This is a genomic window from Niallia yueguangensis (genome assembly GCF_052663115.1).
Window position 1 is genome coordinate 1 of the sequence record NZ_JBQTCX010000006.1, and the last position, 217,697, is coordinate 217,697.

The 217,697-nt window shown below is 36.2% G+C and carries 195 protein-coding genes, 3 riboswitches and 1 other annotated feature; of the genes, 56 read left to right on the forward strand and 139 right to left on the reverse strand.

Annotated elements, in window-relative coordinates:
* Nucleotides 1-308: 308 nt before the first annotated feature.
* The gene (locus tag ACTYA4_RS07220) at nucleotides 309-593 is read right to left on the reverse strand and encodes a DUF2500 domain-containing protein (protein WP_443480992.1); all 285 of its coding nucleotides are present in this window, start codon (nucleotides 591-593) and stop codon (nucleotides 309-311) included.
* A 206-nt stretch (nucleotides 594-799) separates the two neighbouring features.
* Between ACTYA4_RS07220 and ACTYA4_RS07225 the strand changes: the two genes are divergently transcribed.
* The 3 genes from ACTYA4_RS07225 to ACTYA4_RS07235 are packed head-to-tail and all read left to right on the forward strand — an operon-like array spanning nucleotide 800 to nucleotide 1,896.
* Nucleotides 800-1,186, forward strand: a complete 387-nt coding sequence (locus ACTYA4_RS07225) for a DUF2089 domain-containing protein (RefSeq protein ID WP_443480991.1) — start codon at nucleotides 800-802, stop codon at nucleotides 1,184-1,186.
* A 39-nt stretch (nucleotides 1,187-1,225) separates the two neighbouring features.
* Nucleotides 1,226-1,597 (forward strand): SHOCT-like domain-containing protein, encoded by a 372-nt coding sequence (locus ACTYA4_RS07230; RefSeq protein ID WP_443480990.1) that lies wholly within the window; start codon nucleotides 1,226-1,228, stop codon nucleotides 1,595-1,597.
* 14 nt (nucleotides 1,598-1,611) lie between these two features.
* Nucleotides 1,612-1,896 (forward strand): hypothetical protein, encoded by a 285-nt coding sequence (locus ACTYA4_RS07235; protein WP_443480989.1) that lies wholly within the window; start codon nucleotides 1,612-1,614, stop codon nucleotides 1,894-1,896.
* Between the two features lie 374 nt (nucleotides 1,897-2,270).
* Here the strand turns inward: ACTYA4_RS07235 and ACTYA4_RS07240 are convergent, their stop codons facing one another.
* The 8 genes from ACTYA4_RS07240 to nikA all read right to left on the reverse strand — a co-directional run bounded on the left by ACTYA4_RS07240 (nucleotide 2,271) and on the right by nikA (nucleotide 10,676).
* Entirely contained in the window at nucleotides 2,271-3,347 is a 1,077-nt protein-coding gene (locus ACTYA4_RS07240; RefSeq protein WP_443480988.1) for a mannose-1-phosphate guanylyltransferase, read from the reverse strand.
* 50 nt (nucleotides 3,348-3,397) lie between these two features.
* On the reverse strand, nucleotides 3,398-4,330 hold the full coding sequence (locus ACTYA4_RS07245; RefSeq protein WP_443480987.1) for a GDP-L-fucose synthase family protein: 933 nt from the start codon (nucleotides 4,328-4,330) through the stop codon (nucleotides 3,398-3,400).
* A 29-nt stretch (nucleotides 4,331-4,359) separates the two neighbouring features.
* On the reverse strand, nucleotides 4,360-5,367 hold the full coding sequence (gmd, locus tag ACTYA4_RS07250; protein ID WP_443480986.1) for a GDP-mannose 4,6-dehydratase: 1,008 nt from the start codon (nucleotides 5,365-5,367) through the stop codon (nucleotides 4,360-4,362).
* Between the two features lie 173 nt (nucleotides 5,368-5,540).
* Nucleotides 5,541-6,299, reverse strand: a complete 759-nt coding sequence (locus ACTYA4_RS07255) for an ABC transporter ATP-binding protein (protein ID WP_443480985.1) — start codon at nucleotides 6,297-6,299, stop codon at nucleotides 5,541-5,543.
* On the reverse strand, nucleotides 6,283-7,113 hold the full coding sequence (locus ACTYA4_RS07260; protein WP_443480984.1) for an ABC transporter ATP-binding protein: 831 nt from the start codon (nucleotides 7,111-7,113) through the stop codon (nucleotides 6,283-6,285). The genes ACTYA4_RS07255 and ACTYA4_RS07260 overlap by 17 nt, the downstream gene beginning before the upstream one ends.
* On the reverse strand, nucleotides 7,076-7,957 hold the full coding sequence (gene opp1C / locus ACTYA4_RS07265; protein ID WP_443480983.1) for a nickel/cobalt ABC transporter permease: 882 nt from the start codon (nucleotides 7,955-7,957) through the stop codon (nucleotides 7,076-7,078). Before opp1C ends, ACTYA4_RS07260 begins: the two co-directional genes overlap by 38 nt.
* Nucleotide 7,958: 1 nt before the next feature.
* Nucleotides 7,959-8,888 (reverse strand): nickel/cobalt ABC transporter permease, encoded by a 930-nt coding sequence (opp1B, locus tag ACTYA4_RS07270; RefSeq protein WP_443480982.1) that lies wholly within the window; start codon nucleotides 8,886-8,888, stop codon nucleotides 7,959-7,961.
* 159 nt (nucleotides 8,889-9,047) lie between these two features.
* Nucleotides 9,048-10,676 carry a nickel ABC transporter substrate-binding protein gene (nikA, locus tag ACTYA4_RS07275; RefSeq protein WP_443480981.1) on the reverse strand — a complete coding sequence of 543 codons (1,629 nt, stop codon included), beginning with the start codon at nucleotides 10,674-10,676 and terminating at the stop codon, nucleotides 9,048-9,050.
* Nucleotides 10,677-11,042: 366 nt separating this feature from the next.
* Here nikA and ACTYA4_RS07280 point away from each other — a divergent pair, with 366 nt between their 5' ends.
* Together ACTYA4_RS07280 and thiC are read left to right on the forward strand one after the other, a co-directional pair.
* The gene (locus ACTYA4_RS07280) at nucleotides 11,043-12,413 is read left to right on the forward strand and encodes a DUF2252 domain-containing protein (protein WP_443480980.1); all 1,371 of its coding nucleotides are present in this window, start codon (nucleotides 11,043-11,045) and stop codon (nucleotides 12,411-12,413) included.
* A 298-nt stretch (nucleotides 12,414-12,711) separates the two neighbouring features.
* Nucleotides 12,712-12,822, forward strand: a riboswitch (TPP riboswitch).
* A 169-nt stretch (nucleotides 12,823-12,991) separates the two neighbouring features.
* Nucleotides 12,992-14,764, forward strand: coding sequence for a phosphomethylpyrimidine synthase ThiC (thiC, locus tag ACTYA4_RS07285; RefSeq protein ID WP_443480979.1), 1,773 nt, complete (start codon nucleotides 12,992-12,994; stop codon nucleotides 14,762-14,764).
* A gap of 397 nt (nucleotides 14,765-15,161) precedes the next feature.
* Here thiC and ACTYA4_RS07290 read toward each other — a convergent pair whose 3' ends face one another.
* Nucleotides 15,162-16,658, reverse strand: coding sequence for an MDR family MFS transporter (locus ACTYA4_RS07290; RefSeq protein ID WP_443480978.1), 1,497 nt, complete (start codon nucleotides 16,656-16,658; stop codon nucleotides 15,162-15,164).
* Nucleotides 16,659-16,889: 231 nt separating this feature from the next.
* Here ACTYA4_RS07290 and ACTYA4_RS07295 point away from each other — a divergent pair, with 231 nt between their 5' ends.
* Both ACTYA4_RS07295 and ACTYA4_RS07300 read left to right on the forward strand, forming a co-directional pair.
* A complete protein-coding gene (locus ACTYA4_RS07295; protein ID WP_443480977.1) occupies nucleotides 16,890-17,486 on the forward strand; it encodes a TetR/AcrR family transcriptional regulator in 597 nt (198 codons plus the stop codon).
* A 500-nt stretch (nucleotides 17,487-17,986) separates the two neighbouring features.
* Nucleotides 17,987-18,775 (forward strand): nuclease-related domain-containing protein, encoded by a 789-nt coding sequence (locus tag ACTYA4_RS07300; RefSeq protein ID WP_443480976.1) that lies wholly within the window; start codon nucleotides 17,987-17,989, stop codon nucleotides 18,773-18,775.
* 245 nt (nucleotides 18,776-19,020) lie between these two features.
* Here ACTYA4_RS07300 and ACTYA4_RS07305 read toward each other — a convergent pair whose 3' ends face one another.
* On the reverse strand, nucleotides 19,021-19,461 hold the full coding sequence (locus ACTYA4_RS07305) for a C40 family peptidase (protein ID WP_443480975.1): 441 nt from the start codon (nucleotides 19,459-19,461) through the stop codon (nucleotides 19,021-19,023).
* A gap of 242 nt (nucleotides 19,462-19,703) precedes the next feature.
* Here ACTYA4_RS07305 and ACTYA4_RS07310 point away from each other — a divergent pair, with 242 nt between their 5' ends.
* Both ACTYA4_RS07310 and ACTYA4_RS07315 read left to right on the forward strand, forming a co-directional pair.
* A complete protein-coding gene (locus tag ACTYA4_RS07310) occupies nucleotides 19,704-20,663 on the forward strand; it encodes an exonuclease domain-containing protein (RefSeq protein WP_443480974.1) in 960 nt (319 codons plus the stop codon).
* A 650-nt stretch (nucleotides 20,664-21,313) separates the two neighbouring features.
* A complete protein-coding gene (locus ACTYA4_RS07315; protein ID WP_443480973.1) occupies nucleotides 21,314-21,511 on the forward strand; it encodes a Spo0E family sporulation regulatory protein-aspartic acid phosphatase in 198 nt (65 codons plus the stop codon).
* A gap of 395 nt (nucleotides 21,512-21,906) precedes the next feature.
* Here ACTYA4_RS07315 and ACTYA4_RS07320 read toward each other — a convergent pair whose 3' ends face one another.
* The 3 genes from ACTYA4_RS07320 to ACTYA4_RS07330 all read right to left on the reverse strand — a co-directional run bounded on the left by ACTYA4_RS07320 (nucleotide 21,907) and on the right by ACTYA4_RS07330 (nucleotide 26,634).
* Nucleotides 21,907-22,935, reverse strand: a complete 1,029-nt coding sequence (locus ACTYA4_RS07320) for a homoserine dehydrogenase (RefSeq protein ID WP_443480972.1) — start codon at nucleotides 22,933-22,935, stop codon at nucleotides 21,907-21,909.
* Nucleotides 22,936-23,105: 170 nt separating this feature from the next.
* Nucleotides 23,106-24,518: a SpoVR family protein gene (locus ACTYA4_RS07325; RefSeq protein ID WP_443480971.1), complete on the reverse strand. Its 1,413-nt coding sequence runs from the start codon at nucleotides 24,516-24,518 to the stop codon at nucleotides 23,106-23,108.
* Between the two features lie 118 nt (nucleotides 24,519-24,636).
* On the reverse strand, nucleotides 24,637-26,634 hold the full coding sequence (locus ACTYA4_RS07330) for a penicillin-binding transpeptidase domain-containing protein (protein WP_443480970.1): 1,998 nt from the start codon (nucleotides 26,632-26,634) through the stop codon (nucleotides 24,637-24,639).
* A 1,040-nt stretch (nucleotides 26,635-27,674) separates the two neighbouring features.
* On the opposite strand from ACTYA4_RS07330, the gene ACTYA4_RS07335 reads away from it, so the two are divergent.
* Nucleotides 27,675-28,070: a thiol-disulfide oxidoreductase DCC family protein gene (locus ACTYA4_RS07335; RefSeq protein WP_443480997.1), complete on the forward strand. Its 396-nt coding sequence runs from the start codon at nucleotides 27,675-27,677 to the stop codon at nucleotides 28,068-28,070.
* A 134-nt stretch (nucleotides 28,071-28,204) separates the two neighbouring features.
* On the opposite strand, the gene ACTYA4_RS07340 is transcribed toward ACTYA4_RS07335, so the two are convergent.
* The 4 genes from ACTYA4_RS07340 to ACTYA4_RS07355 all read right to left on the reverse strand — a co-directional run bounded on the left by ACTYA4_RS07340 (nucleotide 28,205) and on the right by ACTYA4_RS07355 (nucleotide 31,259).
* Entirely contained in the window at nucleotides 28,205-28,330 is a 126-nt protein-coding gene (locus ACTYA4_RS07340) for an AgrD family cyclic lactone autoinducer peptide (protein WP_443480969.1), read from the reverse strand.
* Complete coding sequence (locus tag ACTYA4_RS07345) at nucleotides 28,311-28,901, reverse strand: accessory gene regulator B family protein (protein ID WP_443480968.1); 591 nt, start codon at nucleotides 28,899-28,901, stop codon at nucleotides 28,311-28,313. Before ACTYA4_RS07345 ends, ACTYA4_RS07340 begins: the two co-directional genes overlap by 20 nt.
* 35 nt (nucleotides 28,902-28,936) lie before the next feature.
* Nucleotides 28,937-30,196 (reverse strand): hypothetical protein, encoded by a 1,260-nt coding sequence (locus tag ACTYA4_RS07350; protein ID WP_443480967.1) that lies wholly within the window; start codon nucleotides 30,194-30,196, stop codon nucleotides 28,937-28,939.
* A gap of 274 nt (nucleotides 30,197-30,470) precedes the next feature.
* Nucleotides 30,471-31,259 (reverse strand): two-component system sensor histidine kinase NtrB, encoded by a 789-nt coding sequence (locus ACTYA4_RS07355; protein ID WP_443483650.1) that lies wholly within the window; start codon nucleotides 31,257-31,259, stop codon nucleotides 30,471-30,473.
* Nucleotides 31,260-32,038: 779 nt separating this feature from the next.
* Between ACTYA4_RS07355 and ACTYA4_RS07360 the strand changes: the two genes are divergently transcribed.
* From ACTYA4_RS07360 to ACTYA4_RS07380, 5 genes are all read left to right on the forward strand, one after another.
* On the forward strand, nucleotides 32,039-32,911 hold the full coding sequence (locus ACTYA4_RS07360; protein ID WP_443483649.1) for a helix-turn-helix domain-containing protein: 873 nt from the start codon (nucleotides 32,039-32,041) through the stop codon (nucleotides 32,909-32,911).
* Nucleotides 32,912-33,334: 423 nt separating this feature from the next.
* Complete coding sequence (locus ACTYA4_RS07365) at nucleotides 33,335-34,447, forward strand: C40 family peptidase (RefSeq protein ID WP_443483648.1); 1,113 nt, start codon at nucleotides 33,335-33,337, stop codon at nucleotides 34,445-34,447.
* Nucleotides 34,448-34,884: 437 nt separating this feature from the next.
* Nucleotides 34,885-36,501 carry an SWIM zinc finger family protein gene (locus tag ACTYA4_RS07370; protein ID WP_443483647.1) on the forward strand — a complete coding sequence of 539 codons (1,617 nt, stop codon included), beginning with the start codon at nucleotides 34,885-34,887 and terminating at the stop codon, nucleotides 36,499-36,501.
* The gene (locus tag ACTYA4_RS07375) at nucleotides 36,488-39,307 is read left to right on the forward strand and encodes a DEAD/DEAH box helicase (RefSeq protein WP_443483646.1); all 2,820 of its coding nucleotides are present in this window, start codon (nucleotides 36,488-36,490) and stop codon (nucleotides 39,305-39,307) included. Before ACTYA4_RS07370 ends, ACTYA4_RS07375 begins: the two co-directional genes overlap by 14 nt.
* Before the next feature lie 175 nt (nucleotides 39,308-39,482).
* On the forward strand, nucleotides 39,483-39,926 hold the full coding sequence (locus ACTYA4_RS07380) for a YwpF family protein (RefSeq protein ID WP_443483645.1): 444 nt from the start codon (nucleotides 39,483-39,485) through the stop codon (nucleotides 39,924-39,926).
* Between the two features lie 305 nt (nucleotides 39,927-40,231).
* Here the strand turns inward: ACTYA4_RS07380 and ACTYA4_RS07385 are convergent, their stop codons facing one another.
* From ACTYA4_RS07385 to ACTYA4_RS07495, 23 genes are all read right to left on the reverse strand, one after another.
* Complete coding sequence (locus ACTYA4_RS07385) at nucleotides 40,232-40,531, reverse strand: hypothetical protein (protein ID WP_445505585.1); 300 nt, start codon at nucleotides 40,529-40,531, stop codon at nucleotides 40,232-40,234.
* A gap of 373 nt (nucleotides 40,532-40,904) precedes the next feature.
* Nucleotides 40,905-41,342 carry a 3-hydroxyacyl-ACP dehydratase FabZ gene (gene fabZ, locus ACTYA4_RS07390; RefSeq protein ID WP_443480966.1) on the reverse strand — a complete coding sequence of 146 codons (438 nt, stop codon included), beginning with the start codon at nucleotides 41,340-41,342 and terminating at the stop codon, nucleotides 40,905-40,907.
* Between the two features lie 268 nt (nucleotides 41,343-41,610).
* Nucleotides 41,611-41,889 carry a DNA-directed RNA polymerase subunit beta gene (locus ACTYA4_RS07395; protein ID WP_443480965.1) on the reverse strand — a complete coding sequence of 93 codons (279 nt, stop codon included), beginning with the start codon at nucleotides 41,887-41,889 and terminating at the stop codon, nucleotides 41,611-41,613.
* Between the two features lie 28 nt (nucleotides 41,890-41,917).
* Complete coding sequence (locus tag ACTYA4_RS07400; protein WP_443480964.1) at nucleotides 41,918-42,745, reverse strand: flagellar hook-basal body protein; 828 nt, start codon at nucleotides 42,743-42,745, stop codon at nucleotides 41,918-41,920.
* A gap of 45 nt (nucleotides 42,746-42,790) precedes the next feature.
* Nucleotides 42,791-43,609, reverse strand: coding sequence for a flagellar hook-basal body protein (locus tag ACTYA4_RS07405; protein WP_443480963.1), 819 nt, complete (start codon nucleotides 43,607-43,609; stop codon nucleotides 42,791-42,793).
* A 304-nt stretch (nucleotides 43,610-43,913) separates the two neighbouring features.
* Nucleotides 43,914-44,915 (reverse strand): rod shape-determining protein, encoded by a 1,002-nt coding sequence (locus ACTYA4_RS07410; RefSeq protein ID WP_443480962.1) that lies wholly within the window; start codon nucleotides 44,913-44,915, stop codon nucleotides 43,914-43,916.
* Between the two features lie 998 nt (nucleotides 44,916-45,913).
* Complete coding sequence (gene spoIIID / locus ACTYA4_RS07415; RefSeq protein WP_101179322.1) at nucleotides 45,914-46,183, reverse strand: sporulation transcriptional regulator SpoIIID; 270 nt, start codon at nucleotides 46,181-46,183, stop codon at nucleotides 45,914-45,916.
* A 596-nt stretch (nucleotides 46,184-46,779) separates the two neighbouring features.
* Nucleotides 46,780-47,709 carry a stage II sporulation protein SpoIIQ gene (spoIIQ, locus tag ACTYA4_RS07420; RefSeq protein ID WP_443480961.1) on the reverse strand — a complete coding sequence of 310 codons (930 nt, stop codon included), beginning with the start codon at nucleotides 47,707-47,709 and terminating at the stop codon, nucleotides 46,780-46,782.
* Between the two features lie 375 nt (nucleotides 47,710-48,084).
* Entirely contained in the window at nucleotides 48,085-49,710 is a 1,626-nt protein-coding gene (locus ACTYA4_RS07425) for an RNA-guided endonuclease TnpB family protein (RefSeq protein ID WP_443480960.1), read from the reverse strand.
* A 329-nt stretch (nucleotides 49,711-50,039) separates the two neighbouring features.
* Complete coding sequence (spoIID, locus tag ACTYA4_RS07430; RefSeq protein WP_443480959.1) at nucleotides 50,040-51,062, reverse strand: stage II sporulation protein D; 1,023 nt, start codon at nucleotides 51,060-51,062, stop codon at nucleotides 50,040-50,042.
* Between the two features lie 625 nt (nucleotides 51,063-51,687).
* On the reverse strand, nucleotides 51,688-52,995 hold the full coding sequence (gene murA, locus ACTYA4_RS07435; protein ID WP_443480958.1) for a UDP-N-acetylglucosamine 1-carboxyvinyltransferase: 1,308 nt from the start codon (nucleotides 52,993-52,995) through the stop codon (nucleotides 51,688-51,690).
* 33 nt (nucleotides 52,996-53,028) lie between these two features.
* A complete protein-coding gene (locus ACTYA4_RS07440) occupies nucleotides 53,029-53,775 on the reverse strand; it encodes a YwmB family TATA-box binding protein (protein ID WP_443480957.1) in 747 nt (248 codons plus the stop codon).
* Nucleotides 53,776-53,973: 198 nt separating this feature from the next.
* Nucleotides 53,974-54,210, reverse strand: a complete 237-nt coding sequence (locus ACTYA4_RS07445; protein ID WP_443480956.1) for a DUF1146 family protein — start codon at nucleotides 54,208-54,210, stop codon at nucleotides 53,974-53,976.
* A 569-nt stretch (nucleotides 54,211-54,779) separates the two neighbouring features.
* A complete protein-coding gene (locus ACTYA4_RS07450) occupies nucleotides 54,780-55,187 on the reverse strand; it encodes a F0F1 ATP synthase subunit epsilon (protein ID WP_443480955.1) in 408 nt (135 codons plus the stop codon).
* A gap of 21 nt (nucleotides 55,188-55,208) precedes the next feature.
* The gene (gene atpD / locus ACTYA4_RS07455) at nucleotides 55,209-56,624 is read right to left on the reverse strand and encodes a F0F1 ATP synthase subunit beta (RefSeq protein WP_443480954.1); all 1,416 of its coding nucleotides are present in this window, start codon (nucleotides 56,622-56,624) and stop codon (nucleotides 55,209-55,211) included.
* Between the two features lie 146 nt (nucleotides 56,625-56,770).
* The gene (gene atpG, locus ACTYA4_RS07460) at nucleotides 56,771-57,631 is read right to left on the reverse strand and encodes an ATP synthase F1 subunit gamma (RefSeq protein WP_443480953.1); all 861 of its coding nucleotides are present in this window, start codon (nucleotides 57,629-57,631) and stop codon (nucleotides 56,771-56,773) included.
* Between the two features lie 32 nt (nucleotides 57,632-57,663).
* Nucleotides 57,664-59,172 carry a F0F1 ATP synthase subunit alpha gene (gene atpA / locus ACTYA4_RS07465; protein WP_443480952.1) on the reverse strand — a complete coding sequence of 503 codons (1,509 nt, stop codon included), beginning with the start codon at nucleotides 59,170-59,172 and terminating at the stop codon, nucleotides 57,664-57,666.
* 24 nt (nucleotides 59,173-59,196) lie between these two features.
* Nucleotides 59,197-59,733, reverse strand: a complete 537-nt coding sequence (locus ACTYA4_RS07470; RefSeq protein WP_443480951.1) for a F0F1 ATP synthase subunit delta — start codon at nucleotides 59,731-59,733, stop codon at nucleotides 59,197-59,199.
* Nucleotides 59,730-60,263, reverse strand: a complete 534-nt coding sequence (locus ACTYA4_RS07475; protein ID WP_443480950.1) for a F0F1 ATP synthase subunit B — start codon at nucleotides 60,261-60,263, stop codon at nucleotides 59,730-59,732. The genes ACTYA4_RS07470 and ACTYA4_RS07475 overlap by 4 nt, the downstream gene beginning before the upstream one ends.
* A 106-nt stretch (nucleotides 60,264-60,369) precedes the next feature.
* Nucleotides 60,370-60,582, reverse strand: coding sequence for a F0F1 ATP synthase subunit C (gene atpE, locus ACTYA4_RS07480; protein ID WP_443480949.1), 213 nt, complete (start codon nucleotides 60,580-60,582; stop codon nucleotides 60,370-60,372).
* Between the two features lie 69 nt (nucleotides 60,583-60,651).
* Nucleotides 60,652-61,374: a F0F1 ATP synthase subunit A gene (gene atpB / locus ACTYA4_RS07485; RefSeq protein WP_443480948.1), complete on the reverse strand. Its 723-nt coding sequence runs from the start codon at nucleotides 61,372-61,374 to the stop codon at nucleotides 60,652-60,654.
* Nucleotides 61,375-61,380: 6 nt separating this feature from the next.
* On the reverse strand, nucleotides 61,381-61,770 hold the full coding sequence (locus tag ACTYA4_RS07490; protein ID WP_443480947.1) for an ATP synthase subunit I: 390 nt from the start codon (nucleotides 61,768-61,770) through the stop codon (nucleotides 61,381-61,383).
* A gap of 531 nt (nucleotides 61,771-62,301) precedes the next feature.
* Nucleotides 62,302-64,518 carry a S8 family serine peptidase gene (locus tag ACTYA4_RS07495; protein WP_443480946.1) on the reverse strand — a complete coding sequence of 739 codons (2,217 nt, stop codon included), beginning with the start codon at nucleotides 64,516-64,518 and terminating at the stop codon, nucleotides 62,302-62,304.
* Between the two features lie 110 nt (nucleotides 64,519-64,628).
* Between ACTYA4_RS07495 and ACTYA4_RS07500 the strand changes: the two genes are divergently transcribed.
* Nucleotides 64,629-64,751 carry a hypothetical protein gene (locus ACTYA4_RS07500; protein WP_443480945.1) on the forward strand — a complete coding sequence of 41 codons (123 nt, stop codon included), beginning with the start codon at nucleotides 64,629-64,631 and terminating at the stop codon, nucleotides 64,749-64,751.
* Nucleotides 64,752-64,958: 207 nt separating this feature from the next.
* Here the strand turns inward: ACTYA4_RS07500 and ACTYA4_RS07505 are convergent, their stop codons facing one another.
* From ACTYA4_RS07505 to ACTYA4_RS07615, 23 genes are all read right to left on the reverse strand, one after another.
* Nucleotides 64,959-65,579: a nuclease-related domain-containing protein gene (locus tag ACTYA4_RS07505; protein ID WP_443480944.1), complete on the reverse strand. Its 621-nt coding sequence runs from the start codon at nucleotides 65,577-65,579 to the stop codon at nucleotides 64,959-64,961.
* 470 nt (nucleotides 65,580-66,049) lie between these two features.
* Entirely contained in the window at nucleotides 66,050-66,679 is a 630-nt protein-coding gene (upp, locus tag ACTYA4_RS07510) for a uracil phosphoribosyltransferase (RefSeq protein WP_443480943.1), read from the reverse strand.
* A 172-nt stretch (nucleotides 66,680-66,851) separates the two neighbouring features.
* Complete coding sequence (gene glyA / locus ACTYA4_RS07515; protein WP_443480942.1) at nucleotides 66,852-68,093, reverse strand: serine hydroxymethyltransferase; 1,242 nt, start codon at nucleotides 68,091-68,093, stop codon at nucleotides 66,852-66,854.
* A 749-nt stretch (nucleotides 68,094-68,842) separates the two neighbouring features.
* On the reverse strand, nucleotides 68,843-69,418 hold the full coding sequence (locus tag ACTYA4_RS07520; RefSeq protein ID WP_443480941.1) for a TIGR01440 family protein: 576 nt from the start codon (nucleotides 69,416-69,418) through the stop codon (nucleotides 68,843-68,845).
* A 24-nt stretch (nucleotides 69,419-69,442) separates the two neighbouring features.
* Complete coding sequence (rpiB, locus tag ACTYA4_RS07525; protein ID WP_443480940.1) at nucleotides 69,443-69,892, reverse strand: ribose 5-phosphate isomerase B; 450 nt, start codon at nucleotides 69,890-69,892, stop codon at nucleotides 69,443-69,445.
* A gap of 227 nt (nucleotides 69,893-70,119) precedes the next feature.
* Nucleotides 70,120-71,415 (reverse strand): methyl-accepting chemotaxis protein, encoded by a 1,296-nt coding sequence (locus ACTYA4_RS07530; RefSeq protein ID WP_443480939.1) that lies wholly within the window; start codon nucleotides 71,413-71,415, stop codon nucleotides 70,120-70,122.
* A 21-nt stretch (nucleotides 71,416-71,436) separates the two neighbouring features.
* Entirely contained in the window at nucleotides 71,437-71,874 is a 438-nt protein-coding gene (locus ACTYA4_RS07535) for a low molecular weight protein arginine phosphatase (RefSeq protein WP_443480938.1), read from the reverse strand.
* Nucleotides 71,875-72,016: 142 nt separating this feature from the next.
* Nucleotides 72,017-72,571: a manganese efflux pump MntP gene (locus tag ACTYA4_RS07540; protein WP_443480937.1), complete on the reverse strand. Its 555-nt coding sequence runs from the start codon at nucleotides 72,569-72,571 to the stop codon at nucleotides 72,017-72,019.
* A gap of 176 nt (nucleotides 72,572-72,747) precedes the next feature.
* Entirely contained in the window at nucleotides 72,748-73,788 is a 1,041-nt protein-coding gene (locus ACTYA4_RS07545; RefSeq protein ID WP_443480936.1) for an L-threonylcarbamoyladenylate synthase, read from the reverse strand.
* A 175-nt stretch (nucleotides 73,789-73,963) separates the two neighbouring features.
* Complete coding sequence (locus tag ACTYA4_RS07550) at nucleotides 73,964-74,419, reverse strand: GNAT family N-acetyltransferase (protein WP_443480935.1); 456 nt, start codon at nucleotides 74,417-74,419, stop codon at nucleotides 73,964-73,966.
* A 69-nt stretch (nucleotides 74,420-74,488) separates the two neighbouring features.
* Nucleotides 74,489-76,156, reverse strand: coding sequence for a sigma-54 interaction domain-containing protein (locus ACTYA4_RS07555; protein WP_445505586.1), 1,668 nt, complete (start codon nucleotides 76,154-76,156; stop codon nucleotides 74,489-74,491).
* Between the two features lie 261 nt (nucleotides 76,157-76,417).
* Nucleotides 76,418-77,989 (reverse strand): L-glutamate gamma-semialdehyde dehydrogenase, encoded by a 1,572-nt coding sequence (pruA, locus tag ACTYA4_RS07560; protein ID WP_443480933.1) that lies wholly within the window; start codon nucleotides 77,987-77,989, stop codon nucleotides 76,418-76,420.
* Nucleotides 77,990-78,222: 233 nt separating this feature from the next.
* Nucleotides 78,223-79,137 (reverse strand): proline dehydrogenase family protein, encoded by a 915-nt coding sequence (locus tag ACTYA4_RS07565; RefSeq protein ID WP_443480932.1) that lies wholly within the window; start codon nucleotides 79,135-79,137, stop codon nucleotides 78,223-78,225.
* 229 nt (nucleotides 79,138-79,366) lie between these two features.
* On the reverse strand, nucleotides 79,367-80,371 hold the full coding sequence (gene spoIIR, locus ACTYA4_RS07570) for a stage II sporulation protein R (RefSeq protein WP_443480931.1): 1,005 nt from the start codon (nucleotides 80,369-80,371) through the stop codon (nucleotides 79,367-79,369).
* Nucleotides 80,372-80,834: 463 nt separating this feature from the next.
* The gene (prmC, locus tag ACTYA4_RS07575) at nucleotides 80,835-81,713 is read right to left on the reverse strand and encodes a peptide chain release factor N(5)-glutamine methyltransferase (RefSeq protein ID WP_443480930.1); all 879 of its coding nucleotides are present in this window, start codon (nucleotides 81,711-81,713) and stop codon (nucleotides 80,835-80,837) included.
* A complete protein-coding gene (gene prfA, locus ACTYA4_RS07580; RefSeq protein ID WP_443480929.1) occupies nucleotides 81,706-82,779 on the reverse strand; it encodes a peptide chain release factor 1 in 1,074 nt (357 codons plus the stop codon). Before prfA ends, prmC begins: the two co-directional genes overlap by 8 nt.
* A gap of 429 nt (nucleotides 82,780-83,208) precedes the next feature.
* Nucleotides 83,209-83,820, reverse strand: coding sequence for a thymidine kinase (locus ACTYA4_RS07585; protein ID WP_443480928.1), 612 nt, complete (start codon nucleotides 83,818-83,820; stop codon nucleotides 83,209-83,211).
* Nucleotides 83,821-84,031: 211 nt separating this feature from the next.
* On the reverse strand, nucleotides 84,032-84,232 hold the full coding sequence (gene rpmE / locus ACTYA4_RS07590) for a 50S ribosomal protein L31 (protein WP_443480927.1): 201 nt from the start codon (nucleotides 84,230-84,232) through the stop codon (nucleotides 84,032-84,034).
* Nucleotides 84,233-84,438: 206 nt separating this feature from the next.
* Nucleotides 84,439-85,713 carry a transcription termination factor Rho gene (rho, locus tag ACTYA4_RS07595; protein ID WP_443480926.1) on the reverse strand — a complete coding sequence of 425 codons (1,275 nt, stop codon included), beginning with the start codon at nucleotides 85,711-85,713 and terminating at the stop codon, nucleotides 84,439-84,441.
* A 783-nt stretch (nucleotides 85,714-86,496) separates the two neighbouring features.
* Nucleotides 86,497-86,622 carry a hypothetical protein gene (locus ACTYA4_RS07600; protein WP_445505587.1) on the reverse strand — a complete coding sequence of 42 codons (126 nt, stop codon included), beginning with the start codon at nucleotides 86,620-86,622 and terminating at the stop codon, nucleotides 86,497-86,499.
* Between the two features lie 224 nt (nucleotides 86,623-86,846).
* On the reverse strand, nucleotides 86,847-88,133 hold the full coding sequence (gene murA / locus ACTYA4_RS07605) for a UDP-N-acetylglucosamine 1-carboxyvinyltransferase (protein ID WP_443480925.1): 1,287 nt from the start codon (nucleotides 88,131-88,133) through the stop codon (nucleotides 86,847-86,849).
* 908 nt (nucleotides 88,134-89,041) lie between these two features.
* On the reverse strand, nucleotides 89,042-89,899 hold the full coding sequence (locus tag ACTYA4_RS07610) for a class II fructose-bisphosphate aldolase (protein ID WP_443480924.1): 858 nt from the start codon (nucleotides 89,897-89,899) through the stop codon (nucleotides 89,042-89,044).
* Between the two features lie 263 nt (nucleotides 89,900-90,162).
* Nucleotides 90,163-90,528, reverse strand: a complete 366-nt coding sequence (locus tag ACTYA4_RS07615; RefSeq protein ID WP_443480996.1) for a response regulator — start codon at nucleotides 90,526-90,528, stop codon at nucleotides 90,163-90,165.
* A gap of 444 nt (nucleotides 90,529-90,972) precedes the next feature.
* Between ACTYA4_RS07615 and ACTYA4_RS07620 the strand changes: the two genes are divergently transcribed.
* On the forward strand, nucleotides 90,973-91,500 hold the full coding sequence (locus tag ACTYA4_RS07620) for a DUF2529 domain-containing protein (protein WP_443480923.1): 528 nt from the start codon (nucleotides 90,973-90,975) through the stop codon (nucleotides 91,498-91,500).
* Nucleotides 91,501-92,142: 642 nt separating this feature from the next.
* Here ACTYA4_RS07620 and pyrG read toward each other — a convergent pair.
* Together pyrG and rpoE are read right to left on the reverse strand one after the other, a co-directional pair.
* Nucleotides 92,143-93,747, reverse strand: coding sequence for a CTP synthase (gene pyrG / locus ACTYA4_RS07625; protein WP_443480922.1), 1,605 nt, complete (start codon nucleotides 93,745-93,747; stop codon nucleotides 92,143-92,145).
* 466 nt (nucleotides 93,748-94,213) lie between these two features.
* Entirely contained in the window at nucleotides 94,214-94,795 is a 582-nt protein-coding gene (gene rpoE, locus ACTYA4_RS07630; protein WP_443480921.1) for a DNA-directed RNA polymerase subunit delta, read from the reverse strand.
* A gap of 218 nt (nucleotides 94,796-95,013) precedes the next feature.
* Here rpoE and ACTYA4_RS07635 point away from each other — a divergent pair, with 218 nt between their 5' ends.
* Both ACTYA4_RS07635 and ACTYA4_RS07640 read left to right on the forward strand, forming a co-directional pair.
* The gene (locus ACTYA4_RS07635) at nucleotides 95,014-95,340 is read left to right on the forward strand and encodes a phospholipase D-like domain-containing protein (RefSeq protein ID WP_443480920.1); all 327 of its coding nucleotides are present in this window, start codon (nucleotides 95,014-95,016) and stop codon (nucleotides 95,338-95,340) included.
* 146 nt (nucleotides 95,341-95,486) lie between these two features.
* Nucleotides 95,487-96,215 carry a phospholipase D-like domain-containing protein gene (locus tag ACTYA4_RS07640; protein ID WP_443480919.1) on the forward strand — a complete coding sequence of 243 codons (729 nt, stop codon included), beginning with the start codon at nucleotides 95,487-95,489 and terminating at the stop codon, nucleotides 96,213-96,215.
* A gap of 193 nt (nucleotides 96,216-96,408) precedes the next feature.
* Here the strand turns inward: ACTYA4_RS07640 and ACTYA4_RS07645 are convergent, their stop codons facing one another.
* Nucleotides 96,409-97,389, reverse strand: coding sequence for a sensor histidine kinase (locus ACTYA4_RS07645; protein ID WP_443480918.1), 981 nt, complete (start codon nucleotides 97,387-97,389; stop codon nucleotides 96,409-96,411).
* 150 nt (nucleotides 97,390-97,539) lie between these two features.
* Entirely contained in the window at nucleotides 97,540-98,238 is a 699-nt protein-coding gene (locus ACTYA4_RS07650) for a LytR/AlgR family response regulator transcription factor (RefSeq protein ID WP_443480917.1), read from the reverse strand.
* Nucleotides 98,239-98,433: 195 nt separating this feature from the next.
* On the opposite strand from ACTYA4_RS07650, the gene ACTYA4_RS07655 reads away from it, so the two are divergent.
* Both ACTYA4_RS07655 and ACTYA4_RS07660 read left to right on the forward strand, forming a co-directional pair.
* Nucleotides 98,434-99,186, forward strand: a complete 753-nt coding sequence (locus ACTYA4_RS07655; protein WP_443480916.1) for an ATP-binding cassette domain-containing protein — start codon at nucleotides 98,434-98,436, stop codon at nucleotides 99,184-99,186.
* Nucleotides 99,176-100,333: an ABC transporter permease gene (locus ACTYA4_RS07660; protein ID WP_443480915.1), complete on the forward strand. Its 1,158-nt coding sequence runs from the start codon at nucleotides 99,176-99,178 to the stop codon at nucleotides 100,331-100,333. The genes ACTYA4_RS07655 and ACTYA4_RS07660 overlap by 11 nt, the downstream gene beginning before the upstream one ends.
* Before the next feature lie 45 nt (nucleotides 100,334-100,378).
* Here the strand turns inward: ACTYA4_RS07660 and argS are convergent, their stop codons facing one another.
* Nucleotides 100,379-102,049: an arginine--tRNA ligase gene (gene argS, locus ACTYA4_RS07665; RefSeq protein ID WP_443480914.1), complete on the reverse strand. Its 1,671-nt coding sequence runs from the start codon at nucleotides 102,047-102,049 to the stop codon at nucleotides 100,379-100,381.
* A 2-nt stretch (nucleotides 102,050-102,051) separates the two neighbouring features.
* Nucleotides 102,052-102,495 (reverse strand): YwiB family protein, encoded by a 444-nt coding sequence (locus ACTYA4_RS07670; protein ID WP_445505588.1) that lies wholly within the window; start codon nucleotides 102,493-102,495, stop codon nucleotides 102,052-102,054.
* 247 nt (nucleotides 102,496-102,742) lie between these two features.
* Between ACTYA4_RS07670 and ACTYA4_RS07675 the strand changes: the two genes are divergently transcribed.
* Complete coding sequence (locus tag ACTYA4_RS07675) at nucleotides 102,743-103,876, forward strand: sigma-70 family RNA polymerase sigma factor (protein ID WP_443480912.1); 1,134 nt, start codon at nucleotides 102,743-102,745, stop codon at nucleotides 103,874-103,876.
* Nucleotides 103,877-104,098: 222 nt separating this feature from the next.
* On the opposite strand, the gene speE is transcribed toward ACTYA4_RS07675, so the two are convergent.
* Entirely contained in the window at nucleotides 104,099-104,923 is an 825-nt protein-coding gene (gene speE, locus ACTYA4_RS07680) for a spermidine synthase (protein ID WP_443480911.1), read from the reverse strand.
* 240 nt (nucleotides 104,924-105,163) lie between these two features.
* On the opposite strand from speE, the gene ACTYA4_RS07685 reads away from it, so the two are divergent.
* Nucleotides 105,164-107,230 carry a transglycosylase domain-containing protein gene (locus tag ACTYA4_RS07685; protein WP_443480910.1) on the forward strand — a complete coding sequence of 689 codons (2,067 nt, stop codon included), beginning with the start codon at nucleotides 105,164-105,166 and terminating at the stop codon, nucleotides 107,228-107,230.
* Here ACTYA4_RS07685 and ACTYA4_RS07690 read toward each other — a convergent pair.
* The 3 genes from ACTYA4_RS07690 to ACTYA4_RS07700 form a co-directional block, all read right to left on the reverse strand.
* Nucleotides 107,221-107,463: a hypothetical protein gene (locus ACTYA4_RS07690; RefSeq protein WP_443480909.1), complete on the reverse strand. Its 243-nt coding sequence runs from the start codon at nucleotides 107,461-107,463 to the stop codon at nucleotides 107,221-107,223. The two genes, ACTYA4_RS07685 and ACTYA4_RS07690, sit on opposite strands and share 10 nt — an antisense overlap.
* 264 nt (nucleotides 107,464-107,727) lie before the next feature.
* Nucleotides 107,728-108,237, reverse strand: coding sequence for a YwhD family protein (locus ACTYA4_RS07695; RefSeq protein WP_443480908.1), 510 nt, complete (start codon nucleotides 108,235-108,237; stop codon nucleotides 107,728-107,730).
* Between the two features lie 19 nt (nucleotides 108,238-108,256).
* Entirely contained in the window at nucleotides 108,257-108,898 is a 642-nt protein-coding gene (locus tag ACTYA4_RS07700) for a site-2 protease family protein (protein ID WP_443480907.1), read from the reverse strand.
* A 246-nt stretch (nucleotides 108,899-109,144) separates the two neighbouring features.
* Between ACTYA4_RS07700 and thmT the strand changes: the two genes are divergently transcribed.
* Complete coding sequence (thmT, locus tag ACTYA4_RS07705; protein ID WP_443480906.1) at nucleotides 109,145-109,330, forward strand: 2-hydroxymuconate tautomerase; 186 nt, start codon at nucleotides 109,145-109,147, stop codon at nucleotides 109,328-109,330.
* Between the two features lie 453 nt (nucleotides 109,331-109,783).
* Here thmT and ACTYA4_RS07710 read toward each other — a convergent pair whose 3' ends face one another.
* The 3 genes from ACTYA4_RS07710 to ACTYA4_RS07720 all read right to left on the reverse strand — a co-directional run bounded on the left by ACTYA4_RS07710 (nucleotide 109,784) and on the right by ACTYA4_RS07720 (nucleotide 112,151).
* The gene (locus tag ACTYA4_RS07710; RefSeq protein ID WP_443480905.1) at nucleotides 109,784-110,290 is read right to left on the reverse strand and encodes a YwgA family protein; all 507 of its coding nucleotides are present in this window, start codon (nucleotides 110,288-110,290) and stop codon (nucleotides 109,784-109,786) included.
* A gap of 62 nt (nucleotides 110,291-110,352) precedes the next feature.
* Nucleotides 110,353-111,654 carry an HD domain-containing protein gene (locus ACTYA4_RS07715; protein WP_443480904.1) on the reverse strand — a complete coding sequence of 434 codons (1,302 nt, stop codon included), beginning with the start codon at nucleotides 111,652-111,654 and terminating at the stop codon, nucleotides 110,353-110,355.
* Nucleotides 111,655-111,926: 272 nt separating this feature from the next.
* Nucleotides 111,927-112,151 carry a YuzB family protein gene (locus ACTYA4_RS07720; RefSeq protein WP_443480903.1) on the reverse strand — a complete coding sequence of 75 codons (225 nt, stop codon included), beginning with the start codon at nucleotides 112,149-112,151 and terminating at the stop codon, nucleotides 111,927-111,929.
* A gap of 310 nt (nucleotides 112,152-112,461) precedes the next feature.
* On the opposite strand from ACTYA4_RS07720, the gene ACTYA4_RS07725 reads away from it, so the two are divergent.
* Nucleotides 112,462-113,817 (forward strand): MFS transporter, encoded by a 1,356-nt coding sequence (locus tag ACTYA4_RS07725; protein ID WP_443480902.1) that lies wholly within the window; start codon nucleotides 112,462-112,464, stop codon nucleotides 113,815-113,817.
* Between the two features lie 363 nt (nucleotides 113,818-114,180).
* On the forward strand, nucleotides 114,181-114,951 hold the full coding sequence (locus ACTYA4_RS07730; RefSeq protein ID WP_443480901.1) for an RsfA family transcriptional regulator: 771 nt from the start codon (nucleotides 114,181-114,183) through the stop codon (nucleotides 114,949-114,951).
* 354 nt (nucleotides 114,952-115,305) lie between these two features.
* Here ACTYA4_RS07730 and lipL read toward each other — a convergent pair whose 3' ends face one another.
* Nucleotides 115,306-116,151 (reverse strand): octanoyl-[GcvH]:protein N-octanoyltransferase, encoded by an 846-nt coding sequence (lipL, locus tag ACTYA4_RS07735; RefSeq protein ID WP_443480900.1) that lies wholly within the window; start codon nucleotides 116,149-116,151, stop codon nucleotides 115,306-115,308.
* A 200-nt stretch (nucleotides 116,152-116,351) separates the two neighbouring features.
* A complete protein-coding gene (gene pta, locus ACTYA4_RS07740; protein WP_445505589.1) occupies nucleotides 116,352-117,329 on the reverse strand; it encodes a phosphate acetyltransferase in 978 nt (325 codons plus the stop codon).
* A 261-nt stretch (nucleotides 117,330-117,590) separates the two neighbouring features.
* On the opposite strand from pta, the gene hemQ reads away from it, so the two are divergent.
* Entirely contained in the window at nucleotides 117,591-118,343 is a 753-nt protein-coding gene (gene hemQ, locus ACTYA4_RS07745; protein WP_445505590.1) for a hydrogen peroxide-dependent heme synthase, read from the forward strand.
* 522 nt (nucleotides 118,344-118,865) lie between these two features.
* Nucleotides 118,866-119,315 (forward strand): spore coat protein GerQ, encoded by a 450-nt coding sequence (gerQ, locus tag ACTYA4_RS07750; protein WP_443480897.1) that lies wholly within the window; start codon nucleotides 118,866-118,868, stop codon nucleotides 119,313-119,315.
* 107 nt (nucleotides 119,316-119,422) lie between these two features.
* Here the strand turns inward: gerQ and ACTYA4_RS07755 are convergent, their stop codons facing one another.
* The 7 genes from ACTYA4_RS07755 to ACTYA4_RS07785 form a co-directional block, all read right to left on the reverse strand.
* Nucleotides 119,423-119,794 (reverse strand): DUF423 domain-containing protein, encoded by a 372-nt coding sequence (locus ACTYA4_RS07755; RefSeq protein WP_445505591.1) that lies wholly within the window; start codon nucleotides 119,792-119,794, stop codon nucleotides 119,423-119,425.
* A gap of 109 nt (nucleotides 119,795-119,903) precedes the next feature.
* A complete protein-coding gene (locus ACTYA4_RS07760) occupies nucleotides 119,904-120,194 on the reverse strand; it encodes a YwdI family protein (protein ID WP_445505592.1) in 291 nt (96 codons plus the stop codon).
* Nucleotides 120,195-120,692: 498 nt separating this feature from the next.
* Nucleotides 120,693-121,385, reverse strand: coding sequence for a uracil-DNA glycosylase (locus ACTYA4_RS07765; protein ID WP_445505593.1), 693 nt, complete (start codon nucleotides 121,383-121,385; stop codon nucleotides 120,693-120,695).
* A 1-nt stretch (nucleotide 121,386) separates the two neighbouring features.
* Complete coding sequence (locus ACTYA4_RS07770; RefSeq protein WP_443480893.1) at nucleotides 121,387-122,136, reverse strand: DUF4230 domain-containing protein; 750 nt, start codon at nucleotides 122,134-122,136, stop codon at nucleotides 121,387-121,389.
* 373 nt (nucleotides 122,137-122,509) lie between these two features.
* Entirely contained in the window at nucleotides 122,510-123,532 is a 1,023-nt protein-coding gene (locus ACTYA4_RS07775; RefSeq protein ID WP_443480892.1) for a MoeB/ThiF family adenylyltransferase, read from the reverse strand.
* A 101-nt stretch (nucleotides 123,533-123,633) separates the two neighbouring features.
* Nucleotides 123,634-123,867 carry a molybdopterin converting factor subunit 1 gene (gene moaD / locus ACTYA4_RS07780; RefSeq protein ID WP_443480891.1) on the reverse strand — a complete coding sequence of 78 codons (234 nt, stop codon included), beginning with the start codon at nucleotides 123,865-123,867 and terminating at the stop codon, nucleotides 123,634-123,636.
* Between the two features lie 2 nt (nucleotides 123,868-123,869).
* The gene (locus ACTYA4_RS07785; protein WP_445505594.1) at nucleotides 123,870-124,325 is read right to left on the reverse strand and encodes a molybdenum cofactor biosynthesis protein MoaE; all 456 of its coding nucleotides are present in this window, start codon (nucleotides 124,323-124,325) and stop codon (nucleotides 123,870-123,872) included.
* A 281-nt stretch (nucleotides 124,326-124,606) separates the two neighbouring features.
* Between ACTYA4_RS07785 and pdxK the strand changes: the two genes are divergently transcribed.
* The 3 genes from pdxK (at nucleotide 124,607) to bshB2 (ending at nucleotide 126,630) form a co-directional block, all read left to right on the forward strand.
* Nucleotides 124,607-125,437 carry a pyridoxine/pyridoxal/pyridoxamine kinase gene (gene pdxK, locus ACTYA4_RS07790; protein ID WP_443480889.1) on the forward strand — a complete coding sequence of 277 codons (831 nt, stop codon included), beginning with the start codon at nucleotides 124,607-124,609 and terminating at the stop codon, nucleotides 125,435-125,437.
* Between the two features lie 145 nt (nucleotides 125,438-125,582).
* Entirely contained in the window at nucleotides 125,583-125,930 is a 348-nt protein-coding gene (locus tag ACTYA4_RS07795; protein ID WP_443480888.1) for a YojF family protein, read from the forward strand.
* 28 nt (nucleotides 125,931-125,958) lie between these two features.
* The gene (gene bshB2 / locus ACTYA4_RS07800) at nucleotides 125,959-126,630 is read left to right on the forward strand and encodes a bacillithiol biosynthesis deacetylase BshB2 (protein ID WP_443480887.1); all 672 of its coding nucleotides are present in this window, start codon (nucleotides 125,959-125,961) and stop codon (nucleotides 126,628-126,630) included.
* Nucleotides 126,631-126,884: 254 nt separating this feature from the next.
* On the opposite strand, the gene ACTYA4_RS07805 is transcribed toward bshB2, so the two are convergent.
* Nucleotides 126,885-127,334, reverse strand: coding sequence for an SRPBCC family protein (locus ACTYA4_RS07805; protein ID WP_443480886.1), 450 nt, complete (start codon nucleotides 127,332-127,334; stop codon nucleotides 126,885-126,887).
* Nucleotides 127,335-127,521: 187 nt separating this feature from the next.
* On the opposite strand from ACTYA4_RS07805, the gene ACTYA4_RS07810 reads away from it, so the two are divergent.
* From ACTYA4_RS07810 to ACTYA4_RS07820, 3 genes are all read left to right on the forward strand, one after another.
* Entirely contained in the window at nucleotides 127,522-128,259 is a 738-nt protein-coding gene (locus ACTYA4_RS07810) for an ABC transporter ATP-binding protein (protein WP_443480885.1), read from the forward strand.
* Nucleotides 128,249-129,271, forward strand: coding sequence for an ABC transporter permease (locus ACTYA4_RS07815; protein WP_443480884.1), 1,023 nt, complete (start codon nucleotides 128,249-128,251; stop codon nucleotides 129,269-129,271). The genes ACTYA4_RS07810 and ACTYA4_RS07815 overlap by 11 nt, the downstream gene beginning before the upstream one ends.
* Before the next feature lie 75 nt (nucleotides 129,272-129,346).
* Nucleotides 129,347-129,997 (forward strand): TetR/AcrR family transcriptional regulator, encoded by a 651-nt coding sequence (locus ACTYA4_RS07820; protein WP_443480883.1) that lies wholly within the window; start codon nucleotides 129,347-129,349, stop codon nucleotides 129,995-129,997.
* A 36-nt stretch (nucleotides 129,998-130,033) separates the two neighbouring features.
* On the opposite strand, the gene ACTYA4_RS07825 is transcribed toward ACTYA4_RS07820, so the two are convergent.
* A complete protein-coding gene (locus tag ACTYA4_RS07825; protein ID WP_443480882.1) occupies nucleotides 130,034-130,891 on the reverse strand; it encodes a Cof-type HAD-IIB family hydrolase in 858 nt (285 codons plus the stop codon).
* Nucleotides 130,892-131,537: 646 nt separating this feature from the next.
* On the opposite strand from ACTYA4_RS07825, the gene ACTYA4_RS07830 reads away from it, so the two are divergent.
* The 4 genes from ACTYA4_RS07830 to cydC are packed head-to-tail and all read left to right on the forward strand — an operon-like array spanning nucleotide 131,538 to nucleotide 137,377.
* Complete coding sequence (locus ACTYA4_RS07830) at nucleotides 131,538-132,941, forward strand: cytochrome ubiquinol oxidase subunit I (RefSeq protein ID WP_443480881.1); 1,404 nt, start codon at nucleotides 131,538-131,540, stop codon at nucleotides 132,939-132,941.
* The gene (gene cydB, locus ACTYA4_RS07835; protein ID WP_443480880.1) at nucleotides 132,934-133,950 is read left to right on the forward strand and encodes a cytochrome d ubiquinol oxidase subunit II; all 1,017 of its coding nucleotides are present in this window, start codon (nucleotides 132,934-132,936) and stop codon (nucleotides 133,948-133,950) included. The genes ACTYA4_RS07830 and cydB overlap by 8 nt, the downstream gene beginning before the upstream one ends.
* Complete coding sequence (gene cydD, locus ACTYA4_RS07840) at nucleotides 133,950-135,641, forward strand: thiol reductant ABC exporter subunit CydD (protein ID WP_443480879.1); 1,692 nt, start codon at nucleotides 133,950-133,952, stop codon at nucleotides 135,639-135,641. The genes cydB and cydD overlap by 1 nt, the downstream gene beginning before the upstream one ends.
* A 14-nt stretch (nucleotides 135,642-135,655) precedes the next feature.
* Complete coding sequence (gene cydC, locus ACTYA4_RS07845) at nucleotides 135,656-137,377, forward strand: thiol reductant ABC exporter subunit CydC (RefSeq protein ID WP_443480878.1); 1,722 nt, start codon at nucleotides 135,656-135,658, stop codon at nucleotides 137,375-137,377.
* A gap of 590 nt (nucleotides 137,378-137,967) precedes the next feature.
* Here cydC and ybaK read toward each other — a convergent pair.
* On the reverse strand, nucleotides 137,968-138,441 hold the full coding sequence (gene ybaK, locus ACTYA4_RS07850) for a Cys-tRNA(Pro) deacylase (protein ID WP_443480877.1): 474 nt from the start codon (nucleotides 138,439-138,441) through the stop codon (nucleotides 137,968-137,970).
* Nucleotides 138,442-138,628: 187 nt separating this feature from the next.
* On the opposite strand from ybaK, the gene ACTYA4_RS07855 reads away from it, so the two are divergent.
* Nucleotides 138,629-139,351, forward strand: a complete 723-nt coding sequence (locus ACTYA4_RS07855) for a class I SAM-dependent methyltransferase (RefSeq protein ID WP_443480876.1) — start codon at nucleotides 138,629-138,631, stop codon at nucleotides 139,349-139,351.
* Here ACTYA4_RS07855 and ACTYA4_RS07860 read toward each other — a convergent pair.
* From ACTYA4_RS07860 to ACTYA4_RS07875, 4 genes are all read right to left on the reverse strand, one after another.
* Complete coding sequence (locus ACTYA4_RS07860) at nucleotides 139,348-140,247, reverse strand: NAD(P)/FAD-dependent oxidoreductase (RefSeq protein ID WP_443480875.1); 900 nt, start codon at nucleotides 140,245-140,247, stop codon at nucleotides 139,348-139,350. The genes ACTYA4_RS07855 and ACTYA4_RS07860 overlap by 4 nt on opposite strands.
* A 116-nt stretch (nucleotides 140,248-140,363) precedes the next feature.
* The gene (locus tag ACTYA4_RS07865) at nucleotides 140,364-140,816 is read right to left on the reverse strand and encodes a threonine/serine exporter family protein (protein ID WP_443480874.1); all 453 of its coding nucleotides are present in this window, start codon (nucleotides 140,814-140,816) and stop codon (nucleotides 140,364-140,366) included.
* Nucleotides 140,817-140,828: 12 nt separating this feature from the next.
* Nucleotides 140,829-141,593: a threonine/serine exporter family protein gene (locus ACTYA4_RS07870; RefSeq protein ID WP_443480873.1), complete on the reverse strand. Its 765-nt coding sequence runs from the start codon at nucleotides 141,591-141,593 to the stop codon at nucleotides 140,829-140,831.
* Nucleotides 141,594-141,951: 358 nt separating this feature from the next.
* Nucleotides 141,952-142,278: a MerR family transcriptional regulator gene (locus tag ACTYA4_RS07875; RefSeq protein WP_443480872.1), complete on the reverse strand. Its 327-nt coding sequence runs from the start codon at nucleotides 142,276-142,278 to the stop codon at nucleotides 141,952-141,954.
* 235 nt (nucleotides 142,279-142,513) lie between these two features.
* On the opposite strand from ACTYA4_RS07875, the gene ykzB reads away from it, so the two are divergent.
* Nucleotides 142,514-142,651 (forward strand): protein YkzB, encoded by a 138-nt coding sequence (ykzB, locus tag ACTYA4_RS07880; RefSeq protein ID WP_443480871.1) that lies wholly within the window; start codon nucleotides 142,514-142,516, stop codon nucleotides 142,649-142,651.
* A 414-nt stretch (nucleotides 142,652-143,065) separates the two neighbouring features.
* Here ykzB and ACTYA4_RS07885 read toward each other — a convergent pair whose 3' ends face one another.
* The 9 genes from ACTYA4_RS07885 to ACTYA4_RS07925 all read right to left on the reverse strand — a co-directional run bounded on the left by ACTYA4_RS07885 (nucleotide 143,066) and on the right by ACTYA4_RS07925 (nucleotide 153,554).
* Nucleotides 143,066-144,013, reverse strand: coding sequence for an ABC transporter permease (locus ACTYA4_RS07885; protein WP_443480870.1), 948 nt, complete (start codon nucleotides 144,011-144,013; stop codon nucleotides 143,066-143,068).
* Nucleotides 144,010-144,951: an ABC transporter ATP-binding protein gene (locus ACTYA4_RS07890; protein WP_443480869.1), complete on the reverse strand. Its 942-nt coding sequence runs from the start codon at nucleotides 144,949-144,951 to the stop codon at nucleotides 144,010-144,012. Before ACTYA4_RS07890 ends, ACTYA4_RS07885 begins: the two co-directional genes overlap by 4 nt.
* 222 nt (nucleotides 144,952-145,173) lie before the next feature.
* Nucleotides 145,174-146,310 carry an alanine dehydrogenase gene (ald, locus tag ACTYA4_RS07895; protein ID WP_443480868.1) on the reverse strand — a complete coding sequence of 379 codons (1,137 nt, stop codon included), beginning with the start codon at nucleotides 146,308-146,310 and terminating at the stop codon, nucleotides 145,174-145,176.
* Between the two features lie 135 nt (nucleotides 146,311-146,445).
* Nucleotides 146,446-147,687, reverse strand: coding sequence for a PucR family transcriptional regulator (locus tag ACTYA4_RS07900; protein WP_443480867.1), 1,242 nt, complete (start codon nucleotides 147,685-147,687; stop codon nucleotides 146,446-146,448).
* Nucleotides 147,688-147,858: 171 nt separating this feature from the next.
* The gene (aspA, locus tag ACTYA4_RS07905) at nucleotides 147,859-149,304 is read right to left on the reverse strand and encodes an aspartate ammonia-lyase (RefSeq protein ID WP_443480866.1); all 1,446 of its coding nucleotides are present in this window, start codon (nucleotides 149,302-149,304) and stop codon (nucleotides 147,859-147,861) included.
* Nucleotides 149,305-149,859: 555 nt separating this feature from the next.
* Complete coding sequence (gene thiW / locus ACTYA4_RS07910) at nucleotides 149,860-150,357, reverse strand: energy coupling factor transporter S component ThiW (protein WP_443480865.1); 498 nt, start codon at nucleotides 150,355-150,357, stop codon at nucleotides 149,860-149,862.
* Nucleotides 150,358-150,488: 131 nt separating this feature from the next.
* A riboswitch (TPP riboswitch) is annotated at nucleotides 150,489-150,597 on the reverse strand.
* 61 nt (nucleotides 150,598-150,658) lie between these two features.
* Nucleotides 150,659-151,684 (reverse strand): ABC transporter substrate-binding protein, encoded by a 1,026-nt coding sequence (locus ACTYA4_RS07915; RefSeq protein WP_443480864.1) that lies wholly within the window; start codon nucleotides 151,682-151,684, stop codon nucleotides 150,659-150,661.
* A gap of 264 nt (nucleotides 151,685-151,948) precedes the next feature.
* Nucleotides 151,949-152,767, reverse strand: a complete 819-nt coding sequence (locus tag ACTYA4_RS07920; protein WP_443480863.1) for an ABC transporter permease — start codon at nucleotides 152,765-152,767, stop codon at nucleotides 151,949-151,951.
* 22 nt (nucleotides 152,768-152,789) lie between these two features.
* Nucleotides 152,790-153,554 (reverse strand): ABC transporter ATP-binding protein, encoded by a 765-nt coding sequence (locus ACTYA4_RS07925; RefSeq protein WP_443480862.1) that lies wholly within the window; start codon nucleotides 153,552-153,554, stop codon nucleotides 152,790-152,792.
* A 244-nt stretch (nucleotides 153,555-153,798) separates the two neighbouring features.
* On the opposite strand from ACTYA4_RS07925, the gene ACTYA4_RS07930 reads away from it, so the two are divergent.
* Nucleotides 153,799-154,767, forward strand: a complete 969-nt coding sequence (locus ACTYA4_RS07930; protein WP_443480861.1) for a bile acid:sodium symporter family protein — start codon at nucleotides 153,799-153,801, stop codon at nucleotides 154,765-154,767.
* Nucleotides 154,768-155,172: 405 nt separating this feature from the next.
* Here ACTYA4_RS07930 and ACTYA4_RS07935 read toward each other — a convergent pair whose 3' ends face one another.
* The 11 genes from ACTYA4_RS07935 to ACTYA4_RS07985 all read right to left on the reverse strand — a co-directional run bounded on the left by ACTYA4_RS07935 (nucleotide 155,173) and on the right by ACTYA4_RS07985 (nucleotide 171,093).
* Nucleotides 155,173-156,543 carry an FAD-dependent oxidoreductase gene (locus ACTYA4_RS07935; RefSeq protein WP_443480860.1) on the reverse strand — a complete coding sequence of 457 codons (1,371 nt, stop codon included), beginning with the start codon at nucleotides 156,541-156,543 and terminating at the stop codon, nucleotides 155,173-155,175.
* Between the two features lie 322 nt (nucleotides 156,544-156,865).
* A complete protein-coding gene (locus ACTYA4_RS07940) occupies nucleotides 156,866-157,528 on the reverse strand; it encodes a HutD/Ves family protein (protein WP_443480859.1) in 663 nt (220 codons plus the stop codon).
* 73 nt (nucleotides 157,529-157,601) lie between these two features.
* A complete protein-coding gene (locus ACTYA4_RS07945; protein ID WP_443480858.1) occupies nucleotides 157,602-158,927 on the reverse strand; it encodes an amidohydrolase family protein in 1,326 nt (441 codons plus the stop codon).
* Between the two features lie 13 nt (nucleotides 158,928-158,940).
* Nucleotides 158,941-160,203 carry a Zn-dependent hydrolase gene (locus ACTYA4_RS07950; RefSeq protein WP_443480857.1) on the reverse strand — a complete coding sequence of 421 codons (1,263 nt, stop codon included), beginning with the start codon at nucleotides 160,201-160,203 and terminating at the stop codon, nucleotides 158,941-158,943.
* Nucleotides 160,193-161,473, reverse strand: coding sequence for an imidazolonepropionase (gene hutI, locus ACTYA4_RS07955; RefSeq protein ID WP_443480856.1), 1,281 nt, complete (start codon nucleotides 161,471-161,473; stop codon nucleotides 160,193-160,195). The genes ACTYA4_RS07950 and hutI overlap by 11 nt, the downstream gene beginning before the upstream one ends.
* A gap of 15 nt (nucleotides 161,474-161,488) precedes the next feature.
* Nucleotides 161,489-163,150, reverse strand: coding sequence for a urocanate hydratase (gene hutU, locus ACTYA4_RS07960; protein WP_443480855.1), 1,662 nt, complete (start codon nucleotides 163,148-163,150; stop codon nucleotides 161,489-161,491).
* A gap of 150 nt (nucleotides 163,151-163,300) precedes the next feature.
* Entirely contained in the window at nucleotides 163,301-164,767 is a 1,467-nt protein-coding gene (locus tag ACTYA4_RS07965; protein WP_443480854.1) for a response regulator transcription factor, read from the reverse strand.
* A 147-nt stretch (nucleotides 164,768-164,914) separates the two neighbouring features.
* On the reverse strand, nucleotides 164,915-166,453 hold the full coding sequence (locus ACTYA4_RS07970) for an HAL/PAL/TAL family ammonia-lyase (RefSeq protein WP_443480853.1): 1,539 nt from the start codon (nucleotides 166,451-166,453) through the stop codon (nucleotides 164,915-164,917).
* Nucleotides 166,454-166,464: 11 nt separating this feature from the next.
* Complete coding sequence (locus tag ACTYA4_RS07975; protein WP_443480852.1) at nucleotides 166,465-168,051, reverse strand: BCCT family transporter; 1,587 nt, start codon at nucleotides 168,049-168,051, stop codon at nucleotides 166,465-166,467.
* Nucleotides 168,052-168,372: 321 nt separating this feature from the next.
* Complete coding sequence (locus ACTYA4_RS07980; protein WP_443480851.1) at nucleotides 168,373-169,857, reverse strand: helix-turn-helix domain-containing protein; 1,485 nt, start codon at nucleotides 169,855-169,857, stop codon at nucleotides 168,373-168,375.
* Between the two features lie 219 nt (nucleotides 169,858-170,076).
* Nucleotides 170,077-171,093: a PTS sugar transporter subunit IIC gene (locus ACTYA4_RS07985; RefSeq protein WP_443480850.1), complete on the reverse strand. Its 1,017-nt coding sequence runs from the start codon at nucleotides 171,091-171,093 to the stop codon at nucleotides 170,077-170,079.
* A gap of 1,060 nt (nucleotides 171,094-172,153) precedes the next feature.
* Between ACTYA4_RS07985 and ACTYA4_RS07990 the strand changes: the two genes are divergently transcribed.
* Nucleotides 172,154-172,474, forward strand: a complete 321-nt coding sequence (locus ACTYA4_RS07990; protein WP_443480849.1) for a hypothetical protein — start codon at nucleotides 172,154-172,156, stop codon at nucleotides 172,472-172,474.
* Here the strand turns inward: ACTYA4_RS07990 and niaP are convergent.
* Nucleotides 172,466-173,665, reverse strand: a complete 1,200-nt coding sequence (gene niaP, locus ACTYA4_RS07995; protein ID WP_443480848.1) for a niacin permease NiaP — start codon at nucleotides 173,663-173,665, stop codon at nucleotides 172,466-172,468. The two genes, ACTYA4_RS07990 and niaP, sit on opposite strands and share 9 nt — an antisense overlap.
* 353 nt (nucleotides 173,666-174,018) lie before the next feature.
* On the opposite strand from niaP, the gene ACTYA4_RS08000 reads away from it, so the two are divergent.
* The 4 genes from ACTYA4_RS08000 to ACTYA4_RS08015 all read left to right on the forward strand — a co-directional run bounded on the left by ACTYA4_RS08000 (nucleotide 174,019) and on the right by ACTYA4_RS08015 (nucleotide 178,907).
* Nucleotides 174,019-175,383, forward strand: coding sequence for an MATE family efflux transporter (locus tag ACTYA4_RS08000; protein WP_443480847.1), 1,365 nt, complete (start codon nucleotides 174,019-174,021; stop codon nucleotides 175,381-175,383).
* 199 nt (nucleotides 175,384-175,582) lie between these two features.
* Nucleotides 175,583-176,533, forward strand: coding sequence for an ABC transporter substrate-binding protein (locus ACTYA4_RS08005; protein WP_443480846.1), 951 nt, complete (start codon nucleotides 175,583-175,585; stop codon nucleotides 176,531-176,533).
* 200 nt (nucleotides 176,534-176,733) lie between these two features.
* Nucleotides 176,734-177,732 carry a FecCD family ABC transporter permease gene (locus ACTYA4_RS08010; protein ID WP_443480845.1) on the forward strand — a complete coding sequence of 333 codons (999 nt, stop codon included), beginning with the start codon at nucleotides 176,734-176,736 and terminating at the stop codon, nucleotides 177,730-177,732.
* 167 nt (nucleotides 177,733-177,899) lie between these two features.
* Nucleotides 177,900-178,907: a FecCD family ABC transporter permease gene (locus tag ACTYA4_RS08015; RefSeq protein WP_443480844.1), complete on the forward strand. Its 1,008-nt coding sequence runs from the start codon at nucleotides 177,900-177,902 to the stop codon at nucleotides 178,905-178,907.
* Between the two features lie 180 nt (nucleotides 178,908-179,087).
* Here ACTYA4_RS08015 and fni read toward each other — a convergent pair whose 3' ends face one another.
* From fni to tenA, 6 genes are all read right to left on the reverse strand, one after another.
* Nucleotides 179,088-180,116 carry a type 2 isopentenyl-diphosphate Delta-isomerase gene (fni, locus tag ACTYA4_RS08020; protein WP_443480843.1) on the reverse strand — a complete coding sequence of 343 codons (1,029 nt, stop codon included), beginning with the start codon at nucleotides 180,114-180,116 and terminating at the stop codon, nucleotides 179,088-179,090.
* A 340-nt stretch (nucleotides 180,117-180,456) separates the two neighbouring features.
* Entirely contained in the window at nucleotides 180,457-181,779 is a 1,323-nt protein-coding gene (locus ACTYA4_RS08025) for an MATE family efflux transporter (protein ID WP_443480842.1), read from the reverse strand.
* A gap of 404 nt (nucleotides 181,780-182,183) precedes the next feature.
* Nucleotides 182,184-182,921, reverse strand: a complete 738-nt coding sequence (locus ACTYA4_RS08030; RefSeq protein WP_443480841.1) for an energy-coupling factor transporter transmembrane component T family protein — start codon at nucleotides 182,919-182,921, stop codon at nucleotides 182,184-182,186.
* Nucleotides 182,884-184,503: an ABC transporter ATP-binding protein gene (locus ACTYA4_RS08035; protein WP_443480840.1), complete on the reverse strand. Its 1,620-nt coding sequence runs from the start codon at nucleotides 184,501-184,503 to the stop codon at nucleotides 182,884-182,886. The genes ACTYA4_RS08030 and ACTYA4_RS08035 overlap by 38 nt, the downstream gene beginning before the upstream one ends.
* On the reverse strand, nucleotides 184,481-185,077 hold the full coding sequence (locus ACTYA4_RS08040) for an ECF transporter S component (RefSeq protein WP_443480839.1): 597 nt from the start codon (nucleotides 185,075-185,077) through the stop codon (nucleotides 184,481-184,483). Before ACTYA4_RS08040 ends, ACTYA4_RS08035 begins: the two co-directional genes overlap by 23 nt.
* A complete protein-coding gene (tenA, locus tag ACTYA4_RS08045; RefSeq protein WP_443480838.1) occupies nucleotides 185,074-185,766 on the reverse strand; it encodes a thiaminase II in 693 nt (230 codons plus the stop codon). Before tenA ends, ACTYA4_RS08040 begins: the two co-directional genes overlap by 4 nt.
* A 103-nt stretch (nucleotides 185,767-185,869) precedes the next feature.
* Nucleotides 185,870-185,967, reverse strand: a riboswitch (TPP riboswitch).
* A 552-nt stretch (nucleotides 185,968-186,519) separates the two neighbouring features.
* Here tenA and ACTYA4_RS08050 point away from each other — a divergent pair.
* Entirely contained in the window at nucleotides 186,520-188,136 is a 1,617-nt protein-coding gene (locus ACTYA4_RS08050; RefSeq protein ID WP_443480837.1) for a lactate permease LctP family transporter, read from the forward strand.
* Between the two features lie 32 nt (nucleotides 188,137-188,168).
* Nucleotides 188,169-189,119 carry an L-lactate dehydrogenase gene (locus ACTYA4_RS08055; protein WP_443480836.1) on the forward strand — a complete coding sequence of 317 codons (951 nt, stop codon included), beginning with the start codon at nucleotides 188,169-188,171 and terminating at the stop codon, nucleotides 189,117-189,119.
* A gap of 88 nt (nucleotides 189,120-189,207) precedes the next feature.
* On the opposite strand, the gene ACTYA4_RS08060 is transcribed toward ACTYA4_RS08055, so the two are convergent.
* From ACTYA4_RS08060 to ACTYA4_RS08120, 13 genes are all read right to left on the reverse strand, one after another.
* The gene (locus ACTYA4_RS08060) at nucleotides 189,208-190,494 is read right to left on the reverse strand and encodes a Zn-dependent hydrolase (protein WP_443480995.1); all 1,287 of its coding nucleotides are present in this window, start codon (nucleotides 190,492-190,494) and stop codon (nucleotides 189,208-189,210) included.
* 24 nt (nucleotides 190,495-190,518) lie between these two features.
* Nucleotides 190,519-190,866, reverse strand: coding sequence for an MGMT family protein (locus tag ACTYA4_RS08065; RefSeq protein ID WP_443480835.1), 348 nt, complete (start codon nucleotides 190,864-190,866; stop codon nucleotides 190,519-190,521).
* A gap of 399 nt (nucleotides 190,867-191,265) precedes the next feature.
* On the reverse strand, nucleotides 191,266-191,577 hold the full coding sequence (locus ACTYA4_RS08070; protein WP_443480834.1) for a spore coat protein: 312 nt from the start codon (nucleotides 191,575-191,577) through the stop codon (nucleotides 191,266-191,268).
* Nucleotides 191,578-191,592: 15 nt separating this feature from the next.
* On the reverse strand, nucleotides 191,593-191,811 hold the full coding sequence (locus ACTYA4_RS08075) for a hypothetical protein (protein WP_443480833.1): 219 nt from the start codon (nucleotides 191,809-191,811) through the stop codon (nucleotides 191,593-191,595).
* Nucleotides 191,812-192,173: 362 nt separating this feature from the next.
* Nucleotides 192,174-192,881, reverse strand: coding sequence for an ABC transporter ATP-binding protein (locus ACTYA4_RS08080; protein ID WP_443480832.1), 708 nt, complete (start codon nucleotides 192,879-192,881; stop codon nucleotides 192,174-192,176).
* Nucleotides 192,882-193,664: an ABC transporter ATP-binding protein gene (locus tag ACTYA4_RS08085; RefSeq protein ID WP_443480831.1), complete on the reverse strand. Its 783-nt coding sequence runs from the start codon at nucleotides 193,662-193,664 to the stop codon at nucleotides 192,882-192,884.
* Nucleotides 193,651-194,592 (reverse strand): branched-chain amino acid ABC transporter permease, encoded by a 942-nt coding sequence (locus ACTYA4_RS08090; protein ID WP_443480830.1) that lies wholly within the window; start codon nucleotides 194,590-194,592, stop codon nucleotides 193,651-193,653. The genes ACTYA4_RS08085 and ACTYA4_RS08090 overlap by 14 nt, the downstream gene beginning before the upstream one ends.
* Nucleotides 194,593-194,603: 11 nt before the next feature.
* On the reverse strand, nucleotides 194,604-195,479 hold the full coding sequence (locus ACTYA4_RS08095; protein ID WP_443480829.1) for a branched-chain amino acid ABC transporter permease: 876 nt from the start codon (nucleotides 195,477-195,479) through the stop codon (nucleotides 194,604-194,606).
* A gap of 120 nt (nucleotides 195,480-195,599) precedes the next feature.
* Nucleotides 195,600-196,772: an ABC transporter substrate-binding protein gene (locus tag ACTYA4_RS08100; protein ID WP_443480828.1), complete on the reverse strand. Its 1,173-nt coding sequence runs from the start codon at nucleotides 196,770-196,772 to the stop codon at nucleotides 195,600-195,602.
* A gap of 431 nt (nucleotides 196,773-197,203) precedes the next feature.
* A complete protein-coding gene (locus ACTYA4_RS08105) occupies nucleotides 197,204-198,214 on the reverse strand; it encodes a FecCD family ABC transporter permease (protein WP_443480827.1) in 1,011 nt (336 codons plus the stop codon).
* A 3-nt stretch (nucleotides 198,215-198,217) separates the two neighbouring features.
* On the reverse strand, nucleotides 198,218-199,228 hold the full coding sequence (locus tag ACTYA4_RS08110) for a FecCD family ABC transporter permease (protein WP_443480826.1): 1,011 nt from the start codon (nucleotides 199,226-199,228) through the stop codon (nucleotides 198,218-198,220).
* Between the two features lie 628 nt (nucleotides 199,229-199,856).
* Nucleotides 199,857-200,807, reverse strand: a complete 951-nt coding sequence (locus tag ACTYA4_RS08115; protein ID WP_443480825.1) for an ABC transporter substrate-binding protein — start codon at nucleotides 200,805-200,807, stop codon at nucleotides 199,857-199,859.
* Nucleotides 200,808-201,230: 423 nt separating this feature from the next.
* The gene (locus tag ACTYA4_RS08120) at nucleotides 201,231-202,283 is read right to left on the reverse strand and encodes an NAD(P)/FAD-dependent oxidoreductase (protein ID WP_443480994.1); all 1,053 of its coding nucleotides are present in this window, start codon (nucleotides 202,281-202,283) and stop codon (nucleotides 201,231-201,233) included.
* A gap of 384 nt (nucleotides 202,284-202,667) precedes the next feature.
* Between ACTYA4_RS08120 and ACTYA4_RS08125 the strand changes: the two genes are divergently transcribed.
* The 4 genes from ACTYA4_RS08125 (at nucleotide 202,668) to ACTYA4_RS08140 (ending at nucleotide 206,491) form a co-directional block, all read left to right on the forward strand.
* Nucleotides 202,668-203,513 (forward strand): ABC transporter ATP-binding protein, encoded by an 846-nt coding sequence (locus tag ACTYA4_RS08125; RefSeq protein ID WP_443480824.1) that lies wholly within the window; start codon nucleotides 202,668-202,670, stop codon nucleotides 203,511-203,513.
* Nucleotides 203,464-204,384 (forward strand): iron-hydroxamate ABC transporter substrate-binding protein, encoded by a 921-nt coding sequence (locus tag ACTYA4_RS08130; protein ID WP_443480823.1) that lies wholly within the window; start codon nucleotides 203,464-203,466, stop codon nucleotides 204,382-204,384. The genes ACTYA4_RS08125 and ACTYA4_RS08130 overlap by 50 nt, the downstream gene beginning before the upstream one ends.
* Nucleotides 204,385-204,476: 92 nt before the next feature.
* Nucleotides 204,477-205,484, forward strand: a complete 1,008-nt coding sequence (locus tag ACTYA4_RS08135; protein WP_443480822.1) for a FecCD family ABC transporter permease — start codon at nucleotides 204,477-204,479, stop codon at nucleotides 205,482-205,484.
* A complete protein-coding gene (locus tag ACTYA4_RS08140; RefSeq protein ID WP_443480821.1) occupies nucleotides 205,484-206,491 on the forward strand; it encodes a FecCD family ABC transporter permease in 1,008 nt (335 codons plus the stop codon). The genes ACTYA4_RS08135 and ACTYA4_RS08140 overlap by 1 nt, the downstream gene beginning before the upstream one ends.
* 103 nt (nucleotides 206,492-206,594) lie before the next feature.
* Here the strand turns inward: ACTYA4_RS08140 and ACTYA4_RS08145 are convergent, their stop codons facing one another.
* A complete protein-coding gene (locus ACTYA4_RS08145; RefSeq protein WP_443480820.1) occupies nucleotides 206,595-207,803 on the reverse strand; it encodes an ATP-binding protein in 1,209 nt (402 codons plus the stop codon).
* Between the two features lie 729 nt (nucleotides 207,804-208,532).
* Entirely contained in the window at nucleotides 208,533-208,937 is a 405-nt protein-coding gene (locus ACTYA4_RS08150; RefSeq protein WP_443480819.1) for a VOC family protein, read from the reverse strand.
* 284 nt (nucleotides 208,938-209,221) lie between these two features.
* Between ACTYA4_RS08150 and ACTYA4_RS08155 the strand changes: the two genes are divergently transcribed.
* Nucleotides 209,222-210,259: a PTS sugar transporter subunit IIC gene (locus ACTYA4_RS08155; RefSeq protein ID WP_443480818.1), complete on the forward strand. Its 1,038-nt coding sequence runs from the start codon at nucleotides 209,222-209,224 to the stop codon at nucleotides 210,257-210,259.
* A gap of 254 nt (nucleotides 210,260-210,513) precedes the next feature.
* Here the strand turns inward: ACTYA4_RS08155 and ACTYA4_RS08160 are convergent, their stop codons facing one another.
* Nucleotides 210,514-210,951, reverse strand: a complete 438-nt coding sequence (locus ACTYA4_RS08160; protein WP_443480817.1) for an RrF2 family transcriptional regulator — start codon at nucleotides 210,949-210,951, stop codon at nucleotides 210,514-210,516.
* Nucleotides 210,952-211,134: 183 nt separating this feature from the next.
* Between ACTYA4_RS08160 and hmpA the strand changes: the two genes are divergently transcribed.
* A complete protein-coding gene (gene hmpA, locus ACTYA4_RS08165; RefSeq protein ID WP_443480816.1) occupies nucleotides 211,135-212,361 on the forward strand; it encodes an NO-inducible flavohemoprotein in 1,227 nt (408 codons plus the stop codon).
* 149 nt (nucleotides 212,362-212,510) lie between these two features.
* Here hmpA and ACTYA4_RS08170 read toward each other — a convergent pair whose 3' ends face one another.
* Together ACTYA4_RS08170 and ACTYA4_RS08175 are read right to left on the reverse strand one after the other, a co-directional pair.
* The gene (locus tag ACTYA4_RS08170; protein ID WP_443480815.1) at nucleotides 212,511-212,795 is read right to left on the reverse strand and encodes a YxcD family protein; all 285 of its coding nucleotides are present in this window, start codon (nucleotides 212,793-212,795) and stop codon (nucleotides 212,511-212,513) included.
* On the reverse strand, nucleotides 212,783-213,214 hold the full coding sequence (locus ACTYA4_RS08175) for a hypothetical protein (RefSeq protein ID WP_443480993.1): 432 nt from the start codon (nucleotides 213,212-213,214) through the stop codon (nucleotides 212,783-212,785). The genes ACTYA4_RS08170 and ACTYA4_RS08175 overlap by 13 nt, the downstream gene beginning before the upstream one ends.
* Before the next feature lie 774 nt (nucleotides 213,215-213,988).
* Here ACTYA4_RS08175 and ACTYA4_RS08180 point away from each other — a divergent pair.
* The gene (locus tag ACTYA4_RS08180; protein WP_443480814.1) at nucleotides 213,989-215,416 is read left to right on the forward strand and encodes an NAD(P)-binding domain-containing protein; all 1,428 of its coding nucleotides are present in this window, start codon (nucleotides 213,989-213,991) and stop codon (nucleotides 215,414-215,416) included.
* A gap of 181 nt (nucleotides 215,417-215,597) precedes the next feature.
* Nucleotides 215,598-216,263 (forward strand): SIMPL domain-containing protein, encoded by a 666-nt coding sequence (locus ACTYA4_RS08185; protein ID WP_443480813.1) that lies wholly within the window; start codon nucleotides 215,598-215,600, stop codon nucleotides 216,261-216,263.
* A 59-nt stretch (nucleotides 216,264-216,322) separates the two neighbouring features.
* On the opposite strand, the gene ACTYA4_RS08190 is transcribed toward ACTYA4_RS08185, so the two are convergent.
* Nucleotides 216,323-217,180 (reverse strand): SAM hydrolase/SAM-dependent halogenase family protein, encoded by an 858-nt coding sequence (locus ACTYA4_RS08190; protein ID WP_443480812.1) that lies wholly within the window; start codon nucleotides 217,178-217,180, stop codon nucleotides 216,323-216,325.
* 115 nt (nucleotides 217,181-217,295) lie between these two features.
* Nucleotides 217,296-217,559, reverse strand: a binding site (T-box leader).
* Nucleotides 217,560-217,697: the final 138 nt, after the last annotated feature.

Below are 217,697 nucleotides of genomic sequence, written 5' to 3' on the forward strand. Positions count from 1 at the left end.
CTAAAGTTTTTTTCAACCTTTTAAATCATTGTTGATGATAAGCAAGTTATGTTTTTCGTTGCTGTCAGAAGCAACTTTTATATAATAACAAGGATAAATATATTGGTCAATACTTTTTTGAAAGAAAATAATAAAATAACGAAAAAACTTTCATCCCTTCTAAAAAGCTACATTATATAACTATTAAATTAACGAAACAGCAATCTAGGCTTCTAAATATCGAAATCACCCTGCATCATTTCAAAAACAAATCAGTTTCTTCTATAATTAAAGATACTTTTCTTTCACCATCGTTTGAAACTATATCCTCACCCATGCTGCCTTTTAAACCCATGATACCGTGTTCCTTGAAACTCTAATTCTCCAAAATCTCCTTCTACAAGCCGGCCATATTCTTCTGCTTTCACATTAAATTCACTTCGATTACCACTATCAAATTCAAATGTTACGTAATAACTGCTGTATGCTCTAGTCTCACCTCCGCCTCGTACTTCTGTTCTTTTTGTTACTACTTTTGCTTTTGTTGTTAGACGTGGCTGTGCGTTGTTACTGCTCCATGTTGTTATTCCTTTAAAAATATGAAAAAGAAACATACCTACTATAATTTATATTTTCTTATACACTAAACAAGCAGGAAAGTTTCATTCCCTTATAAACAACGACTAAAAATGGGTTCAAAACAAAAAAGTGATTTAATTATTTGATATTCCAATTAAAAAAATTAAATATATTAACTTCGAAATTGATTTTATTAATATACAGGTATATATTTATTAAAAAAGGAGGTGAAGAACTGAAAATGTCGTATCCTATATTAAACGATTGTCCTGTTTGTCATCATGAGCTTCAGGTAACAAGGTTAGAGTGCTCTCACTGTCATACTGTCATTGAGAACAACTTTTCTTTATCAAAATGGTTTTCTTTTTCAGAAGAGCAAATGCATTTTATCGAGACATTTATTGTTTGCCGTGGAAATATTAAAGAAGTAGAAAAGAAGTTAGGCATTTCGTATCCAACGGTTCGTGGAAAATTAAATGATATTATCGCAAAAATGACAGGCAACCAAGAACTAGACATAAAAGAAGCTACCCATCAAAAAGCAGAACAGAAAGCAGCCATTTTGGAAAAGCTGGAACAAAATGAACTAACTGCGGAGGAAGCAATTGCTTTATTAAAAGAAATATAAAAGGCTTTTTGAATACGTACTATAAAGGAGGAAGAAAACATGAATAATGATATGAAACGGATTTTATCAATGGTGGAAAGCGGGAAAATCACTTCCGAACAGGCCGCTGCGCTTATCGACTCATTTGAAGAAACACCTAAAACAGAATACAAGGATTATTTGAGCCGTTATTTACGTGTTCGGGTTAACTCAGAAACAAATGATAATGTGAATGTAAATGTGCCATTACGTTTAATCAAAGCTTTATTACAGACTGGCCACAGCATTGCTTCTAAAATTCCTCAGGCGCAAATGTATGTTGAAAATATTGATATCGATTTACTTATTAGTGCGATTGATAATGAATTAGTCGGGCAAATAGTCGATGTGAAACTAGCAAATGGTGATACAGTTCAAGTTTTTGTAGAATAACGGAGGAATGAATCATGGTAAAAGTTTATTTACGAACAGAAAAAAAGAAAAATTATATCATTCCTATTCCTGCTTTTATGCTTGAAACACTTATTAATATTGCTTTTTCTCATTTTGTTTGGAAGTTTATTAATAATCAGGCAAAAGATAAAACCGTAAATCAAATTTATACACATGCACCATTAATAAAAGAGATGCTAAAAACTTTAGTAAAAGAAATAAAGAAAGATAACTGGACGGATCCACTTGTAGATGTTTCTTTAAAAGATGGAACTTATGTAAAAGTGGAAATATCTTGATGCTGTCTAGTGCTGGGAACACTAGACAGCAGGGTGTCGACAAACGTTTTCAATCAACATGAAAATACTTTGTCTCATTACTATTACTTATACTCTCGAAAAATGGCTCTACTGCACTTATGCAAGGGGCCATTTTTCTTCATTGTTATTATAACAAATGTTATTTCATCTCCATCAATCGCTGCTTAAACATATGGGATGAATAGAAAAAGCAAAATAACCCACTAAGAGATTTCAACCGTTTTTTCTGTATCTATTTTGTTTTCTTTTGTCACTTCTGGGATTGATGGAGAGATTACACGTGAGGAGAATATAGTAGATGGTTGAATTAGGAATATGGAACATACCTCTCCACTTAAACAGTAAATATCTATTTATATATTGCTTTCAAAACCATTTGTTTTCAATAGATCGACTAGTTTTTTTACATCTTGTGCTCTGTCTTTTGGACAAACAATGATAGAATCACCAACATCCACAACAATTATATCCTTAAGTCCAATTGTTGTTATTAGGTTATCCAAACTATATATAATAGAGTTTGTCGTATCGATGCCGACGTGTTTACCATATACAGCGTTATTATTTTCATCTCCCTCAATTGCAATGGAAATGCTGTCCAAGCTTCCAATATCATACCAGCCAAAAGAACCTTTTACTGCAAGCAAATCTTTCGTTTTTTCGAGAACACCGTAGTCAAATGAAATATCTTCTAATTGAGTAAATGCTTTTGCTAAAAGAAATTGAAAATCATCCTTTTCTCTATGCGCAACTGCTGCAGCAAGACTTTGAAAATGTGTCGGTAAAAATTTTTCTATCCCTTTCCTTAAGGCATTCAATTCACCAACAACCATCCCGCTATTCCATAAATAACTCCCTGATTGTACATATTCCTGCGCCGTCTCTACATTCGGCTTTTCCTTAAATTGAACAACTTGCGAGACACCTTTTTCATTCTTATATTCCTCGGGATTTACTTGAATGTATCCAAATCCTGTTGCAGGATAAGAAGGTGTTACCCCGATAATGACTATTTGATGATTGTTTTCTGCAGCATCATATGCATTTTTAATAGATTGAAGATACTCATCCTTGTCTTTCACATAGCTGTCAGCCGGAATAAAGCATACAATTCCATTTCCTAGCAGTTTCTCTAAATACAAAGTAGCATACGAAATACATGCTGCCGTATTCTTTTTTAACGGTTCGTAAATAATGTTCTCTTCTGGTATATGATTCTTTAATGTTTCACGTGTCAACTGTACATAACGTTCATTCGTAATGACAAAACAATTTTTAGAAGGAATAAGGGTACATATTCGTTCGACTGTTTGAACAAGCAATGGTTCGGTGCCATCGACATTAATAAACTGCTTCGGTTTATTTTCCTTAGACAGTGGCCATAATCTTGTACCTGTTCCTCCTGCCATAATAACCGCATATTTTTCCATTTGATTAAACTCCCTCTTTTGTATCTGTCCCACTCCCCCCTCTTTCTTTTTTAGATTTGTTCCTCGTTTTTATAAAATTCATAGGTTAATCTTAACCCTTCTTCTAAATCTACTTTCGGTTTCCAACCAGCATTGGTTAATTTAGATACATCTAATAGTTTCCTTGGTGTACCATCCGGTTTCGTTGGATCAAAAACGATTTTACCTTCGTAGCCAATTACTTTTTTGATTAATTCTGCTAAATCTTTAATGCTAATATCCGTGCCTGTACCGATATTAATATGCTCGTTTCCTTCATAGTTTTCCATTAAATAGACACATGCTTCTGCCATATCCTCTACATATAAAAATTCTCTTAGCGGCGTGCCTGTACCCCATAATTCCACAACGGGTTTATTTAACTTCTTCGCAGCATCCATTTTTGTAATCATGGCAGGTATAACATGGGAGTGATTAGGATCAAATCGATCATGAGGTCCATAAAGGTTTGTAGGCATTACACTGACAAAATTAGTGCCATATTGAGTATTAAAAAACTGGCACATCTTTAATCCAGCAATCTTTGCTAATGCGTACGCTTCATTTGTGGATTCTAAGGTTCCTGTTAGCAGATACTCTTCTTTAATTGGCTGCGGACAAAATTTAGGATAAATACAAGAGCTTCCTAAGAACATAAGTTTTTTGACTTTATTATGAAACGCACTTCTTATCACATTACATTCCATTAATAAGTTATCCATAATGTAATCGGCTGGATATGCATTGTTTGAACCGATTCCACCAACCTTTGCAGCTGCTAAAAATACATAATCAACCTTTTCGTCTTTAAAAAATTGCTCCACTTCTGCTTGCTTCGTTAAATCAAGTTCTTGACGGGTTTTCCCAATGATATGTTTATACCCTTTCTCTTTCAGGTTTCTCACGATTGCTGAGCCAACGAGACCCTTATGTCCAGCAACATATATTTTGCTATCCTTTTCCACTGATAATAATCCCCCTTTCATTGCGGTGTTTACTGTTTTAGGTCACTCTCTACCATCATTTCAACTAGTTGTTCGAAGCTGACTTTTTGCACCCATCCCAATTTCGTTACTGCATTAGTGGGATCACCTAAAAGTAGATCTACCTCACTTGGTCTAAAATACTTCTCGCTCACTACAATCAATTCTTTCCCAGTTTTTGCATCAATGCCTTTCTCATCTAATCCTTCACCTGTCCAAGTAAGCGTGATGCCTGCTTTTTGGAAAGCAATATCGCAAAACTCCTTCACTGTATGGGTTTCACCTGTTGCAATTACATAATCTTCGGCTTTTTCTTGCTGCAGCATCAACCACATTGCCTCTACATAGTCACCAGCAAAACCCCAGTCCCTTTTAGCATGTAGGTTTCCTAATACAAGCTTTTCTTGTTTGCCATTCACAATATTGGCAAGACCTGTCGTGATTTTTCTTGTTACGAAGTTTTTTCCTCTTCTTGGTGATTCATGATTGAACAAAATCCCATTGCATGCATATAAATCATATGCTTCTCTGTAGTTCACAGTAATCCAATAAGCATAAAGCTTTGCTACAGCATAAGGACTTCTTGGATAAAAAGGGGTTGTTTCCTTTTGAGGGATTTCTTGCACTTTTCCATATAGCTCACTAGAGGACGCTTGATAAAATTTAATCTTTGGATTCACTTCACGAATAGCTTCTAAAATATGCAAAGCACCTAAAGCATCTACATCTGCCGTGAATTCAGGAACATCAAAAGATACTTGCACATGGCTTTGTGCACCTAAGTTATAAATTTCATCTGGTTGAATTTTGTTGATTAGGCTTCGAAGGTTGCCACCATCACTCAAATCTCCGTAGTGTAAAAATAATTTTTGATTATCTAAAAGATGATCAATTCTGTCCGTATTAAACGTACTGCTTCTTCGTACGATCCCATGAACCTCATAGCCTTTTTGTAACAGTAACTCAGCAAGATAAGATCCATCTTGTCCTGTAATCCCAGTAATTAATGCTTTTTTCAATGTTTTTAACCTCCCAGAAATTAGTTTCATTAAAGTATATTAACTGTTCCATCAACACGCTTGTACAAACACCTATAATTTCTAAGTTTTTTATAAGAAGGAGGGAATCTAAGAATTTAGAGCAAAAAAATACGATACCTTTTTTAAGTATCGTTAGAGTTTTACTAAACATCCTACACATTTAATGGAAACACAGAACCTATTAGCCGCCTAGCATATTCATTTTTTATATTCATCAGTTGATCATGTGCTGCATCCTCTACCATTTGTCCTTTATAAAGAAAAAGGATTCTATCGCATAAATTGACGACTGCTTCTATGTCATGTGCGATAAACAGATAGGTCATATTCATTTCCTTTTTCAGTTCATGCAGCAAGTCAAGTATTTGTGATTGCACCGACACATCCAACGAACTAAGCGCCTCGTCGAATACAATAAATGCAGGATGAGTGGAAATGGCTCGGGCAATACAAACTCGCTGTAGTTGTCCGCCGCTAAGTTCATGTGGATATTTTTCCAATAAAGAGATAGGAAGTCCTACTTTTTCGAGAAGAGCGGTTATTCGCTCCGGCAGGTTTTGGTTGTCCCCAATGGCAATCAGCGGCTCCGCAATGATATCTTTTATCATAAAACCCGGATTGACAGAAGACGTATAGTCTTGAAAAACAACACTCATTTTCCCGCGGTTTTTCTTTAGCCATTTCGAAATTGGCTCCCCTTCTATCATGACAGAGCCCTTTTTTGCTTTTTCTAATCCAAGCAAAATCCGACTAAGCGTGCTTTTGCCGCTGCCGCTTTCCCCTAATAAACCGACACATTCACCTTTTTGAATGGAAAAGTCAATTCCTTTAAGGACATCTAATCTTTTTCTTGTAAAATATCCTTCCCCAGTCGAATAACTCATATAAATATCCTTAATTTGCACGAACATGGTGAATGCCTCCGTGTCTTATCGATTGTTGGAACGGCTCTGATAAGCTTAATCGTCTCTCTATCAAATATTTGGTGAAATCATGTTTAGGGTCGGCAAATAGTTCCTCACTTTTCCCATACTCTACACATGCCCCATTTTGCATGACGAGCACGTCTTGAGCCAAATATTGGATCACTCCTAAGTCATGCGAGATAAAAATCATCGAGGTACCAGTCAACTCACGTATACGTTTAAACTCCTCGACTACTTCCTGTTGATTAATGGCATCAAGTGCCGTCGTCGGTTCATCGGCAATAATAATGTCCGGTTTCATTGTCATCGCAATTGCAATCATACACCGCTGCAGCATGCCACCTGATAATTGATGCGGATATTTTTTGATTACTTGTGCTGGATGATGAATATTCATTTTTTCTAGCGCATCGACAGCCATCTCGATTGCATCCTTCTTACGCACACCAAAATGTTCTCGAAACGTTTCGCTCATTTGTTTACCAATCGTGTAAAGGGGGTTAAACGACGCATGCGCATCTTGTAAAATCATACAGATTTTCTGCCCTCTTATCATACGAAGCTGTTCCCTTGTCGCGTTCAGCAGATTTTCCCCTGCAAAATTAATTACTCCACTCGTCTCAAGCCATGGCGATGTTAAACCAAGAATGGCTTTCGCTGTCATTGATTTACCGCTGCCGCTTTCGCCGACAATTCCTAAGCATGTATTTCGTTCCAGGGAAAAATGAAGGTTTTTTACAATTTCTTCTCCTGTACGTATATCATGGACGAATAAATTTTTTACGTCTAATAAAGACATTCCATTTTCCCCCTTTCTTATGAAATTGCTTAGGATTTAACGCCGCCTGTAAACTATCGCCTAAGAAATTAAATACCGCAACGATAATGAGAATAGCAAACCCTGGTGCGATCATTTGTGTAGGATGTGTGACCATCACATTCTTCGCTTCATTTAACATCATTCCCCACTCAGGTGTTGGAGCTTGTACGCCTAACCCTAAAAAAGACAGCGCGGAAATATTTAAAATCACCGAACCAATATCAAGTGTGGCAAGAACAGATACTTCCCCTGTTACGCCAGGCAATAAATGCTTTCTCATAATGTGGCCTGTTGAACAACCGGACACTTTAGCAAAGCGAATATAGTTTTTATCCGTATATTGAATGACAACCGATCGAATCATCCGTGTATACCACGCCCACTTCGCAATGATATTAGCAATCACGACATTCGATAAACTAGGTCCTAATACACCTACAATCGCAAGGATCATGACTTCTGTTGGAAAAGAAAGCATGATATCACAAAATCTCATGATCACTTCATCTACTTTGCCGCGGAAAAACCCAGCAATCATTCCCATCACCGTTCCAATCGCCACCGTGATGCATGTCGCAATTAATGCATAAATAATCGTTGTCCGAATCCCAAATAATAGTTTTGATAATACGCAGCGACCGAGATGATCCGTCCCAAGAGGATAGGAAAGAGTAGGTCCTGCATACTTATTAATGACGTTCATTTCTAACGGATCATGCGGGGCAATAATCGGCGCCATGACCCCTGCCATGATGACGATAAAAAGAAACATGATACAGGCGATAGCCATATTATCCGATTTTAAGCGCGTCCAAAAATTCATCTTATTGTTCCTTTCTCAAGCGAGGATCCAGCATCATATTAAGGATATCCACGATGAAATTACAGGCCACAAACATAATTGCCATGATTAAAATATATGCTTGAATGATGGGAAAATCGGAATTAAAAATCGCTGTTACACATAATCTTCCAACACCTGGCCATGCAAATATATTTTCGACAATAACTGTTCCTGCAATTAATTTTGGAATCGACATCCCTAAAGCAGTCATTGAAGTCTGTAAAGAATTTTTAAATACTTGCCTCATAATCGTGCTCTCCTTTAAACCTCTCACTCGTGCATATAAAACATAGTTTTCCTTTTTATTTTTAATCATATTGCTTCGAATTAAACGAACATACGTTGACATGTATGTCAGTGCTAAAGTAATCGCTGGCAGAATAACAGAGCTTGCCCGTTCCATTCCACTTGTATCAAACCAGTTCATTTTTACAGAAAAAAACCAAATGAGTAATATTCCCATCCAAAAGCTTGGCACTGCAGTTCCTAAAAATAGGACGCCTCGCAGGATTTTGTCCCCGATACTCCCTTCATAAATAGCACACAAAACGCCTATCACGATACTTAAAATAAGTATGATGATAAGCGCCGTAACTGCTAGAGAGAGAGTAGCTGGCAAAGCGAGTGCCATTTCATCGGCAACTGGTTGATGGCTAATATAACTTGTCCCAAAGTCGCCTTTTAAACTGTTGCCTAACCACGTAACATATCGTATGAAGAAAGGCTTATCCAGTCCCAATTCTTCCCGCATCGCCTCTACCATTTCCTCCGTCGGTGTTACTTGATTCACGCGAAGAGCGATTTCAGCAGGATCACTCGTTCTTAAATTGATCAGCACAAAGGCGAAGAAGGATATGCCCAACATTATTGGCAAAACCGCTATCAGCCTTTTTACAATATACCTTGTCAAACTAATTCTCCCCCATGTGTTTTTTCATTGGCCATAATAAGAAGATGTTCAATGATAGCGGTCGAACCTTGTCACCCCAGACCTCATGCAGCATCACCTACGGACTCCGTGATTTCCGAGCCTCGACCTTCTCCGCTCTGAATATTACTTATTTAAACATCACTCTGCAAAATACATCTTCTCAAACGGAATCTCGTACTGCGATACGTTAAAATCAACGCCTTTTAACTGCTTAATGCTGACAGCTTTTGTCACTGCATACGTTAATGGAATATACACATTTTCTTCATGTACATAAGTTAAAACATCTTTATACATGTCTTTCCGTTTTTGTTCATCTTGTTCAGCCAATAAATCCGTAATCGTTTGATCTAACCATTCTTTTTTCTCTAAACCTTTTTGAGCTTGGTAGTCAGCATGAGATGGTACACGCCATGAAGATACATATGTTTGCGGATCATAAGGCAGCCCCCATGATAAGGAATACATCAAATCAAATGCACCCGTTTTTTGGCGATCAAAATAAGCTTGTTTCTCTTCGCCTACAATCTTCAAACTAACGCCTGCTTGCTTTAGATCATTTTGCATTGATTCACTAATCGTACGTTCTTGTGCATTATCAGAGTTATAATAAATTGTTACTTCAAGTTTTTTCCCATCTTTGTAACGATAGCCATCTTTACTCATTTTCCAGCCAGCTTCTTCTAACAAGGCAGCAGCTTTAGCTGCATCATATTTTTTCGGCTGCAAGTCAACATTCGCATACGGAACAGAAGGTGCCAGCAGGGTATCTGCTACTTTTTCAGAACCATTTAAAATACCTTCTGCAATTGCTTCTTTATTTATCGCATACTGAAATGCTTCGCGAACTTTTTTATCGCTCGTAATTGGTTGATGTGCATTTAATATAATCGCACGAGAACCCGTTGGATGGCTGATTAAAGTGCCATATTTGCCTTGTTCCATTAATACATTAAACGAATCTATATCGATCATATCGCCATCTGCACCAAACAATAAATCAATCTCCCCTTTTTCCAACGCAAGGAGAATGGTTTGGTGATTAGGCATCACTTTCCATTTAATCGTGTTAATCTTTGGTTTATCTCCCCAGTACTTGTCATTAACAGTAAATACAGCATACTGATTTTTTTTATGTTCTGTTAACTTATATGGTCCTGTTCCATTATAACCTTGTACGCCGCCGGCAGTCGTCCCATTTTTAAAATCATTAGGTGAAATAAATCGGAATGGACGTGTTAATCCGAGTTCTTCAAGTGTTGGATAATAAGGACTTTTTAACGTTAATTGAAACGTATGTTCATCGATTGCTTTTGTGTCTTTAATTTGTGAAACTAAATTAAGCCAAGCATTCTTTTCTATATTACTAACAACCGCATCGACATTTAATTTAACCGCATCTGCATTAAATGGCGCTCCGTCAGTAAAAGTTACGCCTTTTCTTAAATGGAACGTATACACTAATCCATCTTTTGAAATATCCCAACTTTCTGCTAAAGCTGGTTGAATTCCTTTACTCGTGTTTTTTACAAGCGATTCAAATACAATATTTTGAGCAGCCATCTCTCCACCGTAAAGATGTGGATTAATATCTCTAATATCTTTTGTACTTGCAAATACTAATTCATTAGTTGATCTATTTCCTCTAGCATTCTTAGAACGATCTTCTGTCCCACTATTACAACCTGTTAATAATATAATGGCACAAACCATTAATACCACTAGATTTTCCCATTTCTTTTTCATCATTTCCACTTTCCCTTTCATCTGTCATTTCAGCTTATTCTATTAAGATTTGTTTAACTGTAAATCGAAAAATAGGAATAATTACGATTTAAAAAATAATATTTTGGACTATCTATCAATCTTTAACCATCTATTCATCTCTTAAAATATAAACAACACGTAAATCGGAATAATTACTTTTTACATAATAGCATGCCGAAACCAAGGTTTCAATCTATTTTTTTACGGAAAAGCTCCCTTGCCTATTATCACACTTCAGTATAAAAATAGAGTGTCTTTTTCCTTTTTATAGTAAAATAAGGTTTAAAGTAATATTATGGTATAAAGGAGCCGCATTTTTCTCCTATTTTTCAAGAAAAAAACAATATAAATGGGGGTATTTTCAAGATGGAAAATAATTGGCTCACTAAAGTTAGAGATACACGGACGATGCTGCGCCAGCATGTGCTTGAAACGATTTTGCAGCAAATGGATGATGAGGTAATCGGATTAAACTTGGAGCAGAGGCTTGATAAATATCAGCAAATGATGGAAAGCCCTTTCCGCTTCTATCGAGGAAGTGCCTATTTATTTTATTATGATATGACAAAGATTCCCTTTTCCTACCACACACCAACAGATAAATCGACTTGGATTCAAGGAGATTTACACTTCGAGAACTTCGGTGCATTTCAAAATGAAAAAGGGGACATTATATTTGATGTCAATGATTTTGATGAAGGATATATTGGCTCTTACGTATACGATCTTCTTCGAATGACAGTCAGCATTTCCTTAATTTGTGAGGCACTTGAACTCAGTGTAGAAGAGCAGGAAAAAAGAATACACACTTATATTAAATCTTATTATAAGCAAATGAAGCGATTTAATAAGAAAAAGGATGATCCTGTCACCTTATTTTTTTCAAAAAAGAATACAGAAGGACCCGTCCAAAAAATCTTAAAAAAACTAGAAAATCGAAAGTCCAGTCAACTACTCGAGGAGCTTACTGTTATTAATGAACACAAGCAGCGGAGATTTGTATACTCTGATGAGATTCAACCGGTGGAACAGGAAGAAAGATTTGCTTTGGAGGAAGCTTGGGAGAGCTACATCGAAACAATAGATACGGTAGATCTGCGCAATAGAGAGCATTACAAGATAAAGGATGTCGTACGAAAATATGGATCTGGCACGGCTTCAATAGGATTAAAACGCTACTACATCCTTGTTGAAGGTGGAAAAGAAGCGTTTGATGACCTCGTATTAGAAGTAAAAGAAGTGAGATCACCTATTCCGAGCTATTTCTTGCCTTATCACGAACCGTTTTGGCAAAAATATGAGCATCAAGGAGAACGCGTAATCACCACTCAAAAAGCGATGCACCATCTAGAGGATCCATACCTTGGCTATATGACAATAGATGGGAAATATTTCTACGTGAGAGAACGTTCCCCATACAAAAAGAAAGTGAAGACAAAGCACGTAACAAGTATTGAAAAATTGGACTCGACTCTTGAAATCATGGGGAAAATTACAGCTAAAATTCACGCAAGAGCAGATGGCGATGTACAGCAAGAGCTATTAGATTATCATAGTGAAAAGGAAATTATCCGTGCAATCGGGGATGACTTCGAAACGTTTTGTACACAAGTCACTTTTATTTCCATGTCCTATAAACAACAAGTGATTGATGACTATGCTTTATTTTGCAATTGGTGCATAAATGAATTACATATCCAAATTGAAAAAGAAGAAGAGCAGCTAACGCCACAATGAAAGGAGATCAAGAATTTAAGAAAAGCGCAGGCGCCTTGCTCAGCCCCGAAGAAAAATGTTCTCTAGACTCAAAAAGTATTTTTTACTTTTAGAGGCAAGAGGTTATCTTTCACAGGGGCTAGGCGCTGGAGCTAGACACTAAACTAGGTTCGAAATTTTATGCTTTCTTATCTTTTAGAAGGATTCCGCCTGGCTGCATGAATCCCTTTAAATAAATCTGCAAAGTAATTTTGCATAAAATAAATCGTTTTATGTGAAATTACTTTTTATTTCCATGTGCATATGTTACCATTTATATGAACAATACTAGGGGTGCCGATTTTAGGCTGAGAGGAAACAGTTTATTTGTTTCTAACCCTTTGGACCTGATCTGGCTCGTACCAGCGTGGGGAAGTAAAGAATGTACTTTCATTTGTTATGCATAATAACAATGATCCGGCTGAGTGAAAACGTTTTTCAACAGCTTGAATGAATTCTTTGTGTTAACTTCCGACTAGGTTCAAAATATGAATCTAGTTTTTTTTGTGTTGGCATGTTCATTGATCTTGTCCCATTACATGTTAAGGGAGAGAGTAAAAATGAAAAATGAAACAGTACAGCAACAAAATATTTCAATTATGTCTAGTTTTTCTGGAAGCAAAAAAGTATATGTAGAAGGATCTAGAAGTGACATTCAAGTACCGATGAGAGAAATCGAACTGAGTCCGACGACTGGAACTTTCGGCGAAGAAGAAAATGCGCCAGTACGTGTATATGATACAAGTGGTATTTATACAGACCAAAATGCTACGGTGAATATCCGCGAAGGTTTACCTGCCATTCGTTCTAAGTGGATTGATGAAAGAAATGATGTAGAAACTTATGAAGGTCGTGCGATTAAGCCTGAAGACAATGGGCGTAAAACATTACATACAACAGAAGATACTTTCCAATTATCCAGAAAACCAAAACGTGCCAAAGAAGGAAAAAACGTTACACAACTTCATTACGCACGCAAAGGAATCATTACGCCTGAAATGGAATTTATCGCAATAAGAGAGCATGTTAGTCCCGAATTTGTCCGTGATGAAGTAGCAAGCGGCCGTGCGATCATTCCAAGCAACATTAACCATCCTGAAAGTGAACCAATGATTATCGGAAAAAACTTTCATGTAAAAATTAATGCAAACATCGGAAATTCTGCCGTTACTTCTTCCATTGAAGAAGAAGTAGAAAAAATGACATGGGCGATTCGCTGGGGTGCAGATAACTTAATGGATTTATCGACGGGGAAAGATATTCATACAACCCGTGAATGGATTATTCGCAACTGTCCTGTTCCGGTTGGTACTGTGCCAATTTATCAAGCGTTAGAAAAAGTAAACGGCGTTGCAGAAGATCTTACATGGGAGGTATACCGTGACACGTTAATCGAGCAAGCAGAACAAGGTGTCGATTACTTTACCATTCACGCAGGCGTATTGCTTCGTTACATTCCGTTAACAGCAAAACGTGTAACAGGAATTGTTTCCCGCGGCGGTTCTATCATGGCACAATGGTGTCTCGCTCACCACAAAGAAAGTTTCCTATACACGCACTTTGAAGAAATCTGTGAAATTATGAAAAAATATGATATCGCCTTCTCACTTGGAGATGGGCTGCGTCCTGGATCGATTGCAGATGCGAATGATGAAGCACAATTTGCAGAGCTTGAAACACTTGGCGAATTAACAAAAATTGCTTGGAAACACGATGTACAAGTCATGATTGAAGGCCCTGGACACGTTCCAATGCACAAAATTAAAGAAAACGTCGATCTTCAACAAGAAATTTGCCAAGAAGCTCCATTCTATACACTTGGACCATTAACAACCGATATCGCACCTGGATATGACCATATTACATCCGCTATTGGCGCTGCGATGATTGGCTGGTTCGGAACAGCCATGCTATGTTACGTAACACCAAAAGAACATTTAGGATTGCCAAACCGCGATGACGTTCGTGAAGGCGTTATTACATATAAAATCGCCGCACATGCAGCCGACCTTGCAAAAGGCCATCCGGGAGCACAACAACGAGACGATGCTTTATCAAAAGCTCGCTTTGAGTTCCGTTGGAGAGATCAATTTAATCTATCACTTGATCCGGAAAAAGCGTTAGCCTATCATGATGAAACACTGCCAGCAGAAGGCGCAAAAACGGCTCATTTCTGTTCCATGTGTGGACCTAAATTCTGCAGCATGAGAATCTCTCAAGACATTCGCAACCGTGCAAAAGAAAACAATCTGCCAGAAACAGAAGTCATTGAAGAAGGCTTAAAAGAAAAAGCGAAAGAATTTGTGGAAAAAGGCAGTCATTTATATAGTTAAGAGGAAATAATTTAGCCCATTATCTTGCAAGCAGGTACTATCTGCTGTGATAATGGGCTATATTTTTTGAAGTAGGCTACCCTGAAAATAAGCTCTGTTACAAGGGGTTTTCCGAAGCTTATCGCTCGCTTTCCGCGGGGCGAGCGCCAAGCCTCCTCGTCGCATATGCTAATATGTTCTTTCTATTAAAAAGCTGATTTGGTTTAGAGGCACATCCATTACCGATCAAAACAGAAATATTTGGATAGCAAATACAGATGGCTCAGAAGCAAAGGAATGGTTAAAGAATGTGGATGCAATCGTATTTTATGAACCTAAGTAATTCGGAATGCATTGGCAGCAGGTATTTATGCAAAAAGGAGCATACCTTTAATGTGAAGGCATGCTCCTTTTTCATTTAATGGACATTCATACTAACCGATGGATCTTGCTTTTTTTCTAAATCTACCTCTTCTTTTGGCTGCGTTTTTGGTTTACGAAGAAATAAACTGAAAACAAATCCTACAGCTGCCAGACATGCTGCTAAAAAGAATGTGTCCGAAAATCCAGAGCTAGCTGCTTCAGCAGGAGTAATTCCATGTACGACATCTTTCATATGGTCATCCACATGTGACGTTAAATATCCAGTTAATCCAGCAACTGCAAAGGAAACAACTACTTGCTGTGCGGCAGTTGTCAACGGTGTTACTCTGCTAACAAGCTTGCGAGGTGCTGCGTTCAGTACATGGGTATTGACAGGCATCATCGTCAGACCCATTCCAGCACCCATCATAAATAAACAAACAATAATCATTACAAGACTTGTATCAACCGTAGTTCGTGATAATAGAAACAATCCTGCGGAAATAATGCCCATTCCCGTAAATGCAAGTGGACGGGCACCAACTTTGTCAAATAATCGTCCACTAATTGGCATAAATATAGCGGAAGCGAGCGCTTGCGGCAGCAAGATGATACCCGTTTCGAGCGCCGAGTAGCCTCTAAGCTGCTGTAAGTATAATGGAACCAATATCATTGATCCAAATAATGCGACTTGAGCGAGCCACGCAAGAATGATTCCTCTTGAAAAATCAGATGAACGAAATACCCGCAGCTCGAGCAGCGGCTGTTTTTGTCGCAACTCAACAAAAATAAAAATAATTAAGGCCACTCCACCAATGATTAAACCTGTAATCGCAGAAGTAGAAGTCCAGTCTTCTCCTCCTTCACTTACCCCATAAGCAAGCATAGAAAAAGCAATAGGAGCAATAATCATACCAATAATATCAAGATGCGGCGCTTCATGCTTTTCTGATTTAGGAAGAAACTTCACCCCGACAATCAACGCGATAATGCCAATTGGCAAATTAATTAAGAAAATCCAATGCCAACTTACATATTCTACCAACCATCCAGATAATACTGGACCAATCGCTGGAGCTAAAAGCATTGGAACACCAAGCACACCCATGATCGATCCTCTTTTCTCCGGCGGCGCAAGCTTAAACACCATCGCCATCCCGATCGGAGCGACCATTCCGCCTCCAAGTCCTTGAATTACTCGGTAAATAATTAATTGCATTGGAGATTGAGCAAACGCACATAATACAGAACCTAAGGTAAAAAAGGTAATCGTAAAAAGGAAGATTTTTTTTGCACCAAATTTATCTGTCATCCAGCCAGCAAGCGGGATAACAGCCGACAACGCCAATGTATAGCCAGTTACCGTCCATTGAATGGTTTTAAGATCCGTCTTAAAATAGTCCACCAATTCCGGAACAGCAACATTGACAACCGTGCTATCTAGAATGACCATAATCATTCCAACAACGACAGCCATGAGCGGAGCAATAATAGTTTTAATGGAGAATTCTTCTGAACTGATGGATCCAGTCTCCACTTTTGTATTAGACATATGTTTCACCCAACTTTCTCTATTCTTTTAGTCTTTCTTATTATCATGTTGTTTATTTTTTTCCTTATCAAAAATAAAAATTAAACAACGTTTAAAACAATGTTCAATCAAAAATTTATCCTTTTTTCTTCCACCTGTCAAGTTTTTTTGATTCTTGACACAGTATGCCTGAAAGTATTATCGTTTAATTTAAATATAGTTTTGCGAATTAGCTGATAGGGGAGTTATAAGATGAACACAAGCTCCGAAAAAGATAAAACCACAAAGGAAAATATTCTGTATGCTACAATAGAGTTAATTAAAGCAGAAGGTCTTGAGAAGGTAACATTGCGTAAAATAGCTGCAGCTGGAGACGTGAATCTCGCATTAATCAATTACTATTTCGGATCGAAAGATAAATTAGTTAACGAAGCGATAAAAGTAATGCTTGCCTCCTTTCGAGAAGCTTTCTGCATTTTAGATGATCATTCCAAAACACCAAAAGAACGCTTAAAAACCTTCTTAGTTCAATATACAAACTCTGTAAAAAAATACCCAGAATTAATGAAGGAATTACTTGGAAAAGGCAATATTTCCTTTGAATCACAGGTTGAATATACCAATTTCATGAAAACAATGGGGTTAAATAAAATTAAAGCGACGTTGAAGGAAATTACAGGCGAGAACGATTCAAATATTCTTACGATGATGATGATGCAAATCTTTGGCGCTACCTTTCTTCCAACTGTTTTATCCTGTAAAAAACAAACATCCATTGTTTGGAATCCGATTCCTATCGAAGAGCAAATTGATTTTTTCTTTGAGCATTATTTAAGTAAATATTCCTAAAATATTAAGAAAAGCGCAGGCGCCTTGCTCAGCCCCGAAGAAAAATGTTCTCTTGACTCAAAAAGTGTTTTTTACTTTTAGAGGCAAGAGGTTATCTTTCACAGGGGCTAGGCGCCGGAGCTAGACACTAAACTAGGTTCGAAATTTTATACTTTCTTATCTTTTAATAAAAGGGGATAAAAGCAAGAGATGCTGCTTTTATCCCCTTTTTCTGTTGCTAATTTTCTACTTGCGTTCTCCAAAAATTTATAAAATGATGAAACGTTATTCGAACAATATGTAGAATAATAAAATTAGATATTTGATAAGGAAGTGAACTTATTGTTTTTGAATCAAATTGTTAAAAACATTAGACTTTGTAAGACAGAAGCCTTGTTAAACAGATTTCCCAAAGATGACCCTCTTCAACCAAAAATACTGAAAGATTTCCATACTCAACTTAGGGGATTTAATGGCGAAAAAGAACTAAAATACCATCTCAATTTTCTACCTGAAAAAGAATGCTTATCATCCATAATCTCCGTCTATTTGATGGAAAATCCTTTTTCCAAATTGACTATTTAGTCTTAACTCCTTGCTTTGCATTAATCCTAGAGAGTAAAAATTACGTAAGTACACTAGTTTTTGATGCCTCTCTCAATCAATTTACCCGCCACATTAATGATCAAGAAGAAGGTTACCTTGATCCCATCTCACAAGCAAAAAGACTTCAAAGACAACTTCACCAATTTCTTCAATTGAATCAACTTCCCACTATTCCAATCGAAAACTTAATTGTTATCAGCCATCCCTCGACTATTATTAAAGGTCCTTCTTCTATCAAGAATCACGTCATTCATAGTCATAGTTTAATGGAAAAATGGGACAATCTATCATTAAAATATAAACATGAAGTTTTAGATGGGAAACATCTTCGTGAAATCTATACTTTTTTGTTAAAAGCGAATACTCCTGAAGAGATTGATATTTTAAAATATTATGGCCTCAAGCCATCCGATATTATTACAGGTGTATGCTGCCCTTCGTGTATGAAATTTGCCATGATCCGCAAGAAAAAACAATGGCATTGTACATTTTGCGGCACTTTTAATAGCGACGCACATTTTCAAGCAGTGTATGACTACTTTCTTCTAATAAAACCAGCTATTACTAATAAAGAATTTCGTGAATTTGTGCTTCTTTCCTCTAAAGATATCGCGTTTAGACTCCTGTCTCAAATGCATTTACTTTGTTCGGGCAATACAAAAGGAAGGATTTACTATGCAGAAAAATTGTATAGACCATACTAATTAATGTCTGCGGGAATGGTGATTTTCTCGCGGTTCTCCAGTTTTTCTCGCGGCAATTTCATTTTTTTCGCGTTTCTCCTCTTTTTCTCGCGGCAATTTCATTTTTTTCGCGTTTCTCCAGTTTTTCTCGCGTTGCCTACCATCTTTCCCGCTGCAATCTCATATTCTCTCTTAAACCCTTTCAAAAAATAAAAAACCCTACAGAAAATCCATTCAAAAGATTTCCTGCAGGGTATATAGTAAAGTTAAATTCTTATTGCACCATAATAATTTGTATTCCAATATGTATTTGATAGCTTGTCTATTTTAACACCTTTTGAAGAACTATGTATAAATTGATTATCACCTATGTATATTCCAACATGTGAAGCACCTTTTTTATAAGTTGAAAAGAAAACTAAGTCTCCTGTTTTCAGGCTTTTTTTCTTCACTTTTTTCCCTTTTTTATACATATCCGCTGCCGTTCTTGGAAGATTTTTACCAGTCTTTTGATAACTATAGCCTACAAAACCAGAACAATCGAATCCTGTTGGTGTCATTCCACCAAATTTATATGGTGTGCCTATGTATTTTTTTGCAATAGTTGTAATAGACTTTGGAGAAGCAGCACTCGCTTCCTGTCCCCCAAATACTCCTGTAAAGCACAGTCCAAATGATAAAAGTGTCATAATAAAAACCTTTTTCATACAGTAACCTCCGTTGCATTTCCAGTTTGAATAAGTAATATGTATCCGTGGCCCGACATCTATCAACTAAAAATATTTTCTCATATTTTGTCGAAATATAGGTTACAGCCTTGTTCTAATTTTATTACAGGGAGGTTACAATAGTATGTTAAAATAATTTTCCAATTTATCCCTTAAACATTCTCTCTAGTAAAGGAAAAATAGTATAATATAATAAAAATAGAATGGGAGGAGTAGCCAACGTGGATTTTATTGCTATTGATTTTGAAATAGCCAATGAAAATATGAACAGTGCTTGTTCAATTGGACTTACATATGTCGAAAAAAATGAAATTGTAAAAGAACAATATTTCCTTATTAAACCGCCAAATTTGAAGTTTGATGCAAGTTTTACAGCTATTCATGGCATAAAACAGAATGATGTTGTTGGGCAAAAAAACTTTGACGAGATATGGAATATGATAAAAGAGGACATTACTTCGAATTTAATCGTGGCACATAATGCTCAATTTGATATGAGTGTATTATACTGTTGTTTAAAGTCATACGGAATCGCGATTCCTGATTTTGAATATGTTTGCAGCATTCCAATTAGCACAAGAGCATGTCGTGGAGAAAAAGTTGGGCAATCTTTAAAAGAAAGAACGGCCCGTTTTGGCATTTCCCTTGAAGAGCATCATCATGCAGGAGTGGATGCCCGAGCATGTGCGGAGCTAGTAATTGCTTGCGTAAAGGCCAAAAATAGAAAATCGCTTCAAACTTATTGCCAAACATTCAGCACGATTCCAATTAAACAGTTTGCTGAACTAAAGCCACAAACTTTTTTTCAAAAAAAGAAGCCAAGCAAACGTAAATTTAATACAGTTGCCATTTCAGAAATTTCGGCAATGACCGATACGTTTAATGAAAACCATATACTTTACGGGAAAAATATTGTGTTTACAGGCGATCTTTTGTCGATGGATCGGAAAGAAGCAATGCAAAAAGTAGTCAATATTGGCGGGGTTATGAAAAGTGGTGTTAGCAGTAAAACAAATTATTTAGTAGTTGGCATACAAGACCCAAAACTCGTCGGAGCTAAGGGCATCAGTTCAAAGGAGAAAAAAGCATACGAGCTGAAGCAAAAAGGACTCGACATACAAATAGTCAACGAAGAATCGTTTTTAAAACTATTAAATAACGAAGCAATTGCAATAGATTAATATATTGGCATCCATTTTTAGGATGCTTTTTTTGTTCTCCTCTCGCTTTTTCTAAATGGAATGTATAAGAAAAAAAATCGTTATAGCCAAACAGCTCTTTCATGTGTACTCCCTCACAATACAATCCATTTTATTACCTACTTCTTATTTTTTTATAAATATAGTTTTATTTATGATAAATCAGGTATAAAGATTACTAGATTGGATATATATATTAAAAAGGAGGAATGATCTTATGAAAATAGCAACTAATAAAGATATTAAAGACTTTATTAAAAACGACACTTTCGAACTTCATTCTTATCTTACTTATCTATTATTACATATTGCAAAATGACCTCCTCCGTCCTCAGGAGGTCATTTTTTTTCATACACATTTTTTTACCGCGTGCATACTTCGTTTTTCTATCTTCCCACTCTTTTTTTCCGCCGTACATCATTAAACGAGATATCTATTATAAAACAGCGTTTATATTAATGGATTTAATAAACTAACCTCCATTAAATTAACGTTTAGACGATAATACAAATATTTTTTCCTCATTTTTATTTATTCTGCAACTTTTATACCGAAATTACTATAAAAACGCTTATCTTTTCTAACCATTTTTGGTAAAATAAGTATTATACAATACCTAGGGGACATTATTATGATATTTAATGGGGATAGTGATGAAAAGATGAGCGAACTACTTCAGATTATTGAAAACTTAAAAGTAAAATTAATAAAAACAGGTATTGATAAAGGATTAACTGATCCTAATACTTTGCAAATAAGTGAACAGCTGGATACCTATATTGTTAAATATCAAAAATTAGTTTCAAAAAACCCAATCAATAAAAATTAATAACTGGTACCTTTTCGACACCTGTTAGGAATTACTCCAATTTTCAGATTAATTTTCACAAGGTGACAAAATCTTGCATCTAGTTCGCACATCATTTTATTTTATTACATAGATTATCAACAATAAACCCTTTGTACTCTATCAATCAAAATATCTGAAGAAAAGGCTGTTTTCGTATAGATTGTTGCTTTTAAACTCGCAGCCTGAATACACTCCGCTTTCCGTGGGCGAGCGTCGAGCCTCCTCGTCGCATACGCTCCTGTGGGGTCTCGTCTTTCTCGCATTCCCACAGGAGTCTACGTGTATTCAGTCTGCTGAGTACTTCTTCTCCCATTTTTTTATGTAAAAAACAACGAACTTTGTGAGAACAGCCAAAGAAAAAAATTATGTGCTTGCTACCGAAACAAATTAATCATATCCTTTAATGCAGCTGCGGCTGCCCCTTTAGGATGAGATGCTCCACCTAAACAACAAATCGTTCCCATTTCTTCTGTATGAAACAGAATGCCTTTATTTGTTCCTTTCACATGTATTAAGGGATTTTCCGGGTGAATGACTACTGGTGCCACCTTTACAGTTACTTCACCTTCTTTAACGGTTGCACTTGCAATCAGTTTTATTTCATTTCCTTTAATTTTTGCATACTGTATATCCGCCTTTGTTACATTTTCTATTCCTTCAATTGAAATATCCTTTAAAGTTAATTGTGTATGAAGAAGTCCATTTGCTAGCAACAGGATTTTACAAGCACTGTCCAAGCCTTTTATGTCAAGGTCTGGATTTGCTTCTACGATTCCTCGTTCTTGTGCAATTTTTAATGCATGATCAAAAGACACGTTTTCCTCCGACATACTCGTTAATATAAAGTTGGATGTACCATTTAATATGCCTTCAATACTTGTAATCTGGCAGCCTGCCAAACTAAATTCTCCAATATCCAAAGTAGGAAGCGCTGCAGCTGTTGCTCCACTATATTTGATTTCACAATGATTTGTATCGGCGATTTTTTTAAATTGCGGCAATGCATGTATCAGTGCCCCTTTGCTGACAGAGACAACATGCATTTTTGCTGTTAGTGCATTCGTTATGTATGAAAGTGCAGGTTCACCTGTTTCTAAGTCCGTTGGAGTGCACTCGATCAGTACATCGCCCTTGTAAACAGGCTGCTGAAAGGACAAGCCTTTTCTTTTGGCATATTGGTCTAACGCCTTTGAACCTTTTCCGTAAGTAAGGAGTACTTGTAAATCAATGCCTTCCTCTTCATAAATCATACCTTTTAGTCCAATAATTCCGACTATTTTATAATAGGCATGATACGTATTTACTAATCGATTTGCTTGTTCGTTTAGCAGCTTTACTAATTCCTTTGCAACCGTACCATATCCTGTGATAATCACTTTTTTCTCGATTACTTTTTTTTGCATCTGTCTATCCTTTCTTCTGTCTGCTTTGTACTAAATACATTCGGTATAAACTAACTGTTTTCCTGTTTATCATGTTATTTTTTATAAAATCTGTTCTTGATAAGCTGTTCATAAACGTTTTTTATGGAAAAAAACAAAGAGGCCTCCTATTTTTAGAAGACCTTTTTTCTTTATAAATACTTCCGATGCAGCGCTTTGCCGTCATACGTATAGAGCATATTTTTTTCTTCTACAATGGTTTCCATATGAACATTCCGACCCCATAATTGATAAATATACGGAAGAACTTTTTCTAAGTATTTTAAATCGAGCTCAATTCCTTCATAACCATGTTTTAAATAAAGCTCCCCATTTTTCATGTAATCTCCATCATTTACGGTAATATAAGGGAAACCTCCGTTTACTCTCATGCTGACGAGTTGATCTCTTACTTGCTCCCAGCCTTTATCGACAATTTTATAATCTCTTCCTTGTTTTTGGAAAAGATACATATCTTCGCGTGTGACTAAATCCTTCGTTAAATAGTTGCGTAAAAAAGAAATATCTGATTCAATTTCACGTACTTCGAACATTTTCTCTCTGCCGGAATTAGGTTGTACTCCTCTTCGTTTCATTTCTTCTGTTGGGTTATTGTAGCGATCTTCAATATCTTCAAATATTTTCAATCCTAAATAGTAAGGATTAATGCCCGTTTTGGAGGGCTGCACAACCCCGGAATTTAATTTTGCAAATTCGATTGCTTCCGCACTTGTTAAATCTAATTCTCGGATAATTCTTTGATGCCAATAGGATGCCCAGCCTTCGTTCATGATTTTTGTTTCCAGCTGTGGCCAAAAGTAGAGCATTTCTTCCCGCATCATTGTTAAAATATCTCTTTGCCATTCCGTCAGCTCTCTGCTAAAGTTTTCGATGAATAGCATAATATCTTTTTCTGGATGAGGTGGGAATTTTTTGACTACCTTATGCTTTGTCGATTTTTTCGGCTTCTTACGATCATCTAAACTCCATAAATCATCATATGGAGTACTGCTTATTTCTTCTTCATATTCTTCATCATCTTTGCTCCAAGCAAGCTTTGGCCTCATTAAAGACGGATCGATATGCTCTTCAATAGCCAACACTGCATCTAGAAATGTTTCCACTTCATGTTTGCCATATTGTATTTCATATTGACGGATGCGATCGGCTGTTGCTGCCATACTTTCTACCATTTCTCGTTTTGTATTTTGAAAACGGATATTATTTTTGAAAAAGTCGCAATGCGCCAAAACATGCGCCACTATCAGTTTATTATTTATAAGAGAATTGCTGTCTAATAAAAAGGCATAACAAGGGTTCGAGTTAATAACAAGCTCATATATTTTGGATAGCCCTAAATCATAGTGCAGCTTCATTTTATGAAATTGTTTTCCGAAACTCCAGTGGGAAAAGCGAGTTGGCATTCCGTAGGCACCGAATGTATAAATGATATCTGCAGGACAAATTTCATATCTCATTGGATAGAAATCTAATCCGAAACCAGTGGCTATTTCTGTAATTTCTGCGATGGCTTTTTGAAGTTCTTTTTGCTCTACTTCATTCATTCCTTTCTCTCCCTTCACCGTCTTAAATTAATGTATGAAGAAAAAGCTAGAAAGATGAATTAAATCCTCTATTATTTACAGAAAAAAGACAGACCATATGCAGTCTGCCTCTTTTGATTTATTCTAATATATTTTTTACTTTCTTCACGACATGTGTGGAGCCGCCTCTGCCTTGCACTCCTTCTATCATCATAGAGATAAGCAGGTTTTTGTCTTTTTTATTATAAGTAACAAACCAGCCATTTTCTGTTCCTGTTTCCCCTTGTTTTGCTTTTAATTCTGCTGTTCCTGTTTTTCCTGCTAAAGTTAAGCCATTTATTTTGCCTGAATGGGCAGTTCCACTCGGACTGTCGATGACTTGTTGAAGATCATTGGAAATCGTATTGGCTGTGGTGCTGCTCATACTATTTTCTTTCCACACTTGCCCAACTTCTTCGTTTGATAGAAGAATCGGTTTTATGACATTTCCACTGTTTACAAAGGCAGAATAAGCAGATGCCAAATGAAGCACACTTGTTTCGACTTGCCCTTGGCCGTAGCCTGAGTCAGCTAATTGGATTTCTGTATCCATTTTTCCAATCGTTGGCTTTTCTATTGGATATGGATATTGGAATTCTTCTTCAAAACCGAATTTTTTTAACTCGGCTGTTAACTTGTCTTTCCCTAAATCGAGTGCTGTTTGCGCAAAATATATATTGTCGCTGTATAATAAAGCATCTGCTAAGTTAACAGGTTTTGTACTTGAATGCACTCTTGTTACATAATAATTTCCCCATGATTTATTCTTTTGCCATTGCTTCGTTGTAATTTTCCGCTGTTGTTCTGGCGAAATCACGTTCTCTGTTAATGCAGCCGCTGCAACAATTGGTTTTAAAACAGATCCCGGTGCATACGTTAATTTAAAACGATTCGTAAATGGCTCTAATTTATTGTTTGTATATGCTTCTCTTTCAGTTGAGGTTAATCCAACAACCATTTTGTTTGGATCATAAGAAGGACTGCTCACTAACGCTAATGTTTCGCCCGTTGTTGGATTTATCGCTGCTGCTGCACCAGCATCTCCATGCATTTTATCGTATATCTTTTTTTGCAAATCTGCATCAATGGTTAATTTAATATTTTCGCCATTTTTCACTTCTTTTTCGGCTAGGACAACATTTGACCCATCTGCTTTGTTAATAGATATTTTGACACCATTTGAACCTTTTAATTGCTCTTCAAACACTTGCTCTAGTCCTCTTTTTCCAATAACATCTGTGCTGGAATAGCCCTTCTCCTTTTGTTTCTCCAGCTCTTCAGCTGTTATGCTGCCAATATATCCGATCAAATGAGCAGTTGCTTCTCCAAAAGGGTATATTCTGCCTTTTGTATCTTGTTTCTGTACACCAGGCAATGCAAACAGCTTCGATAAGTACGCCTGATCTCCGGTTGCAACCTTTTTAATTGGCACGAAATAGCTTGGCTGCACCCAATCTGCATTTAATGCCTTTTCAATTGTTTCTTTTTTAATGTCAAGCAGTTTTGCAAGTTTGTCTATAACCGCTTCTTTATCATCGCCCATCTGTTCCGGTACAAGCCCAACCTCATAAATGACACCATTCATTGCTAACGGATTTTCATTTTTATCCATAATTACTCCCCGTTCGGCTTCGATTGTTTGTAACGAAACTTTATCATCTGCACCTAAGTCAGCAAATAGATAGGTTGTATCCCAGTTAATATACCAGTTTTCTTCTTTGTCTTTTTCTTCTTTTACAAGGGTTGCATCGTTCTCAAAGCTAATCTCGCCAGCAACACTATTCATTTTCGCAGCGAAAGGAATGGAAGCTGTCTCCGCTTTATCAAAATCTTCTTCTTTAGAAGGCTTTGTGTACGTTATATTGACATCACTTATTTCTAAATCGCTGTATAACTTTTGGTAGCGAGAAACAAAATCTTCTTTTGAGATAGACTTTTTTGCTTTTTTCGAAAGAAATGCATACATGTCTGCAAACTTCTGTTCATTCCATAGCTTCACATACTGTGAAAGACGTTCATCTGGAGTTGGCTCCTTCTTGCTGCAGCCAACCACTCCAATTAGTAAAAACATAAGTAAAAGCACTAACAGTTTTTTCATACCTATTCCCTCCTAAATAATAGGGTACCATTATTATTAGTTTGTTCACAAATTCTCCCTACCTCCTTTTTAAAAAGGCTCTGTTAAACTTGCCTATTGATTGCAGCGAGAGGCATTCGCTTTCCGCGGGGGGTCCGGGAGCCTCCTCGGCGCTGTGCGGAGGTCACTGAAAAAGTGGATGCTATGAAATATAGATAGGAAAATCCAAGCACTTAGAGGTTTTCGTTCGGTTTTCCGAGGCTTACCACACGCTTTCCGCGGGGCGAGCGCCAAGCCTCCTCGTCGCTTTGCTCCTGTGGGGTCTCGCCTGTCTCGCTAATCCCGCAGGAGTCGTGCGGACGCCTCTCCTAACCAACATGATGGTCGTTTTCAAACTCTCTATACCATTTTTATCCTACTTAATAGAAGGGTTTTACCTATAATTTATTTATAATAAAACACTTCTTCAGTGGCCACGCTTTACTCATGTGGAGTCTCACGCCTTCCACTCCACTCAAAAAAGTATCAAAATCAACAATTAGCTCTAACACAGCCTTTAAAAATAGAGGTTGTTCGGTCCGGGAACCATTGCTGTCTCATCTCTTCACGGATCGTCAAAGTACTCCCCTTGTTCCTCGATCTTCTCTGCTCTAATTATCTTTCTTTTTGGACTCGACTAAAAAATCCGATTTCCACACTTCTCTCTTTTCCGTTTACATCGAACTTCGGATTTCGATAACGATAATTCCCCACTACCCATTTAGTGTAATTAATGTTATTTTTTCGGCTTTGTTCTTCCGTTCATATTATATCAAGAATAGTGATGAGATTGGATTATATTGCTAAAATTATCATAGGAATATAATCTTATTATATGCATGTTTCAAAGAGATTTGGTTGCCTTTTATTTTATCGCTCTTTTCGTATAGATTGTTGTTATTTAACCCGCAGGAGTCTACGTGTATTCTGGCTGCTCAGTGCTTCAGTCATATTTTTTATTTGATTCATAAACAACAAACTTTGAGAAAAAGCCTATTTTATTGATAAACTAATACTAGGTGATGAAATTGAAAAAGATTATTCTTTTTGATGGTGTATGTAATTTATGTAGTGCTTCTGTTCAATTTATTATAAAAAGAGATCCTAATGGGATTTTTGCATTTTCCTCCCTTCAAAGTGAAACAGGACAAAAGCTGCTGAATGAATATAAAATAAACAACCATTTAGACAGCTTAGTACTTATAGCGGATGGAACATATTACAAAAAATCGGATGCTGTACTTCAAATCTGCCGTCAACTAAACGGCGGGTGGAAATTTTTTTATGTATTAAAAATAATTCCTTCGTTTATTCGCGACCCATTTTACCATTATATTGCTAGTAATCGTTATAAATGGTTTGGGAAAAAAGAGATCTGCATGCTGCCAACAAAGGAAATAAAAAACCGCTTTCTTTAAACAAAATGTACACTTTGTCTAAAGAAGACGGTTTTATTTAAAGGTAAGAAAGCATAAATTTTAATAAAAAAACGAACCCTCTTTTATAAATCAAAGGTTCGTCATTACGTTTTATTCATAGCTGTTAATTCCTTTTATTTTTCTTTTTTTAAACTTGTCGGGATTTTTGGTAAATGAAATAATGGACTAGATGCTTTAACAAACATTTTGGATAAAGATAATGTTGCGTTTGATAGATGTTTAGCAGTCGCTTTCTTCAAATTTATCACCCCCTTTCAAGACATCATTCATGCGATGTATGCCTTTAATCATAAAAGGAATAATGGTGATACTTTGCAGATATGCTCCTATTAAAAATGCAGGATAATCGAAAAACACTGCAAGCAAACTACTCATAAATAAAATACATAAAGCAAAATTTTTCTTCTTCTTTTCCCAGCTTATTGCATGAACAACTTGATCTTGTTCGTAAAATGGGGCATAACGGATATATAAATAGAAAGCACATACTGCATAAAATATAACAGAAATGATATGAACTGATAAAAAGGATCCGATTACCATAAAAAGTGTACTTCCTAATGAGCAAGCGAATGCATGGTTCAAGTGTGGACCACCTGTTAGCAATCGCATACTCATAAAAGCAAAAGCTATAGCTAATATATAAAACGGTTTTCCAATGATAAAACCAACTGCAGTCAGCAGCAGCGTTGTCATAATTATGTTAAAAACGATGATGAAGCCAAAAACTAACACATCATGTGGTGCTGTTTCGTCAGGATTCGATTTTTTTATTTTGTCTGCAAACACTACTGCATATCGCTCTATCATCGTTTCAACCCCTTATAGAGAATGTTTTCACGTACTCATATAACTGGAATCAAAATCTTAACACTAACTGGATCTAAAACAATATCTACAGTCGCTTTATTTTGTTTTAACTTGATGATGGCATCAAATAAACCTAAATCTGTGTTAATTGGATCAATAAAAAGATTGGCTGCTATTGTATAAGAAAAATATTTATCTGTTATTTCTATGTTAATGTGGATCAATTTCTGGACATCGGAAGCAGCTTGAAAAAGGGAAAGGATTAAATCATCAATAATTAAACTTAAATTTCTAATTTGGCTTAAACTTGTAAATTCTTCTGAACTTATTTGCGTTTTAATTACCATCTCAACCTCTAATAAATCGGCCAATTTCCTTTTATTATTGAAAAAAGAAAATAATAATGGGTCGAGTCCTTCCATTCCTTCCCTGAAATTTCTTTTCTTCCAATTATTATTTATTTGCTGCAGCTGATGTGTGTCCATATACTCTGTAATAATAGAAGGTGAACCAGAATGATTTAATTTTTCAATTGCTCTGAAATGCATGACATATTCTTGTTTTAATTTCTCTACAAATGTTGCTATTTGCTGTTCTTGGTCTAAATAATACTTTTTTGCATGCAATAATTGTTTCATTTGAAGCTGTGAATGTAAGATTAAATAACACAGCATCATTCCAAACAACACGATGATACTCAGCAGAACAAATGAATATTTCACTTGTTTATCTACCATCATAACAGCCGTTCCTACACATATGAAAATATAAGTCATCACAAATAGTGCTTGAATCATTCTTTTTATTTTTTTATCGAGATTATCCGCTTTTAATTGATACCTCAATTCAGAAATTTGAAGCTTGTTTCTATATAAAATATAACAAAAAATCAATAATAAGGAAATAGTTATTACTGGGATTATTACTGAAACATTACTCATTTTAAAAAGCTTTACATAACTTCCTTGCAGGATACTGGAATACAGCTCAATAATAAGCAGCTGCAGAAATAAATAGAATCCGTACCCAATACTTGTTAAAGTGATTGCTTCTATGTTATTTGTTTTCAATCCAAATTTTATTAGAGTGATTAAAATAATTATTTGTATACCCACTATTACAGGAATGGGAAGAGAGATTGCATGTAAAAAAATTGATAAAAAGCTCATTAATGCGGATTGAATGATGATGCTTTTTATATAATTTTTATATTTATAACCTAGGAAAATAAGTGGAAAGGAAATTAATCCACCCCATTCTATTAGAGATACTAAAAAAGTTATTATATAGCTCATAAACAATCGATCTCCTAACTGATCTAAAAACAAGGCTCTTTGCGTATAGATTGTTGTTATTTAACCCGCAGCCTGAATACACTTCGCTTTCCGCGGACGAGTGCCGAGCCTCCTCGTCGCTATGCTCCTGTGGGGTCTCGTCTTTCTCGCTTTTCTAAGCAGGAGTCTACGTGTATTCAGGCTGCTCAGTGCTTCAACCAAGTTTATTGTTTTATTCAAAAACAACAAACTTTTAGAAAACAGCCAAAAACAATTACTTTTCAACGTGGGAGTTTTATGTGTCAAAATTAGTATGCCTACTTTCAGGAATAGATATATTGACATGAACACCTTTGTTTAGCTCACTGTTAATCTCTAATTGACCTTGTAACGTTTCCACAATAGTTTTACATATTGGCAAACCTAAACCAGTTCCCTCTTCTTTCGTCGTATAGAAGGGATAGAAGATATTTTCTAATTGTTCTGGGGAAATTCCAGGACCACTATCTTTAATGGAAAGGACTATTTTTTTATTTTCTTTTGCCGCTTCAATCATAATAGTCCCATTTTCTTCAATTGCTTCTCCTGCATTTTTTATTAGATTAATTAATAGTCGTTCAAAACGGCCTGCATTACCGGAGATATAAAGGTTACTTGCAATATTAGTAAGTATCGTAATATTTTTATTTTCAAATTGAAGAGAATAAATCGTCACAATTTTTTCAATACTGTGCTTCACATCAATAATCGTTAAATTATCATAATGTAAATGAGATTTCGATAAGGTTAGCAGCTCTTGTATTAGCAATTCAATTCTATTTGCTTCCTCACGAATAATGGAAGAATACTGTGCAATATTTGTTTCTGATTTCGACTTTGCTTCTTGTTCCAGGTATTGTGTAAAACCAATAATAGTAGTGAGCGGATTTCTTATTTCATGGGCAAAAAAAGCCGCCATTTTTCCTATTTCGGAATCAAAGTTATCACTCGATAATTGTTGATGTTCTGGAACAAATGTTGAATTGGTTGTCTCTTTTATTTTCTTTTTTCTTTTTGACCATTTTCGGCTGAACACACGTATCATAATGTAAGCTTGCACTCCTATTGAATTCATCTAATAGTCTAAAATAAGAAAAGCGGAAGCACCCGATTAGCGACCAGTTTACCTTCAAAAATTTTCTTTTCTTTTAAAAAATATCCTGCTTAGGTAACTTTTTGAACATCCTCTTTAATTATTCTCTTTCCTGTACACTTATCCCTCTATGTTTCTATTTTTTATATTAAAAAAAGTGAATTTCTAAGAAAAGCGCAGGCGTCTTGACCAGCCCCGAAGAAAAATGTTCTCTTGGCTCAAAAAGTGTTCTTTACTTTTAGAGCCAAGAGGTTATCTTTCACAGGGGCTAGGCGCCGGCCGGCTAAATGCGCCACGTCCTGTGGCAACGCCGGCACTTGTACATCCTGTACGTCGGAGCTAGACACTTATCTAAGTTGGAAAATTTTATCTTTCTTATCTTTCAATAACAAAAAAAAGACCGCTCTCTTCTTAAGAAAACGGCAGAAAATTGGAGATAAAAGGACTACTCGTAAAGTAAAAAAAATAGGGTTTAATAGAATTAATTGTTCTATTAAACTGCTCAATTAAGAGATATTCAACTATTATTAACACGATGGCGTAGGTGGGCCTTCTTTAAATAGCAAAGATATTCTTAATATATTGCGGTCGTTTCTATTAAACCATATTATATAAATAGATGTATTCTTTGTTTTCACGGTTTATAAGCCGATTTTAGTTATAAATCTCTCTTTTTATCTCAAAAATACTTACAATTATAACTTTAGGAATATTTCATAGGAAGTGATACATTGGATTTTTCAGCTGTTGGAGAAAAAATAAAAGAATTACGTAAGGAAATTGGGTTATCTCAAAAAGAGTTGGCACACAATATTTGTACGCAATCTCAAATTAGTAAAATTGAAAAAGGAGAGGTACTGCCGTTGTCCTCTACTTTATATTTAATTTCACAACGATTAGGAATCGATGTCAATTATTTCTTTGACATTGGTACAACTCCAAGACTGGATTATGTAGTGGAAACTAGCAGACAATTAAAAGCCGCCCGTAGAAATACGGATTATAATACTATTAAACAAATTGTCGAAGCAGAAGAAAATAATCCTCTTTTCACCAGTAATAAAAAACATTTTCAAATACTGCTTTGGCATAAAGCAATTTACGAATTTGAAGTAAACCGTCAATTTCAAAAAGCGATTCAGTTGATTGATGAAGCTGTCCAATTAACTTTTGATAAAGTATTTTCTGAAAAAGAAATAGAGATCTACATTAGTAAAGGTATTTTTTATTACGAAGAAGGTTTAATAGAGGAAAGCTTAAAAATTTATTATAAAGCATTTGATCACTTAAATCATATTCCTCATTTACAGGATGACACGATAAAAAGCCGACTTTATTTTAATATCGCTAAATCACTTACTGACTTAAAACAATATAAAACATCCATCTCTTACTGTAAAGAAGCGATAGATTGGTCTATCGAAAAAGATAACCTCTACCTTCTTGCACATTTTCACTACCATATAGGCTATAACTATGAGCTTCAAGAGAAATTTCAGCTTGCAACAAACTATATGAAAGAAGCAGTAATGATTTTTCAACTAGTAAAAGACACTCGATATATCGATTATATTCAAAATAAAATTGAACAGTGCAATACATAGAAAAGCGGAAGCGCCTTAGTCAGCCCCGAAGAAAAATGTTCTCTTGACTCAAAAAGTGCTTTTTACTTTTAGAGGCAAGAGGTTATCTTTCACAGGGGCTAGGCGCTGTAGCTAGACACATAGAAAAGCGCAAGCGCCTTGGTCAGCCCCGAAGCTAGGCACCCACAAACTTCATTAATAATTATTAAAAAATTTGGATAGGTAAAGCCTCACACAATAAGGCTGGTGTGGGGCTCTCCTATCCTTCTTATTTTCTATTATTGTATTATAAGAAAACAATGCACCGTCTCTATGCCAAACCCATGTGAAAATTGTCCTATTTTTCCTCGCTACACTCTTTTCCCCTTATAAACAAGTACCATCGACTTCCCTATATGATAAGATAGTTTCATAGAATACTAATTATTGGGAGTGAGTGTCAAAATGAAGAAAAAAGTCACAACCTTGGCCACCGCAGCCGTTATTTCAACCGCTTTCACTTCAACTGCATCTGCTAGTACATATGTTGTACAAAAAGGAGATTCGTTAAATAAAATTGCAAAAAAATATAATACGACTGTTCAAAAATTAAAATCCAGCAATAATTTATCAACTGATACTATTTTTATTAATCAAAAGTTAACCATTACAAACAGTTCAAATAAAACGATTCAACAAGCTTCCGTATCCACTGATGATACAAATAACGCTTCATCAGCAACAACCTATACCATTGTATCTGGGGATACACTTCTTAAGATTGCTAATAAGTATTCTATTTCATTAGCTGAATTAAAACAATGGAATAATATCAATTCCGATGTGATTTATCCTGGAAATGTATTAGTAGTTTCTAAACCAGCTACAGTCTCTTCCAATACAAACACAGATTCTTCCAATGAGACAAGTACAAATAATCGTGAAAATCAAGGGATTGCAACAGATAATTCATCTACTTATACGATAAAAAGCGGGGATACTTTAGGTAAAATTGCATCAGCATACAATCTTTCCTTGTCCCAATTAAAACAATTAAACAATCTAACTTCAGACCTCATTTTTCCAGGTCAACAATTAAAGGTGTCACCTTCTGACAGTAATCCACCAGTCAGTATTGAAAATAAAGAACAAAAAATAGAACAACAAAAACAACCAAGCTTTATTTCTAATCCAACGAATACGGATCCTGCTTCTTTTGAAACAACTGTCCTAACAGAAGCACAAAAAATGATTGGCACACCATATAGTTGGGGCGGCACAACATCTGCTGGATTTGATTGCAGTGGTTTTGTGTATTATGTGTATTCCAAAGCGGGAAAGCCACTTAATCGATTATCTACTTCAGGTTATTATGACCGGAGTTATTATGTAGACTTCCCTAAAGTTGGCGACCTTGTATTTTTTAAAAATACATATAAAGAAGGCATTTCTCACCTTGGCATCTATATTGGCAACAATTCGTTTATTCATGCTGATTCTTCCAAGGGTGTCCGTATTACAAGTTTAGATAACGCTTATTTTAAAGACCACTTTGCAAGCTTTAAACGATTTTACTAAAGAGGGTTCACGGAATCCTCTCCTTTTTCTTCTATTCATTCCTTTTTATTCTTCTCTCCTTCCTTTTTCTGACCCTACCATCCTATTTAGAAAAACGGTATAATTAAAGAATGGTTTTTTTTTACACGATAACTTTATAGAGGATGTTCAAAAAGGCATCAAATGATAAGCGGCGAATCTCTTCGTTGGCTTGCTTTTCCGCTACTCACGTATCTAATTGCATACGTTCCGTTGCTCAAAGCTACGCCGCCTCGACCTTCTTGCTTCTAATTTGTTACCTTTTTGAACACGCACTTTTTACGTCTATTCATTAAACATAAAGCTAATAATGAATAGCAATGAACTTATTCTATATATTTAAAGCTGCTTTATTAATTAATTTGGATCAATAGCACCTCTGCAAAAGGTTCTGGTCATTTTCGGGAGGGATAAGAACGATGTTTCTAGAAGAATATTTAGAGCCGTTGAATTTTTGCGCTGAAAACTTCAATAAACTACTTGATGCAAACAATCCCGCTTCTCAAAAAATAGTAGAAAAAGGATTGCTCCTTTATAGGCAAGGATTTGTATCCCAAGTAAAAATAGATAATAACTCAATAATTGGCGTCGTTCAAGATGTTACGCCAGTTAAAGTAACCCTTGATTTAACTTTTATCCAATTCAGTTCATGTACGTGCATGAGCAATGGATTTTGTCGTCATCAGTTGGCTCTTTTCTTCTATTTACTTGGTCAAACAGGCAAAGTATCCACATGGCTGACAGATTGGCGCCAACCAATCCCCAAAAAAGGAGCGCTGAAAAATTTGCCATTAAGGAAAGCCAGTGATTTATTACCGAAATCTGATGCAAAGGAACCTAACTATACAGAATGGATTACAACCTTTAATGAAGACTTTGATGCAATCATTGGCAAGAACAGTGATAAAGCCTATACCATTGCAGAGATGTACACTGTTTATATTCGCAAGCTAAAAAATTATGCTCCCTTCCAAAACGAATGGAAGCTATTATACTTATTAATCGGAAAAGTGTATACATTTAAAAAACTGCTTCAGTTAAGCAACACCTTGCAGCATTCTACTGACACGATAAACCGCTATTATCGTCATGTTTATCATGATTTATTAAACGGTGTGGTAGAGTGTATAAATAAATTGGCTAATTTTACAATGCCTTTTGCTTTTGATGCATTTTTACAAAGGCTAAAGGATGAATGTGAAGATATTCTAACAATTAATACTAGTATTACATTTGAATCCATTCATATATACCGTGTGCTTTGGACCAATATTTTTACGAAAAAGCAATGGCAGCAAGAGGAATTAGCAAGATTAACTGGGAAAGAAACAGCTTTCTTTACGGAAAAAGTTGCTTGCATCCATCTGCAAATTCTTTTGCGAAAAGATAAACAAGCACTGGAAACGATTCGAATATTACAAATAGACATCATCCCATATATGATATATTGGATCGATTATTTTAATAGCCGTAAAGCGTGGAATCGTCTGGAACCGTATATTCAAGCTTACACCCAGCCATTAAAAGGGTATTTTTCCATTATTAATGATGATTTTGATTATTGCCATGAATTTAGTATGATAGCGATAAAATCGATCATGCCATTTTGTGAAGCAAAAAACCGAAGCGATTTGTTAGAAAAAACGTATATCCAAACACTGCCTTTTAGTTTTGAACACTATGAAAGGTTTTTATATGAAAAAGAGTATTTAGACAAATGGATTGATTTGCTTACGTATATGGGAATTGACATTGACATGCTTCATCATTCTCAAATTAAAATGCTGCAGCAGTATGATCAAAGCCTGCTGTTATCTCTTTATCATCGCTCGATCCAAGAACATATTCATTCAAAAACAAGGGAACATTATCGCATCGCCGTTCGTCAATTAAAAAAATTACGCACTATATATAAAAAGTTAAAAAGACAACAAGAGTTTGACCGTTTCTTTACCATTACACTTGAGCGGACAAAGAGATTAAGGGCCTTTCATGAAGAATGTAGGAAGGGTAAGTTGATACATGCTGAAAAATAATAATATCAAAATAAATGTTCATTATTATGAGGGAAAAGGATTTTTTTTAACTGGAGAAGTGGATGATTTTTATGTCCATCCAGACTATTGGGAAAAGCTTCTCTTCCAGTATCATGCAGAAAGCTATTATGGAACGATCTTGCAACAACAATCTATCGCTGGAATAGAAGGAATTCTTTTAAACAGCTGGCAGCTCGCCACGTTATTTGCAAATGAACGCTTTAACCGGTATATCGAGTGGGATTGGAATGAAACTGCACAAGTATGTTTAGCTGCAGCACCAGCCCTGCATGAAGCGATCATAAAAAAAGAATGGATCCCTAATTTTAAAGAATGGGAACAAAACAGCTTTCGTTGGGCTTTGCCAGAAAGTGTGACGGAGGAATTTACTGCATCTTTTTGGGAAGAACAACGGCAAGATGAACTGGAAGGCCAAAACAATCAAGACTTTATTGACATGTGGTTCCATCAATCATTAGACCTTTATTTGGATGAAAACGTAGAAGCAAAACAACAGTTTCAACAAAAAATTACTGCTTTACAAAGCAGCAATATTCCTTCTGCTAAATTATCTGCTTATTTTACAGAAGCAACATGGCAAGAATGGATGGGTTTATCTGATAATCCTTGCCCTTTTACACTAGGAATTAAGCTGGAAGAGCCAGCAGAATTGGCTTCAACATGGAATTTGGATCTTTTTCTGAAAGCAAAGAACGACTCCGAAAGTTACGATCTTGGAAACATGCCGAAAAAATGGCAGGCATTCGAGTCTTTTATCAGAGAAGAGCAAGCTCGTTGGATAGACCTTTTTCCTTGGCTGCAAGGAGAGAAGAAAGGGATTACGAGCCAACTGACAGAAGAAGAAGCATGGATGTTTCTAACAGATGCCAGCGAAACATTGCTTACTCTTGGTGTCGATATTTTGCTTCCTTCTTGGTGGCAGGCGATGAAAAGTGCCAGCATGAAGGTAAAAGCAAAAGTTTCCAACACAAACCATCGGCCTTCCTTTGTTGGCCTCCAAGCAATGTTAGATTATAATTGGCGTTTTTCCATGAATGGCGTCAATCTGTCGGAAGAGGAATTTAATAAAATGGTGGAAGAAAAACGGCGCCTAGTTTATATCAGAGGTCGCTGGATTAAATTAGACCCCTCTTTTATCCGACAAATACAAGATTTAATGAAAAAAGCAGAACAAGAAGGACTTCATGTTCGTGATTTAATTGAACAGGAATTAATGTCGACAGAGGAACAGCAGGAAGAGGACTTAGAAAATCCAAAAACGTTTGCAAAAATCCAAATTGAGTTAAACAAACAGTGGCGAACGATGATTCAGCAATTAAAAGAAATAAAAAATTTGCCGCTTGAAAAAGTCCCAACTAGCTTTTTGGGAGAATTAAGGCCTTATCAAGTACTCGGTATGAGCTGGCTATTATTTTTAAGAAAATACGGCTTTGGTGCGGTTCTGGCTGATGATATGGGGCTAGGAAAAACGGTTCAGCTTATCTCGTATTTACTAAAAGTAAAAGAAGCGGAACCAAACAACCGAACTCCGGCTCTTATTATTTGTCCGACCTCTGTTTTAGGAAACTGGCAAAAAGAGATTGAACGATTTGCTCCTCACCTTTCTATATATCTTCATTACGGATCAAATCGACTGAAAGAGGAGCAGTTTTTACAAAAAGCAATGGACAGTGATGTCGTCCTGACATCGTATGGTTTATCCCATATTGATATAGAACAATTTGAACAAATCACTTGGAGTTCTATTTCTATCGATGAAGCACAAAACATAAAAAATGCGCAAACAAAGCAGTCACGGGCCGTTCGTAAACTAAAAGGAAATCATTATATTGCTTTATCCGGAACACCAATGGAAAATCGCTTAAACGAGCTTTGGTCTATCTTTGACTTTACCAACCACGGCTATTTAGGAAGTCTTGGTCAATTCCAAAAAAGATATGTGATCCCGATCGAAAAAGAAGAGAAAGTAGAACAAATCCAACGACTGCAAAACATGATTCGACCGTTTTTATTAAGAAGAACTAAAAAGGATGAAGAAGTAGCTTTAAACCTGCCGGATAAGTTGGAACAAAAAGAATACTGCCCATTAACAGCTGAACAAGCAGCCTTGTATGAACAGTTAATTCATGATACTTTTGCAAAAATTGACCAATTAAGCGGCATGGAAAGAAAAGGGCTTGTCTTGCAAATGTTAAGCAGATTAAAACAACTATGCAACCATCCTGCTCTTTATTTAAAAGAGGAGAAGCCAAGCAATCTTTTGGAGCGTTCCGTAAAGATGGAAAAGCTGGCTGAATTGATGGAAACGATTTTGGAACGAAAAGAAAGCTGCCTTATTTTCACTCAGTATATTGATATGGGTGCCATGATTCAGCAAATGATGAAGAAGAAGTTTCAACTAGATGTACCATTTTTAAATGGAAGCGTACCAAAACAAACAAGAGACAAATTAATTCAACAATTTCAAGAAAATGAATTTCCGATTTTTCTTCTTTCCTTAAAAGCAGGAGGAACCGGATTAAATTTAACAGCTGCCAATCATGTTATTCATTATGACCGATGGTGGAACCCAGCTGTTGAGAATCAAGCAACCGACCGTGCATACCGCATCGGACAAACTAAATTTGTGCATGTACATAAAATGATTTGTACAGGCACATTGGAAGAAAAGATTGATGCCATGCTAGAAAAGAAACAATCATTAAATGAACAAATTATTCAAAATGAAAACTGGGTAACAGAACTTTCAACAGACGAATTAAAAGATTTAGTTTCATTATCATAAGAAAAGCGGAAGTGCCTTGATCATCGACGTACGGACTGGAGGGACTTTGACTGAGATAGAGGAAACATGAAGAGCCGAATGGCGAATCGATGTTGACTTATCGTAGGGAAAAGTCCTGAAGTACGATAGTCGATAGGCACTGGAGCTGGACAAAGAAAAGCGAAGGTGGCATTTCGTGAAAACATTTAAACTAATTTCTATTCAAGTGGTAATGGATGATAAGATTATTCCGATTGATTTACTGGATGGACTAATTATCAATAAAGAAGAAGAAAGTAAACTCTGGCTAATTGACCTTTATACGAATCACACGTATATCGACTTGTTTCAAAAAGCGAATGAAAAGAAAAAAAATATACTCGTTCATGCTGTCATTACAAAAAAAGAGAACGATCCGGCTCCATTTGAGGTAGAAGTTCGTTCTATCCAAATTTTTGAACAAACAGTAAGTATTCTTTTAGAAGGAACATTAAAGCGCAACCGTAAAGATTATGCCGAAATGCTGCTTGATTATTTGTTAGAAGAAGGGTATACAGGAACAGAATTATCCACTAAGTTTAAGGAATTGATGCAAAGCAAACCGCAATCAATACTTAAAAGCAATAGATTTGACGATTAAATAAGAAAAGCGGAAACGCCCTTGCTCATTGACAGAAAAAGCTGAGGTCCACAGGATGTGGATTACACAATCGTTGCCACAGGACGTGGCGGTTTTAGATTGTGTACCTTTCAGATATAAAGGAAACACGAAGAGCATAGCGATTCGATGTTGACTTATCGTAGACGAGGTGAGGGAAGCGTTGAAGTCGATAGGGCGCTGGAGCTAGACACTCGTCTAAGTTGAAAATTTTATACTTTCTTATCTTTTGAAAGAAACATTCTAACTATGTCACAAAGACAACGCTAGAATGTTTCTTTTGCTTCTTATTCGTCTTTATTATCTTTATCGTTTACATCTTTTTGATCTTCAATGATATCTTCACCAGGCTCATTATTATCGATTGCAGGATCACCATCGGTATCGGTATTTTCATCTGGTGTGTCTGGTGCATTGTCATTATCTAAATCTGCATCTGGCACCACGTCATTATCATCGACGTTATTATCTTCGATGACATCATCTTCCGGAGCAGGGTTTTGATCGTTATCATTAACTCCACATCCAGCTAGAAACATCGCAGATAATAAAGAGCATCCAAGAATTTTTAACCATTTGTTGCGCATTGTTTAACCCCTTTTCTTTTTCATAATAATTGACCACTTTAATAGGTCACTCATTATCATGTCCAAAGAAAACGAAGGATTGCATAAAAAAATTTTTTACCAATAAACTCCTAATTTTTCAAAGAAGAAAACATAAAAAAGGGCTCTTTTCGTATAGATTGTTGTTATTTAACCCGCAGCCTGAATACACTTCGCTTTCCGCGGACGAGTGCCGAGCCTCCTCGTCGCTATGCTCCTGTGGGGTCTCGTCTTTCTCGCTTTTCTAAGCAGGAGTCTACGTGTATTCAGGCTGCTCAGTGCTTCAGCTATGTTTATTTTTTTATTCAAAAACAACAAACTTTTAGAAAACAGCTTAAAAAAAGATGACATGCTGTCACCCTTCTTTCTTATCACCTAATCCAAAAATAATCTCTGCTTCACATGCAATTTCACCGTCTACTGTTGCTACACATTTGCCTTTACCAAAGCTTCCGCGAACACGAGTCATTTCTACTTCTAAACGAAGTTGGTCGCCAGGATATACTTGCTTTTTAAAACGGCAGTTATCAACTCCAGCCAAAAATGCTAGTCGTCCTTTATTTTCTTCTTTTATCAGCATTGCTACTCCACCAACTTGCGCTAACGCTTCTACGATAAGAACACCTGGCATAACAGGAAAATCTGGAAAATGCCCATTAAAGTACTCTTCATTTGCCGAAACATTTTTTATTCCAACAGCACGTTTTCCTTCTTCCACTTCTAAAATTCTATCTACTAATAAAAATGGATAACGATGTGGAATAATTTCCTTGATTTGATTTATATCTAACATTTTATGACCTCCTACTAACATGTGATTCTATCTTATTGTACTAAAAAACGATGGGAAAAACCAAAATAAAAATGATTGCTCACAGAAGCTAACATAGTTTTCACTCACAACCCGGTATGAAAATAAGAATTTGTTTAGGTAAAATTCACAAATAAATAGTGTACGTATCCAATCCATACTATATATTAATTAAAAACGAAATATAGAAGCAGAAAATTTCTATCATTACATTTCAAATAAGCGTAGCTTCGCCGCCTTTTACATCGTTTTATTTTTTATCTACTAAATCGATAATATGTGTCCAAGTTTCTTTTTTGAACGCATCGCTTGCTTTTCCATTCCCCATTACGCTATAGCCTATTACTGTTCCTGTACTGACGCTAAACGCCATCAATACAATAATTAACAGGATACGCAGCCAAATGGGAATAAGACGAACTCTTATTTTTTTTCTAGCAGCAGTAGTATTATCTTCTTTTTGCTGACTTGCTGCTTTTATCTGTTCTCTTGTTTTCATCATTTCTTGGCTACTACTGTTTACTGACATTATCCTATCTCCTTTTTAAACACGTACTTTAACGTATCCCGTTAACTAATCCCATCATTTGGTCGGCAATTGTGATGGATTTTGATTGAAATTGATAGGAACGCTGTGTTGTTAGCAGATTCACCATCTCTTTGCTTATATCTACGTTTGAATTTTCTAATGTATGCTGCTGCACTGCGATTTGCCCTCGTAAAGGTCCATCTAAATCTGTCAGCGCCTCGGCATTTTCAATATTGCCTGGAAGTCCATATAAATTATCCCCTTTTTTTTCTAAAAGCTGAGGGTAATTTGCATAAGAAACACCTAAGTTTACATTTTGTTCCTGTCCATTAGACAAAGCAGCAGTTAGTGTTCCTGTTGCAGATAACTTATATTCGTTTACATTATTGTTAAGCAAAATTGGATTATTCGTTTCATCTAAAACGGCATATCCTTGTTTCGTTACAAGCATGTTTTCATTTTCCGAAACGGGCGTTAAATAAAATGCCCCATCTCTTGTATATTGTACTTCAGAAGATTGTCCATTATTTACAAGAACACGGTATAACTGGCCTTCTTTTGTAAAAGCAGTATCCAATGAACGGTCCGTAGTTTTTAAACTTCCTTGTGACATTACCGTTTGCGATTGTGCTACCTTTGCCCCAACACCTTGTCGAATTCCGTTAGGAGTTAAACGGCTTACTTCTAAATCCGCATTTTCCTGATTATTAAACTGTTGAAAAAGCAAATCGGTAAATGTTGCATTTTTCTTTTTGTAGCCATTTGTATCTACATTCGCTATATTGTTGCTGATTGTATCCATTTGCTTTTGTAATTGCGTTAATGTATTTGTTGCTGTTAACATCGTTCTATTCATGTGTATCCCCCTGGGTGGGTGTAATAGCCACTACTTTACTTTGTATTATACTTTGCCGATCTCATTTGCTGCCTTGTCCATGCTTTTATCGTAAGCTTGCAGTATTTTCTGATTAGCTTCAAAGCTTCTATAAGCTGTCATCATTTCTGTCATTGTTTTTGCGGTATCAACATTTGAGTTTTCTAAAAATCCTTGTTTTAACTGAAAAGCTACTCCATCGGCTGTGTATGCATTTTCGAGGGCATTGTCATCTTGTTGGCGATAAAGACCGTCGCCCTCTTTTACAAGTGCTTGCGGATTATTTGTATAGCTTATTCCTAAACGATACCTTTCTCCATTGCTTCCTGTTAAAACACCATCACTCGAAACGGTAAATTGATCATTTTCAAGCTGAATCGTATTATTATTTTCATCTAGTACATAATAACCGTTAGACGTAGTTAAAAATCCTTGGCTGTCCAAAGTAAAGTTTCCGTTTCTTGAATAACGGACTTCTCCATCTGCATTTTGAATGGTAAAGAAAATAGAGCCCGTTTTATTGTTATCATCACCAGGAACTGTTTGATTCACAAGTGCCATATCTGTTTTAAGTTCGGTTTGCTGTAAATCACCTTGAACAAAATTCGGAATAGCTTCTTGCATGTATACACCTGTCGCCAATAATCCAATCGGAGTTTTTTTAGTTATCCCAGTAAAAGAATTCGTCTCTACACTTTTTTGTAAAAGTTCCGGAAAGGTACGAATGCTAGAATTGTCTGCCTTAAACCCTGGAGTATTGCTGTTTGCCATATTATTTGTTAACAATTCCGTTTTTCTTTGCTGTGTCAACATTCCAGATGCAGCAGTATAAAAACCTTTAAACATAATGATCTCCATTCTTTTTAATAGTTTTATTCCTAATTTCAAAATATACCGAACTTATCTATATACACTATTATAAAAAAAATCGACAAATATAACAGTATATTTTGCCGAAAATAAGCAATTTTTGCTATTAAAATTGACTATCTTCCTATATAAGTCGAGAATCTACAGAGTCGATCTTTAAATAAAAGTGGTTAAACAGATTTTCCGAAAAAAAAAAAATCGACTACTCGGAAACATTCCAAAACAGTCGATTTTTATAATAAGACAACTTATTTAAACACTAATATTATATATCCCATTATTACCCTAATCTTTTTTTCGGTAAACGATCGATATTATCCAACATGATGCCTGTTCCAATTGCTACACAATCCATTGGATTTTCTGCCACTAATACAGGCACTTTTAATTCTTCCGCTAATAATTGGTCCATTCCGTGCAGCAATGCGCCGCCGCCTGTTAATATAACTCCTCTGTCAATAATATCTGCTGACAGCTCAGGAGGAGTTCTCTCCAGTACACTTTTTGCAGCTTGGACAATAACTGCTACTGATTCTTTTAAGGCAAGCTCAATTTCTTCTGAATGTACTTTAATCGTTCTTGGCAGACCTGAAACCATATCTCGACCGCGAATATCCATTTCTTCTTTTCTAGCTCCAGGGAAAACAGTCCCAATATTAATTTTAATATTCTCTGCTGTACGTTCACCAATTAAAAGTTTATATTCTTTTTTAATATGGTGCAGGATTTCATTATCGAACTTATCCCCTGCCATTTTAATACTAGAAGAAGTAACAATATCCCCCATTGATAAAACAGCAACATCAGTTGTTCCGCCGCCGATATCAACTACCATATTTCCACTTGGTTGGAAAATGTCCATTCCAGCACCAATTGCTGCAACCTTTGGTTCTTCTTCTAAATAGATTTTTTTCCCGCCGCTTTTTTCTGCCGCCTCTTTAATGGCCTTTTGTTCTACACTCGTAATATTAGTTGGGCAGCAAATAAGAATTCGTGGCTTAGATAAAAATCCTTTTACATTTAACTTATTGATAAAATGTTTTAACATAGCTTCTGTTACATCAAAATCGGCTATAACACCATCTTTTAATGGGCGAATCGCTACAATATTGCCCGGTGTACGACCAACCATGCGACGAGCTTCTTCTCCAACAGCAAGCACTCTCCCCGTGTTTTTATCAAGTGCTACTACTGATGGTTCATTTAATACAATTCCGCGACCTTTTACATGAATTAATACATTGGCTGTTCCTAAATCAATGCCGATATCTCTAGCAAACATTATGTTTTCCTCCTGTCATTATTTTTCCGTAAATTCCTACCGCTACTCCGATTAGGCACATATCTTGTCCTAGTTTTCCCATGCTCATAAAAAGTTTTGTGTGAACTATTTCTGACACACTTTATTAAAATAGATAGCTCGTACTTGTATGTAAGAAGCTGGATAAAGTGGAGGTTACTTATGTTATTTCACTGTCTATTCAACTTTATCTCATTTCTTATTCATTTATTATTTTAATTTCCATTCATTTATAACATGAAAAAATATTCATTTCTATTGATACCAATCGTTTTATATCCTATACAAAGTATCATTTCTTTAGTATACTAAACATATGAAACATGCGTTCCTATTAGAGGAGGTTCAAAAAGGCACCAAATGATAAGCGGCGAATCTCTTCGTTGGCTTGCTTCTAATTTGTTCCCTTTTTGAACTTACATTAATGATGTTTTTGCGGTAAGCATATTATCCCACTCTAATTTTCTATTTTATCATAACCATGCTAAAAGGAATAACTTTTTGTAAAAATTTAGCGGTATTTCAGCAATTTTTTTCTAATTCGTTTATTAGGATAAAATATATTCGTCATTAACTTTCATTCAAAAAAGAATTTTGTTATAAAGAAACCTTTTTCAACAAGGCTGTTTTCATATAGATTGTTGCTTTTAAACGCGCAGCCTGCATACCCTTCGCTTTCCGTGGGCGAGCGACAAGCCTCCTCGTCGCGCATACGCTCCTGCGGGGTCTCGTCTTTCTCGCACTCCCACAGGAGTCTACATGTATGCAGGCTGCTAAGTACTCTTCTCCCATTTTTTTATGTAAAAAACAACTAACTTTGAGAAAACAACCCTCAACAAAAATAAAAAGCTCTATTTTTGAGCTTTAATACTTTATCAATTAATTTATGTATAGTTTTGGTTCTATCGACGGAGGTTTCCCCATCGATAGTAGTTTTTACTGCTTTATTGTGTATATGCGGTCCTTTTTTGTTATAAAAATTATACAGTTTCCCCTTCTAATTCTTCTTTTTTATACTTCATTTTCGTTGCTTCCCCACCACGAAGATGTCTGATTGATTTATGGTAATCAAGAATTTCTTTCACTTCATTGGCTAGATCCGGATTAATTTCTGGAAGCCTTTCTGTTAAATCCTTATGAACTGTACTTTTGGATACGCCAAACTCCTTCGCAATAACGCGAACTGTTTTTCTCGTCTCCACGATATACTTTCCAATCTTGATAGTTCTCTCTTTGATGTAATCGTGCACACCACTCGCCCTCCTTAAATTGGATGTGAGAAGTGTGAAATGAGACTCGCTTTTCGCTTCATAGAAATTCTTCATCCCGCACGTTTCCTTTCATACTCATGTAAAGTAGCTTTATTCCTCATGCGGCAGAAAGCTTACAGCGCTTTCTGAACTTATTATGATTAAGCATGTTCCCGACTGCATACCAATTATCTGTAAACGACTCTTCACTCCAAACTTCATCTTTGTAATGTTTGTAACAGTTTATTAGCTTGGGTATCAGTTTATGCAGAAAAAAGTGAATAGGGACAAGGTTTTGTCTTATTTTTTTTAAAAAGATTCCTTCTTCCATAAAAAAGAGGGTATCCAAACATAACTAAACAAATAATGACAGAACCAGCACTAGTAGGGAAAAGAAGACAAATTTCTCGGGAAATAACGATAATTTACAGAATAAGATAAAAGATTAAGTGGAAAATAATCGAAATAAGAAGATACGGTATTTAGTTCGACAATATAAGCAGGGATTAACTAGCTTACCTTATTCATTAAAAAAAGCCTGGTCTTCTTATTAGCGGCTATTTTTGCCAATAAGAATCACCAGACTATTTATCTTTTTATGCGTTAGGATCGGTTGTTACGCTGCTTTCAGAGTTTGGTTCATCTGTTGTTGATTCAGTAGAATCAGATGATTTTTTTTCTTGTAAAGAAGCATCATCACTTGATTTTGAATCTTCTACAGAAGAGCCTTCCGTACTTGGTTCTGCACTGCTTTCATCTAGTTTAGAATCTTCGTCGCTTGCCTTTTTTTCTACTGCCGCATTATCTTCTGTAGCAGCACTGGCACCGATTGATTCATCTTTTTCTAATGCACTTAATGACTTATCGAAAAAGTCAATCGGATTTACAGCCACATTGTTTTTGCGAATTTCAAAATGTACATGAACACTGGCTTCTTTATTAAAAGAACTTTTACCAGCTGTTGCAAGTGTTTGTCCTTTGTCTACTTGGTCGCCTTTTTCCACTTTAAAATCTTTTACTGATTGATACACTGTTTTGATACCATTTCCATGATCCAACTCGATTGTATTTCCTAACACTGGATCTGTAGTGACATTTGTAACGGTTCCACTTAAGGATGCAACAACATTAAATTCACTGTCATCCTTCATTTTCAAATCGATACCTGTATTCGGTTGGTACATATTATCATAGAATACTAATGCACCTACTTGTTTGTCTTTGCTTTCTGCATTGTCATAGAATTCTTTCTGTGTAACAACTGCATCTGGGTCAGCTACTGGCCAAGCAAAATTTTCTAAGTCTTTACTCACTGGCAGCCCTGGATCATTAAATTGTTTCGTTGGCGAATCAGTTGCATCATATTTAAAATCATCGCTGTTTGATACACTGTTTTGATACCAAAGAACACCTGTTAAAATAATGGCTGCACTTGCAATATAAACGGCTGGGAATGCCCAACGCTTTTTAAAGAAGCGTTTTACTTTCGAATTTGGAGAAGTACGTTTGTTTTCTTCCTCTCTCATTTATCATCACCTCAGCAATCATTCTGAACAGATAATGAGAATTATATACATTCTTCAAAAAAATTTTAAAAAGTTATTTTTCGACAAAAACCACCTTATTATTCATATTTTATTAAAATTATGACTGACACTCCCACCGCTAAAGCAATGGGGTTCTGAAAAACTCTTGCTTCTCTTCATTCATACATGTACAAGTACATTCACACACTCCACACTTTTACAAGTGGACGGCTTGGGAATGAAGCACTGACATTAATAAACATCATGTTTAAAGGTTTATTCAGAACTTTCACAGCCAAAGCAACCTCTGTTGCCATTTACGACTGCATCTATGGCCCTCACAGACTCGGTAGGTCACACCGCCATTTTTGTTTTTTAAACCGCTGCTGCAGCTTTTTTGTTTTTTAATTGAATGCCTGAATTTAACACCATTACACCTTGTTTCTCTATTCGTTCTATTTCTTTATCATGTAAAGATTGAAACAGCTCAAATGTCTTTTCACAAAGTTTTCTATTCGTTTTTGTTCCGGTACAATTGGAATTCATCAACAGAAACGCCGAGTATAAATCTCGTTGAATGCTTGTCCCATCATCAAAGCTGTGCCATCTTTCTTTCAATTCTTTTTTCGTATAATCATTTGTCTTATGATTATATTGACTCGCTTTAAATGTTCTTGTATTCACTTTTTTAAATATTCCGCCTTGAGCTGTTACTTTTCGTTCAAGTATGTTTATAAACATTGCAGGAGCACGGTGCCCTATACTTTTTCCAAAACGCTTTTTACGTTTGTATTTTCCTGTTTTTTCACTGATTTCTATTTTCTTAGAACGTTTTTGCAAACTCTTTATGTTCATTTCTTCCCAGTAATGTTCATCTCCGAAAGAGAGGAGTCTATTAGCTAATGTACGATGAGATAGTTTTCTACAAACGGCCTGTTTTCGGTATAACTCTTTCAGTTTCGATTTTAACTTCAAATAACCTTTGGAGTAAATCCACGTCTTTTTTCCTTTTTTAATCGTTCCATCTGGATGATAATTTTTCGGATTCATCGCTCGTTTTGAACGATCCATTTTTCTTTGAATCAATCGAATTTTCCTTGATAGATTCATCACATTCCCAGCTAAATTCGTTAAGAGAACGTTATTCTCTCCAACGACTGCGATAGAAGAAGTTCCTAAATCTCCGCCAACACGACCTTCCCCTATTTGATACCTAAATGAACCATCTTTATTTCGTTTCGCTGGAGGAAATCCTTGAACGATCAATTGTGCAAAATAACGAGTTTTCCCACGTATTACACGTTTTACAATACGAACATATTTCACTTTATAGAAAGAGTTTTTTACCTCGCCTTTTTTAGTTTTGTATTCAAATTCAACGCTGTTTTTGAGGTTAGACAATGCTTCCTGCATGTACAAATCATTTTCTTTTATCATTAAATTTATTTTTGTTTTTCCATAAACAATGTTTCCATCTCGATAAAACCACCCGGTATTGTTTTTCTTCCCTTCAAAACTAACTATTTCTCCGCGTTTAATAAAGTTTACTCTCTTGGATTCACCCTTCAATTTCTTATGAAACGTATTCCAAGCACGAGTAGCTGCCTTCTGAGCAAAATCTGCATTTAATGTATTTCCAAAATGGTTCCGAATGGCTTTAAGATAATCGTGCATAGCATACTCCGTTAACTCAAATTGTTCTTGTATATCAAATATTTTCCTCATGATTTGCTTTTTCTCGTTTTGATAGAATTGGATGTTCTTTTTATTTCCTTGTGCTTTGTAGTAGGAGAGTTTTTTAGAAACAGCACGAAGACATCTACTTAATTTTTTATATTTTTTTGTCCGTTTCATTTGTGCCTCACGTTTTAATAATACTCCAAGACACGAATTATAAATGACGCGACTCACTTCTAAATCGCTCTCTATGTCTTTTATAATAGAAGGATTTGTCCATAATTCCATCGTTAATACATAGGAAGGTTTTTTCTCCTTTGCCATTACAAAAACCTCCATACAGAACATTTGTTTGCGTTATAATTATAACAAATAAAATGGAACAAATGTACCTTTTAACAAAATGTTCAAAAAAAGCAAATTCCTCCCACACCTGAAGGAATGGGCTTCCTTTGCCTAAAATTCTGTGAAAACTTAGTTTCTCTGCAAAAAAGGCCTGGCTCATTTTTTAGCCAAGGCGCTTCCGCTTTTCTTTGTCTAGCTACAGCGCCTAGCCCCTGTGAAAGATAATCACTTGTCTCTAAAAGTAAAAGACACTTTTTGAGACAAGTGAACATTTTTCTTCGGGGCTGATCAAGGCGCTTCCGCTTTTATTATTTTTTTGCCGTATATTTCGTTAACAAACTACTTGCATCTGCTACTTGAACACCTTTATAGTAATGTTTCACAATATCTTTATAGTTCTTTCCTTCTGAAGCCATTCCATTCGCTCCATATTGACTCATGCCAACACCATGGCCATATCCTTCTGTTGTAATTACGATGTTGTCTCCTTTGCGTACCCATTTAAAATCAGTGGATTTTAACTCAAGTTTATCTCTTATATCTTTACCTGTTAACACTTTGCCATTAATATTTACTTTCGCAACACGTTTTCCTGCTGTGTACGCTGTAATTTGTCCTACTTCTGCGCTGCTGGTTAAGGTAACGCCTAGTTTTTGTTCAAATTCCGCTACCGACAGCACCTTTTTTCCATTATATTTTGGAGACTTTATATCCCACGGACTTTCCACACTTGTTAAATAGGGGATCTTATTTGGCCATATGCTACTAGAGCTTTCAGTATAACCATTGCTTGTCGAAAAAAAAGTGGCATCAATTGGTTTACCAGCATACGTCAGTATTTGCCCCGAAGTAGCTGCGACAGCTTCTTCCAATTTTTTAATTTTCCAATTATAATCAGATGCTTTCCAAAGCTTTTTTAATTCTTCCCTGCTTTTATATACTTGATAATTGATAGAATCACCAACTACTGCCCCGTCAGGAAGGTCTGATGACTCACCGCTTTCCAACTTCTTTACAATGTAGGTTCTTGCCGTTAACGCTTGAGCCTTTAACGCTTCTGGATTAAAATCTGCAGGCATTTCACTAGCTACCACTCCAAGAACATATTCATCTAAATCTAGCTTTTCTACTGCCTTTTTATTTTCTCTATAAACTGCTACCTCAACGGCAGGCCCTGAAGTCTTTTTGCTTTTATTTACTTCTTGCACATTTTCTCCTAATTTTCCACTAATCTTTGCCTCCATAAAAGGTAGAACTAATATGGAAGGTATTAATAATGTGATGGCAAACAGAATTACTCCTAGTACGATGAATGGTTTGATTTTAATCATGTCAAGGCCCCCATATGAACGAAATAAGAAAAGCGCAGGCGCCTTGCTCAGCCCCGAAGAAAAATGTTCTCTTGACTCAAAAAGTGTTTTTTACTTTTAGAGGCAAGAGGTTATCTTTCACAGGGGCTAGGCGCCGGAGCTGGACATCTATCTAACTTCAAAAAACTTGTCTTTCTTATCCAATAAATGACGTCTCTTCTTAACATTCATATGGAGTGGGACATGCTTTTATGACAAGATTAAGCAGGAGGAAAATTCTTTTCGAAACAACTAAATAGTTGTTCTATCAGCGTTTTTTTTGCATATTATTTCATTAATACCCTTTTTCCCGCCTAACTTTCAAAACCTCTAATTAAAAACCACTCTTTTCACATTCAATACCTTTTTAAAGAACAAAAGAGCAAGCGCCTTGAACAGCTCTGAAGAAAAATGTTCACATGACTCCAAAAGTGCTTTTTACTTTTAGAGGCATGGGGTTATTTTTCACAAGAGCTAGGCGCTGGAGCTAGATGCGGACACAACCGCCGAGTTATCCACAATCCCATTTCGTTTATAATTTCTTAGACGACAAAAAAACTGCAAATTTTATTTATCACCAATAAATAAAATTTGCAGCCAAATAGCTTTATGCATTTAAATCAGCAACATAAGATGCTGTTAATGTAACCTCTTCTTCTTCTGTTACTCTTTCAATATCCGCACCTAATGCAGCAAGTTTTTGATGGAAATTAACATAACCACGATCTAAATGTTTAAGTTGCGTTACGCGTGTGATTCCATCTGCAGCAAGGCCAGATAAAATCAATGCAGCCGCAGCACGAAGATCAGTTGCTGCTACTTCAGCACCTTGTAAATTTGTTGGTCCATTCATAATAACCGAACGACCTTCAATTTTCACATCACCATTCATACGTCTAAATTCTTCTACATGCATAAAACGGTTTTCAAAAACAGTTTCCGTTATCATACTTGTTCCTTTAGCACGAAGTAATAATGCCATCATTTGTGACTGCATATCTGTTGGAAATCCAGGGTGTGGCATTGTTTTAATGTCTACTGCTTTTAAATTATTTGCACTGATTACACGAATGCCGTCTTCTTCTTCCTTAAAAACAACACCCATTTCTTCCATTTTTGCAATTAAAGAAGATAAATGTTCAGGAACAGCTCCTTGTACAAGGACATCTCCTCCTGTAATAGCAGCGGCAACTAAAAATGTTCCTGCTTCAATTCTATCAGGGATAATACAATGCTCTGCACCAAATAATACGTCTACCCCTTCAATTCGAATTGTCCCAGTACCCGCACCTCTAACTTTTGCACCCATCTTATTTAAGAAATTAGCTAAGTCAACAATCTCAGGTTCTTTTGCAACATTCTCAATAACAGTTGTGCCTTTTGCCAAAGTTGCTGCCATCATAATATTTTCTGTAGCACCAACACTTGGGAAATCTAAATAGATTTTTGCACCTTGTAAACGATCTTCAACTGATGCTTCAATAAAGCCATTCCCCACTTGAACTTTTGCACCCATTGCTTCAAAGCCTTTAAGGTGTTGGTCGATTGGTCTTGAACCAATAGCACAACCACCTGGTAATGCTACTCTCGCTCTTCCGTTTCTAGCGAGCAGTGAACCCATAACTAAAACAGAAGCACGCATTTTACTAACATATTCAAAAGGTGCTTCCACACTTAACTCTTGTGATGCATCTACAACTACTTCATTATTATGAAATTTAACTTCCGCATTTAAAAAACGCAATACTTCGTTAATTGTATATACATCTGAAAGAGTTGGAACTGATTTAATAATACTTTTTCCATCACTTGCTAATAATGTTGCGGCGATTACAGGCAAAACGGCATTCTTTGCGCCTTCTACTTTAACCGTTCCATTTAACCTTTTTCCGCCGCGGACGATGATTTTATCCAAAGTGTATTCCCCTCCGCGTCCAATGTCTCTATATTAATATTCAATCGTTATGATGGGTGTGCCAACTACAATGGTAGTTTTACCGCCCATTCCTTGTGTTCTTATTCCTAATTGTAAATTCATTGCCTCTTTGCTGTTATGAACTGTCTCTTCAAATATTGGTGTATAAGCAGAAGTAGAAATAAATTCATTTTCTTTTAACGCTTCTATTTGTTTTGCTTGAAAAACACTTAGCAAATGGTTTACATAATAAGGCAAAGACTCATTAATCTTATCATTGAATTCGCCTTTTATACAAGAGAAAATTGTAGGTTCACCCCGAAATATGGCAGAAATATTTTCTTCTATTTGCTGTTGCAGCTTTTTATTTGTTTCGTCTTTTAACTCCTTCCCTTTTGCCTCATATATAATATATGATTGGGAAGTTTTTGTTGTTAAAGAAGTAGTAATAATAATGCTTTCTTCCATGTTTTTATTAGACCGCAGCAAAGCTTTCATTTGCCAGCTTTGTCGATTTTTTGTTTCCTGCCATTTCGCTGTCGGGAATTTTTCCTTCATTAATTCTTGGTAATTTTTCGCATCTTGTATGGTTGTTACATTTTCCAGCTTTTCTCTTGCATTTAGAGACCATTCATTGATTTGAATCCCGTTTTCATTTTTTAATATTTCATTTATAGTGAACAAATCAAGTTGTGTATGCGCATTAATGGTGTTATATCCAAGTATCCAAACAGCAAACCCCATAAAAATAGTGAAAGTGATATAAAATATTTTATTCATTTATAATTCCTCCCCCTTACTACCATTTTGTCCATGGCGAAGGATTGCATACAGAGGAATTGTCGTCACATTTTGACAAGAATATTTTCTTTAGTAATAGACATACTATTTTTTATACACACGCAATTTGAATTGTACAGAAAAACACCCCAAATGAAAACATGTATGAAGACCTATATTTTATGCTTTTTATGCAGTTCATTGCATAATTAATGGCAATTGCTGCGACCATGTTAAATAATCTAAGAAGAAATTACTAATAATGGAACCAATAATAATAGACAATAATACATATAATACTCTCGCTTGAAAAACTTTGTTTGCACGAAGGAATTTATCAAAATTTAAGGATTGTAATGCCCACCATGCTAATGCAATAAAAATAACATGAGCGATGATACTAAGTAACGCTTGCTGTCCGAAATTTGAAATCAACTAGACACATCCCCCAATCTAAAACGATTCCTTATGTACTAACTCTTATTTGACGAGTTAACTGCTAAAAAGGTTTCATCTTTTTTTATTTTTCTTATTAATTAGCTCCGTTTAACGATCATGTTGTTTATGGGAAGAGAATCTGCGAGACTCCTGTGAAAAAACGATCTAAGCAAGACGGCTTGCCAGTTCGTCCGCGGAAAGGGAGTGAATTTCCTGACCTTTTGAAAAGGCTGTTTTCGTATAGATTATTGCTTTTAAACGCGCAGCCTGAATACACTTCGTCCGTTTAGCGAGCGTCGAGCCTCCTCGTCGCATACGCTCCTATGGGGTCTCGTCTTTCTCGCATTCCCACAGGAGTCTACGTGTATTCAGTCTGTTAAGTACTTCTTCTCCCATTTTTTCCACGTAAAAAACAACAACCTTTGAGAAAATAGCCTTTAGAAAATCACCCATGGAATTTAACAGAGAACATAAATTAAACTGTATATTTTTTATATTATCTTTTCCTGTCCGATAAAAAATACCTCTCTATTGTATGGTAAACAATAGAGAGGTATTTATCATTATTAATATTTCTTTTCAACAATGGATATACGATTCATTGCACGTTTAAGAGCAAGTTCAGCACGTTTAAAATCTACATGTTCATTTTTTTGTTCATGTATTCTTTTTTCGGCACGCTCCTTAGCTCGTAAAGCACGATCATAATCAATTTCTTCCGCAGTTTCAGCAGACTGAGCAAGCACTGTTACTTGTTCTGGACGCACTTCCAAAATACCGCCATTTACAGCAATATATTCAGAAGACTTCCCGTTTTTCAAGTGAATTGCCCCAATTTTTAGGGGTGCTACCATTGGAATATGCCCTGCAAGTATCCCTAATTCTCCACTTTCTGCTTTTGCGATAACCATTTCAACGTCTGATTCATGCACCGGGCCATCAGGAGTTACTACATTGACTTTAATCGTCTTCATTTCTACCCCTCCTGATTATGTTTAAACTTCAACACCCATTTTTTTTGCATTCTCAACAGCTTCTTCTATACGTCCTACAAGACGGAATGCATCTTCTGGAAGATTATCGTATTTTCCTTCCAAAATATCTTTAAATCCTTTTACTGTTTCATTTACTGGTACATAAGATCCTGCTTGACCTGTAAACTGTTCAGCAACATGGAAGTTTTGTGATAAGAAGAACTGAACTCTTCTTGCACGGTGTACAACTAGTTTATCTTCATCACTTAACTCATCCATACCAAGGATACTGATGATATCTTGTAGCTCTTTGTAACGTTGTAATGTTGACTGTACTTGACGTGCAACACTATAGTGCTCTTCTCCTACAATTTCTGGAGATAATGCACGAGATGTTGATGCTAACGGATCAACCGCTGGATAAATACCCATTTCTGTTAGTTTACGCTCTAAGTTTGTTGTTGCATCTAAGTGAGCAAATGTTGTAGCAGGAGCCGGATCTGTATAGTCATCCGCTGGTACGTAAATTGCTTGAATAGATGTTACAGAACCTACACTAGTAGATGTAATACGCTCTTGCAGTTTACCCATTTCAGTAGCAAGTGTTGGCTGGTACCCAACCGCTGAAGGCATACGGCCAAGAAGGGCTGATACTTCTGAACCTGCTTGAGTAAAACGGAAAATGTTATCGATAAAGAATAATACGTCCTGACCTTGTTCGTCACGGAAGTATTCTGCCATTGTCAATCCTGTTAATGCAACACGCATACGGGCACCAGGCGGCTCATTCATTTGTCCGAATACCATCGCTGTTTTTTTGATAACACCAGAATCAGTCATCTCAAAGTAAAGGTCATTTCCTTCACGTGTACGCTCTCCAACTCCAGCAAAAACAGAGATACCACCATGTTCTTGTGCAATATTATTGATTAATTCTTGGATTAAAACGGTTTTACCAACTCCCGCTCCACCGAACAATCCAATTTTCCCACCTTTAATATAAGGGGCAAGTAAGTCTACAACTTTAATACCAGTTTCCAAAATTTCAACTTGTGTTGAAAGCTGTTCAAACTTAGGAGCTTCTCTATGAATAGAATCACGTCTTGCATCCGCAGGAATTTTTGGATCTAAATCAATTGTTTCTCCTAAAACATTAAATACACGTCCTAGTGTAACGTCCCCAACAGGAACTGAAATTGGCTTACCAGAATCCTCTACTTGTGTACCTCTAGTAATTCCATCTGTAGAAGACATTGCAATAGTTCGAACTGTGTTATCACCTAAATGAAGGGCCACTTCAAGCGTTAATTCGACATTCGCATCACTACCAGCAGTTTGAACTACTTTTAATGAGTTATTAATATCAGGTAAATATCCTCCGTCGAACTTAACGTCAACAACTGGTCCCATTACTTGAAGAACTCGTCCTAAGCTCATTATTTTCCCTCCTAAACTTTCTCTTAAAACAAGGGTGTCCAAACAAGAGACTAGCTACCCATTATACATTTCTATTGTTAATGAAATGTATAATGGAGTAGATAGTCTTTTGTTATGAAACAACCTTTTTCCTTTTTTTAAAGGAACTATTCTAATGCAGCAGCTCCACCAACAATTTCGGTAATTTCTTGTGTAATCGCTGCTTGGCGTGCACGGTTATATACTAAACTTAAATTATCAATTATTTCTTTCGCGTTATCTGTTGAGTTTTTCATTGCCGTCATCCTTGCAGAATGCTCACTTGCCTTACTATCGAGCAATGCACCATAGATTAAGCTTTCAGCATATTGCGGCAGTAAAACATCCAATATTTCTTCTGCTGATGGCTCAAACTCATAAGAAGTAAGCTTCGTTGCAGTGCTACCTAAATCTGTTAGAGGAAGAATTTTCTTCTCTATTACATCTTGTTGAATAGCACTTACATAATGACTATAGTAGATATTTAACTCGTCAAATGTACCATCCGCAAACATTCCTACTGATTTGCTAGCTACATCTTTTATATCTAAAAAATCAGGCAGGTCTGGTATTCCGATTACATCCAAAACAACATTATACCCTTGTTTCACTAAGAAATCGCGACCTAATCTGCCGACAACAATTATCGCATATTCATCTTTTGATTGATGACGTTCTTTAATTGTTTGGCCAAGCTTTCTTAAAACATTACTATTATAAGCGCCTGCTAGTCCACGTTCCGATGTAATAACAATGTATCCTGTTTTTTTGACTGGTCGATTTTGAAGCATAGGATGTGCTGCAGCCGATCCTCCTAATGCAACAGAATGAGTGACCTCTTCGATTTTCGTCATATATGGGGCAAACGATTTAACATTTAATACAGCCCTGTTCATTTTTGCTGAATAAACCATTTGCATGGCTTTGGTTATTTGACTCGTTTTTTTTGTAGAATTTATACGAGATTTTATATCACGTAATGATGCCAACGGTTCTCACCACCAATCATAAGTTTGTCTTCTTATTCAGAAGCTACAAACGATTTTTTAAATTCGTTAATAGCAGCTGCCATATCATCGTCAGCTGGAAGTTCCTTTGTTGACACGATGTGATCTAACAAATCTTTACGGTTGTGATCTAACCAATTTAAATATTCCTCTTCAAATCGTCTAATATCATGAACTGGAATATCATCAAGGAATCCACGTGTTAATGCATATAAAATAGCAACTTGTTTTTCGACTTTTAATGGTTTATTTAAATCCTGTTTTAGTACTTCTACTGTACGCGCACCACGATTTAATTTAGCTTGTGTCGCTTTATCTAAATCAGAACCAAATTGAGCAAATGATTCTAACTCACGGTATGATGCAAGGTCAAGACGTAATGTACCTGCAACCTTTTTCATCGCTTTAATTTGTGCTGATCCACCTACACGTGATACAGATAATCCCGCGTTAATAGCTGGACGAACACCAGAGAAGAATAAATCAGACTGCAAGAAAATTTGTCCATCTGTAATCGAAATTACGTTTGTTGGAATATACGCAGATACGTCACCCGCTTGTGTTTCAATAAATGGAAGAGCTGTAATAGATCCGCCACCTTTTGCATCACTTAATTTTGCAGCACGTTCTAATAAACGAGAATGCAAGTAGAATACATCCCCTGGATATGCTTCACGGCCTGGAGGACGACGTAATAATAGTGACAGCTCACGATAAGCAGACGCTTGTTTAGATAAATCATCATACACGATTAACACGTGTTTGCCGTTATACATAAATTCTTCTCCCATTGCTACACCAGCATATGGAGCTAAGTATAGTAACGGAGCTGGTTGAGACGCTGATGCAGTTACTACGATAGAGTAATCTAATGCACCATGCTTACGAAGAGTTTCAACCGCATTACGAACTGTTGATTCTTTTTGACCAATTGCAACGTAGATACAAATCATATCTTGGTCTTTTTGGTTTAAGATTGTATCGATTGCTACAGATGTTTTACCTGTTTGACGGTCACCAATAACCAATTCACGCTGTCCACGTCCGATTGGAACAAGCGCGTCGATTGCTTTAATTCCTGTTTGAAGCGGTTCACTAACCGATTTACGATCCATAACACCTGGTGCAAGAAATTCAATTGGTCTTGTTTTGCTAGCATTAATTGGACCAAGTCCGTCAACTGGCTGCCCAAGTGAGTTTACTACACGACCAACTAATTCTTCTCCTACAGGAACCTCCATTATTCTGCCCGTACGACGAACTTCGTCTCCTTCACGAATATCCGCAAAAGGTCCAAGAATAATGATACCAACATTGCTTTCCTCTAAGTTTTGCGCTAAGCCCATCACACCATTTGAAAATTCAACCAGCTCGCCAGCCATACAATTGTCCAGCCCATGAACACGTGCGATACCATCACCAATACTAATAACTGTACCGACTTCACTAACTTGAACTTCCGATTGATAATTTTCGATTTGCTTTTTTATAAGAGCACTAATTTCTTCCGCTTTGATGCTCATGCGTTTCACCCCTATCTAGAAATACTATCCTAATAATTTTCGTTGTAGACGATCTAGTTTGCCTTGCAAGCTACCGTCAAAAATTTGATTTCCGATTCGAACAATTATTCCACCTAAAAGATTGGAATCTACTATATTTTCAATATTAAGCGATGTTTTACCCACTTTTACTGCAAAAGCAGCGGAAATTGCACTTTTTTCATCATCTGATAATGGTCGTACAGAGTAGACTTTTGCATCTGCAATCCCTTTTTCTTCATTTATTAAAAATAAAAATTGATCACATATACTTGCAATATAGTCTTCACGGTGACGATCTATCAATAACATCAATAAGTTTTGTAAAGAGCTGCTTGCCTGAGCAAAAGCATTCTTTACTAACTCTTTTTTCTTCTCCAATGAAATATTAGGAGATTTTAAAATCAGATGTAATTCAGATGAAGCAGTAAAAAATGTTTTTACAACACGAACTTCCTCTTCCAATTGATCTACGTTACCGTTCTCTTTTGCGATTTGGAAAAGGGCTAAAGCGTATCGCTTTGAAACTCCTATATCCATCATCGTTTTTCGCCTACCTCTTGTATATAATCATTTATCAGCTTCTCTTGATCTTGTTCATTTAATTCTTTTTCAATAACCTTTGAAGCGATTAATACAGATAGTGACGATACTTGATCACGAATAGCTGCAACAGCCTTTTCTTTTTGCTGATCAATTTCAAGCAAAGCAGAGCTCTTTAAACGTTCTGCATCTTGTTTTGCATCTGCAATAATTTGTTCTCTTTGTGCATTTGCCTGAGCTTTTGCATTTTCCATTAAATTTTGCGCTTCTACACGCGCTTCTTTTAACAATACACGTTGCTCTTCTAAAACGTTCGCAGCATCTTTTCGGCTTTTTTCTGCTGCTTCAATTTCGTTTGCTACGAACTCTTCCCTTTGTTTCATGATTCCCATTAATGGGCCCCAAGCTAATTTCTTTAACAAAAAAAGAAGAACGATAAAAACAACGAGCTGTAAGATAATATCTCCATAATTTATACCTTCATGAGATGCAGCTTCTGCAGCTCCCAGAACTAAATTGTTCAATAACACTTGGTTCACTCCCTTCAATACTCAACCATTATTACATTTTAGGACATAAAGGAAAGGCGAAGTTCTTATAGAAGATTGTCTTCGCCGCATAAGATAACATTATGAATTAACGGTTTAAAACCATGAATGCAATAACTACGCCGATAATTGGTAGTGCTTCTACTAGGGCAACACCGATGAACATTGTTGTTTGTAGTAAACCGCGCGCTTCTGGTTGACGAGCAATTCCTTCTACTGTACGACCTACGATTAATCCGTTACCAATACCTGCTCCAAGTGCTGCTAAACCGATTGCTATTGCTGCTGCTATAAGATTCATTATTTTTTCCTCCTAATTTATAAACATAAGTTATTTTTTAGTTTCACCTTTTGTAACAAAGGGTATATATTAATGGTCATGACTAACTTTATGAGACATGTAAACCATTGTTAACATTGTAAAGATGTATGCCTGTATTGTACCGACAAATATCGAAAAACCTTGCCATACAAGTGTTAACGGAATGGCAGCTATTAAGCCTGCTGTTCCTGTAGCTGCTAATGATCCTACTAAAAGGGATAGCAACAATTCACCTGCATATATGTTACCGTAGAGACGTAATCCAAGAGTAAGTGTATTTGCAAACTCTTCTATGATTTTTAAAGGAAATAAAAACTTCATTGGACTGAAGAAACCTTTAGAATATTCTTTAAATCCTTTTTGTTTAATACCATAATAATGAGTGAGAGCAATAATCAACACTGCTAGTGTTAACGTAATAGTTGGATCTGCTGTCGGTGATTTCCACCAAAGCTCCCCATTTATTACAATGGCAAAAGGCAATCCTAACATATTTGAGACAAAAATATAAAATATAAGCGTGATACCTAAAATATGGAACTTCCCACCATCTTTCCAGTCCATTGTACTGTTGATGATATTTTTTACAAAGTCCATTACCCACTCCATAAAGTTTTGGAGTCCAGTAGGCTTTAGGGCCAGCTTTCGTGTTGCAAGTACTGCTATAATTAATACTATTGCACTTGCAATGGTAATCATCATTACATTTGCTAAATTAAACTGCAAAAAATCGATGCCAAACAAGTGGTAAATCGGTTCTTTATGTTCCAATCATGTTCACCTCTCTTTTTTGTTACTACCTGTTTGAATAGTATTTAATATAAAATCTATCATAATGACTACATAAGAAGTCATTAATCCAATAACCACACTAATAAGATGAATATGTTCAGGAAATTCCATCGCCAATGCTACTCCAAGTATAGCGGTTGCCATTCTTGACAGCATGCCTAACGAGGATATTTTTTTTCCTTTATCAATTGCTGTATTAAACTTCCCCATTCTTCTTACTAGTAAAAACATGTTAAAAAAGCTTAAACCAGTTCCAATAATCAGCCCTAAAAAAACCGGCTGGAACGGGGTCAAAGCCCACCCTATTAAATATAAAGACAATAAAACAGATATGTATCTACCTTGTCTTGATAGCATCAGTCTAATTTCAAGCATAATTAGCCAATCTCCTGATCACTTTCTTTCTGCAAAACTGTTTAGTCAAATGTCAGTGTCTAAAGCTCTACTTTCTAGTGAAAACATATTAGAAAAAGAAAAACCTCATAAAAACAAAGCAATCTCTTAAAATCGCCTAAATTAAATGAAAAATTAAGCTGAAAACCCTGCCATTCTTCCCTTTGTAAGCATACAATAAGCCAATGTCAATGTCAATTAGTATTAATAGTGTTGAAACGCTACAATCATATATTTCACAATATATTCATGATACTATTATTGAAAACGGATACTTCAAAAAAAGAGCATGGAATGTTACAAAAAAGTGGCTATTGATAAGTACCTGTTTTAACATTATTTATTTTAACATGAAATAACTATTTTTTTATAGATTAGAGAATTTATTCACATACTTTTTAAATTTTTATAAATATAGACCGAATTTATAGAAGAAACACATACTCATTTAGGAAAACTCTATCATTATTACGGTTCCCCTCAAAGTTGCGTTTCTTCTATATATATCATATGTCATTTTGATTTCCATGGTCCAATAGACAAATATGAACTAATGATGTCCTCTTTTCCGGATTTTCGTGCAAATACTTTTACTATATATTCCCCTTCATCTGGTATGTTCTCTTCTTTAATTTTAGATGTTATCATCCCTCTTCTAACATCTTTTTTCCAATCTAGAAATTGGGCAAACTGTAAACTTTCTTTTTCAAATAAGGCGATGCCAAACTCCTCTGCTCCACCAGGTAAATACACTTCATATTTATATGTGTTTTCTTTGTTATCTTTTATAAGGTCGAATCCCATTATTCTTGGGTAGTTCGGTTCTTCTAGTACATATAAATAAGGAATATGTATTTGTTGTTTTCCTGCCCTTATTTCTAATGTACCATCTTGAAGATTCTCTTTAAAAACTTCACTATCCACCATCATGCTAATCGGTACATTTTTTGTTTCCCCCTTTTCTAAACGAAAGGAAAAGGGCATCTCCCAAGTAATGCCGTCTTTCTTTTTTGGTATAGAAAAGGAGATCTGTTCTATTGTCTCTCCGACATTTTTTACTTTTATATACGCTGTATGCTCATGGAGATGGTCAACAAACCGGAATTTCCCAAATCGAATAGAGCCGGGCATGATGAGTATATTAGCTCTAATGGCCTCTTTCACTTGAATTCTTCCCGCTCCTTGTTCATATACTTTATATCTCTTTCCTTCTCGATTCATCATTGGTTTTGCCGTATTCATAAGAGCCGCTTTTACTTCTTCCGGGGTCCAATTAGGATGGGCTTCCAATATCAAGGCACATGCTCCTGCTACATGGGGTGCAGCCATACTGGTTCCTTGAAGGGACATATATCCACCTGGAACTGTGCTATTTATCACAACCCCTGGAGCAAGCACATCTGGTTTTATTTCCCAACTATTAGTAACAGGGCCTCTTGAACTAAAATCAGCTAGTAGATCTTTTTCCCATTTTGTTTCAACACGTACATATAAAGGAGCGTTTTTGAGTTTTTGTTTAATGATTTCTCCTTCACCTTTTGTTATTCCCGCAACAGGAATAGGAATTTCTTTTTCCAAGCTTCCGATAAGAGGACCATCGATATTGTTAGAAATCAGCACAGCTGTTGCTCCAGCTTTATACGCATTCATGACCTTTTCTGTAAAAGTCAATTCCCCTCTTTCTAATAACACCATCTTCCCATCTACATTTTTTATATTTTGTTTCTTCCCAAGTCCTGCACTAACTACTTCCATTAAATTAGACTTTCTCCAGCTTTCGCTCTGTTTCATACTAGTTAAAAATAGGGATTTATTATTTATTTTTATAGAAGCTATTTGCATATATGGGGTAGAAGCTCCAACAGAAATTGCTTTACTTGCTGTACCAGGAGAACCTACTGTCCATTCAGAAGGTCCCGAATTACCTGCTGCAGCAACCGCAATAATCCCTTTTTTTACCGCTTTATTTAAAGCTAAACTAATAGGGAGATCCGGCCCATTTATTTCACTACCCAATGACAGGTTTAAAATATCTACTTTATCTTTTATCGCTTGTTCAATAGCTGCTAGTATTTGTTCTGTCGTTCCAGATCCGCCTGGACCAAGTGCTCGGTAAGCAATAATTTCTGCTTGCGGAGCAACCCCTTTTATTTTTCCATCTGCGGCAATAATACCTGCAACATGTGTACCATGCAGTGTATTTCTCGTTCCCTTCCCAACTGTTTCCATCGGGTTTTTATCACGATCTACAAAATCCCATCCTCCTTTATAATTTGCCTTTAAATCAGGATGCTTATAATCAATCCCTGTATCAATCACCCCAACTTTTACCCCCTTTCCGGTCAACTGTTTATATGTTCGATTAATATTTTCTTTGAATTCTGCTCCAATTAACTGCACCGGATTTTCGGTTTCTACCTTATAAGTATGTACAGGCGAAACCATTTCAACTAATTGGTTTCGTGCTAATATTTTCAATTCAGCAATCGATCCCTCCACAGAAAACCCGTTGAAAACTTCATGAAAAACATTGCGTTTTTTTATCGTTTTATAAGACTGTAAAAGCTGGTCTATCTCTTTACTCGAAAAAGGGTTTTCTGTTTTAACAATTGCTATTTTTCTTTCATTAAAGTTTTCCTTTGGAATAGATGGGAGATTTATTGAGATGGCATGTGTATTATTTGTCCATAGGAGCGTGCATAAGGCTATTAGTATGATGAATTTTTTCATGTTGGATCTCCTTTATACTTTACTGAAATAAAATTTGGAGAATTTATGATAAAGGGTATAGCTTATCGTTTCACTTAAAGGGAAAAATATGTGTGAGGAGGGGATTTATTATGACAGGAAATATTTACGAGTATTTGTTTTTCCAACATATGAAAGCTTCATGGAGCGCAGTAAATGTTTTGCAATATGCTCAGATGATATTACAAGAAAATCTCTACATTGTTGATTTGTAATTGTAGTGTTGATTAGCAAATAGTCAATGATTGCTTGAATATGCGCATTTTTCGAAACAAATTGACAGCTTGGACAAATCCACTTTCCTTTTGTTCTCACCATGGAAAAAGATAAACATTTTTCACACATCACCCCTTTCTCGATATCTTTAAACTCAATGTTATATTGGAGAAAAATTTCTTTACTTATACAATTTGTTTGCCGTATTAACAAGGGATATGCTTTTTTAATTGATTGTTCAGGGACTTTATTTTTTCATATCTCTTCATATTTTCAACTATTTTTTCAACAATCGCTTCTGGTTGAACCATTCTATCAAAAAATTTGCGATCCTCTTCATTTGTTTTAAGAATTGTGTATGGATTGCTAATAACAATAAAATTTTCCACTTGAAAATTATTAATGTTTTTACTTTCCAACCTTCTTTTAAACAAAAAAGCCTGCCTTTTCACTTGTAAAAATGGGTTTGGCAATACCTCTTCTTTTGATTGATAGGTCCGAATAAGTTGATTTTTCCGCTGGTCAAAGTACAATGTACCAGCAATATTTTTCACTTCTAGTATAAAAATAACATGTAAAGAAATGATTAATGTATCAATTTGAACGGTCATTCCTTCTATTTTTATCGTAACATCGTGAAATATATCAAACTTATCACTTGGTAAAAACTTTAAATAATAATCTACATTCCTTTCTCCTTTATATCCCGCAAGCCTTTTGGCATAATCGACTTTTATTTTAGGATGTGATGGATGTTTTTTAGCCCTCATTAACAACATTTTAACTTGCAATAATTTAATCGGTTCCTTTCGTTCTTTTAAAATCATATAAAATACTCCTTTGGAAGAAATTTTGAGGTTGAGCAGATGGATTTTTCAAATGAAATTACATATAAAACAAGGAATTAAAGCAGAAGGAAAGGAAAAAAGAAGAGGAGATATTTCATTTTATCATTTTTTTCATAATATACAGTAAACATCCTTATATGTTCACAAGATTGTCTAATTTAGATCAAATCTATTGTTCTTTCCTGAGGTGAATTCCATTCTTCATCAGATGGAGGGCTGCTCCTTTCCGGCGAGGTTCCTTCTTCGTCCGGCAGATTTCTTCTCTCATCCGGCGAGGTTCCTTCTTCGTCCGGCGGATTTCTTCTCCCGTTCGGCGGGATTCCTGCTTCGTCCGGCGAATCCCCTACCTCATCCGGCGGGATTCCTGCTTCGTCCGGCAAGGTTCTCATTTAAAAAAAAGAAAAGCCTGTCACTCTATATAAGTGACAGGCTTTAAAAGTTAATCTATATTATTTTGTACCAAACAAGCGGTCTCCTGCATCACCTAAACCTGGTACTATATATCCTTTTTCGTTTAGCTTTTCATCTAATGCTGCAATATAAATATCTACATCTGGATGTGCTTCTTTCAGCACCTCAACGCCTTCTGGAGCAGCGATTAAACACATAAATTTAATGTTTTTTCCGCCGCGTTTTTTTAACGAGTTAATCGCTTCTACTGCAGATCCGCCAGTAGCAAGCATTGGGTCTACTACGATAAAATCTCTTTCTTCCACATCTGATGGAAGTTTTACATAATATTCTACTGGTTTTAATGTTTTAGGATCACGGTATAAACCAATATGTCCAACTTTTGCAGCTGGAATTAGTTTTAAAATTCCATCAACCATTCCGATACCGGCACGTAAAATAGGGATGATGCCTAATTTTTTACCAGATAGTACTTTTGATTTTGTTTTGCTTACAGGTGTTTGAATTTCGATCTCTTCTAAAGGCATATCACGAGTGATTTCAAAAGCCATTAATGTAGCAACTTCATCTACTAATTCTCTAAATTCTTTTGTACCTGTTTGAACTTCTCTAATGTATGTAAGCTTATGCTGAATAAGTGGGTGATCAAATACAAATACTTTTGCCACAACGTTCACTCCGTTTCCTTCTTTTTTTCCAAAACACACTTCTATTTATTTTACAGAAAAAATAGGAACGAATCAACAAATAGTATGTTTCATTTATATATAACGCCTTTAGTCAGGAAAAATAAAAAAGCAAACCTCAAGATTATCACACCTTAAGGTTCGCTGGTTTTTCTTATAGTTCTTTATATAAAACGAATTTGCTTGTTAAAGCTTCTACGCGATTTGCTGCTTCAGCTAATTTTTCGTTATCTTCGTGGTTTTTAAGTGTAAACCCAATGATAGAAGCAATTTCATCCATGTCTTCTAAACCAAAGCCACGAGATGTTACAGCTGCTGTACCAATACGAATACCACTTGTTACAAATGGGCTTGCAGGATCAAATGGAATAGCATTTTTGTTAACAGTAATACCTACTTCATCTAGAACATGCTCTGCTACTTTACCTGTCAACCCTAATGATTGAAGATCCACTAATATTAAATGGTTGTCTGTTCCGCCAGATACTAAGTTTAATCCTTCTTTTTGCAAACCTTCTGCTAATCTCTTAGCATTAGCGATAATGTTTTGGCCATATACTTTAAACTCATCTTGTAATGCTTCGCCAAACGCAACAGCTTTAGCAGAAATAACATGCATTAACGGTCCGCCTTGGATTCCAGGGAAAATAGATTTATCAATTTTTTTACCGAATTCTTCTTTACATAAAATCATTCCACCACGTGGTCCGCGTAATGTTTTATGTGTAGTAGTTGTTACAAAATCAGCATATGGCACTGGGCTTTGGTGTAAACCTGTAGCAACAAGACCAGCAATATGAGCCATATCTACCATTAAATATGCTCCTACTTCATCAGCAATCTCACGGAATTTTTTAAAATCAATTTCGCGTGGATATGCACTTGCTCCAGCAACAATTAGTTTCGGCTTATGTGTTAGAGCTTTTTCTCGTACATCTTCGTAATTAATATATTGTGTTTCTTTATCCACACCGTATTCCACAAAGTTGTATAGAACACCGCTGAAATTTACAGGGCTTCCGTGTGTTAAATGGCCGCCATGTGATAAATTCATCCCTAAAACAGTATCTCCAGGCTCTAAAATTGTAAAATACACAGCCATGTTTGCTTGTGCACCTGAGTGAGGTTGAACATTTACATATTCTGCACCGAATATTTCTTTTGCACGATCTCTAGCAATATCTTCCACGATATCTACATATTCACAACCACCATAGTATCGTTTTCCAGGATAGCCTTCTGCATATTTATTTGTTAAAACGGAACCTTGAGCTTCCATTACTGCTTCCGTAACAAAGTTTTCAGATGCTATTAATTCAATCTTTGATCTTTGACGACCTAATTCTTGTTGAATCGCTTGATACACTCGCTCATCTTGTTGTGCTAAATGCTTCATTTGTAATCCTCCCTATAACTTGTCCGTATATTTTTTTCTCTATCTAACCGTAAATCCTATTATATTCTAACATGTATTTATTTTAAAAAGAAAGATAGAAAAACACGAATTATAAATTTATGTTCGAAACTATCGTTCGTATTTTGATGTTTCCTTTTTAACAGCCTGTGGAATTCTATTTGTTTTTAACGTTTTTCACTAATTTTAGTTATTTTCAAACGCTCTTTTCGTATAGATTGTTATTATTTAACCCGCAGCCTGAATACACTTCGCTTTCCGCGGACGAGTGCCGAGCCTCCTCGTCGCTATGCTCCTGTGGGGTCTCGTCTTTCTCGCTTTTCCCGCAGGAGTCTACGTGTATTCAGTCTGCTCAGTGCTTCAGCCATGTTTATTATTTATTCAAAAACAACAAACTTTTAGAAAACAGCCTTTCAAAAAATAAAGTACAAAGCTTTTTGTAAATGGATCCATTCGTTCACTTAATCATGTCTACTATAAAAAACAACAACATTATATAGATATACAATTATTCTTTCCTTAAGGCTGTTTTCGTAAACCCGCAGCCTGAATACACTTCGCTTTCCGCGGGCGAGCGTCGAGCCTCCTCGTCGCATACGCTCCTGTGGGGTCTCGTCTTTCTCGCATTCCCACAGGAGTCTACGTGTATTCAGTCTGCTGAGTACTTCTTCTCCCATTTTGTAAAAAACAACAAACTTTGAGAAAACAGCCTTCCTTAAAAAAGAAGTCTACTAGGAACAAGACTGGTTTTCTTTTGTATTTTCGTAAACGGCTCTTTGGCCGCCAATTAGTTTTGGTCGTGATTTCGCCATTGTAACATGCGCTTCACCTAGTTGCTTGAGAGACGTTCTAATTGGAACTGCGACATGTTTTAAATGCATGCCGATAAATGTATCACCTATATCTATTCCACCGTCTGCTTCGATAAACTCAACAATAACTGGATCGCTCATATGCTGATAGGCATATGTTGCCATCGCTCCACCAGCATGGCGAACAGGTATAACAGAAACCTCTGTCAACCCTCGCTCTTCCAATGTTTTTCTTTCTACTACTAGTGCTCTATTTAAATGTTCACAGCATTGAAAAGCTAAACTAATGCCGGCTTGCTGCTGATAACTTTGAAGTTTTTCAAAGATAATCCCAGCCACATCAATCGTTCCAGATGTTCCTATTTTTTGCCCAATCACTTCACTCGTACTGCAGCCAATAACGAATAATTGAGACTTCCTTAAGTTTGCTTGTGCCTGATACTCTGAAATAATCGTTTCTAATTGTTGTTCTAAAGCTACTTTTTCATCATTCATAAAAACACGGCCTTTCGAACAGAATTAAACTAATTGACTTTCTTCATATTGAGCAATTTTCTTTAATCTAGTTTCATGTCTTTGACCACTAAATTCTGATTGCAGCCAAACTTTTACAATCTCACATGCCAAACCAGGTCCAATTACACGCTCTCCCATAGCTATTACATTACTATCGTTATGTTCACGGGTTAATTTTGCACTATAAACGTCATGAACTAAAGCGCAGCGGACTCCCTTTACTTTATTGGCAGCAATGCTCATGCCGATGCCTGTGCCGCATATTAATATCCCTCTATCAAACTCACCATTTGCTACTTTTTCCGCAACTGGCAATGCATAATCCGGATAGTCTACAGAAGCTTCACATTCACAGCCAAAATCAGTATATTCTACCCCTAATTGTTCTAGTAATTTTATTACTTCTCCACGCATGATGATTCCACCATGATCTGATGCTATCGCAACTTTCATTATTACCATCCTCCCTACGTTCACAAACTATATTCTCACATAAAAAAACCAAAATAAAAAGACTAGGAAAAAGAAAAATATTTTTATCATATATTAGATGGACAGTACGACATCTGCACTATCTGCAAGCAATGATGCGGGACGAACAACATCCTATCTAAATACATCCCGTTAAGTCGAATCCCATTGAATTAAGTCTCACACCCACTTAATCCATGTGAACAAAACTAAATTTTAAAACGAAAAATAGTCGTTTTTAATTCTTCTGCATGCGCTTGTAATTCTAAGGCCAATTGGTTAACTCTATTCATTATTTTCGTTTGCTTTTCTGTTATAAAAGTAACTTGCTGGGCACCAGCTGATGTTTCTTCTGCTACTGCAGCTACCTCTTGAGATTGTTGAGCAGTATGATAAATTTGCTCCATCTGCCTGCGAACAAGCGCAGTTATACTAGCAACGTCATCTGCCATCTCTTTTATTGTGTTATTCATATCCTTAAAGATAAGATTAGCTTGTTCCCCTCGTTCAGCTTCTTTTTCTGCATTTAATACCTGTCTCTCCATTTGTTTCACTACATTTTTCACTTCTAATTGCATATTTTTAATAAGATCTGATATCCCTGCTACAGCCTTTCCGCTTTCATCAGCTAAATACCGTACTTCATTCGCTACCACCGCAAATCCTGCTCCATGTTCACCTGCACGTGCTGCTTCAATGCTTGCATTTAATGCCAATAAATTGGTTTGAGATGCAATATCGCCAACCAATTTAATAATACCTTCTACCTTCCCTACGTTGGTTTCTAGTTTCTGAACAGATTGCAAAGATAGATTATTATCCTCTACGATCGCTTTCAATCCATTTACTAAGGATAAAACAACGCCATTCGTTTTCTGTAGATGATCCATCATTTGGTTAGATGTTTGTATAGAAGTATTCGCTTTCTTTTGAACAGTTTGTGCAATTTCCATTGCTTCATCCACAGAAATTGCTGTATCCTGTACAGATTGTGCTGATACTTCTGCACCTCCCGCAATTTCTTCAACAGCCCTGGAAATTGCAAGCGTTTGCTCAGATGCTTGCTCCGCTTCTGTCGTTAAAGCATCCACTTTGGCATTTGTTTGATTAAAATTACATTCAATATTTTGTACCATTTCACGTAAATTAAATAGCATATGATTAAATGCAATGCCTAACGATTTAATTTCATCATCTGATTTTGAAATTTCTGCGTCTTCCTTCATATTTCCATTAGCTGCTTTCATTGCGGTTTTCTCTAATTTTTGAAGTGGTTTAATAATATATCCAGCTGCTAAAAACGCTAAAAAACCCGACCAGAGAATCCCCAATAATAATGTCCCCATTGTAAAAGCAAAAGAACTAATTTTCAAATTATTTTGAAGCATTGGATATAGACCATATATAAAAAGCGCACTTGTTGAATAAGTGATTACCGCTAATATTGTAATAAATAATGCCAGTTTTTTTCTCAAGCTAAACTTATAGCTTATATTCACTTCCATTCCTGTTCTCCTCACACACCATTAATCTAATTTTTTTATGATATTAAGTATTAAATCATCTAATTCTTGAAATGTTTTTCGATAATGTTCTACAGAACCGCCAAAAGGATCGATCACATCTCCTTTTTTATCTTCTGTTGCAAACTCTTTTAAAGTAAATGTTTTCTCTATTGAAGATGGGAATTGTGCTGCAATGGCATTCTTATGCCCTGTTGTCATCGTAAATATATGTGTTGCCCAGTCTAATAATTCCTTTGTAAGCATGGAAGATGTATGATGATGGTCGATTCCTTTTTCAGCCAACACTTCTTGCGCATGGTTTGATGCTGCTCCTCCATCCATAGCATATACACCCGCTGATTTCACTTCCACATTTTTAAGTTTTTTATTTTTTAAAATCGCTTCCGCCATTGGACTACGACAAGTATTTCCTGTGCATACAAATAAAACACGATACATACGAATCCTCCTCCTAATCATCATCTATCATTATATTCCAACCTTCTTAAAAGTCCTAATTGTTTTTTGCCTGCAAAAAAGGGATCTGAAGTACACCAGATCCCTTAAGCTTACACGGAAATTCAGACAGCTATTTCTCCCTTTAAAAATTCATCAATAATTTTATGCCCAAAGTTAAAAGTATTCCTCCACCTAACACTTCTCCGTAAGTTCCTAACAACCCTTGAACTTTTCTGCCGATTAGAAGACCCGCCCATGTTAAAATGGTCGCACCTATCCCAAAGCACGCTAACACAACAGCAGTTCTTGCATGATAAATTCCTAAGCTTAAACCAACAGAAAAGCTGTCTAAGCTAACACTTAGAGAAAATAGCAATAAACCAAATCCTACTGGTGTTATGCGATATACATCCTCTTCCTTAAATACAGACCAAATCATTTGGATTCCTAAAATAACAAGCAATCCGCCTCCGATATACACGGCAATTGCACCAAAATTATCTGATAAAAATCTGCCAGCAACGATGCCAATCAGCGGCATGATAACATGAAAAACGCCAATTATTATACCAGTATTCATTATTTGCTTTAATCTGAGCTTATACATTCCCATTCCTAACGCAACAGAAAATGCGTCCATTCCCAACGCAAATGCCATCAATATTAGTGTGAATATTTCTCCCATTAACGCAGACATTACTCCGCCTCCTTGGACTTGCTAATTAGATGTTATGCACGTCCAAGTTTTTTTAGAAGTCCGCTGCGGCAACTTTAATGAAAAAAATGAGCCATGGTGCTCTGTATTTAAGTTTATCCTTATTACCTTATTAAGTTTAGAGTGGATTTTCTTTAAGAAACACTTATCCACATCGTTCATTCAATCACTTGATGGGAAGCAGCTTTCATTAATCTATTCATAATCGCTTGTCCTACACCCTCAATCGGAAACATCTCACTAAAGATTATATCAACATCCCTATGATTAAAGCTTCTCAACCCTTCATATAAAGATGCGGCAACTGTTTGTATGTCTACTCTTTTTCCACAAGCAAAAATATAATCAGCTTGATAATAACCTTTATTTTCTTCCGTCGTTAACACACCTACTTTTTTCCCTTGTAATTTCTCTTCGTTTATTAGCAATTGGATTTTTTCTTTTGTTCCTCTTACTAAAAACATCGGAGCATTTGGAGCATAATGACTATATTTCATACCAGGTGCTTTTGGTGTGGATTCTTTGTTGATAAGTGCTGGATCTAAACGTACCTCACCCACTATTTGTTCTATTTGTTCTTTTGTTACCCCTCCAGGTCGCAATATAACAGGTATTGAATCCGTACAGTCTATTACAGTAGATTCAACCCCAACACCTGTAGGCCCTCCATCTACAATTCCCGCAATAATCTGATCCAAATCTTCTTTCACATGCAAAGCAGTTGTTGGACTTGGCTTTCCGGAACGATTGGCGCTAGGAGCTGCAATCGGCAAAGATGCTTCCGCCAATAACTTTAAAGCAACAGGATGATCAGGCATCCGCACCGCTACTGTTTTTAAGCCTGCTGTCGCATAGGAAGATAATGCTCCTTCTTTCGCACGAAAAATAATGGTCAACGCTCCCGGCCAAAAGGAATCCATTAGTTTTTTAGCCACTTCCGGGATTTCTTCCACTATTTCCTTTAATTGCGCTTGTTTCGCAATATGTATAATTAGCGGATTATCGGAAGGACGACCTTTTGCAGCAAAAATCTTTTTAATTGCTTCATCATCTTTTGCATTTCCGCCTAATCCATAAACCGTTTCTGTAGGAAAAGCAATTACTTCATTTCGTTTTAAAAGATCAGCAGCTTGTTGGATTTGTGGATAACTATATTCATTATCCACATTTTTATCCACTGACCAGTAAATTGTCTTCATTTTTATCCACCTTTACAAAAATCTATATTATTTCTTAGCCAAACTGCTTATTTTCCACATTTTTCGACAAGTACTCTTCGCTTTCAAAAGGTGTTCATTCTGTTTGAACAGTGGATAAACATATTATTCATCCACAAATTGTGAATAAAATACCCAAAAAAGTGGATAACTATATCTATTTATCCACATTTTTTAAGGAATAACACATAAATTCAAGGTTATTAACAGTTGATAAGTTATTTACAGTATTCGACTTTTTCAACACATGAGGAAGCGCTGTTTTCTCTATTCTATTAAAGCCTAAAAGAGAAAAAAGCTGAATAGCTTGTTTATTATTTAACATACAGTATAAAGTTTCAAGTTCTTTGTCTTTTGCCATTTTGATTGTTTGCTGCAGCAAATAGAGAATTTCTTCTGCGCTTGCATTCGATAAAACAAGAGAACGGAGAAGCCCAAGTTTTTTAAATGGCTGAATTCCAATGGTCCCTACTATTTTTCCATTAACATCCTCAACAAGAAGATAATATTCTAGCCATTTTTCCATTCCGCTCCTATCTATTGCTGTTTTTTGTAAAAATGATCGAATTTTATTTAGATCGTTCGGCTGCGCTTGTCTTATCGTTTTCTGCATACATTTCCCTCCATAATAAGTGTTTTTCTATTACTATGATGAAGAGAAAGAAATGATGCTAGAATATCGTTAAAGACCATATTCTTTTATTTTGTTATAAAGCGTCCCTCTTGAAATGCCTAATAGGTTTGCTGCTGCACTTTTATTTCCGTATGTTTTATGAAGTGCTTCTTCAATTCGTTTTGCTTCTTCTGCTATTATTCCCTCATCATTTGCTAAACTAGAAGAGATTTTTACGATTTCTGCCGGTAAATGTTCTAACGAAACTTCGTTATTTTCTGTTAAAAGAATACAACGTTCCACTATATTTCTTAATTCTTGCACATTACCCGGCCAATCATATTGTTTAAGCTTATTTAATGCAGCATCACTTAATACGATATTATTTTTTTGATGTTTCTCCCCATACTCTTTTATAAATTGACAGATCAAGCTCGGAATATCTTCTTTTCTTTTACGAAGGGGAGGAATATTAATGTGAATAACACTTAATTGAAAATAAAGATTTTCATTAAATTCTCCATTCTTTACTAACTTTATTAAACTTTGTGCAGTTGAAACAATTACTCTTGTTTTTGCTGAAATCTCTTTTTTCCCTCCAACACGAGTGAACGTACCATTTGTCACATACTCTACTAATTTTTGTTGAACAGCTAACGGCATTTTATCCACATCTTCAATAAATAATGACCCACCATTTGCTTGTTCGATTTTTCCGTTCTTTTCATTTTCTTCACCTGAATGAAAGGAAATTTTTTGATAACCAAACAGCTCAATTTCTAATACATCCGCTGGAATAACAGAGCAATTTAAAGAAATAAACGGCTGATTACTTTTTGCCCCCCCATAATGGATGGCTTGTGCCAACAGTTCTTTCCCTGTTCCTCTTTCACCGGTGATTAGTACAGGCATATTAGCATGCGCCATTTTCTGTGCCATTCCCACTGCTTTATTTACTTCTTCACTTTCAGTAACAATAGAAGAAAACGGTGCATCTCTTTGAACGTGCAGCGATAATTTAGATTCCAACTCTCGATTTAAATGCATCATTTTTGTAATGTCATGTTCCGTAGCAACACCGCCAATAATTTCGTTATTTTCAACAATAGGTGATGCGTTGATTAAAACATGTGTATGCTCATCTGGACGATGATACGTTCCTCTAACTGGATTTCCTTCTTTTAAAATTTGATGCAAGACAATCGAATCCGCATCAAAATGTGCTCCTATCTTTTTCCCAATAATCGCTTCTTTTTTAATGTTATACGTAATTTCCGCGACATTATTCCAATATACAACGGTTCCATCTTTATCTACTGCTGTTACTGCGTCATTAATCGTCTCTGCCAATGTTTGAAAAAAAGTGGCTAATTGTTTATTCTCTTTCTGTAAAGCTGGAAGCAACTTAGATGCGGTGATCACACCAGCAACTTCTTCCTGCTTTTCGTCCATAACTAATACTGGTCGCTCCCAATCAACATTATTTTGATGAATAGTATCGATACTAGTCACAGAGGATGGTTTTAGATGGAGACATTTTATCGACTCTTCTACTGTTTCCTTCTCCTTGCCTAACTGTACAAGAAAAGCTTCTTTCTTTTCGATACAATACCAGTGATCTGCCTTTACGACAACAAAATCATATAAAGCTAATTTATTTAAGAGAGATTGTTTATCCTCATGAATCGAAACCATTACAAATGATCTCTCTAATTCAACATGTGAATGGATGAACATAACAAATTCCTTTCATACAATGATAACTATTAATTTAACATATGTTCAGTAGTCTTCGCTATACAAGCAGATAGTATTGCCTTTTATCAATAAAAAGTTCTTCTCCCTTAATGAAAAAAGCTGATACTTTTATTTTTCACTTAGCTTCGAACAGTCGACAAAATAATTCTAAATCTGAAATTTTGTCTCCACGGAAACTCCTGTTAAATAATAAGTATCAGCTTATATCTGTCTACTATTTCAGTTATTATCGGAACCTTATTAAACTTTTCGAGAACTTAATTTTGCTTGCGTAAATAATAATAAGTAATCAAAACCTCCAGCTTTAGAATCTGTTCCTGACATATTAAAGCCGCCAAACGGATGAACCCCTACTAACGCACCTGTACACTTTTTATTTATATAAAGATTTCCACAATGCATCGTTTCGAGTGCATACTCGATTCGTTCTTCTCTAGCTGAAAAGAAGGAACCTGTTAATCCATAATCTGTATTGTTGTAAACATCTATTCCTGTTTTCCAATCAGCTACTTTGGAAAGAGCTATCACCGGTCCAAAAATTTCTTCTTGCATAATTCTTGCGTCTGGCTGAACATCTGCAAAAACAGTCGGCTCTATATAATAGCCATTTCCTTCTGCACGACAGCCGCCAGTCAGCAATTTTCCTTCTTCTTTTCCGATTTCTATAAACCTAAGAATTTTATCCAATGCTTTTTGGTCAATGACAGGTCCTACCGGGGCATTTTCTTCTGGTAATCCAACACGTAATTTTTGAGTTAATGCCGCTACTTTTTCTACTACTTGGTCATAAACAGTCTCTACAATAATGGCACGAGATCCTGCTGAACACTTTTGTCCCTGGAAACCGAAAGCGGATGTAACGATTGCCTCTGCTGCTGCATCTATATCCGCCGTTTCATCCACAACAATTCCGTCTTTTCCTCCCATCTCTGCTACGACTCGTTTTAACCAAATTTGTCCGGGCTGCACAACCGATGCACGTTCATAAATTCTGCAGCCAACTGCTCTTGAGCCTGTAAATGAAATAAATCTTGTTTTTGGATGATCTACTAAATATTCCCCTACATCGATGCCATCCCCTGGAACAAAGTTAATAACACCTGCCGGAAGACCAACTTCTTCCATTAATTCTACAAACTTTGCCGCAATCACTGACGTTGTATCGGAGGGTTTTAAAATGACTGTATTTCCTGAGACAACGGCAGCTACCGTTGTTCCTGCCATAATAGCCAATGGGAAGTTAAACGGGGAAATAACAATTCCTACCCCTAGTGGAATATACGTAATTTTGTTATCAACCTCACCTGCAGTTTGATATAAAGGCTGATGGGTAGATGTTTCGCTTAAACGAAGCATTTCCCGTGCATAAAATTCTAAGAAATCAATCGCTTCCGCCGTATCCGCATCTGCTTCCGCCCAGTTTTTCCCGGATTCGTATACTAAATAAGCAGAAAACTCATGCTTGCGTTGACGCATTAACGCTGCTGCCTTAAATAAGTATTCCGCACGTTCAACAGGTTTCACTTTTTTCCATGCATCAAACGCAGCCAACGCTTCTTGCATCGCTTTTTCTGCATATTCTTTTGATCCTTTACTAACTTCTCCAATTATTTCGTCTATATTTCCCGGATTAATGGATACTGTTTTTTCTTCGGTGATTATTTTATCTTTCCCAATTACCAACGGAAATGTTTTCCCAAATTCTCCTTTTACTTTTGCTAATGCTTTTTCAAATGCTTCCTTATTTTCTTTTACCTTAAAATCTGTAAATGGCTCATTTTTATAAGGTGTTATCGTTGTTAAATTTGTCATCACCATTCTCCTTCACTTCTTAAATTATTTTCTATCAAAGAACAAAAGCGCAAGCGCCTTGAACAGCTCTGAAGAAAAATGTTCACATGACTCAAAAAGTGCTTTTTACTTTTAGAGGCATGGGGTTATTTTTCACAAGAGCTAGGCGCTGGAGCTAGATGCAGACCCAACCGCTAAGTTATCCACAACTCCGTTTCGTTTATAATTTCCTATCAAACTAAAAATCTATGACTTTATTTAAATAAGTTTTTCAGCACAAACCAAACATTCGCCGGTCTTTCTGCTAATCTGCGCATAAAATAGCCAAACCAATCGACACCATATGGTACATAAATTCTTACTTTATATCCTTCTTTAATTAGCTTATTTTGCAGCTCAACACATATGCCATATAACATTTGGAATTCAAATCGGCTTTTATCGATGTGATGTTCAGCAACAAGCTTTTTCGTAAAATCAATTATCTTCTCGTCATGGCTTGCAACTGCAGTATAATGACCATTTAGCAAATGACTTTTAATTATTTTTTTAAAATTTTCATCGACATCTTTTTTTGCTGGAAATGCTACATCAGGCGATTCTTTATAAGCCCCCTTTACTAAACGTAAATTTGCATGTAATCCGTTTAATAGCTCTATATCTTCTTCTGTTCGATATAAATAGGCTTGAATAACTAAACCAACATTGTCAAAATCTCTGCAAAGTTCTTTAAAAAGATCAATGGTTATTTGACAATGAGCATAATCCTCCATATCAATCCGTACAAAATTGTTATATTGTTTCGCTCTTAAGAGTATTGCATTCATGTTTTTCCTGCATAGGTCTTTGTTAATGTCCAACCCAAGCGAGGTCATTTTAAGGGATAAATTAGATTGAACACCAGAAGCGTGGATAGCATCCAATGTTTGTAAACACATGTCAGCTGCTTGATTGACCTCAGCTTCTGTATAAACAAACTCGCCTAAATGATCGAGCGTAACTACTTTTCCTTCATTATTCAGCTCCTTCACGCATTCAATTGCTTTTAAGATGGTTTCTCCTGCAACGAATCTATTAGCCCCAAAACGCAAGCCATATTTTTTAGCCAACTTATTTGCTGAAGTGTTCTTTGCTAATGACTGAAACATATTGCGCATCACAACTTCCAATTTCATTCCCCCCTTTTTAAACATTCACATCACCCATATAACATTAAACACTTTTGTACAAACATATAATTTCAAACATAAATGTTTATTCGTTAAATTAATTATACGATATTGTATATCGTTAACATAGAAATTTGTTAAAAATTCTGACAACTTTTCTTTTGTAAACAGAAAATAAGACTGCCTTTCCATCAGCGTGTCTGATAAAAAAGCAGCCTCTCATTTGTTATTATCCAAATAGTTTATCCCATACTTCCACGATAAAAAATTTCACTTCTACCTTATCTTCTTTTGTTTCCTCTACATATACTGGTTCTTTTTTATCCTTTTGTTTGTTCTCTTTATTTTTATTATCGTTTTCTGTTTTTACTGCTTGTTCTTGCTTTTTATTTTCATTTTCTGCTTTGACTGCTTGTTCTTGCTTTGTATTCTCATTTTCTGTTTTCACTGCTTGTTCTTGCTTTTTATTTTCATTTTCTGCTTTCACTGCTTGTTCTTGCTTTTTATTTTCATTTTCTACTTTCACTGCTTGTTCTTGCTTTTTATTTTCATTTTCTGCTTTCACTGCTTGTTCTTGCTTTGTATTCTCATTTTCTGTTTTCACTGCTTGTTCTTGCTTTTTATTTTCATTTTCTGTTTTCACTGCTTGTTCTTGCTTTGTATTTTCATTTTCCACATTTGCTTTATTTTCTTCTTTTTTCTTCTCTTGTTTTTTTCCATTTTTATCATCAAATCCATCACTTACTGCCACCCCATTGGAAAAGTCAAGAAAACATAATGGAGGAAATAATACACACCACCAGTTTGCTCCTTCGCCTTTCCCTAAAGTGATAAGAATTGCTTCATATTCTCCTGCTGGATATAGAAATTGTCCGTATAATTTAGTTGGAAAATCTACTTTTCCAAATTTGACTTTTACACTTTGATTTTTATTTTCTTCTTCCACTACTTTTTCTGCAATTTGTTGAATTTCCGGCAATTTTGATTGTAATAATTTTTTTGCTTCCTCTTTAGAAGTTAATTCTGATACCCAAGTTGTAATTTCTTTATTTACGGCATCTCTTACTTTTCTTTTTAACGCTTGGTCTTCTTCGTTATCGCTATTTGCCAATATTCTTAATCGAATGGCATCACTTGGAATAACTACTTCATCATTTGCAGTCACTTCATTTTTTGGTATATATAAACTTAACACAGTAGAAATAATAAGTACGAATAAATATATAGTTGCCATCGGTTTTCTTCTCATTTTTTAGCACCGCCCCTTCACTAAAACAGTGTGGACAGATTACTATAATCTTAAACTAGCAAAAAAACTATTTTTTAATAGGATGTTCAAAAAGACACCAAATGATAAGCAGCGAAACACTTCGTTGGCTTGCTTCTATTTAATACCTTTTTAAACTCTCACTTTTAGTAAAATTTTAATAAAGGCTGTTTTCGTATAGATTGTTGCTTTTAAACGCGCAGCCTGAATACACTTCGTCCGTTTAGCGAGCGTCGAGCCTCCTCGTCGCATTCGCTTTTGTGGGGGGTCTCGTCTTTCTCGCATTCCCACAGGAGTCTACGTGTATTCAGTCTGCTGAGTACTTCTTCTCCCATTTTTTTCGTAAAAAACAACAAACTTAGAGAAAACAGCCTTAATAAAAAACCACTTCCAACTATTTATCCAATAGTTAAAAGTGGTTATTCTCTACTTAAAATCCAATCTCTGCAAAAACCATTCTATCTTTTCCATTTATATCAAATACCACTTCGATATTTGCCTCTGGAAACGCTGTCTGCAATAAAGCAGATACTGCTTTACTTTGTCCTGCACCAACTTCAAAACCAACTAAACTTTGTTTTTTTAATACTGAGGGAAGTTCCTTGCATAATCTTCTATATATCATCAGTCCATCAGCCCCTGCAAATAAAGCTCGATGTGGTTCATGTTCTGTTACGATATCCGACATCTCCATTTGGTCACTTTCTGGAATATACGGAGGATTAGAAAGAATAATATCAAATGTTTGTTTTTGTTCGATAAAAGGAGCAAGCAAATCGCCTTGCACAAATTGGATTTTATCTGCACCTAAAATAGACGCGTTTTCTTTTGCAACCTGCAAAGAAGGGGAATAAAGATCTGTTGCAGTCACTAATAGACTCGGTTCTTCTAATTGCATAGAAACAGCAATTGCACCGCTTCCAGTTCCAATATCAGCTAGCTTTAAACCATTTTTCCCTTTAAAAAGTGTATTTATTCTTTTTAAAGTAGCTTCTACTAATTCTTCTGTTTCCGGTCTCGGAATAAGAACCTCTTCATTTACTTTAAACTTTCGTCCATAAAACTCTTCATACCCGATAATATATTGAACAGGTGTTCCTTCCGCATGAAGATAAATATATTTTTTAAATACAGACAATGCCTCCAAATTCATGTCATCTCGAAAGTTCATTAACATTTCAGACCGGCTGATTTGAAGTACATGTCTTAACAGCAATTCTGCTGCGTATTCTTCCCGATTATGTTCATGTAAATAAGAAGAAGCCCATTTTAGGGCCTCAAAAATTTTTACCGGACTATTTTTACACATCAGAAGCACTTTCTAAACGGCTTGATTGTTCTTCAAAAATTAACGCATCAATAACATCGTCCATTTTCCCTTGCAGAATTTGATCTAACTTTTGAATCGTTAAACCAATACGATGGTCTGTGACACGATTTTGTGGGAAGTTATACGTTCTAATACGCTCCGATCTATCTCCCGTTCCAACGGCAGATTTACGTTGTTGATCGTATTCTGCTTGTGCTTCTTGTTGGAATTTATCATAAACACGGGCACGTAATACTTTCATCGCTTTCTCTTTGTTTTTGATCTGCGACTTTTCATCCTGACAAGATACTACTGTACCAGTAGGCAAATGGGTTAAGCGTACTGCAGACATCGTAGTGTTAACACTTTGTCCTCCTGGTCCGCTCGAAGCAAACGTATCTACTCGGATATCTTTTTCGTGAATTTCTATCTCTACCTCTTCCGCTTCTGGCAGACAAGCAACTGTTGCTGTTGATGTATGAATACGGCCGCCCGATTCTGTTTCTGGAACACGTTGTACTCGATGTGCACCATTCTCAAACTTCATTTTTGAATAAGCACCTTTACCATTGATCATAAAGATAATCTCTTTATATCCACCAACCCCTGTTGAGCTTGCATCAATGATTTCAATTTTCCATCCTTGAGCTTCTGCAAAACGGCTGTACATGCGGAATAAATCACCAGCAAATAATGCTGCTTCGTCTCCACCTGCAGCACCACGAACTTCCATGATAACGTTTTTATCATCATTTGGGTCTTTTGGAATAAGCAAAATTTTCAAACGTGCTTCTAGTTCCTCAATACGCGAAGCTGTTTCATCTAATTCTTCTTTCACCATTTCGCGCATTTCCGCATCTAATTTTTCTTCTAACATTGATTTTGCTTCTTTATGCTGTTCTTTTACTTCTTTATATTCCCGGTATGCTTCAACCGTTTCTTGGATATCGGATTGTTCTTTCGAATAATCACGCAATTTCTTTGTATCATTAACAATTTCAGGATCGCTCAATAACTCATTTAACTTATCGTAACGGTCCTCTACAGCTTGTAGACGATCAAACACGAATCTTCACCTCATTTTTCTCCATAACGTATTAATTATATTATAGGCGATAACCCCCGTCAAAACCAAATTAAGCCTACTTTCGATTGAGTCAAGCATTTATGGGCAGTTTTTTTATCCCCCAGAAAAGAATGCGAATTCATTATTTTTTGGTTCTCTCTTGGTACATATTTTTCATTTTAAGGCTTTGTTAATTTTTAATGTTGATTTTAAAAGAAGATCCGCAGCAGGAATACACTTCGCTTTCCACGGGCGAATGCCAAGCCTCCTCGTCGCTTTGCTCCTGCGGGGTCTCGCCTATTTCGCTTTTCCCGTAGGAGTCTTCGTGTATTCCTGCTGCTCGGTGCTTCAAATATAGACAAAAACAACATTATCGTTTAACAGAGCCTACCTGTAAAAAAACCTCCCAATGTCGGAAGGTTCAAATTGTTACAAATTACTGTCTTGTTTTTTTAGCAGTTGAGGGGCTTTAGGCACTTCATGGTGATGACGACAGCGTGGTTCATAGGATTCTGATGCACCAACTAAAATAATCGGATCATCATAAGACGCTGGCGAACCGTTAATTAAGCGTTGTGTGCGACTTGCAGGTGAGCCACATACAGCACAAACTGCCTGAAGTTTTGTAACCAACTCAGCAATAGCCATCAAATCCGGCATTCTCGCAAAAGGTTCACCGCGAAAGTCTTGATCAAGTCCTGCACAAATTACACGATGACCACTATTTGCCAAATGTTGAATGACATCCACGATTTCCTCATCAAAAAACTGCACTTCATCAATCGCTACTAATTCAATATCTGCTGTTACATATTTAAAAATTTCCGCAGATTTGCTGATAGGAATAGCATTTGCTGTCGTACCATTATGAGACACAACCGCCTCCTCGCTATAACGATTATCTATTTTCGGTTTAAATACAATAATTTTTTGTTTGGCAAATTCTGCCCTTCTTATACGACGAATGAGTTCTTCCGATTTTCCAGAAAACATACTTCCACAAATCACTTCTACCCATCCATGCTGTTTCATTACATACATGAAACCACTCCTTCCCAAAAAACAACTCAGCAAAAATTCTTCCGTTTATTTCGTCAACAAAAACATAAGACACTTAAGGATAGAAGGGAAAACATATATGTATTTCCTTCTATTCTTAAACAGCTTATCGTGTAAGGTTAGAATTAATTTATTCATAAAAGAAAGAACAGGCAAGGAATAAAAACTTCTTGCCTGTTCTTGACATTTAATATTACTTAAGGCCGTATTTTTTGTTGAAACGATCAACACGTCCGCCAGCTTCAGCGAATTTTTGACGACCAGTATAGAACGGGTGGCACTCAGAACAAGTTTCAACTTTCATTTCTTTTTTAACAGAACCAGTTGTGAACTCATTTCCACACGCACATTTCACCGTAATTTGATTATAATTAGGATGAATTCCTGCTTTCATTCCTTTTCATCTCCTTCCGCCCTGCAACTTTCGAAACAGAGTTATAAAACAATGAAATTTCATTGTTAATTTTTAAAAACACACTGTGTTCATTATAGCAAGGACATTTCTATTTTGCAACTCGATTCATTATGAATCGAATAATTATAAAAAATCTATTATTTACTACCTTTAAGTTTAAATAACTTACTTGGGTTTTAAATCTATTAAGATCTTTTAGCTGTGCCGGCTTTCATTTGTTCTGCTAACACTGCAAAAAAATCTTCGTTTGATTTTGTTTGTCTTAATTTACGTAAAAATCGCTCTGCAAAATCAGGCGAATCAGACATCGACTTACGAATAGCCCATAGTTTATCTAAATGCTCTTTCGGGATAAGCAATTCTTCTTTTCTCGTTCCAGAGCGGCGAATATCGATAGCTGGGAATATTCTTCTTTCTGCAAGAGAACGATCTAAATGAAGCTCCATATTACCAGTTCCTTTGAATTCCTCATATATTACATCATCCATACGTGAACCGGTATCTACTAAAGCAGTTGCTAAAATCGTTAACGAACCGCCTTCTTCTATATTACGTGCAGCACCAAAGAAACGCTTTGGACGGTGAAAAGCCGCAGGGTCAATACCACCAGATAAAGTTCGACCACTCGGAGGAATTACGAGGTTGTATGCTCGTGCTAACCTTGTAATACTGTCCATTAAAATAATAACATCTCGTTTATGCTCTACAAGACGCATCGCTCTTTCTAATACAAGTTCTGCCACTTTAATATGATTTTCAGGCACTTCATCAAATGTCGAACTTACAACATCCCCTGTAACCGATCTTTCGATATCTGTTACTTCTTCTGGACGCTCATCAATTAATAATACAATTAATTCTGCATCTGGATGATTCGTTGTAATACTATTGGCAATTTCTTTAATTAACATTGTTTTCCCTGCTTTTGGCGGTGCAACAATAAGACCCCTTTGCCCAAACCCAACAGGCGCTAATACATCCATTATTCTAGTAGAAACATTTCTTTGTGTTGTTTCTAACTTCATTTGACGATTTGGATACAATGGAGTTAATGCTGGAAAATGCACTCTTTCTTTGGCAGCATCCGGATCATCTCCATTTACTGCTTCTACTTGCAGCAAACCAAAATAACGTTCATTTTCTTTTGGCGGGCGTACTTTTCCTGAAACTTTATCTCCATTTCTTAAATCAAATTTTCTAATTTGCGATGCAGATATATAGATGTCTTGGGAACTTGGAGAATAGTTTATTGGTCGTAGGAACCCAAAACCTTCCGACTGAATTATTTCTAAAACACCTTCCATAAAGAAATAGCCTTCTTGTTCCGCTCTCGCTTTTAAGATGGAGAAAATCAATTCTTTTTTCGTTAACTTACTATAATATGATACTTTATATTCACGTGCTAATTCATATAGCTCTTTTAATTTCATATTTTCTAAACTAGATATGTTTAATCCCATTTTGACACCACTCTTTTAAATTTTCAGTTATTCCTACCATTGTTTCGAGCATTAATATTAGGAAAGGAATGTTTTTATCATCTTTTTGAGGCAATGTGAAGAAATGCATTGTTGATGCGAGAATAAATTGAAGTAATAACATAAAAAGAATTGTTCTTTATACGAACTGTTTACATATTGTTTTCACACAAGATGAAAAAAATCCATAAACAAAAATACATTAACGTAAAAAGAATCTACCAAAAGCAATCTCTATTTTAACTCTTCCTATAAAAAATGTGCAACAATATTTTTTAAAATAAGTAAATATGTTCAAAAAGCCACCAAATTAAAGCTTCAAATCTCTTCGTTCGTTCGCTTGCTTCTAAATTAGATACCTTTTGGAAAGCAAACTATTAGCACAACTTTACTATTCATTTTTTCAAAAGGAAATAATGTTTTTGAAAGGATAGAGGAATAAGTAAAACTTCCTTCTGCGCGGGTCTTATCGCCGTTTTTGTGAATAAATTCGGCCCCTTAAGTTTTACCATTTTATCTCTTATTCAACTTTTATATACTATAAAATGTTTAAATATAAGGCTCTGTTAAACTTGGCTGTTCATTTCCGTTCCAGGCGTTCGCTTTCCGCGGGCGGTCCGGGAGCCTCCTCGGCGCTGTGCGCCTGTGGGGTCTCCCTCTGACTCGCTTTTCCCGCAGGAGTCTCACGCCTTCCACTCCAATCAACATCGTGCCAACATCAACAATGAGCTTTAACATAGCCAAATATAAAGAAGATTGCTTAAATTAGAGCACCATCTGTAAAGCAGCATCACTTTCACTAACTCTTCCATACAAATAATTAAATTTATCCACTAATTCATATCCAATACCAATTCCATTGTTTTCCCAAAAGATACATATCAGAAGCATAAAAAGTTGCCTTGTTCAGGCTGCTAATGTATTTCAGACTCCTACAGCATCGATTTTTCTTCTTTATAACGAATCAAAACCATAATCAATGCCTAGTAGCTTTTCTCCAATATACGTGAATTAATTAAGCATATCTGAAGTTGCCTGTGTCATCCGCACCCTTTTAACGCAAATTCCATAACACAACCAACTCCATGATCATCTTTCTATTATGCTCCCTTTATTTACGTATTTTTCAGTTGCTCATACTCTTCCTGAGACAGATTTTCTCTCCATATCGTTGCACCTAAGCCATTAAGCTTTTCTACTAAGTTGCTGTAACCCCTATCTATATGTTCAAGCCCTGTAACTTCAGTAACTCCGTCAGCTATGAGACCCGCAATGACTAACGCGGCTCCTGCTCGCAAATCACTCGCTTTTACTTTTGCTCCTTGTAAATGAACAGGTCCATGAATAATCGCGGAGCGTCCTTCTACTTTAATTGCTGCATTCATTCGCCGTAATTCATCAATATGTTTAAATCTAGCACTATATATTGTATCCGTGACCATACTTGTACCCTTTGTTTTTGTTAAAAGAGAAGTAAAAGGCTGTTGCAAGTCTGTCGGAAACCCAGGATACACTAATGTTTTTATATCTACTGCTTTTAAATCAGGATTAGACCTTACATATATTTGATCATCGCTTGATTCAATATGAACATTCATTTCCCTAAGTTTTGCGATTAATGATTCTAAATGCTGAGGAATGACATTATCAACTAAAATGCCCTCGCCAATTGCAGCACCAATAATAATATAGGTTCCCGCTTCAATACGATCTGGAATAATCGTATGACGGCAGCCATGCAATTGATCCACCCCTTCAATTCGAATAACATCGGTGCCGGCACCTTTAATTTTTGCTCCCATATTCGTTAATAAAGTAGCCACATCGATAATTTCCGGTTCTTTCGCTGCATTTTCAATAATCGTTCTGCCTTTTGCTCTTACTGCAGCAAGCATAATATTTATCGTAGCGCCAACACTGACAACGTCTAAATAAATTCGCGCACCTCTTAATTCTTCAGCTCGAAGATAGATCGCTCCTTGTTCATTCGTTACTTGTGCTCCAAGTGCTTCAAAGCCTTTAATATGCTGATCAATTGGACGTGGTCCAAGATGGCAGCCGCCTGGCAATCCTATTACAGCTTTTTTAAATCGGCCCAGCATTGCCCCCATTAAATAATAGGAAGCGCGTAATTTTTTCACCTTCCCATTTGGCATAGGCATTGAAATCATAGATGTTGGATCAACTGTCATATCTGAGTCTGAAAGCGATACAGACCCGCCTATTTCTTCCATAATTTCTTTTAAAATTTGTACATCAGAAATGTCAGGTAATCCCTCAATAGTAACTGGAGAATCAGCTAAAATAGTTGCTGGTATAAGAGCAACAGCACTATTTTTTGCTCCACTTATTCGAACAGTTCCCTTTAATGGAGATCCACCTGCAATCATAAGTTTTTCCATTTCTAACTCCCTTCTAAGCCATGCAAAACAAGTACAAGTTATGTACATAAAAGCACATATATAAAAACTTTGTACAAACAAAACATATCAGAGGTTGTTCAAAAAGTTTGGGAACATAAGCTTGCGATTTTCAGCGTCAGTTTGCTTATCCGCTTCTCAAGTATTTAAATAGAGGATCCTTCTACTAAAAACGCTCACGTCCTGTGAGCAACGTTGAAGTCATCACATCCTATAGAAATCTGATGCTCTAGGCGTTGCTTCCTTGAACTTCTCGGCTCTTTTTGTCCTCCTTTTTGAACTCGCACTATAAAAATTGAATCAAGGCTTGGACGTAAAATCTTTGTTTTATACTAATTACATTATTATACCAAAAAGTAATCTTAATAGGAAAAGGACAAATATTATGTAATGGTTATCAAGTGTTAAAGGGGGGATTCTTTTCACCTTTAACAAAATAACTAGACCATAAAGCTTACTATTTATTGCCTAACATGATAAAGGTTTACTTTTCTAATCTTTGAAAAAGCATAAAAGAACTGAACCGTGACAAAAGTTGAAGAGTACGCAGTAATATATTTTCTTTTGTTAATCAGAAGAAAATATTAGAGGATTTTTTTCAGAAATTAATCCTATTAACTTCTCTAAAGTAATTTCCATTCTAAGTTAAACAATAGATAATCTAAAAACAACTATCTATTTTTTTAACTTAGTAATAGTGTTTATTATTTCCTTCCTTGACTTCTTCGATACTTATTTTAGAAAGGATTCTTCATTATTTGCATTATTTTCGACAGTCTCCTGTCAATTTATAAGGAACAAAACCGCCCAAAACAGGCGGTTTCATTAAAAATAAAGAAAATAAAACATTTTTCTTCAAGGCTGAACAAGGCGTTTACGTTTTTCTTTTATTACGCTTTGTTTGAAGATCCGAACTCTTTGATTTTACCAACAACAGTAGCTTTAATTGCATCACGAGCTGGTCCTAAATATTTACGTGGATCATACTCTTCTGGTTTTGCAGCTAAAGTTTCGCGAACTGCTTTAGCAGAAGCAATTTGGTTTTCAGTATTTACGTTGATTTTAGCAGTTCCTAAAGAGATAGACTTTTGAATGTCTTTTGTAGGAATTCCAGTTCCACCGTGTAATACTAATGGCATACCAGTTAAGCTTCCGATTTCTTCCATCTCTGCGAATCCTAGGTTTGGTTCCCCTTTGTAAGGACCATGTACAGAACCTAGAGCTGGAGCTAAGCAGTCAATGCCAGTACGTTTAACTAGCTCATCACATTCTTTTGCATCAGCGTAAATAACACCTTCAGCAACAACATCATCTTCTTGTCCACCAACAGTACCTAATTCAGCTTCAACTGAAACACCTTTTGAATGAGCATATTCCACTACTTTTGAAGTAGTTTCAACGTTTTCTTCAAATGGATGATGAGAAGCATCGATCATAACAGAAGTGAATCCTGCATCGATTGCTTCTTTACATTTGTCAAAACTTGAACCATGGTCTAAATGAATTGCAACTGGTACAGTGATTTTGTAATCTACTAGTAATCCTTCTACCATTTTTACAACTGTTGTAAAACCACCCATATAACGTGCTGCACCTTCAGAAACCCCTAAAATTACAGGAGATTTCTCTTCTTCTGCAGCTTGAAGAATAGCTTGAGTAAACTCAAGGTTATTTAAGTTAAATTGTCCAACAGCATATCCTTCTGCTTTTGCTTTGTTTAACATTTCTGTCATTGAAACTAAAGGCATTTTTCTTCCTCCTTATTTATGATCGTCCTTTTTTACAAGGTAAGCTTATTAAATTCCCTAAAGGAAGTAAAATATGTATTTATTACCCTAAGTAAATCCAAACGAATCATTTTCCTTTTAAATTCATTTGTATCATACCAAAATAAGTGAAGAAATGCTATTATTCCATCAACTTTTTCTAAATTGTCACAAATAACCAAGTGTTTTTTTGCTATATTCTTACTTTTTTCCGATAATATGTATTTTTTATATGCTAACTTCCTTTACTTTTGAATATATTTTTTTACCGCATCTCTAAGATCATCAATATCAAAAGGTTTTGCAAAATGGGTTAGTGCACCTAAGTCTTTGGCTTCTTGAATCATATCAAGTTCACCGTATGCTGTCATAATAATCACACGGATCTCCTGATTTAATTTTTTCATTCTTTTTAGTATCTCAATACCATCCATACCAGGTATTTTCATGTCTAATAATACTAAATCCGGTGTTTCTTTTGTTACAATTTCTAAAGCTTGCACACCATTTGCCGCTTGAAATGTATCATATCCTTCTTTTTGAAATACTTCATTTAAAAGTATCCGTATCCCAAACTGATCATCTACAATCAATATTTTTCCTTTCATAATAAACCTACCTTTCCTTTCTAACAATCCCCATATTTTTCAACTTTTTTCTTCTTTTAACTTTAGATAACTTTCTACTAATTGGTCAAGATTTCCTGCTATCTTCTAAAATTTTACCTTTTCTCTTCCTTTTCTTATAATACAATTAGGTTATAATAGCGCTTTTTGGCAGATTTTCCTGTCGAATGTTAAGTTATTATTTAATGAGGCTGTTTTCGTATAGATTGTTGCTTTTAAACTCGCAGCCCGAATACACTTCGCGTTCCGCGGGCGAGCGTCGAGCCTCCTCGTCGCATACGCTCCTGTGGGGTCTCGTCTTTCTCGCATTCCCACAGGAGTCTACGTGTATTCAGTCTGCTGAGTACTTCTTCTCCCCTTTTTTCACGTAAAAAACAACAAACTTTGAGAAAACAGCTAAAATCAAAACAATTCATGGAGGGTTATAAATTGCTGAAAATGTTTTCCACCCAGTTGAGTGGGTTATTTAAAAGAATTCAAGACAAGGAGGAATCGATAGAAGATAGCGCTCGTCTGCTTGCTCAAGCAATTGTAGGTGATGGTACTATTTATTTGTTTGCAACTAATGAAATGAGTGGCGTAATTAGTGAAGCAACAAAAAGCGCCGAACCGCTGCAGCATGCAAAAGCTTGGAAAGACCAGGATTTAGCTGACATTTCACAAAGCGACCGATTTCTGCTACTCTCTAGAACTTCTGCTGATCCGGAAGTATTAGACTTTGCTAAACAGCTTCATCGCCGTCATATTTCTTTTGTCTCCATATCGACCATCCTGTCGGAGGAAGAAGAAGGAATACAAAATATTGCGGATGTGCATATTGATTTAACGCTAAAAAAAGCTTTACTGCCAGACGAAGATGGAAACCGATATGGATATCCAGCACTAATGTGTGCTTTGTATGCTTATTATGGAATCAAATTCACGATAGATGAAATGTTAAGAGAATACGATTTATAAGCTGAAAACACTCCATCATATCTACATATAGATTTTTAATCAAACGTTTGTTTAAATTTGTGAAGACACTGGTTCAGTCCTCTTATAAAGAATAGAGGAATCGTAGATAAGTGGGACAAAAAATAATGGATTAGAAAAAAAGCTAACTTCAAATGATAGTTTACACTTTTCATTCTCGTTAGCTTTTTTCTATGTTCTATAAAGGATGTAAATTATCCGTTTCTTTTGTCTAGCTGCAGCGCCCAACGACTCTCGTACTTCACTCTCCTCCTTATGATAAGTCAACATCGAATCGCTTTCGCTCTTCGTGTTTCCTTTATCTCGTTCGGAGTGCTCCAGTCCGTTCGTCGCTAAACGGGCGCTTCCGCTTTTCTTTGTCTAGCTGCAGCGCCCAACGACTCTCGTACTTCGCTCTCCTCCTTACGATAAGTCAACATCGAATCGCTTTCGCTCTTCGTGTTTCCTTTATCTCGTTCGGAGTGCTCCAGTCCGTTCGTCGCTAAACGGGCGCTTCTGCTTTTCTTTGTCTAGCTTCAACGCCTAGCCCTTATGAAAAATAACCCTTCGACTCTAAAAGTAAAAAGCACTTTTGAGTCAAATGAACATTTTTCTTCAGGGCTGATCAAGGCGCTTCCGCTTTTCTTACTTCTCTGCCATTTTGATGCTGGCTCCCACGAAGTCACGGAATAATGGCTGTGGTCTAGTTGGTCTTGAAATAAATTCTGGGTGGAATTGAGATGCTACAAACCAAGGGTGATCTTTTAATTCCACAATTTCTACTAAACGACCATCCGGGCTTGTTCCAGAGAAAATAAATCCAGCTTTCTCCATGTCTTGACGGTATTGATTATTAAATTCATAACGATGGCGATGTCTTTCATAAATCACTTCATCTTGATACGCTTCAAATGCTTTTGTATTTTCTTTTATTTTACAAGGATATAATCCTAAACGAAGTGTTCCGCCTAAATCTTCTATATCTTTTTGCTCTGGAAGCAAGTCAATGATTGGGTAAGCTGTATCTTCCTCAATTTCAGAAGTATGAGCTCCTTCCCAACCTAATACGTTTCGAGCAAATTCAATAGAAGCTACTTGCATACCTAAACAAATTCCAAAGAATGGAACCTTTTGCTCACGAGCGTATTGTGCTGCGAAAATTTTCCCTTCAATTCCACGATCGCCAAATCCTCCAGGAACTAGAATTCCATCTGCATCTTTAAGAAGCTCTGCAGCATTTTCTGCCTTTACTTCTTCCGCATTGATCCAATCAATCTCAATATCAGCATCAAAAGCATAACCTGCATGTTTTAATGCTTCTACAACAGAAATATAAGCGTCTTGCAACTCAACATATTTTCCTACAAGGGCAATTTTTGTTGTTTTAGATAGATTGCGGACTTTATCTACTAACTGAATCCATTCTGTCATATCTGCTTCTTCGCAGTTTAATTTTAAATGTTCGCATACGATTTGATCTAGGTTTTGATCTTGTAATGCTAATGGTATCGTATATAATGTATCCGCATCACGGCATTCAATTACTGCTTTTGTATCAATATCACAGAATAAAGCAATTTTATCTTTCATATCCTGTGAAATTTCTTTTTCAGTTCTTACAACAATAACATTTGGCTGTATTCCTAAGCTGCGAAGTTCTTTTACACTATGTTGTGTTGGTTTTGTTTTCATTTCTCCTGCTGCTTTAATATACGGTACTAATGTACAGTGAATATACATAACATTTTCTCTGCCAATGTCATTTTTGATTTGACGAATCGCTTCTAAAAATGGCAATGACTCAATATCCCCTACAGTTCCACCAATTTCCGTTATGACAACATCTGCATTTGTTTCACGCCCTGCTCGATATACTCTTTCTTTAATTTCATTTGTAATGTGAGGAATAACTTGAACCGTTCCTCCAAGATAATCCCCTCGACGCTCTTTTTGTAATACAGTCGAATAAATTTTACCTGTTGTAACGTTGTTGTATTTTGTTAAGTTAATATCGATAAAGCGCTCATAATGTCCTAAGTCAAGATCTGTTTCTGCACCATCATCTGTAACAAAAACCTCTCCATGCTGATATGGACTCATTGTTCCTGGATCCACATTTATATATGGATCAAACTTTTGAATCGTTACGCTCACTCCACGATTTTTTAATAAACGGCCAAGAGATGCTGCTGTAATCCCTTTTCCAAGTGATGAAACAACACCACCTGTTACAAAAATATATTTTGTCATTTTTAAATCCCCCTTATTTATCAGTTTGTACATATTCCTCTTTTTTAAAGATTATATTTTTTCACAGAGGATTGACACGATATAGCAGATGCATTTATAAAATAGTTATAAACTATGGCTCTTTTTGTATAGATTGTTGTTACTTACCCCGCAGCCTAAATACACTTCGCTTTCCGCGGACGAGTGCCGAGCCTCCTCGTCGCTATGCTCCTGCACAAGTCTCGTCTTTCTCGCTTTTCTAAGCAGGAGTCTACGTGTATTCAGGCTGCTCAGTGCTTCAACCACGTTTGTTATTTTATTCCCAAAACAAACTTTTAGAAAACAGCCTAAACTATTATAAAAAATAAAAAAAGCCCCTCTTACTTCTAAAAAAGTAAGGGAGCGCTGTTTAACAAATATAAGATCGTTCCTTTTTTAAGGAGCCCAAAAATGATTTTACAAGCATAGACTTTAAAAGTCAAGGGACTTATTTATTGTCTTCCTCTTCCTCTTCTTCAAAGTCGTCCTCATCATCTTCTTCATCTAAATCTTCGTCATCGATTTCATACTCATCTTCAATATCTTCTTCAAAATCATCATCTTCTTCTACAAGATCGTCATCTAATAAATCATCATCATCATCATCGTCATTATCATCGTCGTCATCTAGAAGTTCGTCATCATCGTCATCTTCAAAGTCATCATAATCTTCTTCATCTTCAAGCAGGTCAAAATCATCAAAATCTTCTTCAACTGCTTTTTTCGATTTTTTCTTTTTCGGTTTTGTTACTGTTACTATCTCTTCTTCTGATTTATCTACAGGATACCAAATTCTTAATCCCCAACGATTATCACCTAAAGAAAGAAAACGTCCATCAATATTAATATCTGTATAAAACTGTGCAATTTTTGCATTTACTTCCTCTTCTGTTAAATCTAAAATCTTTGTTAGTTCACTCACAATTTCGTGAAAGGAATAAGGTGTTTTTCCACCGTTTAATAATTCATATGCAACATCAATTAACGACATTTCTTGTAATTCTACTTTTGTGTATTTATCTACACTCATTTCTTGCACTTCCTTCCTCTATCTAAACTCTTTTACTTGAAGCAATCAGAGCAAAAATACATATTCTCCATTATAAACAATATCTTGGTGAATATGCTAGTTTCAGTTAAGGATTATTTGACTTTTCTTTTAAAATTTATCTTCTCTATTAATTAATATGACATTTTGTTAGAAATTTTTTCTTTTTGGAAATACTTAATACTTAAGGGAGGAACAAAATGAACTTACTACTTTTCATTATTATCATTTTCATTATAATAATCGTATATATATATATCGATTTTTCCCTTGGGAGAAAACACAACCTGACACAAATTAACAGACATAACCATGCCTTTCGTAATACAGACTTTCATTTATATAGAGACGGAACAGAATTATTTCCCGATTTATTTTCGGCAATTAAAGACGCCAAACATCATATTCATATTTTGTTTTATACGGTTAAAGCGGACAGCCTCAGCAATGAATTTTTATCATTATTAGAGGAAAAGGCAAAAGAAGGTGTGGAAGTTGCCTCATCCTTGATTGGCTGGGCAGTTTAATTGTCAGAAAAAAAACAACTAAAAAACTTGAAGCTGCGGGAGTTCAATTTCGATTTTGTCAAATTCCAAAGTTCCCGTTTTTATTTTATTCCCTACAAGTAAGAAACCATCGAAAAATCACGATCATTGACGGGAATATCGGATTTATGGGAGGGTTTAATGTTGGCAGGGACTATATACATGCAAATCTTAAACTAAGTCCATGGAGAGATTATCATCTAAAGCTGACAGGTGAAGGAGTCGAGGATTTACAAAGAGAATTCCTAATTGATTGGTTGGAAGCATCCAAAATTAATTTACTGCAAAATGACGATTATTTTCCAAAACAAAAAAAAGGGAAATCAAGACACCAAACCATTCCTTCACAAGGAAAGTATTTAGAAGAAGTATTGTCTCAGTTAATCCGCCATGCAAAAAGTTCCCTTATTATTGGAACTCCTTATTTTATCCCAAGCAAAAAAATAATGAACGAGCTAATGTTTGCATTGAAACGGAATGTTTCCATCACCCTTCTTCTACCTAAAAATTCAGACCATATTCTTGTAAAAGAAGCTTCCTATCCTTTTTTAAGAATCCTACTTTCCGAAAACGCCCGTGCTTTCCAGTTTAAGCATGGTTTCTTTCATGGAAAATGTATTTTAGTGGATGAGGAAATATGTTTCATTGGGTCATCTAACTTTGATAAGCGAAGTATTTTTCTTAATCATGAGATAAATTGCAGTATCTATGATCCACTTTTTATTCAGCGGATGAATGAAATTCTAACCAACGATATGAAAGAGTCTAATGAGATATTCTATGAAGATATTGCAAGACGAACTATTTGGGGATGGATAAAAGAAAAAATAGCATACATTATTTCTCCGTTTTTATAATGTGGTAGATGCTACAGCCTGAATACACGTAGACTCCTGCGGGAAAAGCGAGAAAGACGAGACTTGTGCAGGAGCATAGCGACGAGGAGGATCGGCACTCGTCGGCGGAAAGCGAAGTGTATTCAGGCTGCGGGGTAAATAACAACAATCTATACGAAAACAGCCTTTGAAAATAACGATTTCACACTCTAATTCATGTTAGTGCAGGGAATTTTATTTTCACCATAAACTGTTCTTCTTTATAAACAAAATCTAAAAAACCATGATGTTGTTTTACAATATTTCCGATTATTTTTGTACCGTATCCTCTATTCGCTCCTGATTTTGTGGACAGTCCGTATGTATTAAATAATTCATCCAGTATTTTAACAGGAATTGAAAGACTATCATTTCTACAAATTAATATGTAAATGCCGCTTCTTTTATAAAATTGCAGAGACAACAATGGCATCTTATTATATTTTTGTCTCCATTCAAGACATGCTTCCAAACCGTTTGTTAGTAAGTTGCTTAGCATCGCAACCAATTCTTTATCAGCCATTGGCAGTGTAGATACTGGCAAATCGAGATCATATGCAACCTCTATTCCACTTGCTTTCGCCTGTCTGTAAATACTATGAAGCACTCCAGCTACTGCTCCTTTTTCCCCTTTAATAGATAAATTTGTTTCCTTATACCCTTCTACCAACTGATCTAAATATTGTTTTGCATTATTGTATTCTTTGCTTTCCATCATAAAATGAACAGCAGCAATATGCTTAAGAAAATCATGTCTTTCACTCCGCACAATTCGGAAGGTTTCATTAATGTGAATCCGCTCCTCCTCCAATTGATTTACGTTTTGTTTTAAGGAAACGAACGAATTTAACGTAATATATCGGCATATTTCTATCACCATAAACATAGCCATTGCTAGAACTTTAAAAGAATCGGGCAGAACGAAAGCCAAAGTGATTACCAGCAGTTGCAGCAGCCACAACAGTCCGTTTATTTTCTTTTCATAAAACAGAGAATGAACAATAATTTTGCTGGAGATTAAGTAACAGCTTGCTATTATAACAGCAATAAGGCTGATAAAAATAATATTATTCCAGTAAAAGGACATAATGAATAATCGTACATGAAAGATTGCAAGCAGTATAATAAGCCCCCAATAGACTTTTTCTGTTTTCAACTATCTTCCCACCTTTAAAAATGGCTGTTTTCGTATAGATTATTGCTTTTAAACGCATTCCCACAGGAGTCTACGTGTATGCAGGTTGCCAAGAAATACATTTCCAAATTGTTTTTTTATGAAAAAATAACAAACTTTGAGAAAACAGCCTTAAAAATAATTATTTTGTATAAATTCGACTTTATCTTTTGTTATCATTGCTTTTTCTTCTATTCCATCAAATGTGACGGTATAGGAATTTTTGGCATATAAAGAAAAGTTTTTCACATAGTGAATATTAATAATAAAGGAACGATGTGATCGGATAAAATCTCTTTCTCTTAATTCTCCTTCTAACTCATTTAATGTTTGATACGTTTTGATCGCATTTGATTTTGTATAAATAGTCGTTGCACGTCCCGATCGTTCAATAAAAATAATTTCCTTCTTTTGAATAATATGTATATCACTTTTTTGTTTTACATATAATCTGCCTGCAATTTCTGCCGTTTGTGTTTTTTCTATTAATCTCTGAATCGATTGTACTAGTCTTTCTTTTGAATATGGCTTCATGATATAGTCATGAACATTCAGTTCAAAAGCATGCACCGCATATCCGCTGTTTGCGGTAACAAAAATCACTGTAATGTTTAATGCATGTGCATGAATAATATCTGCCAATTCATAGCCAGAAAGATTCGGCATTTCAATATCCGCAATTAATAGATCGATTGATTCTTTTTTGATTTGCTCGTATGCTTCTTCTGCCGATAAAGTAGAAAAAACAATTTCTGCTTCTGGAATACTCGAAACAATTCCGTTTAATTTATCTAAATCAATCACTCGATCATCTACTAGACCAATCCTCATGCTTTACCGCCTCGCTCTTTTTCCATTGCCAAACGCTATAATTTCTAAATTTGGAATTACTTATCTATTTTATCATTTTTATCTTTTTATTTAACCTTTTCGCGACATAAAAAGGCATTTTCACGACATATCCGCAGAATCTTCCACTGTATCTTTGTATGATAAAAGCAATAACACAATTAGAGGTGAACGAGTTTGATTGATATTCAAGAGGTTACCAAAAAATTTCGTGATAAAAAAACATCTGTCACTGCCTTAAAGCATGTATCCTTAACCGTTGAAAAAGGGCAAACAGTTGGTTTATTAGGGGAAAACGGTGCAGGGAAAACTACTCTTCTTCGCACTATTGCCACCCTACTACAGCCAACTGAAGGAAAAGTCATCGTTGCCGGTTATGCTACAAACACTAGACCAGAAGAAGTAAAAAAACGCATTGGTGTACTTTTTGGTGGAGAAACCGGGTTATATGACCGATTAACAGCTAAAGAAAACTTAGTATACTTTGCTGCCTTGTATGGCTTAAGCAAGCATGAAACAAAAGTGCGTATTGATGAATTGGCAAAAATGTTTGGGATGAAGGATTATTTAAATCGAAAAGTTGGCGGTTTTTCCAAAGGGATGCGGCAAAAGGTTGCTATTGCCAGAACTCTAATTCACAACCCAGAAATTATTTTATTTGATGAGCCGACGACAGGATTGGATATTACTTCTTCCAACGTTTTCCGCCAGCTTGTCCATCAATTAAAACGAGAAGGAAAAACGATTATTTTTTCCAGCCACATAATGGAAGAAGTAAGCATGTTATGCGATTCTGTTGCGATGATGCATAAAGGAGAGCTCGTTCATCATGGCAGTTTAGAGCAATTATATACTTCAGAAGGCAGCAGGGATTTAAACTATATTTTTATGAGCAAGCTTGTAAGAGGAGGTCAAAGCTATGTTTCTTAAAATATATATAAAAGAAATAAAAGATTGTTTTCGAGATCGAAGAACACTATTATTAACCGTATTCTTGCCAATTATTATGATGACTGGCTTAACGCTTTTTTATGAAAAGCTAGTATCCAACGGTGAAGGCGAAACTTTTACACTAGCTGTTGATTCATCACTAGATAAAGGAGTTGAAAATGTATTAAAAACAAGTGAGAATCTTCAATTAAAACATGTTGCTAATCCGGAAAAAACATTGCAAAAAGGCGAAGCTCAGGCGGCTCTTATTTTCGATCGACATTTCTCTGCTAATATTCAAAATGGAACAGAAACAAATATAACCATTATCGGAGATACTTTTAGCCAGAGTTCTTCAACTCTTATATCACTTGTCACGAACGCATTATCTCAATATGAAAAATCGATTGTGTTTGAGCGTTTGGAAAAAGAAGGTGTTGCAACAAATATCATTCAGCCTTTCCAAATAACGCAAAAAGAAATTTCTGCTGAAGATCCAACGATCAATGTAATTGCCATGCTTATCCCATTAATATTAGCGATTAGCATCGGTGTAGGTTCAGGTCCTTCTGCTGCTGATTTGTTCGCAGGCGAAAAAGAGAAAAAAACGATGGAAGCATTATTAATGACGCCAATTAATCGCTCCATTTTAGTATTCGCCAAATGGTTAACCATTACAACAATCGGTACAATTACCGGGGTTGTTACACTAATAGTTGTTGTGCTGGAAATTACTTTTTTAACGGAAAACTTAAAAAAAGCTATTCATTTTGATAATAATTATTTGGCAACTATTGGATTCTCCTTGTTGATTACGATTATTTATTCAATGTTTGTCGCTTCTCTTCACATGCTGACAAGCATTATCGGCAAAACAATCAAAGAAGCACAGAGCTACAGTACACCTATTATGATGCTCACTGTCTTTCCGTTGATGTTTACATCCAATCTTGGCATAAACGAACTGAAGGTCAAACATTTTGCCATACCTATTATGAATTTATTCAGCCTACTAAAAGAATTAATATTTGGCATTTTAAATTATGAACATATTTTCATTACTTTTGGAAGCAATATTATTGTAATGGTAATTGTCTTTTTACTGGGCAGGCTGCTATTTTTGAAAGATAAATGGGTAATGAACTAAATAAAAAGGATTGGCGCAGGTCGCCAATCCTTTTATTGATGCTTCTTACATTTTCTCTGGTGCAGATACGCCAATTAAGCGCAATGCATTTTTTAATGTAATTTGTGTTGCTTTAATAAGTGCTAATCTTGCTTTTGTTCTTTCTAAGTTATCTGCATCCAACACTTTTTCCGCATTGTAGAAGCTGTGGAATGTGGATGCTAGATCATAAATATAGTTAGTAATTCTATGCGGCATTCTTTTTAATGCTGCTTCTCCAACCGCTTGTGGGAATTCGCCTAATTTTTTCAGCAAATCAAATTCTTTTTCGGCTGCAATTTGTGCCACATCTAAGTTGTCTGTCAACTCGATGCCTTGCTCTTTTCCTTGTCTTAAAATACTGGAAATGCGGGCATGAGCATATTGTGCATAGTAAACAGGGTTTTCATTTGATTGAGATACTGCTAAATCTAAGTCAAAATCTAAATGCGTATCCGCACTTCTCATCGCAAAGAAGTAGCGTGTTGCATCAAGACCAACTTCCTCTACTAAGTCTCTCATCGTTACCGCTTTCCCTGTACGTTTACTCATCTTCATTTTTTCACCATTTTTATATAGATGAACAAGCTGAATAATTTCTACTTCCAACGCGTCTTTATCATAGCCAAGCGCTTGAATTGCAGCCTTCATACGCGGGATATACCCGTGATGATCTGCTCCCCAAATATTAATAAGCTTTTCAAATCCTCTTTCCAGCTTATCTTTATGGTAAGCGATATCAGGAGTTAAATAAGTGTATGATCCGTCATTTTTAATTAAAACACGGTCTTTATCATCAGCAAAATCGGTTGAGCGCAGCCATGTCGCACCATCCTGCTCATAAATGTAGCCATTTTCTTTTAACGTATTAAGGGCAACATCAATTTTGCCATTATGGTATAAGGATGTTTCTGAATACCAAACATCAAACGGCACACGGAAGTCTTCTAAATCTTGTTTTAGTTTTGCCATCTCGTATTTCAGACCATATTCACGGAAAAAGTCAAAACGTTCTTGCTCAGAAACATTTACATACTTTTCACCGAATTCTTCCGCTAGCTTTTTGCCGATGCCAACAATATCTTCTCCATGGTAGCCATCTGCCGGCATTTCTTTTTCCACACCTAACGCTTGGAAATAACGTGCTTCTACCGATAATGCTAAGTTATTAATTTGGTTTCCAGCATCATTAATATAATATTCTCTTGATACATCATAGCCCGCTTTATCTAAAATATTACATAATGAATCACCAACGGCAGCGCCGCGAGCATGTCCTAAATGCAGGTCTCCTGTTGGGTTTGCAGAAACAAACTCTACTTGTACCTTTTCTTTGTTTCCAACATTTGTTTGACCATATGCTTCATCTGCTTTTAAAATAGTCGGAATTAAATCGGTTAAATAGCTGTTGTTCATATAAAAGTTGATAAATCCAGGTCCGGCAATTTCTAACTTTTCAATAGACGCTTTGCTTGTATCGAAATTTCCAATGATAGCTTCTGCAATCATACGCGGCGCTTTTTTTGCCACTCTCGCTAATTGCATCGCCATATTGGTTGAATAATCTCCATGTGCTTTATCTTTTGGAAGTTCTAAAACGACTTCAGGAATTTGCTCTTCTGCTGCTAATCCTGCTTTTATAACACTTACTTTAATCTCTTGCTTTAAATTTTCTTTTATTTGGTCAACTATATTCATGCTTATTTTTTCTCCTCCTTGAAAATTATCGTCATATGATACGTTCCATTTTGATTGCCTTGCATTTTTAGGTCATATAATAAATCAAAGGTGCCTGACGTATGATTCGGCGATTTTTCCAGCGTCATTCTTTTTGTATCAGTAACTAGCTGAAAAACCCCGTATGGACTTTCATAACTGCCATTTCGCAGCTTATTCAGCATGAAGGAAAGCCTCATTTTTACGGCCCCGCTGCGAAGGATCAATCCTTCCTTTTCTGCTATCTTAATAATGGTTTTGATGGAGCCTTCTTCTATAATTTCTTCATACTTTATATATTTACTATTATCTTTTTCTAAATATTGTCCAAACCCAATCCACTCAATGCTCTCTTTATTCTTCCCGTTGTATATATGGGTTGTTACATGTATTTTAACAGGCACTTGTTCCGCTGATAAAGCTGACAACGGCAACACTTCCTTTTCGTTTACTGTGTATAACTTTATAAGTATAAATTTTTTAAAGGGGAAGTGCAAGATGGTGAGGATAATCTAGGAAAAGTTATACTTTTATTAAATGCTATATAGTACATTTTGCAGAAAAAACAATCCTTTTCTTCCTTATTCATATCCCGCTAATCGAAAAATAAATTTTTAGCTAATTAAAGCCAAATAGTCAACAAGACTGTCTAATAATTAGAAATCAAAAAAAGAGGTGATTACCATTTACAACTTAGTAAAAAAAGCACAAAAGGGTGATGAGAAAGCATACATAACTCTTTTCCAACAATATGAAGAAGATTTATATCGAATTGCGTATGTGTATGTAAGAAATAAAAATGATGCCCTTGATATTGTTCAAGAGACCGCTTATAAATCATTCAGTAAATTAAAATCCTTGAAAAAACCAGAATATTTTAAAACGTGGCTAATTAAGATAGCCATTAACTCTGCAATTAGTTTTTTGAGAAAAGAGCAGAAAGTTGTTCCTATGAAAACAGAAAATACAGAGTTCATAAGTTCAAATGATAAAGATCTCTCTCTGCATTTAACAAAAGAGAAAAAGAAACATTTCCCAAAATGGATTATCGGCACTGCTGCTTCTATTTTGATAATAATTTTACCATTAACTTTAGGAAATTATTATTTCGCAGAAGCGGCAGATACATTAATAAATAAAATTTTTGGCTCAAAAGAAGAATTACCAGATGGTGGGGATCATTTTGTTCCCTATTTAGAAACTCATTTGGAATTAGCAAAAAAGGTTTTGACGAAAGAAGAGTTTTCTGAGTATATTCAACTAGAAAAAGAGGGTTTAAAAATAATCAAAAAAATGCAAGACGAAAATAGACATTCCTTAACTTCTGAAGAGAAAAAGAAGAACGATACTATTCTACAGAAAATAGAAAAATACGAAAAAAGAATAGCGCAACTAACGCAACATACATTTGAAGAAGCACAAAAAATGTCCAGTTACCCTATAAACCGACCAACCTATATCCCGGAAGGATATAAATTAGAGTGGGAAAAAGCACAAACTTCGGAAAATAACATAGGGCATGATCCGACTGTCACATTACAATATAGAAGCGAGAAATTCGGCGGATTCATTACAGAACAGCAGAAAATAGACGACCAAGTAAAAGACACAATAGAAGAATGGCACTTTGAGCATACAGAGTCATATGAAAGAAATGGATATACAATGGATTATTGTTACTATTCAAGCAGCAATATCACAGGGATGAGAATAACTGTACCAGATAAAAAATATAAAATTGTAATGATTGCGGATACTTTATCTAAAGAAGAAATGGAAAAGATATTGTTTTCAATGGTTGAGAAATAACCAAGCAAAAGCGTATAATTTCAGGATGTCGACAAACACTCTACTCCTCGCAAGTCTTCATGCCTTAATAGAGCATGTCGTGAATCAACCTGAGAATTTAGTAGAAAAAACTCGTTTCTTTCAACGAGTTTTTTCACTTGTTTTATTTGCTGTGTTCATTGCTTGAAGTGACTTCTACGCTTCGACTTATTCGGCTCTTTTTATCTCCTTTTTGAAACTCACTTACATTAGATCTTTCACAAACTTCGGCAATACAAATGCTGCTTTATGTATTTCCTTTGTATAATATCTCGTTTCGATATCATGGAAACGGCTATCTGGCACTTCTAATGGATCAAATTTTTTTGATCCGATTGTGAACGCCCATATACCACTTGGATAAGTAGGAATGTTCGCCAAGTATAATCTAGTAATTGGAAAAATTTCTTTTACATCTTTTTGAACGGAGCGAATTAAATCCGCTTTAAACCATGGATTATCTGATTGCGCTACAAAAGTCCCTTCCTCTTTTAACGCTTTAGAAATTCCAGCATAAAAACCTCTTGTAAATAAGTTTACTGCTGGTCCTACAGGTTCAGTTGAATCTACCATAATAACATCATATTCATTTTCACTTTCAGCGATGTGCATAAAACCATCACCTACTTTTACTTCCACTCTTTTATCCTCTAACATCCCTGCAATTTCCGGAAGATATTGTTTGCTGTATTCGATTACCTTTCCGTCTATATCAACCAATGTTGCTTTTTTTACGCTTGGATGTTTTAATACCTCCCTAATTACACCACCATCACCACCGCCTACTACTAACACATTTTCAGGATTAGGGTGTGTAAACAAAGGTATATGTGCCACCATTTCATGATAAACAAACTCATCTTTAACAGACGTCATGACCATTCCATCTAGCAATAACATATTTCCCCACTCTTCTGTTTCTACCATATCCAGCTTTTGGTATTCTGTTTGCTCTGTATGTAAAGTTCGGTTAATTTTCATCGTAATGCCAAAATGATCTGTTTGTTTTTCTGTAAACCATATTCCCATTATATATCCCCCATTCTTTTTTTCTTTCTATCATTCCTCATACTCCCCAAACAAATACTTATTAAACCTGAAACAAGCCTTAGAGTATTTACATGAAAAATTTAACTATAGAGGTATAAAAATGTTTAAAACCCACATCATAACTACATACTATAGCTATCTATTATTATTTGCTGTAGTAAACTTTCATCAGCTTGAAAAGCTCATGGAATTCATTATCATTTGGGAGGTGTTATATAAATGGAGATCATGGCAAAAAACCGGCTTAAAAACTCATCTAAATATTTTCGACTATTTGTTTTTTTAGGATTATTATCGATGATTACTGTCAGCATAGTCGTTATTGGCATTCTTATTTATGCGAAGATATTAGGGCCGCCACCTCTTGCTGTTTCCCAATCTACTTTTTATTATTCCGATGATGGCAGCATCATCGGTGAAAGCAATAATGGACAAAAACGATATTGGGTTCCGATTGAAGAGATTAGTCCTTCTCTTGTGAATGCAACCGTCTCTATTGAAGATAAAAACTTTTTTACTCATCATGGATTTGATTATAAACGAATGGCAGGCGCAGTTCTTGCTGATATAAAGGCGATGGAAAAGGTGCAAGGAGCAAGTACGATTACGCAGCAATACGCCCGAAACTTATTTTTAGAGCATGATAAAACATGGAAAAGAAAGTTATCGGAAGCTTTTTATGCGATTCGCCTCGAAATGTTTTATAGTAAACAAGAAATTTTGGAAGGATATTTAAATACGATCTATTATGGAAACGGTGCTTACGGTGCAGAAGCTGCCAGTCAATACTATTTCGGAAAAGACGCATCGGACCTTTCCTTAGGAGAAGCAACGATGCTTGCAGGAATTCCAAAAGGTCCTGGCTCATACTCTCCACTCATATCTTTGGATAAAGCAAAACAAAGACAAAAGATTATTTTACAATCACTAAAAAAAAATCATTATATTAACAAAACACAAATGGAGCAGGCCTTAAAGGAAAAATTAACCTATGTCGGCAAGTTCCCGATATCAAATGTGGAAACAGCACCATATTTTCAAGATACTGTAAAAAATATTTTAAAAAATGAGCTTCATTTAGATGACCGGACAATTGCCCTTGGAGGCTTGCGCGTTTATACAACTTTAAATACGAAACAGCAGGAAATTGCAGAAAACACCATTCACTCCGTCATAAATCCGAAAAGCAATATTCAAATTGGATTTGTTTCAATGGATCCTAAAACGGGGTATGTAAAAGCAATGGTTGGCGGCCGGGATTATGATAAAAGTCCGTTTAACAGAGCAGTACAAGCGACTAGACAACCGGGATCGACGATGAAACCGTTGTTGTATTATGCTGCTTTAGAACATGGTTTTACTCCAGCAACAATGATGAGCAGTGAAAAAACAACTTTCCGTTTTGAGGACGGACAGGATCCGTATACTCCCCATAATTTTAATAATAAATATGCAGAAGGAAATATTACGTTAGCTCAGGCACTTGCCTTATCAGATAATGTGTATGCTGTGAAAACCCATTTATTTTTAGGACAAAACACTTTAGTCGAAACAGCAAAAAGATTCGGAATTTCTACTCCGCTGCAGGAAGTCCCTTCGTTGGCATTAGGTACTTCCAACGTGAAAGTAATTGAAATGGCAAACGCCTACAGCATCTTTGCCAATGGCGGAAAAAAAGTAGAACCAGTATTTATTACAAAAATCGAAACAGCTGATGGAAAAGTGTTGTATCAGCATAAACAAGAACAAAAAAGATTGTTAAATAAAGATTTAACCTTTGTGATGAACGAATTGATGACCGGTATGTTTGATAAAAACTTAGACGGCTATTCAAGTGTTACTGGAACGACCATTATGAAAGAAATGAACAGAATTTATGCTGGAAAATCTGGTTCAACGGAATCAGACAGCTGGATGATTGGCTATACCCCACAGCTCGTATCTGCAGTATGGACTGGATACGATCAAGGAGAGCCAATTACTTTGGCTGCCGATAAAACATACGCAAAAAACGTATGGGTTCACTTTATGGAAGAAAGCTTAAAAGAGGAACCGATTAAGGGATTTGAGCCTACTAAAGGAACAGTCGGCGTGTATATAGATCCGAAAAGCGGCAAGCTGGCAACAAGTGGCTGTCCTACAAAAAGGTTGATGTACTTTACAAAAGAAACAGTGCCAACCGAGTATTGCTCTGACTTGCCGAAAGAGGATGCTTCTGATTCTAATAAAAAAGGCAAGAAAATTGAGGAAAAAATGCCTTGGTATAAACGGATTTTTCATTGGTAATTTAATTCACAGGCAATTCTCAAATAAAGATGTCCTTCATAGCTCTGATGAAGGACATCTTTATTGGGGTTCGAACGTTTTTTTCCTTCATAACCATGATGAACGACATTTTCCTTATTGTTCAACACATTTTGTCCTTCATAGCCCTGATGAAGGACATTTCCCTTATTGTTCAACGCATTTTGTCCTTCATAACCCTGATGAAGGACATTTTCCTTATTGTTCGACCACATTTTGTCCTTCATAATCCTGATGAAGGACATTTTCCTTATTGTTCAACGCATTTTGTCCTTCATAACCCTGATGAAGGACATTTTCCTTATTGTTCGACCACATTTTGTCCTTCATAACCCTGGTGAAGGACATTTTCCTTATTGTTCAACACATTTTGTCTTTTATAATTCGCTTCAAAATATTTTTCTTCTTATTCGACCCCGTTTTACCCTTTACACTTATTTACTCATAAAGTAAGCTCATAAAAAAGGTCTGCGTTCTTTTCACCCTAATAAATCTTCTTTTAATTTTACACTGGAATTATCCCATAAAGTCTGATCATGGTTTTGTAGAAACTCAGCCAGCACTTTTTTCGATTTATCGTCCATATGATCAACCATAATATGGCGTTTCATCGATTTATCCATTTTATTGACATGCTCTGGCAACGATTTATAGCCTCGTCGTATGGAACGATCCACCGTCATTTCACATGCAGTTACCCCAGCGTAATAAGGACCGTCTAGTTTACGGTCAATCGTTACCCATATTAACCAGTATGGTTTTCCATTAGGAACTTCTTCCTTGTCTTTTAAAAATTTTATCCCTTTTTCCACAACGCTTCTTGCATGCATTGCCCCAACATCTACAGCCGCTTCCCCTGCCTCCACATCAATAATAACAGGAGATACATTTTCTAGACTTAAGCTGCCAACGCCGAAACCGCCATGCCCGTCTGTTGGATCATTTTTTATAATATTAAATCCAATCGTTTTTTTCTTTTTCTCTTCCAATGATTAAACACTCCTTTTCTTATACATTTATAATACTTCTAAACAGCTGAATAAATACCCTTTGCACCATTTCTATGTACGGAAAAATAGTGATTTGGGATAATCCTGTCACAACTAATACAATAAATAAAATTGAGCCATACACTTCATATTGGGACATTTTCGCTCTAGTTCGAGAGGAAACTAAATCCTCAATGATTCGGTATCCATCTAATGGAGGCAAAGGAATTAAATTAAATGCAAAAAGCAATAAATTCATATACACAAAAATATTTAAAAAAGGATAAAAATCAATCGGCAATCCATCTGTTATTCCTGTTTTATATAAAATAGAATATAAAACAAAACCGATAAAAGCCAACACTAAATTACTGAATGGTCCTGCGAAGGAAACAAGCACTCCTGCTAGTTTAGGACGTTTAAAATAATAACGGTTAACAGGTACTGGCCGAGCCCATCCAAAGCCAACAAGTATAATAAAAATAGCACCAAGCGGGTCAATATGAGCAATCGGATTTAAGGTTAATCTTCCTTGCTTTTCTGCTGTTGGATCCCCAAATTTATAAGCTACATATGCATGTGCATATTCATGTAGTGTAAAACCTATAATGACAGTAATAATAATATACGGCAAATCTGCCCATGATTGTGAAAATAACAAATGATAAGCTCCTTTCTTAAAACATTATGTACTCAAAATTAGATAATTCCTCTCGTTTCTCTCCATTAAAATTATACATGATATTAAATTGGAAAGGAAAACTTTCTCACTTTCTTCGTTGACTTCACTTATCTGTAAAAGATTGAATATGGACCTTGCAATTTTTCTGAAAATATGAAAAACTACTTACGAATAAATTGTAAATTTTTCAGACAAAAATGAGAATATTATCAGGAGGGACAACCAATGCCATACATTACTGTAAAAATGCTAGAAGGCCGTACAGAAGACCAAAAAAAGAATCTTGTAGAAAAAGTAACAGATGCAGTATCTGAAACAACAGGCGCTCCAAAAGAAAAAATTGTTGTATTTATTGAGGAAATGTCAAAAAATAATTACGGCATCGCCGGCAAACGTGCAAGTGATGAATAAGCTCAAAAAATGATTAGTAAAACGCCTACTTTATTCGTGGTTTACGGCAAGGCCACCGAAGAAGTGTTTTATTATATAAATTATAGAGTAGGATAAAAATGGTATAGAGAGTTTGAAAACGATCATCATGTTGGTTAGGAGAGGCGTCCGCACGACTCCTGCGGGATTAGCGAGACAGGCGAGACCCCACAGGAGCAAAGCGACGAGGAGGCTCGGCGCTCGCCCCGCGGAAAGCGTGTGGTAAGCCTCGGAAAACCGAACGAAAACCTCTGAATGCTTGGATTTTCACTATCTTTATTTCATAGCATCCACTTTTTCAGTGACCTCATTTACGGATAGAGGGGGTTTTTTTGTACTATAAACCTACCATCCTTATCATTGTGCCAAAATAGCTTAAGACTAAATCTAAAACATTATACTAAAAGCCAGCCTCTGCAAACGGCTGGCTTTTACTTATTGCTTTACTTTTTCTCTAAGGCTTTCAATATATAAATAGGCATTCTCTATTTCTTCCACTGTATATTTTTGTTTACTCTTTAATGTAAACACTTTTTCTTGTACTTCTTCTTTTGCTAAATTATCAAAAAAGAGCACCGTAGAAACAAGCTCAAGAAATCTGGAATTTTGTTCATTCATATCTGTAAGACAGGATGCCAGCAATGGCATGTCCACTTCATTCAGTTCCAAAAATTCTTCCCCATTATTTGTTAAAGAATAACGATATTGAAAATATCCGCCCTTTTTTTCTTTTATTTCATTTAAAAATCCCATATTACATAGTTCTTCCACTCTTAATGTTAACTCTTCTGAGTAGGGACCAAAAAAATGAAATTGATATTTTTCTTGGAACGGAAAATCCAGCTTCTTGGCTATATAAATCATCTTTTGTAATTTTTTTCTTCCGATAATCTCACCTGAAGCAGCAATAGCTTTTATTATTTTTGCATGATCTTTTAACAAAACTAGTCATCTCCCACTCCATTTATTCCCAAAAACACCACTGATTTATTGAACGACTGCTTTTAAGTTATATCCAATAATTGACAAATTTGTTTTTTTATTTTCCCCTTCGTGTTGTCCTTTTTTAAGATATCTTTAGGAAAATATAGCTTGTGATCGGTTCTTCTTTTTCCAGAAATGCTATCTACTATTTCTGATTCTCTGGAAAGTTCTCTTATATCATTGTTTTTCATCAATAATTGAATTGGCAATCGTTCTTCTTCTTCACCCGGCCGATAAAAGTCATATGGCAGGTCAGACGAAGAATCGACAACAAGATAATAATCTGGATCTATTCCAGCTTTTCGAAAAAGGACAGATAGTTCTGCGAGCTTTTTAAATTCTTTTGCTGGGTCAAACTCTACATACTTAAATAAGTTTCTATTCATAAATCTGCGGCATAAATCACTTAGTACTGCGTCATCTTCTTCTTGCCACATTTGAAAATAATAAAGAATAATCGCTTCATCCAATTTTAAGTAGTCTTCTAATGTTGTTTTTTCTTCAAAAAGTGAATAAAAATGAGTAGGATGATGTTTGAAGGAGTAGAGCTGCGAATGTAAGTGTTTTGCTCTATGTAATATCTTCGTTAGAATTACTTCAGCACTTCTTGTTACGGGATGGAAATATACTTGCCAGTACATTTGATACCTGCTCATAATATAATCTTCCACTGCATGCATCCCACTTTGTTTAATAACCGCCTGATCTTCTCTTGGTCGCATGACGCGCAGAATTCGTTCCATATCAAAGTTCCCGTAGCTGACTCCAGTAAAATAAGCATCCCGCAATAAATAATCCATCCGGTCAGCATCAATCTGACTGGAAATTAAACTTACTACCAGCTTTTCTTTTGATGTTTTGCCAATTACTTCTGCAACCTTTTTAGGAAAATCCTTTTCTACTCTCGTTAGGACTTGATTTACCTCTGTATTTCCTAAAATAATCTCCTGGGTAAACTGTTCATGATCTAAATCAAATACTTTTTCAAATGAGTGGGAAAAAGGTCCATGGCCTAAATCATGCAGCAAGGCAGCGCATAAGGAAAGTAATCTTTGATTGTTATTCCACTCTTTTCTATCTTTAAAAACATCATCTACAATACGCCTGACAATTTCATACACACCAAGAGAATGATTAAATCTGCTATGCTCTGCTCCATGAAATGTCAGATAGGTTGTACCAAGCTGCTTAATTCTTCGCAATCGCTGGAATTCTTTTGTTCCAATTAAATCCCAAACAACCCGATCTCGTACATGAATATAACGATGCACCGGATCTTTAAATACCTTTTCTTCAGTTAACTTTTCCATAGAATAGGGCATATTTTGTACCTTCTCTCTATCAACTTACTTCTCTTACATTTTCCCCTTACTTTATCTGTCTAAACAAGGAACTGTAAGAAAAGCAATAGGAAGTTTTTCGTTGTTCAACATACTAGTAAATATAAAAAGAGGTGGTTCCAATTGAAAAGTGAACCATCATAAGAATCTTCTTATGAATGCTAACACTTCCTGCGGAAACATCCTCTATTTTATGAGATCTATTTATGCACATAACAAGTTTGCAGCTCTATTCTCATTTTTAAGAGAGCAGGTTACTTCTTTAGCTTGTTATTTATTTTATCCATTAGTTCATCTTCAGATAACGCTGCAAGTGGACGATTATTTACAAAAGCAAATGTTTTTTTTCGACCTGGACCACAATAAGATTGACACCCTACCTCAATCTTGGCATCTGGGTCAATTTGCTTTAGGCGAGGTATTAATGTTTTTAAATTAACCGCCTGACAATCGTCGCAAACACGGAATTCGTTTGCCATCGGGACATCCCTTTCTATAAAAAACATATCATTAATCTTAGAGGTTGTTCAAAAAAGCTTCTTATTTATCCCCTTTTTGAACACGCATTATAAGGTATTTTACCCCTTCTTTCTTTTCAATGCAAGATGCAAACTTTTTTCAAAATTAGTAGAAATACTGTAATAACTGCTTGTTTGCCTCTATTATTTAAGATAAAAAAACATATTATGCAGCGTTTCGACAACATTTCAACGTTCTTTAAGCTTTCTGCCTATCTTTCTGATTATTATTATTGTATAATTTCTTCTGAATTTAAGGAGGAGCGTTTAAATGAAAAATAGTAGATTATTCGTAATGACCAGCATTGTACTCGCCATGCTTGTTGCATCCATTGATTCGACTATTATGAACACTACCATGCCTATTATCGCAGAGGAATTAGGCAGATTGGACTTATATGCATGGTCTTTTGCAACCTATATGATTATGAGTACCATTCTTTCTCCTATTGCAGGAAGACTTTCGGATTTATTTGGGCGGAAAAAGATTTTTGGTTTTGGAATTATTTTATTTTTATTGGGCAGTTTATTATGTGGACTCTCAGCAGATATGGTACAGCTGATTACCTTCCGAGGCATTCAAGGATTGGGAGCAGGATTTATGATGCCATTTCCAGCTATTATTGCAGGTGATCTTTTCCCTATGGAAAAACGCGGAAAAATCCAGGCGCTATTTACTGCAATGTGGGGATTATCTGCTATTATTGCACCATTGCTTGGTTCTTTATTTGTTGAACTTCTTTCATGGAGATGGATATTTTTTATTAATCTGCCTGTTTGTTTATTAGCTGTTCTTACCCTCTTGCCTTATAAAGAACATTATCAGCCGAAAAAAGCAAACATCGATTATATAGGGGCCATTTTATTTGCTGCTGGAATCACCTTCCTGCTTCTTATTACAATCGTTGAAAAAAATACTATTCTCTTCTCTATGCTTGGAATTGCATTATTAACTCTTTTTTATTTTTTTGAAAAAAAACAAATTTCTCCTATTGTGCCATTTACCATTTTTAAAAATAAGACGATTACATGGATTTATATAAATTCTTTTATCGGGACACTAGCTTTATTTGGAACTGCTAGTTTTATTCCCCTTTTCCTACAAGATATCGCAGGATTATCCACCTTTATAAGCGGGACTGCTTTACTAGGCGTTGCAGTCGGATGGATGCTTGTATCTGTCCCTGCCGGAAAATGGATAGTAAAATACGGCTATCGTATTCTATTAATAATTGGGAATACATTATTAGTTATTTCCGGGATTTTATTAGCTTTATTAAATGAGACACACGGTTTTGTGTATACTTTCGCTATTATGCTTATTCAAGGATTAGCTTTCGGGCTAATCAGCACCGTTGGCGTAATTGGCTCACAACAGTTAGTAGGCAACCATGAAAAAGGCATATCCACTTCTTTTTTTATGTTCTGCAGAAATATAGGTACTGCTGTAGGAGTTACTATTATGGGAGCCCTTCTAACAAGTGGAACAAGTAATATGGCTGGCATTCACCATCTATTTATGTTTGGATTTGTCACTAGTATATTTGCCTTTCTTTCAGCCTTTTTTATTCAGAATGAACAATCGAAGGAAAAGGGTAAGCCGCCTGTCTATCAGCGACAAGCATAAACCAAGATGGCTCCTGACCGGCTAAATACGCAGAAAAAGGAAAGTCGACTAAGTACGCAACGTAATTACTTTTCGTCGATTGATTTGCATCCTTCGAGCCTGTGGTCTACAAGTACTCTTCTTCTTATCCATATAAATAGGAAACTCATGATTATTTTTTACTAAGGCTCTGTTAAATTCCATTATTGATTTTCAAATGGTCAGGGAATCTACTCCCTTTCCATAAACAACATTATAGTTTAGCTGAGCCTTTACTATAAAAAAATCTACTATCCTTACAATTCCTTGTATAAATAAAAAAATAGTTGGAAATGATGTAACTATCACTATTTATTTATCGTAAAATTTTGGGAGTTGAGTATAATGAAATTACGCCAAGATGCTTGGTCAGAGGAAAATGATTTATTATTAGCGGAAACAGTATTGCGTCATGTGCGCGAAGGCAGCACACAATTAAATGCCTTTGAAGAAGTTGGAGATAAGTTGAATCGAACTTCTGCAGCTTGTGGATTTAGATGGAACGCTGTTGTACGACACCAGTATGAAAAAGCGCTGCAATTGGCTAAAAAGCAACGAAAACAACGGCAAAGAATGTTAGGGAAGGATCAGAGTGGAAAGAAGAAACTACTTTACTCGCCACCTGCCCCAACAGCAGATGACTTCGAGGCATTATCTGTATCTACCAATGTAGAAATGGGCTTATTGGAAGCAGATGTTTTACCTCCACAAGAGGAAGTTATAGCAAGCTACCAACCAAGTAATTTCGAACAAAATGAGAATTATCAGCAGGCTAATGTAAGATCCAATCCTACTTACAATACGAATAACCTAGACTTTGATACTGTTATTTCTTATTTGCAAAATTTTAGAAACTTACAAATGCAAGTGGATATTTTAAAAAGCGAGAATGAAAGATTAAAAAGAGAAATAGGTACATTAAGAAGTAAAAATAAGGAATTAGAGAACACTTTGAATAACCTGGAGAACAATTCAGAAACGATTCAAGAAGACTACGAAACATTAATGAAAATAATGAATAGGGCAAGAAAACTTGTTTTATTAGATGAAGAGGACCGACCTGCCACTAAATTTAAAATGGATAAAAACGGGAATTTAGAAAAAGTAGCAGAATAAGTTAATAACAAAGAGATAAAAAAAGAGGAAGAGGACACTGGCAGCCATTCTCGATTAAATAAAGAGGATTTTCCTAAAACTACTTTACCATGCTGTTTATAGCAATGGTAAGCATAATTAGGAAAAATCCTCTTTTTGATTGGCTGTTTTCGTATATATTGTTGCTTTTAAACTCGCAGCCCGAATACACTTCGTCCGTTTAGCGAGCGTCGAGCCTCCTCGTCGCAAACGCTCCTGTGGGGTCTCGTCTTTCTCGCATTCCCACAGGAGTCTATGTGTATTCAGTCTGCTGAGTACTTCTTCTCCCATTTTTTCACGTGAAAAACAACAAACTTTGAGAAAACAGCCTTTTGATTATACAAACGCTTGTAAAATCTTGTCGTTTCTTTCTGTTACGCGCTGATAGTACGCATCAAATAAAGAGATTTCTTCCCCTTGCAGTTGATCGGCATATAATAGGCCCGCATGTTCCTTTAACGTCCATAATAATCTTGTCATTACTTGATCCACGGTTAATTCTACTCCGAGAAGTTCAGATAAAGATGCCATAACATCTGGCTTAATCACTGGAAAAGCAAGTCTTGTTTGTTCATTTGCAACACCTAATGAATAAAACTGCTGAATTAATTCGCCTCGTTTTTTCCCGCTGCCGTTCACACAAAGATAAATTTGCACTGCTACAGCATTACGAATTCGCCTTTGTGATATGCCGGCAAATTTTTTGCCGTCTATACTAAGATCATAGCTGCCTGGGCAATAAGACCCTTTAATTTCTTTTGCTTCAATATCTCGCTGAAAATTAGCAAACATCCGCTTAATTAGTTCCCACATCACATCATATCCACTATTTATATCTATTCCTTTCTCCTGCTCCGGCAAGATGATGGAAATATTTAATACATCTTGATCTAATACAACCGCCAGTCCACCTGAATTACGTACAATATAACGGTATCCTTGATCTTCTAAAAATGCCAGCGCCTTTTGCATATGAGGCAGCTTTGTATCTTGAATACCTAGTGCAACGGTACGGTCGTGGACCCATGTCCGCACCGTTGCAGGAGAACTGCCGCTGCCTACAGAAGCACATAATGTATCGTCCATTCCAAACGAATGCAGTGCTGATACATGCAGCCCTGTGCTGGACTGATCAATAATTCTCCATTTTTCTTGATGCAACAAATTATGATTCTCTTTCATCCTTAATCTCCTTTTTTCAGGAACAAATAATACCCTATTATAACGGAAACAATCTGGGAAAAAAAGAAGATAGATTATCTAATTTTTCGGTGGAAAAGCCATCAGGGGTTGTAGAGGAAAAACTTTGTATTGTTTCCATACCAAAAATGCCTGCTATTTTGCAGCAGACATTTTTGGTATGGTACTCTATGTACCGCTATTTAGTTGCTTAAGCTTTGAGCTGCTGTAATTAATGCTAGTTTATACACATCTTCTTCATTACAGCCGCGGGAAAGGTCATTTACCGGACGGTTTAAGCCTTGTAAAATCGGTCCTACTGCCTCAAAGTTTCCTAGTCTTTGAGCAATTTTGTAGCCAATATTTCCTGCTTCTAAACTTGGGAATACGAATACATTTGCGTCTCCTTGAAGTGGTGAATTCGGCGCTTTTTGTTTAGCAACAGATGGAACAAACGCTGCGTCAAATTGGAATTCTCCATCAATTACTAGAAGTGGATCTCTTAATTTAGCTTCTGCAAGAGCTGCTTCTACTTTTTCTGTTTCAGGAGACTTTGCTGATCCTTTTGTCGAGAAGCTTAATAATGCAACTCGTGGATCCACATCAAACATTTTTGCTGTTTTTGCACTTTCTACAGCGATTTCTGCAAGATCTTGACTATCTGGAGCAATATTGATTGCACAGTCCGCAAATACATATTTTTCATTTTCACGTACCATAATGAAGACACCAGATGTCTTTTTTACACCTTGCTTTGTTTTAATAATTTGCAATGCTGGTCTAACTGTGTCTGCAGTAGAGTGAATCGCTCCACTTACTAATCCTTCTGCTTTGTTTGTATAAACAAGCATTGTACCAAAGTAGTTTTCATCTAAAAGAATCTTTCTACCATCTTCTTCTGTTGCTTTTCCTTTACGCCTTTCAACAAAAGAAGCTACAAGTTCATCGAATTGATCATATTTTTTTGGATCATAAATTTCTGCTTTTTCTAAAGAAACACCTAAGTTTTTTGCTTTTGTTTGAATTTCTTCTATATCGCCAATTAAGATAGGAGTTAACACGTTTTCTTCCGCTAAACGGCTAGCTGCTTTTAAAATTCTTTCATCCAATCCTTCAGGAAAAACAATTCTTAGATCTTGTCCAGTTACTTTTTCTTTTAAACCTGTAAATAAATCGCTCATTCATTTAATCCTCCTATATATCTTATAGTCCCTATTATAGGATACTCTACCATAGTAAAAATTCAAGGAGTAACCACTATATTTATGAAATCTCTCCCTTTTTTCATATATTTGACAAAATTTTTCCGACTATTTAGCAATTTTACTTGATTTATTTCATCTCAATTTTCTTTTTCAGCAAGTTGTATGCAACATGATTTTGGAGAAACTATGTTATAGTAGGGTTATATATTTAACGTTTCAACGTTTAGGAGTGATAAGATGAGTGAAGCAGCAAAAACGCTGGATGGCTGGTATTGTCTCCACGATTTCCGAACAATTGATTGGACGACATGGAAAATGTTATCCAATGATGACAGACAAGCAGCAATCCATGAATTTCTTGGGTTATTAGAAAAATGGAGCACTGTTCAATCCGATAATAAAGGCAGCCATGCATTATATACGGTTGTTGGACAAAAAGCAGATTTAATGATGATGATTTTGCGCCCCACAATGGAAGAGCTAAACGAAATAGAAACAGAATTTAATAAAACAAAATTGGCAGAGTTTACAATCCCTGCCCATTCCTACGTATCAGTAGTAGAGTTAAGCAACTATCTTCCAGCTGATTCTGATGAAGATCCATATGAGAACCCTCATATTAAAGCAAGACTATATCCGATTCTTCCAATGGCAAAATATGTTTGCTTCTATCCAATGGACAAGCGCCGCCAAGGAAATGATAATTGGTATATGCTTCCGATGGAGGATCGAAAAAATCTGATGCGCAGCCATGGCATGATCGGCCGCCAATATGCCGGAAAAGTAAAACAGATTATTACAGGTTCTGTTGGCTTTGATGATTATGAATGGGGAGTTACACTATTCTCTGATGATGTTCTTCAATTCAAAAAACTCATATATGAAATGCGTTTTGATGAAGTAAGCGCACGTTACGGAGAATTCGGTTCCTTTTTTGTAGGAAATCTTTTAAAAGTGGAAGCTATTCAAAGCTACTTACATGTGAATTAAATAATAGGGACATTTTAGGATAACGAAAAGTGGATGACATTATCGTTGTCCTTTTTCTTTTTGGCTACCCTGAAAAGAGGTTCCGCAGGTTGAATACACTTCGCTTTCCGCGGGCGAGCGCCGAGCCGCTTCGTCGCTTTGCTCCTGCAGGGTCTCGTCTTTCTCGCTTTCCCGCAGGAGTCTTCGTGTATTCACGCTGCTCTGCGCTATAAATGTGGAGACTGCTTCTTTCCATGTGCCATAGTGCAAATTTTATTGCATGGGTGTCTCTGTTAAATTTCATTGTTGATTTTCAAAAGGTCAGGAAATCCACTCCCTTCCTATAAACAACATTAATGTTTAACAGAGCCTTCTTTTTAAATGTACTATTACTAACATTTAATCAAGATAGTCATAAGTGTGGAAATCCCTTCATAGGATGAAATAGTGAGTTTTACTTTACCAGAAATGAATAATGGCAACTTCGATCATTTGGATGGATGAAATATGTTTACTTCTTTTTAAATAAATGGAGGGATGAAAATGAGTCAGTATTACGGTCAAAATCCTACGTACCGCAATTATACAAATTACGGCTTTCCACAAGGTTATGGAGCAGCTCCTGGGCAAACACCTGAGGGACAGCAATTTGCCCCCCAGCAAGCGCCTGCTCAACCTACTACACCACCTGCATTACAAGGACAGCTGCCAATTGAAGCATCTTATATTGAAAATATTTTACGGTTAAATAAAGGAAAACTGGCAACTGTTTATACAACATTTGAAAATAACACACAATGGAATGCAAAGATTTTTAAAGGAATTATTGAAGCTGCTGGCCGTGATCATTTGATTTTAAGCGATCCACAAACTGGTGTACGCTATTTAATTCCAATGGTTTATTTAGATTACGTTACATTTGAGGAAGAAATTGAGTATGAATATCCATACGGAGCAGCAGCACCAGGTCTGTCGGTCTACCCGCCAAGATAATATTCGATGGGGCTGTACTTCTTTTGAAAAAGAAAACAAAATACGGAGCACCCTATTTTATACAATTACAATTAAAATAGGCGTGGCTCCGTTTCCTTTGCTACAAATTATAAATGTTTAACAGCACCAATAATTAATAATACCCAAGCAGTTAAAAAGGCCAAACCGCCAATTGGTGTGATTGCACCTAAAACACTAATTTGACTAAGAGCTAAAACATATAAGCTTCCAGAAAATAGAATAATGCCTGCGAGCATCAGCCAGCCAGACCAGCTTAATAAATTGCTTTGCGGGAATTTCATCATAAGTGCTCCGATAATTAAGATCCCTGTACTATGAAACATTTGATACGTCACAGCTGTTTTCCAAATTTCTAAATATTTTACGCTTATTTTTCCTTCTAAACCATGTGCACCAAACGCCCCTAACGCAACCGCTAAAAAGGCATTTAACGCCCCAATTATAATAAAAGTTTTCATCATATTCTCCTGCCTTATCTTAAATTGTGTGTTCAAAAAGGCTACAAATTAGTAGCAAGCCAACAAAGAGATCCGACGCTTATCATTAGGTGACTTTTTGAACTTCCTCTTAAAAGTCAAATAAAGAGTCTCCATTACCTTCGTCTGTATTTAATTTCTGTGTTTGCGTTTGTTGTATAGGCTGTGGGGCAGGGCTGAACGATGGCTGCGGAGTAATTGCCGGCTGCTGCACGACTTGATAAGACAAGCTTGCCCCTTTCTCTTCCTGTTCTAAAATCAGTTCACATAAAGATTTAATCGCGTGAACACGCTCTCTTATTCGCGACTCCGATTCACTTGCTTTTGCTTCTTTTAATTGATCTTCCATTTTTGTTAATAATTTTTGGATTGATATATTCATCTCTCGCTCCTTTGCTTTTTATAAATAGGCTACCCTGACATAAGCTATGTTAAAAGGGGTTTTCCGAAGCTTATCGCTCGCTTTCCGCGGGGCGAGCGCCGAGCCTCCTCGTCGCTTTGCTCCTGTGGGGTCTCGCCTTTCTCGCTAATCCCGCAGGAGTCGAGCGAACGCTTCTCCAAACCAACATCATTCTTAGCTCTAACCCCTTATATCTTCACGCTGAATGAACACTATTTATTTTCATCCCCCATGGTACAAATCTTTATTAGCATAGGTGGCTCTGTTAAACTCTGTTAAACATGCCTGTTGATTGCAGCGAGAGACGTTCGCTTTGCGCCTTCGGGGTCTCCCTTTGACTCGCTTTTCCCGCAGGAGTTTCACGTCTTCGCTCCAATCAACAAAGTGTCAATATTAATAATTTACTTTAACACAGCCAATAAATAAAAAGCAGACTTCCATTTAAGCCTACCATAATTGTTTGTTCATACTCTTATTATATTATTCCTGATCAAAAAAATCATCCACACGCCATTCGATCTGCGCTTTTCCCCATTTGGATAAAATCTCGTTTATTTTAGAAAAAGGTTTGCTTCCAAAAAAGCCGCGATAAGCAGATAATGGGCTTGGATGGCTGGACAAAATTACTTCATGTTTAGTCGTGTCAATAAAGGTCAGCTTTTCTTGGGCGGGTTTTCCCCATAATACAAATATTACTGGATCTTCCCGTCTATTCAGCTCTTTTATTATTTCGTTTGTGAAAGTTTCCCATCCTTTCCCTCGATGAGAATGAGCTTTCCCCTCTCTTACTGTCAAAACCGTATTTAATAACAGTACTCCTTGATCTGTCCAGCTTTTTAAATAGCCATGATTCGGAATAGGGCAGCCGAGATCCTCCTTTAATTCTTTATACATATTTTTTAAAGAAGGAGGAGTAGGAACATTAGGTTGAACAGAAAAACTTAAGCCATGGGCTTGATTTGGTCCATGATAAGGATCCTGCCCTAGTATCACCACTTTCACATGATGATAGGGAGTAAATAGTAAGCTATTAAAAATATCCTTTTGGGCGGGATAAATCGTATATTGTTGATATTCCTGCTGTAAAAAAGCTTCAAGCTTTAAAAAATAGTCTTTCTGTTTTTCTTTCGCTATAAAAGATTGCCAATCATTCTGTATTAATAAATCTCCCATGTTAGTTCTCCTCGCTAAATGTTACGTTTACAGAATATCCTAACTGTTCATAAAACTGCTTTAATGTCTTTTTCGCATTTGTTTCTGCAACCGTTAATATCCCTTGATCTATCGCTTCCTTTTGTATTTCTTCCTTTGCTTCATTTGCTAAAGAATATGCCTCATTCCAGTCTACTTCCCCTCTGAAAACCCCTGCTAACGAGTAAGTTTCTACTTTTTCAAAATCAATAGAAGGGTCTTGCAATATTTGCGCATGTTGCAAATGCAGCGTTATTTGCTTTTTATCTTCGTCGATTTTCAAATCATCAGCAGACAAATTTTCTAGATTTACCCCTGCCGTTACAGCACCTGGAACGACGAGTAATATCTTTCTTTTTGTTCCTGGGATATTGGTTTCAATTTCTTTACCAAATAGCTCATTATCCTCTTTTTCGAGGATGACTTTTACAAAGGCTTGAGAGGTTGCTAGGGAAGATAAATCTTTCATTTGTTCTAAGTAACTGCTCGTTCTTACTGACGCTTTTTCGGTAAAAGCAATCTTCCAAAGCCCTGCAATCACCGCCAGCAGTACCATGATTGTAACAAACAGAAAAAATAGTAGTTTAAACTGCCGCCTTTTTCTCTTAAATAAACGTAATGTAGGGAAGCTGAATTCTCGTGATCTATTTATTCCAATCGCTGCGCTCGCTTGTTCCTTTTCGGCAGCACTTAACTCTTTTTTTAGTATTTCTTTTTCTTTTTTATTAACCATCTTTTCTCCCTTTCTATCAATTGTAAATGGTTAGTTGAACCTTATAGCATCCCGCCCCATTTGTCAAAAGGATTGTTCATTTGACTATTTTGCACAAACAGAAGGCTGCTCTAAATGCTAAAATGCAAATTCCCATAATGGATTGCATTCTTTCCTTTAGAGCAGCCTTCTATTGAAAAGGGGCCGGAGCTATGCCTACTTGACTAAAAAAACCAGTGATGGTGCTTCATAGTTTGTTTTTTTATCCTTATGCAAGATGGTTTGGCTTCGCTCGCGCCGCCTTTATTAGGTTTGATTCTGCCCTCATTTCTTTTTAGATGGTGAAGACGAGGGATGAATCTTCATTTGAGTTTTATGTTAGGAACTGAACATGCTATCCTAGCAATTTATCATAGATTGTTTTTGCATAAACAGGATCTTTTGTATCATGAACAAGCGCTCTTCCATCCGTAAATAGAACAATTCTTGCTTTTTCCATTTGTACCGATAATAAAAACGGGTTTAACTTTACAGCATATCCATTGTTTTGCAAGCTTTCAGCCAATCTGTTCAGCGATACCTTTTTTTCTTTCGATGGCCGGATCTGCACGGTATCTCTGCCGCATAAAATCGCTGTTTTTGTTTGATTATTCTTGTCTAAAAATGGATAAGTCGGCTCTGTTCCACATGAGGTACACGTAGATTTTTTCATGCGGTTCACTTTTAAAGACTGATAATGATTATTCCATAAATCGAAGCTTAAAAATGTTCCTCTTAACGCTTCCGTATCCTCTACTAAAAGCTTCATCGCTTCTGTGACTTGATGGGTTACCACCATTTGGACAGCAGGGGCTATTATTCCACCGGTATCACATGTCATTCCTTGAAGAGGAATAGTCTGTAATAAACAGTGCAAACATGGTGTTACACCAGGAATAATTGTATAGCTCATGCCGACACTGCCGACACAGGCACCATAAATCCATGGTTTATTATATTTTTGGGCTGCATCATTAATAAGCATCCTTGTTTCAAAATTATCTGTTGCATCTAAAATGACATCTACGCTTGCAATGATATTTTCCAATAAATCAATCGATGCTTCACTAACAATCGCTTGTATATCACATGCTGAATTCACTGCTTGCAATCGTTTTTGGGCGGCAATTGCTTTCGGCAGTTTCTTTGCTACATCTTCTTCTGTATACAACGTCTGCCGCTGCAAATTGCTTGATTCAATATAGTCTCGATCAATAATAGTTAATTTTCCAATTCCCGCTCTTGTCAGCATTTCGGATGCACTTGATCCTAGTGCGCCTGCACCAATCAGCAATACATGCTTTTCTGCCAGCTTTTTCTGCCCTTTTTTTCCGATAGGAGGGAAAAGTATTTGGCGGGAATAGCGATCATTGTTCATCCTTTATCCCCTCTCCGTAAAACTAAAAGTTAAAACAGTATAACTTTTTGAAATTAGAAGGCTGTCCAGCTTCAGGGCTGAACAAGTCGCTTACGCTTTTCTTATCCCCCGCTTACAGGAGGAATAAATGCGATCACATCTTCTTTTGCTATTACATCGTCATCTAATGCAAATTCCTCATTAATAGCTGTCATCGCGACATCTAATGGCAATGCAGGATAGTCTTTTTGTAATAATGTCTTTATTTCGCTTACCGTTTTTCCACTAGCTTCTACTTGAACTGATTCTGTTCCGGCAATATCTTTTAAGGCTGCAAAAAATAATACTTTGTTCATTACTACTCCTCCTTTTTCGGCTCTCCTGTTAGATAAGAGATCGTCCCCTGTTGATTCCCTATCCATTCTTCTCCATCTTCCCAATGTTCTTTTTTCCAAATAGGCACTATTTCCTTTATTCTCTCAATTGCATACCTATTTGCTTCATACGCATCTTTACGATGGGGGGTGGAAACAGCGATAACAACTGCGATATCCGTTATTTCCAACCTGCCGATTCTATGGGTGATTGCCACTTCTGAATTTTGCCATTTTTCAGTTATTTCAACCCCGATTTGCTGCAGTTTCTTTAACGCCATCGATTCATATGCTTCATATATTAAGTGTAGCGTTTTTCTGCCATGTGTCAATTCCCTAACTGTGCCAATAAAAGTAGTAATAGCACCAGCATCTCTTCTAATCACTTTATCAATTACTTCTTGTACTGAAATTGGGTTATTAGTTATTTCAACGTTCATTTTGATCTCCTTTTATAACGGATTATATCATTCACTAACTTAACTGCTATTCCCATTCTACTAAAAAATATCATTATTTAATACAAATTACCTTTATCCATTCTTATAATTATAACTAGACGGAAAAAGAATATAGATTTCAATAGTCATCTAATGAAAAAAAATGTGAATAGTTGTATGATTAGTTTAAAATATTCTACAATTATCCAATCTAATTGTATATCGCTAAATATGGCAATATATTTTTAACTTTATAGTGACATCTCTAGGAGGCATTCAAAATGAAAAAAGTTTTAACATTGGCTGGATCGGATACAAGCGGCGGTGCTGGTATTCAAGCAGATTTAAAAACATTCCAAGAGTTAGGCGTATATGGAATGACTGCACTAACAACAATCGTCACAATGGATCCTAAAAACGGCTGGCATCATAACGTTTTTCCTCAAGCAATCAATACAGTCGAATCACAATTGGAAACGGTTCTTTCTGTCGGCATTGATGCAATGAAAACAGGTATGTTAGGTTCTGTTGAAATCATTGAACTTGCCAGCAAGTTAATAGACGAACATAAATTAGCTAAAGTGGTCATCGATCCAGTTATGGTATGCAAAGGAGAAGATGAAGTGCTCCATCCTGAAACAGCAGATGCACTACGGGAATTGCTTGTACCAAAAGCAACGGTTGTAACACCTAATTTATTCGAAGCATGGCAGTTGGCAAAAACAGATAAACCTATTAAAACAGTGGATGATTTAAAAGAAGCTGCTGTTAAAATTCATGCTTTAGGTCCTAAATACGTACTTATTAAAGGCGGCAGCAAATTAAATCACGAAAAGGCAATCGACCTTCTTTACGATGGAAATGACTTTACTTTTTATGAAAGTGACGTTGTAGAAACTACTTATACACATGGGGCAGGCTGCACTTACTCAGCGGCGATTACAGCAGAGTTGGCAAAAGGAAAAACAGTATTAGAAGCAGTTCAAACAGCAAAAGATTTTATCACAGCAGCTATCAGCCATGGTTTTAAACTAAATGAATATGTTGGCCCAACGATGCATGGTGCATATAGAAATAATAAAGAACAAAAAGAAACAATCAGTGCAAAATAAGACGCCATTAAATAAACAAGAGAATATACTAGCAGGAGAAAAAAGTCGGAGAAGAGCAGCGATACTAAGTAAAGACTTAAGAGACTCTCTCTCTATAGCTTCTAGGCTTTTTTTTAACAAACTTTAGAATAGGAGGAGGGAGCAAATGGAATTCGTACAAGCTGAAAAAGTACAACAGGAAATTGACCGAAAAGCAAATAAAGATGTATATATTCATCTAGAAACAACAAATGGTGCTTATGCCAATCATAAAGACGAATCCTTCTTTAATTCAGGTGCCTATATACGCAACGCAAAACTAGCCTATCAATATGGAAAAATCACTGGCAATGGCCCCTATCGAGTGGGACTTAAAACAGAAATAGGATGGGTATATGCAGAAGGAATTACTCATTATGAAGTAGATGATAAAGATCGTTTATTACTCGCTGGGCTTGATTTTGCTGGAAAGCTGGCAGTTGCCCTTGAAATCAGCGAAAAACCATTTGAATAAGATATAGAAAAGGAGGAAAAAAGTATCTATGGAAAATGAAAGACATGTTTTAGTGATCTTCCCCCATCCTGATGATGAAGCATTTGGCGTTTCAGGAACAATCGCAAAATTTACGCATAGTGGAACTCCTGTAACTTATGCTTGCTTAACGCTTGGAGAAATGGGAAGAAATTTAGGAAATCCTCCATTTGCTACGAGAGAAACATTGCCAGTTGTCCGCAAAACTGAATTGCAGGAAGCGGCAAGAGTGTTAGGGATTGAAGACCTTCGCATGTTGGGATACCGCGACAAAACGATTGAATTTTTAGCAGAAGATGTGTTAATCAACGAGTTTTCAGCACTTATCGAGGAGTTAAATCCATCGTTAGTCATTTCTTTTTATCCTGGCTACTCTGTACATCCAGACCATGATGCTACAGCAGAAGCGGTTGTAAAAACATTAGAAAAAATAGAAGCTTCTAAACGTCCGAAGCTCTATTGTTTAGCTTTTTCACGAAATTGCTATGAAGATCTTGGAGATCCTGATATAACAATGGATGTAGAAAACTATGCAGATAAAAAAATCGCTGCTCTTGGAGCACATCGCTCACAAACACAAGAGTATATGGCAATGATACAAGAAGGATTAAACAACCAAAATCCCGAAGTTCATGCAAGACTTTATACAGAAAAATTTTGGACGTATACATTTAATGATTAAAGAAGAGGACCACACCTCTTCTTTTTTTTGTGGCTGTTTTCGTATAGATTGTTGCTTTTAAACGCGCAGCCTGAATACACTTCGCTTTCCGTGGGCGAGCGTCGAGCCTCCTCGTCGCATACGCTCCTGTGGGGTCTCGTCTTTCTCGCATTCCCACAGGAGTCTACGTGTATTCAGTCTGCTGAGTACTTCTTCTCCCATTTTTTTTTCGTGAAAAACAACAAACTTTGAGAAAACAGCCTTTTTTATAAAAGTTATTCTGTGATACTATCTTCTTCTAGATTTGCTTTCACTCTCTGAAGATGATCTCCGTCTTCTGCTCTTAAAATATTGACGAGCATTCTTTTTGTCAACTTCATCATCAATCCTTTTACATGCAATTTAGCTTTAAATTGTACTTTTGTACCCTCTTCTACTTCTGAAAACTCGTATTCGTAATCAACGATTAAACCATTGGAATTACTTCTTGTCTTATAAGAAACATTCTCTTCAAAAGAAAGGAATTCAATTTCTGCAACCGCCTTTTTCCCCCGCACTTTTCTAGTTTCTTGATATTTTGTGCCAACTCCAATTGACCCATCTGTTATTTTATTCGTTTCTACTACTGCTTTCATATATTCTGGAGCATTCCTCAAATTTACCATATAGGAAAAAACAAGATCTACTGGTTTTGCAATCACTGCACTAGCCTGAAAATCAGTCATTTATTCCACCTCAAATTGTATTAAATAGGTTTGTCTCAATTAATGATAATTTCAGTATAACTGATTTTTATGTAGTGGGTGAAAATTCACAAAAAACTAGCATAATGAGTGATTACTCACTTTACATTTCGCTGATATCATATTATCATAAAAGTGAGTAATCACTCATTTTAATGGAAGGAGAATGATGATGACGAATAATCTCATTATTTCTGTTGATTCTGTTTACAAATCATTTGGTAAGCAGGCTATTCTTAATAACATAAATTTGAAGCTTCAAAGGGGAGAAATTTTCGGTTTATTAGGTCCTTCTGGCTCTGGGAAAACAACGCTTGTAAAAAAATTGGTTGGGCTTGATACACCTGATAAAGGAAACATCACCGTTTTAGATAACAAAATGCCTAATTTAAAAGTAATGGAACGGATTGGATACATGGCACAGGCAGATGCCTTGTACCATGAATTAACCGCAATGGAAAACTTGGATTTTTTTGCAACATTATATGGCTTAAAAGGAAACAAGAAAAAAGAACGGATCGAAACGGCAGCTTCCTTAGTTGACTTATCTGATCACCTTCATAAGCTTGTTTCAAACTATTCTGGAGGAATGAAAAGGAGATTATCGATTAGCATCGCACTATTAAATGATCCTGATTTATTGATTTTAGATGAGCCAACTGTTGGTATTGACCCTGTTTTACGAAAAAATATTTGGGCCAGTTTTGAAAAATTAAAAGAAAAAGGCACTTCTATTATTATAACAACACATGTAATGGACGAAGCAGAAAAATGCGATACGTTAGGCATGATTCGCAATGGTCAAATTATTGCCAGTGGGACGCCTAAAAGCTTAAAGGAACAATGTGATGCTAAGACCATGGAAGAAGCATTCTTATATTACGGAGGTCTTTCTTATGAGAATTAAGGCGCTAGTTATTCGCATTATGAAACAATTTTACCGGGATAAACGAACAGTGGCGATGATGATACTTGCTCCAATCTTCATTTTAACTTTATTAAACTTAATTTTTAACAGTGATGCGTATGAACCGAAAATAGGTCTTGTAAATGCCCCAGAGAAAGTAACAGCCTCACTTGAAGAAAGTGATGTTACTCTTTATTCTTATCAAGATAATAAGGACGCTAAAAAGGCAATAGAAGATAAAAAAATCGACGGATTTCTATCATTCGAAAATCAAACCCCATCGATCTTAATTGAAGGCAGTGATCCAACAGTAAATGGCACTACATTATCTACTATAAAAGAAGTGCTGCAGCCTGCTGATAGTAATGCTGAACATCTAAATATAGAATATTTATACGGTTCTAAAGATATTAGCCAATTCGATTCATTTGGACCTGTGCTACTAGGTTTCTTTTCCTTTTTCTTTGTATTTTTAGTAGCGGGAGTTTCTTTTTTAAGAGAAAGAACTTCAGGTACGTTAGAAAGGCTGTTATCTAGTCCCATTAGAAGATGGGAGCTTGTCCTATCTTATGTAATTGGTTTTGGATTATTTACAATGATTCAATCAAGTATTATTGTTGTCTATTCTGTTTATATATTAAACATGATAAATGAAGGTTCCATTGCTTATGTCTTGTTAACGAATCTGCTTCTTTCTTTAACAGCATTAACACTAGGTATTTTACTTTCTTCCTTTGCTAAAAATGAATTACAGATGATGCAATTTATCCCATTAATTGTTGTACCACAAGTATTTTTTTCTGGTTTATTTAATTTAGAAACGATTTCTTCTTCCATTAGTTGGATTTCCATTATTACACCTTTGTACTATGCAGGTGATGCTTTAAAAGATGTCATGATTCGCGGCAAGGGATTCGAAGATATTATCGTGCCGCTTGCTGTGCTTTTAGGCTTCTCTGTCATTTTTATCATCATTAATATTATTTCTCTAAAAAAATATCGTAAAATATAACTTATTTCAGCTTTTCTCTTTTTTGCCATCTTCCATTATAATAATAGTAATCAGTTACTCAGAAGGAGCATTATAATGTCTGATCAAGATTCAATTTTAGAACATATTCTTAAAGATGAAGCCAATATTACAGAAAAGCAAAAAAAAATTATTACTGCAGCTATTGAGGCGTTCTCTGAAAAAGGCTTTGCAGCAACCTCTACAAGTGAAATTGCAAAGAAGGCTGGAGTGGCAGAAGGAACGATATTTCGGCACTATAAAACAAAAAAAGATTTACTTTTAGCTTTGCTTGCACCAATGGTAAGTACATTTATTGCCCCTTTGATTATGAAAGATTTTGATAAGGTGCTAAAGGTTTCTCATAATAGCTTTGAAGAGTTACTCCGAGCAATAGTAAAAAACAGAGTAGAATTTTTACAAAAAAACTATACTCTGTTTAAAATTCTCATTCAAGAAATACCTTTTCACGATGACCTCAGAGAAACATTTAAAGAACAAATCGCGGTTAAGGTATTTGGTCGATTGCAAGAAATTGTTGATCAATACAAGGAAAAAGAAGAAATCATCGACATCCCTACTTTTTCCGCTGTCCGATTAGCAATCTCCTCTATCTTTGGCTATTTTATTGCCCGCTATATTATGCTTCCAGAAGCAAAATGGAATGAAGAGGAAGAAATCGAACGAACGATTCAATTTATTCTTTATGGGTTAAAACCAAGGGATTAAAAAGGCAAACCACACTTTGACGGTTTGCCTTTTTTCCTATTCATCCTTTATCACTAAATTTATTGCTTTAGCTACACCACTTTCTTCATTTGTTGCCGTTACAAAATGAGCATGTTTTTTTAATTCATCCACTGCATTTCCCATCGCAACCGCTCTGCCTGCCTTTAATATCATAGAAAGATCATTAAAATTATCACCAATTGCCATTGTATCTTTTAATGAAATTCCTTTTGACTGCACAAACTTTTCTAAGGCTACACCTTTCTGCGCATTGACTGCTGTCAACTCTAAGTTTTCTTTACCTGATGCACTAATAACCAAGCCTTTCACGCTGCTTAACTCATTTCTCACTTCATCCAGTTTCGTTTGATCTGCATGATAAGCAAGTAATTTATAGATAATGTACTCGTCCTCTTCAAATAAAGGTAAATAACTTTCTGCTTCCTTAATTTCTTCCAGCCGCTCGTCTGCCGCTTGTTGTATTTCCTCTAAATCTCTTGCATGTCCACCTACAGTAAAAATGTCCATAATCAATGCTTTTGCCATTTTTTTATCTAATGTAAATGTCCCTTTATTTGTATATACCTCATAATAAACTTGATTTTGATGTAAGATTTCTGCTACTTCTTTCGCCAGATTCTTCTCTAATGGGTTGGTTCCGATTATTTCATGCTTATTTGTTCGTATTTCAGCACCATTTACACAAATCAACGGTGTAATAATCCCAGCATCTTTTAATAAATCGCCTGCTTCCTCATAAGCACGGCCTGTCGCAATAATAACCTCTATTCCTTTTTGTTGAGCCAGCTTAACCGCTTCCCTATTTGCTGTTGTTATTTCTTGCGCAGAGGTTAATAACGTTCCATCCATATCAATTGCAATACATTTCACCATGATTTAAACACCCTCAACTGTTAATATTCCCCTTCCATAGCCCGCCTATAAAAGCATACAACTTTCCTTTTTATCAATCAAAGTATATGCATTTATTCCTAATTTAACTCCTGATGAAACATAATCTGGAAAATAAACCGATGATGTGGTATGAAAAATGTGCAATTTCCGTCGATTTTTGTAGAATAATAGCTATTTCTAAGAAAATGAAACAAAAAGAGGAGAAATTGAAACAATAAATTCTTCCCATATCACAGATAACTGGCGATTAACAAATTTCAATATCCTTTTGTTGCCAATCTTTCGTTTTATGTGAAATTGTGAACTTTTTTCAAACTTTTTGTGATTTTCCACTCAAACCGTCTATTTTTCATTATGATATAGCTATCATTTTAAAAAAAGGAGACGGTTGGAAAAAATACACCTATTCTTTTAGAATTTCCGTATATACCAGTATTTAATCAACAAGATTTAACAAAAAATTCACTGCACGAACGGACATAAACATACCTATTTTCCATCATTTTATTTAATTTTTATTAACAAACACACTGATTACGCAATGATATTTATCGCTTTTAAAAGTTTTGAAGTTCACAAATATCTCCCGAAAAATGGGAACATAAAAGAAAAGGAGGAGAAATACATGGATATGGTATTTCTATCACGTTTACAATTTGCTTCCACTACCATTTTCCACTTTATATTCGTACCAATTTCTATTGGATTAGTATTTCTAATCGCAATCATGGAAACAATGTATGTAAAAAGTGGCAATGAAGAATATAAAAAGATGGCGAAATTCTGGGGAAAGCTATTTCTTATTAATTTCGTTATCGGAATCGTTACAGGAATTCTCCAAGAATTCCAATTTGGCATGAACTGGTCTAATTATTCTCGATTTGTTGGCGATGTGTTTGGTGCACCACTTGCGATTGAGGCACTTCTTGCATTTTTTATGGAATCAACCTTTATCGGTTTGTGGATTTTTGGATGGGAAAGATTATCGAAAAAAGTTCATTTAGCATGCATTTGGCTAACTGCTCTTGGTACAACAATTTCCGCCTTTTGGATTCTTGTCGCTAACTCCTTTATGCAGCATCCTGTTGGATTTGAAACAAACAACGGCCGTGCAGAAATGAATGACTTCTTTGCCCTCATTACAAACGGTCAAGTACTTGTAGAATTCCCGCACACAGTTTTAGGTGCATTAGCAACTGGCGCTTTTCTCGTAACAGGCATTAGCGCCTACAAAATGTTAAAAAAACAAGAAGTCGAATTTTTCAAAAAATCATTCCAAATCGGAATTGCAGTTGCTCTTTCTGCTTCCTTTTTAACAGCTGTTGCCGGCCACAGCCAAGCACAATACTTAGTGAAAACACAGCCAATGAAAATGGCAGCTAGTGAAGGTCTCTGGGATAGAAGTGAAGATCCAGCACCATGGACTATGTCCGCTAACATTGATGTAGAAAAGAAACAAAACTCAAATGAAATAAAAATTCCTTATGCACTAAGTATTCTTTCTTATAATACGCTGTCAGGCAGTGTAAAAGGCATGAACGAGCTGCAAGCAGAGTATACAGCTAAATATGGGGAGCGCAACTATATCCCACCAGTAAAAACAACATTCTGGAGCTTTAGAATTATGATTGCTGCAGGTGTAGCGATGATTCTATTAGGCATATACGGTGTGTATTTAGCATGGAAGAAAAAGTTAACAACAAAATCAAATAAAGTCTTTTACCGTTTAATGATCGCAAGTATATCTTTGCCATTTATTGCAAATACTTCAGGATGGATTATGACAGAAATCGGCAGACAGCCTTGGACTGTGTTTGGTCTAATGACAACAGAAGACAGTATTTCTCCTAGTGTAAGTGCCGGTCAAGTATTATTTTCTTTGATTACATTTTCAACCATCTATGCAATTCTAGCTGTCATCATGGCCTTTTTATACGTGAAAGTAATTAAAAAAGGACCCTATATGCTAGACAAAAAAGATAGTAAAGTAAACAATGACCCATTTGCGAAGGAGGGTTTCCATGCTTGAGTTAAATGTTCTTTGGTTTATATTAGTCGCTGTTTTATTCATTGGGTTTTTCTTTTTAGAAGGATTTGATTTCGGTGTTGGCATGTCCACGCAGATTATTGCAAAAAATGATATGGAAAGACGTATTTTAATTAATTCTATCGGCCCTTTCTGGGATGCGAATGAAGTTTGGCTGATTACGGCTGGGGGCGCTTTATTTGCTGCTTTCCCTCACTGGTATGCTACGCTTTTCAGTGGATTTTATACACCACTTGTTGTTGTATTATTAGCATTGATTATCCGTGCTACTGGATTTGAATTCCGTGCAAAAGGCGACAGCCCCTTATGGAAGAAATCTTGGGATGTTTGCATCTTTTTAGGAAGCTTGTTGCCTCCGCTTTTATTTGGCGTCGTATTTGCTTGTTTCATGCAAGGTTTGCCAATCGATAAAAACATGGAATTAAAAGCTGGCTTTTTTGATATCGTGAACTACTATACACTAGTTGGCGGTTTAACCGTTTTAATTCTTTGTTTAGTTCATGGCCTTATGTTTACAACCCTTCGCACTGTTGGAGATTTACAAAATCGTGCTCGCAAAACAGCACAAAAGCTACTGCCTCTTTTAGGAATTTTATTAGCGGCATTTTCGATTCTGACGTATATTAAATCAGATATTTTTGATGCTCGAGGTGAAATTTTAACTGCGATATTCGGATTAGGTGTCATCGTATTTGTTCTTGCTGGCTTCTTTATTTCTAGAAAAAGAGATGGCTGGGCGTTTGGCATGACAGGCGGCGTTATCATCCTATCCTTTGCAGCAGTTTTTATCGGCTTATTCCCAAGAGTAATGATCAGCTCGATTAGTGAAACTTTCAGCTTAACGATTTCAAACGCAGCTTCTGGTAACTATTCTTTAAAAGTAATGACAATTGTGGCTCTTACCTTATTGCCTTTTGTACTTGGGTATCAAATATGGAGCTATATTGTATTCCGCAAAAGAGTTACTGAGAAGTCTCATCTTGAATATTAATGAAACAAGATTTACTTAAATTTAAAGGGATCAAGCCGATTCTCTTTATATTAACACTGTTAATCATTATACAAGGTGCAGCGATTATTCTGCAGGCCAAATGGCTTGCAGAAGTAATCGTTGCGTTATATAAGGGTGAATCACTTCAAAAACAATATGAGGAAATCATATTGTTTTTGTTCGCATTTATCGCCCGTCATTTTCTTCATCTTATGCAGCAAAAAATCTCATCAGATTTTGCAGAAAAAACGAGCAAAAACTTACGATTTCAACTATTGACGAAATTATTTCAACTCGGACCTAAATTTACGAAAAAACAAGGAAGTGGTACAGTTTCCACCCTTGTAATAGAAGGAATCTCGCAATTTAAAACGTATTTAGAGCTAATTCTTCCAAGAATGATTGCAACAGCAGTTATTCCGCCGATGCTGCTTCTCTATGTTTATTGGATGGATTGGATATCCGGCATTATTTTAACAATCACGATGCCGATTTTAATTGGCTTTCTTATCTTAGTCGGACTTGCTGCAAAAGGCCAAATGAACCGGCAATGGGCTACATACCGAATTTTATCCAATCACTTTTTAGATTCTTTAAGAGGGTTGGAGACACTTAAATTTCTTGGAAAAAGCAAAAAACATAGTGAAAATATTAAAAAAGTCAGCGAACAGTATCGTTCTGCCACGATGAAAACATTAAGAGTTGCCTTTCTCTCTTCTTTTTCATTAGACTTTTTCACTTCATTGTCAGTAGCTTCAGTTGCCGTTAATTTAGGTGTTCGATTAATAAATGAACATTTAACTTTATTGCCAGCACTCACTATTTTAATGTTAGCACCAGAATATTTTCTTCCCGTTCGAATGGTTGGCGCAGATTATCATGCTACATTAAATGGAAAAGAAGCGGGTGAATCGATTCAAACAATTCTTGGCAAAAAAATAAATAAGGAAGACCGCAATGTTATTGGTTCTACTATTAATGAACTCTCTTTTCATTCCGTTGGCTTTCGTCATCACGAAGACGAAGAAGAGACATTGCACGATATCACCTTTCATCTTCATGGTGTGAAAAAAATCGGAATTGTCGGAGAAAGTGGAGCTGGAAAATCTACCCTCATTGATATATTAAGTGGTTTTTCCCGTCATACTGTTGGTTCGATTGCTTTAAATGGGAGTAAAACAAGCTTAACAAATGATAGCTGGAGACAGCAGACTACTTATATTCCACAGTCTCCTTATATATTCAGTCTTTCATTAAGAGATAATATTCGCTTCTATTCTCCTGAGGCAACGGACGGAGAAGTGGTTGACGCTTTAAAAGCAACCGGTTTGTATGAACTGTATACAACATTTCCAAACGGTTTAGATGAATTATTAGGAGATGGGGGCAGAACACTGAGCGGCGGGCAGGAGCAGCGCGTCGCGTTAGCACGGGCCTATTTAAGCAACCGCCCTGTGATGTTATTGGATGAACCGACATCCCATTTAGATATTGAAACAGAATTTGAGCTGAAGAAAACGATGCTGCCCCTATTTAACGAAAAATTAGTTTTTCTTGCGACCCATCGCTTGCACTGGATGGAAGAAATGGATCTTCTATTTGTATTAGATAAAGGGCAAATAGTAGAAATAGGAACACATAAAGAGTTAGTTGCAAAAAAAGGTGCCTATTACAGGCTGCTGAAAGCGTAAGGAGTGAATAGAACATGAATCAGGAAAAATGGATTGTTCCGTTTATAAAAGGAAATGTCCCGCGAATTATCTTTATCATTCTTATAAGCTTTCTTACTGTTCTTACAGCAGCTATGCTTACTTTTACATCCGGGTACTTAATTTCTAAAGCTGCAATTCCTGTAGAAAATATACTACTTGTGTATATACCGATTGTTGGTGTCAGAACTTTCGGCATAGGTCGTGCCGTTTTTGCTTATTTAGAAAGGCTGGCCGGACATGATACCGTCCTGCGAATCTTATCAAAGATGAGAGTGAAGCTTTATCGTATATTAGAAACGCAAGCACTGTTTTTAAAAAGCCGTTTCAAAATGGGAGATATGCTCGGTATATTAGCGGAAGACATTGAACAGCTGCAATATATTTATTTACGAACGATTTTCCCAACCATCTCTGCTATTTTTTTATATGTTGTAGTGGTGTTTTCAATCGGGATGTTGGACGTTCCATTCGCTCTTCTTATTGGCTGTTATCTTGCTGTATTATTAGTTATTTTGCCAATCCTTTCATTGTTGTTTATCAAGAAAAAACAAAAAGCATTCAAACAGAAAAGAAATGGCTTATATCAAAGCTTAACAGACAGCATTCTTGGCATAAGTGATTGGGTAATCAGCGGCCGCACGACAAGCTTTATTGCTGGTTATGAAAAAGAGGAAGCTGCTGTTGCTGCCATCAATAATCAATTACAGCGCTTTTCAAGATGGAGAAACTTGCTTGCGCAGGGCATTGCAGCCGTTATTATTATTTCGTTAACTCTTTGGTCAAGCCAGCAGTATGCAGAGGGAACGATTTCCGCTACAGTAATTGCCGCCATTATTTTGGTTGCTTTTCCTGTCTTGGAAGCTTTTTTCATTATTTCCGATGCTTTTGAAAAAATCCCTGCTTATCAGGACTCGTTAGCAAGATTAAAAAAGTTAACAGCAAGCAATGCACCTTGTAATAACGAGGCTGTTCTAGAGGGTAGTACAGTCAATATTCAAGTTGATTCAGTGAGTTTTTCTTATGAAAACGAGAAGGACTTTTCTGTTTCTGATGTGAGCCTTTCTATTCCTCAAGGAAAAAAAATCGCTATTATCGGGAGAAGCGGTGCGGGGAAATCGACTTTGCTAAAGCTGATTCAAGGGGCGCTTATTCCAACTGCCGGAAAAGTGACGTTTAATGGTCGAGATGCTTTTTCTTTCCATGAAAACAGTGCTTCTATCATTTCTGTTTTGAATCAAAATCCTCATTTATTTGATACGACGCTGCGAAATAATGTAACCCTAGGAATCGAGGAAGCATCAGAAGAAGATATCAAAAGAGCAATAAAACTAGCGCAGCTCGAAAAATTGGTGGAAACCTTGCCAGATGGCTTAGATACATTTATGCAAGAAACTGGCCAGCGCTTTTCAGGAGGAGAAAAACAGCGGGTCGCACTTGCAAGGATTCTTCTGCAAAATACACCTGTTGTCATTATGGATGAACCGAATGCAAGTTTAGATCCTCGAACAGAAAAAGAGCTGTTAAAAACTATTTTTGCAAGTTTGAAAGGGAAATCGATCATCTGGATTACTCACCATTTAGTCGGTATAGAAGAAATGGATGAAATCATCTTTATGAATGGCGGGAAAATTGAGATGCGCGGTACACATGAGGAGCTATTAGCAGCGAATCCTCGTTACAAACAATTATATCGTCTTGATCATCCAAGTTTTTAATCAAACGTTTGATTAATGTTGCAAATAGCTTCAGATTAACTGGTTTCGTGACCGACAAATTTGAAGATTGGAAAAAACGGGGCTGACTATTGAAGTAATAAAAAACGTTGAGAGTCATCATCTATATTTTAGATGATGCTTTCTTTTTAAAAATTGGCTACCCTGAAAATAAGCTCTGTTAAAAGGGGTTTTCCGAAGCTTATCGCTCGCTTTCCGCGGGGCGAGCGCCGAGCCTCCTCGTCACTTTGCTCCTGCGGGGTCTCGCCTTTCTCGCTAATCCCGCAGGAGTCGAGCGAACGCTTCTCCAAACCAACATCATTCTTAGCCCTAACTCCTTCTATCTTCACGCTGTATTAATCTAAATAAAATTAGCGCCTGAATTCCAGCCATAATAAACAACAAAATTCCGATGGACCATAGAGCTAGAAACCCTATACAGCAATTGATTAATATACTAATAATAAAATTAGCAATGGATTCTTTTTTTGTAAGCTCTATATGAGTAATATAAATTGAACACAATCGTTATATAGATAATAGGAGTTAATATATCCCACAGATCCATCATAGAGACACACTACCTTTCGCTGCTAATGAATAACATCTGCTAATAACGCATCTGTTGCCTCTTGCAAATTCATCACTTCCAACTCGATTTGCATGCCAATTTTTCCAGCGCTTACAATGATGGATGCAAGGTTTGAAGCACTTTCATCGATGATTGTTTGATACTTCTTTTTCATTCCTATTGGGGAACAACCACCGCGAATATATCCTGTCAATTTTTGAATATCTTTTACGGCAACCATTTCTATTTTCTTTTCCTTTACCACTTTGGCGACTTTTTTTAAATCAAGCTCCTCTGCTACTGGAATTACACACACATAAATATCATTGCTGCCTTTCACAACCAATGTTTTGTAAACCATTTGAACATCTTTATTGATTTTATCAGCAACGGATATTCCATCTATTTTTCCGTCCTTATTGTTATATGTATAGATTTCATAAGCAATTTCATGACTATCTAAAAAACGCATCGCATTTGTTTTCGCTTGTGCCATCTTATTCCCCTTCTTCCTTTTATACTCTTGTCCTTATTATAGCAAAAGGAAAATAGCCCTCCTTTCTCTTCTTATGAACAAATTTCGAAAAACCTCCATATAGTATTAAAAGTCTTTCAGGCTTAGGTTTTAGAGCAAATGTTATTTTGCACTCTAAAGACTTTTTCTTTATTCGAGGAGGAACCAGATGAAACCAACCTATCAAGATGCGCTTGCTTATTATGGCGTAAACGGTGCTCATCCAGGCGGATTGTCTTTAACGAAATCGTTATTGGAACAAGAGCATATAACAGCAGCTACAGAATTGCTTGACGCTGGATGTGGCACCGGGCAAACATCTGCTTATATAAAAAAAAATTACCCTTGTCATGTAACGAGTATCGATTATCATCCTACAATGGTAAAGAGAGCCCGGCATCGTTTTCAAAAAGAACAGCTTCCGATTCGATTGTTTCAAGGAAATGTGGAAAAACTGCCTTTTCATGATCATAGCTTTAATATTATTCTTGTTGAATCCGTTCTTATTTTCACGAATTGGAAGAAATCATTAAAAGAGTTACAACGTGTACTAAAACCAAATGGGGTGCTGCTTGTGTTGGAAATGACCTCCGAAAGAAAATTAACGTCGAATGAACAACATAATATGTGTTCTGTCTATGGAATTGAAAAAGTTTTGACAGAACAAGAATGGATATACGAGATAAAAGAAGCAGGTTTTGCATCCGTTGACATTAAAGCTGCACACTCTGTTTTCTCATATTTGGCATCCTCACCAGAAATAGACGAAGACGGCTTAGATCTTACCGCTCCCAGAAATACTGAGATGGAAAACAAATTAATGGAGCATTCCCACATCTTATATGTTTATGGCAACATTATCGGTTACCGCGTTTATCGAGCGACTTGTTAGTTTTCCAGCAAAGATTTATGGATCCAAATAGCGGCCTGTGATCCTTCCCCCATCGCAATCGTCACTTGTTCAGAATGTGCTGCAACATCGCCAGCTGCCCATACATTTTTGATATTGGTCATTTTTGTACGACTATCCACTACAATATGCTGATTACTCAAAAGCTCGATACCTAACTGTTTTGCCAAATCGGACTTTACTTTATTTTTGCCAAATGCGATAAAGCTATGTTCTGCCTTTACTTCGATCTCCCCTTCTAAAACATAGCTTTTTAGTTTTGCTCCGTCTGTTTTTACCTCTTTTATTCTTTTATTTATATAGGAGATGTTTTGTTCTTGCAGCTTTTTTTCTACTTCTACATCTAATTTCTCTCCGCCATGATTGATATAAAGGATGTCTTTTGTCCAGTAAGTTAAAGTTAACGCCATATTGGCCCCAACCTCTCCGTTTCCAATCACCACAGTCTTTTTCCCTTTTACTTCATAGCCGTCACAATCCGGACAAACATATACGCTTATTCCTAAACAAGGAAACAACTCAGGAAAAGGTGGGATTGTATCGATAATACCCGTTGCTAATAACAGCCTTTTTGCATGAAATTGTTCTTGCGACTCTGTTGATAATATAAATTCTCCATTCCTTTTTTCCGCATGTAAAACCGTTGACTGCAAAAAGGAAACGCCTAAGCTGCTTGCTTGTTTTTGACCGATTGTACGTAATTCTGCTCCACTTATTCCATCCGGATAGCCCAAAATATTATGATAGCTTCGACATAAAGTAGATCTGCCATGATTGGAATCAATAATTAACACTTTATGCTGATACCGCCCTAATTGAATGGCCGCCTGCAAACCAGCTATGCCTCCGCCTACAATAATGCAATCATATGTATTCATAAATCCTCCCACTAATAAAAATTTTTGTATCCATTCGTATAGATTTTCAGAAAAAACCCATTTTTATTCTTATTTAGACAAAAAGAAGAAAGCAAGTAAAAAGTAGATATCCCCTACTAATTACTTGCTTTCTTTTTATAATTAACTTTATATATTAATTGATTAAAAACTTCAGAAAACATTAATCCCATTGCAATGGATCCAGATATAAGAAAAGCCTTTGCAGCTAAACTTACTGCATCGGTATAATTATTTTCAACAAAGTTCCGCATCGCATCATACGCCATCCCCCCTGGCACAAGTGGGATAATACCTGCTACGCTAAAAATAATAACAGGCTTTTTATATTTTTTAGCGAAAAAAAGACTAATAATTGCTACTAGAAAGGCTCCTATTATCGTTGCAGGAACCGCATCTATATCATAATAAACAGTAAACCAATAAGCAACCCAGCCACACATTCCAACAAAACCGCATGGAAGCAGCATTTTTCTAGGAGTATGAAATATCACCGCAAAAGCGGATGATGCAACAAAACTTGTAAGGGCTTGTTCAAAAAAAGTAATCATAGTCGCAACTCCTTATAAAAGTACAAACAAAACTGCGATTCCGGAACCAATCGCAAATGCAGTTAAAAAGGCTTCTGCCCCTTTAGAAATGCCGGCCACTAAATGCCCTGCCATTAAATCTCTAACGGCATTTGTTATGGACAATCCAGGAACTAACGGCATAACTGATCCGATAATAATTTTATCCACTTCTTTGCCAAAACCAAGATAAACCGCTGAAAAGGCAATCAGTCCTACAAGGAACGCAGCTAAAAATTCTGCAAAAAACTTAATTTGCACTACCCTGTGAAAATAAATGGAACATAATAGCCCTGTTCCACCAGCAATAAACGCTGGGAAAAAATCTCCCCAAACACCTTGAAACATAATCAGAAAACAACCGCTTGCTAATGCTGCAGCAACAACTCTCTCCCAGTCACTGTATGTACTTTTCTCTTTTTCTATTTCTTTTAATAAATGATACGCCTCTTCAATAGAAAGGTCGCCAGTACTGATTTTTCTAGAAACATCATTTACTTTGACAACTTTCTCTAAATTTGTTGTTCTTTCGATAATACGAATCAGTTTTGTGTTCGTTTGTTCTAACCCTTCCAAAGTAAAAATTATTCCTGTTGGGGTCACATAGCTATCGGAATATTCTACCCCAAAAGCATTTGCAATTCTTATCATTGTATCTTCTACACGATAAGTTTCTGCACCGTTTCTTAACATAATTCTGCCAGCAAGCAAACATACCTCAATGATGTCACATGTCTTTTCTTTAGATATATATCCCATAAAAAATCGCTCCTGATTCTTTCTTAAACAGCTTTTTGTTTAGTATATAACACCGATTTTTTTACATACCGATCTAAAGTAAAGTTTATAGAATTCCCTTGTATAAATCTATAACTAATTAAGGCGCAAAAAAAGTCCTTTGCTAGTTACAAGGACTTGTGGAAAAAGGGACGGAGCTTCGCCTGCTTTACGTGTGCAGATAGAATCAGAGTGCTTTGTATCTTGTTTTTATACGTATATAGAAAGGAATCGCTCCGCTCACGCCGCCTTCAATAGGTTAGACTTATTCTCCTTTTCACATGGGGATGCGAGGGGAAGTTCAGGCTGATAAACGCGAGGCATTTTAAACCGTTATTTTCTAATCTTTTTGAATACCAAATCGTGCATTAATTTGCCCACGCAGCATTTGTTTTTTTACTTTGCGTTCTTCTTCTTCTTTATTTTTCTTCATAATTTCCTGTCTAATTTCATGTGTACGAACACCTTCTTCTCGTTTGTTGGCAATTTCTATCAGTCGCTCCACATCCGAAAAAGAATATTTCCGATTTCCTCGTTCTGGTCTTTCTGGAAAAATCAATTTTCGTTGTTCGTAATATCTTATTTGTCTCTCTGTTAATCCTGTTAATTCACTGACAACACCAATCGTAATAACTTTTCTTTTTTTATAGGATGGTTCGTGATCCATTTTATCCTCCCACCTCATTGAAGTAGTTATTTATCTCATTATTTGCAATTATAATACTATTAACCAAAAACAAAACCATTTTTGTCAGATTTTCTGACATCTAATTAAAAAAATAGGTCAGAATACCTTACAATATAGATGTATATTTTCTTTTTTTCCTATAAAATGCATATTATATCTGCCAAACAAGATATATGCATACATTTTTCTAAAATCGAGAGGAGTATTATTTGAAATGATTAACAAGGAAGCAATTGATTTAGCGAAAAAAATTGTTGAACTAGATCTTCTGCGGGATGAAATTTGGGAAAACTTCACAGCAGTTGCAGGTGACCACGCTCACGATATACTTCGAATTATTCAAAACAGCTAAATTGCTATCGTTTTTCATTCTTTTCAATAACCATAAATCCTTATTTTCACATTATAGTTGGACCCATAATCTGCATTTAGCAGCTGTTGTCGTCCGACTTTTTATCATAATCGGGAAAACTCTTAACTTGTCATCAATCATATTAGGAAACATATCATCCATTATATCAAGGTTTCCGCATTTCCGATGTTAATGATTCTTCCATCATTAATACCGATAACAGCTTTTATTAATCTAAAAAGTCCACAATAAGTGCATTTTTTATTAGAAGGTTAGGAAATCTAACATTATTTTAATGGAATAGACAAATAACATCAAGTAAATGCCGAAATTTTTTTAATAATCTTTATTTTAGTAATTTTTATTTAAAAGAAAAAGAAGGCCTCTACTCAACAGAAACCTTCCCTTTCTATATTAAATGCTAATATCTCGTTTTTGGAAAAACAGAAACGTAATGACCATAAAGATAACATAATACACACATAATATTCCTAATGACATCGGCATCGTAATATTTTCTAATATCTTATCTTGCATAACAAATATCGTTTGGTCTAAATGAGGGAAAATTAACGCTTTAGTCCATGTATACTTTTTTGCATAACCTACTATGAGGCCGCCAATCGTAGAAGAGGAAAATAGGACAAATATGCCTACACCAACTGCGACTGCCTGGTTTTTAAATAATGTTGATAACATAAAGGCCATAGTAATAATCATTAAAAGACCTGGCAAATAATAAGCAAATATCTTAAAGAAATGACTTCCGCCGCTGACAGCTGCCATACCAACTTCGGTATAAGCTCCGATTTTATCTACAAAATTACCCGTTCCAAAAAATATTATCCCGACAATGTAGCCAAATACAAGCAAAACGACCAATAAAAATAACGCATAGATTAGCATGGAAATATATTTAGACAGTAAAATAGCCCAGCGCCTGTGTGGTCTTATCAGCAATTGTTTAATCGTTCCATCTGAATACTCGGATGAAATATTTCCCGCACACATAATCACAACAAAAAGAGTTACCAATGCTTTTAAACCAATGACCCAATCATTCATAAACGACCAATTCGTAGGATAGGGATTAACATTTTCTTTTAAGTTCCACTGTTTTTGCATGATTTGACCTGCTATATCTTCCTTTTGGTATTGATCAGGCGCTTTTTTTTGCTGTTCTTGAAGATCCTTTATTTCCATCTGTACCGATTCCTGCCATGTATCCCCTTTTTGCTTATCCGATGTTCTTTGAACAAGCAATCCTGCCCCTATTAATGCCACAATAAGCACAATGGCAAATATCCAGCTCATTTTCTTTTCAAATGTTTTGATGAGTTCATTATGAATTAAACCAATCATACCGTTTGCTTCTCTCCTTTTTGACTAGTAATCTCTAAAAATCTGTCTTCAAGGGTTAGTTTTCTAACATTAATGCCATATACAGAAATATCGTTTTCTACAAATAGCTTGTTCACAAGTGAAACAGCTAGTTTCGTTAACTTGAGTGTTAGTTCTGTTTTATTCTGTGTGACAAATTCAAATTTAATATTACTATTATTTAAAAGAGGCAGCGCTTTTTCAGGCTGATCTACTTCAAATATAACCTCTCTAATATCCTCTTCGTCTTCTTTTATAGTTTCATCCATTGTGGAAATATGGATTAATTCCCCCTTCTCAATAATCGCAAACCGATGGCACATCAGCTCCATCTCCGCTAATAAATGAGACGAAACTAACACGGATATTCCTTGCTCTGCCAACTCATGAAGGTAGTTGCGGAATTCTTTTATTCCTTGCGGATCAAGTCCGTTTGTCGGCTCATCTAAAATAAGGATGGCAGGATTATGTAATAACGCTTGAGCAACTCCTAAACGTTGACGCATCCCTAACGAATAGGTTCTTACTTTTTGATGCATCGCCTTCTCTAACCCTACTATTTTGGCTACTTCACGAATACGCTCTTCTGTTATTTGCTTTTTGGCCATTCTTGCATAGTGGCGCAAGTTCTTATATCCACTCATATATTTATAGAATTCAGGATTTTCGACAATGGCGCCAATGCTGCTCATCGCATGAGCAAAAGAACTGTCTAAAGAGTGTCCATTAATGACAACTTCACCTTTTGTTCTGTTTATTAAGCCGACTATCATTCGAATAATCGTCGTTTTCCCTGCTCCGTTCGGTCCTAACAGTCCAAATACCTCCCCCTTTTCAACCGAAAAACTGACAGAATCTACAATCGTTTTGTTTCGAATGGTTTTTGTTAAGTTTTTAACTTCTAAAGCATATCGAGACATAACTTGCTCCTTTCTTTTTATAATGACTTTTCATATTTTTTGTTTTATCACCGAAGCTGTATAAAAATACCATACTATTCTATATACGTCTTTTTTTCAAAAATAGTTTCATTTTTTTTGGAAGTTAAATGGAGAAAAGACAAAAAAGCCGGTCTCTTCTAAACTGATCCAAGAGAAACCGGCTGTTATTTATTTACCTTACATGGAAATTAGAGATTTATATTAAACAGATGTTTTTGATAAATTATTTATCACTTCTTGGACAGATACATACTCATAGCCAAGGTCTTTCGCAACTGGCGCATACGTAATTTTACCATCAAAAGTGTTTACACCTTGTTTAATAGCATAATTATTTTCAATCGCTGCTACTGCCCCTTGATTGGCAATTTGCAGCGCATATGGGATTGTCACATTTGTTAAGGCGATTGTTGATGTTCTTGGAACTGCCCCTGGCATATTCGCTACTGCATAATGAACAACGCCGTGTTTTACATAGGTTGGATTATCATGCGTTGTAATATGATCAACTGTTTCAAAAATACCACCTTGATCAATCGCCACATCGACAATAACGGAACCTGGCGACATTTTCTTCACCATTTCTTCTGTTACAAGCTTAGGCGCTTTTGCTCCAGGAATTAATACTGCACCGATAACTAAGTCTGCTTCCAATACTGCCTCTTCTATATTTGCTGGATTAGAAATAACGGTATTCAAACTTGCACCAAATTGATTATCCAACTCTCTTAATCTCTCTGGATTCAAATCTAATAATGTAACATTCGCTCCGAGGCCAATCGCGATTTTCGCAGCGTTTGTGCCAACAATACCACCACCGATGATCGTTACATTTCCTTTCTTCACTCCTGGTACACCTGCAAGCAGAATGCCTTTCCCGCCATGCGGCTGTTCTAAAAATTGAGCGCCGATTTGTACTGCCATTCTTCCAGCAACCTCACTCATCGGCGTTAAAAGCGGCAGCTTTCCATTCACTTCAATTGTTTCATACGCAATCGCAGTGACCCCTTTTTCCGCCAACGCTTGAGCAAGTTCTTTTTCTGCTGCCAAGTGTAAATAAGTAAATAAGATAAGACCTTTTCGGAAATATACATATTCAGATGCTAACGGTTCTTTTACTTTAATAACCATGTCAGATGCATTCCAAACTTCTGCTGCTGCGCTGATAATTTTCGCTCCAGCATCTGCATATTCTTCATTAGTGAAGCCACTGCCAATACCTGCGTTATTTTCAACTAATACCTCATGTCCACCTTTTTTTAAGAAAGATACACCTGAAGGAGTAATCGCAACCCTGTTCTCGTTATTTTTTATTTCTTTCGGGATACCAATAATCATCTCTTATTCCTCCTTGTAAAGTTTCCTTACGTTATTACGTTAGATTTCTTAACATCATCATAAGGCGGATAGAAATATTTATCATTGTTTAAAAGAATAAAAGTATAACAGGTCTTTTGTGAAAATTCACAAACCTTATTTTTTACGCCAGTGCATCAGCTTTAAATCTAAATATAACATAAACTTTTGAGCAGGCATCGATAAATTTACATCCATGATTTCCGCTATTCTTTTTAATCGATATGTTAACGTATTCGCATGAATATGGAGACGCGCTGCGGTTTTTTGCACACTTTCACTTTCATCTAAATACGCTTCTAAAGTTGCAAGCAACTCCGTATTATGGCTATGATCGTATTCTGTTAACTTTTGAATCGCGATATTTTCAAACCCGTCTTGCAGTCTCTTTTCTAATAAAATATCTAAAAATTGATAAATGCCTAAATCTTGATAGTTAAAAAAAGAATCTGCTTCAGCAGGAAACTTCTCCTGAACTTCTATCACTGTTTTCGCTTCCTTGTAACTTTTCTTTACATGTATAAGTTCTTTGTAGATTCCACCAAATCCTCCTTTAACATGTAAAATATCAAATCTTTCTTTTAAATGTTTTGGAAAACTTTGAATAAATTTGTTATACGTTATCGATGGATTTACACGCTTTTCGATTGGGGTGACCAAAATAATTAACTCATTATCGTCTATGGTTGAAAATGAAATTTTTACTTCTTCGGCTATTTTTAATAAATAGAAAATATGTCGTTCTACTTCTTTGCTGATGATGTTATTAAATCGGAATACCATGATGGTGAACTGATCAAATGGAGGAATGCCAACTTCTTTTAACTTCACTTCCGCTTCTTGCTCCTTAACATGACCAGTTAGCAGCCTCCAAAAAAACTCCTGGTTATCTTGGCTCGATGGTCCTTTGCTTTTGCCAAAACGGGAGAGCAAATGCTTTCCAGCTGCTGCTGCATATTCCAATTGCTTCATTTGCTGTTCTGTTAAATAATTATTTATTTCGACCGCCCAAATATAGCCAATTACTTCTTCCCCTCTCCAAATCGAAACGGCAACCCGATTGCCTAAGCCAATTTCTTTTTTCTCCTTAATTCGAATTGGTCTTTTGCTTTTCAGCAATTGAGGAATGACGCCATCCTTCCACAAACGATTAATGATTTTTTCGGGAACTTTACGGCTAATAATCGTAGAAATACGAACTATATCTGTTTCCTCACCGTGACTGCTATATACTAAAACACGATGATGAGTATCTTCCAACGTAATAGGACAGCCAAAAAATTCACTTACATGATCGACAAAGCTTTCAAGGGAATCATACATTTCCCGTCGGAACGGATTTAACGGCTCATTCGACATCAGCCTGCTCCTTCCTTTTCCATTGTAGGTTTAGCATTATTCCTGATTATCGTAACATACTTACTCCTTCTATTTTAGCTCGTTTCATTCTTATCCAACAATACTTAATTAGAATAGGCGGGTTCATGAAAAAACAGGATACCTTCAATAGGTCTCCTGTTTGGCATTTTTTCATTTTTGAATGCTTTTTTTCTTACTTCCTTCCAAAAGACTCCCGCCTGCAATTCCAGGATGGGTCATCTCATAAGGATTCAAAATTAAATTCAACTCTTCTTCCGTTAGCAACCCATGCTGCAGGCAAAGCTCTCGGACAGACTTTCCTTTTAAGATGGCTTCTCTAGCAATTTTCGCTGCGATTTCATAACCAACATGAGGATTTATAGCTGTGATCGTTCCTACGCTTTTTTCCACATACTCTTTCAAGCGATGTTCATTTGCTTCAATACCAATCAAGCAATTCTCTGTAAATGCTCGAAATCCGTTGTTCATTATACTAATAGATTGAATCAAATTAAAAACAAGGACCGGTTCCATTACATTTAATTCAAACTGGCCTGCTTTTGATGCTAGACAGATAGTATTGTCGTTTCCAATAACCTGGAACGCGATTTGATTGATAACTTCTGCCATAACCGGATTAACTTTTCCCGGCATAATCGAAGAACCCGGCTGCCGTGCCGGCAATGTAATTTCCGCTAATCCTGCACGAGGACCAGATGCCATTAAACGTAAATCATCACAAATCTTTGACATATTCATCATACATACTTTTAATGAAGCTGATACTTCTGTATATGCATCTGTATTTTGAGTTGCATCAACAAGGTGCTCTGCTTTTATTAATGGAAAACCACTAATTTTCGCCAAGTATTTCACAACATTCTCTATATAACGTGGATCCGCATTCAAGCCCGTTCCAACAGCTGTTGCCCCCATATTTACTTCATATAAATGTTGATGCGATTGTTGAATGCGTTTTATATCACGTTCCAACACCCTGCTGTATGCCTCAAATTCTTGCCCAAGGCGGATTGGAACGGCATCTTGCAAATGCGTACGCCCCATTTTTATAATATGATCAAATTGCTGCGCCTTTTTTTGGAAGACACTACGCATGTAGGTCATTGTTTGTAGCAAGCTTTTTAAGAGATTAAGCGTTGCAATATGAATGGCCGTTGGAAATGCATCATTTGTGGATTGAGACATATTAACATGGTTATTAGGACTTAGATGAATATACTCTCCCTTGCCATAGCCCAGCAATTCAAGCGCACGATTGGCAATCACTTCATTTGCATTCATATTCATGGATGTGCCAGCCCCGCCTTGAATAGGATCTACAATAAACTGATCATGCCATTTACCTTCTATAATTTCATCTGATGCTTGTACAATTGCATGCCCTAATCTATTATCTAAACGTTTTACGTCCATATTTGCTAAAGCTGCTGCTTTTTTCACTATCGCTAAAGCTTTAATTAATTCTTCATGAATACGATATCCCGTAATTGGGAAATTTTCCACCGCACGCAACGTTTGTATACCATAATATGCATCTATAGGAAGTTCTTTCGTTCCTAAGAAATCTTCTTCCACTCTTTCTTTATGATTTGACATTTCCATTCCACCTTTATTATCTCCTATTTTATGAAGGGCTAACGTAATCAACAATTATCACCCATAAATAAACTCTCGTCATAAAACTAATCATGTGACTTTTTCTAACGTTACGTGTCATTATAATCCCCATTCTAAATTCATGACAATACTTTTCAAATTATTATTTCTACTGTTTTTTTGTTAAATAATATCGAAAAAATGGATAAAGAAATATCTAGAGTAAAATCTACAAAAAAAATCAAAAGACTATATTTATTTACGAAATATTTCAAAATTAGATTTGCTGAACACACTACTTTAGATTCATTTTCACTTACATCCTTCCCCATTTCATCATACAAAAATAGGTGAAAAGATGTATTATTCTTGAAAAAAGAGGAAAAACTATTTAACTATTATGTTATCTATTGCCTCAACAAAAGATATTTAAGTCAGTCATAAACGTTAATAGTATACTAATATATTATACAAAGACTCCTTTAGTTCGTTTTTAATAAAAAAAGGGCTTTCCCCAAAATTCGGTTATCCGACTTTAGGAAAGTCCTTCATTTCTTAACCTTGCTTTATTAATGTAATATTTTTCATTTTTACTAATCGATTCACTAATAACAAACCAATGATAGAGCCTGCTAAACTGCTGACAGCAAAAGAAGGCAAGAAGAAAAAGGCGCCTGTTTTTGTTCCCATCAAAATACTTGCATAAGGTACTGCCACTAAAGATGCAATAACTCCTGTGCCAATAAATTCTCCTAACGAAGCGAAATACGTTTTTGCCGTTTTGTGATACAAATACCCGGCAAGTAATGCACCAATCATACTTCCTGGAAAAGCCAACAGCGACCCTGTCCCCATAAGATTTCTTAATAAAGATGTCATAAAAGCAATAATAACTGCAGGGATAGGCCCTAACAGTACAGCTGCTATGACATTTAATGCGTGCTGGACTGGGTATGCTTTAGCAATTCCTGCTGGAAACCAAAGAACAGTTGAACCGAATGTACCAATTGCTGTAAATAAAGCCATTAATACTAGCTGATTTACTTTTTTCATCCTATTTATTCCTCACTTACAATTATTTAAGCGAAAAGCGGTCGAAAAGAAACACACTTTTTTGGATATTGACTGTAACCATCAAAAAAAGCCAGGTCCAAAAAGACCTGACTTTTAGTCAACAAGAAATAGAGAATCATCCACTACTTCCCTACGCTGGCATCATCCAGATCAGGTTATTAGGGTTAAAAAACGGTTTGTTTTTTTCTCAGCCAGCCACTGGCACCCCTAGTAGTCAATACTTTGCTTATTTTTTAATCTTAACCTATTTTCTATGAACCGAAAAGTGTATTTAGGATGATCATTTTGATAATTTTTCAACAAACTGCATATCGATTAATTTATCGTAGTCATACCCCTTTGTATACACTCCTGTTTTTTCTACCACTTCCATTGGTTTTGCAAGAGACTCTTTTGAAATAAATCCATCTTTACTCCATAAGCTGTCTGCATATGCCCGGTCCAGTGATGCCTGTAAACTTTCTACTGGAGTCGAAGGAAATTCCGCTTTTAATACTTTCATTGCTAAATCTGGATTCTCATTGACTGCTTTTAATCCTTTTAAAACAGCCTTTACAAAGCTTTCCACTGTTTTCGGATTTTTATCTATCGTAGATTGTTTTACACTTAATACGGAATATGGATAATCTCCTAAGCTAGCGAAACTATAAAACGGCTCTTGCCATACCCCTTTTTTGATGCCCTCAGTTATTTGCGGCTCTGCACCGTTTGCAATATCTGCTTTGCCTGAATCTACTAACGAAACGACCGCACCAGCATCAGCCGGCTCTTCCAACGAAACATCTTTCTCTGGATCTAATCCTAAATCCATTAACAGCCATCTTGTTAATAAATTTGGGCTGCCGCCAAAACGGCCTGCTGCGATTGTTTTTCCTTTTAAGTAGTCTGCTAATGCTTCTTTATTTGTACTGTCTATTTTTTCATCGCTATTCCCCATTAAGTATACGTTTGCCCGATTTACCACGTTCACAACAGATACAATCGGATCTGAACTTCCTGTATTGGCCATCTGATTCGATTCAGGTCCTCCTATGTTTCCCCACGCATCTCCGCTGACAACGGATGTCACGTGCGCTCCTCCTGTTGCCGTAATCACTTCTACATCTAGCCCCTCCTCTTTAAAATATCCTTCCTCTATTGCTACATATAATGGCAAATAACCAATTAAGTGCACAGGTTCGGCTATCACAATCTTTTTTAATCCCTTGCTCTTTCCATCAGCGGGCTCCTTCTTGTCATTTGTACACCCTGCAAGTAAAAGCATAAAACCTAGACAAGCAATAAACAACAGCTTGCATTTTTTCAACGTAAATCCCCCTTTTTATATATATAATAGGCTCTGTTAAACTTGCCTGTTGATTTCCGCTCCAATCAACATAGTGCCAAAATCAACAATGAGCTTTAACATAGCCATAAAATAAAAAAGAAAGGTATATTTATGTCTATTAAGAAGTGGGAATAGTAAGAGGTGGGTGGTTGTTTTATAGAGAGTATTTCGTGTTTTGCAACGACAGAGATATTCATTTTTTTGTAAAATGGTATTGCATTCCTTTCTTTTTACTACCTGTTGTTAATTTCCATGTCTTCCTTTTAGCAATACCTTTTCAATCCAAACGGTTGCAAGATACATAACGATAGAAAGAATGGACAAAACGACAACGCCTACCCAAACAAGGTTAATATTCAAGATTTGTCCGGCATATAAAATCATTCTTCCGATACCTTGTCTGGAGCTGATGAACTCGCCTACAATCGTGCCTGCTAATGCTAAAGCAATATTTATTTTTAAGCTGCTAATAATCCACGGCATACTTGTTGGAATCACTACTTTTGTAAAAACATGCCTTTTTTTTGCTCCTAAAGAGTAGAGAAGCTTTTCTAAATCTGTATCTACGCTTTTTACTCCACTATATGCAGCTAATGCCGTAACAATAACCGTCATCATAAATGCCAATACAACCTTCGAACTAAAGCCAATTCCAAACAGAATAACAAGGACTGGTGCTAAAGCAAGCTTTGGAACCGCATTAAAGGCAATTAAATATGGTTCAGAAATTCTCGAATAATAATACGACCACCAAAAAGACAACCCTATCAATGCTCCAAAAAATGTGCCTAATATAAAACCTAAAATGGTAGCAGCCGAGGTATATAGAAGATCATCAAGCAACGTTCCCTCCGAAAAAGCAACCAATGCTGTTTTCCATATAGTTGTAGGACTACTCCAATAATAAGCATCAATGATTTGCCATTTTGTCAGCAGCTCCCATAAAACAACAAATAAAATACCAATTGCCCACTGACCGTAAAAAGTAATACGTTTCCTTTTTTTAGCCTCTGCTTCTTCATCTTCAATATATGGAAAGGTATTTGTTTGTTTTGTTGTCACTGGTTTTTCTCCTTTCCTTTTTTTATTCGTTTTCGTTGTTTTCCAACAATTTTAAAATATATTTCTTAAGCTCCATAAAGTCTGTAGTTAATAAGGTGTTCTCATTTCTTGGCCTTTCTAATGAAATGGTTATCTTCTCTTTTATCCTTCCTGGCCTCGGTGTCAGTACATATATTTCATCTGATAAAAAAAGGGCTTCGTCAATATCATGGGTAATAAAAAGGACCGTTTTTTTAAAATCTGCCCATATTTGCAGAAGCCATTGCTGCATCTTTAACCTTGTTTGCGCATCTAACGCTCCAAACGGTTCATCTAATAAAATAATATCTTGATCATATAAAAGTGTACGCAAAAGGGCTGCTCTTTGTCTCATGCCCCCTGATAATTCATCCGGATAATGATGTTCAAATCCTCCTAATCCGTAATTTTTGAGAAGCGGCATTGCTCTTGCTTTTGCCTCTTTTTTCGAAATTCCTTTTACTTCAAGACCTAAAATGACGTTATGAAGAATCGTTCTCCATGGCAGCAATAAATCTTTTTGAAGCATGTATCCTACATAACCATTTTTCCCGACAATATCTTTTCCATCTAACAGCACGCTTCCTGTTGTTGGTTTAATAAGACCTGCAATAATATTAAATAAGGTAGATTTCCCACAGCCGCTGGGACCAATAATACTAACAAACGCTCCCTCTGAAATATTTAAGCTTGTATCTTGTAAAGCATAAAATTCTTTGCCTGCTTTTTTAAACACTTTACTGTTATTTCTCACTTCTAACTTAACCATAGCTGTCCTCCAATCGGAGCTTTTGAAAAGAACCACTTTTTTTATGTATATGTTTTCGTTTTGCAAGTATTCTAAGTGGAAAATGGTACATACATTAGGTATTAGGAAGAATGATTATGTTACAGTAACAAAAGTTACAAAAATTTCGAAAATTCCCGTTACAGTACGATCTCTTTTGCTATAATGAAACAAATTACACTAATTTATTCTTAGAAGAATAGTAATCTCGATTGGAGTCCTGTAAATGTTACAAAGTTTAAATGCATTTCTCGGAAAATGGATGCCGCTTCTAACTCCTACAAGTGTTATTATCGGAGTCATTCTATCTAGTTTTCTGCACCATTTTTCCTTTTTAGTTCCATGGATTTTTGCTGCAATGACCTTCACTGGAAGTCTTACATCTAACTTCAAATCAGTGAAGCATACAATAACACATCCATTATCATTAATTTTAACTTTAGCTGTTCTTCACCTAATCACCCCGATATGGGCATTTGCGATTGGACATTTATTTTTTCAAAATGACCCATTAACGATCACGGGTTTAACATTAGCCGTTGTTATTCCAACTGGCATCACGAGTGTTATTTGGGTTTCGATGTATAAAGGAAACGTGCCGCTTACATTAGCCATTATCCTTTTAGATACGTTGCTTTCTCCTTTTCTTGTTCCTTTTAGCATGTCTTTATTCGTTGGAGAAACGGTTCATCTAGAAGTATGGGGAATGATGAAGGGGTTATTAGGAATGATTGTCCTTCCTTCTATTGCTGGCATGGCCATTAACCAGTTTTATTCCAAGTCTGTTGCAGAGAAATGGAATAAAACGTTAGCCCCTTTTTCAAAGCTAGGTTTAGCAGCAGTTGTTGGCATTAATAGCTCTGTTGTTGCTCCCTATTTACGCCATATTGATAAAAAGTTTATTCAAATTGCACTAACTATCTTTTTTATCGCTTTATCTGGCTACTTTTTCGCATGGATTCTTGGCGTATTAACGAAAAGAAATAAAGATGAAGTGATTGGGATGATCTATACTGGCGGAATGAGGAATATTAGCGCAGGAGCTGTTTTGGCGGTTAGCTTTTTCCCGCCTCAAGTAGCAGTACCAGTTGTCATCGGCATGTTGTTCCAACAAATACTTGCTGCTTTTTATGGACATCTGATCAAAATGGTCTATTCGAAGCCGGCTTCGATAAAAACAGCGGTGAAACAGTAAGAAAGGCGTAGGCACGATTGTTAGCACTGAAGAAAAATGATCTCTTGGCCCAGAAGTGTGCTCTTTACTTTTGGAGACAAGAGATTATTTTTTTCTTTAGGATAGGCATTGAAGCTGGACCGTTATCTAACTTGTAAAATATTCAATTATGGTACTAGGACAAAACTTGGTTTATTTTCCTTGATTTTGTCTTTGAGACACCTTCTATTAGACAAATCTTCTCTTTTTCCCTTGATTTTGTCCTTGAGATGCCTTCTATTAGACAAATCTTCTCTTTTTTTTCGATTGTGTCTTTAAGATTCCTATAAAAAATACAAAAGGGACTTCCTAATATATAGGAGTTCCCTTTTTATTGGAATAAACAGTTGTTTAGCTTATAACAAATGTTTATCTAACCGCCCTTTCTTATATATGCACCGCTTTTTGTTCTGCTTCTTCCCTTTCTGCTACCGCTAATAGACCAGCTTGATTTAATGTGTTCCACGGTTTATTAAAATGTGGCTGGAAGAAGAAATCAGTAAAGCCTAGCTCATCAATGGTCATTTTTGTTTGTATACAAACAGATAATGTGTTCATCATTTGCGTCATATCGGCTTTTGATATAATTTGCGCTCCGATTATATGTCTTGTTTCTTGATGGTACAATACTTTTAAACGTATTTCCTCAAAGGTTGGCATAAATTCTGGGCGATTATTTTCTACTACTTCCACCATTTCATAAGGAATATTATTCGATTTTGCCGTAATTTCCGTTAATCCAGTTGAAGCCATGCTCCATCCAAAAATATGCAGTCCAGACGTACCTTGCGTACCTAAATATTTTAACGGCTTCCCAGCAATGTTATAGCCGACAAGCGTTCCCATTCTTACAGCATTTGTTGCCAGTGGAATATACACTTTTTCTCCTGTTGGATTATAATTCACCGCACAGCTGTCTCCTGCTGCATATATATCTGGATTGCTTGATTGCATATACTCATTGATTTTGATTGCACCGTTTGGAAGCAAATCCACCTTGCCTGCTAATAATCCTGTGTTTGGACGGAAACCAACACATAATATAACAAGATCCGTTTCATACTCTCCCTTTGTTGTCACTACTTTTGTTACTTTGCCTTGTTCATTTCCTTCAAATTTTGTTACCGTTTGGTTAAGCGCTAATTGAATATTTTGATTGCTGAATTCTTCCTCAACTATATCGGTAAATTCTTTATCTAAATACTTGTTTAATATTCGATCTACTCCGTCTATTAATGTCACTTCTTTTCCGTTTAGCTTAAACGCTTCTACAAGCTCAACTCCAATATATCCGGCGCCAATAACGGTTATTTTTTGGATGTCTTTTGCTTTTTCGATTATCTCATTTGCCTGGTTGTAATTTTTGGATAATAAAATATTATCTAATTTAATTCCTTCAATCGGAGGAATTATTGGCCAAGAGCCTGTTGTCATCACTAATTTATCATAGCTATCCACTTTTTGTTCGCCTGTTTTTAAATCCTTTACGACAACTTGTTTTTTATCCGTATCTACCTCTAATACCTCATGCTCCATAAACATTTGAGCACCAAGAGATGTTAATTCATCCGGAGAAGAGTAAAACAATTGGCTGACATCTTTTGCTACTCCTCCAACATACAATGCAATGCCACATGATAAAAAAGATACATTATTATTTTTCTCATATACAGTAATCTCTATATTCTGGTTTAATTTTGCTAATGTCTTAACTGCTGCTGTTCCTGCATGAGTACATCCAATTACAATTACTTTCATTTAAAAAGCTCCTTTTGTAATGAATTTAAACATTAAGCGATTGTGAAAATATTCACTTATATAGTGAAAACAATCACATATATTGTGATTCCATTCACAAAATGTTCATAATTTAATTATACATATTATTTTATTTTATACAATCTTTTTGTGATGATTTTCACAATAAATTTTTCTTTTTTTAATATTCCCTTATACAGTGTCCTTATTCATTCTAAATAAACACCGTGAACACTTAAAAACCCTTACCGAACAAGTAAGGGTTTCATGTTTATAAAATAGAAATTTTCATATAATGGTCATGGAATTAAATATTTTACTACTAAATAAATATCTCGCCTTTAATTAATGTTAGTTTTTCATTGCCCTGGTTATATAAGTCAATATTCCATTCTTCTTTTACATTTCTGTTTATTAGCAATAAATCTCCTTCTTGCAACACCAATGGTTTTTCTTCAGAAATTCTTATTCTAACTTTGCTTTGTATACAATAAACAAAGTCTGTTACTTTATCAAAGGAAGATTTATTTTTAAGATTAAAAACTCTTTGTGTACCAGCTTCAAGATTTATCGTTTCCATTTCCGCCTGATAATTATTTCTTAACATTATATTAAAATCCTTTACTTTTCCTTTGCTCCGGGTAGTCCATTCTCCTTTATAAGTATCTTGATCAAATGGTTTTAAAAATTTCCGATAATGTCCAGCATGTTCCAAGTGCATTTCACCATTTATTATCATGGTGATTCTCTGGACACCGGGTAAGGAAGTAAACAAAGACTCTTCTTCATCAATTGTTGCAACACTTAGTCGCCATAAGAAATTTTGTTTGTAATAATCTGTATTTTCAGGAAAAATAGCTAGCTCTGTTGTTGTTCCGCCTGTCCATAAATTTATAGTTTGATCTTCTTTTTTAATGGTTCTTACTGAGTAAGATATTATCCTCGCCCCTTTATTAATAGCAGCAAAATCTTCTCCTATTTTCAAAGAAATTTGTTGAATTTCCTTGAAGATTTTTGAAGCTATTGCTTTATCACGACACTCATACCGAAAGAAAGACTCATTTTGTTACGCTCTTCCACTTTTCCATTAAGCTATCCACTCGATTGACGATGCTTTGTTCAGAAACAGTTGTGATTTTTCGGTTTTCTACGATCAGCTTCCCATCTACAATTACGTCAATAATGGCATTTGGCTGAAGGGAATAAACCACATTCGCAAATAATTCTGACTTAGGCGAAAGAGAAAGATCATTTATATCTAAAGTGACAAAATCAGCTTTCAATCCTTCACGAATTTCTCCTGTAGGAAGGTTCAGTAGCTCAGCTCCTACTTTCGTACCCATATCATACACCTGCTTGGCATTTATACATGTTCCATCTAATCGAGTTACCTTTTGAAGAAGAGAACACATTCTCATTTCTTCAAAAATACTAATACGATTATTACTGCAAGCTCCATCGGATCCTAATGAGATGCGTACGCCTGCTTGAAGTAAATCAGGAATACGAGTCACACCGTCTGATAAAAACATATTACTCGAAGGACAATAGGCTAAAGCAGCTTTTTTTCGTCCCAATAATTCGATTTCGCTATCATCCAGCCAAACAAGATGGATGGCAATCATGCTTTCATCAACAACTCCTAGTGAATCTAAATAATGAACAGGTCTTAACCCATACTTTTCAAGAGTTTCATCTACTTCAAATGTTTCTTCTGCAACATGAATATGAAATGGCGTACCTAATTCTTTTGCCAAACGATGGCCAGCTTTAATCATTTCAGGAGATGCTGCATGCGGACTATGCGGTGCTGGCTGTATAGATACCATCGGATCTCCCTGATATTTAATCGCTAATTGCCTAGTTCTATCTACTGCCTCACTAACCGTTTCACGATAACTTTTAGGAGCACCATCCCAGTCATACATTGTACGCGCAAAAACGAGACGAATTCCCAAATCCTTGGCAGCTTGAATAACAGCTTCATCTGTAGCCGTTCCGCCATTATGCACATAAAAGAAGTCACTTACTGTTGTTACGCCATATTTTAGCATTTCTCCAAACGCAAATAACGCTCCAGTGTAGATTGCTTCTTCATCTAAAAATGGTGTATAGCGATAAAGTGCCTGGTCACGCCACTCTAGAAATGGACGGTCAACTGCAATCCCTCTCAATAGGCTTTGAAAGGAATGATTATGGGCATTAATCGTTCCAGGTAAAATTGCTTTTCCTTTCCAATCAACGATTTGAACTCCTCTATACTTTTCCAGCAATTTGTTTTTGGGCCCTATTTCTTTAATTATTCCATTCATTACATAGATTCCTTGATCATTTTTAAACTGATTATTTACGTATATAGAATCAGCAATATATAAAACACTCATGTTCATATCTCCTTTATATATCAAGTTTTTGATCTAATAAAAGAATCGTCTGCAATAACACATTCGCCACTTTTTCAATATCTTCCATTCGGCTTTCTTCTTCCGGACAGTGACTTTTTCCTTCTAAACTTGGAACAAATAACATCCCGCTTTTCGTTAAAGACGCCATATGTGTAGCATCGTGCCCTGCCATGCTTCCAAGCAAATAAGAAGGATAGTTTAATGATTCCGCACATTTTTGAAGCGTTTTAATAACCGTTTCATCCATAGGAGCGGGAGATTGGTCTAAAATAATATTCCGCTCTATCTGAACGGGCCGACTTTCTTGTATTCTCTTAAAATGAGCGTTTAATTCTTCTACTACTTCATAAATCTCTGATGACAACTTACCTCTAATTTCTAAAACCATGTTTACTTTTTCAGGTATAATATTCGGTGCGTTAGGAATAACCTCTATCTTTCCGATCGTTCCAACTACTTCAGTAGAAGGATGATTACGTCCAATGCTTTCCAATGCCAGAATAATCTCTGAGGCTGCTGGCAAAGCATCTTTTCTATCTTCCATAATAGTAGTGCCAGCATGGTTTGCTTCTCCATATACGGATATTTCCTCACGGTAAATCCCTGTAATAGCGGTTACTATTCCAACAGGAATTGAACGAGTTAACAGCCTTTTTCCTTGTTCAATATGCACCTCTAAAAATGCACTTAACTCTGTTGATTTACGTAGGGATTTATTAAAATTTTCTGGATCCCCACCAGCGCTTCTTAAGGCATCGGTTAACTTTGTTCCTTCTGAGTCTGTTACATGTGTAATATTCTCCTGCTTTAACTTTCCACTGATTGCACGGCTGCCAAAGGTGGATAAACCAAAAGGATTCGGCTCTTCCGCACTAAAAGAAACCAATTCTAGCGGGTGACGTGTTGAAATTTGATTTTCTTCCAGCACCTTCATTATTTCAAGAGCAATTAATACTCCTAAAGCTCCATCATATTTCCCACCATTCGGGACCGTATCAATATGCGATCCAAATGCGATACTAGGGAGTGCTTCATCTTCTCCAACACGCTTTGCCCATATATTTGCCGCTTGATCTACTCTTACAGCTAGCTTTAAAGCATGCAGTTGTTTTTTTAGCCAGTCTCTTGCTTCTAATTCAGAAGGAGTAAAGGTAGTCCTATCAAGGCCACCTTTATCATTCTTTCCAAATTGTCCAAGTTCTTCAATGTTATTTTTCAGTCGGGCAGTATTGATGCAAAGATTTTTAATTGTCAATAATAGCCCCACCTTCTACAACCACTTTTCCATTTTTCACTACTGTATCAACAAGATTAACGGCATAATTATACTGAAGCGTTTGATAATTGACCGCATCAAATAAAACAAGGTCTGCTTTCTTGCCAATCTCAATACTTCCAATTTCGTTTGCTTTATTAATGGCATACGCCGCATTAATCGTACAAGCTGTTAAAACTTCTTCTGGAGTCATTTTCATTGTAAGACAAGCTAAATTCATAATAAACGGCAATGACTCAGTAGGTGATGAACCTGGGTTTCGATCCGTTGAAAGAGCTACTGGAACTCCAGCTTCAATCATTTTTCTAGCATTTGCTGGTTCTGCCATTAGGAAGAAAGCAGTACCGGGAAGTAGAACAGCAATAACACCTTTCTCTGCCATTTGACGAATTCCATTATCTGAAGCTTGCAACAAATGATCGGCCGATACAGCTCCTACTTTTGCTGCTAGTTCTGCACCGCCAAATTGGACAATCTCATCCGCATGGATTTTTGGCGCCAACCCCAGTTTTTTTCCTTCTTCGAGAATGTATTCAGACTGTTCAACCGTAAATACACCTTCTTCACAAAACACATCACAAAACTCTGCTAGTTTTTCCTGTGCAACTTGTGGAAGCATTTCTTCCACCACAAGTTGCACAAATTTATCAGGATCTTCTTTGTATTCAACTGGTACTGCATGAGCTCCCATAAAAGTAGAAATAAGATCAATAGGATGCTGTTCATTTAGTCTTTTAGCAGCTCTTAGTTGTTTTAATTCATCTTCTACTGTCAATCCATATCCACTTTTTGCTTCAATAGTCGTTACTCCATATTGAAGAAAACGATTCAAACGCTTCTTCGATTCTTCAATTAACTGCTCCTCAGTAGCTTCTCTCGTTTTAGTGGTAGTTTGTAAAATACCGCCACCTGCTTTTAAAATATCAATATATTTTGCACCTTTTAGGCGCATTTCTAATTCTTTTTCACGGCTCCCCGCAAAAACAATATGAGTATGAGGATCAATTAATCCAGGAGTTAATACTTTCCCTTCAGCATTTATAATAGTTACTGGGCCGTTTAAAGTACTAACGTATTCCTCAGCTTTAGCATCTGAACCTACAAAGGTGATTTGTTCACCTTCTACTACAACACTCCCATTTTCAATTACACCAATTTCAGACATTTCCTGACCACTTTTGGGCCTAGTACTGCCTTCATTTACTGTAATTACTTGTGAAGATCGTTTAATATATAAAATTTCAGTCATATTATCTCAACCTTTTTATTTTATAGTTGGAATATTCATATTTTTTTCTTTAGCAGTTTGAATAGCTAAATCGTATCCAGCATCTACATGTCGAACAACGCCCATACCAGGATCTGTTGTTAAAACCCGTTCAAGTCGTGCAGCTGCTTCTTCCGTACCGTCAGCAACGACAACCATTCCAGCATGAAGAGAATAGCCCATTCCTACGCCGCCCCCATGATGAACAGAAACCCAGCTTGCACCGGCAGCCGTATTTACTAATGCATTTAAAATAGGCCAATCCGCTATTGCATCACTTCCATCTTTCATTGCTTCTGTTTCGCGGTTTGGTGAAGCTACAGAACCTGCATCTAAGTGGTCGCGTCCAATAACAATTGGTGCTGAAAGTTCTCCAGAAGCAACCATGTCATTAATAATTTTTCCAAAACGTGCTCTTTCTCCATACCCAAGCCAGCAAATACGTGCAGGCAGCCCTTGAAACTCAATTTTTTCTCTTGCCATCTTAATCCAGTTGCAAAGGTGCTTATTATCAGCAAACTCTCTTAAGATAACTTCATCAGTCTTATAAATATCTTCTGGATCACCTGATAACGCTACCCAGCGAAACGGTCCTTTTCCTTCACAAAACTGAGGTCGAATGTAAGCTGGAACAAATCCCGGAAAATCAAAAGCATTTTCTACTCCTTCATCAAAGGCCACTTGTCGGATATTGTTCCCGTAATCAAATGCAACCGCACCTTGCTTTTGCATCTCCAGCATTGCCTGAACGTGTACAGCCATGCTGGATTTTGATTGTTTAATATATTCTTTTGGATTTTGCACACGAAGTGTTGCGCCTTCTTCCATAGACAATCCAATCGGAAGATAGCCGTTTAATGGATCATGTGCAGAAGTTTGATCTGTTACAATTTCCGGAATAAAACCTCGTTTAATCATTTCAGGCAGCACTTCAGCAGCATTGCCAAGCAATCCGATCGAAAGCGGCTTTCCTGCTTTTTTAGCTTCTTCTGCTAGAGTAATAGCCTCATCAAGTGATTCGGAAAGGACATCACAATAACGGGTTTCTATACGCTTTTCGATGCGGCTTCTATCTACGTCAATTCCAATTACCACTCCGCCTGCCATCGTAACCGCTAAAGGCTGCGCGCCGCCCATTCCGCCTAATCCTGCTGTTACTGTAATCGTTCCTGCTAGATTGCCATTAAAATGCTGCTTTGCACACTCAGCAAATGTTTCATACGTACCTTGTACAATTCCTTGGCTGCCAATATAAATCCAGCTTCCAGCTGTCATTTGCCCATACATCATCAGCCCCTTTTTGTCGAGCTCATGAAAAGTATCCCAATTGGCCCATGCAGGAACAATATTTGAATTCGCCAGAAGAACACGCGGTGCTGCTTCATGTGTTTTAAAGATGGCTACCGGTTTTCCTGATTGAATAAGTAATGTTTCGTTTTTTTCTAGCTCTTTTAATGAAGCCACAATTTGATCAAACGATTCCCAATTTCTTGCTGCTTTTCCGATTCCACCATACACAACCAGCTTTTCTGGATGCTCAGCAACTTCTGGATCTAAGTTGTTCATTAACATTCTAAGAACAGCCTCCTGCTCCCAGCCTTTTGTATTTAAAGTTGTTCCTCGATAACGCACTACTTTCTCTTCAGATATCGTCTTCATATAACTTTACCTCCTGTATTTTGTTATAGTAATTTTAGTACAAATAACTTAATATTCGGATTATAATATAATGATTTTTTTATAAATTATTTCACTATTTATTTATCTTTTTGTTTATTTTATAATCTATTTCACTTTCTTTGTTTTCTATCACAGTCTTGACCGATAAACTAAAGGCGTACATCTTTCTAGCAATTTAAATTTAGCATTAAAATAAGTTTGATGAGAATAACCTGTTAAGTGTGCAATTTCTTCTAATGACAAATCTGTTTCTTGTAATAGCCTTTTCGCCTCTTCAATACGTATTTGGTGCAGTGTATTACGAAACGATTGGCTGGACTCTGCTGCAAATCGGCGGCTAAGAGTGCTTTTATTAACACGAAGCGCATCAGCGCATGCTGCTAAATTCCATTGAGCATCCCAATAATTGTTCTCCATTAACTCCCTTGCTTTTTCAACGAGCGAGCGTGGTCCATCTTGTAACTGTTCATGATCTTGCTGAAGTAGCCGAGTCGCAAATATAAGCAATTCTTTTACAATTTGATAAATGACAGGTTTGTGTACAATTTGCTGAAAAACTTCATGATAGATTGCTTCCCAGTAAGCACTTTGAAGATTGTATGATTTCATGTGACGACGAATCTGTGCCAGAACACTCGTCAAGCGAACACGAATGATTTCCGGATCCGGATATGGAGGCTGAAAAGTTAGAAATTCATTTTCTATCCAGCTCCGAATAGTCTTTATATCTCTTTTTTCAAGCATTTCAATCCATTGACGCTGTTCTAAAGGAGTAAGAAATGGATCCATTTCCCGATAGAAAAGTTCTTCTTCCGCTAAAATAATGTCATACCCTTCAAAAAAAATTCTCCTTGTTAATTGGCGTGTTTGCTCGTATATATTCTTTAAGGAATCATCTCCTGTTGCAATCTTAATTACAATCGCAAGCGGTTCATCTATAAAATCTTTCCAGCGGGTAAGAAAAGTATAGTACTCTTCTTTCATTACATCCGCCTCTTTACTTTCCTGTACGCATAAAATAAAATCAGAAAAAACAAATATACGATTCTTCCCAGTAAAAGAGTACCGTTGTAATGTGTCGTATACTAACGAAAGTGTCTCAGAAGAAGGTGTCAAAAGTGCGACCATTGCTATTGAATTTGTATGCTTCCTATCTTTTAAGAAAAGATCCGGGTAGTCAATATCAAACAAGTCTGCTTCTCCTGCTGTATAATTTAAAATGGAAAGCTTTTCATTTTTCAGTTGATAACGCAGCTGTTGAATACGTTTAATTAAATCTGTTGGGGAAAAGGGACGGAACAAAACGTCCTCTGCACGAAAACGAAGCGCGCGATAAGCGGTTTGAAATATTCTTTCAGATGAAATTCCTATCCATCTCATGCCAAGCCTTTTTCTTATTTTGTCAAACTTTTCACTTTCATCCTCCCATCCATCCATATCTAAGATAACGAGGTCTGGCTGCTGTTTTTCGACACCATTTTCAAAAGATACCATCGTATCCCACAACTTCAATTGAATACCTGTAAAATGCGACTCTATTACCCATCGAATTCCACTTGCTTCTAATTGATCATTTGCTACCAAATGAATTTCCATTTAATTCCCTCCTTCTTATGGCATTTTCTTTCATAACATTAAATTTATTAAAGAAAAGGAAATCCTAACTTATTTATTCGATAAGTTAGGATATTTTAAAAAGGTAAATTGATATTATGTTTATAAATACTAGCCTTGAATGCCTTACTAGTGTAATTTTCCAATTACTTTTTCTACGCAATCTATGATTTCACCAGAATGAATGAATTCTTTTAATGTTTCGATGTGAGGATAAAGATATATATCTTCCTCCATTTTTGGCACAGAACGAGAAATGAAATCTAAAACAGCATTAGAGGCGGAACCTGGCAGCAAACCATTGTCTATAAACTGATGGGCAGAATAAATAGACAGCAGTTCAATCGCTAATACATATTCCAGTTTTTTTGCTATTTCTCGTGCTTTTTTGGCTGCATTATATCCCATTGCGACATAATCTTCCTGATCGGCAGAAGTAGGAATAGTGTCCACTGTTGCTGGATGAGATAATATCTTCATATCATTTAAAAGACCTGCTTGCGTGTATTGCGGAATCATCAATCCAGAATTTAATCCTGTCTTTTGAATAAGAAAAGACGGATATTCAGAAAATTGACCATTAATAAGACGATTATTTCGTCGCTCTGACATTTTACCAATTGCCGTGGCTGCAATGCACATGGAATCTAACTCTATACCAACATAGGATGAATCACAATTGCATCCCGAAATTGCTCCAATACCTTCTTCATCCGGCCACAAAATAGGGTTATCCGTACAAGAATTAATTTCTATTTCAAATGTTTTTAAGGCATCGTGCAGCGTTTTTTTAGCAGCTCCATGCAATTGAGGAATAGCACGTAATGACAAAGCATCCTGCAGGCGGTAATTGATATATTTCTTGGCAATCATGGAATCATCTAACATGTTTCTAATATTCTTTGCTGTATCTCTTTGTTCCTGATGCGGACGGACACTCATCAAACGCTCGTCAAAAGCTCGAATGGTTCCTTTCAACACTTCTAATGACATGGTACCGATTATATCTGCTGCTGTTACTGCCTTTAACATATCGTATAATGCTAAAGCTCCAATCCCAGTTGAAGTTGTTGTTCCACTAATAAGTGCTAAACCTTCTTTTGCTGAAAGAACAATAGGTGCTATCCCAACTTTATCTAAAGCCTCGCTCGCCTGCATAAGCTCCCCATTTACATATGCTTTTCCTTCACCAATCAACACAAGAGCCATATGGGCTTCCGGACTTAAATAACCGACTGATCCTTCACGTGGAGACCACGGAGTTAAACGCAGATTCAAAAATTGGCGATACATTTCCAAAGTTTCCAGTCTAACTCCTGAATATCCTTGACCTAAATTTTGCAAAACCATAAGCATTGTGGCACGTACGTCTTCTTCTGCTAACGGTTCTCCTACAGAAGTAGCATGGGATAAGAGAATATTTTTTTGTAATTGAGCTGTTTCTTCTGAAGATATAAATTCCTGAGACAGAGCACCGAAGCCAGTATTGACTCCATATATTACTCTGTCTTCTTTTATCCAGTTTTCAACAAGTTGGCGAGATTTTTTTACCCGATTACAGTAGTCAACAGAAAATTCGATATCAGCTCCAAAACGAGCAACAGCTATAAACTCCTCTATTGTTAGAGAACCACCAAGGGTCACTTTTTTTATTTCTTTTATTAGCACTACTTTCCCCCCTACTCTCCTTTTTCTATTTTATCAATAAAAAACATTTTAATAGCGGATATAACTTGCAGCACAAAGATGAACAAAACAGCCGTTCCACCAAGAGCTGCTAGATATTTAACCCCATCAACGCCCTGTGCTCCGCCAGCAGAAGCAACCATAACGAATGCAATAATCCCTATTGAAAGCGCCCAAACTAGTTTTTTCCAAGTAGAAGGTTCTTTATCATGATTAATATTTGAGGTACATAATATAGAAATTGTCCGAACCATTGAGTCAGCAGCCGTAGAAAAAGAAAGGATTAATGTTAGCATTACAATTGGTATAATAATTATCCCCATAGGCAGATTCCCTAAGAAAGCCCATAATCCTGCTACTGCTCCGCTATCTGTAATTGTCTTTGCTAGATCAACCACTTTGTTCTGTTGCCAGTGCAAAGCCGTTCCTCCCCAAACACTAAACCAAATAATACTGAATACAGAAGGCATAATCCAGTTAACAATCATAAATTGACGAAGCGTACGGCCATATGAAATTGCAGCTAAAAAGATACCCATTAACGGTGCGTAAGCAATCCAAATCGCCCAGTCATACAGTGTCCACCACATTACTAAAGCTTCTCCACCCACATCAATTGGATCAAGACCCCATTGCCAGAAATTTTGTAGCCAGTAACCTAGACCTGCAGTAGATGTGCGTGCAATATACAAGAATGGTCCGATAATTAAAAGGATAGCAAGCAGAATATAAAAGACTTTTGCATTGGCATCTGCCATAAAACGAATCCCTTTATCCAATCCTTTTAAAGACGAAATAGTAAAAACGAGCGTGATGATGAATGTTAAAGCAAGCCACACAAGAGGTCCTTGTTGAATACCGTATGTTGTTTCAATTCCAGATCCAACCAACGCCAGTCCTGCTCCAAGAGAAGATGCCAATCCTAGTGCAATTGCTAACACAGATAAAGTATCGATTACATTTGACCAAAACCCTTTAGTAATTCTATCTCCAAACAATGGAATTAAAGTTGCTGTTACCGACAATGATTTTTTTCGATTAAAATACATATATGCAACAATTAAACCACTTAAAGAATACATTGCATATGGAATAAATGACCAGTTGTAAAAAGTGCGTCCCATCGCAAAGATTGCTGCAAGAGGAGTTCCAGGTTCCACTCCCGTCTTTTCCATTTCCCCATAAATATTATTAAAGTAAATAATTGGTTCATTAACTCCGTATGTGATGACACCTGTTGCAATCCCGCCAGTTAATGCCATGGCAAACCAAGTTCCAAATGAATATTTGGCTTTTGCTTTTTCTCCACCTAAACGTATATTCCCTAACTTTGAAAACGTTACAACAGCTACAATTATTAATGCAACAATGGATATAATTTGATAGAGCCATCCAAGCCCCCGCAATGAACCTACAAATCCATTCATAGAAATATCCGTTAATAGCTTATTATTAACTATTCCAAGAACTGCCCCACCCCCTACAACTAGAATAGCTGGCCAGAATACACCTTTGCGTGTTTTCTGGTTTTTGTCTGTTACTGTTTTTATACTTTTGTCTTTCTTTGTAGCTAATGTCATCAATATCCCTCCCACTTTTCGCTTTAACACAATAAAGAAAATCACACTTTTAAAATTTCTTTTTGAAAGATGCATAGTGAAACAAATGGAAAATGCAGTCTTTGTAATGCATTTTGTGAAGTGATAGTTCCCTATGCTTGTACTTTTCTTTAATTAATGAAAAGTATAAGATATTGAAATAGCTAACAATAGACACATTCTTTCCGGAAATTAATAAATATTTTCGAATTGTGTAATATTTTCTGACAATAAAAAAATGAACAAAGTATGTTTTTTTTAGATTTCTGCATTTATTTTAGATTTCTAAATAATTTTCAAGTTTTAATCCTGGTTATTATTTCGATAGTCACGAGGTGTCATTCCAATGGATTCTTTAAAAATTCGGGAAAAGTAGTTTGGATTATAGAAACCTACTTGGTATGAAATTTCTTTAATGGATAATTCTGTTGTAGACAAAAGTCTTCTTGCCTCTTTTATTCTTGTATTTGTCACTAATTGACTAAAAGATATGCCATACTTTTTCATCAATAAATGGCTATAATATGCTGGATTTCTCTTTACGACTTTTGCTACTTTCTCAAGTGTTAAATTATGATCACCATAATAAGTTTCGATATAGCTAACTCCCTTTTCAATAACATCTTTTTTTAATAATTGATCTGCCTGTTTTGCACGATCAATCAGTTCGTAAAGAAACAGCAGCATTTCTTGTACAATTCTGTACAACACTCGATTGTACAATATATCAGTAAAAATTTTTGTGTAATATTCTTCTGTTTCTTGCTGATCTAATTGATTCGTTTTCATGAACCTTCTGATTTGAGCTAAAATACTCGTCAGCCTAGTTCTAAGTTTTTCTGGATTTGGGAATGGTGTTTTAACATATAAAAATTCATTGTACATCCATTCTTTCAATTTTTGCTTATCAAATTGTTCTAACATTTCAATCCATTCCTGCTGCTCCTTTGGAGTCAGAAATGGATCTATTTCCTGCCAACGTTCGTATGTGGATTCGGGTAGAATGACTTGTCGATAACCAATAAAAAACGTAACCTCCAATAATCTTTGGGCAGTTTGATACATCTCATGTATTGTTTTGTGACCTGCATCGGAAGGAACAATCACTGCCGCTACCGGCTCAATACTGTCAACTTCCCATTCTCGTAATATTTTTGATGCCTCTTCTTTAATATCCTGAATCGGAGATTGAAACAGACAAACAACCATATCTATTAATGGTAGAATGACCGGTTGTTTTCTGAAAGGATAGTAATTCAAAAATCTGATTAACTCTGGAAGTTTCTGCACGTTTTCTGTCTGAAGCACCATTAATACAACATTCACAGCAGATTGCTCTTCTTGTAAGAATAAAGAATGATAGGAATAAGTCTCATTAGCATGAGCTAATGGTTTATTGTTAGTTTTTTGATTATTAGCAACTGAAAGGGCTGTTTGTAAACAGTGTTTAATTTTCACAGGATCTAACGGCTTTACTAACAATTCAACACTTCTCCATTCAATCGCTTGTTTGGCTCGTTCGAATGTTGCCTCTGCTGTGACAGCAATAACATTGGGATTGAAATATTTTACGTATTTTGTAATTGAAGTCCACTCTTCGTTTGGAATCATATCTAATTCTATATACAGAATATCCGGCACTTCTTTTTCTAATATGGTCATTGTTTCCCTTAAAGTACTTACAGTGAATACCTTATTTATCGGAAGTGAGTAGACAGAAATAAGCCACTCGATTGCCGTTCTCTCATTGCTGTCACGTTCAGCTATTAACAATTTCAAATGGTTCACCAACCCTACTGTCTATATGGTATGTATGTAATTTTAAAGGTACCTTGGTACAAAAATATCTAACACGCGGTATTATTCATTAATATTTGGAAAAATCGTACTAAAAGGCAACTTATCATTCTCCTTAAATGATGAATGAAAACTCTTAAACGGAAAGCACAGAAAAACATAAAAAAAACTTAAGATCATAAATAATGACCCTAAGCTTTCATAAAATACTTACTGAACTTTCATCGCTAAGTCGCCAGTTTTTGCCCAGCCAAGTTTTAAAATTAAATAGTATAATGGCAATGTAATCACAATTGGCAATACAACACCAAATGCCATATAAATTAAAAATCCATCGATACCTTGTAATGCTAGAATACTAATAGGTGCTATTAATGAGTTCAAACCAAGGCCTGCTAATTCATATGTTGCTGTAAAATGAAATCCTAAAGTTGCAATTGGAGCACAAATAACAGCCGCTACAAAAGGTGGAATAATTAATAATGGATTTTTTACTAAGTTCGGGAATTGAACTTTTGGTGTAATAATAGACTGCGCTAAAAATCCGCCTAAATCATTTTGTCTAATAGACATAGCCGTAAACCCTACAAATTGAACGGTACAACCAATTAATGCTGCCGCACTTGAAACAGGATCTAGTTGTAATGCAATCGCTAACGCAGCAGAAGATGCTGGCGTCATTAATAAAATACTCCATGCTAATGAAATAACCATTGGTGCAATTAACGGATAACCTTGTACAGAATGAGTAATTTGCTCGCTTATCCAAGTTAATAATGGCGTCGTTACATACGCTAACCCGACACCTGCAAAACCACCGACTAAAATTGATCCAGCTGGAATAGCAATCATATCCAAAATTGTTTTTCCATTAATGTATTTACCAACAATTGTTGCGATAACAGCTGCTAATACAGCACTTATTGGTTGTCCAGGTACAATCGTTAAACCTGCTTCCGTTAATTGAACGGCATTTCCTCCGATGCTACTACAAATCATCGCACTGAAAATTACTAGTGTATTTCCGCCTAATTGATAAGCAATTCCTGCACCAAACGCTGGAGCAAGCAATACTTTTGCAACTGACCCTATATGAATTAGGATATCCCATCCTAAAGCTTTTCCAATTGATTCTAACAGCAAGCCCATTCCCAATGTCACTAATACTGCATTTGACATTCCAGTTGAGGCTTTATACACATAATCCATAAAACTTTTCTTATCCATTTTACTCTTCTCCTCTATTAAATTAATGGCTCTAATCCCATAAAAAGAGCCTGTCCGGTTACAATCGGATAGGCACTGTTTTTTACTGCTTGTTTAGCGCCTTGTTTTGTAAACAACAAAAACTGGACTAAACAATTCCCTATAAATTAAGTAGGGTTTATTTAATCCAAAGAGCATACTATGAGGGTATTATTGACTAATAAAATTGTGTTCGTTTTCATGTTATGCCCCTCCTAATTGTTATTGTGTAGTAATATTATCATCAATATTCTGAATATGTAAATATTTTTTTTAATTCCAAATTATAAATTCGCTTTTAAATATAAACAATATGATAAGAAATACGATATCTTTCAATAAAAATTGCTAACTTCCTACCTCCTTCTACTATCTTTCTGTAGGAAATTAAAAAGAATTTATTCATAGTGAAGAATATTTTTTGTCAAGAAATTCGCATCCTATATTCTATATTTTTTAAATAAAAATGGGTTTTTTCCCTCATTATGGTTTGTAAAATTAGGAAGAAAATACTTACTTTTCGTCAAGGCTGTTTTCGTATAGATTGTTGCTTTTAAACGCGCAGCCTGCATACACTTCGTCCGTTTAGCGAGCGTAGAGCCTCCTCGTCGCTTTGCTCCTGTGGGGTCTCGACTTTCTCGCATTCCCACAGGAGTCTACGTGTATGCAGGCTGCTAAGAAACGCTTTTCTTATTAACTCAAACTTCGCAGTTATAAATTCCTCTTCATGTATTGGCATAACTTGGTTTAGAGCAATTAGAAAAGAGTGATTGAATAGTCTTTTAGGGTGTTTTTTTGCAAACATTATTCCTTACAAATAGGGGCTTGCTTTCCGTTTCAGGATGCTCGCTTTCCGTGGGGCGTGTGATGAGCCTCCTCGGCGCTTGCGCCTGCGGGGTCTCATCTAACCCGCTAATCCCACAGGAGTCTCGCACCTTCCACTTCAATCAAGCCGTTTGCTCAATTAGTTGCTGTAGCTTAACTGGTAAAAACACCCACTTTATAGAAATAGACTCAAGCGGCACATTTTGGTAGAACAACGTTGAATGATAACAAAAAAAATCAACGCTACTATTGTTTAGCAATAATACCTTGTAATGAAATTCGAAAACAAGAACTTATTTTAAAACAAGTTGCTTGTAACGGAGGGTGCGAAGACTCCTGCGGGAAATATGGGAAGGCTGAGACCCCGTTAAGGCAAAGCCGAGGAGGCTCAGCTCCCACCCCGCGGAAAGCGAAGCAACCCGTAGTGGAAAGTAACCTCAACAATAAAAAACAAGCCTCCCTTTTTATTGTTTTAAACCGAGTCCTATCAAGATTTGCAAACGAATTTGAAGGTGCGAAGTTTGAGTTATTAAGATAACGCTGTGTTTTTTGTTTCTTTTCCTAAAAAGAGAACAGCAGCTGCTCCGATAAATATAGCAATACAAAATAATGTAAATATAGAAGCTATCGATATTTGCTGCTCTACTAAAAACGGAACTAATAGAGGTCCAAGCACACCGCCGATCCGTCCAAAGGAAGCTGCCATCCCTGCACCAGTTCCCCTGACATTTGTTGCATACTGTTCAGGAGTGTATGCATATAAAGCTCCCCATGCTCCTAGATTGAAAAAGGAAAGGAAAATGCCTGAAGTCATCAGCAGCCATGTTGATTCTGCTGTTCCAAATAAAAAGGCACTAATTGCCGTTCCGATTAGAAAAACAACCAACACAAATTTCCGGCCAACTTTTTCAATTAAATATGCAGCCAGTGCATAACCAGGCAACTGTGCGAAAGTCATAATGAGTACATATCCAAAGCTTTTAATTAAGCTAAATCCTTTAATCACCATTACACTAGGCAGCCACAGGAACATGCCATAGTAGGAAAATACGACACAAAACCATAGAATCCATAACATCGTTGTTTTTTTGGCATTCTCTTTTGACCATATTGCTTTCAAACTGGCCAAAGCAGACAATCTTTTCTTTTTCTCTATTGTTGTATATTGTGGAGAATCAGGTAAGTTCCAGCGTAAATAAAGAGCATAAAATGCAGGCAGTACGCTAATTAATAAGGCCATTTCCCATCCGTATTTAGGAATAATAAAGTAAGAGATAACTGCCGCTAATAACCATCCAAATGCCCAAAAGCTTTCCAATAGAACGACTACTCTTCCGCGTTTTTCCTTCGGCACGCTTTCCGATACTAATGTAGAGGCAACAGGCAATTCTCCTCCTAATCCCATGCCAATTAAAAACCGTAAACATAAAAATACTGTTAAGCTTGTTGTAAAGGCAGATATACCGCTGCAAATAGAAAATAATAACAAGGTGATAATGAATACATTCTTTCTGCCAACTCTATCTGCCATGATTCCAAACAGAAGAGCGCCGACAGCCATTCCGATGGAGTTAATGCTTCCGATCCATCCCATCTCTTTAACAGATAAACCCCAGTCAGCTTGAAGTGCTGCAATAATAAAAGATAGCATGCCGACATCCATTGCATCGAACATCCATCCTAGCCCTGCTACACCAAGCAGTTTCCGATTTGAAACATCCTTTTCCATAAAAGTCCTCCTAAATTCGTTTCATTCATAAGATTTCAAATATATCTTTTATATTAACACGTGTCATGACAATCATCATTACATTTTTTCAATATAGATTTCTATCTTTTCCCACTAGCTAACAGCACATGCTATTTAAAGAAAAAAAAGCTTTCGCTGTTTTTAGAAAATTGTAATTTCAACCGCTTGCTGTCGGTTTATTTTGGCAAATCCTCTATAAATAAAACGCTTTCAAACAAATGAAAAAATTTCTATAAAAATTTATTATTTTTCTCTTTACTTTCCGTTAAATATGAATAAAATGTATCTTATGTTTTCAATATATTATTAATAAGCAAAGGGGGATTTTAAGGTTGAACGCATCAACAAATAAATTGCAGGAACAGTCACTTTTTCAGATCTCATGGCCACTTTTTATTGAATTAGCTTTACACTTGGGAATGGGAGTAATTGCCACTTTGATGCTCAGTCATTATTCTGATGAAGCAGCTGCTGGAGTAGGTGTCGCAAACCAATTATTAGGCATCTTTATTCTCGTGTTTAACGTTACTTCAATTGCCGCCATGATTCTTATTGGTCAAAGACTTGGGGCGAATGAGTTTAGTAAAGCAAGACGGTTCGCTCGTTCAGCGGTTGGTCTTAACGTTTGGTTTGGTGTTATTGTTTCCTGTCTCGTTCTTATCTTCGGCGACCCATTATTACGTTTATTTGATATAAAAGGTGAAGTGTTAAATTACGGTCTTACGTTTATCCGCATATGCGGTGCTTCCCTCTTCTTAGAATCTCTCTCTCTTGCATTAAGCGCTATATTACGCAGCCACGGTTTTACAAAAGAATCCATGATAGTTAGTATACTTATGAATATATTAAGTGTAATCGGTTATTCTATTAGTATTTTTGGGATATTTGGTCTTCCGATATTTGGAGTAATCGGAGTTTCTTGGACGATTGTTATTGCTCGTGCTTTTGCAGTACTTGTCCTTTTATACTTAGTATATCGTCGAATTGCGTTAGCTTTTAAAGTAAGTGACATTATTAAAGCCAATAAACAAGATGTTCGAGATATGCTTTTTATTGGAATCCCGTCTGCGGGTGAAAATTTATCGTATCAATTTTCCCAATTAGTAATTACTGCTATTGTTGCTTCTTTAGGAGATGCTTCGTTAGCTGCCAGAGTGTATATCACCAATATTTCGATGGTTTGTTTTTTATTTACCTTAGCGATTGCAGAAGGAACGCAGCTTTTAGTTGCTCGTTATATTGGCGGGAAACAATATGAACGAGCTTTGAAACGAGGAGTGAAAACATTAAAAATTGCGATGGTTGCTTCTGCAGTTGTTTCATTAGCAATGGCACTGATTGGTGCTCCCATATTAAAACTGTTTACCAATAATTACGAAATTATCGCAATTGGTTTACCTATATTATGGGCAGTAGCTCTTACGGAACCTGGTAGAGCAATGAATATTGTGTTAATGAGTTCCTTAAAATCGGCTGGTGATGTTCGTTTCCCTATCGTTATTGGCATCATTTCTATGTGGGGAATATCTGTTGCGCTTAGTTATGCATTAGGTGTTCAATTGGGCCTAGGCTTGTTAGGAGTTTGGATTGCACAAGGAATGGATGAATGGTTTAGAGGCTGCTTCGCTTGCAAGAGATGGCTTTCAAAACCTTGGGAAAGAATTCGCGTGAAACACACTGTAAAAGAACATATTTAATGAAAGACTAAGACCATGGTGAATAAATTCTCCATGGTTTTTTACTATTCATATCTTACTACTTCGTGTAAAAAATTCGTCAAAATTTCGAATATTCATTTAACACAAGTTATTAAAGTCCTAAAATTCTGTTGACTTCCCTATATGAAAATGATTATCATTGTTGTTAATGAGAATATAGAAAAAGTGGGGAATGCAAATGAAAGCTGTATTAAAAAGAAAATGGTCTTATAGTATACTTCTTTGTTTTATCTTCATCCTATCTGCTTGCGGAAATGCAGAAGATGATAAGGATAATACAACAAAAAGCAAAAAAACAACAGCCGTTAGCCATGAGCTCGGAACAGCAGATGTTCCAGAAAATCCAAAACGAGTGGTTACATTAGAGCTTGGCTTAACAGAAACTGTTGTTCCATTTGATGTTATTCCTGTAGGCGTAGCAGATGATGACCGCCCAGAGCGAATTGCAAAAAATATTTATGATAAGATTAAAGGGTATACTTCTGTCGGAACACGAGCACAGCCAAATTTAGAAGTAATTCGCACCTTAAATCCTGACTTAATTATTGCAGATAGCGATAGACATGCAAGCATTTATAAAGAATTATCCAATATAGCACCAACTGTAGCATTAAAAGATGATGCCGCAGATTATTCCACTGTCCTAAAAAATACGAAATCGATTGGAACAGCATTAGGGAAAGAGGAGCAAGGAAAGAAATTAATCGAAGAACACGAAAATAATGTACAGCAATTAAAAGATAATATAAAATCAGCAGATAAGGATGTGCTGATCGCCGGGTTTAGCGAAGGAATTTTCGAAGTACAAACTAGTTCTTTTTTCACACCAAGCTTTTTTACTACTATTGGTCTTCCCTATGCGTTTGTTGATGAAAAGGAAACGTCGAAAGAGATGACCGTTGAACAATTATTAACTATAAACCCTGAAACCTTAATTATTTCTATAAATGAGGACGAGCCATCCATTAAAGAATCACTAAAAAATGATAAATTATGGAACAAGCTCCAAGCTGTTCAAGCTGGAAACGTATATGAAGTAAACCACAATGACTGGTCAAGAAGACGCAGTCTTACGGCAATAAATGATAGAATGGAAGAATTTAAACATATTTTTGTGCATAATAAGTAAGCCAAATTCGCTTAAAGTGCGTGTTCAAAAAGGAGGAAAATCAGAGCGGAGAAGGTCGAGGCGCGGAAGTCACGAAGCCCGGAGCGTAGGTAGTGCTACGTGAGGACTGGAGTGACGACTCAGGCGAAGAGATTCGACAGCTATGATTCCCGGACTTTTTGAACAACTGCTTAACCATTCTTATTTGAGGTGTATCACGATTGCATAATGTTAATAAAAATGTATTTTTCATCAGCTTCATTGGTTTGATTATTTTAGTAATAGCCTCCTATTTTTCTTTAAAATTAGGAGCTTACTCTTATACAATTCATTCAATTTTCGATCATCTTTTTTCTCCTGACGAATCAGAGCTCTCCATTATTCTGCATGATATTAGACTTCCAAGATTACTGATCACGATATTAGTTGGCGCAAATTTATCTGTTGCAGGAGCAATGATGCAAGGCATCACAAGAAATCCATTAGCTTCTCCCAGCGTGTTAGGCATTAACGCCGGTGCATCGTTTGTGATTGTATTAATGACCGTTTTATTTCCTGCTGTAACAGGCTACGCACTGATTGGAAGTGGTTTTTTAGGTGGTTTAGTGGCGGCTTCTCTTATTTTTATGATGAGTTTTATTTTTAAAGGAGGAGCAATAGAAGTAAAGATTGCGTTAGTAGGCATCGCTATTCAAGCACTATTCTCTTCAGGCACTCAATCATTATTATTATTTAACGAGGATTCGATCAATAATATCCTGATTTGGCTTGCAGGCATGATTGCAGGTACAACTTGGGCAGATGTACAATTGCTGTTTCCAATTAGTTTTATCGCCCTTCTTTCTAGCTTTCTATTAGCAAGCTCCCTGTCTCTATTAGTTTTAGGAGATGATGTTGCAAAAGGGCTTGGACAACGTATTATTTTGATAAAGGTATTGGTGATTATTTTAGTCGTTTTATTGGCAGGATCTACCGTAGCAACAGTAGGGCCAATTGGTTTTATCGGCTTAATCGTTCCACATGTCGTCCGTTTTTTAGTTGGAGTAGATTATCGAAAAATACTGCCTCTAAGTGCTTTATTTGGTGCAAACCTGCTGTTAATTGCCGATGTGCTTTCCCGGTTTATTTCTTTTCCATCTGAAACACCAGTTGGAATTGTGACGGCTTTAATTGGTACACCGTATTTCATTTATTTAGCAAGGAAAAATAGAAAAGCGTAAACGCCTTGATCAGCCCTGAAGAAAAATGTTCATTTGACTCAAAAAGTGCTTTTTACTTTTAGAGGCAAAGGGTTATTTTTCACAAGGGCTGGCTGCTTGCGCTAGACACTTATCTAACTTCTAAAATTTGATACTTTATTATCTTCTAAAAAAGGACAAAAAGCCTAATGCAAAACTTATTAAAAACTGTTCATCCAATCTTTATTATTGTTATTTTGTTTATACTGCTTCTGCTGATATCCATTATGAATATTGGATTAGGAGCTGTTCCTATCAGCCCTTCATCTGTTATACTGGCTCTTTTCGGACTAGGCAGTGATAATGAATCCTATATTATCCTTCACTATCGAATGCCAAGAATTGTGTTAGCTTTATTTGTTGGCGGCGGTTTAGCCATCGCTGGGGCTATTGCGCAAACCGTCTTGCAAAACCCCCTTGCTGCTCCTGATACATTAGGGATATCCGGGGGTGCAAGTGTTGGTGCTGTAAGTCTTTTTCTTCTCTTTCCGAGCTTAAATATTGCCTATACTGGAATGGCGGCATTTATTGGCGGGTTATTAGCTGCGCTTGCTGTTTATGTGATTGCCTATAAAAATGGATTAGACTTAACTAGACTTGCTCTTGTTGGGGTATCTATAAGTGCTTTTTGCAGCGCTGCCGTTCAGCTAAGCTTATTAGCAATAAAAACGAATGTGCAAAGCTCTCTTTTATGGCTTAATGGCAGTTTATTCGGAAGAACATGGGAACAAGTGCTGTTTATTTTGCCCTGGGTTATTGTTATTGTGTTATTTGTACTGTTCTTGTCGAAATCCCTCGACTTATTGTTGCTTGGGGAGCAGACAGCTGTTGGGCTGGGTCTAAGAGTTGAATGGATGAAGATTCTTTTGCTTCTGTCAGCCGTCCTTTTAACTGGTGCAAGTATAGCAGCTGCAGGAATGATTGGTTTTGTCGGCTTAATCAGCCCCCATATCGCACGACAACTCGTCGGTTCCAAGCATATTTATTCTATCCCAACATCTTTGCTTATCGGCGCTTTAATGGTGCTGATTGCAGATTCTCTTGGCCGAGGACTGTTTCCACCAATTGAAATACCTGCTGGATTAATAACATCGATAATTGGTGCACCGTACTTTTTATTTCTAATGTGGCGGCATAGTAAAACAAGAAAAGCGTAAGCGCCTTGACCAGCCCCGAAGAAAAATGTTCTCTTGTCTCAAAAAGTGTATTTTACTTTTAGAGACAAGAGGTTATCTTTCACAGGGGCTAGGCGCTGAAGCTAGACACTTATCTAACTTAAGACATATAATTCTAATATTTAAAAATGGGATAGCTTTCTTTTACGAAAGCCATCCCATTTATTTTTTCTTCAATGAAGACCTGTGTATATTTTTTAACGATTCTGCTCCTATACCAAACATCGCTAATTTCAACTCAAATTCGATTCTATTAAACGTTTGAAGCAGTTTCTCTTTGGAATCAACCGCATCTTTTAATATCGTTCTTCCAAATCCGACCATATTCGCACCCAACGCAAGCGCCTTTGCTGCATCTACGCCTGTATGCAGACCGCCGCTTGCAATAAGTACGCCTGACTCATTTTCTTTTCTGCAATCAATAATACATTCCGCAGTTGGTATTCCCCAATCGGCAAATGCTTGTGCTGCGAGTATTTTTAACGAGTCTGTTGAGCGGTGCTTTTCCACTTCTGTCCATGAGGTTCCTCCAGCCCCAGCTACATCTACAAATTGGATGCCGCAATCCATTAAGCGCTTAGCCAGCTGGCCATTGATTCCCCAGCCTACTTCTTTTATGCCGACAGGGACTTGTATGTTTGAACAAACTTTCTTAATTTTCAACAATAATTGTTTAAAATTAGTATTTCCTTCTGTTTGGATTACTTCCTGCAGCGAATTTAAATGCAGTACTAGAGCATCTGCTTCTGTCAGCTCAATAATTTTTTGACATTCCTCTATCCCGTATCCATAATTGAGCTGAACCGCACCTAAATTCGCTATAATCGGAGTGGTTGGTGCATATTTTCTTAATTGAAAAGTATATGCCATATCCTCTTTTTCCAACGCAGATCTTGTTGATCCTAATGCCAGTGCCCAGCCATTTTCTTCTGCTGCTGCAGCTAAATTTTTATTTATTTCATAGGCTTTTTTCGTGCCGCCTGTCATACTGCTGATTAAAAAAGGTGTGCGCTGCCTTTTTCCTAAGAAGTCTGTACTAATATCAATCTCCTGAAAATCTATTTCTGGCAAAGCTTGATGAATAAAATAATAGTTCTCCAAACCATTAGTGATTCCGCTGCTGTTAACATTGTTATATAAACATATTTCAATATGCTCTGACTTTCTTTGCTCAATATTCTTATCTTTCAATCGCTTGTCATCCTTTTATTTTTTGGCTGTTTCCGTAAAGATTGTTGCTTTTAAACGCGCAGCCTAAATACACTTTGCTTTCCGTGGGCGAGCGTCGAGCCTCCTCGTCGCATACACTCCTGTGGGGTCTCGTCTTTCTCGCATTCCCACAGGAGTCTACGTGTATTCAGTCTGCTGAGTACTGCTTCTCCCATTTTTTATAGGTGGTGTTCAAAAAGACCGGGAACAAAAGCTTGCAAATCTCTTCGTTACTTCGAACTTCTCCGCTCTAGTTATCCTCCTTTTTGAACATGAACTTATATGAACAGTTTTTAATAAGTATGGAAAATATATTATAATATTATTCCTCTTTCATAAAAGCAAGTCTTTGTGAAAGCTTCGGCATATACAAAACCAATAAGATAGAGCGAAATAGACTAAACATAATAAACGCAAACCATAAGCCATGATTTCCCCAAAAGTACGTTGCAGGAAAAAGTACAGCTAAAAAGATCAGGATAGATCCAATCATACTATTTCTTACTAAACCTGCTTCCGTTGCTCCTGTAAAGACACCGTAAAGAACAAGACCTAAACAAGCACAAAGAGGAAAAAGTACAAGCCACCATTCATATTGATGTACGAGATTAATTACTTCATCCACTACAGTAAAAAGAGGAATGATTGCTTCTCTTCCAATAAAAAAAGAAATAGCTATCGTAATGGAGAAAAGAATAGACCATTGATAGGCTTTTTTGACTGTAGCTTGATATAAATCTTTATTCCGCTCTCCAACAGCTTTCCCAGTTAAGATGCTAGCAGCATTGGCCAAACCATCATAAAGATACGCCATTATATAATGAATTTGTATTAAAATAGCATTTGCAGCCAATACTAATTCACCATATGCAGCCCCTTTTGCTGTAAAAATATTAAACACAGCTAAAAGACAAATGGTGCGAATAAATAAGTCCCGATTGACGATAAACATTTTTTTTAAAGGTTCTCGATCGGATAAATGAGATGCTAATTCTTTCCAAGAATAATTTAAACGTAATTTCTTATTTTTTGTTAAAATAAAAACGCCTATGCCAAATGCCACTATTTCTGCTGAAAGCGTTGCAAATGCTACTCCAGCCACATTTAAATGAAACACCAAAACAAGTACAACTGCCATGATGATATTAAAGATATTCATTAATAATTGAATGGTCACTGTTTGTTTTATGTGAGCCATCCCTAATAACCAGCCAATTACAACATAATTCATTAGCGCAAAAGGAGCTCCCCATACTCTAATATGGTAATAAACAGCACAAAGTTCCTTTATTTTTCCCTGTACCCCAAGAAGATGTAAAGAAGCTTGCAAAATAGGTTTTTGCAGGATGATAAAAAACAGTCCAATAATAATTGCTAAGCAAAGCGGACGAATAAACGCCATTGCACTTTGAAAAGGATCCTTTGCCCCTAAAGACTGTGCTGCAAACCCAGAAGTGCTGACACGAAGAAAGCCAAATAGCCAATACATCGTATTAAAAATGACGGTTCCTACTGCTACACCACCTATATAAGCAGGATTAGGGAGCTGTCCAACAACGGCAGTGTCCACTGCACCTAGCAGCGGAACGGTAATAGTAGCAAAAATCAGCGGTAATGCTAAAGATAAATAATAACGGTGAGTCATTTTTCCACCTATCTCTCTTTTTAATGATAAACATTTATTTTTATCTTGATTATCGTAATATATATTCTACCGTTTGTAAATTGTAATTATTACGATTTAATATTCTTTCTTGATGAAAGGCTGTTTTCGTATAGATTGTTGCTTTTAAATTCGCAGACTGAATACACTTCGCTTTCCGTGGGCGAGCGTCGAGCCTCCTCGTCGCATACGCTCCTGTGGGGTCTCGTCTTTCTCGCATTCCCACAGGAGTCTACGTGTATTCAGTCTGCTGAGTAATTCTTCTTCAATTTTTCATGTAAAAAACAACTAATTTTGAGAAAATAGCCTAATGAAAAAAAGCAGTCTATCCTCGGATAAAGGGATAAACTGCTTTTTACATCCTCTAATTTTCATGCAACTTAACTTTATACTATATATATTATAAGAGCTGCTATCATCAATACTGCACCAAAATAAACATAGTCTCGTTTAGAAACCGTTGGGGATCGGTAATAGGTTCGTTCCCTTGTTCCTGTAAATCCTCGTGCTTCCATCGCAATTGCCATTCTTTCTGATTTGCGAATCGCCTGTAATAACAGTGGAACCATATACCGCATAAACGCTCTCCAGCTGCCATGATGCTTATATCCTCTAATTCGATGGGCGTCCTTTATTTGCGCTAGTTCTGCTTGAAACATCGGAATGCAGCGAAATCCAGCTAAAAAGCCATACGCCCATTTTGGCGATAATTTGCATTGTTGGATAAGACTCATGACAAATAAATTTAAATCTGTTGTTGAAGTAAATAATAAACTGATTGTGACAAATCCAAACATACGCAGCGCGATTGTTAGTCCGTTCCTTACACTCTCTTCTGTGATGCGAAACCATGCCCATTCCATTAGGACATGGTCCCCTTTGCCAAACGCTGCTATCATCCAAAAGGTAAGCACAAAAAAGATCGTATAAGGCAATAACACTTTTACTAAATATGGAGCCCTCCAGCCGCCAATACTAATTCCGATAATAAGCGTAAAAATCCAAATCGCCAGTGTCGTTAACGGATTTGTTATCGCCATTAACAAACACATAAGGATAAGATGCGTTGCTAATTTTATCGTTGGGTTAAGGGTGGATAGATAAGATTGATTGCCCGTTAACATGTTTCTCCCCCTTTCGTTCCATTAAAAATTTGTATGGAAGAGGTGGAAGAATACTGGAGTTTTTCATAGAAGTCGCAGTTTGAAAGAAGGAAAATGGATCGCCATTATAAGTAATTCCCCCATTTTCAAACAAGATAACTCTATCAGAATAACGGTCTACTATATCCATATCATGCGTTACCATCACAATGGTCGTTCCTTCTTCTTGTCTCCTTTTTAATAGATCAAGCAGCTGCTGCGCTGATTTTCTATCCTGGCCAAACGTTGGCTCATCTAGTAGCAGAATATCCTGATCTAAAAGCAGCATCGTTGCAACACTCAACCGTCTTTTTTGTCCAAAGCTTAATGTAAATGGATGAAAATCACGATGCTTTTTTAACCCGAATTCTGTTAATATACTCGTTGCTTGTGTGAAGATCTCTTCTTCACTCCACTTCTGCTGCCTCCCAGAAAAAGCGACTTCTTCAAATACAGTCTGATTAATAAACTGCAACTCAGGATTTTGGAAAACAAATCCTACCGTTTTATAAAGCTCTTTATCAGACCATCGTTTTAGTTCTTTGCCATGTATCCGGATGTCTCCGCTTTTTCTTTTCAATAATTGAGCGATTGCTTTTAAAAAGGTGCTTTTTCCACTGCCGTTTTTCCCAATGATAGAAACCCACTCACCTTTATGAATGGTTGTATCGATATGTTGAAGCACCGGCTTTTTTCCGTATTGAATAGCCAAATCTTTTATTTCAATAACGGGAGCTGTTTCTTCTTTTTTGCAACTTGATTTATTTTGCCTTGTTTCCAGCTGCTCAATCAGCTTTTTCGAAATAGGATGTTGTTCATCTTGGATAATATCCTGCCATGTATGAGGAAAAATTTTCGGTTTCCATATCCCTGCTTCATCCATTTGCGCTTCGTAATTTATGAGAATATCGGCAGGTTTTCCATCAGCAATGATCTGTCCATTTGAATTCAACAAAATAACACGATCCATCCACTCTATGCAGCCATCTAATACATGTTCGACAAAAATCATCGTTTGCTTCGTTTTTTCTGCTGTCTCTTTCAACAATGTAAATATTTCCATCCGGCTTAACGGATCCAGCTGTGCGGTTGGCTCGTCAAAAAATAAAACATCTGGCTTTAACGCCAACAAACAGGCTAATGCTAAACGCTGCTTCATTCCACCAGATAATGTAGAAATAAGCGTAGTCGGGTCAATATCTAACCCGACAAGCTCCAACATATTCACAATAATATCGTCCATTTCTTCTCTTGGAACGTTTCTATTTTCTAAACTAAACGCTATTTCTTCGTCTACACGATGCATACAAAATTGAGCGTCTGGATCTTGAAACATGACGCCGATATTTTGTTTTCTAGTCACTTCTCCACTAACTTCTGCTTCAATATGCTCTGGAATAATGCCGGCAAACACAGACAGCAAGGTAGATTTCCCGCTTCCGCTGGGACCGAGAATTAATACCTTTTCTCCTTCTTGAAAAGAAACAGTTATTTTTTCCAAGACTTTCTCTTTTTGGTTAAAAAAGCGAACAGAAAGGTGATTACATCCTAACAACGAAGTCATTTTGATCATCCTTATTGCGTTGTTGCTGTTTAATCGCAAACTGATTCAAAGCACCTGTTTTCGCGATAACATCGACAATTACTTTTCCTAATAAACCACCTAAGAGCATACCGCTAACAATTCGAATGACAAGTGTAGCAATTAAAACCCCTGTTGTATAATAGTTAAATCCATATGCTATTACTGCATAAACCATACTGACAATCCCTGCGAATGCACCAGAAAGCATTAGAACAAGTGCATTGTATTTTTTATAACGGAAAATCGCAAAAGCTATTTCTGATCCTATTCCTTGGAAAATACCAATTAATAATGCCCCTAAACCAAAATGGCTGCCTGTAAAAAGCTCAACAGCTGCAGCAGCTACTTCCGCAATCAGCGCAGCTCCAGGCTTTCTAATGATATAAGCAATAATTGGACTGGCAATGACCCATATTCCAAACATAAACTCAGCGCCCACCGGTCCAACAAGTCCCGAAATAGGAAGCCATAATGTCGACCATCCAAGATATACAACACCACAAGCAACAGATAATACTACTAATAAGACAACCTCTTTTATTTTCCAATTCATACGTTAGCAACCCCCATTTTTACCGGCCAATCTTCTAATGTATAGGCCATATCCCAAAACTTATATTCAAGCTGACAGCTTAATAAATAATATTCTTTCATTTTTTCCTTTTCTTCCTCACTTGCATGTTCCACTAATTCATCTAAACGAGCACAAAACTTATCTGTAAGAGTATCCATACTATCTCTTCCTCCATAAAAATGGATCCAGTCGTAAAATGGATGAGATGGTTCTGGGTTCACTTCTTTCAACAGTTTTTTTCCAATCTCTAAATACGTCCAAGGGCATGGCAATAACACCGCGATAATATCAGCAATTGAACCGTGCTGTGCAACAGTAAGCATATGGCGAATATAGTGATGAGAAGATGGCGACAGTGGAAAACCTTGCAAATCTTCATATGAAACGCCTGCTACTTGGCAAAAATTATTATGTGGGTGAATTTCACTCTTTAAAATAAAGGAAATTTGTTCATTAAACATTTCCATATCTTCTCTGTTGTCACATTTGGAAATAGCTGTTCCATAAATTTGAATAAAGGAATTTAAGTATTCAAAATCTTGTTTTACATAATGAATAAGCTGCTCTGCCTTTAAATCTCCTTTTGCGATTCCTTGAACAAATGGATGTTCAAATATAGCATGAAAAATGCTATCTGCTTCCTTGCGTAATTGTTGTGAAAACTTCAATGTTTTTTCCTCCTCGTATTGTTCTTATTTGAGTTTTTATCCAACAAAAAAGCCACCCCTGTAATGGAGTGGCTTTTTATCTAATAAATGTACATTTAATCTTAATTTGCCGACTCCACTTTCCTACGCTAGTGTGAACTAGATCAGGTTCCAAGGGTCCAAAAAAATTGTCTCAGCCAAATGGCTCCCCTAGTGGATTTCCTATTTAATTACCCTTACTTTACCTAATATACTTCTTCCGTGTCAATCTAATTTTATTACCAGTTAGAATGAATCCGTTGTTTCGCGGAATTATCGTAAATAACACGGGATTCTTTCTCCTTTCGCGGAAACATTGACTTGGATAGGTTTGAAATATTTGTTCACTGCATTCTTTATATATATGTACTTACTCATAACCATCAGTTTTTTTGAACACTGTATAAATCATTATATTTTGAAGAAGCTAACGATGATGCCTCTTTTCTATCTATTGATTGATCATACATGGTAGAGGTTATGTAAAAAATCCTCGTAATCATAGCACCGCCTATGCTTCAGTTCGTGACTTCCACACCTCAACCCTTTTCGCCCTAACTTCCTTTTTTGAACATTTAACAATGTGGCGAAAATGTGAACACATCAATTTTAAGAAAGCGTTTTATTTGTTCAATTCACAAAACAGACACATTTTTGTGATTCATTTCACAAACTATCGATTATACTAACAGTATCAAAGTAACAATTTAATTTTTCAAAGGAGATGGAATTCACATGACTGTTTGGAATCAACTTTATGATCCTTTAAATAATTTATGGATCTCAGCAGTAGTCGCAGCTATTCCAATTATATTCTTTATTTTAATGCTGACTGTATTTAAATTAAAAGGTTATATTGCAGGACTGTACAGCATTATTGTTGCTGGAATCGTTGCAATCTTTATTTATAAAATGCCCGCTGTATTAGTGTTAATGTCTGCGGTATATGGAGCATTAGCTGGTATATGGCCAGTTGCATCAATAGTATTTGCTGCTATTTTTCTCTATAAAATAACAGTAAAAACAGGTAAGTTTGCCATTATTGAAAATAGTATTTCTTTTATAACAGCAGATCAACGCTTGCAAGTTCTTATTGTAGCATTTTCATTTGGAGCATTTCTAGAGGGAGCTGCAGGATTCGGCGCACCTGTTGCAATCACAGCAGCTATATTAGTTGGACTTGGATTTAAACCTATCTATGCAGCCAGCCTTTGCTTAATCGCAAATATTGCCGGCGGAGCATATGGAGCAATGGGTATTCCCGTAACTGTTCCAGCCCTTCTAACTGGTTTAGATGGACTTGTTGTAGGCAGATATACAGCTCTTATTACACCATTTATCAGTATAATAGTAGCCTTTTTATTAATTTTTATCATTGACGGACTTAAAGGAATTAGACAAACATTCCCAGCGATTTTAGTTTCTGGTATTTCCTTTGCTGTAACACAAGCAGTTGTACTTTATTTTATAGGAGCTGAGTTGGCTGATATTTTTGCAGCAATCGTTAGTTTGATTGCACTTGCTCTATTCTTGCAGAAATGGAAACCAAAAGAAATATTCCGCATTAATAAAGAAAAAGAAGTGGAAAGCACCAATAAATATTCACTTGGAACAATCGCTTTTGCTTGGCTGCCATTTATCTTTTTAACAATTTGTGTGACATTATTCAATTTATCTTTTGTCAAAAACTTATTTATTGCTGGCGGACCTTTGGAAAAACTAGTATTCCTGCTTCCAATTCCGTTTTTAAATAATAATGTGATAAAGCTTTCACCGATTGTACCAGAAGCAACACCATATGCCGCTGTGTTTAAACTAGATTTATTTTCATCTACAACAACAGCCATTATTATAACCATAATAGTTGCAAGCATCTTATTCCGTTGTAGTAAAATATTGTTAGTGGAAACTGCCAAAGAAACAGCAAAAGAATTATTATCACCTGTGTTAACTATTTGTAGTGTACTTGCATTTGCTTATATTTGTACTTACTCTGGTATGTCTTCCACACTTGGGTTAGCCTTTGCATCAACTGGTGCTATATTTCCAATATTTGCACCGGTATTAGGTTGGTTAGGTGTATTCTTAACAGGTTCTGTTGTAAACAGTGGTTCTTTATTTGCTCCACTTCAATCTGTAACAGCTACACAAATTGGTATTGCACCTGAAACGATGGTTGCAGTCAATGTTCTAGGAGGCACAATGGCTAAAATGATTTCCCCTCAATCTATCGCTGTTGCAGCTGCTGCAGTTGGATTAGCGGGAAAAGAAAGTGACTTATTTAAAGTGACAATTAAATACAGCTTATGTTTACTTGTCATTCTTGGTTTCGTCAGTTGGTTGTTATTCTAATATATTAATTTTAAAATAAGGAGAGATTTATTATGAAAAAACAAGCTATTAATCGTGTTGTATTAATTGGTACTGGGGCAGTTGGCTGCAGCTACGCTTATTCTTTTATTAACCAAGGAGTAGCAGAGGAATTAGTGTTAATAGACGTAAATGAAAAAAGAGCAGAAGGAGAAGCAATGGACTTGAACCACGGTATTCCATTCGCTCCATCACCAGTAAAAGTTTGGAATGGTCAATATGAAGACTGTGGCCTTGCTGACTTAGTTGTTATCACTGCAGGATTGCCGCAAAAACCAGGTGAAACTCGTCTAGATTTAGTAGCCAAAAACACAGCAATCTTTAAACAAATCATTAAAAATGTGATGGATAGTGGATTTAACGGCATTTTCTTAATCGCTACAAATCCAGTTGATATTTTAACTTATGTTACTTGGAAAGAATCTGGCTTGCCAAAAGAAAAAGTAATCGGTTCTGGAACAACTTTAGATAGTGCAAGACTTCGTTATATGCTTGGTGAATACTTTGATGTGGATACTAGAAACGTACACGCTTCCATTATTGGGGAACATGGCGACACAGAATTGCCGGTATGGAGCCGTGCGACTATTGGTTTAGAAAGCATTGAAACATTATTAAGCAAAAACCCTCTATTCAGACAAGAAGACTTAGATGAAATTTTTGTAAATGTTCGTGATGCAGCATACCATATTATTGAAAGAAAAGGGGCAACCTATTATGGAATTGGCATGTCACTTGTTCGCATTACAAAAGCAATCTTAAATAACGAAAACTCTATTTTACCAGTATCTGCTTATTTAAATGGAGAATATGGACATAAGGATGTATACATTGGTGTTCCAGCTGTTATTAACCGCGATGGAATTCGTGAAATCGTTCAAATTGAATTAAACAAAGAAGAACAAGAAAAATTTGATCATTCTGTAAAGGTGTTAAAAGGAATAATGACTCCGGTACATGAATAAGAACGAACATTTATTTAGATTCATTTCAGACTGTAGCACCCCCCATTTAGGGGAGTTTGCCTACAGTCTTTTTCGTTTTAGGCTCTATTTATTCATTTGCTAGTACTGTTAGTGATTCTTTTAATACTTGTACTCCATTTACGCAATCAGGCAAAGATGTCCATTCTTCCGGTGAGTGGCTTTTCCCGTTTAAACTAGGTACAAAAATCATCCCGGATGGTACGTATTTCCCAAGGGTCATTGCGTCATGGGCAGCTCCACTCGGAAGAGACATGGTTGTTAATCTACTTACTTCTGCTGCATTGCTAATGATTGTTTTTATTTTATCTGGGATGATAACTGGAGAGATTTTAAGCCCGTCCTGAATTTCAACGGTAAGCTGTCTGCTTTTAGCTATTTTCTCTGCTGTCTCCTTTAAATAAACAAGCATTTCTTCTCTTGCTTGTTCGTCCACATCTCTTGCATCCAAAACAATTTCTGTTTTTCCTGCTATGACATTTGTGCCATTTGGATAAACATGCATTTTGCCAACTGTTGCAACGGCGGTTTTACTGAATTTTCTTGGCGCCTTTTCCACCTCTAAAATAAATTCAGCAGCGGCTGCTACCGTATCTTTTCGAGATTCCATCGGTGTATTTCCTGCATGATCTGTTTGTCCAATGAAAGTAAATAAAATAATCGCTGGCCCTGCAATCCCGCTTACTACTCCTATATTTTTCTGTTCTGTCTCTAATTTTTTTCCTTGTTCAATATGCACCTCTAAAAATGCATAAATGTCGTTGCTTGGGCGATGAGCGCTATCTAATTTATCCGGATCGTACCCACTATTTTTCATGGTGTTATACAAAACTTCACCGTTCTCATCTTGAAAGTCTGTAAGTTCACTAACCTCAACTTCTCCCATCATGACACGGCTGCCAAAGATGCCGTTTTTAAATCGAGAGCCTTCTTCATCTACAAATACAACAAGTTCGATTGATCTTTTTATGCTTTGACCGTTGTCGATAATAGACTTTATTGCGAATAAACTACTTAAACACCCAAGAGGACCATCAAATGCCCCTCCATTCGGTACACTGTCTAAATGAGAGCCTGTTAAGACGACTGGCAAATCAGGCTCCTCTCCTTCCAACCGTCCAAATATATTGCCAACTGCATCTTCCCTTACTTGAAGTCCTATTTCTTCCATCCAATTTTTAAAAAGATGTTTTGCCTTTTTCTCTTCATCTGTATACGGGAAACGTGTGACTCCGCCTTTATCTGTTTTACCAATTTCCACTAATGCTGCTAACTTTTCTGCCAGTTCCTCTGGATCTATTCCTGAAAATGGTTGGCACTTGCCGATATCTTTTAATAATCTTTCTTTCGAAAACACATTTTGCAAATTTTTCCCCTCCATTTAATTAGGATCGTTATGTAGTTGCGATTCTTCCATAAGTTCTACTGGATCATATATGTATGTTTGCAAAGAAATCTGTTCGTTTTTTTCAAAAACAATTCCTTCTTCTTCTAACAATTGCTTTTGCAACATTTTTGCTTCTTCATTTTGAATGGAGATTTTTCCACTTGCATTAATCACTCTATGCCAAGGAAGCTCATATTTACTGCTCATCGCATGCAAAATCCGGACAACCTGTCTTGCACCACGGCTGCTTCCAGCTATTTTAGCAATTTGTCCGTATGTCATTACCTTCCCCGCTGGAATAGATTGAATAACTCTTATTACATTAGAAGTAAATGATTTCATTATCTCTTTCCTGACTGTTTAAATTTTCTTTTCTTTAAAATAACTTCATTTCAGAGGGTTGTCAAAATTTTCAGCAAAGATTGGTTTCATTTTTGATGTAGGCTGTTTTCTCAAAGTTTGTTGTTTTAGAATAAAATAACAAACATGATTGAAGCACTGAGCAGCCTGAATACACGTAGACTCCTGCGGAAAAAGCGAGAAAGACGAGACCCCACAGGAGCATAGCGACGAGGAGGCTCGGCACTCGTCCGCGGAAAGTGAAGTGTAATCAGGCTGCGGGTTACATAACAACAATCTATATGAAAAAAGCCTTGATGTATAAAAAACAGCAACTCTCCCCTGTTTTATTATTTCAACATAATAACAGAAGATTATTTGCTGTTTTATCTTTCCTACTATTTACATGCCTACATTTTGCTGAAGCATTTGATTCGTTTGCATCTGCGTTTGTGTATACGTATTAATTTGTTTATTAATTTCTGCACTTAATACAGGGGATGATGTATTATACCAGCCTTGCTGTGACATCAGTTGATATGTTCGATCTTGAATCTTTAAAGTATCTTGAAGAAGCCGCTCAAATACTTGACGTACTTCTGGGCAATTGGATTCAGTTGTAGCGGTTGTATATTCTCTGGCAGAACGTTTTAAATCAGATAAAAAAGAGTACACAATATCTTGATCTCCAATAGTTGGTGTTTGTTTATTCATATCGTTTTTCTCTCCTTATTGCATTTTTGGGGCGATAGAGACATGCTGCTGCATCGTTGTTAAAAGCTGCTGATAATGCTGTTGATGCTGCTTCGTTGCTTGTGTAAATAATTGCTGAACTGCCGGATTTTGTACATGTGTAAGAGCAACTATTGCCTGTTTAATTAATAAATCTTCATTTGACATACAATCTGCCAAATATTCAAGCTCTTTCGCTGTCAACGGTTGAACCATTTTGCTCCCTCCTTTTCCGTTTAGTTTGTTCCAAAAACGAATCATCCATCCAGCATCATAATTGGTAATAATTTGGAGTGTTATAAGAAAACGCTTCTTACTATACGGCTGTTTTCTCAAAGTTTGTTGTTTTTTACGTAAAAAATGGGAGAAGAAGTACTCAGCAGACTGAATACACGTAGACTCCTGTGGGTATGCGAGAAAGACGAGACCCCACAGGAGCGTATGCGACGAGGAGGCTCGACGCTCGCCCACGGAAAGCGAAGTGTATTCAGTCTGCGAGTTTAAAAGCAACAATCTATACGAAAACAGCCTTCTATAAACAAAAAAGGCTGCCACCTAAATGTGACAACCCCTCTCTATTAATGTCCGCCCAAGTATGCAAGCTTTAACTCTTCACTTGCTTGTAATTCTTCCGCTGTTCCAGATAATACAACACGTCCTGTTTCGATTACATATGCTCTATCGGCAATGGATAAGGCCATATTGGCATTTTGTTCTACTAATAAAACCGTTGTGCCATTTTTATTGATTTCTTCAATAACTTTAAAAATCGTTTTAACAAACAATGGAGCTAGTCCCATTGAAGGCTCATCCAATAACAACAGCTTTGGTCGTGCCATGATTGCCCGGCCCATTGCAAGCATTTGCTGCTCCCCTCCAGAAAGAGTTCCAGAAGCTTGTTTTTTACGCTCTAACAGCCTAGGAAATATTTCATATACACGATTTAAATCTTTGCGAATTTCCGCAGCGTCTTTCCTTAAATATGCCCCTAATTCTAAGTTTTCTTCCACCGTCATATTAGCAAAAACTCTGCGGCCTTCAGGCACATGGGAAATTCCTGCTTTCACAATCGATTGGGCAGCCTTCCCAGCAATGGATTTTCCTAAATAATGAATCGTACCTGACTTTGGCTTTAATAAACCAGATAATGTTTTTAATAGCGTGCTTTTTCCGGCACCATTTGCACCGATAAGGGTAACAATCTCGCCTTCTTTCACTTCCATCGTTACTCCTTTTAATGCCTGGATATTGCCATAGTATACATTAATATCCTCTACTTTTAACATTTACTCCGCAACCTCCTCTCCTAAATAAGCTTCAATAACCTTTGGATGATTACGGATCACTTCAGGAGTTCCTTCTGCTATTAATTGTCCATGATCTAATACATAAATTCGTTCGCATATTCCCATCACAAGTAGCATATCATGTTCTATTAAAAGAATCGTTAAATTAAACTGTTTGCGAATAAAAGCAATTAACTCCATTAATTCATGCGTTTCTTGCGGATTCATTCCTGCTGCAGGCTCATCCAACAAAAGCAGCTTCGGTCCTGCCGCCAACGCTCTGGCAATTTCTAAGCGGCGCTGCTGTCCATACGGCAAGTTTTTTGCTTTTTCATCTTTATATTTATCTAGTTGAAAAATCTTTAAAAACTCAAGCGACTTTTCTTCCATCTCTTTTTCCCCGGCAAAATGGGATGGAAGACGAAGGATGCTGCTTAATATCGAATGTTTTGCCAAAGAATGATACGCAACTTTTACATTATCTAATACTGATAATTCATTAAATAAACGAATGTTTTGGAACGTTCTGCTTATTCCTCTTCGTGTAACCTGGTATGGCTTTAATCCATTTAGACGCTTTCCTTTGAAAAAAATATCTCCCTCAGTTGGCGTATATACACCTGTAAGCAGATTGAAGGTAGTTGTTTTTCCAGCACCATTTGGACCGATTAATCCGATTAACTCGCCTTCATGAAGCTCCATATTTATTTCGGAAACTGCTTTTAATCCGCCGAATTGAATACCTGCTCCTTTAACATGAAGCAATGGATTATTTTTTGCCATTAGAACTACCTCCTTTTCGTTTAAAGAAATCGGTAATTTCTATTGTTCCCATCAACCCTTTAGGACGGTATAACATGACAATTACTAAAACTAAGCTATAAATAATCATTCTTGTTTCTGGGTATTCTTGAAGGAAAGTAGAAATAATCGTTAAAAATACAGCCGCGATAATAGAGCCCGAAATGCTTCCCAATCCACCTAAAACGACATAAATAAGAATGTCAAACGATTTTAAGAAGCCAAAATTGGTCGGTTGAATAATATAAAAATTATGTGCTTGCAGCGCTCCTGCTATTCCGGCAAAAAATGAGCCCAGCGCAAATGCAACTACTTTATAATAGGTAGTATTGATGCCCATCGCATCAGCAGCTATCTCATTTTCTCTTACAGAAATGGCGGCACGACCATGACGGGAATTCGTAAAGTTCACGATCACTAAGATCGTAATAAATAAACAGATAAATGTAGAAGTCCATGTTGCCAGGCGTGATACCTGCATACCAGCAGCTCCGCCGACATAATCGATATTTAAAAAGAAAATCCGAATAATTTCTGCAAAACCTAACGTAGCAATCGCTAAATAGTCTCCTCGTAAACGCAGTGTTGGAATCCCTACTAACAGTCCTGCCAATGCTGCTACAATTCCCCCTGCAATAATTGCGACTGGAAACGGCAGCGAAAGCTTCATCGTCGCGATTGCTGATACATATGCACCAACTGCCAAAAATCCAGCATGTCCAATCGAAAATTGGCCAGTTATTCCGATTACTAAGTGAAGACTCACAGCCAGCATAATATTAATAGCCATTAAAATAATCATATTACCGTATAGTGGATCTATTATTCCTGAATTCATAAAAAATTGGATAACACCGTAAAGAAGCGCAGAGAGGAATAAAAACACCCAAAAACTTTTTGACTTTTTCATTTTCTCTTCACCTACACTTTCTCTTTTGTATTCTTGCCGAATATACCAGCTGGTTTAAAAATAAGAATTAAGATGAGAATAATAAATGCGGCAGCATCTCTCCATAAAGAGTAGCCTAATGCACTGACAATTGTTTCAACTACACCTAATAATAAGCCGCCTACCATCGCGCCAGGAATAATGCCAATACCGCCTAATACTGCGGCAACAAATGCTTTTAACCCTGGAATAACACCCATCAATGGTTCAATTTTTGTATAATAAGCGCCAAATATAACTCCTGCAGCACCTGCTAATGCAGAACCAATCGCAAAAGTTGCTGAAATAGTACGGTCTACATTGATCCCCATTAATCTAGCTGCATCCATATCTTGAGATACCGCTCTCATCGCTTTCCCTGTTTTTGTTTTATGGACAATAAATTGCAGGATGATCATTAACAATACAGATACGCCTAAAATCAATAATGATTTGCTGCTAATCTGCGCTCCAAAAACATCAAATGTTTTAGTTGGCAAAACGCTTGGATATGTTTCTAACTGTGCTCCGCGAACATAAATCACTCCATATTCAATAAGCAGAGAAACTCCAATCGCCGTAATAAGTGCTGCAATTCTTGTTGCGTTGCGAAGTCTCTTATATGCAATTCGTTCAATCAGCATTCCAAACAATGCAGATGCCACCATTGCTAAAATTAAAGCAGGGAAAAATCCTAGCCCCCATCCTGTAATAGCATAAAATCCGATAAATGCACCAACCATAAACACATCGCCATGAGCAAAGTTAATTAATTTTATAATTCCGTAAACCATTGTATATCCTAGTGCTATTAAGGCATAGATGCTTCCTAAAGATATACCGTTTACAAGCTGCTGTAGCCATTCCATTTTGTTTCTCACTCCTTTTTTAAACGAACATTCCCATCAGAAAAAAATTCCTTTTATTGCGGATAAAATGGAAAATAGGGAGGATATTCTCCCCCCATTACGTTCTGATTTAAAATTACTTTACGGATTAATTTTTGATTTAAACACCTGTTTTCCGTCTTTGTATTCTAAGATAGTTGCTGATTTGATTGGATTATGGTTTTTATCAATTGAAACAACACCAGTAATTAAAGGAAGATCTTTTGTTTCTGCTAAAGCATTTTTTACTTTTTCCGAATCAGTGCTTCCAGCTCTTTCAATTGCATCTTTTAATAAATAAACAGAATCGTAGCCTAGTGCATTAAATGCATCAGGATTTTTATCTTTATTCTTTTCTTTAAACGTACTTACAAACTTTTGAATTTTTTCATCTGGATCTTCAGAAGAATAGTGGTTTGTAATATACGTATTATTTAATGCGTCTTTCCCAGCAAGATCAACTAATTTCGGTGAATCCCAACCATCTGCACCCATAAACGGTACAGTAATGCCTAATTCACGAGCTTGTTTAATGATTAAGCCCACTTCTTCATAATAACCAGGGATAAAAATAAAATCTGGTTTCTTCGCTTTAATTCGAGTTAAAGTAGAGCTGAAATCTGTATCTTTTGCTACATAAGCTTCTTCAGAAACAATATTCCCGCCATTTGCTTTAAACGTTTCTTTAAAAGAAGCTGCCAATCCTTTTGCATAATCACTTGCACTATCAGCAAAAATCGCTGCATTTTTAATTTTTAATTCTTTCGATGCAAAGTTTGCTGCAATCGTTCCTTGGAAAGGATCAATGAATGAAGTACGGAATGCATACTCATTTACAGAACCGTCCTTGTTTACCGTAACATTAGGTGCAGTTGCGGACGGAGATAAGATAACTGTTTTATTTTCATTTGCAATTTGCACTTGTGCCACTGTATCACCACTTGTTGCCGCGCCAATAATTGCTGATACTTTATCTTGTGTAATTAATTTAAGCGCTCCATTTGTAGCTTCCGTAAGATCGGATTTATTATCGACTTTTACAGGTTTGATTTGTTTACCGTCAATACCGCCAGCTTCATTGATTTCGTCAATCGCAAGATCAATTCCATCTTCAAGTGATTGTCCATAAGAAGCAACCGCTCCAGATAATTCTAAGTTTACTCCTAACTTAATTTCATCTTCAGATGACTTGTTTGCTCCTCCCGCACTACAACCAGATAAAATACCTGCCGCAAGTACAGAAGACGTTAATAAAACTTTTAGTTGTTTCTTCATTTTCAGTTCCCCTTCTTCTATTTATCTTTTTAAGTATTCTGAAAATAACACCAATTCAGAACAAACTATAGTCCTTTCTAAAAGTACATTTGCTATTTTAAAACAAAACTTTCGTATTTGTCTAGTCCAATTTTTCACAAATTAAACAAGTCTGAAAATTATTATAATAAAACAAATAAATGTTAAAAACCAACCAATTTTCCGCTATACATTCTTATTCAATCCAGAAAAACAGCTTGTTTTCAGCGGCTATCAAACAATAAACATTATTTTAAAATACTAAAACCTTTTTAATTTTTGTAATTGTGAATTTTATGTGAATATAATAGTTTTCCGTCATTTACACTTCACGAAATGTAAGGACTTCTAACGTTTCTTGTTATATCCAACATTACAAAAACCAAGTTCTAATTGTGAACTTGGTTTTACGATTAACTTCTCTTTTTACCGTGGCGAATAAGAAATAAAAAGTAAGGTACCCCTATAATCGCTGTTATGATGCCTGCCGGGATTTCTACTGGCGGATTCAACCCTCTTCCTATCCCATCTGCAACTACTAAAAGCAGGGCACCTATTATTGCAGATCCAGGTATAAGATAAAGGTGGCTTGATCCAAATATCCGCTTGGCTATATGTGGAGCAATGAGCCCGATAAATCCAATGGAGCCGATTGCGGCCACACAAGCTCCTGCCAATGCTACCGATATTATTAACAGATGATACCTAGTCTGTTTCACTTTTAATCCCAGCCCAGTTGAAACTGTTTCGTCAAAACTTAAGATGTCTAACTGCTTATATAATAAAAAGGAGACGGGAAGAAGAACAATAATCCATGGAAATAGTCCGTAAACTTCTTCCCAGCTTTTCCCCCAAATGCTGCCTGCCAACCAAACGAGTGAGTCGTTTGCCTGCAACGGGTATTTCACAAGAAAATATTCTGTAATAGCCTGGCATATAGCGCCTAGTGCAATCCCTACTAATGCAATAGTACTGGATTCTGCCCCAATTTTATTCGATATAATTAGCAAAAGGATGCATATAAAGGCAGCCCCAATAAAAGAAAAGACAGGAAGAATAGAAGTAGTTACACTCGGAATAAAAATAATGATAATGACAGCAAATAAACCAGCGCCTTTTGTAATTCCGACGATATCCGGTGAAGCGAGAGGATTTCTGATCACGCTTTGCAAAATAACACCAGAAACAGCAAAACCGCTGCCAGCTAACATCGCAATTATTATTCTAGGCAAACGATAATTTTCTACAATAAATGCTGCACCTTGATTTTCTCCTGCAAAATAAAGAGCGGTATCTACAGGATTAATGTAAATACTGCCGACTCCTATCATCAAATAGGCGGCAGAAATAAGCAGCAATAGCAATATGCCAATACGTACCATATAAGGAATGGCAACTTTACGTTTAGTCATCTGATTATACATAGTTCACACTCCTTTTTTCGTCTTATTTCTTGCAAGATAAAGAAAAAACGGAGCACCTATAATAGCAGTAATAATGCCGACTGGAGATTCATAAGGATACGCAATAAAGCGTGACAATACGTCAGCATATGTTAATAAAATCGCTCCACATAATGCGGAAATAGGAATCACCCTTCGATAATCTCCACCAACCATCTTTCTGGCAATATGGGGAATCATCAATCCGATAAAGCCTACTGATCCAGCCACCGCAACGGATGAACCTGCCAAAATAACAACCATGATGGCGGTGATTAGTTTGATTACCTGAATTTTCAACCCTAACCCAATAGCAGTTTCCTCACCTAAACGGAAAATCGTTAATGATTTTGCTAGTAGCATAGAGGAAACAATGCCGAAAATAGACCATGGCAATATGATTTTGACATCACTCCATGTAGCACCGCTTATCGCTCCTGATAACCAAAAAAGGACATTAGAGATTTGCTCATTAAAGATAAGCATTCCTTGTGTAAAAGACGATAATAACAAATGCACTGCCATTCCTACTAAGGCAATCTTCATATTGGACATTTCTTTTGAGGCAGCAAAAGAATAAACGATAAAACCGCCTACAACGGATCCTAAAAAGGCAAAATAAACGAGATTTGCAGCATTAATTTTCGGAAGAAAAATAATAGAAAACACCACAACAAAAGAAGCACCTGCATTTATTCCAAAAACTTGAGGAGACGCAAGAGGATTTCTTGTCAACGCCTGCATTAAAGCACCTGCAATCGCTAAATTCGTCCCAATAATAACACCAAGCATCGCCCTTGGTAAGCGGATTGTTTCAAAAACGAGCAATTCTTTTGATTTTTCCTGATCCAACCATTGCTGCAACAGCGTAGATATGGAAATGGAAGTCGTACCGATAAAAACGCTGATACATATTCCAATAAACAAAAGTACAAACAATAATAAATAGAGGCTAAAAAGGTTCCATTTCGTCTTATTAAGAATAGTCTGATTCAAAAATTAACCTCCCTTGGCTATCATTTAATAACTCTTTTCGTATAGATTGTTGAAATTTAACCCGCAGCCTGAATACACTTCGCTTTCCGCGGACGAGTGCCGAGCCTCCTCGTCGCTATGCTCCTGTGGGGTCTCGTCTTTCTCGCTTTTCCCGCAGGAGTCTACGTGAATTCAGGCTGCTCCGTGCTTCAGCCATGTTTATTATTTTATTCAAAAACAACAAACTTTTAGAAAATAGCTTTAATAATAAGACTCTGTTAAATTCCATTGTTGATTTCCAAAAGGTCAGGGAATCCACTCCCTTTCCGCAGGAGTCTCACAGATTCCCTTCTTATAATTAACACTATCGTTTAACAGAGCCAATAATAAATAAGAGAGCCAGATTTTAGTCTGACTCTCAAGGTATTTATAAACGCAAATTTTTCTTCGGTCCTCAGCTTCCTCGGATGCTACCATGACCTAAATGTGCTTAAAAATCCAACATATTTTGATCTGAATGAAGGGCTTTGAAATGGCGCTCATTTACATGCAGCGAGACAGATTTATTTGAACTTTTCATTCTCTGTATAGTTCAAAATTAAATGTAAAATATATTGTATAGGCCTCTTAAAAATGGTTAATATGACCATCAATTGCTATTATACAATATATCTGTTGCCTCCTCGACAATTTTTTCTGCTGACTTTAAGCCGCGATATCGAGTCCAGAGTGCTCTGTCTACTTCATAAACTTGATTATTTTTTACCGCAGCAATTTCATTCCAAAGCGGATTCTTTTTCCACTCTTCCAACAATGCTTTATCTGCTTCTGCCATAAAGATAACATCCGGATTCCATTCAACCATTTGCTCTAAATTAATATTGAATGTAGGCTCCTTTGCATCTTGAATAGCATTTTTCACGCCGATTTTTTCTAATAATTCTCCACCAAATGATGTTGATCCATGGGCACTTAGTGAATCTGCTCTAAACACTCCGATCAATATCTTTCTATTTTCATCGGAAGGAACTTCCTTTTTCACTTGATCAATGATTTCTGCATGTTTTGCAAGACGCTTTTCGCCTTCTGCTTCTTTATTTAATGTTTTTGCAATCGTTTTAAAAGAATCTAAGTTTTCTTCATAAGAAGTATTTCTGCTTTTTAGGATAATAGTTGGTGCAATTTTTGATAGTTCATCATAAATATCTTTATGACGGTTTAAGTCTCCAATAATCAAATCAGGCTGTAACGCACTTATTGCTTCTAGATTTGGCTGTTGTCTTGTTCCAACAGAAGTATACTTAATTTTTTGTCCTAATAAACCTTCTACATCATCATCGTTTTCATGTGCGATTCCTACAGGCGCTACACCAAGCTCCCATAATCCGTCTACAAATGAAAATTCAAGAGCCACAATTTTTTTCGGCTCGCCGACAATTGGTGTTTCTCCTAATTCATGTTTGATTACTCTAGTTTCCTCGCTGCTTTTCTCTTTATTATCAGAGTTGGATGATTCTGTTTTTCCACACGCTGCCAAAAAAGAAGAGATGATAATAACTAACATGATGCTAAATGCCGTTATTTTATTTCTATTTTTCATTTTCTTTCCCCTTTATGTAAAGTAATTAATAACGAATATCATTTTCATTAAATATAAACATATTCTAACAATGTAAAAGTAAAACAACAAGTATAGTAATAAAAAAAACTTTTTTAATTAAGCCACTCTGAAAAGAAGTTCCGCAGCGCGCATACACTTACGCTTTCCGCGGGCGAGCGCCGAGCCGCTTCGTCGCTACGCTCCTGCAGGGTCTCGTCTGTCTCGCTTTCCCGCAGGAGTCTTCGTGTATTCACGCTGCTCTGTGCTATAAATGTGGAGACTGCTTCTTTCCATGTGCCATGGTGCGAATTTTTATTAGCGTGGGGTCTCTGTTAACTTGCCTGTTGATTTCCGCTCTAATTAACAAAGTATAAAAATCAACAATTAGCTTTAACACAGCCTTTATTTAAAAAAAGTAAACTATTATTTATGGACCATTTTTCTAATTATTTTCCGATTCCGTTCATGAAAAACATCATTATGACTAGAAACCATAGCACTTTTATCTGCTTCTGGCTCAATAAACCGTTTTGCTTTATTTACTGCATTTGCAGCATCTTGAAAGGCCCCAGCAATTAACTGAACTTTTCCTTCATGTTTTAAAATATCACCAGCTGCATATATTCCAGGTATCGACGTTTCGCTCATTGCATTCCCTGCAATATAAAAATCTTCCAGCATTTGAATGTCTAATTTACTATTTTTCAATAATGATGAATCCATTTCGTAACCGTGATTGATGACAACTTCATCAACTGTTAAAGTACTTCTTTCATTTGTTTGATGATTTGTCAGCTCAACTGATGCAATTTCTTTTCCATTATCCATTGCGATTAATTTTGTAATAGATGTATGAAATAAACATTCAACTGAGCTTTTTAATAGTTCCGTTGCGTTTGCTTCATGACCTTTCATCGCATCTTTCCGACAAGTTAAATATACTTTTTTCGCAATAGGTTCTAATTCTAGCGCCCAATCTAAGCTTGAGTTCCCGCCTCCGGAAATTAAAACTACTTTATCTTTAAAGTGCCGATACGATTTTACTGTATAATGTAAGTTTGATACCTCAAATCTTTCTGCTCCTTCAATCGTTAATTTCTGTGGTGTTATGATGCCACTTCCAACAGCAACAATAACCGTTTTGGAGTAGTGGTATTCACCGGCTTCTGTTTCAAGCATAAAAATTCCCTCTTCATTTTTTGAAATGGACTTAATTTTTGTATTTAATATTACCTCAGGTTGAAAAGTAAGCCCTTGCTCTACAAGCTGCTCCCTTAATTTCTCACCTGGAAGCGGGGCATGGCCACCTACATCCCAAATCATTTTTTCTGGATATAAATGCAGTTTGCCGCCTAATTGTGGCAAATATTCAATGATCTTCGTTCTCATTTCTCTAAGTCCACTATAAAAAGCAGAGTAAAGCCCAGCAGGTCCTCCACCAATAATCGTTACATCGAATAATTCTGCACTTTTCATCATCGTTCACTCCTCAATAATAAAGTTATTGATTATCATTCTCAATAAATAGTATCTCTTTTTATCATTTTTTACAATCATGTATTGACAGATAATTCAAAGGATATTACTATTTAACTAGACATTAATGATTATCATTCTCAATTACTGCTTTCGTAAAGATTGTTGCTTTTAAAATCACAGACTGAATACACTTCGCTTTCCGTGGGCGAGCGTCGAGCCTCCTCGTCGCATACGCTCCTGCGGGTTCTCGTCTTTCTCGCATTCCCACAGGAGTCTACGTGTATTCAGTCTGCTAAGTACTTCTTCTCCAATTTTTTGTGTAAAAAACAACAAATTTTGAGAAAACATCTTTTTCCATAATAAAAAACGAGGAGGAATATAATGGTTCGACTATATACCGAAGATATAAGCATTGGCTATGGGGAAAAACTGATTGTCAAAGACCTTTGTGTAGAAATACCGGATAAAAAAATCACGACAATTATTGGTTCAAACGGATGTGGAAAATCAACCTTATTAAAAGCGATTACTCGTATTATTTCCCATCAATCCGGATCCGTTATTTTGGACGGGGAAAATATTTCAAAAGTAAACACGAAGAGTTTGGCCAAAAAGATGGCTATTCTTCCTCAAACTCCAGAAGCGGTAATGGGGTTGACTGTTGGAGAATTAGTTTCCTATGGAAGATTCCCACATCAAAAAGGGTTTGGGAAATTAACGACAAAGGATATAGAAGCAATTGACTGGGCGCTTGAAGTCACCGGTACAAAAGAATTTAAACATCGCCCTGTCGACGCTTTGTCTGGCGGTCAAAGACAACGTGTTTGGATTGCAATGGCACTTGCTCAAGAAACAGATATTATTTTTCTAGATGAGCCTACCACCTATTTAGATATGGCTCACCAGCTTGAAGTGCTTGAACTATTACAAAAACTGAACATAGAACAGGAAAGAACGATTGTGATGGTGCTGCACGACCTTAATCAGGCAGCACGATTTGCCGATTATATTGTGGCGCTTAAAGACGGGGAAGTCGTGAAAGCTGGCAGTTGCGAAGAAGTCATTACCCATGAGGTTCTCAAAGAAGTATTTCAAATTGATGCTGAAATCGGCAGAGATCCAAGAACAAACAAACCAATGTGTCTAACCTACCATCTAATTAAAGGAGAAAACAACTATGAAAAAACTGTTAGTCCCATTTATTCTAATCTTAGCGTTAGTTATTAGCGCATGCGGTAACAAAACATCAGAAAAAACAAGCAGCGATTCAAAAAAGGAAGAGTCTAAAACCATTACATACCAATCAGAAAATGGTCCTGTTGACGTTCCGGCAGATCCAAAAAGAGTGGTCGTATTATCATCCTTTGCAGGAAATGTGATGTCTTTAGGCGTGAACGTTGTTGGCGTAGATTCCTGGACGAAAATGAATCCGCGTTTTGATGAGAAATTAAAAAATGTTCAAGAAGTTTCGGATGAAAACCTAGAAAAAATTATTGAATTAAACCCTGATTTAATTGTCGGTTTAGACAATGTTAAAAATGTAGATAAGTTAAAAGAAATTGCTCCAACCGTTATCTTTACATACGGAAAAGTAGATTATTTAACACAGCATTTAGAAATAGGTAAACTATTAAATAAAGAAAAAGAAGCACAGGCTTGGATAGATGACTTTAAAAAACGTGCACAAAGTGCCGGAGAAGAAGTCAAGGAAAAGATCGGCAAAGATGCTACCGTTTCTGTTATTGAAAACTACGACAAACAACTTTATGTTTTTGGAAATAACTGGGGTCGTGGTACAGAAATTCTTTATCAAGAAATGAAATTAAACATGCCGGAAAAAGTAAAAAAGATGGCGCTTAAAGATGGTTATTATGCATTATCACAAGAGGTTCTTCCAGAGTTTTCCGGCGACTATCTTATCGTGAGCAAATACAATAACCAAGATAACTCATTCCAAAAAACCGACACATACAAAAAAATTCCAGCGGTTAAAAATAACCATGTATATGAGGCAAACGCAAATGAATTCTACTTTAATGATCCATTAACGCTAGATTATCAACTAGAATTCTTCAAGCAGCATTTTCTGCAAAACTAATTGTTTGTAGGCAGCATTATTTTTTTAATAGTAATGCTGCTTTTTTCATAGTTAGAAAAAACCTACTATATTATAGAAAGAAAAGATGATAGATGACAAAAGAAACTCAACTTAATAAGTCTCTTACTTGGAAATTTACGATAGGATCTATTTTACTTTTGGCTGTTTTTTTTATTGCGATGATTTTAGGTGCCGCAGATACAGCAGTAAAAGATGTTTGGCTAGCACTTACCTCTGATATAAAAAACGATAAAATAACCTTGCTTCGTGAAATTCGTTTACCAAGGGAAGTAGCAGGAATAACCGTCGGAGCCGCATTAGGTGTTTCTGGTGCTATTATGCAAGGAATGACAAAAAATCCACTCGCTGATCCAGGTTTGCTCGGATTAACAGCAGGAGGAAATTTTGCCCTTGCTTTAACTCTTGCCTTTATTCCATCCGCTAATTATTTCACTATCATGATTGCTTGTTTTATTGGATCTGCCATTGGAACATTGTTGGTATTTGGGGTCGGATTAATAAAACGAACTGGATTTACTCCCGTAAAGCTTATATTGGCTGGGTCAGCAATTTCAGCATTTTTAACTGCTCTTGCAGAAGGGATTAGCATTTATTTTAAAATATCAAAAAATGTATCCTTGTGGACCGCTGGTGGGCTAATTGGCACAACTTGGGGGCAGCTCAAGCTTGTCATTCCATTTGTTTTAATTGGAATATTTATTTCTATTTTTTTATCAAGACAACTTACTATATTAAGCTTAAGCGAAGATGTGGCTGTCGGTTTAGGACAAAAAACAAAGTATATAAAAACGATTCTTTTTATTGTGATTACCATTTTAGCCGGTTCCGCTGTTGCACTGGTTGGAAACATGGCATTTATTGGGTTAATGATTCCACATATCGTCCGAGCTATTATTGGACCCGATTACCGTTTTGTTATCCCGATGTCCGCAATATGTGGAGCAATATTTATGTTAATTGCGGATACGTTAGGAAGAACGATTCACGCACCTTATGAAACACCTGTCGTAGCAATTGTTGCCATGTTAGGATTGCCTTTCTTCTTATTTATAGTAAAAAAAGGAGGGCAAGCATACTGATGATTCATCCATCTTTACTTAAGAAACAGCGCATTACATTATTGATTTTAATACTAGCCATTGTTGCTACTATTTTTATTAGTTTAGGCTTAGGAGCCTCTTCATTATCTTATAATCGATTAATGCCATCATTTTTGGGAAGCGGATCATTTAAAGAAGAGTTTGTATTATATTCCATTCGACTGCCTAGAATTATTATTACATTTTTATCTGGTATAGCCCTCGCTTTATCAGGTGCTATTTTACAAGGGATAACCCGAAATGATCTTGCTGACCCTGGAATTATTGGCATTAACTCAGGGGCAGGGGTAGCTATTGCTGTTTTCTTCTTATACTTTCCAATAGAGGCTGGAAGCTTTACCTATTTGATTCCGTTTTTTGCTTTTATTGGTGCTATCATAACATTTGGTTTTATCTATTTCTTTTCCTATGATCGGACATTTGGGTTCCAGCCAACAAGGCTCGTATTAGTCGGCGTAGGATTTTCCATGGCATTGTCTGGCTTCATAATTGTACTTATTTCTTCTGCAGACCGTGCGAAAGTTGATTTTATTGCGACCTGGTTAGCAGGTAATATTTGGGGAGATGATTGGATATTTATATATGCCATACTGCCATGGCTAATTATTCTTATCCCTTTTACGATGTTTAAAGCATACCGTCTAGATCTTCTCGGGCTCAGTGAGCCTGTCACAGTTGGTCTTGGTGTATCAATTAGCAAAGAAAGAAGCATCCTCTTTATAGCTGCCATTGCACTTGCTGCAGCAGCTGTTTCAGCCGCCGGAAGCATTGTTTTTATCGGACTAATGGCTCCTCATATCGCTAAAGCATTAGTAGGTCCGAGAAATCAGGTATTTCTTCCAGTTGCTATGCTAATTGGCGGCATGCTGCTTTTACTTGCAGATACAATCGGCAGAAATATTATCGATCCGAACGGTATACCTGTAGGCATTATGGTTGCTTTAATTGGGGGCCCATATTTTATTTTCTTGTTATTAAAAAAATAAATTAAGCAATTACTACTAAAATAGAGATTGATAAAATAATTTTATAACTGAATAAACTCCCAATATGATTGGGAGTTTTTCTTCATATTATTAATGAAGGCAATTATCCTTTAAGCGGAAAGCGAATGATAACCGTTGTCCCTTCTCTTTTGGCGCTTATTATATTTATTTCCCCATAATATTTTTTTATTATATTAAAGCATATCATCATTCCTAATCCGGTCCCTTTACTTTTTAGTGAATAAAAAGGGGTACCTAGTGATTGAACCTCTTCTTCTGTCATCCCTTCCCCTTCATCAATTACTCTAATTTCCACACTGTTTTTTTGCTTTACCGCCTGTATTTCGACTGATTGACCATAGTTGGATGCCTCTATTGCATTTTTTATTAAGTTAATCATTAACTGTTTAAATTCTATTAAATTCATCATGATAAAGCAGTCTGCTTGAATGTTTAAATAAATCTGATTATCTCGTAATAATCCATATGATTTCACTAAATCTGTTACACTTTTAAGCGCAGCAGCAACATCTATTTTTCTCATTCTTTTATCTCTATCTGGTTTCGCAACCATTAGAAATTGAGATATTACTTGTTCAGCTGTATTTAATTCATCAATCATTAAAGAAAAGTTTCTTTTCGTATCAGCATGAAGTGACGTATCTTTTTTGTAAAACTGCAAAAAACCTTTAACTACTGTCAATGGATTTCTTATTTCATGTGCGACTGCTGCAGCAAGCTGTCCCGTTGTAAGCAATCGCTCTGATTGTTGTAATTGCTCATAATATAATTGCTGTTTTTTAATTCGCGCCAAAGTAAACTGAAAAATAAAAAATAAAATTGCCTGACTTCCGATAAAATTAATAATATTACCAAAAATATTTATTTCCATATAGTTATACACCGGATCATCTTCCATTAAATAAATATAACTATGCGTCATTGTATATAAAATACCATTTAGAATTAACGAAAAATAAAATAACTTTGCATCAAAAAATAATATCGAAATAGCTGGAATAAAGCAGATGAAAATAAAACCTGACCATACTTCCGGGTATATAAAAAATAATGCATAAAAGTAAGTAGAACCTACTATCATAATGATTATTCTCAAAAGAGTTGTTTCAAATTTAGGATAAATTAAAAGCAGGATGGAAAAAAGAAATACTAGTACAATATGTAAATAGTTTCCGATTCGTAATTTTTCCAAACCATAGCATGTGGAAAAAATTCCAGCAATCATTAGAAAGATAATAACCGCCATAATATAGTAGTATAATTTTTGAGTCATTTCATTAAATTGCTTCATTTTGCAAACACCTTTTTAATTGAATATGTATTTATTTATTTATTAACAATTCTATCAAAAGAAGGTAACAATTAGTATCTTTTTTCAAATACTGCAAATTACATCTTGTTAATGCCATTATTCTCTTATTGTATTTCCAAACTTATCTTGCATTAAACCTTCTCTTTATTTAATAATGCTCTGTTAAACTTGCCCTTAGGTGTTCGCTTTCCGCAGGAGGTCTGGGAGCCTCCTCGGCACTGTGCGGAGGTCACTGAAAAAGTGGATGCTATGAAATATAGATAGTGAAAATCCAAGCACTCAGAGGTTTTCGTTCGGTTTTCCAAGGCTTACCACACGCTTTCCGCGGGGCGAGCGCCGAGCCTCCTCGTCGCTTTGCTCCTGTGGGGTCTCGCCTGTCTCGCTAATCCCGCAGGAGTCGTACGGACGCCTCTCCTAACCAACATGATGGTCGTTTTCAAACTCTCTATACCATTTTTATCCTACTAAATATAAGGGTTTTACCTATAATTTTTATAATTAAAATACTTCTTCAGCGGCCTCGCTGTGCGCCTGTGGGGTTTCCCTCTGCCTCGCTTTCCCAGCAAGAGTCTCACGCTTTCCACTCCAATCAACAGAGTGTCAATATTAAACAACACAGCCTTTAATAAAAACAAAAAATGAGCCCTCTAAGACAGGCTCAACCTTAATGAATAGTAATCAGAATGATTCCGCTGCTACCTATCACTCTTATTCCCAAATTAATTGCCAAGTGACTCCAAACTTATCCGTCACCCATGCTACTTGACGAAAATGAAGAATTGGTTCGGGTCCCATCATCACGACTCCCTCTTCCGATAGATTCGTAAATAAATGATCAAATTCTTTTTGATCTTTACATTCAATTAATGATGATACTGCCCAAGTAAATGCTGGACAATATTCTTTTTCCATATCCAGCACCATAAACTGCTGTCCCATTAGTTCAAATGTTCCATTAAGAAGCTTCCCTTCTTCTCCTCGATCTTCCTTTGAAATACGAGTTAGAGAAACCAATTTAGAATCTGGAAAAATAGAAATATAATAATTCATCGCCTCTTCTGCATTTCCACTAAACGTGAAAAACGGTGTAATCCTCTGTCTTGATTTTTCCATACTGTTCCCTCCATTCATCTTTCTATCTGTTTTTTTGGATTCTCCAAATAACCAGAATAATCGGGATGTACAGCTCCCCTCTTAAACTTGCCCATTTTCAGCAAAAAGCAAACTACTTTATTACTTTTATACTATCATTAATTGATTACTTTTCCCGAAATTTATTATTCTTCTTCAACACGTTTTTGCGTCTTCGCGTTGAAGTGTTAAAAAAAATTCATTGACGCTTATCGGAATCTTTTCTATAATTAACTCCAATATCAAAGCGATTGGGGACTTTTACCATGAAAGAATTTTTTCATAAATTATTGACAGGCATGAGTATAGGGATTGTCGTTTCGTTAATACCAAATGCATTATTAGGTGAATTATTAAAGTTATTAATACCTTCTTTTCCAGTTCTACAACATGTTTTAGATATTACAACCATTGTGATGAGCTTATTGCCGGTTATGATTGGGGTAATGGTCGGTGTTACTTTTAAGCTGCCATCTATTCAAACAGCAAGTGTAGGGATTGCTGCAATGGTCGGAAGTGGGGCTATTCAGAAAACTGCCGACGGTTTATTTGCGTTAAATGGCATTGGAATTGTTATTAATACTGGGATTACAGCAGCTTTAGCTGTACTATTTGTGCAATTTATCGGGAATCGATTTAAGGAGTATTCTATTCTTTTGCTGCCGACTTTAAGTATCTTAGTTCCTGGAATGATTGGCTACGTAATCTTACCTTATATCAAATCTACTACTGGTATAATTGGAGTAGGTATTGCAAACATCACATCGTTGCAGCCTGTTGTGATGGGTATGATTATTTCTGTTGTATTCTGCATCATTATTTTATCGCCAATTTCAACTGTTGGAGTTGCTACCGTAATTTCACTATCAGGCATCGGATCTGGCGCTGCCAATCTAGGAATTGTGGCAGCAGGCATCGGGCTAGCTATAGCCAGTTATAAAGCCAACGCACTTGGAACAGCATTAGCACATGTACTTGGTTCTCCAAAAATCCAAATGCGCAACTTCTTCATGAAGCCAAAAATTATTATCCCTATGGTTATTACAGCAGCATGTTTGGGAGCATTAGCAGGTTTATTAAATATTCAAGGTACACCATACAGCGCCGGTTTTGGATTATCTGGTTTAGTCGGGCCGCTAAACTATATGCACCTAGCTGAAGGCGGCTGGACAACCGAAAATATCCTTATTATGATAAGCACTTTCTTTATTCTTCCTTTTATCTTAAACGTTGTACTTATTTATGTATTTTCGAAAAAACTAAAGATGATTAAAGCAGACGATTATAAACTGCATTTTGATTGATTTTAAAAAAGCTGACTTTGAAAGTCAGCTTTTTTAAGCTTTGGCTGTTTTCGTATAGATTGTTGCTTTTAAAATCGCAGCCTGAATACACTTCGCTTTCCGTGGGCGAGCGTCGAGCCTCCTCGTCGCATACGCTCTGCTTAAGTCTCGTCTTTCTCGCATTCCCACAGGAGTCTACGTGTATTCAGTCTGCTGAGTACTTCTTCTCCCATTTTTATTTACGTAAAAAACAACACAAACTTTGAGATAACAACCTAAGCTTTTAATGCTAAATATTGTTTTAGTAGAACATTGTTTTGTATAATGTCTTCTAATGTATATTGATCGAGAACTTTTAAAAATTGCTGAAGCGCTTCATATAGTATGTGCTTTAACGAACATACAGGCGTAATAATACACTTGTTTTGATCCTCAAAACATTCTACAATATGAAAATCTTCTTCGGTTTTACGCACCAATTCTCCTATATTGATATCAGCTGGATTCATTGCTAAACGCATTCCTCCATTTCTGCCTCTTATTGTTTCGATATATCCCATTTTCCCTAAATTATAAATAATTTTCATTAAATGGTTTTTGGAAATATCGTAAATTTCCGCAATATCTTTTATATTGACTAGTTTCTCTTGATTATTATTTGCTAAATAGATTAATACCCGAAGTGAATAATCTGTATAACTAGTTAGTCTCATATTTATCCTTCCTATCCATATGTAGAATTATTACGTTTTTCATAGTGTAAATGTGAACACTTTGTTAATTTTTTAACATAAGACTCTAAAAGATGTATTTCAAATATTGCTTTTGTTGTTTATTCGTTCTAGTATTAAGAATATATATTTAATATACTACTATAAAAAAGGAGGCTTTTCATTATGCTATCACAGAAAACAATAGAAATTATTAAATCTACCGTTCCAGTATTAGAAGTGCACGGAGCACAAATTACAACTATTTTTTACAAAAATATGTTTGAAGCACATCCAGAATTATTAAATATCTTTAATCATACGAATCAAAAACAAGGAAGACAACAAACCGCCCTTGCAAACACGATACTTGCAGCAGCTAAGTATATAGATAAGCTTGAAACCATTATTCCTGTTATAAAACAAATCGCCCATAAACACCGCAGTTTAGCAGTGAAACCGGAACATTATCCAATTGTAGGACAATTTCTTCTGCAATCAATAAAAGAAGTTCTCGGAGAAGCCGCTACAGAAGAAATCATTAACGCTTGGACTGAAGCTTATGGTGTCATTGCAGATGTTTTTATTTCGATTGAAAAAGAAATGTATACAGAAGCCACCGACCAAAAAGATGGATGGAGCGACTATAAAAACTTTAAAGTAATGGATAAAGTAAAAGAAAGTGATTGTATTACGTCCTTTTATTTAGAAGCAGAAGACAATACTGCTTTACCTTCATTTAAACCTGGCCAATATATTTCAATCCGACTTTCTATTCCTGGAGAGAAATATTTATTTAACCGTCAGTATAGCCTGTCTGCTGCACCAAATAAAAAACATTTCCGAATTTCTGTAAAAAGAGAAGCAGAAGCAACTCAGCCTAATGGGATAGTATCGAACTATCTTCATGACAATATTAATATAGGAGATATACTGGAAGTTACGGCTCCTGCCGGTGAATTTACTCTTAACGACAAGATCGAACATTCAAAAGTTGTGTTTATAAGCGGTGGTGTAGGAATTACTCCATTTATGAGTATGCTAAATGCTATTGCTGAAAAACAGCCAAATCAAGAAATAGAATTTATTCACGCTTCAAGAAACGGCAGTGTTCAGGCATTTAAAGAAGAATTAACAACATTGGAAAAAGAATTAACGAACTTCCACTTATCTTTTGTATACGATAACCCTACTGCTGAAGATAAACAAAATAACCATTTCAAAAAGCAAGGGTTTATTGATACGGACTTATTACAAACAAGTATAACAAAAAAAGATGCTAACTACTTTGTATGTGGACCTGTTCCATTTTTACGCAGCATTCTTTCCAGTTTAAAAGAATTAGGTATTAACGATTCCCATATTCATTACGAATTTTTTGGTCCTTCCGTAAATTTAGAAAACGAAAGTTAATCAACTCACTAATTCTTTTTTACAAAATTATTAGTTTTATTTTATTATACATCTGTTCATAGCGCTAGTGAAAAAACTCGACGGAAATCGGAAACTAAATGAATTAAAATAGGCTGATTGACAAAGATTGTCGACCAGCCTATTTCTATTTAACGAGTTACAGCAATAATTCCCTCTTCCTCATCCAACACAAGCTTTATTCCAATATACGGATCTATATGCAAATACTCATCCATCCATAATCGCAAAGCTTCTATTATATTTTGTGTAACTAAAATTTGCTTGCGGTCATGGACATATGCTTCTGCAGAAAAACCATAATCATCATCGTACATTAATTCTACTTCCACTTCTTGCGGACTCACTTGCTTTTTCCGAGAAATATATACACAAATGGCATTGATGATGTCTTGTTCAGGAATTAATGTCTCCATCCATTGGCTTCCTGTCTTTTTTTATTTTTATAATATGAGAAGATTTTGCGGATTACTCCAATAACAAACACGATGGCAATCATGTTAATAATGAAGCCTAATATTGAACCTAATACTCCCATATTGGCAAATAAACTGCCAAATAATAATCCTGCAATTCCACCAACCATTAAGCCTCTCATGAATCCGCCAGAAAAGAAACCTTTTTTCGTATTGTTTTTTGTAGTAGTATTTGTATTATTTGTTTTCTTTTTTTGGAAAAATGAATTCGTATTAGTGTTAGAATTAGACTGATTAAAACTCTTTTTCCCGGACTTATATGATTTTGCTTCTACTGTTGTTGTTTGATCTTGAATCATACTCCCAATAGGTGAAAATAAAAGTGTTACTGTTAAAAATGCTGCAAATAATTTTTTCATCATTACTATTCCTCCATTATGTTTTTTTAAGGCTGTTTTCGTATAGATTGTTGCTTTTAAACTCGCAGCCCGAATACACTTCGCTTTCCGTGGGCGAGCGTCAAGCCTCCTCGTCGCATACGCTCCTGTGGGGTCTCGTCTTTCTCGCATTCCCACAGGAGTCTACGTGTATTCAGTCTGCTGAGTACTTCTGCTCCCATTTTTTCACGTAAAAAACAAAAAACTTTGAGAAAACAGCATTTTTAATTATTACTAAATCATTTTAATGTTCTTCTGTTTTTCTCCTCCTTTATAAAAACAAAAAACCTTCACCAACTAATTGGTAAAGGTTATTAATAGACATATTTATCCCTTTACCTAATTGGCAAAGGTCTCGCAAACAACATATTTGTTGCCAGTTAAGCCGGTGATTGATCCATCACGTATTGACGACATAACTGTTAGCTACTCCCCTTTGGAGTATATAAATAATTGTACAAGAACATTGTATAATAACAATAGGCTAACGTCAACTAACGAACTTAAAAACAGATTGAAAAAGGCAACTAGTGCTTATAACCAATCATTAAGTGAAAATTTAGATAGTTTAAACAATACACTAAAATCGAAAATAATGATAATATGTGGGAAAGGAAGTCATGTTATAAAACCTCACATAAGTTTTACCACCTATTTATTTTACTTCATTAATTAAGACATAACTTTCATTTTTTCAAACAATGATTACAGATGAAGGTGAATTTTATTAATAACATAAGAAAGGAATGAATTTTTATGAGCTTAGAAGCATTAAACGAAAGAGTAAAAAATGATCTAGCCTACCTTAACTTTGGAGGTCCAGATTGGGTTCGTCCTCTTCATCATCCTGAAGGCCATGTATACGATGTCGTCATTGTCGGTGGTGGACAAAGCGGTCTTGGCATCGCTTTTGGTCTATTAAAGGAGCGAGTATCCAATATTCTTATCATAGATGAAAATACGGAAGGATTAGAAGGACCTTGGGAAACATATGCACGAATGGTAACATTGCGTACTCCTAAGCAATTAACATCGATTGATCTTGGTGTCCCTTCTTTAACATTCCGTTCATGGTGGGAAGCACAAGTTGGTTCAGAAGGTTGGGAAGAGGTTGATAAAATCCCTCGTGGCGATTGGATGAACTATTTACGCTGGTATCGTAAAGTGCTTCAACTGCCGGTAATAAATGAAGTCAAGCTAAACGACATTGAACCAACAGAAGAAGGAGTTCATCGTTTACATATTGGTGGAGCAGGGGCTCCATCTGATACAATACTTGCGCGCAAAGTAATTTTAGCTACTGGCATTCAAGGCGGCGGAGAATGGCATGTACCGCCAATGATTTCCGATAAATTACCACGCAGCCTGTATGCGCACACCTCTGAATTTATTGATTTTGAAAAATTAAAAGGGAAAAAAGTTGCTGTTTTGGGTGGCGGAGCGTCGGCATATGATAATGCAAATTTCGCTCTATCAGAAGGTGTAGGCGAAGCACATGTATTTGTTCGCCGTACAGAAATGCCACGTATCAATCCTATCCGTCAAATGGAAGCTTCGGGAATGATTGAACGTTTTCCAGCATTGTCTGATGCAGATAAGTATGCAGCAATGTCCCATTTTTTCAAACATAATCAGCCACCAACAAATGACACGTTTAATCGGGCAGCTTCATGGCCTGGATTTAATCTACATTTAGGTGCGCCATGGCTCGATGTTGAAGCTACAATCGATGGTGCAGTCGTAACTACACCACAAGGAAAATTCACTTTTGATTTTCTTATCATCAGCACAGGATTGCTTACAGACCCAGGATTGCGTCCTGAGCTAAAGCGTGTCGAAAAGTATATTGCTCGCTGGTCGGATTATTATGAAGCTCCTGAAGAGGTATCAAATCCAATGCTTGATGCTCATCCATATTTAAGTCCCGGCTTCGCTTTCTTAAGTCGAAAAGAAGAAGGGAAAAAGCTTCTGCACGGCCTATTCGCCTTTAACTATTCTGCTTTAATCAGCTGTGGTCTAGCCGCTTCTGCCCTTTCCGGCATGCGCTACGGAGTACCAAAAATTGTATCAGCAGTTGCGGATGAGCTATTCCTTGACGACCGCGACCAAAACTTAAAAGACTTCTTTGAATATAATGTTCCTGAATTTATTGGGGAATGGCCGAAGAAAGAAGTAAAATCATAAACAGAAATAGGGAACAAGACAAGTCTCGTTGACTTGTCTTGTTTTTTTGTGTTCCACCATATTAAAACATGTAACATTACATCACTGTAGCATGTTCTTTTTTTAGAAAAAAAGACATAATCCACAGAAATTTCTCATGAAATAAATAGTAGTGATTTTATTACGGAAGTGAGGAAAAAACATGTATTATCCTCCTGTTAGAGAAACAAATAACCCAATGAAACGAAGTATGACATTGTTTGGAAATAGCATTCTTTCCTTGGAACCGAATATAGCTGTGGTTCAATTAGGTGTAGTAACAATGAATGTAGAGCTTAAGCTTGCCCAACAAGAAAACGCACGCATTATCCAACAAGTCATTCAATCTTTGTTGCAGCTAGGCATTGCTCAGAAAGATATTCAAACAATAGACTATACTATTTATCCTCAATACGACTATGTAGATGGCAAACAGCAATTTAAAGGGTATCAGGTAACACATATGCTTTCTGTTACAATTGAAAACATGGACCAAACGGGTGAAGTGATTGACACGGCTGTGCAAAATGGGGCAAATAGGGTATCAGATATTAAATTTACTGTTAAAAATAAAGATATTTATTATAAACAAGCGTTAAAAACAGCACTTGAAGATGCGATATCAAAAGCAAAAACATTGGCAAAATCCATGCGAGTCAACCTTGATCCCGTCCCTGTTAAAATCATCGAAAAATCAACCGAACCAGTTCCCCGCCCTTATAAAACGGTCGCGAGTTCGGAACTTGTAGGGGGGGTATCTACAACTATTGAACCAGGACAGATAACGATAGAAGCAAAATTAGAAGCGGAGTTTTATTACTTTTCGTAAAAAAATAAAAATGCATGTGGTGATGATGCCGCATGCATTTTTAAAACTTTTGACATTACCTATTCAAAAATAACCTTTGCTGCTTTTCTAATCTCTATTTTCCAATCAATTCCTGTTCCGATATTGTATAAACGAGAAAAGGAATCTTGATTGACTGCAACCCCGATGTTTACGAGTGAGTTTACGTATACTAACGGTTCGCCAATATTCACATCAGCGAAAGATTTAGAAAATTTAACAATATTTTGATAAACCTTTTTTGTTCCATGAAATATGGATACTTGTAAATAATCTCCATGATCAATTTGATTTTCTTTTACTAACGCAAGAGGAATATTAGTCCAAAGCGATCCAAATCGTATATCTAATACATCAATATTCCCGGCAATGATGCCATTTTTGGCTACTGAATCCTCAATCTTCAACTTTTCAACTGTTTCACATGGAACAACTTCTCCTAATTCTGTAAAACTTACTTCCTTGCAAGCTAATCTAGCACCGTTATAGGCATATATGTCGCGTCCATGGAAAGTATGACTTTCTTCAGAATGAGGCAGACGGCTTACTACTTCATTTATCACCCTTACTTCCTCAATTCCTTGATAATGTTCTATATGCGTTAATGTGCCATTATCGGGAGTAATAATATAATGACCAGATTTTGTTTTACAGACGATGCTACGGCGATCACTGCCAACTCCTGGGTCCACTACCGAAACAAAAACTGTTCCTTTTGGCCAATAGGAAACCGTCTGCAGCAAACGATACGAAGCTGCCCAAATATCATATGGCGGAATATCATGTGTTAAATCTTGGACTACTATCCCATTGCTTACTGTATAAGCAACACCATGCATAGCACTCACTGCTCCATCAGAAAGGCCAAAATCCGTTTGCAATACTAAATAGTTACTCATTTTAAAAAAACACTCCTTTAAAATTAAAGCTGTATCTTATACTATTCTCAATAGTTTAACCATTATTATCCATAAATAAAAAACGCCCTCTTACGAATTTCCATAATCAAACTCGTAAAAGGGCGTATTATACGCGTTACCACCTTTAATTCACATAAGCATCACTGCTTATGCCTCTACCAGTACTTAAGCTGTTTCTCGTCATACTGTTGCACGAATAACGGGTGCTTCCGTAGCGATCTAAAAAAGGTACACCCCTTTATTCAACCACTCGACTCCAAGACCATCTTCCAACTCTACTATCCACTGCCTGCTTTCACCAATCCAGGCTCTCTGTTAAGTTTCATTTCGAGTGTACTCTTCTTTTCTTCGTCATTTTTATTTTTCCCAAAAATCTTTGCATTAATCATGCCACGCACTAATAATTGTGTCAATATAAAATTGTCTGATTTTTCAAATACTAATTCTCTCTGTCTTTCTTTCTATGTCAATAAAAAAAGAAGTTTTGTAGAAACAC

Coding starts and splice junctions, on each gene's coding strand:
- ACTYA4_RS07220 (WP_443480992.1), bottom strand. CDS start 593: ATGTTTCTTTTTCATATTTTTAAAGGAATAACAACATGGAGCAGTAAC.
- ACTYA4_RS07225 (WP_443480991.1), top strand. CDS start 800: ATGTCGTATCCTATATTAAACGATTGTCCTGTTTGTCATCATGAGCTT.
- ACTYA4_RS07230 (WP_443480990.1), top strand. CDS start 1,226: ATGAATAATGATATGAAACGGATTTTATCAATGGTGGAAAGCGGGAAA.
- ACTYA4_RS07235 (WP_443480989.1), top strand. CDS start 1,612: ATGGTAAAAGTTTATTTACGAACAGAAAAAAAGAAAAATTATATCATT.
- ACTYA4_RS07240 (WP_443480988.1), bottom strand. CDS start 3,347: ATGGAAAAATATGCGGTTATTATGGCAGGAGGAACAGGTACAAGATTA.
- ACTYA4_RS07255 (WP_443480985.1), bottom strand. CDS start 6,299: ATGTTCGTGCAAATTAAGGATATTTATATGAGTTATTCGACTGGGGAA.
- ACTYA4_RS07260 (WP_443480984.1), bottom strand. CDS start 7,113: ATGTCTTTATTAGACGTAAAAAATTTATTCGTCCATGATATACGTACA.
- opp1C (WP_443480983.1), bottom strand. CDS start 7,957: ATGAATTTTTGGACGCGCTTAAAATCGGATAATATGGCTATCGCCTGT.
- nikA (WP_443480981.1), bottom strand. CDS start 10,676: ATGAAAGGGAAAGTGGAAATGATGAAAAAGAAATGGGAAAATCTAGTG.
- ACTYA4_RS07280 (WP_443480980.1), top strand. CDS start 11,043: ATGGAAAATAATTGGCTCACTAAAGTTAGAGATACACGGACGATGCTG.
- thiC (WP_443480979.1), top strand. CDS start 12,992: ATGAAAAATGAAACAGTACAGCAACAAAATATTTCAATTATGTCTAGT.
- ACTYA4_RS07290 (WP_443480978.1), bottom strand. CDS start 16,658: ATGTCTAATACAAAAGTGGAGACTGGATCCATCAGTTCAGAAGAATTC.
- ACTYA4_RS07295 (WP_443480977.1), top strand. CDS start 16,890: ATGAACACAAGCTCCGAAAAAGATAAAACCACAAAGGAAAATATTCTG.
- ACTYA4_RS07300 (WP_443480976.1), top strand. CDS start 17,987: ATGCTTATCATCCATAATCTCCGTCTATTTGATGGAAAATCCTTTTTC.
- ACTYA4_RS07305 (WP_443480975.1), bottom strand. CDS start 19,461: ATGAAAAAGGTTTTTATTATGACACTTTTATCATTTGGACTGTGCTTT.
- ACTYA4_RS07315 (WP_443480973.1), top strand. CDS start 21,314: ATGATATTTAATGGGGATAGTGATGAAAAGATGAGCGAACTACTTCAG.
- ACTYA4_RS07320 (WP_443480972.1), bottom strand. CDS start 22,935: ATGCAAAAAAAAGTAATCGAGAAAAAAGTGATTATCACAGGATATGGT.
- ACTYA4_RS07325 (WP_443480971.1), bottom strand. CDS start 24,518: ATGAATGAAGTAGAGCAAAAAGAACTTCAAAAAGCCATCGCAGAAATT.
- ACTYA4_RS07330 (WP_443480970.1), bottom strand. CDS start 26,634: ATGAAAAAACTGTTAGTGCTTTTACTTATGTTTTTACTAATTGGAGTG.
- ACTYA4_RS07335 (WP_443480997.1), top strand. CDS start 27,675: ATGAAATTGAAAAAGATTATTCTTTTTGATGGTGTATGTAATTTATGT.
- ACTYA4_RS07345 (WP_443480968.1), bottom strand. CDS start 28,901: ATGATAGAGCGATATGCAGTAGTGTTTGCAGACAAAATAAAAAAATCG.
- ACTYA4_RS07350 (WP_443480967.1), bottom strand. CDS start 30,196: ATGAGCTATATAATAACTTTTTTAGTATCTCTAATAGAATGGGGTGGA.
- ACTYA4_RS07355 (WP_443483650.1), bottom strand. CDS start 31,259: ATGATACGTGTGTTCAGCCGAAAATGGTCAAAAAGAAAAAAGAAAATA.
- ACTYA4_RS07365 (WP_443483648.1), top strand. CDS start 33,335: ATGAAGAAAAAAGTCACAACCTTGGCCACCGCAGCCGTTATTTCAACC.
- ACTYA4_RS07370 (WP_443483647.1), top strand. CDS start 34,885: ATGTTTCTAGAAGAATATTTAGAGCCGTTGAATTTTTGCGCTGAAAAC.
- ACTYA4_RS07375 (WP_443483646.1), top strand. CDS start 36,488: ATGCTGAAAAATAATAATATCAAAATAAATGTTCATTATTATGAGGGA.
- ACTYA4_RS07385 (WP_445505585.1), bottom strand. CDS start 40,531: ATGCGCAACAAATGGTTAAAAATTCTTGGATGCTCTTTATTATCTGCG.
- fabZ (WP_443480966.1), bottom strand. CDS start 41,342: ATGTTAGATATAAATCAAATCAAGGAAATTATTCCACATCGTTATCCA.
- ACTYA4_RS07395 (WP_443480965.1), bottom strand. CDS start 41,889: ATGTCAGTAAACAGTAGTAGCCAAGAAATGATGAAAACAAGAGAACAG.
- ACTYA4_RS07400 (WP_443480964.1), bottom strand. CDS start 42,745: ATGAATAGAACGATGTTAACAGCAACAAATACATTAACGCAATTACAA.
- ACTYA4_RS07405 (WP_443480963.1), bottom strand. CDS start 43,609: ATGTTTAAAGGTTTTTATACTGCTGCATCTGGAATGTTGACACAGCAA.
- ACTYA4_RS07410 (WP_443480962.1), bottom strand. CDS start 44,915: ATGTTTGCTAGAGATATCGGCATTGATTTAGGAACAGCCAATGTATTA.
- spoIIQ (WP_443480961.1), bottom strand. CDS start 47,709: ATGAGAGAGGAAGAAAACAAACGTACTTCTCCAAATTCGAAAGTAAAA.
- ACTYA4_RS07425 (WP_443480960.1), bottom strand. CDS start 49,710: ATGGCAAAGGAGAAAAAACCTTCCTATGTATTAACGATGGAATTATGG.
- spoIID (WP_443480959.1), bottom strand. CDS start 51,062: ATGATTAAAATCAAACCATTCATCGTACTAGGAGTAATTCTGTTTGCC.
- ACTYA4_RS07440 (WP_443480957.1), bottom strand. CDS start 53,775: ATGAATAAAATATTTTATATCACTTTCACTATTTTTATGGGGTTTGCT.
- ACTYA4_RS07450 (WP_443480955.1), bottom strand. CDS start 55,187: ATGAAGACGATTAAAGTCAATGTAGTAACTCCTGATGGCCCGGTGCAT.
- atpD (WP_443480954.1), bottom strand. CDS start 56,624: ATGAGCTTAGGACGAGTTCTTCAAGTAATGGGACCAGTTGTTGACGTT.
- atpA (WP_443480952.1), bottom strand. CDS start 59,172: ATGAGCATCAAAGCGGAAGAAATTAGTGCTCTTATAAAAAAGCAAATC.
- ACTYA4_RS07470 (WP_443480951.1), bottom strand. CDS start 59,733: ATGATGGATATAGGAGTTTCAAAGCGATACGCTTTAGCCCTTTTCCAA.
- atpE (WP_443480949.1), bottom strand. CDS start 60,582: ATGAATCTTATAGCAGCAGCAATAGCAATCGGTTTAGCAGCACTTGGA.
- ACTYA4_RS07490 (WP_443480947.1), bottom strand. CDS start 61,770: ATGCTTGAAATTAGACTGATGCTATCAAGACAAGGTAGATACATATCT.
- ACTYA4_RS07495 (WP_443480946.1), bottom strand. CDS start 64,518: ATGAAAAAATTCATCATACTAATAGCCTTATGCACGCTCCTATGGACA.
- ACTYA4_RS07500 (WP_443480945.1), top strand. CDS start 64,629: ATGACAGGAAATATTTACGAGTATTTGTTTTTCCAACATATGAAAGCT.
- ACTYA4_RS07505 (WP_443480944.1), bottom strand. CDS start 65,579: ATGATTTTAAAAGAACGAAAGGAACCGATTAAATTATTGCAAGTTAAA.
- glyA (WP_443480942.1), bottom strand. CDS start 68,093: ATGAAGCATTTAGCACAACAAGATGAGCGAGTGTATCAAGCGATTCAA.
- ACTYA4_RS07520 (WP_443480941.1), bottom strand. CDS start 69,418: ATGAATGATGAAAAAGTAGCTTTAGAACAACAATTAGAAACGATTATT.
- rpiB (WP_443480940.1), bottom strand. CDS start 69,892: ATGAAAGTTGCGATAGCATCAGATCATGGTGGAATCATCATGCGTGGA.
- ACTYA4_RS07530 (WP_443480939.1), bottom strand. CDS start 71,415: ATGGAAGTGAATATAAGCTATAAGTTTAGCTTGAGAAAAAAACTGGCA.
- ACTYA4_RS07535 (WP_443480938.1), bottom strand. CDS start 71,874: ATGTATCGTGTTTTATTTGTATGCACAGGAAATACTTGTCGTAGTCCA.
- ACTYA4_RS07540 (WP_443480937.1), bottom strand. CDS start 72,571: ATGTCTGCGTTAATGGGAGAAATATTCACACTAATATTGATGGCATTT.
- ACTYA4_RS07545 (WP_443480936.1), bottom strand. CDS start 73,788: ATGAAGACAATTTACTGGTCAGTGGATAAAAATGTGGATAATGAATAT.
- ACTYA4_RS07550 (WP_443480935.1), bottom strand. CDS start 74,419: ATGCAGAAAACGATAAGACAAGCGCAGCCGAACGATCTAAATAAAATT.
- ACTYA4_RS07555 (WP_445505586.1), bottom strand. CDS start 76,156: ATGTTCATCCATTCACATGTTGAATTAGAGAGATCATTTGTAATGGTT.
- pruA (WP_443480933.1), bottom strand. CDS start 77,989: ATGACAAATTTAACAACGATAACACCTTATAAAAATGAGCCATTTACA.
- spoIIR (WP_443480931.1), bottom strand. CDS start 80,371: ATGGCAACTATATATTTATTCGTACTTATTATTTCTACTGTGTTAAGT.
- prmC (WP_443480930.1), bottom strand. CDS start 81,713: ATGTGTAAAAATAGTCCGGTAAAAATTTTTGAGGCCCTAAAATGGGCT.
- ACTYA4_RS07585 (WP_443480928.1), bottom strand. CDS start 83,820: ATGTATGTAATGAAACAGCATGGATGGGTAGAAGTGATTTGTGGAAGT.
- rpmE (WP_443480927.1), bottom strand. CDS start 84,232: ATGAAAGCAGGAATTCATCCTAATTATAATCAAATTACGGTGAAATGT.
- rho (WP_443480926.1), bottom strand. CDS start 85,713: ATGGGATTAAACATATCTAGTTTAGAAAATATGAAATTAAAAGAGCTA.
- ACTYA4_RS07600 (WP_445505587.1), bottom strand. CDS start 86,622: ATGCTTCTGATATGTATCTTTTGGGAAAACAATGGAATTGGTATTGGA.
- murA (WP_443480925.1), bottom strand. CDS start 88,133: ATGGAAAAACTTATGATTGCAGGTGGATCTCCATTAAAGGGAACTGTT.
- ACTYA4_RS07610 (WP_443480924.1), bottom strand. CDS start 89,899: ATGCCTTTAGTTTCAATGACAGAAATGTTAAACAAAGCAAAAGCAGAA.
- pyrG (WP_443480922.1), bottom strand. CDS start 93,747: ATGACAAAATATATTTTTGTAACAGGTGGTGTTGTTTCATCACTTGGA.
- rpoE (WP_443480921.1), bottom strand. CDS start 94,795: ATGAGTGTAGATAAATACACAAAAGTAGAATTACAAGAAATGTCGTTA.
- ACTYA4_RS07635 (WP_443480920.1), top strand. CDS start 95,014: ATGAACTTACTACTTTTCATTATTATCATTTTCATTATAATAATCGTA.
- ACTYA4_RS07640 (WP_443480919.1), top strand. CDS start 95,487: ATGGGAGGGTTTAATGTTGGCAGGGACTATATACATGCAAATCTTAAA.
- ACTYA4_RS07650 (WP_443480917.1), bottom strand. CDS start 98,238: ATGAGGATTGGTCTAGTAGATGATCGAGTGATTGATTTAGATAAATTA.
- ACTYA4_RS07660 (WP_443480915.1), top strand. CDS start 99,176: ATGTTTCTTAAAATATATATAAAAGAAATAAAAGATTGTTTTCGAGAT.
- argS (WP_443480914.1), bottom strand. CDS start 102,049: ATGAATATAGTTGACCAAATAAAAGAAAATTTAAAGCAAGAGATTAAA.
- speE (WP_443480911.1), bottom strand. CDS start 104,923: ATGGGAATATGGTTTACAGAAAAACAAACAGATCATTTTGGCATTACG.
- ACTYA4_RS07685 (WP_443480910.1), top strand. CDS start 105,164: ATGGAGATCATGGCAAAAAACCGGCTTAAAAACTCATCTAAATATTTT.
- ACTYA4_RS07690 (WP_443480909.1), bottom strand. CDS start 107,463: ATGTGGTCGAACAATAAGGAAAATGTCCTTCATCAGGGTTATGAAGGA.
- thmT (WP_443480906.1), top strand. CDS start 109,145: ATGCCATACATTACTGTAAAAATGCTAGAAGGCCGTACAGAAGACCAA.
- ACTYA4_RS07715 (WP_443480904.1), bottom strand. CDS start 111,654: ATGCCCTATTCTATGGAAAAGTTAACTGAAGAAAAGGTATTTAAAGAT.
- ACTYA4_RS07720 (WP_443480903.1), bottom strand. CDS start 112,151: ATGGCAAACGAATTCCGTGTTTGCGACGATTGTCAGGCGGTTAATTTA.
- ACTYA4_RS07725 (WP_443480902.1), top strand. CDS start 112,462: ATGAAAAATAGTAGATTATTCGTAATGACCAGCATTGTACTCGCCATG.
- ACTYA4_RS07730 (WP_443480901.1), top strand. CDS start 114,181: ATGAAATTACGCCAAGATGCTTGGTCAGAGGAAAATGATTTATTATTA.
- lipL (WP_443480900.1), bottom strand. CDS start 116,151: ATGAAAGAGAATCATAATTTGTTGCATCAAGAAAAATGGAGAATTATT.
- pta (WP_445505589.1), bottom strand. CDS start 117,329: ATGAGCGATTTATTTACAGGTTTAAAAGAAAAAGTAACTGGACAAGAT.
- hemQ (WP_445505590.1), top strand. CDS start 117,591: ATGAGTGAAGCAGCAAAAACGCTGGATGGCTGGTATTGTCTCCACGAT.
- gerQ (WP_443480897.1), top strand. CDS start 118,866: ATGAGTCAGTATTACGGTCAAAATCCTACGTACCGCAATTATACAAAT.
- ACTYA4_RS07755 (WP_445505591.1), bottom strand. CDS start 119,794: ATGAAAACTTTTATTATAATTGGGGCGTTAAATGCCTTTTTAGCGGTT.
- ACTYA4_RS07760 (WP_445505592.1), bottom strand. CDS start 120,194: ATGAATATATCAATCCAAAAATTATTAACAAAAATGGAAGATCAATTA.
- ACTYA4_RS07765 (WP_445505593.1), bottom strand. CDS start 121,385: ATGGGAGATTTATTAATACAGAATGATTGGCAATCTTTTATAGCGAAA.
- ACTYA4_RS07770 (WP_443480893.1), bottom strand. CDS start 122,136: ATGGTTAATAAAAAAGAAAAAGAAATACTAAAAAAAGAGTTAAGTGCT.
- ACTYA4_RS07775 (WP_443480892.1), bottom strand. CDS start 123,532: ATGAACAATGATCGCTATTCCCGCCAAATACTTTTCCCTCCTATCGGA.
- moaD (WP_443480891.1), bottom strand. CDS start 123,867: ATGAACAAAGTATTATTTTTTGCAGCCTTAAAAGATATTGCCGGAACA.
- ACTYA4_RS07785 (WP_445505594.1), bottom strand. CDS start 124,325: ATGAACGTTGAAATAACTAATAACCCAATTTCAGTACAAGAAGTAATT.
- pdxK (WP_443480889.1), top strand. CDS start 124,607: ATGAAAAAAGTTTTAACATTGGCTGGATCGGATACAAGCGGCGGTGCT.
- ACTYA4_RS07795 (WP_443480888.1), top strand. CDS start 125,583: ATGGAATTCGTACAAGCTGAAAAAGTACAACAGGAAATTGACCGAAAA.
- bshB2 (WP_443480887.1), top strand. CDS start 125,959: ATGGAAAATGAAAGACATGTTTTAGTGATCTTCCCCCATCCTGATGAT.
- ACTYA4_RS07805 (WP_443480886.1), bottom strand. CDS start 127,334: ATGACTGATTTTCAGGCTAGTGCAGTGATTGCAAAACCAGTAGATCTT.
- ACTYA4_RS07810 (WP_443480885.1), top strand. CDS start 127,522: ATGATGACGAATAATCTCATTATTTCTGTTGATTCTGTTTACAAATCA.
- ACTYA4_RS07815 (WP_443480884.1), top strand. CDS start 128,249: ATGAGAATTAAGGCGCTAGTTATTCGCATTATGAAACAATTTTACCGG.
- ACTYA4_RS07820 (WP_443480883.1), top strand. CDS start 129,347: ATGTCTGATCAAGATTCAATTTTAGAACATATTCTTAAAGATGAAGCC.
- ACTYA4_RS07825 (WP_443480882.1), bottom strand. CDS start 130,891: ATGGTGAAATGTATTGCAATTGATATGGATGGAACGTTATTAACCTCT.
- ACTYA4_RS07830 (WP_443480881.1), top strand. CDS start 131,538: ATGGATATGGTATTTCTATCACGTTTACAATTTGCTTCCACTACCATT.
- cydB (WP_443480880.1), top strand. CDS start 132,934: ATGCTTGAGTTAAATGTTCTTTGGTTTATATTAGTCGCTGTTTTATTC.
- cydD (WP_443480879.1), top strand. CDS start 133,950: ATGAAACAAGATTTACTTAAATTTAAAGGGATCAAGCCGATTCTCTTT.
- cydC (WP_443480878.1), top strand. CDS start 135,656: ATGAATCAGGAAAAATGGATTGTTCCGTTTATAAAAGGAAATGTCCCG.
- ybaK (WP_443480877.1), bottom strand. CDS start 138,441: ATGGCACAAGCGAAAACAAATGCGATGCGTTTTTTAGATAGTCATGAA.
- ACTYA4_RS07855 (WP_443480876.1), top strand. CDS start 138,629: ATGAAACCAACCTATCAAGATGCGCTTGCTTATTATGGCGTAAACGGT.
- ACTYA4_RS07860 (WP_443480875.1), bottom strand. CDS start 140,247: ATGAATACATATGATTGCATTATTGTAGGCGGAGGCATAGCTGGTTTG.
- ACTYA4_RS07865 (WP_443480874.1), bottom strand. CDS start 140,816: ATGATTACTTTTTTTGAACAAGCCCTTACAAGTTTTGTTGCATCATCC.
- ACTYA4_RS07870 (WP_443480873.1), bottom strand. CDS start 141,593: ATGGGATATATATCTAAAGAAAAGACATGTGACATCATTGAGGTATGT.
- ACTYA4_RS07875 (WP_443480872.1), bottom strand. CDS start 142,278: ATGGATCACGAACCATCCTATAAAAAAAGAAAAGTTATTACGATTGGT.
- ykzB (WP_443480871.1), top strand. CDS start 142,514: ATGATTAACAAGGAAGCAATTGATTTAGCGAAAAAAATTGTTGAACTA.
- ACTYA4_RS07885 (WP_443480870.1), bottom strand. CDS start 144,013: ATGATTGGTTTAATTCATAATGAACTCATCAAAACATTTGAAAAGAAA.
- ACTYA4_RS07890 (WP_443480869.1), bottom strand. CDS start 144,951: ATGTCTCGATATGCTTTAGAAGTTAAAAACTTAACAAAAACCATTCGA.
- ald (WP_443480868.1), bottom strand. CDS start 146,310: ATGATTATTGGTATCCCGAAAGAAATAAAAAATAACGAGAACAGGGTT.
- ACTYA4_RS07900 (WP_443480867.1), bottom strand. CDS start 147,687: ATGTCGAATGAGCCGTTAAATCCGTTCCGACGGGAAATGTATGATTCC.
- aspA (WP_443480866.1), bottom strand. CDS start 149,304: ATGTCAAATCATAAAGAAAGAGTGGAAGAAGATTTCTTAGGAACGAAA.
- thiW (WP_443480865.1), bottom strand. CDS start 150,357: ATGAAAAAAGTAAATCAGCTAGTATTAATGGCTTTATTTACAGCAATT.
- ACTYA4_RS07925 (WP_443480862.1), bottom strand. CDS start 153,554: ATGGTTAAGTTAGAAGTGAGAAATAACAGTAAAGTGTTTAAAAAAGCA.
- ACTYA4_RS07930 (WP_443480861.1), top strand. CDS start 153,799: ATGTTACAAAGTTTAAATGCATTTCTCGGAAAATGGATGCCGCTTCTA.
- ACTYA4_RS07935 (WP_443480860.1), bottom strand. CDS start 156,543: ATGAAAGTAATTGTAATTGGATGTACTCATGCAGGAACAGCAGCAGTT.
- ACTYA4_RS07945 (WP_443480858.1), bottom strand. CDS start 158,927: ATGAGTGTTTTATATATTGCTGATTCTATATACGTAAATAATCAGTTT.
- hutI (WP_443480856.1), bottom strand. CDS start 161,473: ATGACTGAAATTTTATATATTAAACGATCTTCACAAGTAATTACAGTA.
- hutU (WP_443480855.1), bottom strand. CDS start 163,150: ATGAAGACGATATCTGAAGAGAAAGTAGTGCGTTATCGAGGAACAACT.
- ACTYA4_RS07965 (WP_443480854.1), bottom strand. CDS start 164,767: ATGGAAATTCATTTGGTAGCAAATGATCAATTAGAAGCAAGTGGAATT.
- ACTYA4_RS07975 (WP_443480852.1), bottom strand. CDS start 168,051: ATGACATTAGCTACAAAGAAAGACAAAAGTATAAAAACAGTAACAGAC.
- ACTYA4_RS07985 (WP_443480850.1), bottom strand. CDS start 171,093: ATGGATAAGAAAAGTTTTATGGATTATGTGTATAAAGCCTCAACTGGA.
- niaP (WP_443480848.1), bottom strand. CDS start 173,665: ATGGAAAAGGATGTTTCAAATCGGAAACTGCTTGGTGTAGCAGGGCTA.
- ACTYA4_RS08005 (WP_443480846.1), top strand. CDS start 175,583: ATGAAAGCTGTATTAAAAAGAAAATGGTCTTATAGTATACTTCTTTGT.
- ACTYA4_RS08015 (WP_443480844.1), top strand. CDS start 177,900: ATGCAAAACTTATTAAAAACTGTTCATCCAATCTTTATTATTGTTATT.
- ACTYA4_RS08025 (WP_443480842.1), bottom strand. CDS start 181,779: ATGACTCACCGTTATTATTTATCTTTAGCATTACCGCTGATTTTTGCT.
- ACTYA4_RS08030 (WP_443480841.1), bottom strand. CDS start 182,921: ATGTTAACGGGCAATCAATCTTATCTATCCACCCTTAACCCAACGATA.
- ACTYA4_RS08035 (WP_443480840.1), bottom strand. CDS start 184,503: ATGACTTCGTTGTTAGGATGTAATCACCTTTCTGTTCGCTTTTTTAAC.
- ACTYA4_RS08040 (WP_443480839.1), bottom strand. CDS start 185,077: ATGAATTGGAAAATAAAAGAGGTTGTCTTATTAGTAGTATTATCTGTT.
- ACTYA4_RS08050 (WP_443480837.1), top strand. CDS start 186,520: ATGACTGTTTGGAATCAACTTTATGATCCTTTAAATAATTTATGGATC.
- ACTYA4_RS08055 (WP_443480836.1), top strand. CDS start 188,169: ATGAAAAAACAAGCTATTAATCGTGTTGTATTAATTGGTACTGGGGCA.
- ACTYA4_RS08065 (WP_443480835.1), bottom strand. CDS start 190,866: ATGAAATCATTTACTTCTAATGTAATAAGAGTTATTCAATCTATTCCA.
- ACTYA4_RS08070 (WP_443480834.1), bottom strand. CDS start 191,577: ATGAATAAACAAACACCAACTATTGGAGATCAAGATATTGTGTACTCT.
- ACTYA4_RS08075 (WP_443480833.1), bottom strand. CDS start 191,811: ATGGTTCAACCGTTGACAGCGAAAGAGCTTGAATATTTGGCAGATTGT.
- ACTYA4_RS08080 (WP_443480832.1), bottom strand. CDS start 192,881: ATGTTAAAAGTAGAGGATATTAATGTATACTATGGCAATATCCAGGCA.
- ACTYA4_RS08085 (WP_443480831.1), bottom strand. CDS start 193,664: ATGGCAAAAAATAATCCATTGCTTCATGTTAAAGGAGCAGGTATTCAA.
- ACTYA4_RS08090 (WP_443480830.1), bottom strand. CDS start 194,592: ATGAAAAAGTCAAAAAGTTTTTGGGTGTTTTTATTCCTCTCTGCGCTT.
- ACTYA4_RS08095 (WP_443480829.1), bottom strand. CDS start 195,479: ATGGAATGGCTACAGCAGCTTGTAAACGGTATATCTTTAGGAAGCATC.
- ACTYA4_RS08100 (WP_443480828.1), bottom strand. CDS start 196,772: ATGAAGAAACAACTAAAAGTTTTATTAACGTCTTCTGTACTTGCGGCA.
- ACTYA4_RS08105 (WP_443480827.1), bottom strand. CDS start 198,214: ATGTATAATCAGATGACTAAACGTAAAGTTGCCATTCCTTATATGGTA.
- ACTYA4_RS08115 (WP_443480825.1), bottom strand. CDS start 200,807: ATGAAAAATAGAAATAAAATAACGGCATTTAGCATCATGTTAGTTATT.
- ACTYA4_RS08120 (WP_443480994.1), bottom strand. CDS start 202,283: ATGAAAAGTGCAGAATTATTCGATGTAACGATTATTGGTGGAGGACCT.
- ACTYA4_RS08125 (WP_443480824.1), top strand. CDS start 202,668: ATGGTTCGACTATATACCGAAGATATAAGCATTGGCTATGGGGAAAAA.
- ACTYA4_RS08130 (WP_443480823.1), top strand. CDS start 203,464: ATGAAAAAACTGTTAGTCCCATTTATTCTAATCTTAGCGTTAGTTATT.
- ACTYA4_RS08135 (WP_443480822.1), top strand. CDS start 204,477: ATGACAAAAGAAACTCAACTTAATAAGTCTCTTACTTGGAAATTTACG.
- ACTYA4_RS08140 (WP_443480821.1), top strand. CDS start 205,484: ATGATTCATCCATCTTTACTTAAGAAACAGCGCATTACATTATTGATT.
- ACTYA4_RS08145 (WP_443480820.1), bottom strand. CDS start 207,803: ATGAAGCAATTTAATGAAATGACTCAAAAATTATACTACTATATTATG.
- ACTYA4_RS08150 (WP_443480819.1), bottom strand. CDS start 208,937: ATGGAAAAATCAAGACAGAGGATTACACCGTTTTTCACGTTTAGTGGA.
- ACTYA4_RS08155 (WP_443480818.1), top strand. CDS start 209,222: ATGAAAGAATTTTTTCATAAATTATTGACAGGCATGAGTATAGGGATT.
- ACTYA4_RS08160 (WP_443480817.1), bottom strand. CDS start 210,951: ATGAGACTAACTAGTTATACAGATTATTCACTTCGGGTATTAATCTAT.
- hmpA (WP_443480816.1), top strand. CDS start 211,135: ATGCTATCACAGAAAACAATAGAAATTATTAAATCTACCGTTCCAGTA.
- ACTYA4_RS08170 (WP_443480815.1), bottom strand. CDS start 212,795: ATGGAGACATTAATTCCTGAACAAGACATCATCAATGCCATTTGTGTA.
- ACTYA4_RS08175 (WP_443480993.1), bottom strand. CDS start 213,214: ATGAAAAAATTATTTGCAGCATTTTTAACAGTAACACTTTTATTTTCA.
- ACTYA4_RS08180 (WP_443480814.1), top strand. CDS start 213,989: ATGAGCTTAGAAGCATTAAACGAAAGAGTAAAAAATGATCTAGCCTAC.
- ACTYA4_RS08185 (WP_443480813.1), top strand. CDS start 215,598: ATGTATTATCCTCCTGTTAGAGAAACAAATAACCCAATGAAACGAAGT.
- ACTYA4_RS08190 (WP_443480812.1), bottom strand. CDS start 217,180: ATGAGTAACTATTTAGTATTGCAAACGGATTTTGGCCTTTCTGATGGA.